General features: G+C 45.8%; 180 protein-coding genes, 11 pseudogenes and 1 riboswitch (2 of these 192 cut by a window edge). Of the genes and pseudogenes, 172 read left to right on the top strand and 19 right to left on the bottom strand.

Translation table 11 applies throughout. From position 1 onward, the window contains the following. Both PAV_RS07845 and PAV_RS07840 read right to left on the bottom strand, forming a co-directional pair. Window positions 1–257, bottom strand: the beginning of a protein-coding gene (locus tag PAV_RS07845) for a sugar phosphate isomerase/epimerase family protein (protein WP_005544940.1). The gene continues 589 nt to the left of window position 1, outside the view; only the first 257 of its 846 coding nucleotides appear in the window; the start codon lies at window positions 255–257; the stop codon falls past the left edge of the window. A 412-nt stretch (window positions 258–669) separates the two neighbouring features. Then, on the bottom strand, window positions 670–1,545 hold the full coding sequence (locus tag PAV_RS07840; protein ID WP_005544938.1) for a C40 family peptidase: 876 nt from the start codon (window positions 1,543–1,545) through the stop codon (window positions 670–672). Window positions 1,546–1,851: 306 nt separating this feature from the next. Between PAV_RS07840 and PAV_RS07835 the strand changes: the two genes are divergently transcribed. The 10 genes and pseudogenes from PAV_RS07835 to PAV_RS07790 all read left to right on the top strand — a co-directional run bounded on the left by PAV_RS07835 (window position 1,852) and on the right by PAV_RS07790 (window position 16,524). Beyond that, window positions 1,852–2,280 carry an OsmC family protein gene (locus PAV_RS07835; protein WP_005544936.1) on the top strand — a complete coding sequence of 143 codons (429 nt, stop codon included), beginning with the start codon at window positions 1,852–1,854 and terminating at the stop codon, window positions 2,278–2,280. Window positions 2,281–2,608: 328 nt separating this feature from the next. Further along, a complete protein-coding gene (locus tag PAV_RS07830) occupies window positions 2,609–4,579 on the top strand; it encodes a sensor histidine kinase (RefSeq protein WP_005544935.1) in 1,971 nt (656 codons plus the stop codon). A gap of 79 nt (window positions 4,580–4,658) precedes the next feature. After that, window positions 4,659–6,230 (top strand): response regulator transcription factor, encoded by a 1,572-nt coding sequence (locus PAV_RS07825; protein ID WP_005544933.1) that lies wholly within the window; start codon window positions 4,659–4,661, stop codon window positions 6,228–6,230. A 149-nt stretch (window positions 6,231–6,379) separates the two neighbouring features. Next, the gene (locus PAV_RS07820; RefSeq protein ID WP_005544931.1) at window positions 6,380–7,318 is read left to right on the top strand and encodes an ABC transporter permease; all 939 of its coding nucleotides are present in this window, start codon (window positions 6,380–6,382) and stop codon (window positions 7,316–7,318) included. A gap of 10 nt (window positions 7,319–7,328) precedes the next feature. Beyond that, window positions 7,329–8,252 (top strand): carbohydrate ABC transporter permease, encoded by a 924-nt coding sequence (locus tag PAV_RS07815; protein WP_040735609.1) that lies wholly within the window; start codon window positions 7,329–7,331, stop codon window positions 8,250–8,252. A gap of 103 nt (window positions 8,253–8,355) precedes the next feature. After that, window positions 8,356–9,839, top strand: a pseudogene (locus tag PAV_RS07810) (ABC transporter substrate-binding protein). A 464-nt stretch (window positions 9,840–10,303) separates the two neighbouring features. Next, the gene (locus PAV_RS07805; protein WP_005544923.1) at window positions 10,304–11,590 is read left to right on the top strand and encodes a glycoside hydrolase family 125 protein; all 1,287 of its coding nucleotides are present in this window, start codon (window positions 10,304–10,306) and stop codon (window positions 11,588–11,590) included. 82 nt (window positions 11,591–11,672) lie between these two features. Next, window positions 11,673–14,390, top strand: coding sequence for an alpha-mannosidase (locus PAV_RS07800; protein ID WP_005544921.1), 2,718 nt, complete (start codon window positions 11,673–11,675; stop codon window positions 14,388–14,390). A gap of 177 nt (window positions 14,391–14,567) precedes the next feature. Beyond that, window positions 14,568–15,875 carry an MFS transporter gene (locus PAV_RS07795; RefSeq protein WP_005544920.1) on the top strand — a complete coding sequence of 436 codons (1,308 nt, stop codon included), beginning with the start codon at window positions 14,568–14,570 and terminating at the stop codon, window positions 15,873–15,875. Window positions 15,876–15,888: 13 nt separating this feature from the next. Next, window positions 15,889–16,524, top strand: a complete 636-nt coding sequence (locus PAV_RS07790; protein ID WP_005544918.1) for an ArsR/SmtB family transcription factor — start codon at window positions 15,889–15,891, stop codon at window positions 16,522–16,524. A 182-nt stretch (window positions 16,525–16,706) separates the two neighbouring features. On the opposite strand, the gene PAV_RS07785 is transcribed toward PAV_RS07790, so the two are convergent. Further along, entirely contained in the window at window positions 16,707–17,798 is a 1,092-nt protein-coding gene (locus tag PAV_RS07785) for a M24 family metallopeptidase (RefSeq protein ID WP_005544917.1), read from the bottom strand. A 316-nt stretch (window positions 17,799–18,114) separates the two neighbouring features. On the opposite strand from PAV_RS07785, the gene alsS reads away from it, so the two are divergent. Then, a complete protein-coding gene (gene alsS / locus PAV_RS07780) occupies window positions 18,115–19,764 on the top strand; it encodes an acetolactate synthase AlsS (RefSeq protein ID WP_051135101.1) in 1,650 nt (549 codons plus the stop codon). A 54-nt stretch (window positions 19,765–19,818) separates the two neighbouring features. After that, entirely contained in the window at window positions 19,819–20,619 is an 801-nt protein-coding gene (budA, locus tag PAV_RS07775) for an acetolactate decarboxylase (RefSeq protein WP_005544913.1), read from the top strand. Between the two features lie 274 nt (window positions 20,620–20,893). Here budA and PAV_RS07770 read toward each other — a convergent pair whose 3' ends face one another. The 3 genes from PAV_RS07770 to PAV_RS07765 all read right to left on the bottom strand — a co-directional run bounded on the left by PAV_RS07770 (window position 20,894) and on the right by PAV_RS07765 (window position 24,627). Next, window positions 20,894–23,299, bottom strand: coding sequence for a glycoside hydrolase family 38 N-terminal domain-containing protein (locus tag PAV_RS07770; protein WP_238555777.1), 2,406 nt, complete (start codon window positions 23,297–23,299; stop codon window positions 20,894–20,896). 5 nt (window positions 23,300–23,304) lie between these two features. After that, a complete protein-coding gene (locus PAV_RS36035) occupies window positions 23,305–23,460 on the bottom strand; it encodes a hypothetical protein (protein ID WP_238555776.1) in 156 nt (51 codons plus the stop codon). A gap of 210 nt (window positions 23,461–23,670) precedes the next feature. Continuing rightward, window positions 23,671–24,627: an AraC family transcriptional regulator gene (locus PAV_RS07765; RefSeq protein WP_005544909.1), complete on the bottom strand. Its 957-nt coding sequence runs from the start codon at window positions 24,625–24,627 to the stop codon at window positions 23,671–23,673. Window positions 24,628–25,165: 538 nt separating this feature from the next. Between PAV_RS07765 and PAV_RS07760 the strand changes: the two genes are divergently transcribed. Then, window positions 25,166–25,846: a TorD/DmsD family molecular chaperone gene (locus PAV_RS07760; protein WP_005544907.1), complete on the top strand. Its 681-nt coding sequence runs from the start codon at window positions 25,166–25,168 to the stop codon at window positions 25,844–25,846. A 100-nt stretch (window positions 25,847–25,946) separates the two neighbouring features. Here the strand turns inward: PAV_RS07760 and PAV_RS07755 are convergent, their stop codons facing one another. Continuing rightward, entirely contained in the window at window positions 25,947–26,531 is a 585-nt protein-coding gene (locus PAV_RS07755; protein ID WP_005544905.1) for a TetR/AcrR family transcriptional regulator, read from the bottom strand. A gap of 260 nt (window positions 26,532–26,791) precedes the next feature. Here PAV_RS07755 and cls point away from each other — a divergent pair, with 260 nt between their 5' ends. The 16 genes from cls to PAV_RS07675 all read left to right on the top strand — a co-directional run bounded on the left by cls (window position 26,792) and on the right by PAV_RS07675 (window position 46,400). Then, a complete protein-coding gene (gene cls / locus PAV_RS07750; RefSeq protein WP_005544903.1) occupies window positions 26,792–28,303 on the top strand; it encodes a cardiolipin synthase in 1,512 nt (503 codons plus the stop codon). A 122-nt stretch (window positions 28,304–28,425) separates the two neighbouring features. Next, window positions 28,426–29,280, top strand: coding sequence for an ABC transporter ATP-binding protein (locus PAV_RS07745; protein ID WP_005544902.1), 855 nt, complete (start codon window positions 28,426–28,428; stop codon window positions 29,278–29,280). A gap of 159 nt (window positions 29,281–29,439) precedes the next feature. Beyond that, on the top strand, window positions 29,440–30,657 hold the full coding sequence (locus tag PAV_RS07740) for an MFS transporter (RefSeq protein ID WP_005544900.1): 1,218 nt from the start codon (window positions 29,440–29,442) through the stop codon (window positions 30,655–30,657). Window positions 30,658–30,815: 158 nt separating this feature from the next. Beyond that, a complete protein-coding gene (locus PAV_RS07735; protein ID WP_005544898.1) occupies window positions 30,816–32,024 on the top strand; it encodes an ornithine--oxo-acid transaminase in 1,209 nt (402 codons plus the stop codon). A gap of 166 nt (window positions 32,025–32,190) precedes the next feature. Then, the gene (gene rocF / locus PAV_RS07730) at window positions 32,191–33,126 is read left to right on the top strand and encodes an arginase (protein ID WP_005544896.1); all 936 of its coding nucleotides are present in this window, start codon (window positions 32,191–32,193) and stop codon (window positions 33,124–33,126) included. Window positions 33,127–33,541: 415 nt separating this feature from the next. Next, window positions 33,542–34,204 carry an L-serine ammonia-lyase, iron-sulfur-dependent subunit beta gene (gene sdaAB / locus PAV_RS07725; RefSeq protein WP_005544894.1) on the top strand — a complete coding sequence of 221 codons (663 nt, stop codon included), beginning with the start codon at window positions 33,542–33,544 and terminating at the stop codon, window positions 34,202–34,204. Between the two features lie 28 nt (window positions 34,205–34,232). Then, a complete protein-coding gene (gene sdaAA / locus PAV_RS07720) occupies window positions 34,233–35,111 on the top strand; it encodes an L-serine ammonia-lyase, iron-sulfur-dependent, subunit alpha (protein ID WP_005544892.1) in 879 nt (292 codons plus the stop codon). 120 nt (window positions 35,112–35,231) lie between these two features. Continuing rightward, window positions 35,232–36,284, top strand: a complete 1,053-nt coding sequence (gene fni / locus PAV_RS07715) for a type 2 isopentenyl-diphosphate Delta-isomerase (protein ID WP_005544890.1) — start codon at window positions 35,232–35,234, stop codon at window positions 36,282–36,284. A 299-nt stretch (window positions 36,285–36,583) separates the two neighbouring features. Beyond that, entirely contained in the window at window positions 36,584–37,147 is a 564-nt protein-coding gene (locus tag PAV_RS07710; protein ID WP_005544889.1) for an ECF-type riboflavin transporter substrate-binding protein, read from the top strand. A gap of 38 nt (window positions 37,148–37,185) precedes the next feature. After that, a complete protein-coding gene (locus tag PAV_RS07705) occupies window positions 37,186–38,898 on the top strand; it encodes an ABC transporter ATP-binding protein (RefSeq protein WP_005544887.1) in 1,713 nt (570 codons plus the stop codon). Next, window positions 38,891–39,718, top strand: coding sequence for an energy-coupling factor transporter transmembrane component T family protein (locus PAV_RS07700; protein ID WP_005544886.1), 828 nt, complete (start codon window positions 38,891–38,893; stop codon window positions 39,716–39,718). The genes PAV_RS07705 and PAV_RS07700 overlap by 8 nt, the downstream gene beginning before the upstream one ends. Before the next feature lie 259 nt (window positions 39,719–39,977). Next, a complete protein-coding gene (locus tag PAV_RS07695) occupies window positions 39,978–41,351 on the top strand; it encodes an ABC transporter substrate-binding protein (RefSeq protein ID WP_005544882.1) in 1,374 nt (457 codons plus the stop codon). Between the two features lie 125 nt (window positions 41,352–41,476). Further along, entirely contained in the window at window positions 41,477–42,370 is an 894-nt protein-coding gene (locus tag PAV_RS07690; protein ID WP_005544879.1) for a carbohydrate ABC transporter permease, read from the top strand. Between the two features lie 84 nt (window positions 42,371–42,454). Continuing rightward, window positions 42,455–43,270 (top strand): carbohydrate ABC transporter permease, encoded by an 816-nt coding sequence (locus tag PAV_RS07685; protein WP_193372989.1) that lies wholly within the window; start codon window positions 42,455–42,457, stop codon window positions 43,268–43,270. 248 nt (window positions 43,271–43,518) lie between these two features. Then, the gene (locus tag PAV_RS07680) at window positions 43,519–44,871 is read left to right on the top strand and encodes a sodium-dependent transporter (RefSeq protein ID WP_005544875.1); all 1,353 of its coding nucleotides are present in this window, start codon (window positions 43,519–43,521) and stop codon (window positions 44,869–44,871) included. Between the two features lie 350 nt (window positions 44,872–45,221). Further along, complete coding sequence (locus tag PAV_RS07675) at window positions 45,222–46,400, top strand: hypothetical protein (protein ID WP_005544872.1); 1,179 nt, start codon at window positions 45,222–45,224, stop codon at window positions 46,398–46,400. Between the two features lie 75 nt (window positions 46,401–46,475). Here the strand turns inward: PAV_RS07675 and PAV_RS32235 are convergent, their stop codons facing one another. After that, window positions 46,476–46,664, bottom strand: a complete 189-nt coding sequence (locus PAV_RS32235) for a hypothetical protein (RefSeq protein ID WP_005544870.1) — start codon at window positions 46,662–46,664, stop codon at window positions 46,476–46,478. 343 nt (window positions 46,665–47,007) lie between these two features. Between PAV_RS32235 and ychF the strand changes: the two genes are divergently transcribed. From ychF to PAV_RS07560, 22 genes are all read left to right on the top strand, one after another. Then, a complete protein-coding gene (ychF, locus tag PAV_RS07665; RefSeq protein WP_005544868.1) occupies window positions 47,008–48,108 on the top strand; it encodes a redox-regulated ATPase YchF in 1,101 nt (366 codons plus the stop codon). Window positions 48,109–48,298: 190 nt separating this feature from the next. Then, window positions 48,299–49,372 carry a peptide chain release factor 1 gene (gene prfA / locus PAV_RS07660; RefSeq protein ID WP_040735690.1) on the top strand — a complete coding sequence of 358 codons (1,074 nt, stop codon included), beginning with the start codon at window positions 48,299–48,301 and terminating at the stop codon, window positions 49,370–49,372. 7 nt (window positions 49,373–49,379) lie between these two features. Next, window positions 49,380–50,318 carry a peptide chain release factor N(5)-glutamine methyltransferase gene (gene prmC, locus PAV_RS07655; protein WP_005544865.1) on the top strand — a complete coding sequence of 313 codons (939 nt, stop codon included), beginning with the start codon at window positions 49,380–49,382 and terminating at the stop codon, window positions 50,316–50,318. A 273-nt stretch (window positions 50,319–50,591) separates the two neighbouring features. Then, window positions 50,592–51,374 (top strand): stage II sporulation protein R, encoded by a 783-nt coding sequence (gene spoIIR / locus PAV_RS07650; RefSeq protein ID WP_005544862.1) that lies wholly within the window; start codon window positions 50,592–50,594, stop codon window positions 51,372–51,374. A gap of 294 nt (window positions 51,375–51,668) precedes the next feature. Next, window positions 51,669–52,991, top strand: a complete 1,323-nt coding sequence (locus tag PAV_RS07645; RefSeq protein WP_005544860.1) for an L-threonylcarbamoyladenylate synthase — start codon at window positions 51,669–51,671, stop codon at window positions 52,989–52,991. Between the two features lie 201 nt (window positions 52,992–53,192). Beyond that, the gene (locus PAV_RS07640; RefSeq protein WP_005544858.1) at window positions 53,193–53,759 is read left to right on the top strand and encodes a manganese efflux pump MntP; all 567 of its coding nucleotides are present in this window, start codon (window positions 53,193–53,195) and stop codon (window positions 53,757–53,759) included. An 88-nt stretch (window positions 53,760–53,847) separates the two neighbouring features. Next, window positions 53,848–54,423, top strand: coding sequence for a low molecular weight protein arginine phosphatase (locus tag PAV_RS07635; RefSeq protein WP_005544853.1), 576 nt, complete (start codon window positions 53,848–53,850; stop codon window positions 54,421–54,423). A 122-nt stretch (window positions 54,424–54,545) separates the two neighbouring features. Then, window positions 54,546–54,626: riboswitch (ZMP/ZTP riboswitch) on the top strand. A 184-nt stretch (window positions 54,627–54,810) separates the two neighbouring features. Next, window positions 54,811–55,269 (top strand): ribose 5-phosphate isomerase B, encoded by a 459-nt coding sequence (gene rpiB, locus PAV_RS07630; RefSeq protein WP_005544851.1) that lies wholly within the window; start codon window positions 54,811–54,813, stop codon window positions 55,267–55,269. Between the two features lie 22 nt (window positions 55,270–55,291). Continuing rightward, on the top strand, window positions 55,292–55,915 hold the full coding sequence (locus tag PAV_RS07625) for a TIGR01440 family protein (protein ID WP_005544849.1): 624 nt from the start codon (window positions 55,292–55,294) through the stop codon (window positions 55,913–55,915). 153 nt (window positions 55,916–56,068) lie between these two features. Then, window positions 56,069–57,319 (top strand): serine hydroxymethyltransferase, encoded by a 1,251-nt coding sequence (locus tag PAV_RS07620; protein ID WP_005544848.1) that lies wholly within the window; start codon window positions 56,069–56,071, stop codon window positions 57,317–57,319. A gap of 462 nt (window positions 57,320–57,781) precedes the next feature. Next, window positions 57,782–58,411, top strand: coding sequence for a uracil phosphoribosyltransferase (gene upp, locus PAV_RS07615; protein ID WP_005544846.1), 630 nt, complete (start codon window positions 57,782–57,784; stop codon window positions 58,409–58,411). A 291-nt stretch (window positions 58,412–58,702) separates the two neighbouring features. Further along, window positions 58,703–59,857, top strand: coding sequence for a non-hydrolyzing UDP-N-acetylglucosamine 2-epimerase (gene wecB, locus PAV_RS07610; protein WP_005544844.1), 1,155 nt, complete (start codon window positions 58,703–58,705; stop codon window positions 59,855–59,857). A gap of 175 nt (window positions 59,858–60,032) precedes the next feature. Further along, window positions 60,033–60,266 (top strand): AtpZ/AtpI family protein, encoded by a 234-nt coding sequence (locus PAV_RS07605; protein ID WP_005544842.1) that lies wholly within the window; start codon window positions 60,033–60,035, stop codon window positions 60,264–60,266. Beyond that, window positions 60,259–60,639 carry an ATP synthase subunit I gene (locus tag PAV_RS07600; protein ID WP_005544840.1) on the top strand — a complete coding sequence of 127 codons (381 nt, stop codon included), beginning with the start codon at window positions 60,259–60,261 and terminating at the stop codon, window positions 60,637–60,639. Before PAV_RS07605 ends, PAV_RS07600 begins: the two co-directional genes overlap by 8 nt. A gap of 30 nt (window positions 60,640–60,669) precedes the next feature. Beyond that, window positions 60,670–61,455 carry a F0F1 ATP synthase subunit A gene (atpB, locus tag PAV_RS07595; RefSeq protein WP_005544837.1) on the top strand — a complete coding sequence of 262 codons (786 nt, stop codon included), beginning with the start codon at window positions 60,670–60,672 and terminating at the stop codon, window positions 61,453–61,455. A 100-nt stretch (window positions 61,456–61,555) separates the two neighbouring features. Next, window positions 61,556–61,768 carry a F0F1 ATP synthase subunit C gene (gene atpE / locus PAV_RS07590; protein WP_005544835.1) on the top strand — a complete coding sequence of 71 codons (213 nt, stop codon included), beginning with the start codon at window positions 61,556–61,558 and terminating at the stop codon, window positions 61,766–61,768. 90 nt (window positions 61,769–61,858) lie between these two features. After that, complete coding sequence (gene atpF, locus PAV_RS07585; protein ID WP_005544831.1) at window positions 61,859–62,344, top strand: F0F1 ATP synthase subunit B; 486 nt, start codon at window positions 61,859–61,861, stop codon at window positions 62,342–62,344. Then, the gene (locus PAV_RS07580; protein ID WP_005544829.1) at window positions 62,341–62,889 is read left to right on the top strand and encodes a F0F1 ATP synthase subunit delta; all 549 of its coding nucleotides are present in this window, start codon (window positions 62,341–62,343) and stop codon (window positions 62,887–62,889) included. The genes atpF and PAV_RS07580 overlap by 4 nt, the downstream gene beginning before the upstream one ends. 78 nt (window positions 62,890–62,967) lie before the next feature. Beyond that, complete coding sequence (gene atpA, locus PAV_RS07575) at window positions 62,968–64,482, top strand: F0F1 ATP synthase subunit alpha (RefSeq protein ID WP_005544827.1); 1,515 nt, start codon at window positions 62,968–62,970, stop codon at window positions 64,480–64,482. A gap of 103 nt (window positions 64,483–64,585) precedes the next feature. Further along, complete coding sequence (atpG, locus tag PAV_RS07570) at window positions 64,586–65,446, top strand: ATP synthase F1 subunit gamma (RefSeq protein ID WP_040735686.1); 861 nt, start codon at window positions 64,586–64,588, stop codon at window positions 65,444–65,446. 35 nt (window positions 65,447–65,481) lie between these two features. Next, the gene (gene atpD, locus PAV_RS07565) at window positions 65,482–66,888 is read left to right on the top strand and encodes a F0F1 ATP synthase subunit beta (protein WP_005544823.1); all 1,407 of its coding nucleotides are present in this window, start codon (window positions 65,482–65,484) and stop codon (window positions 66,886–66,888) included. A 66-nt stretch (window positions 66,889–66,954) separates the two neighbouring features. Then, window positions 66,955–67,371 (top strand): F0F1 ATP synthase subunit epsilon, encoded by a 417-nt coding sequence (locus PAV_RS07560; protein WP_005544821.1) that lies wholly within the window; start codon window positions 66,955–66,957, stop codon window positions 67,369–67,371. A 72-nt stretch (window positions 67,372–67,443) separates the two neighbouring features. On the opposite strand, the gene PAV_RS07555 is transcribed toward PAV_RS07560, so the two are convergent. Beyond that, window positions 67,444–68,097 (bottom strand): SDR family NAD(P)-dependent oxidoreductase, encoded by a 654-nt coding sequence (locus tag PAV_RS07555; protein WP_005544818.1) that lies wholly within the window; start codon window positions 68,095–68,097, stop codon window positions 67,444–67,446. A gap of 630 nt (window positions 68,098–68,727) precedes the next feature. Here PAV_RS07555 and PAV_RS07550 point away from each other — a divergent pair. From PAV_RS07550 to glnA, 76 genes and pseudogenes are all read left to right on the top strand, one after another. Then, a complete protein-coding gene (locus PAV_RS07550) occupies window positions 68,728–69,099 on the top strand; it encodes an NADH-quinone oxidoreductase subunit A (RefSeq protein ID WP_005544817.1) in 372 nt (123 codons plus the stop codon). After that, on the top strand, window positions 69,084–69,602 hold the full coding sequence (locus PAV_RS07545; protein ID WP_005544815.1) for a NuoB/complex I 20 kDa subunit family protein: 519 nt from the start codon (window positions 69,084–69,086) through the stop codon (window positions 69,600–69,602). Before PAV_RS07550 ends, PAV_RS07545 begins: the two co-directional genes overlap by 16 nt. Further along, window positions 69,599–69,892 carry a hypothetical protein gene (locus PAV_RS07540; protein ID WP_005544813.1) on the top strand — a complete coding sequence of 98 codons (294 nt, stop codon included), beginning with the start codon at window positions 69,599–69,601 and terminating at the stop codon, window positions 69,890–69,892. Before PAV_RS07545 ends, PAV_RS07540 begins: the two co-directional genes overlap by 4 nt. Window positions 69,893–70,005: 113 nt before the next feature. Continuing rightward, window positions 70,006–70,380 carry a hypothetical protein gene (locus PAV_RS36030; protein WP_005544811.1) on the top strand — a complete coding sequence of 125 codons (375 nt, stop codon included), beginning with the start codon at window positions 70,006–70,008 and terminating at the stop codon, window positions 70,378–70,380. A 41-nt stretch (window positions 70,381–70,421) separates the two neighbouring features. Then, window positions 70,422–70,721 (top strand): annotated as a pseudogene (locus tag PAV_RS36025) (NADH-quinone oxidoreductase subunit C); the annotation flags it as partial. A gap of 6 nt (window positions 70,722–70,727) precedes the next feature. Then, on the top strand, window positions 70,728–71,828 hold the full coding sequence (locus PAV_RS07530) for an NADH-quinone oxidoreductase subunit D (protein ID WP_005544808.1): 1,101 nt from the start codon (window positions 70,728–70,730) through the stop codon (window positions 71,826–71,828). Continuing rightward, window positions 71,828–72,838: an NADH-quinone oxidoreductase subunit NuoH gene (gene nuoH / locus PAV_RS07525; protein WP_005544807.1), complete on the top strand. Its 1,011-nt coding sequence runs from the start codon at window positions 71,828–71,830 to the stop codon at window positions 72,836–72,838. Before PAV_RS07530 ends, nuoH begins: the two co-directional genes overlap by 1 nt. A 16-nt stretch (window positions 72,839–72,854) precedes the next feature. After that, window positions 72,855–73,307: an NADH-quinone oxidoreductase subunit NuoI gene (gene nuoI, locus PAV_RS07520; protein ID WP_005544806.1), complete on the top strand. Its 453-nt coding sequence runs from the start codon at window positions 72,855–72,857 to the stop codon at window positions 73,305–73,307. Further along, window positions 73,300–73,827, top strand: a complete 528-nt coding sequence (locus PAV_RS07515; RefSeq protein ID WP_005544805.1) for an NADH-quinone oxidoreductase subunit J — start codon at window positions 73,300–73,302, stop codon at window positions 73,825–73,827. The genes nuoI and PAV_RS07515 overlap by 8 nt, the downstream gene beginning before the upstream one ends. Continuing rightward, window positions 73,824–74,135, top strand: coding sequence for an NADH-quinone oxidoreductase subunit NuoK (gene nuoK / locus PAV_RS07510; RefSeq protein WP_005544804.1), 312 nt, complete (start codon window positions 73,824–73,826; stop codon window positions 74,133–74,135). The genes PAV_RS07515 and nuoK overlap by 4 nt, the downstream gene beginning before the upstream one ends. 20 nt (window positions 74,136–74,155) lie before the next feature. Continuing rightward, window positions 74,156–76,055, top strand: a pseudogene (gene nuoL / locus PAV_RS07505) (NADH-quinone oxidoreductase subunit L). Continuing rightward, window positions 76,056–77,666: a complex I subunit 4 family protein gene (locus tag PAV_RS07500; protein WP_005544801.1), complete on the top strand. Its 1,611-nt coding sequence runs from the start codon at window positions 76,056–76,058 to the stop codon at window positions 77,664–77,666. 4 nt (window positions 77,667–77,670) lie between these two features. Continuing rightward, a complete protein-coding gene (locus tag PAV_RS07495) occupies window positions 77,671–79,224 on the top strand; it encodes an NADH-quinone oxidoreductase subunit N (RefSeq protein ID WP_005544800.1) in 1,554 nt (517 codons plus the stop codon). A 383-nt stretch (window positions 79,225–79,607) separates the two neighbouring features. Beyond that, a complete protein-coding gene (locus PAV_RS07490) occupies window positions 79,608–82,490 on the top strand; it encodes a S8 family serine peptidase (RefSeq protein WP_005544799.1) in 2,883 nt (960 codons plus the stop codon). Window positions 82,491–82,502: 12 nt separating this feature from the next. Beyond that, window positions 82,503–82,763 carry a DUF1146 family protein gene (locus PAV_RS07485; RefSeq protein WP_005544798.1) on the top strand — a complete coding sequence of 87 codons (261 nt, stop codon included), beginning with the start codon at window positions 82,503–82,505 and terminating at the stop codon, window positions 82,761–82,763. A 296-nt stretch (window positions 82,764–83,059) separates the two neighbouring features. After that, window positions 83,060–84,388 (top strand): UDP-N-acetylglucosamine 1-carboxyvinyltransferase, encoded by a 1,329-nt coding sequence (murA, locus tag PAV_RS07480; protein ID WP_193372987.1) that lies wholly within the window; start codon window positions 83,060–83,062, stop codon window positions 84,386–84,388. A 304-nt stretch (window positions 84,389–84,692) separates the two neighbouring features. Then, a complete protein-coding gene (gene spoIID / locus PAV_RS07475) occupies window positions 84,693–85,868 on the top strand; it encodes a stage II sporulation protein D (RefSeq protein WP_005544796.1) in 1,176 nt (391 codons plus the stop codon). Window positions 85,869–86,127: 259 nt separating this feature from the next. Beyond that, entirely contained in the window at window positions 86,128–86,826 is a 699-nt protein-coding gene (locus PAV_RS07470; protein ID WP_157266733.1) for a peptidoglycan DD-metalloendopeptidase family protein, read from the top strand. Between the two features lie 354 nt (window positions 86,827–87,180). Continuing rightward, a pseudogene (spoIIID, locus tag PAV_RS07465) lies at window positions 87,181–87,467 on the top strand (sporulation transcriptional regulator SpoIIID). Between the two features lie 168 nt (window positions 87,468–87,635). Beyond that, the gene (gene mreB, locus PAV_RS07460; RefSeq protein WP_005544792.1) at window positions 87,636–88,634 is read left to right on the top strand and encodes a rod shape-determining protein; all 999 of its coding nucleotides are present in this window, start codon (window positions 87,636–87,638) and stop codon (window positions 88,632–88,634) included. 45 nt (window positions 88,635–88,679) lie between these two features. Further along, window positions 88,680–89,561: a flagellar hook-basal body protein gene (locus PAV_RS07455; protein WP_005544790.1), complete on the top strand. Its 882-nt coding sequence runs from the start codon at window positions 88,680–88,682 to the stop codon at window positions 89,559–89,561. 23 nt (window positions 89,562–89,584) lie between these two features. Continuing rightward, complete coding sequence (locus PAV_RS07450) at window positions 89,585–90,409, top strand: flagellar hook-basal body protein (protein WP_005544788.1); 825 nt, start codon at window positions 89,585–89,587, stop codon at window positions 90,407–90,409. 17 nt (window positions 90,410–90,426) lie between these two features. Then, entirely contained in the window at window positions 90,427–90,888 is a 462-nt protein-coding gene (locus PAV_RS07445) for a DNA-directed RNA polymerase subunit beta (protein ID WP_005544787.1), read from the top strand. 185 nt (window positions 90,889–91,073) lie between these two features. After that, on the top strand, window positions 91,074–91,613 hold the full coding sequence (locus tag PAV_RS07440; RefSeq protein ID WP_005544785.1) for a CDP-alcohol phosphatidyltransferase family protein: 540 nt from the start codon (window positions 91,074–91,076) through the stop codon (window positions 91,611–91,613). A 282-nt stretch (window positions 91,614–91,895) separates the two neighbouring features. Then, window positions 91,896–92,327, top strand: a complete 432-nt coding sequence (gene fabZ, locus PAV_RS07435) for a 3-hydroxyacyl-ACP dehydratase FabZ (RefSeq protein WP_005544783.1) — start codon at window positions 91,896–91,898, stop codon at window positions 92,325–92,327. A 192-nt stretch (window positions 92,328–92,519) separates the two neighbouring features. Further along, window positions 92,520–94,526, top strand: a complete 2,007-nt coding sequence (locus PAV_RS07430) for a DUF5693 family protein (protein WP_005544781.1) — start codon at window positions 92,520–92,522, stop codon at window positions 94,524–94,526. Further along, window positions 94,502–95,692 (top strand): polysaccharide pyruvyl transferase CsaB, encoded by a 1,191-nt coding sequence (gene csaB, locus PAV_RS07425; protein WP_005544779.1) that lies wholly within the window; start codon window positions 94,502–94,504, stop codon window positions 95,690–95,692. Before PAV_RS07430 ends, csaB begins: the two co-directional genes overlap by 25 nt. A 13-nt stretch (window positions 95,693–95,705) precedes the next feature. Further along, window positions 95,706–96,464 (top strand): WecB/TagA/CpsF family glycosyltransferase, encoded by a 759-nt coding sequence (locus PAV_RS07420; RefSeq protein WP_005544777.1) that lies wholly within the window; start codon window positions 95,706–95,708, stop codon window positions 96,462–96,464. Window positions 96,465–96,578: 114 nt separating this feature from the next. After that, complete coding sequence (locus PAV_RS07415) at window positions 96,579–97,712, top strand: MraY family glycosyltransferase (protein ID WP_005544775.1); 1,134 nt, start codon at window positions 96,579–96,581, stop codon at window positions 97,710–97,712. Window positions 97,713–98,071: 359 nt separating this feature from the next. Beyond that, window positions 98,072–98,623 carry a hypothetical protein gene (locus PAV_RS32230; RefSeq protein ID WP_005544772.1) on the top strand — a complete coding sequence of 184 codons (552 nt, stop codon included), beginning with the start codon at window positions 98,072–98,074 and terminating at the stop codon, window positions 98,621–98,623. A gap of 77 nt (window positions 98,624–98,700) precedes the next feature. Next, window positions 98,701–102,078, top strand: a complete 3,378-nt coding sequence (locus tag PAV_RS07410) for an S-layer homology domain-containing protein (RefSeq protein WP_051135087.1) — start codon at window positions 98,701–98,703, stop codon at window positions 102,076–102,078. A 611-nt stretch (window positions 102,079–102,689) separates the two neighbouring features. Then, complete coding sequence (locus PAV_RS07400; protein ID WP_005544766.1) at window positions 102,690–105,728, top strand: surface (S-) layer glycoprotein SpaA; 3,039 nt, start codon at window positions 102,690–102,692, stop codon at window positions 105,726–105,728. A gap of 185 nt (window positions 105,729–105,913) precedes the next feature. Beyond that, window positions 105,914–108,490, top strand: a complete 2,577-nt coding sequence (locus tag PAV_RS07395; RefSeq protein ID WP_005544764.1) for a hypothetical protein — start codon at window positions 105,914–105,916, stop codon at window positions 108,488–108,490. A 63-nt stretch (window positions 108,491–108,553) separates the two neighbouring features. Beyond that, the gene (locus tag PAV_RS07390) at window positions 108,554–109,090 is read left to right on the top strand and encodes a hypothetical protein (protein WP_005544762.1); all 537 of its coding nucleotides are present in this window, start codon (window positions 108,554–108,556) and stop codon (window positions 109,088–109,090) included. 120 nt (window positions 109,091–109,210) lie between these two features. Continuing rightward, the gene (locus PAV_RS07385; RefSeq protein ID WP_005544760.1) at window positions 109,211–109,456 is read left to right on the top strand and encodes an alpha/beta-type small acid-soluble spore protein; all 246 of its coding nucleotides are present in this window, start codon (window positions 109,211–109,213) and stop codon (window positions 109,454–109,456) included. A gap of 159 nt (window positions 109,457–109,615) precedes the next feature. Continuing rightward, on the top strand, window positions 109,616–110,815 hold the full coding sequence (gene metK, locus PAV_RS07380; RefSeq protein WP_005544758.1) for a methionine adenosyltransferase: 1,200 nt from the start codon (window positions 109,616–109,618) through the stop codon (window positions 110,813–110,815). Between the two features lie 157 nt (window positions 110,816–110,972). Further along, window positions 110,973–111,248: an Ig-like domain-containing domain gene (locus PAV_RS07375; RefSeq protein ID WP_005544756.1), complete on the top strand. Its 276-nt coding sequence runs from the start codon at window positions 110,973–110,975 to the stop codon at window positions 111,246–111,248. A gap of 92 nt (window positions 111,249–111,340) precedes the next feature. Further along, window positions 111,341–114,922, top strand: coding sequence for a SwmB domain-containing protein (locus PAV_RS07370; RefSeq protein WP_238555775.1), 3,582 nt, complete (start codon window positions 111,341–111,343; stop codon window positions 114,920–114,922). 222 nt (window positions 114,923–115,144) lie between these two features. Continuing rightward, window positions 115,145–117,871 (top strand): stalk domain-containing protein, encoded by a 2,727-nt coding sequence (locus PAV_RS07365; RefSeq protein ID WP_005544752.1) that lies wholly within the window; start codon window positions 115,145–115,147, stop codon window positions 117,869–117,871. Window positions 117,872–117,932: 61 nt separating this feature from the next. Further along, window positions 117,933–119,093, top strand: a complete 1,161-nt coding sequence (locus tag PAV_RS07360; protein ID WP_005544750.1) for a sensor histidine kinase — start codon at window positions 117,933–117,935, stop codon at window positions 119,091–119,093. Window positions 119,094–119,101: 8 nt separating this feature from the next. Then, entirely contained in the window at window positions 119,102–119,821 is a 720-nt protein-coding gene (locus tag PAV_RS07355; RefSeq protein WP_005544747.1) for a response regulator, read from the top strand. A 96-nt stretch (window positions 119,822–119,917) separates the two neighbouring features. Beyond that, window positions 119,918–120,355, top strand: coding sequence for a hypothetical protein (locus tag PAV_RS07350; RefSeq protein ID WP_005544744.1), 438 nt, complete (start codon window positions 119,918–119,920; stop codon window positions 120,353–120,355). Window positions 120,356–120,619: 264 nt separating this feature from the next. Next, window positions 120,620–122,761 (top strand): helicase-related protein, encoded by a 2,142-nt coding sequence (locus tag PAV_RS07345; protein WP_005544742.1) that lies wholly within the window; start codon window positions 120,620–120,622, stop codon window positions 122,759–122,761. Further along, window positions 122,754–123,653, top strand: a complete 900-nt coding sequence (locus tag PAV_RS07340) for a ComF family protein (protein WP_005544741.1) — start codon at window positions 122,754–122,756, stop codon at window positions 123,651–123,653. Before PAV_RS07345 ends, PAV_RS07340 begins: the two co-directional genes overlap by 8 nt. Before the next feature lie 82 nt (window positions 123,654–123,735). After that, window positions 123,736–124,149: a TIGR03826 family flagellar region protein gene (locus PAV_RS07335; RefSeq protein ID WP_005544739.1), complete on the top strand. Its 414-nt coding sequence runs from the start codon at window positions 123,736–123,738 to the stop codon at window positions 124,147–124,149. Between the two features lie 256 nt (window positions 124,150–124,405). Then, window positions 124,406–124,681 (top strand): flagellar biosynthesis anti-sigma factor FlgM, encoded by a 276-nt coding sequence (flgM, locus tag PAV_RS07330; protein ID WP_005544737.1) that lies wholly within the window; start codon window positions 124,406–124,408, stop codon window positions 124,679–124,681. Window positions 124,682–124,695: 14 nt separating this feature from the next. Then, window positions 124,696–125,193: a flagellar protein FlgN gene (locus tag PAV_RS07325; RefSeq protein ID WP_005544733.1), complete on the top strand. Its 498-nt coding sequence runs from the start codon at window positions 124,696–124,698 to the stop codon at window positions 125,191–125,193. A 96-nt stretch (window positions 125,194–125,289) separates the two neighbouring features. After that, window positions 125,290–126,855: a flagellar hook-associated protein FlgK gene (gene flgK / locus PAV_RS07320; RefSeq protein WP_005544731.1), complete on the top strand. Its 1,566-nt coding sequence runs from the start codon at window positions 125,290–125,292 to the stop codon at window positions 126,853–126,855. A gap of 14 nt (window positions 126,856–126,869) precedes the next feature. Next, on the top strand, window positions 126,870–127,763 hold the full coding sequence (gene flgL, locus PAV_RS07315; protein ID WP_005544730.1) for a flagellar hook-associated protein FlgL: 894 nt from the start codon (window positions 126,870–126,872) through the stop codon (window positions 127,761–127,763). An 11-nt stretch (window positions 127,764–127,774) separates the two neighbouring features. Further along, a complete protein-coding gene (locus PAV_RS07310) occupies window positions 127,775–128,347 on the top strand; it encodes a DUF6470 family protein (protein ID WP_005544728.1) in 573 nt (190 codons plus the stop codon). A gap of 68 nt (window positions 128,348–128,415) precedes the next feature. Next, window positions 128,416–128,841, top strand: a complete 426-nt coding sequence (gene fliW / locus PAV_RS07305; protein ID WP_005544726.1) for a flagellar assembly protein FliW — start codon at window positions 128,416–128,418, stop codon at window positions 128,839–128,841. A gap of 1 nt (window position 128,842) precedes the next feature. Beyond that, window positions 128,843–129,082, top strand: coding sequence for a carbon storage regulator CsrA (gene csrA, locus PAV_RS07300; RefSeq protein WP_005544724.1), 240 nt, complete (start codon window positions 128,843–128,845; stop codon window positions 129,080–129,082). Window positions 129,083–129,240: 158 nt separating this feature from the next. Further along, the gene (locus PAV_RS07295) at window positions 129,241–130,074 is read left to right on the top strand and encodes a flagellin N-terminal helical domain-containing protein (protein WP_005544722.1); all 834 of its coding nucleotides are present in this window, start codon (window positions 129,241–129,243) and stop codon (window positions 130,072–130,074) included. A 158-nt stretch (window positions 130,075–130,232) separates the two neighbouring features. After that, window positions 130,233–130,577 carry a flagellar protein FlaG gene (locus PAV_RS37530; protein WP_420798660.1) on the top strand — a complete coding sequence of 115 codons (345 nt, stop codon included), beginning with the start codon at window positions 130,233–130,235 and terminating at the stop codon, window positions 130,575–130,577. Continuing rightward, window positions 130,519–131,811: a flagellar filament capping protein FliD gene (gene fliD, locus PAV_RS07290; RefSeq protein WP_005544718.1), complete on the top strand. Its 1,293-nt coding sequence runs from the start codon at window positions 130,519–130,521 to the stop codon at window positions 131,809–131,811. Before PAV_RS37530 ends, fliD (PAV_RS07290) begins: the two co-directional genes overlap by 59 nt. Next, window positions 131,790–131,993: a flagellar filament capping protein FliD gene (gene fliD, locus PAV_RS36830; protein ID WP_005544716.1), complete on the top strand. Its 204-nt coding sequence runs from the start codon at window positions 131,790–131,792 to the stop codon at window positions 131,991–131,993. Before fliD (PAV_RS07290) ends, fliD (PAV_RS36830) begins: the two co-directional genes overlap by 22 nt. A gap of 37 nt (window positions 131,994–132,030) precedes the next feature. Next, complete coding sequence (fliS, locus tag PAV_RS07285) at window positions 132,031–132,414, top strand: flagellar export chaperone FliS (protein ID WP_005544713.1); 384 nt, start codon at window positions 132,031–132,033, stop codon at window positions 132,412–132,414. Between the two features lies 1 nt (window position 132,415). Continuing rightward, window positions 132,416–132,754 (top strand): hypothetical protein, encoded by a 339-nt coding sequence (locus PAV_RS07280; protein WP_005544711.1) that lies wholly within the window; start codon window positions 132,416–132,418, stop codon window positions 132,752–132,754. Between the two features lie 19 nt (window positions 132,755–132,773). Beyond that, window positions 132,774–136,745 carry an IPT/TIG domain-containing protein gene (locus PAV_RS07275; RefSeq protein ID WP_005544710.1) on the top strand — a complete coding sequence of 1,324 codons (3,972 nt, stop codon included), beginning with the start codon at window positions 132,774–132,776 and terminating at the stop codon, window positions 136,743–136,745. 67 nt (window positions 136,746–136,812) lie between these two features. Continuing rightward, the gene (locus tag PAV_RS07270; protein ID WP_005544708.1) at window positions 136,813–137,904 is read left to right on the top strand and encodes a glycosyltransferase; all 1,092 of its coding nucleotides are present in this window, start codon (window positions 136,813–136,815) and stop codon (window positions 137,902–137,904) included. A 27-nt stretch (window positions 137,905–137,931) separates the two neighbouring features. After that, complete coding sequence (locus tag PAV_RS07265) at window positions 137,932–139,362, top strand: glycosyltransferase (RefSeq protein WP_005544706.1); 1,431 nt, start codon at window positions 137,932–137,934, stop codon at window positions 139,360–139,362. Further along, on the top strand, window positions 139,359–139,814 hold the full coding sequence (locus PAV_RS07260) for a hypothetical protein (protein WP_005544703.1): 456 nt from the start codon (window positions 139,359–139,361) through the stop codon (window positions 139,812–139,814). Before PAV_RS07265 ends, PAV_RS07260 begins: the two co-directional genes overlap by 4 nt. A 284-nt stretch (window positions 139,815–140,098) precedes the next feature. After that, window positions 140,099–140,296 (top strand): cold shock domain-containing protein, encoded by a 198-nt coding sequence (locus PAV_RS07255; RefSeq protein ID WP_040735677.1) that lies wholly within the window; start codon window positions 140,099–140,101, stop codon window positions 140,294–140,296. Window positions 140,297–140,622: 326 nt separating this feature from the next. Further along, on the top strand, window positions 140,623–141,171 hold the full coding sequence (gene hpf / locus PAV_RS07250; protein ID WP_005544701.1) for a ribosome hibernation-promoting factor, HPF/YfiA family: 549 nt from the start codon (window positions 140,623–140,625) through the stop codon (window positions 141,169–141,171). 420 nt (window positions 141,172–141,591) lie between these two features. Beyond that, window positions 141,592–144,102 carry a preprotein translocase subunit SecA gene (gene secA / locus PAV_RS07245; protein ID WP_005544700.1) on the top strand — a complete coding sequence of 837 codons (2,511 nt, stop codon included), beginning with the start codon at window positions 141,592–141,594 and terminating at the stop codon, window positions 144,100–144,102. Between the two features lie 210 nt (window positions 144,103–144,312). After that, window positions 144,313–145,429 (top strand): peptide chain release factor 2 gene (prfB, locus tag PAV_RS07240; RefSeq protein WP_157266727.1). Its coding sequence is split into 2 segments (ribosomal slippage): window positions 144,313–144,384 and window positions 144,386–145,429, totalling 1,116 coding nucleotides; the frame shifts between segments, so codons are not numbered across the junction. Between the two features lie 206 nt (window positions 145,430–145,635). Beyond that, on the top strand, window positions 145,636–146,553 hold the full coding sequence (locus tag PAV_RS07235; protein ID WP_005544697.1) for a YitT family protein: 918 nt from the start codon (window positions 145,636–145,638) through the stop codon (window positions 146,551–146,553). A 459-nt stretch (window positions 146,554–147,012) separates the two neighbouring features. After that, window positions 147,013–148,072, top strand: a pseudogene (gene argC, locus PAV_RS07230) (N-acetyl-gamma-glutamyl-phosphate reductase). A gap of 87 nt (window positions 148,073–148,159) precedes the next feature. Further along, the gene (gene argJ / locus PAV_RS07225) at window positions 148,160–149,413 is read left to right on the top strand and encodes a bifunctional ornithine acetyltransferase/N-acetylglutamate synthase (protein ID WP_005544694.1); all 1,254 of its coding nucleotides are present in this window, start codon (window positions 148,160–148,162) and stop codon (window positions 149,411–149,413) included. Window positions 149,414–149,631: 218 nt separating this feature from the next. Continuing rightward, on the top strand, window positions 149,632–150,474 hold the full coding sequence (argB, locus tag PAV_RS07220; RefSeq protein WP_005544693.1) for an acetylglutamate kinase: 843 nt from the start codon (window positions 149,632–149,634) through the stop codon (window positions 150,472–150,474). 153 nt (window positions 150,475–150,627) lie between these two features. Beyond that, the gene (locus PAV_RS07215) at window positions 150,628–151,833 is read left to right on the top strand and encodes an acetylornithine transaminase (protein ID WP_005544692.1); all 1,206 of its coding nucleotides are present in this window, start codon (window positions 150,628–150,630) and stop codon (window positions 151,831–151,833) included. A 64-nt stretch (window positions 151,834–151,897) separates the two neighbouring features. Next, window positions 151,898–152,851 (top strand): ornithine carbamoyltransferase, encoded by a 954-nt coding sequence (argF, locus tag PAV_RS07210; protein WP_005544690.1) that lies wholly within the window; start codon window positions 151,898–151,900, stop codon window positions 152,849–152,851. Between the two features lie 50 nt (window positions 152,852–152,901). Continuing rightward, complete coding sequence (locus tag PAV_RS07205) at window positions 152,902–154,173, top strand: argininosuccinate synthase (RefSeq protein WP_005544688.1); 1,272 nt, start codon at window positions 152,902–152,904, stop codon at window positions 154,171–154,173. A 20-nt stretch (window positions 154,174–154,193) separates the two neighbouring features. Then, window positions 154,194–155,606 (top strand): argininosuccinate lyase, encoded by a 1,413-nt coding sequence (argH, locus tag PAV_RS07200; protein ID WP_005544687.1) that lies wholly within the window; start codon window positions 154,194–154,196, stop codon window positions 155,604–155,606. A 285-nt stretch (window positions 155,607–155,891) separates the two neighbouring features. After that, window positions 155,892–157,067 (top strand): KamA family radical SAM protein, encoded by a 1,176-nt coding sequence (locus PAV_RS07195; RefSeq protein ID WP_005544685.1) that lies wholly within the window; start codon window positions 155,892–155,894, stop codon window positions 157,065–157,067. Then, window positions 157,067–158,476 (top strand): type I glutamate--ammonia ligase, encoded by a 1,410-nt coding sequence (glnA, locus tag PAV_RS07190; RefSeq protein ID WP_005544684.1) that lies wholly within the window; start codon window positions 157,067–157,069, stop codon window positions 158,474–158,476. Before PAV_RS07195 ends, glnA begins: the two co-directional genes overlap by 1 nt. A 95-nt stretch (window positions 158,477–158,571) precedes the next feature. On the opposite strand, the gene PAV_RS07185 is transcribed toward glnA, so the two are convergent. Then, a complete protein-coding gene (locus tag PAV_RS07185; RefSeq protein ID WP_005544682.1) occupies window positions 158,572–160,005 on the bottom strand; it encodes a VanW family protein in 1,434 nt (477 codons plus the stop codon). Window positions 160,006–160,364: 359 nt separating this feature from the next. Between PAV_RS07185 and ftsE the strand changes: the two genes are divergently transcribed. The 5 genes from ftsE to PAV_RS07160 all read left to right on the top strand — a co-directional run bounded on the left by ftsE (window position 160,365) and on the right by PAV_RS07160 (window position 166,431). After that, window positions 160,365–161,051 carry a cell division ATP-binding protein FtsE gene (gene ftsE / locus PAV_RS07180; protein WP_005544679.1) on the top strand — a complete coding sequence of 229 codons (687 nt, stop codon included), beginning with the start codon at window positions 160,365–160,367 and terminating at the stop codon, window positions 161,049–161,051. Next, complete coding sequence (ftsX, locus tag PAV_RS07175) at window positions 161,041–161,952, top strand: permease-like cell division protein FtsX (protein ID WP_005544677.1); 912 nt, start codon at window positions 161,041–161,043, stop codon at window positions 161,950–161,952. Before ftsE ends, ftsX begins: the two co-directional genes overlap by 11 nt. Before the next feature lie 63 nt (window positions 161,953–162,015). Continuing rightward, window positions 162,016–163,251 (top strand): murein hydrolase activator EnvC family protein, encoded by a 1,236-nt coding sequence (locus tag PAV_RS07170; RefSeq protein WP_005544675.1) that lies wholly within the window; start codon window positions 162,016–162,018, stop codon window positions 163,249–163,251. An 82-nt stretch (window positions 163,252–163,333) separates the two neighbouring features. Beyond that, window positions 163,334–164,770 carry a S41 family peptidase gene (locus PAV_RS07165; protein WP_005544673.1) on the top strand — a complete coding sequence of 479 codons (1,437 nt, stop codon included), beginning with the start codon at window positions 163,334–163,336 and terminating at the stop codon, window positions 164,768–164,770. Window positions 164,771–165,048: 278 nt separating this feature from the next. Continuing rightward, window positions 165,049–166,431 (top strand): PDZ domain-containing protein, encoded by a 1,383-nt coding sequence (locus tag PAV_RS07160; RefSeq protein WP_005544671.1) that lies wholly within the window; start codon window positions 165,049–165,051, stop codon window positions 166,429–166,431. Window positions 166,432–166,774: 343 nt separating this feature from the next. Here PAV_RS07160 and PAV_RS07155 read toward each other — a convergent pair whose 3' ends face one another. Next, window positions 166,775–167,587: an OmpA/MotB family protein gene (locus tag PAV_RS07155; protein ID WP_005544670.1), complete on the bottom strand. Its 813-nt coding sequence runs from the start codon at window positions 167,585–167,587 to the stop codon at window positions 166,775–166,777. After that, a complete protein-coding gene (locus PAV_RS07150) occupies window positions 167,571–168,383 on the bottom strand; it encodes a flagellar motor protein (protein WP_005544666.1) in 813 nt (270 codons plus the stop codon). Before PAV_RS07150 ends, PAV_RS07155 begins: the two co-directional genes overlap by 17 nt. Window positions 168,384–168,880: 497 nt before the next feature. Here PAV_RS07150 and uvrB point away from each other — a divergent pair, with 497 nt between their 5' ends. The 3 genes from uvrB (at window position 168,881) to PAV_RS07135 (ending at window position 174,838) form a co-directional block, all read left to right on the top strand. Next, window positions 168,881–170,878 carry an excinuclease ABC subunit UvrB gene (uvrB, locus tag PAV_RS07145; RefSeq protein ID WP_005544660.1) on the top strand — a complete coding sequence of 666 codons (1,998 nt, stop codon included), beginning with the start codon at window positions 168,881–168,883 and terminating at the stop codon, window positions 170,876–170,878. A gap of 68 nt (window positions 170,879–170,946) precedes the next feature. After that, window positions 170,947–173,823 (top strand): excinuclease ABC subunit UvrA, encoded by a 2,877-nt coding sequence (uvrA, locus tag PAV_RS07140; protein ID WP_005544658.1) that lies wholly within the window; start codon window positions 170,947–170,949, stop codon window positions 173,821–173,823. Window positions 173,824–174,073: 250 nt separating this feature from the next. Then, on the top strand, window positions 174,074–174,838 hold the full coding sequence (locus PAV_RS07135; protein WP_040735593.1) for an HAD family hydrolase: 765 nt from the start codon (window positions 174,074–174,076) through the stop codon (window positions 174,836–174,838). A 141-nt stretch (window positions 174,839–174,979) separates the two neighbouring features. Here PAV_RS07135 and PAV_RS07130 read toward each other — a convergent pair whose 3' ends face one another. After that, entirely contained in the window at window positions 174,980–176,602 is a 1,623-nt protein-coding gene (locus PAV_RS07130; RefSeq protein WP_005544656.1) for a nitrite/sulfite reductase, read from the bottom strand. Between the two features lie 432 nt (window positions 176,603–177,034). On the opposite strand from PAV_RS07130, the gene PAV_RS07125 reads away from it, so the two are divergent. From PAV_RS07125 to PAV_RS07085, 10 genes are all read left to right on the top strand, one after another. Beyond that, window positions 177,035–177,238 (top strand): DUF2759 family protein, encoded by a 204-nt coding sequence (locus tag PAV_RS07125; protein ID WP_005544655.1) that lies wholly within the window; start codon window positions 177,035–177,037, stop codon window positions 177,236–177,238. Between the two features lie 193 nt (window positions 177,239–177,431). Then, entirely contained in the window at window positions 177,432–177,725 is a 294-nt protein-coding gene (locus PAV_RS36020) for a hypothetical protein (RefSeq protein WP_005544654.1), read from the top strand. Window positions 177,726–177,757: 32 nt separating this feature from the next. Next, entirely contained in the window at window positions 177,758–178,636 is an 879-nt protein-coding gene (locus PAV_RS07115) for a S1C family serine protease (RefSeq protein ID WP_005544653.1), read from the top strand. Between the two features lie 60 nt (window positions 178,637–178,696). Beyond that, complete coding sequence (locus tag PAV_RS07110) at window positions 178,697–180,748, top strand: copper amine oxidase N-terminal domain-containing protein (RefSeq protein WP_005544652.1); 2,052 nt, start codon at window positions 178,697–178,699, stop codon at window positions 180,746–180,748. Window positions 180,749–181,009: 261 nt separating this feature from the next. Further along, a complete protein-coding gene (locus PAV_RS07105; protein WP_005544651.1) occupies window positions 181,010–183,622 on the top strand; it encodes a U32 family peptidase in 2,613 nt (870 codons plus the stop codon). A gap of 235 nt (window positions 183,623–183,857) precedes the next feature. Beyond that, window positions 183,858–184,733 carry a UTP--glucose-1-phosphate uridylyltransferase GalU gene (galU, locus tag PAV_RS07100; protein ID WP_005544650.1) on the top strand — a complete coding sequence of 292 codons (876 nt, stop codon included), beginning with the start codon at window positions 183,858–183,860 and terminating at the stop codon, window positions 184,731–184,733. A 269-nt stretch (window positions 184,734–185,002) separates the two neighbouring features. Continuing rightward, the gene (locus PAV_RS37525; RefSeq protein WP_005544649.1) at window positions 185,003–185,167 is read left to right on the top strand and encodes an FDLD family class I lanthipeptide; all 165 of its coding nucleotides are present in this window, start codon (window positions 185,003–185,005) and stop codon (window positions 185,165–185,167) included. A gap of 104 nt (window positions 185,168–185,271) precedes the next feature. Then, on the top strand, window positions 185,272–187,746 hold the full coding sequence (locus PAV_RS07090; protein WP_005544648.1) for a lantibiotic dehydratase family protein: 2,475 nt from the start codon (window positions 185,272–185,274) through the stop codon (window positions 187,744–187,746). After that, window positions 187,665–188,450, top strand: a complete 786-nt coding sequence (locus PAV_RS36015) for a thiopeptide-type bacteriocin biosynthesis protein (RefSeq protein WP_238555774.1) — start codon at window positions 187,665–187,667, stop codon at window positions 188,448–188,450. Before PAV_RS07090 ends, PAV_RS36015 begins: the two co-directional genes overlap by 82 nt. Then, window positions 188,437–189,786, top strand: coding sequence for a lanthionine synthetase C family protein (locus tag PAV_RS07085; protein WP_005544644.1), 1,350 nt, complete (start codon window positions 188,437–188,439; stop codon window positions 189,784–189,786). Before PAV_RS36015 ends, PAV_RS07085 begins: the two co-directional genes overlap by 14 nt. Window positions 189,787–189,861: 75 nt before the next feature. On the opposite strand, the gene PAV_RS07080 is transcribed toward PAV_RS07085, so the two are convergent. Next, window positions 189,862–192,342: an O-antigen ligase family protein gene (locus PAV_RS07080; protein ID WP_005544643.1), complete on the bottom strand. Its 2,481-nt coding sequence runs from the start codon at window positions 192,340–192,342 to the stop codon at window positions 189,862–189,864. Window positions 192,343–192,747: 405 nt separating this feature from the next. Beyond that, window positions 192,748–193,734, bottom strand: coding sequence for a UDP-glucose 4-epimerase GalE (gene galE, locus PAV_RS07075; protein WP_005544640.1), 987 nt, complete (start codon window positions 193,732–193,734; stop codon window positions 192,748–192,750). A gap of 107 nt (window positions 193,735–193,841) precedes the next feature. Between galE and galU (PAV_RS07070) the strand changes: the two genes are divergently transcribed. The 22 genes and pseudogenes from galU (PAV_RS07070) (at window position 193,842) to ligA (ending at window position 219,719) form a co-directional block, all read left to right on the top strand. Next, window positions 193,842–194,714 (top strand): UTP--glucose-1-phosphate uridylyltransferase GalU, encoded by an 873-nt coding sequence (gene galU, locus PAV_RS07070; protein WP_005544638.1) that lies wholly within the window; start codon window positions 193,842–193,844, stop codon window positions 194,712–194,714. 861 nt (window positions 194,715–195,575) lie between these two features. Continuing rightward, entirely contained in the window at window positions 195,576–195,875 is a 300-nt protein-coding gene (locus PAV_RS36825; RefSeq protein WP_005544637.1) for an ABC transporter permease, read from the top strand. After that, complete coding sequence (locus PAV_RS07065; protein WP_005544636.1) at window positions 195,875–196,363, top strand: ABC transporter permease; 489 nt, start codon at window positions 195,875–195,877, stop codon at window positions 196,361–196,363. The genes PAV_RS36825 and PAV_RS07065 overlap by 1 nt, the downstream gene beginning before the upstream one ends. Before the next feature lie 11 nt (window positions 196,364–196,374). Next, complete coding sequence (locus tag PAV_RS07060; protein ID WP_005544635.1) at window positions 196,375–197,679, top strand: ABC transporter ATP-binding protein; 1,305 nt, start codon at window positions 196,375–196,377, stop codon at window positions 197,677–197,679. Window positions 197,680–197,689: 10 nt separating this feature from the next. Beyond that, the gene (asnB, locus tag PAV_RS07055) at window positions 197,690–199,252 is read left to right on the top strand and encodes an asparagine synthase (glutamine-hydrolyzing) (RefSeq protein WP_005544633.1); all 1,563 of its coding nucleotides are present in this window, start codon (window positions 197,690–197,692) and stop codon (window positions 199,250–199,252) included. After that, the gene (locus PAV_RS07050) at window positions 199,221–199,640 is read left to right on the top strand and encodes an FAD synthase family protein (RefSeq protein WP_005544631.1); all 420 of its coding nucleotides are present in this window, start codon (window positions 199,221–199,223) and stop codon (window positions 199,638–199,640) included. Before asnB ends, PAV_RS07050 begins: the two co-directional genes overlap by 32 nt. 30 nt (window positions 199,641–199,670) lie before the next feature. Then, window positions 199,671–199,907: a hypothetical protein gene (locus PAV_RS36010; RefSeq protein ID WP_005544629.1), complete on the top strand. Its 237-nt coding sequence runs from the start codon at window positions 199,671–199,673 to the stop codon at window positions 199,905–199,907. 68 nt (window positions 199,908–199,975) lie between these two features. After that, the gene (locus PAV_RS36005; RefSeq protein WP_040735581.1) at window positions 199,976–201,322 is read left to right on the top strand and encodes a CDP-glycerol glycerophosphotransferase family protein; all 1,347 of its coding nucleotides are present in this window, start codon (window positions 199,976–199,978) and stop codon (window positions 201,320–201,322) included. Window positions 201,323–201,384: 62 nt separating this feature from the next. Continuing rightward, window positions 201,385–203,601: a glycosyltransferase gene (locus PAV_RS36000; protein WP_238555773.1), complete on the top strand. Its 2,217-nt coding sequence runs from the start codon at window positions 201,385–201,387 to the stop codon at window positions 203,599–203,601. Window positions 203,602–203,726: 125 nt separating this feature from the next. Beyond that, a pseudogene (gene wsfD, locus PAV_RS37855) lies at window positions 203,727–205,155 on the top strand (glycan biosynthesis hexose transferase WsfD). A gap of 48 nt (window positions 205,156–205,203) precedes the next feature. Then, on the top strand, window positions 205,204–206,298 hold the full coding sequence (locus PAV_RS07015) for a glycosyltransferase family protein (RefSeq protein WP_005544628.1): 1,095 nt from the start codon (window positions 205,204–205,206) through the stop codon (window positions 206,296–206,298). 45 nt (window positions 206,299–206,343) lie between these two features. After that, a pseudogene (locus tag PAV_RS07010) lies at window positions 206,344–207,088 on the top strand (sugar phosphate nucleotidyltransferase). 13 nt (window positions 207,089–207,101) lie between these two features. Next, window positions 207,102–207,651: pseudogene (gene rfbC, locus PAV_RS07005) on the top strand (dTDP-4-dehydrorhamnose 3,5-epimerase). A 12-nt stretch (window positions 207,652–207,663) separates the two neighbouring features. Then, window positions 207,664–208,688: pseudogene (rfbB, locus tag PAV_RS07000) on the top strand (dTDP-glucose 4,6-dehydratase). After that, on the top strand, window positions 208,685–209,545 hold the full coding sequence (gene rfbD / locus PAV_RS06995) for a dTDP-4-dehydrorhamnose reductase (protein ID WP_005544624.1): 861 nt from the start codon (window positions 208,685–208,687) through the stop codon (window positions 209,543–209,545). Before rfbB ends, rfbD begins: the two are co-directional and overlap by 4 nt. A gap of 3 nt (window positions 209,546–209,548) precedes the next feature. Then, window positions 209,549–210,358 carry a glycosyltransferase family 2 protein gene (locus PAV_RS06990; protein ID WP_005544623.1) on the top strand — a complete coding sequence of 270 codons (810 nt, stop codon included), beginning with the start codon at window positions 209,549–209,551 and terminating at the stop codon, window positions 210,356–210,358. A 130-nt stretch (window positions 210,359–210,488) separates the two neighbouring features. Then, entirely contained in the window at window positions 210,489–211,388 is a 900-nt protein-coding gene (locus PAV_RS06985) for a glycosyltransferase family 2 protein (RefSeq protein ID WP_005544621.1), read from the top strand. Window positions 211,389–211,474: 86 nt separating this feature from the next. Then, on the top strand, window positions 211,475–212,881 hold the full coding sequence (locus PAV_RS06980) for an undecaprenyl-phosphate glucose phosphotransferase (protein ID WP_005544620.1): 1,407 nt from the start codon (window positions 211,475–211,477) through the stop codon (window positions 212,879–212,881). A 21-nt stretch (window positions 212,882–212,902) separates the two neighbouring features. After that, complete coding sequence (locus PAV_RS06975) at window positions 212,903–213,895, top strand: glycosyltransferase family 2 protein (protein WP_005544619.1); 993 nt, start codon at window positions 212,903–212,905, stop codon at window positions 213,893–213,895. A 465-nt stretch (window positions 213,896–214,360) separates the two neighbouring features. Further along, the gene (pcrB, locus tag PAV_RS06970) at window positions 214,361–215,074 is read left to right on the top strand and encodes a heptaprenylglyceryl phosphate synthase (RefSeq protein WP_005544618.1); all 714 of its coding nucleotides are present in this window, start codon (window positions 214,361–214,363) and stop codon (window positions 215,072–215,074) included. Between the two features lie 93 nt (window positions 215,075–215,167). After that, window positions 215,168–217,618, top strand: coding sequence for a DNA helicase PcrA (pcrA, locus tag PAV_RS06965; RefSeq protein ID WP_005544617.1), 2,451 nt, complete (start codon window positions 215,168–215,170; stop codon window positions 217,616–217,618). A gap of 76 nt (window positions 217,619–217,694) precedes the next feature. Further along, the gene (ligA, locus tag PAV_RS06960) at window positions 217,695–219,719 is read left to right on the top strand and encodes an NAD-dependent DNA ligase LigA (protein ID WP_040735669.1); all 2,025 of its coding nucleotides are present in this window, start codon (window positions 217,695–217,697) and stop codon (window positions 219,717–219,719) included. 237 nt (window positions 219,720–219,956) lie between these two features. Here ligA and PAV_RS35995 read toward each other — a convergent pair whose 3' ends face one another. From PAV_RS35995 to PAV_RS06945, 4 genes are all read right to left on the bottom strand, one after another. Then, the gene (locus tag PAV_RS35995; RefSeq protein ID WP_238555793.1) at window positions 219,957–220,067 is read right to left on the bottom strand and encodes a putative holin-like toxin; all 111 of its coding nucleotides are present in this window, start codon (window positions 220,065–220,067) and stop codon (window positions 219,957–219,959) included. A 164-nt stretch (window positions 220,068–220,231) separates the two neighbouring features. Next, window positions 220,232–222,001 (bottom strand): alpha-glycosidase, encoded by a 1,770-nt coding sequence (locus tag PAV_RS06955; RefSeq protein ID WP_005544614.1) that lies wholly within the window; start codon window positions 221,999–222,001, stop codon window positions 220,232–220,234. Between the two features lie 163 nt (window positions 222,002–222,164). Beyond that, window positions 222,165–223,901 (bottom strand): alpha-amylase family glycosyl hydrolase, encoded by a 1,737-nt coding sequence (locus tag PAV_RS06950; RefSeq protein WP_005544612.1) that lies wholly within the window; start codon window positions 223,899–223,901, stop codon window positions 222,165–222,167. 29 nt (window positions 223,902–223,930) lie between these two features. Beyond that, window positions 223,931–224,956, bottom strand: a complete 1,026-nt coding sequence (locus PAV_RS06945) for a LacI family DNA-binding transcriptional regulator (RefSeq protein ID WP_005544610.1) — start codon at window positions 224,954–224,956, stop codon at window positions 223,931–223,933. A 285-nt stretch (window positions 224,957–225,241) separates the two neighbouring features. Between PAV_RS06945 and PAV_RS37190 the strand changes: the two are divergent. The 5 genes and pseudogenes from PAV_RS37190 to PAV_RS06920 all read left to right on the top strand — a co-directional run. Then, window positions 225,242–225,790, top strand: a pseudogene (locus tag PAV_RS37190) (sugar ABC transporter substrate-binding protein); the annotation flags it as partial. Between the two features lie 75 nt (window positions 225,791–225,865). Beyond that, window positions 225,866–226,201 (top strand): annotated as a pseudogene (locus tag PAV_RS35985) (ABC transporter permease subunit); the annotation flags it as partial. Continuing rightward, window positions 226,198–227,040: a sugar ABC transporter permease gene (locus tag PAV_RS06930; RefSeq protein ID WP_005544607.1), complete on the top strand. Its 843-nt coding sequence runs from the start codon at window positions 226,198–226,200 to the stop codon at window positions 227,038–227,040. The pseudogene PAV_RS35985 and the gene PAV_RS06930, both read left to right, overlap by 4 nt. A gap of 188 nt (window positions 227,041–227,228) precedes the next feature. After that, complete coding sequence (locus tag PAV_RS06925; protein ID WP_005544606.1) at window positions 227,229–229,679, top strand: glycoside hydrolase family 31 protein; 2,451 nt, start codon at window positions 227,229–227,231, stop codon at window positions 229,677–229,679. A 288-nt stretch (window positions 229,680–229,967) separates the two neighbouring features. After that, window positions 229,968–230,686 carry the 5' portion of an ABC transporter permease gene (locus tag PAV_RS06920; RefSeq protein WP_005544605.1) on the top strand. It continues 382 nt past the right edge of the window, so 719 of the gene's 1,101 nt are visible here — the first part of the coding sequence; it begins with the start codon at window positions 229,968–229,970; its stop codon lies beyond the right edge, outside the window.

The raw sequence follows: 230,686 nt of genomic DNA, 5'->3' as shown, positions 1-230,686 counted from the left end.
TCCCAAATATGGGCCTGATCGACCGCAATGTTGACGAGATTCATTTCACGCTCAACAAGTGCTTGTCGAATTCGGTGCAGCATATCGTCATCCGCAATCTGCCATAGCGGGCGTGTTGTATCAGCGAAAAATGCGTTCCAGAAATCGATACCCTGTAATTGATACCGTTTATAGACGGTTTCGATATAGGCGAAGATGTCCATCTTGCCCTCGACTCGCAAATTATTGAATGAAAATCCACCAATAGATAGTTTCATGCTGTTCCTCCTTATGCGCGAAAGGTGATAAGCTTTCTTCATATCAATGGAATGCAGAACTTGAAACTCGGCAATTCATCTGTGAAAGGTACAGGAAGTGAGTTTGATTCGAGAGTAGCAGATAATGTTAAAGCGGACAATGTGCCAATTCCGTCATAATGACACCGTTTTCATGCCAAATTTATACTTGAGCGCTCTGTACCTTCAGAATACGGACGTTTGTAAATTTTAGTTCAGGGCGATTGTTACTATCATGAGCATAGAAGAGTATGGAAGACTGCATAAGGGATACATGACGAAACACAACGGTTGTGTAGTCTTGATCATATTTGTTTGTATCTCTTGTATTTATAAAGGTAGGGAGACAATAAAAAGCCCGCATTTAATGCGGGCTAAAAAAGTCGTATGATTATTACAGAACGCGCTTGGCACCTACATAAGTGCGCTTGGACCATGCGGACGACATGCTGGTCACAACGACTTGATAAGCTTTGCCTGAAGAAGCATTCAAGTATTGGTTGTTGCCAATATAGACACCAACATGAGAGATTGTGCTTCCGTTGCTCGCGAAGAATACAAGATCGCCCGGTATTGGATTGCTCACCCGATACCCTGCGCTATACATCTCGCGAGATGTTCGCGGCAAAGATACCCCGTGCTTGCGGTAGATGTATTGAATATATCCAGAGCAGTCGAAGCCGCTGGGTGATGTTCCGCCCCATACGTAAGGAACGCCTAAGTAACTGCGTCCGGTATTAATGATGCGGGAAGCCACACTTTGTGCAGATGACGTAGCAGCAACCTTTTTTTGCGGACTGCGATCGATGCGAGGGATGCTATTTAAATAATCAGGTGTCCACTCAAAATCCAAATCAAATGAGTTCATCAAAAAGCGAAACGGAATATATGTATTATCTTTGTATACCCAAGGATTCCCGCCCATGTTAATTGTATCGCCATTCACATCGGCAGAAGCGCTGTCTGAACGAAAACGGACAGTCGTTGTGCCATTCGAAATTTCAATATTGTTCACGCTGGAGTTGACAGCGGACCACGACAGGGAGTAACCCATTTGCTCCGCAAAGCTGCGGACTGGGACATACATATTTTGATTTTCATCAATAATGGGTATAATATCGGTAAATTGTAAGGCATTTCCGTTGACGTGGATCGTGGCTTGCTTCGTTTCGCTAGCAGCAAAGGCTTTTGTGCCTAGTGAGCTGTCTGCAAACAGCAAGCATCCGATGACTGCACTTGCAGCAAGGGCAGTCCGTATGGCGGTCTTCACTACATCTCCTCCTCTAGCTGTTAAAAATGTAAATTGATTACTAAAAAATCGACAAAACCAGACTAACATAATTTTAAAAAAGCTGGCAATAGTCTGGAAGTATTAAAAATGACAAAACTGTAACTAAACTGTAACCGAAGTGTTAACCCTTATACAGCAAGGGATTTGAGGAGAAAGAGACGGATGGAGAATGCAAAAAAATGAGATGGAAATGTAAGTAGACAAAAAATCGTGTCGCAATAGGATTGAAGTTTTGCTGGAAACAGTTTAAGCAAACCCAAGCTGGGCGCGGAGATGACTGTGCTAATGGAATTGGGTAGAGGAGAGGTGACAGTTGTGCGAGTTCATGTAAAGGAAATGAAACCAAATGAATGGGCAGGAAGCTGTGGCGATGTTCAAATCCTCGTGAAAGGGGCAGGAGAGACTTCGGAAGCAGGTGTGGTAGCCGGGTCTTTTGACCTATGGATGCTGAGCCTAGCATTTGCAGTAGCAGAATCGATTCGTGCCTATGTGACGGAGAAGGCTTGGAATTTAGAGTCTCTTCACGTAGACGCGGTGGATGAGCGGAGTGGCGAGGGCAAGCTTCTATATATTACGTTCCTCATTCACGCAGATGGGCTTCATCAGGGAGAGCGCGACGAGTTATTCGGCGCGGTACGGAATCGCTGTACATTGCTCCGCCTTATAAATAAGGAAATTGAAATCTACTTCTCCGATCAGCTTGCGAAGGGCTGAATGATGCCGCAATAAAACCCAGCTTTCCTTAGGGAGGCTGGGTTTCGTTATGTATCCCCAATTGGAATATATTAATAATTCTAAAAGATATCGTTTGTGTTGTATATATGTAATCATAGAAGTAGGATCAAGATACAGAACCACCAGCAACAATAGATTCACACTTAGAGTTATGTTCAATATATTGATTATGATATTATAAAGCTTGAGTAAGACGCATCTGGTTTGAATGGCAATCTTTCAGGTGTGGATGTGCTAAACAAGAAAAAGAAAGCGGTACCGAACCGCTATCGAGCTCGTGTGCCGACAAGGGATGGGGGTATAAGCCTTGTTGAAACCGTTTCACCAAATGTATCAGAAGCACTTTAAAAAGAAGCTGTTTAATAAATTAATTGCGATGTACTCACTGATTGCGGTTGCTTCATTAGTAACGGTATCCGTATTCGCCTATGAATTTTTTGCGCGTAAAGATGTCAGTAACGCCTTGATGGAGCAGCAGCGTACGGTGGATACCATTTACCGCTATATAGATCAGAAGAACGACCTTGCTCAGGCGATTGTACAGCAGGTGTACCAGGATAATATGCTCATTCAGGACACAGTCTACTTGTTGAATGAAGGGTATGAGCAATATATCCGCTATCGTTTAGATGCTTACAGTTCCAGCAATGTGTTCTATGTGCGCAAAATGCAGGAATTTTTTATGCTCCAATTCTGGAAGGATCCTGACCTGCAAAATATTAATCTTATCAGTCCTACAAAGCAGTTTGCTTATATGTATACTGGCGATGGAGCGAAGGGCGGTCTCTATGACTGGAGTCAGGATCCGCAGGTGAATATGCAGTGGAAAATGGATCGTTTCGGACAGCGAGTTACTTCTTATATGAAGCAAAGTAAAAAGGAAGATAATTCGGCCGATATACAGGATATGCCTGTTTTTCGCCCCTCTGATCGCTTGGTCGATATAATGGGACAGGAGGAGACGAAGCGGCTAGGGCAGAAGGGACAGCAGGGGCAAGGCCCAATTCTCGTGAAGGAAAATGTGATTCAGTCGGAATCCGAGAAGCTGCCGCTCATTAGTGTCACGAATCGTGTGAGCAGCCCAGAATCCTTGCTGACGGCAGGGCACATTACGATTGACTTCAATGCGAACGGAATTGGACGTCAGATCGGATACTCACTCCGAGGCGAGCAATGGCTCGTGCTGAATCAGAAGGGGGATGTAATATACCCCTCCTCGCAAGCCCAGGATGCGGTGAAATGGGCCAATGTAGATGAGCTGTCCAAGCTTGAACGGAATAAGCCGCAGTCGATCGAACTGAATGGGAAGTCCACCTATGTAACCGTCTCCCAGACGAATAAGCTGGGGTTGTATGTCATAGGCGCACTCCCGGAGGCGGCCATTACCAATCATTTGTCGGGATTAAAGAACACGATTGGCATCGTCACGACTCTCTGTATCTTTGCCGTTCTGATGGTGACGTACCTTTCCGTACTCCATTTATCCCGCCGTACACAGACGATTGTAATGGCGATGAAGAAGGTACAGGAAGGTAATCTGAATGTACGGCTTCCGGTTACACGCGAAGATGAACTGGGACTTATTGCGGGAAGCTTTAATCAGATGTGTGAGGACTTGAAGCAGTACATTAATAAGGTCTATAAGTCTGAACTAAAGCAGAAGCATGCGGAATTGATTGCCTTGCAGGCGCAGATCAAGCCTCACTTCCTATATAACACATTAGAAGTAATCCGTATGCGGGCCGTATCCAAAGGCGCTCATGATGTTGGGGAAATGATCTACAGTCTGGCAGCGATGTTCCGCCATATGGTGAAGGACAAGACAATCATCACGGTAAATGAAGAAATTGAAAACTGCCGCCGTTATTTAGAGCTCACTCGAATTCGTTACCGCGACAAGCTGCAATTTACCATTCAAATGGATGAACGGCTTGGCGGCTATAATACGATGAAGCTGTCGGTTCAGCCCCTAATTGAAAATTATCTTGTCCACGGCATTGTATTGGATCGAAATGATAATCATATCCGCATTGAGGTTGATCAGGATGAGGGTGAACTTATTATTCGGGTGGCGGATAATGGAAAAGGGATTGAACCAGAACGATTGCAGGAGATTCAGAGGGATTTGGAGCAGCCGAACATTCAGGATCATGGCTCACTCGGATTAAAGAATGTGCAGGAACGACTCCGCATTCTGTACGGTGAACAATATGGATTGACGATAGACAGTACCTTGCACGTAGGTACAACGGCGACCGTCCGGGTGCCGCTGCAATAATAGCGTGGATGAACACTTCTAGTACCACTACTTCATCATGAAAAGCAAACTTCGTGTGACTAGAGTTGGGGGGATATAGATGTACGATGTATTCTTAGTCGATGATGAACCGTTTATTATTGAAGGATTGCAATCTATATTAGAGTGGAATGACTATGGACTCCGCATTGTTGGGCAAGCGGAAAATGGGGAGGCCGCTTGGGATCTGCTGAAGGATCACCCGGTCGACTTGGTTGTGACGGATATTATGATGCCCAAGATGACAGGACTGCAGTTGATTGAGAAGGTGAAGCAGGTTCACCCGCATACGCGCTTCATCATATTGAGTGGATATAATGAGTTTGTGTACGTAAAGGAAGGGATTAAGCACGGAGTCGAGAACTATCTGCTGAAGCCGATCAACATCGATGAATTCCGCTCTACACTAGAGAACACGGTACAGAAGCTGGATCAATCGCGCATGCACCATATGGTGGAGCTTCATAACCGCGACATCTTGCGGGATAACGTGTTATTCCGCTGGCTGCGTGACCGGATTCATATGGAAGAACTGCAGCAGCGGGCAGATTTGCTGGATCTCCATTTCGTTCATCCTTATTATATGGTTGTTCTTGTTCGGCCAGAGGTGCGGAAGGACAATGAAATGGACTATATGAAGCAGGATGAGGTTGCTACTCAGGCGAAGCATCTGTTGGAAGAGAAGTTTGGCGGATTTTGCGTTCGCGAGTGGGATGGAGAAACGGCAATTGTCCTTGGATTGTATAAGCGAGAGGACAAGCAGGAAGCAATCGAGGTGCTGCTGCGATGGAAGGCAGAGACAGAGCAAAAGCTGCAATCCGTGCTTGAAGTGACCGTGGGCAGCGTGCAGGAGGGATACGCCAAGGCTTCTGTCAGCTTCGATCATGCAAAGCAGGTACAGCCGTACCATCTTGTTAGAGTGGATGACAGTCTTATAGATTGCGATGAAATCGAAAGCTATCGTTCGTCGCGACCGGCATCGGTTCAGCCAGAGACGGAGCCGTATGTGAAGCTTCTGTACGCGAGAGATAAGGACGGGCTGAATACGCAGCTTGAAGCGGACTTTGAACGATTGTCTGATACAGATGGCGTCACTCCGCGCGATATGCGGAACTTTGCCGTGGAACTGCTCATCGCTTGGAAGCAGTCTGTGAAGGGGTCATCGGTATTGCAACTGAACGATGAGAGGGACTGGTTCGATGATGTGTATCATATTCAGACACTGGAAGCCTTGAAGGATCATGTCTTGCAAGTTGCTGCCCATGTCATTGAGCTGATGAACGAACCGGAGGATATGAGCCCTGTTGTTAGACAGGTGCTGCATGATATTCAAGAGCGTTATGCCGAGGAACTGTCGCTTAAGACGCTCAGTCAGGTGTACAATATTAACCCGGTCTATTTGGGACAGCTGTTCCAGAAGGAGGTTCAATCCACGTTCTCTGATTATTTGAATAAAACACGGATTAACAAGGCGAAGGAAATGCTGACAGGAACAAATTATCGGATGACGGATATTGCAGCCAAGGTTGGATATTGGGATAAAAGCTATTTCTATAAGCAGTTCAAAAAGTATGTTGGCATTTCTCCAAAAGAGTATCGAGAGATCCATAGTGCGGCGAATGAATTGGCATAATACCCAGCATTGGAAAGGGTATCCACGGCAAAGTGACGCCGTGTAAGCCCTTTCTTTATTTTGTACACCAAATCTAAAGTTTGTTGACTATTGGAAGCGAGGCAGTTGCGTTACGCTATAAGTACAACATAGCAACGGGGGATGATGGGATGCAATTCATCAAAAATGCCTTTCGGAGCTTAAACCGCAATCGAATCTTTCTGCTAATGGTTCTTCCGGGAGCCTTGTGGTTTTTGTTCTTCTCCTACCTACCGATGTTCGGAACTGTGATCGCTTTCAAGGACTATCGTTTCAGCCGGGACGGCTTCCTTGCCAGCTTGCAGCAAAGCGAATGGGTAGGGTTTAAAAATTTTGAATACCTTTTCAAAACAAATGATGCTTATGTCATCACAAGAAACACGATACTATACAACTTGGTCTTCATCGTTCTCGGTCTCGTATGTGCCGTAGCTATGGCAATCATATTGAGCGAAATTGTGAATAAACGGTTGGCAAAATTGTATCAAACCGGGATGTTCCTGCCTCACTTCTTGTCTTGGGTTATCGTCGGTTACTTCACGTTCAGCTTCCTGAGCGTTGACAAAGGGGTACTGAACCAATTCCTGGCTTGGATCGGGAAAGAGCCTGTATCCTGGTACTCCGATACGACGTACTGGCCTTACATCCTTGTATTCCTGAATATTTGGAAGGGCGTAGGTTATTCCAGTGTCGTATACTTGGCGGCGATTGTCGGCATTGACAAGACGTACTATGAAGCAGCGATGATTGACGGAGCGAACAAGTGGCAGCAAATTCGCCACATTACATTACCGGCCATTACTCCGCTTATTACAATCTTGACGCTGCTCGCTGTGGGACGGATCTTCTACGCAGACTTCGGTTTGTTCTATCAAATCCCGCGTGATTCTGGTCCGTTGTATGCGGTAACGAACGTAATCGATACCTACGTATATCGCGGTTTGAAGGCGACAGGGGAAATTGCAATGAGTACGGCAGCTGGCTTGTATCAATCATTAGTCGGATTCATTCTTGTCATGACCTCGAACTGGATCGTTCGAAAATTCAACAAAGACAATGCGTTGTTCTAGGTTAGGGGGAATGACTTTGCGTAAGACTAAACATCGTGACGTTCATGAGTTGTCCAGAGGTACGAACCTGTTGTTCAATATTATCGCCGGTGCATTCGCTCTTATGTGTGTCTACCCATTCCTCTTCGTTATCGTCATCTCGTTAACGGATGAAGAATCATTGGCACGCAAGGGTTACACACTGTTTCCTGAAAAATGGAGCTTCTCTGCTTATGAGTACATTTTCAAGGCAGGAGATCAGCTGCTCAATTCCTACGGGATTACGATCTTCATTACATTAGTTGGTACGTTGATCAGCTTGGTGGTTATTAGCTTGTATGCTTATGCGATATCACGCAAGAATTTCTCGTACCGTGGATTTTTCTCTTTCATCGCATTCTTTACGATGCTGTTCAACGGCGGTCTCGTACCGACGTACATGGTTATCACGCAAGTATTGGGCTTGAAGGATTCGATTTGGGCGCTTATCTTGCCCCTTATTATGAACGCGTTCTACGTACTCATCATGCGTACGTTCTATAACACGACAGTACCGGATGCGATTATCGAATCCGCGAAGATCGATGGTGCTGGCGAATTGCGGGCATTCATTACGATTGTACTTCCAATCTCCTTGCCGGGGATTGCGACAATTGGTTTGTTCGCGACATTGGGCTTCTGGAACGACTGGTTCAACGCTTTGCTCTATATCGACAATCCGTCACTCGTTCCATTGCAGTCCATGCTGATGCGCATCGAGAACAGTATGCAGTTCTTGCTGTCAAACGCTCAGTTGAACTCATCCGGTCAATCGCTCGAAATGCTCAGAACGTTGCCGCAGGAAGCAACACGGATGGCACTCGTCGTACTGGCAACATTGCCAATCGCATGTGCTTACCCATTCTTCCAACGCTACTTCGTTCAAGGCTTGACGATTGGTGCAGTAAAAGAATAATTCTTACTACCATAACGTTTATTCCCGGACGGCGGCAAATGATCTTGCCGCCTCTGGAAATAATATAAACATCCAGCGTGGTTCAAAAAGGGGAGGTAACAAAATGGCTAAGGCAAAAAAAATGCTGATGATGACATTCTGCCTCATCATGGTCGCATCTTTGGTTCTCGCAGGTTGCGGAAGTAAAAAAGAAGAAGCGGCTGGCACATCAGGAGACAAAAAAGACGAAAAGCCAGTAGAACTGATCTGGTACACGATCGGTACTCCGCAAAAAGACGTTGACAAAGTAATGGAAAAAGTCAGCGAGTACACGAAAGAAAAATCGGTGCAACAATCAAAATGAAAATGTTCGACTGGGGCGATTACAACCAAAAGATGCAAGTAATCGCCGCTTCTGGGGAACCTTTTGATATCGCTTTCACGTGTTCCTGGGCATTTGATTATGTAACAAACGCTAAAAAAGGCGCGTTCTACGAACTGGATGAACTGCTTGACAAGTATGGCCAAGATATTAAGAAAAACGTTCACCCATCCTTCTTGGAAGGTGCAAAAATTGAAGGTAAAACATACGCGATTCCTGTAAATAAAGAGCTTCCGGCTCAAAAAGTATTCCGCTTCAACAAGCAATATGTAGATAAGTACAATATCGACATCAAATCCATCAAGACGTTGGAAGATTTGGAGCCAGTACTTGCAAAAGTGAAAGCAGGCGAGCCTGGATTGTATCCAGTGTCTGCTGATAAGCAATTCAAATTCGGCATTCCTTACGACTTGGTGAACGAAAACTTGCCAATCGGCGTGGCGCTGACAGATACGAATGACTTGAAGCTAGTTAATATTTTGGAACAACCAGATATGATGAAGAGCTTCGAAACCATGCATGACTACTACAAAAAAGGTTATTTGAAGAAAGATGCAGCTACAGCATCTAACGGCGATGAAATGAAAACAGGCAAATGGTTCGTTGATATGCCGGACACTCAACCGTTCGCAGACAACCAATGGTCTCAAACGCTGGGCTACCCAGTTGTATCTACACCTTACACTGAGCCATATGTATACAACTGGTCTGTAATGGGTTCCATGCACGGTATTTCCGCGAACTCCAAGTACCCAGAGAAAGCAATGCAATTCTTGAACTTGCTTAACTCTGACAAGTACTTGCGCAACCTGGTGAACAACGGTATCGAAGACGTTCACTACAAACGTATCGATGATAGCACAGTAGAATACTTACCTGCTAAGACAGAGGGCTACGATATGCCAGCATTTACACTTGGTAACTTCTTTATCTTGGATAAGTTGCCTACTGACCCTAAAGATAAATGGGAACAATTCGCGAAGTTCAACGATGCTGCGAAAAATGCGCCGCTTCTCGGCTTCCACTTCAATGCTGATAATGTGAAATCAGAAGTTACGGCTTTGACAAACGTAAAAGAAGAATTCTATGCATCTTTGTTTACTGGTTCCGTGGATCCTAAAGTCTACGTTCCAAAAGCGATTGAGAAATTCAAGCAAGCTGGCTTGGACAAAGTAATGGCTGAAATGCAAGCTCAATTGGATGCTTGGAAAGCATCCAAGAAGTAATCCATATCGGGCGTAAATGAGTTTCGTCCAGCAGCAGACTTGACAACTAGAGCATGACGACAACGTGCAAAGCGAAATGAATAGCCCTTTGTATCCAAATCAGGTGAAGCGCTTCGCTTCACCTGATTGTGTTCTATTTTAGACAAACAATTGGTTGTTTTTTCACATCCTAATCATTACAATATAATTGATATATTAATCATCTTATTTGCTATAATACAAATAATTCACTTTTCAGCACCGGGAAGGTTGCAAGACCCTAAAGTGCATGCTTTCGCAGCGGAATTTTACTCTGCAAAACTTGTAAGGAATAGCGGATGTAGGCGAGACTATATGAGCAACTGAAATGTTTCTGAAGGAAACATACGCCGAAAGCATTAATTCTTCGAGGTTGAATGCAAGATTCGATGTCGAATCGCTTCCCGAAATGCGTCGTGATCAAAAGTGAAAAGGAGAGAGCCGACATGGAACGTCTACCGCAAGCTGTGCTTCGCGTGATGGAAGAAGCAAAGACTAAATTGGCCCATAACCCGAAATTGATGGAGCAGTTTTTGAACTGCTTCCCGAATACGTTGCAAACGACAACAAAGCTGCATGAAGACGGTACATCCTACGTCTTTACAGGGGATATCCCTGCAATGTGGCTGCGCGATTCCAGCGCACAGGTACGCCAATACATGCCGCTTGCGAAGGACGATGCGGATGTAAGACGCGTCATTGCCGGGCTGGTGCGCAAGCAGCTGAAATATATTCAAATTGACCCTTATGCGAATGCATTTAATGAACAAGAAGTAGCATTGGATGAAATTCATCACCGTGACCAAACGAAGCTGAATGGCTGGGTATGGGAACGCAAGTATGAAATTGACTCTCTATGCTATCCGCTTCAATTGTCCTATTTGTATTGGAAAGAGACGGGGGACACTTCCCTCTTTGATGGTGAATACAAAACGGTTGCTCATATCATTATGGATCTGTGGACGACGGAACAGCGTCACTTTGCGCAATCGCCATACCGCTTCGAGCGGATGGATTGCCGCAAGACAGATACGTTGAAGAATAATGGCATGGGTATGCCGGTCAACTATACAGGCATGACATGGTCTGCATTCCGTCCAAGTGACGATGCATGCACATTCGGCTATTTGGTTCCTTCCAACATGTTCGCGGTTGTAGTGCTGCGCTACTTGGAAGAAATCGCAACTGCAGTCTATGAAGATGCGCCATTTGCAGCGAAGGCTCACGCACTGATGGAAGAAATCGACGAAGGCATTCAAGCATACGGCATCTTCCACCACCCGAAATACGGCAAAATCTATGCTTATGAAACAGACGGCTTCGGCAACTATAACCTGATGGACGATGCGAACGTGCCTAGCTTGCTCGCGATTCCGTACCTTGGTTATACAACGGCAGACGATCCAATCTATCAAAATACACGCCGCTTCATTCTGAGTGAAGAGAATCCTTACTTCTACTCCGGTAAAGCAGCTAAGGGTATCGGCAGTCCGCATACGCCGAACCAATATATTTGGCATATTGCCTTGTCAATGCAAGGCTTGACAGCAAGCTCCCAAGACGAGATTGCATCCCTTATCGAGCTGCTCACGACTACAGATGCAGGCACAGGATACATGCATGAAGGCTTCCACGTGGACGATCCTGCACAGTTCACACGCGAATGGTTCGCTTGGTCGAACAGCTTGTTCTCTGAGTTGATCTACCGCGAACATTGGCTTAAAGGGGAATAAGCAAGCCAGTTGCTCAGCAAGGTCAGATCGTTAGGAACACTAGCACCTCTATCACACACACCATGAAAGTGAGGGAAACAACATGACTAAAAAGACTGCCCACATTATTTCTCATACGCACTGGGATCGCGAATGGTATATGCCTTATGAATATCATCATGCACTTTTGATTGAATTGATGGATACGCTGCTCGATACGCTCGACAATGACCCAGGCTTCAAGAGCTTCCACCTGGACGGACAGACGATTATGCTGGAGGATTACTTGCAGGTTCGCCCTGAAATGAAGGAGAAGCTGACGAAGTACATTCAAGAAGGCCGCATTCATATCGGACCTTGGTACATCTTGCAGGATGAGTTCTTGACAAGCAGCGAAGCGAACGTGCGCAATATGCAAATCGGACATCGCGATGCGAAGCAGTATGGCGGCAACATTTCCAAGGTCGGTTATTTCCCGGATTCATTCGGTAATATGGGCCAAGCGCCGCAAATCTTAAAGCAATCCGGCATTGATGTAGCGGTATTCGGCCGCGGTGTTAAGCCGACTGGATTCAACAACCAAGTATCGGAAGACGCAGCATATGAATCGCCGTTCTCCGAGATGATCTGGGAATCCCCAGACGGCTCGCGCGTCATCGGCATTTTGTTCGCGAACTGGTACTGTAACGGAATGGAAGTACCTGTTGATGAGCCGCAGGCAGTAGCTTATTGGGACAAGCAAATTCCGAATGCGGAAAAATTCGCATCCACACGCCACTTGCTGTTTATGAACGGGTGTGACCACCAGCCGATTCAAACGGATCTGTCTAAAGCGATTGAAGTGGCGAAGAAGCTGTTCCCGGATGTGGATTTCGTACATTCCAACTTCAATGATTATGTAGACGAGCTTCGCAAGGAGCTGCCTGAGAACCTGCAGACGGTTCATGGTGAATTGCGCAGCCAACGTACAGACGGCTGGTATACACTTGTTAATACAGCATCCTCCCGCGTGTATTTGAAGCAAATGAACGCAGAGAACCAAACGCTGCTTGAGAAGGTAGCAGAGCCGCTTGCGGCAATTGCACACCAAGCAGGCAAGCCATACCCGCACCACCTGTTCGTGTACGCGTGGAAGACATTGATGCAGAACCACCCTCACGATAGCATTTGCGGCTGCAGCGTGGACGAAGTACATCGCGAGATGGTTACACGCTTTGAGAAGTCGAAGCATATGACAGAAATGATTATTAACGAAACAGTAGATAGCCTGATTAAGCAAATCGACACATCTGTATACGGCGGCAAGCAAGCTGTACCGTTTACGGTATTCAACTCCACAGGATATGGACGCGATGGCGTTGTTGAAGTGACGCTTGAACTGTACCGCCGTTATTTCCGTGAAGCTCATCCAATGAAGCTGGCAGCGGAAATGAAGAAGGAGCCAATCGAAGCTGGCGCAGTTATCGATGCAGACGGCAGTGTGCTTGATTGCCAATGGGAAGATGCGGGCGTAGTCTTCGGCTATGACTTGCCGAAGGATAAGTTCCGTCAGCCATATATGGCGCGTGCAGTGAAGGTGCGCTTGCAAGTACAAGATATCCCTGCATTCGGTTATAAGACGCTTGCTTGGGTGACAGGCGCATCGAAGGAACAAGGGGCTAGCCTTGTGACAGGCGAGTTCACGCTGGAGAACGACCGTTTGAAAGCAGTCGTTGCCGAAGACGGATCGCTTACGTTGACAGACAAGTCCACTGGTCATACGCATGCTGGTTTGAACGTCTACGAAGATGCAGGAGATATCGGGAACGAGTACATGTTCCGCATGCCGGCAGGTTCCAAGCCGCTTACGACGGCAGGGCTGAAGGCAGAGCGCAAGGTTGTAGAAAATACGCCGTTCCGCGCGGTAATTGAAGTGGCGCATAACTGGAACATTCCAGTATCCGCAGACGATAAATTGGAAGAAGAGCGCCGCGACATTGTGGACTTCAATATTCGGAAGGCGCAGCGTTCGACTGAATTGGCTACATTCCGCATCATCACTCGCTATACGCTCGATCGTGGTGCGAAGCGCGTTGATGTTCATGTAACGATGGACAATAAGTCCAAGGATCACCGCGTAAGAGCATTGTTCCCAAGCGGCTTCGAATCCGAAACACACTTGGCGGAATCGATCTTCGAAGCGGCTCGCCGCAACAACATTCCAGCGAAGGAATGGGAGAACCCAAGCAACGATCAGCATCAGCACACATTCGTCAGCGTAAGCGACGGCAAGCTGGGCTTGACGGTGGCGAACAAGGGCTTGTTCGAATACGAGGTATCGCAAGACAACAAGAACACGATTGCAGTTACGCTGCTTCGCTCCTCCGGCGAGCTCGGCGACTGGGGCTACTTCCCGACTCCAGAAGCGCAGTGCATCGGCGTTCATACGGCTGAATATGCGATTATCCCGCATGAAGGCGATGTTGTAGAATCCGGTGCTTATGCAGAAGCTCATGCATTCCAAGTACCTTGGGTTGTACGCCAAGTGGAAGTGCAGGAAGGCAAGTTCCCAGTGAACCATGCATTCCTGGCATGGAACGGCGAAGGCGTAGCGTTCTCCTCCTTGAAGATGGCAGAAGAGACAGGCGACATGGTCGGTCGCTGGTTCAACTTCAAGCATGAAGAAGCTGCTCTGAATGTATCGCTTCCAGAAGCAGCGAAGGGCTTCTACCGCAGCAACATCATGGAAGAAGTTCAAGAGAACATTGCTTCCACGAATAACCGTGAAGTAACTGTTGCCTTGAGCAGTGCGGAGATCTTCTCGCTCGGTATCCAAAAATAATACGTATCATCATAGGAAAGACGCTTGCGAAGACTCGCAAGCGTCTTTTTTTCGGCGAATGAACATGAATAGCAATTTATATTTGTTTTGGGATCAGGAAAATAACCCCTTTACAAAATGATTTTTATCGCTAAAATAAATTTTAACGATAAAAATCATCTTAGTGGAGGATTCCCTATGAAGCTGCTCATGAACAACCGCGCATTCCGTTTTTTATGGCTTGCCCAAACCATTTCTGAGCTTGGCGACGGCATTACACGGCTCGTTGTTATCTTTCTTGTCGCCCATTTATCGAGCGATCCGCTGGCTATCAGCCTTGTCGTACTGGCAAATGTACTGCCAAGCATGCTGCTCGGCACATTTGTAGGCCCAATCGCCGATCGCTTTCAGCGCAGCCACATCATGATGGCCGCTGATATCTACCGTGCGGTCATTGTCGTGCTGCTTATCGCATTTCAGCACAATCTATACGGTATTTATGCGTTGATATTGTTGCAAAACATCGGCACCGTGTTTTTTGAACCCGCACGTGCTGCCATTGTGCCAAGTCTTATTGGGAAAGAGAACATCTCGCAGGCCGTTTCCTTCTCGCAGGCTACTTTTATGGCTATGCGGCTAGTGGGGCCATCGATTGCGGGGCTGCTAATTCCACTGGGTCATTTTAACCGTCTATTCCTTTTTAATGGACTTACGTTTATGCTTTCTGCTTTGTTTATTTACGCGATGACCAAAGCAAAGCCCGTACCTGATCGGACTCGTGAAGAAATCCAAAATGAACGCGGGTTACCGGGGCAGTCGGCTGCTGCGAAGGAACCGTACTGGAAGTCCTTGAAGGCAGGGATACGCACGATTTACCGTCACGATGGATTATTTGCACTTCTTCTGCTGCTTGTGCCGATCATGCTTGTCGTAGGCGTTATTAATACGAACTTGAATGCGGCCTTGCTGCAAACCTTCCGTATTCCTGCCGAGCATTTTGGCTTCATTTCCAGTATGGTGGCCGTAGGCAGCATATTAGGGGCGCTCGCTGCACCTTATCTCATGAAGCGTGTGGCTTCCAATGTTCTGCTGCTCGGGGCAGTTGGGGTTATCGGCTTGTTCTGCTTGCTCATTATTCCGCTGCACTCGCTATATCAAACGAGCGGGGTTCTCAGTGTATATGTATGGTCGATTGGTCTTGGTGTATCACTTGCTTGCACGAACGTGCCGCTCAGTAGTCTGTTTATTACGATTATGCCAGATGAAATGAGAGGCCGTGGATCAGGCGTATTCGATTCTGTGTCGCAAGCCGGCACAGTTCTTGGCATAGGCATAGGCGGGTTATTCGCTTCCATGTTCGGCGTATTGCTTGCCACCGCGCTTGCCGGATTGCTGCTTATTATTGTCGTTGTCATTTTCCCTCTGTTAAAATATAATCAAGCACTTCGAAATACGAATGAAGCGAGAATGACGGGAGGAGACCTGGCGATGTCTTCTTCAGACTAAGGGAGGGGACAGCTTGCAAGAGCAGCGAGTAATTAACGATGTCGAGCTGTTGAAGATCATGCTAGATCCACGCCGGATGCAAATATTGCGGCTTGCGCAAGATGAGCCGATTACGGTGAAACAGATGGCAGAGATCATGGATGAGAAGCCATCCAGACTGTATTACCATGTAAAAAAGCTGGAAGAGGCCCAACTGCTGGAGCTTGTCGAGACGAAGCAGCAGGGGAATCTGATCGAAAAGTATTATCGTGCGAATCAAGAGCAGCGCAGCTATACGTTGGGGAAGGAAATATCACAGGAGCATTCCAGTCTGATCGTGCAGGAGCTTCTTCGCATTACCCATCAAGGTATGGATGTAATCGAGGACGGAATGCGAAAAGGACAGTATGGAGAGGACTTGCTTGCGGAAGCGAAGATTGCCTATACATCAATGACACCGATGGGATGGGCGGAGAAGGCGTATTATGTACAGCAAGCAATCTCATCCAACTATGCACCGCCGCCTTTCAATCCAGACGAATCCGTGATTGCTAATGATAAACAATTGCGAGAGCAGACGACCAAGGATGAATACGTGTTCGTTATGCTCAGCTACCGCATGAAAGATGTTCCGAACCGTGAATCTGTCGATAGTAACGAGAATGAATGATGGACGATTGACGGAAGCCTTTGTTCCAATTTGGGAATAAGTTGAGGTTAGTCGAATAGGCAAAGACACCCACCCTCCATGCTTGAGATGAGCATGAGGGTGGGTGTTTGTTTTTGAAGGGTTGTACGGAACATACAATGCGCCTCCAAGTTGTGTATGGAATCGGTTAGAACGGAGAGACGTTACACACCGATGATCGTCAGTTCCTTCGGATAAGAAGTCAACACCTCAACGCCGTCTGCGGTTACGATGACATCATCCTCGATGCGTACGCCAGCTACCTTCGGCACGTAGATGCCCGGTTCAATCGTGAACAGCATGCCCGGCTGAAGCACATCCTCGTTGCGCTCATGTACGGATGGGTACTCATGGACATCGATGCCGAGGCCATGACCGAGACGATGTGTGAAATAATCCCCGTAGCCTTTGTCCGCAATGACTTTGCGTGCCGTGCGATCAAGGCTGCCAAATGTAACGCCTGGCTTCACAGCCTCGATAGCTGCCATGTTCGCGGCGAGCACCGTATTGTAGATTTCCTTGCAAGTATCATTCACTTCACCTACGGCAAAGGTGCGCGTAATGTCAGAGGCGTAGCCATTCGCATATACGCCCATATCGAACAAGAGCAGCTCGCCCTCCTTAATGGTGCGCGAGCCCGGTACGCCGTGCGGGAGTGCGGCATTTTCGCCTGCCAGAACCATCGTGCTGAAGGATGGGCCGTCTGAGCCAAGCTTCTTCATCAAATACTCAAGCTCCGCCACCACTTCGATTTCACTCATGCCTACTTTAACTCGGCTTACGCCCTCCAGCAGAACGGCTTCAACAAGACGAATCGCTTCCTTCATGCGAACGACTTCTTCTTCCGACTTAATGACACGCATCGCCTGCAGGATAGGACCTGCATCTACAAAGCTTTTCGCTGCTGTGGCACTTGTTAATGCTTCATAACGCTGTACGGACATATGTCCCTTCTCGATCGCGAAGCGAGCGGGCTGCTGCGGCAGATGCTGCTTCAGGATGTCATAGGGATTGTCGGTATCGGTATGAGTAACAATGTCCTTTACGACAGACACAGCGGCTGCCTTATCTCCATCAAGCGCAGGCACAATCAGTGTCGGCTCTCCTTGCAGAGGGGCGATGATGCCAAGAAACCGTTCATGCGGATCGCAAGCAAAGCCAGTTAAGTAATAGACATGCTTCGGATCTGTAATCAGCATGACATCAATGCTGCTTTCCTCCATGGCGGAACGGAGCTTGTTCCATTTATCATTCATCGAAAATCTATCCTTTCATTCGGTAGAGTAAGGTGATCTAGGATCGTTAGCCAGACTTCTATTCTCGAATGTACCATGACCGATTGAAAATTGCGAATAGACAAAATAAAAAAGGAGTATTATATATAATACAGACTGATTATTTTCATATGTTTTCATAGTATGTGTCTTATACTGTATTAATACATTGGGTAATATCACCACGAGGAAAGGGATGAGTATCATGAACACTACGAAGACTCGCATGAATGAGAAAGCCAGCCAACGCGTTGAGATTCATTGTGTCGATCAGGATCGCCATCAACAACTATCCGCGATGCGTGGAGCAGACATTGTCGTGGACTGCCTGAATCGTCAAGGCGTCACTCATATTTTTGGAATTCCGGGGGCTAAGGTTGACAGCGTTTTTGACGCACTTGTTGATCGAGGCCCCTCTTTAATTGTGTGCCGGCATGAGCAGAACGCCGCGTTCATGGCTGCTGCAGTTGGCAGATTAACAGGAAAACCTGGGGTATGCCTGGTGACATCTGGACCAGGGGCCTCCAACTTGGCGACAGGTCTTGTTACTGCAACGGCAGAAGGAGATCCGGTGGTTGCTTTAGGTGGGGCTGTATCACGTGCAGATCGCTTGAAGCGGACGCATCAATCAATGGACAATGCAGCACTGTTCCAGCCAGTTACGAAGTACAGCGCAGAAGTGCAGCATCCTGACAACCTGCCGGAGGTACTGACGAACGCCTTCCGTGCAGCGACTTCGCCGCGTCAAGGCGCAGCTTTTGTCAGCCTGCCGCAGGATGTAATCACAAGTCCGGTAGAGGTGTCAGCAATTGGCCCGCTGCCTTCGCCACGGCTTGGAGCAGCTCCTTCTGAAGATATTGCCGAAGCGGCAAAGGCACTGCGCAGCGCACGCATCCCGGTCATTCTCCTTGGAATGCGGGCAAGCTCGCCGGAAGCGGTATATGCGATTCGGCAGCTTGTCGCTCATACGAATATTCCAGTTGTAGAGACATTCCAAGCGGCAGGTGCCATTTCCCGTGAATTGGAGGCTCACTTCTTCGGCCGTATCGGATTGTTCCGCAACCAGCCGGGAGATGAACTGCTGGCACAGGCCGATGCGGTATTGACGATAGGGTATGACCCAGTAGAGTACGATCCGAAGTTCTGGAATCATGACGGCCAGCGCCGCATTATTCATTTGGATGACGTACAAGCAGATATTGATCATGATTATCAGCCTGACATGGAGTTGCTCGGCAGCATCGACCGTACGGTGCAGGAATTAACGAAGCATTTGTCCGGCTTGCAGCGGACGCCAGAAGCGAATGTGCTGTGCGACTCCTTGCTGGCAAAGCTGGTGGAAGCCTGTGAACCGCCGCAGAAAGTCAAGCCGGGCACTGTTCATCCGCTGCAAATTATTCATGGCCTGCGCAGCGTCATCAACGATAACGTGACCGTCACTTGTGACGTAGGTTCTCATTATATATGGATGGCGCGTTATTTCCGCTCGTATGAGCCGCGCCGACTGCTGTTCAGCAACGGAATGCAGACGCTTGGCGTTGCCTTGCCTTGGGCCATTGCGGCCGCACTGGTTCGTCCAAATGAGAAGGTCGTTTCCGTATCAGGAGATGGAGGGTTTTTGTTCTCTGCGATGGAGCTTGAAACGGCTGTGCGCTTGAAGCTGCCGATTGTTCACCTCGTTTGGAATGACGGCACATACGATATGGTCGCATTCCAGCAGCAAATGAAATACGGCCGTACCGCAGGCATCGAATTCGGTCAGCCGGATATGGTGCAGTTCGCAGAAAGCTATGGAGCTACGGGCTACCGTGTCACGGATCCTGCTGAACTGGTGCCAACACTGAAGAAGGCGCTTGAAGCAGAAGGGCCTGTCGTCATTGATATTCCTGTCGATTACAGTGACAATATCGCACTTGGAGATACTCTACTTCCAGACCAGTTCCATTAAGAACGAACTGGAAGCAAGGGAAAATACAGCACGCAACAAGGAGGAACAGAGAAGATGAATGCCGTATTGGAACATCCGGTCAACACAACATTACGTCCATCGGACTCATATACAACAACGGAACGAGAAACGGAACACCGCTCAGAGCAGCCAAGCACCATTTTCCAGACATCTACTATGAGCGCCCTGCTCGACGGTGTGTTCGAGGGAAACATGACAATGGCTGAGCTGAAGCAGCATGGCGACTTCGGTATAGGCACGTTCAATGAATTGGATGGTGAATTAATCGCCTTTGATGGGAACTACTACCGCCTGCGCTCCGACAGCAGTGTAACGCCTGTAAAGCCGGAGGAGGGAACGCCGTTCGCGTCCGTTACCTTCTTTCAAGCGGAGAAGACATTTCGGGTGAATCAGCCGATGAGCCGCAGCGAGCTGGAGCAGCTGATTGACAGCTTGCTCCCGAGCCTAAACCTGTTCTACGCGATTCGTATTGACGGAGAATTCGAACGTGTTGTAACACGTACTGTTGCGAAGCAGAAGCCGCCATTCCGTCCCTTCTTGGAGGCAATCGAATCGCAGCCTATCTTCACGCTGGAGAAAAAGCGCGGTACGGTGGCAGCGTTTCGTATGCCGGCCTTCGCTCAAGGGATAGCCGTGGCCGGCTACCATCATCACTTTGTCGATGATGCGCGTACAGGCGGCGGACATGTACTTGATCTTCAGTTCAAGTCCGGCGTCATCCAGATTGGCAAGCCGTCAGAAGTGCATATGCACTTCCCCGAAACAGAAGCCTTCATGAATGCCGATCTGACGAGCCGCGATCTTGATGCGGAAATTGCGAAGGCTGAAGGCTGATCTAATTTCCAAACGTGCTCGTGAAGCATGCACAAGTAATACATGCGTTGTATGCACACGTAGTGCAAGTATCAATCTCAGTGGTAATAAAGGAAGTCTAAAATATGCCAAGAAGGCCTGAATGGGAGAGCAAGGAGCCCGTTTGGGTCTTTTTTATAAGATGGACTCGTGAAGATGGGGCGGCTATGGTGGAGATGTAGAAGATAACAGAACCCCGATGCCTGACGAGGAGCAAGCGGCATCGGGGACGAAGACTGAAACGATCATGCTTTCATTAATTCATGCGTGCAACAATAAACTCAGCAGCTAGCGCAGGGATTTCATCTGGCAATTGTTCTGTTGGAATTACATCATGACGCAATTCCAATGCATAACGGAACTCGTAAAATCCGCCGAGTGTAGCCTTGAAGTTTGTTTCCCAATAGTTGGTCATCAGCCATGCATAGGCAGAAGGCTTAGTATCCTGCGCCTGCTGCGTATGGACAATCCTGCGTCCATGGTCAAGCGAGCCCAACTGGAGCAGCGGCGTATCGGGCATGGCCAGAAGCAGTGTACGCTCCGTAGCTTGTTCGAGCTCGTCCATAACTGTCCGAGAACCTTCGGATCCGATCGTAGAATTGGCTAGCCCTGCCCCAGTATGGCTGCTCCATGCCAAGCCCTCCTGAATGCACGTATAGTCCAGGCAAGTGCCCGGCAGTTGATCGATCCATGGCCGGACGATGGCTCCTGCCTTTTCTACATATAACGTATCCTTGCTATATTCGCCTGTTGTAAACGGTAACGCCACATATACGTTTTCAGGAAGCCATACGCTATCTTTATGAAGTCGAACCGATACCTCTACTCGATTCGAAGTTGCGTATACCTTCAGGAACAACGCGTAATAGCTCATGCCTTCAATTGTGTAAGTAAGCTCAACAGTAGCATATAGCGGGCCGTTTTCTATCGGACGAACACGAATGAGACATCCAGCGCTTCGTTCTACGTTAATACCCTTGCGATTCCGCCCCATCCGGCTGCGGACGGCCCATACTTGGCTTGGATCGCTCGAATCAGCAACTGGAGTAACCTCATATATCGGTGTAAATGCCCCATACTCGCGATTGGCTGCCAGCAGTTCTGCGCCGGATTGTTTATCCAGCCAAGAAATGATGCCGTCATGCTCCTTCCATTCTATGCGGACAAAGGGTGATTCAATCATGTGCTGCGCAATCCGGATTGGCCCGTGAGCAGCGTGTTCTATTTGCAGATCGTCCATATCATAGACGCGGTCACTACCCATGAGGCGGGTATTGGATGTTGTTCGGTTAATCGGCAGAGTTTGCGTCTTACGCAACTTCAGGAAACACTCTCCGCCCGCATCAAGCGAGGCTTGGATGACAATGGATTGCGGGTGTGGGGACTGGTGCGGAAGCACGGCTCCAGTACCTTCGTGTACGACCTCCATCCCATCCTCAAATAAAGCAGGCTCCCAGCCATCCAAGGGCAGCGTTACCAGCTTGTTCGCGGATGCGTTCTCTGTGTTGACGATACGATAGCGGATCGGCCGTTCCGGGTATAACGGTGCCGCGCCTTGGGCGAACAGCACCTGATCCAAAGCTTGGTGCGCCAAACGGCTTGCGTCGGCGGCATAGGCCTGCTTGCGTACCTCTAAGAGTTGCACGTTCGGATGCCACGGCTCATAAATGGAAGAGTGATAACCCCACGTATGTTCTGCATACATGACCAAGGCTTGTTCTGCTTCACTAATTTGCTGCACATCTACAAGCTCTCGTTTTGGATCGAGATACTTAACCTTTCTTAGCGTCCGCTGAGCGTCACGGTATAGCTGAGTATGCATAGCTGTCGAGCTGACGCCATCTGACCACCAATCTGGCCAATCACCTGCATAGACAGGCAGTTGCTCCATATCTTCCTGCTTCAGTCTGGCGAAGAATCCACTAAGCGTCGTCATCTCGATGCGAATCGTTTCTCCGTATTGGGCGTTCCAATCACGGATGAATTCCATAATCCGACCATTAGGCGAGGCATTGTCTGTACCAAGACCGGACAGCATGACCGGCACAAAGTCATAGGGATAGCCTTCCTCTTCAAGTCGGCATACGTAGCGATGCATCCGAATTCGGGCAATATCATTATGATGGGCATCGATAAGCTGATTGTCGAACTCGTCCTGAATCATATATTGGCCGAGCGCACCCGGACACAGGCCGAGCTCGTTCCCGAACATGTAGTGCTCTCCGTTCCAGACGAGCAATCTGTCGCCATTCGGCGCCTGCCACCAAAACGGTGTCTGCTTGCGGCCAAGAGCGAACATCCCGTGGTGAGTATGAATACAGCTGAATAAATGCTTGATTCCATTGTCGAGCAGGCTCTGGGCATAGCCCCATCCATAGCCGTTAATGTCAGCGGTCATCGCGGAATCGATTTGATGTCCGATCGATTTGGCGTAAGCCTGCGCTTTGCTGTGAATGCATTGCAATAAGGAATAGTCCGGAAGCTCCGTCATATTCAAGTACGTATCCGATAGTTCGATGCTGCCGCTGCGCACCGCTGCTGCGAATTGCTCGCGTTCCTTCTCTGAAGCTTGATCCAAAAAGCGCTCCACCGCCCAGAACGTTTCGCAGTTCCAGCGAAACCCCTGCCAATCAGGCTTAGCGCCATTCTCAGATTGCTGCAAGATGCTCAGTGCTTGGCGAATAAATTCAGCGTGATAACGTTCAATTTTTCTTGACGCTCTGTATATCCGATGTCGGTATGGGAGTGATGTATTGCATAAATGGTCCAAGCTCGATTTGGGGTAGGGGTCTTTGCACGGGCTAGATGCTGTTCCATTCTCATTAGGTGTAGCCTCCAATTCCATTTCAGTTCAAGGAACGAGTTTTGAATAACGAATAAAACCTTCCGGCTCCATATCTCTGCAAAAAGACAGTAACATGCCGGATAGAGAGGTGTTCTCTCACTTTCACCATGTATTGCCCTCATTGTAGGAAATGAAGGGAAGGCTGTATTTGGACTAGTCGGCTTTGTTTTTGTACAAAAAGGACATCTTTATGAAATAGGAGGATGACTTGGATCAACGTTTGAACGCGGACGATGGAGTTCATCACGACGGAAGCGCGCTGGCGATACACCGAGATGGCGAGTGAACACTCTTGTAAAATAATGTACAGACTCAAAACCACACTGCCCGGCAATATGTTTAATGGCTGCATCGCTGCCGAGCAGCAGTTCCTTTGCTAATTGGATGCGGCGCTCTTGTATATATTGAACGAATGTCTGGCCGCAATGCTGCATGAACAGCCGGGTCAGATGCCTGGGGGAGATGTGCAAATGCTGTGCGACAATGTCAAGCGACAGCGGTTCGCTAAGGTTATCCTCCAAGTACAGACTGGCCCTGCGGAACAGATCATTGTGACCGACAGGAGGGTTCTTGGTTGCTTCGGACGCTGACGGGAGCTGGTCTGGATTTGGCGTGAACAGCGGCAGCATCGAGTACAGCAGTGTACCTGCCGCAGCTTGCAGTACCGCTGGGGGATATGCAGCTTGTCCTTGCCCATTCCCATGGTCGAACATGTGCAGCAAAGCGCTCCACAGCGCTGCCATTGTAGATTCCGCAGCTTCAGAAATAACCGGGACTGCCTCCTGTGCCAGTACTTGATAGGCGTGAACGTATGCATCGGTCGATTCGGATTCTAAAATGTCGAAGGCAACGAAGCAGAGGGCAAGACCTTCGTCGCTGCGAATCTGATGCCAGATTCCTGGGCGAGAGCAGAATGCTGAACCTGCTGCTAGTGAGTAATGCTTGCCGTCATCGATATATTCGCCAATACCCTCCATGACGTAACACACCTCAAAGAAAGAATGCCGGTGCATCGCGTTATGGTAATGGTGAGGCATGAAGCCCCAGTAATGGACACGATAGCGCACTGGACCGCAGTCAATCTGTGAGGCGTATATATTGAGCGAATGATTTGCTTTTTTGTATGCCGTAGGATTATTAATCATTATGTGTACTCCTTGTGTACCATACGTATGTAGGCCAACCTTTATATGGTTAAATTGATCCTCATTTTGGGCTTTGTATTTTCCAGCTGCGTATTCAGGCTATGTGCTTCTCTTTCGATATCGAACCCCAGCAGGAAGATGAGTAAAACATAGGAAGGATGTGACAATACGAGCGATAATGAAGCCCTTTTCTAGATGCCTATAATGCTTTTTTATCGAATACCCTCTTTATGTTCTTTGTCATTTTCATCACAATTTGATTGTAAAGTCAGGCAACAATTGGAGCTGTCCCTTTACTAGCGCCTTTGTTAGAATAAAATTTACCAGTATTTTAGTGTTTAAATAAATGGTGTTACGAATACGGTATGTATGCAGTTGAATCGTATCAATTTGCCGGGCAATTGAGTTCGAATTCACATAAGTGTCACATATAGCGCTTTCATCCCTATGTTGTTCACAATTCGTCACAGCAATTGATCGTCCGGTTATGGGACAATATGGATGAAGGCTGGAAATCAACATATGGAGGGGACGGACGATGTTGTTAACGGCAGAACAGCTGGAACAGTGGAGTGGTGATACCGTGGAACGAATGGAGACACGCAAGGCGGCTTATCAATTGCTGGCTGATTTCCTGGGCGAGGTTCCAACACTAGATGTCATTATGGCATGGCGGAACGGACAGAAGCTCAAGGTGCTGTCATCCGCTTCCGAAGGAGCCCAAAAGCTGTGCAGTTTGCTCAAGAACATGTCGATTAACGAAATATACGCCGTATACTCATCGCTGCGAGATGAATATTTGCGCTTGTTCGGCTCTTCAGGCCAGCTGCCTGTAGCGCCTTGCGAGACGATGTATCGTGCGAGCGAGCAAATGCTGCCAAGGTCGTACGCTCATGATGTGCGGCAAATGTATGCTGAATTCAGCTTATATTTCAAAAAGATGAACGAAGAGCCTGACGACCATATTGCGATCGAATTGGAATTCATGGCTGTTCTTATCGAGAAGATGATGAACAATGTAGCCTCGAAGGAGCGTTACGAGCGCTATATGAATGGCCAGCGCACATTTGTGCTGGATCATCTGAAGAACTGGGCGCCACGCTTTGCAGAGGACTTAGCACAGCATGCCGAGCATCCAATCTATAAGGCAATTGGACTGCTGCTAAGCGAGTTCATCGCCAAAGAAGCCGCATGGGCAGAACAGATGGAGATTGCATAATTGTACATTCTGTACTCGAACCGGTGCAGTAAAATAGAACGAAAACGCGATGCAAATGTACATGACAAGGGACCTTTCTATACAAAGGTCCCTTTCTTCTCTATATGGGCCTACATGTAATGCCCCGCCAATAAATCGTCCACGCGGCCTCCAAATTACTTTCAAACCGATCAATTCCGCCATACAGCAACTGTACGAAAAGCCCGTCCAATATGGAAATGAACGCCTTGGCCGCCTGTTCAGGATGAACGCCGCAAATTTCTTGCGAGCGAAGCGCTTGTGCCATACGGGGGACGAGTCCTTTTTCCAGCTTCTCGACAAAGGCATGCATGCGCTCAAGAACAGGCTCTCGAAGCGATGGCGGCGGGAAAAAGGCGACTCGAAGCATGAACTTGAGTACATCATACTGGTTATAGCGATGACGGTATGATTTGAGCAGCAGCTTCAATTGGTCATACAACGGCAGTTGCTCGTGCTTATGGAAGAAGTCTGTAATCCAGTTCAGCTCGTCGACAAATACAGATTGCAGAACGTGCAGGAACAGATCCTCCTTGCTCTTATAATGCGCATAGATGGATGGTTTCTTAATGCCGACTTCCTCAGCAATATGGGACATGGACGTTCCGGCATAGCCATATTTGGCAAAATGGGATAGAGCGATAAGTTGAATGCGGTTGGCAGTCAAAGGGAAACCCTCCATTCTTCGCTGTTCCATAACTACCTATCGTTCGTTCGACGAAATTATGTCACAGGGTTGAAATCGTTGTCAATGACATATTTGAATATGGGGATTTCGGGTATAGTATTTCAATATGGATCGTTCTTCCTATCGAACAAATTGCATAAAAAAGCTTACAGATGATACATACGGTCGGCAAGTACGTAGTGAATATATAGAAACGAAGTGTGAAGATACAGAAATATAAAAAATGGGGGAAAGTGCGGATGAGGAGAGCGTTGCAGGTTGGGTTATTTATTATCTTATTGATGACGCTTGGGCTGTATGTGAACGATACGTTCGGTCATACCATTGCGACATCGCTAAGCATTATGACGACATTTGCGGTCATTACGCTTGCCGTCATTATTTTTATGGAGAATCGGCATCCTTCCAGTACGGTTGCCTGGATACTCGTGCTGGCACTCGTTCCAGTTGTCGGATTTATTTTTTATATGCTATTCGGCCAAAACTATCGCAAACGCCGACGCTATGCCCGCAAGGCTGTTCAAGACCGACAGGCGTATGCCTTCATTGATAATGAATCGCTGACACGCAGGGAGCAGGTTTTTTCCACCTTTAATCCTGATGAACGCCAGTTGCTGCGGCTGACGAGCCGTCTGAGCAAGAGCCCAATCTCATTCGGCACCGATACGCGGATTTTGAATAATGGAGAAGAGACATTCTCTGCACTGCTTACGGAATTGAATAAAGCAAGACATCATATTCATATGGAATATTACATATACCGGGATGACGAGATTGGAAGAACGATTAAGCGGGTTTTGATTGACAAGGCGGCTGCGGGAGTCAAGGTGCGCTTCATGGTAGATGCAGTTGGAAGTATGCATCTGCCGAAGATGTTTCTGGCTGATTTGCGCAGTGCAGGGGTTGAAGTCGCTGTATTCGGCGGTGTGAAATTTCCATTGTTCTCGAATCGAGTGAATTATCGGAACCACCGCAAAATCGTAGTTGTTGATGGCAATGTAGCTTTCATTGGCGGTCTGAATGTAGGAGATGAGTATTTAAGCCGCAGCAAGACCTATGGCTTCTGGCGCGATACCCATATGATTGTACGGGGAGAAGCTGTTAAGACACTTCAGATCATATTTCTGCAGGATTGGGCACATACGACAGGGCGCAAGCTGTATGATCCGGAATATTTGATGCCGAAGCCCACTGAGTCAGCCTCAGGAGCTGTGCAGATGATTGCAAGCGGCCCGGATCAAGAATTCAAGACGATGAAGAATGTATTCTTTTCCATGGTGACCTCGGCGAAAAAATCAATTTGGATCGCGACGCCTTACTTTATCCCGGATGAGGATATTTTTACAGCGCTGCGTGTTGCAGCGTTGTCTGGCGTCGACGTTAAGCTGCTGTTCCCGGCAAAGCCGGATAAGTGGCTGCCATTTCTTGCGTCGCATTCCTACTTCCCTGGACTTATGGAAGCAGGAGTACGCATTTACGAGTATGAAAAGGGATTTCTTCATTCGAAGCTTATTATTGTAGATGGAAAGATGGCAACGATCGGAACTGCGAATATGGATATGCGCAGCTTTCATTTGAACTTTGAGGTCAATGCACTGCTGCTGCGTACAGAGAGTGTTCAACAACTCGTAGAGGAGTTCGAGCTGGATCTTCAATCCGCTGCTCCTATCGTGGAGGAACAGTTCGCTCGCAAAAAAGTGTTAACACGCTTCCTTGAGTCAGCAGCACGCTTATTTTCACCGCTTCTGTAAGCCATATTGGCTTTACGGTAGCGGATGGAATAGATTGACTCTATGTGTGGTTTGTGGCATGATTAGGGAGAACTCCTTTTGAGAACGATTTTCATTATCCATGGAATGCAGGAGGAACGATCATGTCTGTATTGAACACACGATCTCTTACGTTATCGTATGGGGAAACCTCTATAATAGAAGATTTAACGGTTAGTATACCTGAAGGAAAGATTACGGTGCTGATTGGCAGCAACGGATGCGGCAAGTCGACACTGCTCCGCTCGCTCGCCCGTTTGCTGAAGCCGAATCGTGGAACAGTCCTGCTGGATGGCAAGGATATTCATCGTACGGCAACGAGGGAAGTTGCGCGTAAGATGGCGATCTTGCCTCAAGGACCATCAGCTCCGGAAGGCCTGACAGTGCATCAGCTTGTGAAGCAAGGACGTTATCCGTATCAGACGTGGCTGAAGCAGTGGTCAGAAGAGGATGAACGGCTTGTGCGCCATGCATTGAAGGTGACAGGTCTTGAGAACTTGGCTGATCGGCCAGTAGATGCCTTGTCTGGCGGTCAGCGACAACGAGCTTGGATCGCAATGACGCTTGCGCAAAATACGGACATTGTCCTGTTGGATGAACCCACGACGTATTTGGACTTGAGCCATCAAATTGAGATACTCGACTTGCTGTACGATTTGAATCGGAATGAAGGCCGTACCATCGTGATGGTTCTTCATGACTTGAATCTCGCATGCCGTTATGCTGATCATATTATAGCGGTGCGCAACAAGGGGATCCATTCGCAAGGGGCTCCGGAAGGTGTGCTTACGGTTGACATGGTAAGAGACGTATTCTGTATGGAATGTATCGTGTGCGATGACCCGCTGTTTGGAACGCCAATGTGCGTGCCGCGCGGCAAGGGGCGCGTTTGTGGTGAACGGTGCGAGCGCAAGGATGATTGTGTAGCGAACACACTGCTGCAATCGAATGCTGTGTAAAGGAAGCTAATATAACCCACTATGAAGTGAACGGGAATCATAATAGGAGCTGTTTGGCTTTGCCAAGCAGCTTTTTTTGCCCGCTTATTTCCCCTTCATTTTCCAATTCCTATATTTACTCTACCAATTATGACATATGATTATCGGAGGGAATCTCTTTTGTGGAGCAATCGTAACGTATGGATCGTGCTCTGCGGCGAATTTGTTGCTGGGCTTGGACTTTGGACATCCATTATCGCGAATCTGGAATTTATGCAGCATCATGTGCCGTCAGATTTCATGAAGTCTTTGATCTTATTTACAGGTCTGCTGGCAGGTGTGCTTATCGGCCCCTATGCAGGCAAGGTAATTGATTCACATCGGAAAAAGAATGTCCTCATATGGGCGGGCATTGGACGGATGGCGAGTGTATGCTTTATGTTTCTCGCCATTGCGCAAAGCTCGGTTTGGTGGATGATTTTATTCGCGATTTGCTTGCAAATATCGGCTGCTTTTTACTTCCCGGCCCTACAGTCGGTCATCCCGTTAATCGTACAGGACAAAGATCTGATCGCATTGAACGGGATTCATATGAACGCCTCTACAATTGCCCGCATCATCGGAACGGTTGCAGCTGGAATGATGCTCTCTGTCATGAGCTTGTCTGCCTTATATACCGCTTCATTGGTTGCTTATGGACTTCTCCTTGTCTCCACTTACTTCCTCGATATCGATGAAGGGGGAGAACAGAAATGCAATCTGAACCGCAAGGAGAAGCAAGGCGGTGGGTTCAAGGAGATTGTTCCTATGCTGAAGGGGATGCCGGTTGCCCTTACGGCGCTAGGCTTGTCTATTATTCCGGGGTTCTTCATTGGAAGCTTCAACTTGATGGTCATCAATATTAGTGAAATGCATCAAGATTCGCAAATTAAGGGCTGGCTCTATGCCGCAGAAGGCATTGCCTTTATATTGGCCGCATTCTTCGTGAAGCGCATTTCCGGGCAGCGTGATCTGCTCAAGCAATTATTTACCCTCTCATTCATTATCGCAGGCGCACAAGCGCTGTTGTTCTTTGCTCATGTGAAGTGGATGACGATTGTGGCGTTTGCTCTATTTGGTTTGGCTGCAGGATTCTTCTTCCCGCTGCTGTCAACCTATTTCCAAAAGTCGATTCCGAAGGAACTGCACGGTCGATTTTTCTCATTTCGCACAATGCTGGACAGAGTCCTGTTCCAAGTTGTGCTTCTCGCTGCAGGGTTTAGTTTAGATACAATCGGCTTGCCTTACATGGTGCTTATATTCAGCGGGCTGTCGCTATTTATTCTTTTCTATGGCGTGTTTCATTCATTTGACTCGGCAGCCAAGCACAAGCAAGACACTGAGATGTCGGCATCTTGATAAATTATCGTAAATAAGTCTTATGCAGAAGGGTTCCCAGCTGTTCCGGTAGAAGGAATATCATGGGAATTTTTTCTGCTAAAGAAAAGGAGAGTGTACACCCCTTGTGGAATAGGATGTAGGGAAGTAACGTAATTGAGGACAGAGGAGGACGGAACATGAAACGGTCAGAGGAAATTATTCAGACAGCGGAACGATTCGGAGCGAGGAACTATCATCCGCTTCCTGTCGTCATTTCGAAGGCGGAGGGAATATGGGTTGAGGATCCGGAGGGGCGCCGCTATATGGATATGTTAAGCGCTTACTCGGCCTTGAACCATGGACATCGCCACCCGAAGCTGATAGAAGCACTTGTGGATCAAGCCAATCAATTGACGCTCTGCTCGCGTGCCTTTCACAGCGAGCCGTTGTCACGATTAAGCGAGCAGCTTGCTGCATATACGGGCAAGTCCAAGATACTGCCGATGAACACGGGGGCAGAGGCTGTTGAAACTGCTCTTAAGGCAGCTCGGCGCTGGGCGTATAGACAAAAGGGCGTACCGCATGATCAAGCGAATATTATCGTATGTGAAGGCAACTTCCATGGTCGAACGATTACAGTCACTTCGTTCTCCTCTAGTGAAGAATACAAAGACGACTTCGGACCATTCACACCAGGCTTCACGATTATCCCATACGGCGATGCCGAAGCGTTGGAGGGTGCCATAACAGCCAATACGGCTGCATTCCTTGTGGAACCGATTCAGGGGGAGAATGGAATTGTCATGCCGCCCGTGGGCTATTTGCGCAAAGTCCGTGAAATTTGTACTCGCCATAATGTGCTGTTCATTGCAGATGAGATTCAAACCGGATTCGGCCGCACGGGAAGACGGTTCGCTTGCGATTGGGAGCAGGTAGTGCCGGATATGTACATTATGGGCAAAGCGCTTGGCGGCGGAGTGCTTCCGATATCGGCCGTCGCGGCAGATGAACCGATTTTATCTGTGTTCGAGCCCGGTTCGCACGGCTCCACCTTCGGCGGCAATCCACTTGCCTGTGCGGTTGCTTCTGCTGCACTTACCGTGCTTGAAGAGGAGGAAATGGCAGAGCGAGCTGATCGGATGGGAGCTTACTTCCAGAAGAAGCTGACTGGTATCTCCAGTTCAATCGTGAAGGAGATCCGCGGCCGTGGCTTGCTCATTGGGATGGAGCTGACAGAGGACGCTCGCTTGTATTGTGAAGCCCTCATGCGCCTAGGACTGCTATGTAAGGAAACTCACGGAACAGTAATTCGTTTCGCTCCACCGTTAGTTATTACGGAGGAGCAGTTGGATTGGGCGATTGAACGAATCCGCAGCGTGTTGACTGTTAGAGCGACAACTACGTGACATTTTACAGATGAGGTATTTGAAAGCCGGATATATAAGCGTAATGTAGAGATGTAGTCACCCCTATAAATTTAAAAATTGAAGGCAATCGACTAGGGTATAAAGCAGCATAGATAGAGGAGCAGGTGAATTTGTCGGAATTGTCATATCGAAGGGAGCGATCAGTATGACATCACAAGAGAGACAGATGAATGTACCATTATCTATTATTCAAGTACCATTTGGTCTAGGAGCTGGAAGACGAGGCGCGGAGCGTGGCCCTGAATGCCTGATGCAGTCTGGGCTTGTTCGGCATCTTAATCAATTAGGACTTGCAGTAGACGAGGAGCGGGAAGTGAACTGTATAGCTGCTGCCAAAGCAGAGGCGCCAGCGTCGTCCGTCACTGCAGGGAAGGCAAAGTATGTGCCAGAGGTCATTGCCATGAGTGACGCTCTTGCTGAGCAGGTTCAGGCAGTTGTAGAATCAGGGCGTTTCCCGCTTGTGTTGGGCGGGGATCATGCAATTGCGATTGGAACTTTAGGGGGACTTACACAGCAATATCACAAGCTTGGCGTGATCTGGTTCGACGCACACGCTGATTTGAACACGGAAGATACAAGTCCGTCAGGAAATGTGCACGGAATGTCATTAGCTGTTGCTTTAGGCCGTGGAAGCTTGACCGATGGCCAATGGAAATGGCCGGGCAATCATTTAGATCCGAAAAATGTTGTGCTAGTAGGATCTCGCGATTTAGATCCTGGAGAGCGTTCTTATATTCGTGAGCAGGGGATCGCCTGTTTCACAATGCACGATATCGATCGCTATGGGATGCTTCATGTGATGCAGGAGGCTATCCGAATAGCAAGCGACGGCACAGACGGTGTTCATTTAAGTTTTGACGTAGACAGTCTTGATCCGATTGAGGCGCCTGGTACAGGTACGCCTGTGCGAGGCGGAGTCAGCTATCGGGAAGCCCATCTTGCGTTAGAGTTGCTTCATGAATCCGGCATCGTAACATCTGCAGAGTTCGTGGAGGTGAATCCTTCGCTGGATACGGATAACCGCACGGCAAGACTTGCACTCGATCTGATCGGAACATTGCTCGGGGATCGTATCCTATAGTTTCAGCTCAATGGATTCAAAAGCATTTTGAAGCTCCATTTTGCTTATATGCAATCATCGTAAGAAGATTTGAATGAATAATGAATAGTAGCTTACATCATATTACAGGAAAATAATATTGCTGCAGGGTTGTCATCCTGCTCAAGCCCTGCTAGGATGGGATTGCACAAAAACGTGTTGGACGACTTTAGCCGTAGAGAAAGCGATTGCGATTGCGTACAATATAAAAGTATAATCGAATCCTGACACGAATAGATACGACAGTTATCGAAGCGCATAGCAGCCGGGTGGGAAGTATCAGAGAACTTACCAAAAGTCTCCGAACCTGCTGCTCATGCGCTGAGAGTATGTACAGATATATCGTGACCAAGCGTGTGCACAATGAGAAGGGGATGTCGACAAAGGGGGAAGCGCGATGAAATATCGCAGTGTTTTTGACATTATTGGTCCAATCATGGTGGGGCCATCCAGCTCGCATACAGCGGGAGCGGCGAAGATTGGACGATTGGCCCGCAGTATTTTCGGCAGACCGCCGAAGCGGGTTCACATTTCCCTATACGGTTCATTCGCTGAAACTTATCGGGGGCATGCAACAGATGTAGCGATTGTTGCTGGTGTACTCGATTATGATACGAATGATGCAAGACTGCCGGATTCGTTGAAATATGCGGAAGAAGCAAGCATAGAAGTCATCATTACACCAGAAGATGCCGTGCCGGAGCACCCGAATACCGCTAAGATTCGGATGTCTGATGAGCACGATGAGATGGAGGTAGTCGGCATCTCGATTGGCGGTGGGAAGGTAGAAATTACGGAGCTGGACGGTTTCAAATTGAAGCTGTCGGGCCAGTGTCCTGCGATTCTCGTCATGAACCATGATCGGTATGGAGTCATTGCAGGTGTCACTAATATTTTGAGCGGGGAGCAGGTCAATATCGGGCATATGGAAGTAAGCCGCAAGGAGAAGGGCAAGATGGCGCTCATGGTCATAGAGACAGATGAGGCGATTGCAGAATCTATCCTGCAGCAGATTCGAGAACTTCCTGGAGTAAATCGTGTGCTTCGAATGGAAGACTAAAGCTTATCGTAAGGAAGGAGGGTAAATTATGTTTCGCAATGTGGCGGAATTAATCGCAATAACTGAAGAAAGGCAGTGCAAAATCGCCGATGTGATGATTGAGCAGGAAATGGAAGTGCGCCAATGCTCGCGCGAAAAGGTGATTGAGCAAATGATGCGCAACTTGGATGTGATGGAGCAGGCTGTAGAGCGTGGTCTCGCTGGTGTTCGTTCCCATTCCGGGCTTACGGGAGGAGATGCAGTGAAGCTGCAGCAGTATATCCAATCCGGCAAGTCTCTCTGTGGAGATACATTACTGGATGCTGTTAGTAAAGCAGTGGCAACGAATGAAGTTAATGCCGCGATGGGGCTTATTTGTGCAACACCGACTGCAGGTTCAGCGGGGGTTGTTCCAGGGACGTTATTTGCCTTAAAGGATAAGCTCAATCCTTCTCGTGAACAGATGGTAGAATACTTGTTCACATCTGGTGCATTCGGTCTCGTTGTCGCGAACAATGCATCGATCAGCGGTGCGGCAGGCGGCTGTCAGGCTGAGGTTGGTTCTGCAGCTGGCATGGCTGCGGCGGCGATTGCCGAACTGGCCGGAGGAACTCCTAGCCAATCGGCGCATGCGATGGCAATCGCGCTGAAGAATATGCTTGGGCTTGTCTGCGATCCAGTAGCCGGGCTTGTAGAAGTGCCATGCGTAAAGCGCAATGCTATGGGAGCTGCGATCGCGATGGTTGCAGCAGATATGGCGTTGGCGGGGGTTGAAAGTGTAATCCCTTGCGATGAGGTCATCGAAGCGATGTTCCGCATTGGGCAGACGATGCCGTCCACGATGAGGGAAACAGCACGCGGAGGACTGGCTGTTACCCCTACAGGAGAACGATTGAAGCGACAGATTTTTGGCGAAGAGTCTAAATAAGCAAGCATAAATGATAGACACAGTATTGCTGCCGCGCTTAGCGGCAGGAAAGAAACTGAAAGATGGAACGAGTATCAACGGCCATAGATCGCACATACGATTCGGTAAGGAGGTGCGCCCATGCGGGAACGTCAGCCAGATGCGGCATCGTTGACCGAGCAGCGCAAGACAGAACATATTCGAATATGCCTTGAACAGCCAGTGAGCGGAGTAGGAATAACGACAGGGCTGGAGAGATATCGTTTCATCCATCAGGCACTGCCCGAAGTTGACTTTCGGGAGATCGAGCTCAGAACGGAATGGCTTGGCAAGGAGGTTCGTACGCCGCTGCTCATCAGCTCGATGACGGGAGGAAGCAGCCATGCGGCGCCAATCAATCGCAGACTAGCTGCAGTTGCGGAAGCTCGGGGCTGGGCAATGGGGGTTGGCTCTGTACGAGCGGCGGTAGAGAATCCCGAGGTCGTGAGCACGTTCCGAATCCGCGACCTCGCACCGACGATACCGTTATACTCCAATATCGGTGCCGTTCAGCTTAATGTGGGTATGGGGGTTGAGCAGTGCCGCCGTGCGGTGGAGCTCGTCGAGGCGGACGGGCTTATTTTGCATTTGAATGCGATGCAAGAGGTGTTCCAGCCTGAGGGGGATGTCAATTTCTCTGGTCTGCTTCGCCGTATCGAGCAGCTATGCCATGAGTTGGACGTACCAGTCGGCGTGAAAGAAGTCGGTTGGGGCATTGCGCCGGATACAGCGAAGCAGTTAGCAGATGTCGGGGTTGCCTTCATAGACGTTGCAGGTGCAGGCGGAACGTCATGGAGTCAGGTTGAGAAGCAGCGAACCCGCAATGTGGTCATGCAGCGCGCCGCAGAAGCCTTCGCGGATTGGGGGATTCCGACAGCAGACAGCCTGCAGCAGGTGCACAAGGTGCTGCCGAATCAACCGATTATCGCCAGCGGTGGATTACATACGGGGGTTGATGCGGCGAAATCGATTGCGCTTGGCGCTCAATTGGCGGGCTTCGGACGGTCGTTGCTAGCTGCAGCAGCAGATTCCGAGGAAGCGGTGGACGAAGTGCTTGCTCAAGTAGAGGCTGAGCTGCGCATTACGATGTTCGGCATCGGGGCGCGAACAATCGATGAATTACGGCAGACGGATCGTTTGGTTCGCAAGCCGTAATCATCTCATTGAATCACTACCGGATCGGCATAAATCGGGATAAACAGAATAAAATCGTTATATCTATTGCTTTTATAGTTAAAACATATGGTTTCTCCCTGAAATCTCTAGTTTTCGATAGAAAAGGCTAGAAAAACTCGGTTTTGGAAAATAAAACCTGTATCCATACTATGGAAAATACTTTATATTATGATTGGAATCACAATCTAACGTTCGGATTTAATAAATCGTGATGAGGCCACCTCTCGAACGGGCGAGCGTCGATACCTATTTGAGTGAGAAGGAAGGGTTGCATAAGGATGAAGCAATCAATTTTCGACTTTAACACCAAAACGGTAGTCGCCATCGGCATCGGGGCAGCACTGTACGGCTTGCTAAGCACAGTCACAATTCCAGTAGTGCCGCAGACGGGATTACGCCCGGCTATTGCCATTCTGACCATTTTCGGGGCCATGTTTGGACCGATTGTTGGATTTTTGAGTGGAGCCATTGGGCATATCATTACTGATTTGACTTGGGGCGGCGGTACAATCTGGTGGACATGGGTGCTTGGATCTGCCATTTCGGGCTTCGGCATGGGGATTGTCTACTTGAACTCATCGTTCAACATCAAGGAAGGACGCTCCTCGAAGGGAAGCATCGCATCCTTGGCGATTATCGGGTCACTCGCATTGGCTGTAGGCTTTGGCGTGTCCAGCCTATTGGACGTGTATTTATTCGGAGAGCCGGCAGATAAAATGTGGGTGCAGTTCACGGCTTCTACGCTGGCGAATATCGGCGTTCACTTGGTGCTCGGTTTGCTGGCTGTGCTGGCGTTGCTTCAAATGAACCGTCACAACTCGAATTTGCGAGTGCAAAAATAATGCAAAGCCCAAGATTGAAGACAGGAGCTATTGATTCAATGAAAGAACCGCTTATCTCGTTTCGAGATTTTAGCTTTCAATACCGCAGCTTGTCTGAGCCGACATTGCGTAATGTGAACCTGGATATTTATCCGGGAGAAAAAATACTAATTGCCGGCCCTAGCGGCTGCGGCAAATCGACATTGGCCCATTGCATGAATGGGCTAATTCCTTTTACGTATAGTGGGACAATAACCGGAGATTATACACTCAAGGGGAAGCGCCCTACTGAGCTTAGTATTTTTGAGATTAGCCGCAATGTGGGAACGATCCTGCAAGATCAAGACGGCCAGTTCATTGGCTTGTCTGTCGGGGAGGACGTAGCATTCGCCTTTGAAAATGATTGCATGAAAACTTCTGATATGAAGCCCAAGGTGTCCAAAGCATTAGATGTTGTGGACATGCTACCCTATATCGATCATAGTCCGCATGAGCTGTCAGGTGGGCAAAAGCAGCGCGTATCGCTAGCTGGCGTCCTGTCGATGGATGCGGATATTTTGCTGTTCGATGAGCCGCTTGCGAATCTGGATCCGGCCAGTGGCAAGCAAGCGATCGAGCTAATGGAGCAAATTCATCAGGAAACGAATAAAACAATCATCATCATCGAGCATCGGGTCGAGGATGTGCTGGAACAGCATGTTGATCGCATTATCTTGATGTCAGAGGGGCGTATTGTGAAGATTGGAACGCCTGATGAGATACTAGCTTCCTCAATCATGAATGAGCATGGGTTAAGGGAGCCCTTATACGTCTCTGCGTTGAAATATGCCGGATATGAATGCAAGCCAGAGGACAAGCCCTCTTCCCTTATGGCGATAAGCGCCAATACAGAGGCGAAGGGGCGCCTGTCCGCTTGGGTAGGTACGGCCAGTGAGGCTCCACGCAGTGGAGAGCGGCCTGTCATGCTGGAAATGGACAATGTGCGTTTCTCCTACGACGGAGAACGAGAAGTCATTCGGGGCGTCTCGCTGACGATTGGAGCTGGCGAGCGGGTTGCGCTGCTCGGGAACAACGGTGCGGGCAAATCGACATTATCTCATTTGTTAACGGGGATAGCTGCGCCTACGACTGGCACAATCAAGCTGAATGGGGAAGATATCCGATCGTGGTCGATACGGCGTCGAGGCGGGCATATCGGATATGTGATGCAAAATCCAAACCATATGATTACACAGCCGATGATCCGTGAAGAAGTGGCTTTCGGACTCCGCATGCGCGGCATGAAGGAAAATGAGGTTATGGAGCGTGTGGAGGAGACGCTGCGTATATGCGGCCTGTATGGATATCGGGAATGGCCGATATCTGCGCTTAGCTATGGGCAAAAGAAGCGGGTAACTATTGCGTCGATATTGGCGATGAAGCCGCAGCTGATGATCTTGGACGAGCCGACGGCAGGTCAGGATTATAAGCATTATACGGAATTCATGAGCTTTATTTCAGAGCTCGCAGACAGCGGCATGTCGTTCCTGTTCATTACCCATGATATGCATTTGGCTTTAGAGTATACGGAGCGTGCAGCAGTTCTATGCAATGGAGAACTGATTGCTGTTGGGGATACGGCGCATGTATTGACCCACATGGAGGCCATTGCGCGCGCCAATGTGAAAGAAACTTCTCTAAGCACACTTGCGCGTATGACCGGGGTGGGCGAGCCAGAGGTGCTCGTACGCAAATTCATCGATCATGAGAAGCAGGTGAAGCGACATGAGTAAGTCTGGCATGCTCTATATTGAACGAGATACGCTGTTCCATCGTATGGACGGAGCAGCGAAGATGCTCGTGTTGGCTGTGTGGACAGTGATCGTATTTTTATTTCAAGATTTGCGTATTTTCGTACCCTTGTTTGGAATTGGACTTGTCCTATTAATTAATGCGCAGCTGCCGTGGAAGCGAATTCGGCTGCTTGTCTGGCTCATGATCTTATTTAATATATTTAATTCCTTATTCAGCTTGGTAATAACACCGGCTTATGGCAGCAAGGTAACAGGCACGACAACCGTGCTGCTGGACTTGGGGTATAATGTTTTGACGCTTGAAACGTTGATTTATGTATTTACGTTATCCATGAAGTACATGTCTCTTATGCCGATAACCGTACTATTCATCTATACGACTCATCCGACACGATTGGCCAGCAGTTTGAATCGGATTGGTGTTCCGTATAAGATTGCCTACGCGTTCAGCATTGCGTTCCGCTATATTCCAGATCTACAGGCGGAATTCCGTCATATATCGAATGCGATGCAGGCACGTGGACTTGGATTTGGCAAAGGTGAGGGTACAATCATACAGCGGCTCAAGCACTTTGTATCGATTACGACACCGCTTGTCCTATCTTCCTTGCAACGTATTGAGACGATATCAAATGCGATGGATTTGCGTGGCTTCGGAAAGCATTCGAAGCGAACATGGTTCTCCGCTACAGAGTGGCAGCGTGAGGATTATATTGTAGTCTTCGTTAGTGTATTGGTGCTTGTAGCCGCTATTGTATGGCGGATGCAGGGGTTTGGGACGTTTTGGTATCCATTTTAAATAAGCTATGAATACATGAAAATGAAATAGACACCCTCTTGGGTATTTAGGATAGATATCATGCATGAAGATGCGTGCTATCTACTTGAGTACCTGGAGGGTGTTTTTTTATTGCTGCTGGCAGCTGGAAATCTATCATTAACGAAATCTTTATATGGAATTAACACTCTCTTGCTAGAGCAAGGTTAAGGTATGAAAGGGTGGTGTGAGACATACCATCTGAATAAGGACGATATTAGAAAAGGGGAGAACACGGAATATGCAAATGCGCGCGAAGTGGATGCTGCTTCTGTTTATGTGCTTTACGCTGCTGGTCGGCTGCGGCCAGTCTGGAACAGCAGGAGAAACACAGACGCCTCAAAAAGGAACGACGCAGGAGGGGGCGGCAACAGCTCCGACTGATCATGCATCTTCAAATAAGGATGAGAATGTTGAATTAACATTCTATTATCCAATCGCAGTTGGCGGGCCACTGACCAAGGTGGTTGAGGAGATGACGAAGAAGTTCACAGAGAAGCACCCGAACATTACCGTGAAACCCGTATATACAGGAAGCTATGCTGATACGACAACAAAAATACAAGCAGGCATTCAAGCGAAGCAACCGCCGGACGTAGCGGTGATGCTGTCTACTGAACTGTTCAGTATGCTGGATACGAATGCAATTATTCCGCTTAATGATTTCATTGCGAAGGAAGGCAAGGGCTTTCTTGATGATTTTTATCCAGCATTCCTGGCGAACTCACAAGTGGAAGGCAAGACGTACAGCATCCCTTTCCAACGCAGTACTATCGTTCTTTATTACAACAAGGATGCTTTTAAGGAAGCCGGTCTGAACCCGGATCAGCCGCCGAAAACATGGGCCGAGCTTACAGAGTATGCAACAAAGCTGAAAAAAGACGGTCGCCAAGGTATTGAGGTACCGGGTTCCGGCTTCGCCTATTGGATGTTCCAACTGTTCTCTTTGCAGAACATGGCAGATTCAAAAGGAAACCTCATGTCCCAAGACGGAAAAAAAGTCTTCTTCGATACACCACAGAACGTGGAAGCACTTCAATACTGGCAAGACCTGTCCAAGAAACATAAGGTTATGCCGGAGGGCATAGTGGAATGGGCAACGGTTCCTACAGACTTCTTAGAGCAAAAGACAGCTATGATGATTCATACGACAGGCAACCTGACAAATGTAAAAAATAATGCCAAGTTCGACTTCGGTGTTGCTTTCCTGCCAATGAACAAACAATACGGTTCTCCAACAGGCGGCGGGAACTTATATATCTTTAAGGACATCGATCCGAAGAAACAAGCAGCGGCATGGGAATTCATTAAGTTCATGACAGAGCCGGAGCAAGCGGCGCAATGGAGCATCGATACGGGTTATGTTGGGGTTCGCAAGTCGGCTTATGATACGGATGTCATGAAGAAGTACGCTGCCGAATTCCCGCAGGCAGTTGTTGCACGCGATCAATTGGAGCATGCCTATGCGGAATTGTCTACGCACAATAACGGCAAAGTATCAAAGGCGTTGACGGATCAGGTTCAGGCGGTGCTGACGGGGACGACAGATCCAGCATCCGCTCTGAAGAAGGCACAGGAAGAAGCAGATCGCGCATTGAAGCCGTTCAATAAGTAATACACGCGCAAGCTGCAATTGTATGCCTTACGAGTGTACTGTATCGGCAGGGCTTATGTCCTGCCGATTTATAGATTTATGCATCATGAGTTTACGTTAATTTATTTGAGAAGGAGGTCAGGAGGATGACCGCCAAATGGAAAGAACGCCTATCACGCAATGCATTGGCTTGGGCGCTACTGCTCCCATCGCTGTTGTTCCTTATGCTCTTTACCTATTATCCGATGCTGAAGACAGCCTGGCTCAGCTTATATCAATCCGACCTGGCTACACCGGTGCCGATCTTTGTGGGACTTGATAACTTTACTGCATTGTTTCAAGATCCCGTATTCCAAAAAGTATTCAGCAATAATATCTGGTTCGCTATCGGCACGGTGCCTACTTCCATGGCGCTCGCATTCATCATGGCTCTTTTCGCTGATAAGGCAATTGCGGGACGTTCCTTCTCCCGCGTGGCATTCTTCTATCCGAATATGATTCCAATGATCGCGGTAGCGAACATTTGGCTGTTTATATATACACCTCAATATGGTCTGCTGGCGCAGCTTGCGAAGTGGGTCGGACAGACGACGGAAATGAATGTGCTCGGTCAGCCTGATACAGTCATGTGGGCAATGATTGTGATGATGATCTGGAAGGAAGCCGGATACTTCATGATTTTCTACTTGGCTGGATTACAGAATATTCCGAAGGATTTGTATGAATCGGCTTCTGTAGACGGTATTGGCACGTGGAAGGTGACCACACGGATTACGATTCCGCTTACGATGCCGACCACGTTGTTCGTGGCAGTCGTTGCTTTAACAAATGCGTTCAAGCTTGTGGATCATTTGTGGATTATGACAAAGGGCGGGCCGGACAATGCTAGCAGCCTACTTCTGTACCATATCTATGACACGGCATTCAGCTTCTACGATCAGGGCATGGCCGCGACCATGACTGTAATTATGATCGCCCTGCTGCTTGTGCTGTCATCCTTACAATTTTTCGGTTGGGATCGCAAGATCCATTATCAATAAAGGAGGCGCCTAATGGAAAATTCAGTTGGAACACACGCTGCCCGTAGGCTGCCTATATCGGATCGAGCCTTGAAAATTGAAAAGATGAAGCGCCGAATGAAGCAATGGCTGTGGCATGCGATTATGCTTGTGGTCAGCATCGTATGGCTTGTGCCGCTCATATGGATGTTATGGACGGCTTTCCGTCCCAAGGATGCAGGTATGAATTCTTTCTGGTCATGGGACTGGACACTTGCTAACTTTGCCAAGGTATGGGAAGGGGCTCCATTTGCCCAATATTACTTGAACACCTTCACCATTGCAGGCGGTGTGCTGCTTGTACAGCTTCTCAGCCTAACGCTGGCTGCCTATGCATTCGCACGGATTCGCTTCTTCGGGAAGGATGCCGTGTTTATGCTGTTCTTGGTACAGTTGATGGTACCAGCAGATGTCCTTATCTTCTCTAACTATCATGTATTAAAAGAATTTGGCTTGCTGGATACGAAGCTGGGCATTATGCTGCCTTACTTCGCCTCTGCGTTCGGAATATTCCTGCTGCGCCAGACGTTCAAGCAGCTGCCGCTTGAGCTGGAGGAAGCAGCGATGGTGGAAGGCTGCTCTCGCTTGGGTATTTTGTGGCGTATCTTCGTACCTTTGTCGGCCCCTGTATATATCTCATTCGCGGTCGTGTCGGTCAGCTACCAGTGGAACAACTTCCTTTGGCCGCTTATCGTTACGAACTCTGTAGAAAATCGACCGCTTACTGTCGGACTTGCGATGTTCGCCCAATCGTTCGAGACGGGTGCGCAATGGGCGGAGGTAAGCGCAGCGACTTTGCTTGTCGTAGGGCCGCTTATTATCGGATTTTTATTGTTTCAGCGCAAATTTATTAGCAGCTTTATGCACTCGGGAATTAAGTAAGGTACTTTTTAATCTGAGCTGTGAATTGATACGATGTTCGAAGGCGTTCTTTTGCACTTTTTATACAGTGCAGAGAGCGCCTTTTTTCGTTCAATCATACGGTGAGGATGTCTGTTCATGTTAGCAGATTGAAGAATTGAGAAATATTACATTCGATTCGGAGCGCATTATTGAATAAAATGGAGTTTATCTCAGTCCTTGGGGCACCCTAGTAAATACAGCAGGAAAGAAGGAGTGGCATACGTTAGATGTCAAAAAAACATTCTCAGAAGGTTCCTCAAAAGGTAAATAAGTCAGAGCAATTCAGCTCAGCAGGATTCATTTTGGCTGCTATCGGCAGCTCAGTTGGACTCGGCAACATGTGGAAGTTCCCTTATGTTACCGGGCAAAATGGCGGCGGGGCATTCTTCCTGCTATTCATCGCCTGTCTCTTGATCGTGGGCCTGCCCGTTCTTTTGGGCGAGCTAGCTGTTGGACGTGGCGGACGCGGTGATGCCGTATCAGCCTTTACCACATTATCAGGAAAAAGAGGGTGGGGAGTGCTTGGCTTCATCGCCGTATTGGCAGCATTCCTGATAATGACGTATTACAGCACCATTGCTGGATGGACGCTTCAGTATGCAATGGAGTCGGTAACTGGAGTGCTGTTCCAAAGCAATGATTATGCAGAGCACTTCAAGAGCTTTACGGGAGGAACCATGCCGATCATTTGGCAGATCGTCGTGCTGGCCTTGAGTGGATTCGTTATTGCTCGTGGAATATCTGGAGGCATCGAGAAATTTAACAAGATTGTTATACCGGGCCTGCTCATCATTCTATTAATTATGATGGTGCGAACGTTAACGCTGGATGGCGCTGCAGAAGGGATCTCTTACTTCCTGAAACCGGACTTTTCACAGTTGACCTTCCATTCGGCACTGATGGCATTGGGACTTGCTTTCTTCTCCTTGTCGCTTGGCATGGGAGCCATGCTGACATATGGCGCTTATGTGGACAAGCATCAATCGCTGCCGCTCGCCACTGCCGCAGTCGGGGCGGGCGACCTGGTGTACGCGCTGATTGCAGGATTAATTATTTTTCCTACGATATTTACATTTGGAATTGAGCCGGATTCAGGGCCAGGGCTTGTATTCGTTGCTTTGCCTGCAGCGTTTGCCTCGATGCCTTACGGTTCCTTGTTTGGCGGCTTGTTCTTCTTGCTGCTTGCGATTGCGGCTGTGACATCGTGCTTGGCTTTGACCGAAGTGCCAGTTGCCTATATTATGCGTCGATACAATCTTGGACGCGGCAAGGCAACCACCTACGTGATTGCTGCAATGTATGTCATTGGACTTCCATGTACGCTGTCAGCTGGAGGCGTTTGGGAAGAGGCGATGCTGGGAGGCCGCAACTTCTTCCAGTGGATCGATTTCCTCACTTCTAATGTGATGCTGCCGCTCGGGGGCTTGTTCGTGACACTGCTGGTTGGCTACGCATGGAAGCAATCAGGCGAGGAAACGGGCCTTTCGCCTGCGTGGAGAAGTGTTTGGATGTTCACAATGCGCATTATCGCTCCCGTGCTCATTATTTTGATTTTCTTGTCGTCGATCGGCTTAGTGTAACAGTATAACTTTTGATCAATGCGGGAGTTTGCTCGTTACTTAAAAGAAGGCTTATGTGCCGAACAACGCCCCAGATGGCTCGCTGTGCCTTCTGGGGCGTTGTCTTTTAATGCCATTCATCTAATGGGGGAGAATGTCATGCTATAAATTCATTCACCAATCAGTGATGATTTGAAACACTTATGAATATGCTGTCTTACATACACTTGTATGTAAGGTTCGTTTGTCGCTTCTGTGTTCATTTTTCGACATTTTTCGATAAATCCGTTCCAAAGTTGACATCTGGTGCTATAATGGAAATTAAAACCACGGGGCCCCTATGTCAGGCGGCTTATGGAGGCGTAGAGAATATGGGCATGGCCAATGGGACAGGATTGGTATATGCATTCGGCTCAGAAGACAATGTGCCGGAATTGCTCTGTGTCATGGAGAACGGATCGATGGAGCAGTCGGCGGAGGCAGCTCAAGCCTTATTCGAGGAGCTGTGCTTGGAGAATGGCGTTCATGCGGAAGTTTGTGCGTTGATTGAGCCGCTTCTGGATATTTTGACGGTTCGTTATAAGTCGGTTGCGAAGGCATCCATATTGAATGGGATTGCGCAGGTGCTGCGCTCGGTAATGGACAACCATCTTCCGTTTGGAGTAACGCCATACCACTATCGTCATGCTGGTGATTGCGAGTCAAGAGAGATTGCCTATCAGGTAAAGCAACACTGGATCCAGATGCTTCGCCAACGGTATGAAGATTGGACGTCTCTGGTAAAAGAAGATGAGATGGCTGCAGTCCAGGCGGTTTATGTCCTGCATTTGCTGCAATGGACGGATGAAGCTGTTGAAAATACGCTCCAGGAAGCTGCTCTTCACGGAAGTACAGCGCGTGTGCGTCTTAATGGTTTGCTCGCGTTGGCAGACTATCGGCGTCGTATCGGTAAGCCATTCAACCCCTCCATTGCGTTTGGACAGCATCAAGACGATGAGCTTCATGAAGCAATTCGCGCCGTATGCATTGCTGTAACAGCTCCTGAGTTAATCGGACATCTGGAGATGAGCAGACTTATTTCCGGGTGTACACTGCCGCGATTTGATCGTATTCAATTCCCTTGGGCAGATGGGGCTATAGCGGCGGTATGTGCGCAAGCAGCTTGTCTCTCATTGAGTGCGGGTGCTACGCTGGATGAACGTGCTGCTTTTTGGAAGGAAGCGCTGGAGAAGACGATATCGGCTCATCAGCGGCGCTCACGTCAGGTGGTGTGGGAGATTGGCGAGTCCACTGTGCAGTGGGATGAGGAATGGCTGCAATGGAATTGGAACAGCCCGATGCTGGTTGCAGATGGAATGCTGTACTCATTGTTCCAGACATCAGAACAGGGGACAGCCATTATGCAGAAGCAGGAAGATGGAACGATGTCGATCCATCCTGCAGCTGCTCGTGTGATCAAAATATGCTTGCAAAATCAAGTTGAAATGCCAAACGCAGAACGTTATGGAGCGGGAATGACGATTCGTTCTCTTTATCGATTCGTCACATAAGCAACCATAGAAGAATGCTTGCCGGGCTAGCTTGCTTCCGTAAAACATCGTATTGGTTGCAAGGCAATTGGGCGCCTAATCTATTGAATAGGGAATGGGATCATTGAACTGGCAAGACGGAACTAGTCCGTCTTTTCTTTTTTCTGAGAAAGGTGTCACTGATTTAGCGTCTTCAATTGTATCGTTGACGAAGGCCATATCTTGATTTTTCGCTTTCATTGCTGTTGTTCCCTTATAATTGCCGCGATGTGACTTGTTCTCCATGTAAATGTCCCTCACTTTGCTTATAATCATTACTTCCAGTTGGATGTTGGATAAGGTTACAGCAGTAGTATGTTCGGTGGATAGTCTCCTTATCCGAGAAGGAAAGGGGAGAAAGGGAACCATTCTGCCTCTTGAAGTGAGCAAATGTTGACAATACGGAAAAAATCTAGTCGATGACTAGGTTTTTTTGCGTTGTTGGTTATAATGGTTAAGGAATTTTTGCATTTTTTATTGCGAGTGAAGTTGTGCAGTATGTTCAATTGATAGATCAAGGGTAAGTACGAAGGTGATATTCGAAACAATGGTTATTCAAATATATGTTCTAAGGGAGTTGTACTTATAAATGGCATTAAAAGCTGGTATTGTTGGGTTGCCTAACGTCGGCAAATCGACGTTGTTCAATGCGATTACGCAAGCGGGGGCAGAGTCGGCGAACTATCCGTTCTGTACGATTGATCCTAACGTTGGTGTGGTTGAGGTTCCAGATGAGCGTTTAGTGAAGTTGACAGAGCTGGTTGTTCCGAACCGTACAGTTCCAACGGCATTTGAATTCGTTGATATTGCTGGATTGGTTCGCGGTGCGAGCAAGGGGGAAGGACTTGGGAACAAGTTCTTGGCCCACATTCGTGAAGTAGATGCGATCGTACACGTGGTCCGCTGCTTTGAGGATGAGAATATTACACACGTTGACGGGAAAGTAGATCCAGTTAGCGATATTCAAACGATTAATTTAGAGCTAGTTCTAGCTGATTTGGAATCGGTTGAGAAGCGTCTTGACCGTACGAAGAAGAACATGAAGAGCGGCGACAAGAAATATGCGGCAGAGGCAGCAGTATTGGAACGCCTTAAAGAGGCTTTGTACGATGATAAGCCTGCTCGCAGTTTGGAACTGAGTGATGAAGAGAAGGTACTCGTTCGCGATATGCACTTGCTCACGATGAAGCCGGTCTTGTACGCGGCCAACGTAAGCGAAGACGGTGTGAAGGATGCGGACAGCAATCCGTATGTCCAGCAGGTACGCGACTTTGCCGCAGCTGAAAATGCGGAGGTAGTGCCAATTAGCGCGAAGGTAGAAGCTGAGATTGCTGAACTTGAAGGTGAAGACAAGGAAATGTTCCTTGAGGAGCTTGGGTTGGATGAATCCGGCTTGAATCGCTTGATTAAGGCTGCGTATCGCTTGCTTGGACTGTACACTTACTTTACAGCAGGTGTTCAGGAAGTGCGTGCATGGACGATTCGCAAAGGCATGAAGGCGCCACAAGCGGCAGGTGTTATTCACTCCGACTTCGAGCGTGGATTTATCCGTGCAGAAGTTGTATCCTATGATGATCTGGTTGCTGGCGGCTCGATGAATGCGGTGAAGGAGCAAGGCAAGCTAAGATTGGAAGGCAAGGAGTACGTTGTTCAAGACGGAGACGTTATGCATTTCCGTTTCAACGTGTAGGATTCCTGCACGAATGGACGTGAAGATCATTTGCCCAGCTCAAAGCAGGGCGAAGCATAAAAATGGTTGCGCGATGAGCGCGATCATCCCTACGAGAAAGCACGAACTGCGATTGCGCAAATCAAGGTTCATGAATATACGTGAATATACGTGGTAGTATTGAATCAGAGAAGAGAGGTGAGCGTGTATGATGTTGGATAGACTGCAATCCCTTGCGGATCGTTATGAGAAGCTGAGTGAGCTGCTGTGTGACCCGGATGTGGCTAATGACCCGAAGAAGCTTCGCGAATATTCGAAGGAGCAATCCGATCTACAGCCAGCTTATGAAGCATTTATGGAATATAAAAATGTCCTTAGCGAGCTTGATGCTGCGAAAACGATGATGCAAGAGAAACTTGACGATGAAATGCGCGAAATGGTGAAGATGGAAATCGAGGAGCTAAGCGCGCGTCAAACAGAGCTTGAGGAGCGAATTCGCATTTTGCTGCTGCCGAAGGATCCGAATGACGACAAGAACGTTATCGTGGAAATTCGCGGGGCGGCAGGCGGCGATGAAGCAGCGCTCTTCGCTTCTGATTTGTACCGCATGTACACGCGTTATGCGGATTCGCAGGGCTGGCGCACAGAGCTGATGGAAGCCAATATTAGCGACTTGGGCGGATTCAAGGAGGTTATCTTCTCCGTATCCGGTAAGGGAGCTTATAGCAAGCTGAAGTATGAGAGCGGCGCCCATCGTGTTCAGCGTATTCCGGCAACCGAGTCTGGCGGACGTATTCATACTTCTACTTCTACGGTAGCTGTAATGCCAGAGGTAGATGAAGTGGAAGTTGAAATTTTCGATAAAGATATTCGTGTCGATACTTTCTGTTCCTCTGGTGCTGGCGGTCAGTCCGTCAACACGACGAAGTCGGCAGTGCGTGTAACGCATATTCCGACGGGAATCATGGCTACGTGTCAGGATGGCAAGTCCCAGAACGATAATAAGGCGAAGGCATTGCAGGTGTTGCGTGCCCGCATCTATGAAATTAAGCGTCAAGAGGAAGAAGCCAAGTATGCTGGCGAGCGTAAGAGCAAGGTAGGGACAGGAGATCGCAGTGAACGGATTCGGACGTATAACTATCCGCAAAGCCGTGTGACGGATCACCGCATCGGCTTAACTCTTCATAAGCTCGATCAAATTATGAACGGTGATGTGGAAGAGCTTATCCAAGCGCTTACGCTGACAGAACAAGCGGAGCTGCTGGAGAGGGAGAATCAAGCATGAGTGAGTCTTGCGAACGAAATGGGGAGCGTGTTCAGCTGAACAATGCGGCGAACAACGCTTCATATCGCCTCGCATGGCCGGCAACGATAAGAGAAGCCTGGGTGCAGGCTTCTTCTTTTTAGCGGAAAATGGGGTCGATGATGCTGGTCATCATGCCGAGCTTCTGCTTCGTCATGTACTGGGCATGGAGCGCACGGCTTATTTGGTTGCACTAACGGAACAGCTGCCTGAAGACGCAGTTTCTGTATTCGAAGAGGCAATATCGCGTCGGTCAACGGGCGAGCCGACCCAATATATTATGGGGGAGGCCTATTTCTATGGGCTGTCGTTTGAAGTGACATCGGATGTGCTTATCCCACGTCCAGAGACTGAGCTTCTCGTTGAAGCTGTGCTTGCTGAGGCTGATCGACTGTGGCCGTTAGAAGCACAGCTTCGTGTTGTGGATATCGGCACAGGCAGCGGCGCAATTGCCTGTGCACTTGCACATGAACGGCCTCATTGGCGCGTAAGTGCAGGGGATATCTCGCCAGCAGCGCTTGCGGTTGCGAAGAGCAACGCAGAGCGGTTAGGTGTTGCGGAGCGCATGTTGTGGCATCAAGGGGATTTGTTGAATCCGTTCGCTGGATGCGAAATGGACATCCTAGTGTCCAATCCGCCTTACATTCCAGCGGATGATATTGCGGGACTTATGCGTGAGGTTCGTGACTATGAGCCGCATACGGCGCTTGATGGCGGTGCGGATGGACTTGACCCGTATCGTCGTCTTGTTGGAATGCTGACTACGCTTGGCAAGGCGCCTCGTCTAATTGGGTTCGAGGTAGGCCAAGGACAAGCGAGAGATGTAGCTGCCCTGCTTGCACATGCAGGTTATAATGAGAAGCTGATCATTGTACCTGATCTGGCTGGCATCGAGCGTCATGTAATTGGAATTCGGACTATGGAGTAGTGAGTGGGGGATGCATGCGTAGTCAGCCATAGATCTGGTTAGCAATTTGGATTGTACCCTCATTCATTACAAGAAGAGAAAATCCGTTAGAGCTGTTCTATCTTGCAGAGAGAATCTGTCTGTGATAGGGCGGCCTTTTTTATTTTCGGAGGGAAGAACGGAACAAATCTATATATCTATCAAAAAATGTATCTTTGCTAGGTTTAAGGATCCTGCTCACGGACATACTGATAGACAAGAGGCGCGCCCAACCTCACAAGGAGCAGGATGAACATGAATGTACGCGTGTTCGTACTCGGTCTCGCGATTGCTGTATTGGCAACGGGAGCTTTGATGCGTTGGGATAATGGCCGTGCGGCGGCTGTTGATGGTGGAAATGAAACAATTCAAAAGCAAATGATAGAGAAACAGGATCATATCCCCGAGGATGCGATTCGGCTGCGTATATTGGCGAACTCGGATTCGGACAATGATCAACGCGTGAAGCGCATAGTTCGTGATCGGATCGTGGAGCAAATGAATGGCTGGCTGAAGACGGAGGAAAAGCCATCTACTCGTGAGGAAGCCCGCAAGCTCATTGCTGCCCATATCGATGATCTGAAGCAGACGGCAGAACGAGTGCTGGGCGAAGAAGGGCTGGCATACGGAGCCAAGGTGAAGCTTGGTGAAGTATCATTCCCGGCAAAGTGGTATGGTGGCGAGGTATATCCTGCTGGCCTGTATGAAGCACTGCTCGTTACTCTTGGAGAGGGAAGCGGACAAAATTGGTGGTGTGTTTTGTTCCCGCCGCTTTGCTTCGTTGATGGAAATACAGCTCAGGCCCAAGTGAATAAAAGGAACTCTGATGAGACTGCCTCAACCAAGGGTGGAGAGAAAGACAAGTCTTCATCATCTTCGGTTGGGGAATCGGTTACGGTTGATGCTAAGAATTCCACAGGCGCACAATCTCAATCCACTGGTGAAACGGGCGGGACAGAAGTTAAATTCTTTCTATGGGAAGCACTGGAGTCATTATTTCATTTCATAGGCTCCATATTCGGCGCAATTTTCGGATGATAAATGGTTGTTTGACAAGCGATTAGAGAAGTGGGGAGAAATACGGACGGTCTTTTGGATGCCGCTCTTCTGGACGTGTCGGCGCCATTATGGTACAACTAAAGAATAATGAATACAGTTCTATGTGGAAAATAGAAAAGATCGAATAGATGCGAATACGCTTGAATACGTGTGAAATCTTAAATTACGAAGATGCCGAAGCTCCTTTGGCATCTTTCTTGCGTTGCTCCCCGTCGGCCATATCGAGCAAGATGGGAGAGGGAGAGTGATGCTTTACTTTATATGAGGTAAGGAATGTACGCGATGAATATTCGACATGAACGGGAAAAGAATCGAAGAGCAGCTACCTCGGAAAAAGGTTGCGCTCATCAACTGCATACGAAGTGGTGGTTGATATCAGATGATATGCCGCTCGAACAGCAAGAAGGAATAACAGATGGTGCGGCCATACTAGCTGCTGGAGGTACTGTTGCCTTTCCGACGGAAACGGTATATGGGCTAGGGGCAGATGCCCGCGATACGAAGGCTGTAGAATGTATATTTACTGCAAAGGGGCGTCCGTCTGACAATCCGTTAATCGTTCATATTGCAGACCTGTCACAGCTTGAGGAACTGGTTCTGCCATACAGTGATACCGCAGCGCGCCTTATGGATCAATTTTGGCCGGGGCCGCTTACGATTGTGCTGCCTGTACGGCCTGGAGCAGTATCACCCCGTGTGACTGCGGGACTGGATACGGTAGGTGTACGGATGCCCGGCCATGATACGGCATTGGCCCTTATTCGGGCTTCTGGATGCCCGGTGGCTGCTCCAAGCGCCAATCGCTCAGGACGCCCAAGTCCGACTCGAGCAGAGCATGTGCACGAGGATTTGGATGGACGTATCGACGCAATTGTCGATGGCGGGGCTACAGGTGTAGGAGTAGAGTCGACCGTGGTTGAATTAATCGGCAGCCGTGTACATGTACTCCGTCCAGGTGGGATTACAACGGCGATGCTGCAGGAGGTTGCGTCAGAAGTAACCATTGATCCAGCTGTCGATCCTAACGGAGGAATGATCAAGTCGAAGGTTCCGCAATCTCCAGCATCTGCTCAAGCAGATGAAGAGTCGCAGAGAACGTCTTTGTTGAATCAGAATACGAGTTCTGCCAAAGCTAGAGCAGATTTGAGTCATGATAAGACGCTTGTTTCTCAAGATACAGCGAAGCATAAACTTCAGGCGAATGCTGATCAAATGAATGCACCGCGTTCACCTGGTATGAAATATACTCATTACGCGCCCAAAGGGCAGCTGCAAATTGTGCAGGGTACTTCTGAGGAGCGGGTTATCGACTGTATTCAACGCAAGCTTGATGAAGCAAAGCAGCGTGGAGAGACGACGGGGGTGCTCGCCTTCAAGGAGCATGCGGCGCAGTATCGGGCTGATGTTGTCGCATCGATCGGCAGTGTTCATGCCTTGGAAGAGGCAGCTTCTCTGTTGTATGACGCGCTGCGGCATTTCGATGAAGCAGGTGCGACTTATATGCTGGCAGAAGCTTGCAGCACAGAAGGTATCGGTCTTGCAGTGATGAACCGCATGATGAAGGCGGCGGGTCATCGGGTCATGTGGTGTGAATAGGTGTATGCCTAGTATTTCTGATGTCTGAATTGCAGGTTAGGAGGAACAAGGTTTCTCTTGCTTGATATTTCCATAATGTTTGGTAATGAAGCTTGATTGTGTAGCAGGCTATAAGCGATTTCGTACAACTAGCTGCTAGGCATGAATCTCTCCTTGTCCGCATACGATGGAACAGACGCTATGGGACGAGGAGTGGGGGCGATGTGGGATACGGCAGCGCCAATCGGCCAATGGATCACTATTTTTTTGATGGCGGCAGCTTTAGGCTCAGATGCCTTTTCACTATGTCTAGGCATTGGTATGAGAGGGGTTCGCCGGAGAGATGCGGTTCGCATTAGCGGGGTTATCGCATTGTTCCATGTATTAATGCCGCTGGCTGGTGTCGCTACAGGCATGTATATGAGCATGCTGCTTGGTGAAGTGACGACTTGGGCGGCGGGAGGTCTCCTGATTATGCTGGGCGGACACATGATTTATAGCTCGCTGAAAGGCGAATCCTCACAAATGATAAATACATCGACAGTATGGGGAATGCTGCTGTTTGCACTTAGTGTTAGTGTAGATTCCTTCTCTGTTGGCATTTCGTTAGGTATGTTCGGATCTGATTTGTTCATGACGATAGTAGCCTTCGGTTTATTCGGTGGGGCGATGTCCATTATAGGTTTGCTGCTGGGCCACCATGCTGGGAAACAATTTGGTGAGTATGGGGAGGCTGCAGGCGGAGCAGTTCTGCTGACATTTGGCATTCTGTTTTTGCTTCCCTTTTAGCGGGTAGAAAATATAGCAAGAGGCAGGAATGAGAATGATGGAGATGCACGACCCTATAGATAGGTCTTAAAGGGAGGGGTGTTGGGTGATGCGCATTTTATTTGTATGTACAGGCAACACATGCCGGAGTCCCATTGCAGAAGCGATGCTGAAGCATATGGCGGAGGAACGAGGCTTGGAAATGCATGTTCAGTCAGCGGGTGTTGCCGCATGGGACGGTACGCCCATGTCACAGCACGCTGCTGCTGTGCTGGAGGAACAGGATATTGGCAATCACCATGAGTTCCGTTCCGCTGTATTGGACGAAAAACGCGTGCAGTGGGCAGATTTAATATTGACATTGACGACGAGCCATAAGCGCCATGTCCTTCAGCAGTTCCCAAGTGCGCACAACAAGACATTCGCTTTGAAGGAGTATGTGAGTGATCCGGAACAAGATCAGGAACAATATCAACAGCTTCAATCCTTGGCCGCGGATATCCAGTTAAAGCTTGCTATGGGACAAGCTCCTACCGAGGAGGAGCTTGTACAGCTTGCTGAGCTGCAGAGCCGTGTGCCGACTATGGATGTAGCCGATCCTTATGGCGGTTCTTTGGAGCAGTACCGAATAACAGCGGCAGAAATTCAAGCTGCCCTTGCAAGATTGCTGGACAAGCTACAATGATGTGCAGATAGAAGGTCAGGCAAGGATGAAGGTATGCATAGCAGATAGGCAAGGAACGGATGCTGCAGGAAAATAACGGTTGCAATCGGTTGTGACATCCATTATGATCGAACTAGATATAGCAGATCCGATGTAACTGGCGACGGAAGTGGGGAACCACGGTGGAGCATCGGAGAATACGGCCGGTCGCCTGGGCAGAAGAGCAGTGTGCGGAAGAACAGCCGTGCTATGCTCTTTTTTTCAATGATGGAGACATGTTACACTGGAGGCAGCGTGCAAATGGCTCGTCCAAGCTGCGGGAAATTCGTTATAATAAACCTGTAGCATACCGAGCATGGTAACATGGACGGAAGTTACATTTGTAGACAACGGATGGAGGGTACGACGATGAAAATTGCCATTGGTGCAGACCATGCTGGCGTACGACTGAAGGAAGGAATTGTTCGAGTCATAAAGGAACTGGGTCATGAAGTCGTTGATGTAGGGTGCGATTGCACAACATCAGTAGATTATCCGGATTATGCGGTACCGGTTGCGGAAATGGTTGCTTCAGGCGAGGCAGATCGCGGCGTGCTCATATGCGGTACTGGAATTGGCATGTCCATCGCAGCAAATAAGGTTCCAGGCGTCCGCTGCGCGCTTGTTCATGATTTATTCTCAGCCAAGGCAACAAGAGAGCATAATGATACGAATGTGCTTGCTATGGGTGAGCGCGTTATTGGGCCCGGATTGGCTGAAGAGATTGTACGCGTATGGCTGGGTACGGAGTTCAGTCAAGGGGAACGCCATATTGGACGTCTTCGCAAAGTTGCAGACGTAGAACATAAATATCACCCGCAAGCGTAATGGGTGGAGGTGAATGGGCAGTATGATTGAGATCGAGAAGAACGAACATCAAGGCCCGGCAACGTCATTCTTGAAAATGGAGCAGGTTCGCGAGCAAGCGGAAGCTGCTGCACATGCTCTCGTTCGGGAGGCAGGGCTGAAGCCAGGTCAGATCGTCGTGATTGGCTGCAGTACGAGTGAGGTAGCAGGCGCGCGCATTGGGACATCTGGTGCGTCGGATACCGCTCAGGCGATATTTGCCGGACTCAGTGTACTCCGATCAAGCTATGGCCTCGAGGTTGCTATTCAATGCTGTGAACATTTGAACCGTGCGCTTGTTGTTGAGCGTCGTACGCTGGAGAGATTCGGGTTGCTGGAAGTGTCTGCGGTGCCTGTGCGGAAAGCGGGGGGCTCAATGGCGGCGTATGCTTACCGTCATTTGCCGGATGCATGTTTGGCAGAGGAACTAGAGGCTCATGCCGGCATCGATATCGGCGAGACCTTGATCGGCATGCATTTGAGACGAGTGGCTGTACCCTTGCGGACAGAGGTTCGTTATATCGGCAAGGCCCGAGTCAATATGGCGAAGACGCGGCCGAAGCTTATAGGCGGCGAACGTGCTGTATACCAGCTTCCAGCAGAAGAAGGATTGTCTTCTTGTGAATAGTCGCAGAACTGCTTAGTAGCTTGCTTGCTAGGTGTGGCGGCGAATTGGGGAACTCGTCGCTTTATGTTGAATCACGGTTACGATTGAACCTTAACGCAGATGCGTTTGTCATACATTGCAATAAGGGAATTAAAATGTGGGAGGGCTATGCCAATGGTAGATCATTTACGACAAGCAGATCCTGAAGTGTTGAAAGCAATGGACTTGGAGTTGCAGCGTCAGCGCAACAATATCGAACTGATTGCTTCTGAAAATATCGTCAGTGAGGCGGTTATGGAAGCGATGGGAACGGTTCTGACGAACAAATATGCGGAAGGCTATCCAGGCAAACGTTACTATGGCGGCTGTGAGCATGTCGATATTGTGGAAGACATCGCGCGCAATCGTGCGAAGGAGCTGTTTGGTGCTGAACACGTCAACGTACAGCCTCACTCTGGTGCGCAGGCGAACATGGCTGTGTATTTGGCAGCGTTGAAGCCTGGGGACACTGTGCTTGGCATGGACTTGGCGCATGGCGGACATTTAACTCATGGAAGCCCCGTGAACGCATCAGGCTTGTTGTACAACTTCGTGGCATACGGTGTAGAAGAAGACACTTTCCGCATCGATTATGATAAAGTACGCAAAGCTGCTTTCAAGCATCGTCCAAAGATGATCGTGGCTGGCGCGAGCGCTTATCCACGCATCATTGATTTTGAAGCACTTGGCCAAATCGCTAACGATGTAGGCGCTCTGTTCATGGTAGATATGGCGCATATTGCTGGCTTGGTTGCAGCAGGACTTCATCCAAGTCCAGTGCCTCATGCCCATTTCGTTACGACGACAACGCACAAAACATTGCGCGGTCCGCGTGGTGGTATGATCATGTGCCGTCAAGCCTGGGCTCAAGCGATCGATAAGGCTGTATTCCCAGGTACGCAAGGCGGCCCTCTCATGCACGTTATTGCCTCCAAGGCTGTTGCCCTTGGCGAAGCATTGCAGCCGTCCTTTAAGCAGTATGCAGAGCAAGTGATCAAGAACGCACAGGTATTGGCATCTACGTTGGTTGAAGAAGGTTTGACGATTGTATCTGGCGGTACAGACAACCATCTGATGCTGATTGATACGCGCAATATCAATATCACAGGCAAGGATGCGGAGAAGGTGCTGGATTCTGTAGGCATTACCGTCAACAAGAATGCAATACCATTCGACCCGACTAGCCCGTTCATTACAAGCGGCATTCGTATCGGAACACCAGCCGCAACGTCCAGAGGCATGGATGAAGCAGCAATGCGTGTCATCGGCCAAGTCATTGCCATGACATTGAAGCAGCCTCAAGATGAAGCTGTATTGAGCAAGGCGCGTGGAATGGTCAGCGATTTGACAGCTCAATTCCCGCTGTACTCAACTTTGAAATACTAAGATTAGTCTCGTGGTTAATGGGCCTTTTCTTTGATCATAAGAAGGACGGAGCAGGTAATCTCTCGTTGTAGATGACCTGCTCTTTTTTTGTAGGTGTAGAATGGGGGAGAAGCTCAGGTGCTTACGATACATTATTCGGGCCATGGATCGAGGAACTTCAGGGCGGATAATCGACAATTTCCAATGTTCGGCGGGATGAACATGTATAAGCAGACCCCAACATGCTTAGAAATAGTACAGTGTGCTCTTTTGTGCCGAGTTCGTCGGAAATGTGAAAAATACCTCAAAAGTGCCCGCAATACGTGCAGGGATAAGCGCGGAATGTTATAATAAAGCCTGTTTAGCGTTGATGAAGCCGGAGATGCTAGAGCGACACGGCTGTTGAAAGCAGGAATATCAGTTCAATTCATCACGTATGAGATCGACAGCAACGAGAGAGTAAAAGGCGGAGGGACACGAAATATGGGTAAATTGGTCATTTGCGATCATCCTTTGATTCAACACAAATTGACATTGATTCGAGACAAGAAGACAACAACGAAAGACTTCCGCGAGCTCGTGGACGAAGTAGCAACCTTGATGGCGTACGAGATTACTCGTGAATTGCCTTTGCAAACAGTGACAGTGGAAACGCCTGTTGCAGAAACAGAGAGCAAAATGATCGCTGGACGCATGCTGGGCTTGATTCCAATACTGCGTGCAGGGCTTGGAATGGTAGAAGGCGTTGTTAAGCTGATTCCAGGTGCGAAAATTGGGCACGTAGGGCTGTTCCGTGATCCTGAGACACTTCAACCCGTTGAATACTATACGAAGCTTCCTACCGATGTAACAGAACGTCAACTGATTGTCATTGATCCAATGCTTGCTACTGGCGGTTCCGCGATTGCGGCTATCGATGTATTGAAGAAGCGCAGCTGCACGCAAATTAAATTGATGTGCTTGATTGCAGCGCCGGAAGGTGTGAAGGCCGTTCAGGAAGCACATCCTGACATCGACATTTATCTGGCAGCATTGGACGAGCGTCTGGACGATCACGGCTATATTGTTCCAGGATTGGGCGATGCCGGCGACCGTTTGTTCGGCACGAAGTAGAAGAATTCGCTTTTCAAGAGGCAATTCGGCATCGAATCTTGTATTCACTCTCGAAGAGCTTATGCTTACGAAGTATGTTTCCTGCGGAAACATTTTAGCTGCTCATGTAGTCTTTGTCTGCACTCTGCTGCTCCTTACAAGTTTTGTTCGGCAAAACTCGCTTCGGAAGCTCGGCTTCGAGTTCTTGCAACCTTCTCGGTGCTGAAAAGTATCTTTTTGAAGTCAAAAAAATGATTTTAGAGCAAACAATGTATTGACTATTATGCAAGAAGAAAGACGGAGGATAAGACTATGTCCAAAGTGAAAGTAATGACGGTGTTCGGTGTACGTCCAGAAGCAATCAAGATGGCGCCGCTCATTTTGGAATTACAGAAGCATCCGGAACACATCGAATCCATCGTATGCGTCACGGCCCAACATCGTCAGATGTTGGACCAGGTGCTCGATGTGTTCAATATTAAACCAGATTATGATCTGGATATTATGCAGGCTCGCCAGACGCTAAATGATATTTCTGTGCGTGTCCTTCAGGGACTGGAGCCTGTTTTGCAAGAAGCGAAGCCAGATATTGTACTTGTACATGGTGACACATTGACGACGTTCCTTGCCAGCTACGCGGCATTCATGCAGCAGATTAAGGTAGGGCACGTGGAGGCGGGACTTCGTACATGGAACAAGCTTTCTCCGTTTCCAGAAGAAATGAACCGTCAATTGACAGGCGTTTTGGCTGATTTGCACTTTGCGCCTACCGATTGGTCGGCTAGCAATTTGCGTAAAGAAAATAAGCAAGATGCATCGATATTTGTCACAGGCAACACGGTTACAGATGTGTTTCAATATACAGTACGATCCGATTACAAGCATGAGGTGCTCGATTGGGCGCAAGGCAAGCGGCTTGTATTGATGACTGCACATCGCCGCGAATCACAGGGAGAGCCGCACCGTAACATTTTCCGTGCCGTTCGCCGCATTGCGGACGAATTCGAAGATATTGCGATCGTATATCCGGTTCATCCAAGTCCGGCTGTACGTGAACCGGCTCATGAGATGCTGGGAGATCATCCGCGCATTAAGCTGATTGACCCGCTTGACGTGGTAGACCTTCACAATTTCTATCCACACACGCACCTCATCCTTACCGATTCAGGCGGTCTTCAGGAGGAAGCGCCGTCATTTGGCATACCTGTGCTCGTCCTCCGCGAAACTACCGAACGACCGGAAGGAATCGACGCAGGCACGCTGGAATTGGTCGGCACGGATGAGGAGAAAGTATATGCGCGAGCGAAGGCGCTCCTGTCGGATGAAACGACGTATGCACGGATGAGCAAGGCTGCAAATCCATACGGCGATGGCAAAGCGTCGCAGCGGATCGTCAGTGCGATTCTTCACAGTTTTGGAGTTCTGGAAGAACGTCCTGAACCTTTTCACACAAAGTTCACAAATTGATAGATGGCACTCTTCTATGAGGGAAGGCACCAGCATACAGTGATACTGTACGGTTTACGCGGATTTTCGGAGCTTTGAAAGCGAATGTGTATCGTTTTCATCCTTGTTGTTACGCGGTTTTTATCAATTGACAAAGACTCGTAAATTTAAGTAAAATGAATGGGAATTATAGGCTATGAAAATGTCGAATCGTAACGATCGCCTATGGCTGGTTGCCCTCTCCATCAGTGGAGCGGGTGTCTTGCTTGCCTTGTATATACTCTTAGGCTTTTACGCGGGGAAGTGGATTGCCAATGCTTTGGATGGGTCCAAGCTCTGGATGGGAGTCGGAAGTATTGTCGGGCTGTGCCTTGGCATCGTCAACATCATCTACTTAGTAAAGAAGTTCATGGGGGAACAAAATGAATGATATGACTTCCATGGTTCGTGCCGTTACGAGAGTGACGTTCCTCTTGCTGTCGGCGTTCCTACTTGGTTGGGCAGCAGCGCCGGAATATCGGCCATACACTGCCGGATTGATATTAGGAACAACGGCAGGGCTTGTCTATGCTCACTATTTGTCTATCAAAGTTAGACAGATTGCAGAGATGGCTGCTAGCCAGGAGAAGAGACGGTACAGCTTTGGATTTGTAACTCGTATGTGCATTGTACTCTTGGCAGTCATGTTCGCCATTAAGTTCGAACAGCACATATCCCTTGTGGCGACAATTGTCGGATTTTTTATTACTCAGTTATTGTCGATTTTCGTAAGTATAATTTGGGCAAGCAGAAAGAAAGCGTAAGCAGTCTATTGGAAAGGGGTGAACACATTTATGCACTCAGCACCGATTATCGAGGTTATGGGACTGCACTTGGATTTGTCCATCATCTTCACGCTACTCCTTAGCGGAATCATTACCTTTATTATTGCCCGGCTCGCTGTTCGCAATCTTTCGGTTGAAAAGCCTTCCAAGATGCAGAATTTCTTGGAGTGGGTTGTGGAGTTTGTACAAGGCATTATCGGTAGTGCGATGCCGCTGAAGAAGGGCAAGGCATTCATCTCATTAGGGATGACGCTTATCTTGTTTATTTTCGTATCCAACGTACTAGGTTTGCCATTCGCAATCATTACCGAAGCGCATCATCCGGTGTCTATCTTCGGTCACGAGATTGTAGCAACTAGTCAGGCGGCATTTGACGAACTTGCAGCTAAGGGTAAACCTGAACACGTCCATTTGTTGTGGTATAAGTCGCCAACGGCTGACGTATCCGTAACATTCGGTCTGGCGTTCATGGTCTTCGTTATCGTGAACTTCCTAGGCCTCAAGAACAATCGGAAGCACTACTTGAAGCACTACGTTGAGCCATTCCCAATCTTTCTTCCACTGAACATCGTGGAGAACTTGGCGAAGCCAATTGCGCTTGGTATCCGGTTGTACGCGAACATTTTCGCGGGTGAGGTACTGATATCCACACTCATTGGAGCAGGGGTATTCGGTCTACCGTTCCTCGCGGCATGGCAAGGCTTCAGTATATTTATCGGCGCGCTCCAAGCCTTCATCTTTACGATGTTGACAATGGTATACATCGCGCAGGCATCTGTACATGAAGAACATTAACAAACTCTGCCGAGTCCCATACTGATTATGGGCAACTTCGGGTGAGACATATAAACAAAGCAATTCAATAAATACATGAATTTTGAGGAGGACTTTTCTAATGGGTATGTTAGCAGCAGCAATTGCAGTAGGTTTGGGCGCTTTGGGCGCAGGTCTTGGTAACGGTATGATCGTTAGCCGCACAGTTGAGTCGATTGCACGTCAACCAGAAGCTCGTAACATGTTGCAAACGACAATGTTTATCGGTGTTGGTATCGTCGAGGTTATTCCACTCGCAGCTACAGTTATCGCGTTCTTGGCAATGTTCTCTTAATGAATAGACAAACGGTTTGGCGGGGAAGGCCGATGCCATCCGCGCCTTCGTTTTGTTAGCACGTCATGTTAACGGAAAGGAGTGACTGTAGTGAGTTTTGTTTGGGAAAATTTCGTGTGGGCGATCCTTGCTTTCTTAATCCTATATTTCTTACTTCAAAAGTACGCGTTCGGACCATTGTTCGACGTGATGGAGAAACGCCGCGAGCTCGTGCAGCAGCAATTGGATGAAGCGGCGAATAGCCGTTCACAGGCACAAGTATACGTAGAAGAACAGAAGGAAGCTCTTGCTACAGCGCGCAAAGATGCGTACGACATCATCGAGCAAGCGAAACAAACGAGCGTTCGTCAAGCAGACGAGATTATCGGCGGCGCGAAGAGCGAGGCTGTTCGTCTGAAGGAAGAAGCAGCTCGCGATATCGAGAGCGAGAAGAACAAGGCAGTTGCAGCTCTTCGCGAAGAAGTGGGCAACATGTCCGTAGCAATCGCATCGAAGATCTTGGAGAAGCAAGTTGACGAGAAAGATCAAGAGCAATTGGTCGGCCAATACCTGAAAGAGGTAGGAGGCAAACAATGAGCCAGAACATCGTAATTGCCAAGCGTTATGCCAAAGCGTTGTTCGAACTTGCTCAGGAGCGTCAACTGGTCTCGGAAACGGAACAGCAGTTGAAGGAAACTGCGGAATTGGTGAAAGCCAATCATGAATTGTACCTTATTCTGACGTCGCCGAATATCGGTCATGCCGAGAAGTCCGCTGTACTTGGCAAAGTACTAGACGGTCATGTGTCTGATATTTTGCTCAACATGGTTCAGCTGCTTATCGAACGTGGACGTATTGACGCACTGCGCGAGATAGCAGACAGCTATGTACGCATTGCTGGTGAAGCGCTCGGCATCCTGGATGCAACAGTGACATCCGCTTATCCGCTTGATGAATCGGAGAAGGAAGCTGTTGCTGCTGAATTCGGTCAGAAACTAGGCAAGACGATTCGCGTTCATAACGTTGTTGACGCATCCGTAATCGGAGGCTTGCAAGTCCGCATTCGGGATCACCTGTATGACGGCAGCTTGTCCGGCAAGTTGGAACGCCTAAATAGATCATTGAAATTGCAAGCGCAGTAATTCTTATCGAGAATGTTCAAGAAGTCCGTTTTTGAACACTCATCAACTATTTAGCACGGAAGAATGGGGTGAAGCGAGTTGAGCATCAGACCTGATGAAATCAGTACACTGATTAAAAGTCAAATCGAACAATATAAATCGGAAATCGAAGTGGCGGAAGTCGGTACGGTCATTAATGTTGGTGACGGTATTGCCCGTGTACACGGACTAGAGCAATGTATGTCCGGCGAGTTGCTCGAATTCTCTAACGGCGTTATGGGTATGGCCCTCAACTTGGAGGAGAATAACGTCGGTATCGTAATTCTTGGACCTTACAAAGACATTCGCGAAGGTGACCAAGTGAAACGCACAGGACGCATCATGGAAGTTCCTGTCGGTGAAGCGCTGCTTGGCCGCGTTGTCAATCCACTCGGCCAGCCAGTAGACGGCAAAGGTCCAATCGCTACGACGGAGTTCCGTCCAGTCGAATCCAATGCACCAGGCGTTATCGACCGTAAATCGGTACATGAGCCAATGCAAACAGGTATTAAAGCGATTGACTCGATGGTACCAATCGGCCGCGGTCAGCGCGAGCTGATCATCGGCGACCGTCAAACAGGTAAGACAACGATCGCGATCGATACGATCATTAACCAAAAAGGCAACGGCGTGAAATGTATTTACGTCGCAATCGGTCAAAAGCAATCTACAGTTGCACAAGTTGTAGAAACACTTCGTCGTCATGGCGCATTGGAGTACACAATCGTGGTAACAGCATCGGCATCAGAGCCAGCACCGCTTCTGTTCTTGGCTCCATATGCAGGCGTCTCCATGGGTGAGTACTTCATGTACAAAGGCGAGCACGTGCTCGTGATCTATGATGACTTGTCGAAGCAAGCCGCGGCTTACCGCGAATTGTCCTTGCTCCTTCGCCGTCCTCCAGGCCGTGAGGCATATCCTGGTGACGTATTCTACTTGCACTCCCGCTTGCTGGAGCGCGCTGCGAAGCTGAGCGACGAGAAAGGCGGCGGTTCCTTGACCGCATTGCCATTTATCGAAACTCAAGCATCTGACGTATCGGCTTATATTCCGACTAACGTAATCTCGATTACCGACGGTCAAATTTTCTTGGAAGCTGACTTGTTCTATTCCGGTCAACGTCCAGCGATTAACGTAGGTATTTCCGTATCTCGTGTCGGTGGTTCCGCACAGATCAAGGCGATGAAGAAGGTAGCAGGTACACTTCGTCTCGATTTGGCACAATATCGTGAATTGCAAGCCTTCTCCCAATTCGGATCCGATTTGGATAAATCAACGCTTGCTCGCTTGAACCGTGGTGAGCGCTTGATGGAAATTCTGAAGCAAGGTGTCAACCAGCCGCTTCCAGTAGAGAAGCAAGTTGTCAGCTTGTATATAGCGACGAGGGGGCACCTGGATGATATTCCGGTGCAAGATATTCAACGCTTCGAGAATGAATTCCATGCTTACTTGGCAAGTAACCAAGACAGCATCTACCAATCGATCCGCGATACGAAAGATCTGGTAAAAGAAAACGAAGACGCACTGGTTGAAGCGGTAACGAAATTCAAAAAGAGCTTCGCCGTGTCGGTGTAATAGATAGAAGTTGACTGCAGCCCGGAAGCCTCAGGGCTCCCGGTGCGCATTCGAAGAAGTCCGCTTTGCCCTGCGCAAAGCGCTAAAGGCAGGTGAGATGGAAGTGGCTAAAGGAATTCTCGAGATTAAGCGCCAGATCAAGAGCGTGCAGAGCACGAAGCAGATCACGAAGGCAATGGAGATGGTTGGTGCGGCGAAGCTTCGCCGCGCACAATCGAAGGCTGAGGCAGCTCGTCCTTATGCGGATAAGCTGAAGGAGGTCGTCTCCAGCATTGCGGCTGGTACGCAAGGGATTTCCCACCCGATGCTAGAGAAGCGTCCTGTGAAGAAGACAGGATATCTTGTTATCACGTCCGACGGTGGCTTGAAGGGCGGCTACAATGCCAACGTGCTTCGTAAGGTCATGGTGACGATGCAGGAAAACAAGCTGACGAAGGATGATATCGTATTATTCGTCATCGGACGCAAGGGTCGTGATTACTTCCGCAGGAGAGGATTTAATATCGTGGAGGCTGTTACGGAGTTGCCGGATACGCCTACATTTGCAGATATTAAGTCTATCGCATACAACGCCGTGAAATATTTCGAAGAGCACAAGTATGATGAACTGATTCTGTTTTATAACGAATTCGTGAACGCAATCACACAGGTGCCGGTAGAGAAAAAACTCTTGCCGCTTGATGATGAAGCGTTTAACGGACCAGTAACATCGTATGAATATGAGCCTTCTGCTGAAGAAGTGCTCGGGCAATTGTTGCCGAAGTATGCAGAGACACTCATTTACAGTGCGCTCCTCGATGCGAAGGCAAGTGAGTTCGGTGCGCAGATGACCGCGATGGGTAATGCGACGAAGAACGCAACGAAGATGATCAGCTCGCTGACGCTTGTGTACAACCGTGCACGCCAAGCGGCGATTACGCAGGAAATTTCGGAAATCGTAGCAGGGGCAAACGCTCAGGCTTAATCGGAAATGCATGTTTGACAGTAGGAGGGAACGAGATGAGTAAAGGACGCGTGATTAGCGTAATGGGTCCGGTTGTCGACATTGAGTTCGAACGTGGACAACTGCCTGAAATTTTGAACGCGATCAAGATTGAGCAGAAGTCGACAACTGCCGGCGCGCCTGACATCAACTTGACGTTGGAAGCATCGGTTCACTTGGGTGACAACGTAGTTCGCTGCGTTGCGATGTCTTCTACAGACGGCTTGATTCGCGGCATGGAAGCGACAGATCTTGGCGCTCCAATTACAGTACCGATAGGCGAAGCGACGTTGGGTCGTGTATTCAACGTGCTTGGAGAAGCAATTGATAATGCGGGCGACGTTGTAAAAGAGACAGTTAGCCCGATTCATAAAGAAGCTCCTAAATTCGACGAACTTTCCACGCAAGCGGAAATTCTCGAAACAGGGATCAAAGTTATCGACTTGCTGGCTCCGTATGTGAAGGGCGGTAAGATCGGTCTGTTCGGCGGTGCCGGCGTAGGTAAGACGGTAACGATCCAAGAGCTGATCAACAACATCGCGCAGGAGCACGGCGGTATTTCCGTATTTGCGGGTGTCGGCGAGCGTACGCGCGAAGGTAATGACTTGTACCATGAAATGAGAGAATCCGGCGTTATCAGCAAAACGGCGATGGTTTTCGGTCAGATGAACGAGCCTCCAGGAGCACGTTTGCGTGTTGCTTTGACGGGTCTGACTATGGCTGAACATTTCCGTGATGAAGAAGGCAAGGACGTTCTCTTGTTCATCGATAACATTTTCCGCTTTACACAAGCAGGTTCCGAAGTATCCGCCTTGCTCGGCCGCATGCCTTCCGCGGTAGGTTACCAACCTACATTGGCTACAGAAATGGGTCAGTTGCAAGAACGGATTACTTCTACGAAAAAAGGTTCTGTTACATCCATCCAGGCAATCTACGTTCCTGCGGATGACTACACAGACCCGGCTCCAGCTACGACGTTTGCACACTTGGATGCAACGACGAACTTGGAGCGTAAAATTTCCGAGATGGGTATCTTCCCTGCGGTTGATCCGCTTGCATCCTCATCCCGAATCTTGGCACCAGATATTGTAGGCGAAGAGCACTATCATGTCGCACAAGGCGTTAAACGCCTCTTGCAGCGCTATAAAGAACTTCAAGATATTATCGCAATCCTTGGTATGGACGAGTTATCCGAAGAAGATAAGTTGACGGTTGCGCGTGCGCGCAAAATTCAACGCTTCTTGTCCCAACCGTTCCACGTTGCGGAACAATTTACAGGCATTAGCGGTAAGTACGTGCCTGTTAAAGAAACAGTACGCAGCTTCAAGGAAATCCTGGACGGCAAGCATGACGACCTTCCAGAAGCAGCTTTCTTGTACGTTGGTACGATCGAAGAAGCTGTGGAAAAAGCAAAGACGCTGTAAGCGGCTTGACGTGAAACGGGCTGTCTGTTGCTAAGGCAAGGACAGAACGGAAGGAGGAAACCTCAGTTGAGCACCTTTTTGTTGGAAATCGTTACACCGGAGCACAAAGTGTTCGAACAGCAGGTGGACATGATTAGCGTCAAGGGCGTCGAAGGAGATCTCGGTATTTTGGCGAACCATATTCCAATGGTTACGCCGCTTCGTATTGGTCCGATGAAGATCAAGGAAGGCGGCAAGGAGCATTGGATTGCGGTACATGGCGGATTTGTCGAAGTACGTAAAGACAAAGTCGTTGTACTGGCAGAAAGCGCGGAAATGCCGGAAGACATCGATGTGGAACGTGCCAAGGCAGCCAAGGCCCGGGCGGAGCAACGTCTGGCGATGGCTGCACGGAGCAAGCAGGATTCCCTGGACTTCCGTCGTGCGGAATTGTCGCTCCAACGCGCCGTGACGCGGATTAAAGTCTCACAAAAAGAATGGTAATATAAATAGAAGAAGAGCTGTTCCAGAACCTCTCGGGTTGGTGGAACAGCTCTTTTTTCATAAGAATATAAATTATGGCTTTAACATAACCTCAGCTTCAGAACGCTTCGTATGCATGCTGTAGAAGGCTTCACCGACCAATTGCGAGTCAAAGGAGGTATTAGGCTGAACAAAGCCGCAGACGGTCAATGTACCGGCGTATAAACCGCACTGCTTAAACTCATCATGCAGGCTGTAAGCTAGACTGCGCAGACCAGACTTTCCAATGCCAAGCGATGCTAGTGCTGCTGTAGGGTGCAGTGCTTGTCCCCCGCCAGTCAGTAGGTAAGAGCCTGTGCCTCGAGTCTTCATGCCCGGGAGAACGCACTGAGCAGTCGTAAGCGCCCCGACAACATTCACCTTGAAGTCTTCAATCATATCAGAAGGCTGCACTTCAGATGGAAGCCCAGGTGCATGAGCAGATGCGTTATATATGACGACCTCAGGTGTACCGTGTTCGGATTCTAGTGCTGTCAGTGCTTTACGAAGGGCAGTTTCGTCGCTAGTAAGTGCGACAGTGCCAGTCGCTTCGATATTCATGTCGTGCAGAATGTCTTTCATTTGTTCAAGCGTCTCCTTATCTCGTGTAATGAGAATCGGAAGGTAACCACGCTGTCCAAATGACTTGGCAATGCCAAGTCCGATGCCGCAACCGGCGCCGACGATCCAAATCATCGGTTGTGTCATAAGTCGTTCAACCCCTTGTTGTATGATCCGATGTATGGATATTGTAAACTGAACAGGCTGCAGAGTTCAAAACCATTTTTCACACATCGCAATGAAACCACAAAATATTTTAGAAAATATCATTTTATTGCTTGACGCATGTAAGGGGTCTGTTTATAATGAAGACAGTTAATATTGATAATCATTCTCATGTGGAGGTTATCAAGTTAACCTCATCAAGTGTACGTTCGGGAAGGCTACTTCTTGAACATTCACACCAAGTGAAATATCCTTCTTCTTGGTTCTTTTGATTTTCAGTAGGTTGGTTAATTGTAGGTAGTTTCCTCATCCTCCGTGAGCTGTGACCGGATCGCAGCTCTCTTTTTTTGTCCTTTTTTGGCCTCCAGTGCGATATTCCTCTCTTTTTATCCATTCCTGATGTTCATAAAACATTCACTAGTCATCTTCTATCGTCCTCCTTATGTGAATATGTATATAACCAAAACCGAACAACTTTCGAAAAGATGTACAAAAGGTGGCAGGAATTGCATAGACGGGGTTGGTAGGTTTTGTTATAATTGTGGCGGGTTTATTACAAAATTCTCTATTTTTTTGCAAAATGGCAGATGCTGCGGCGGAGGGGGATGACCTTTGGAACAGTACATCAACAATTACGTCATTGTGGCCATTTTTATTGCACTCGGTATTTTATTGCCGGTTGTCGCACTGACGGTAGGGAGATGGCTTAGGCCGAAGAAGCCGACAGACATGAAGCAAACGACTTATGAAAGCGGTAACGAGCCTGTTGGTGTCGGACAAGTCCGATTCAACGTACGGTACTATTTGTTTGCACTCATGTTTGTCATTTTTGATGTCGAAACCGTTTTCTTGTACCCATGGGCGGTTGCATACAATCAGCTAGGGTTGTTTGCACTTGTCGAAATGTTAATTTTCGTCGGATTGCTGTTGGTTGGACTAATTTATGCCTGGAAAAAGAAGGTGCTTCAATGGGACTCACTTTAGAATCAATTACGCCGGAAGAACGGCAAGAGTTGGAACGCAATGTGTTCTTTGGCACGCTTGAACAATTGAAGGCATGGGCCCGAAGCAATTCATTGTGGCCGCTTACGTTCGGTCTTGCCTGCTGCGCAATCGAAATGATGGGCACTGGGGCTTCCCATTACGATCTGGATCGCTTCGGCGTTATTTTTCGCACTTCGCCCCGTCAATCAGACGTAATGATCGTAGCAGGTACCGTTACGAAGAAGATGGGACCATTGCTTCGCAGACTTTACGATCAAATGCCGGAGCCGAAATGGGTTATAGCGATGGGTTCCTGCGCTACTGCCGGAGGGCCATATGTCAAGTCTTATGCTGTGGTGAAGGGTGTGGATCAGATTGTACCGGTGGATGTCTATATCCCGGGCTGTCCGCCAAATCCTGCAGCACTAATTTATGGAATCAACAAGCTTCAAGAAAAGATCCGCTATGAGGCGAAAACCGGAAAGCGGGTGACAAATCGATGAGTGAGGAGCAAGAGAAGGACAAGACTGCAGGAGAACTACCCTCTGAACAACATGAGAAGCAAGTGTCGGATACAGACTCAATCTCGAGTACAGCAACAGGCCATGAATCCAACCCGGATGCAAAAGATTCTGTATTTGAAGAAAAGTTAGAAAAGCAGGCTAGTGAGCAGATTCAAGAATCTCAATCGCCAGATCAGGCTGCTTCGGGTGTGAAGCCTGATCCTACAGCACCAGAGCAGAAGCTGGAGACTGAAAAGACTGATGAGAAAAAGAAGTCCAGAAGGAACTAGACATACAACTGGAATCGAAGCCCGTTCCTGCGGCTGCTGAAACCGAAGGCCATACCGACGCTACGAAGGAGGTCTCCGTCACAGCGGAAACAGAGAAGCCGAAGCGTGCGCCATTGACGGAAGAAGAGAAGGCAGCACGAATACAGGCGGCTGCTGAGGCGCGAGCAGCGCGAGCGAAGTCGGCAGAAGGCGGCGGAGAAGCTTCTACAGGAGCAGAACCTGCAGCAGCGCGTCCACCACGAGCGCGCGTGAGAGAAGAAGGTGCTGGTGATGCCGCTGAGAAACCAGAACGGCCTGCACGCGCTCCTCGGGTAAAGGCAGATGAAGAACCGCCTAAGCCGAAAGAGCCTTCACCCAAGCAGCCTGTCCTTGATCAGCTCGTTGCCTTGCTGAAGACGGAAATCGCAGAAGAAGCGGTTGAGGAAGCATTTATCAATGAGATGAACGATCATTTGCCTACGGTAACGGTAAAAATGAACATTGGTTAGCGGCTGCCGATCTCCTTCGTAAGCACGGAGATTGGTCATGTGACTATTTGCGTAATTTATCCGGCACCGACCAGGAGACACATTTAGAAGTCATCTATCACCTCATTAATTTGAACACGAGAGCAGAGGTTGCTGTTCGTGTTAAGACAGATCGCGAGGCGCCTTCCATCGCATCGGTAACGCCAATATGGCCAACAGCGGACTGGAATGAGCGTGAAGTATACGATTTGCTGGGCATTGATTTTCCGGGACATCCCGACTTGCGCCGCATCATGATGCCGGATGATTGGGTTGGACACCCGCTGCGCAAAGATTATGTGCCGTTAGATTCGGAGGTGTAACCACCCGTGATTCGCACAGAAGAATTGCTGCTTAATGTTGGGCCGCAGCACCCGAGTACGCACGGTGTATTCCGCATCGTCGTCAAGCTGGACGGTGAGGTCATTACGGAAGCAACTCCAGTAATGGGTTACCTGCATCGCGGTACGGAGAAGCTTGCGGAAAGCTTGAATTATACACAGATTATTCCTTATACAGACCGTATGGATTATGTCTCTGCCATGACGAACAATTATGTACTGGTTCATGCGGTAGAGAAGATGATGCAGTTGGAGATTCCTGAGAAGGCCGAATTTATGCGTCTTATCGTGATGGAGCTTCAGCGTGTAGCCAGTCATCTTGTGTGGTGGGGCACGTATTTGCTTGATATCGGTGCGATGAGCCCATTCCTGTACGCATTCCGTGATCGTGAGATCATCATCGATCTATTCAATGAATTGTGCGGTGCTAGACTTACGTACAACTATATGCGTGTCGGCGGGGTAAAGTGGGATGCTCCTCCGGGCTGGATCGATAAAGTACGTGAGTTTCTGCCTTATATGAAAAAGCGCATGGATGAATACGATCGGCTTGTAAGCGGCAATGAAATATTTTTATCCCGTATTAAGGGAGTCGGCACTTACGATGCAGAGACCGCGATCGCCTACGGGCTTAGCGGCGCCAATCTGCGCTGTACGGGCGTAAACTGGGATTTGCGCAAAAATGAGCCTTACAGCCTGTACGATCGCTTCGAATTCGATGTCCCGCTGGGCAAAGTAGGAGACTGCTATGATCGCTATGTCATCCGTCTGGAAGAGCTGAAGCAGAGCTTGCGTATTCTGGAGCAGGCTGTAGAGCAATTTCCGAGCGAAGGAGAAACAATGGGCAAAGTCCCTCGTGTCATACGGCCGCCTGCGGGTGAGGTATATGCACGGATCGAATCGCCGCGCGGAGAAATTGGCTGCTACATCGTATCTAAGGGCAAGGCGGAGCCATTCCGGCTGAAGTTCCGACGTCCGTCTTTTGTGAATTTGCAAATACTGCCGAAGCTGCTCGTAGGCGAAACGATGACGAACCTGATTACCATATTGGGCGGGATTGACATCGTCGTCGGGGAGGTGGATTGCTAGTGGGGGACTTGTTGAATCAAACACTCACGTGGCAGAATGGACTAATTTTCATCGCATGGGGAGTTGTTCTTCTACTCGTTGTCCTAGGCTTCGTAACCTATGCGATTTACTTCGAACGCAAAGTCATAGGCTGGATGCAGCTGCGTCATGGCCCTACACGAGTAGGTCCGCTTGGATTGCTGCAGACGGTTGCTGATATTTTGAAACTACTGCTTAAGGAAGACACAATACCTCGCAAGGCTGATAAAGCACTATTCATCATGGCTCCAGTCATCACGTATGTACCGGCATTTGCCGTTATAGCGACAATTCCTTATGCCGCTAACTTAGGCTTTGCCGATCTGAATGTCGGATTGTTATATTATGCTGCATTGTCCAGCATCTCTACGATTGGTATTATTTTAGGAGGATGGGCGTCCAACAACAAATACTCTCTGCTCGGCGGTATGCGCTCAGCGGCGCAAATGATAAGCTATGAAATACCTCTCGTTATTTCAGTAGCTGGTATTATCATGTTGAACGGATCGCTCAGCTTGCGTACCATAGTAGAAGGGCAAGGCAACTATTTTTGGGAATGGAACTTTATCCCGCAAATCATCGGATTCATTGTCTTTATTATCGCTGGGGTATCTGAGTTGAATCGTACCCCATTTGATTTGCCTGAGGCAGAATCAGAGCTTGTTGCGGGTTACCACGTTGAATATAGCGGTTTCCGATTCGCCTTCTTCATGTTGGCGGAATATGTGTATGTATTCGCACTTTCAGCACTGACGACGGTCTTGTTTTTAGGCGGCTGGCATCCACCGCTCCCGTTCCTCGACTTCATACCGGGGCTGCTGTGGTTCATCCTGAAATTCTCGTTCTGCGTCTTCTTCCTATTCTGGCTACGTGCAACGATGCCTCGCATACGCGTGGATCAATTGATGGGCTTTGGGTGGAAGGTGCTGCTGCCGCTTGCCCTGCTTAACGTCTTCTTGACGGCGATATACATCGAAATTTTCAACAAATAGGCTAGGGGTGAGATCCGTGAAAGGACTGTTGAAGGGTCTGGGCGTTACTTGGAAGGCGATGACGTCGAAGAAGGTCACCTACAAATACCCGGATGTTCCGCTAGAGATGCCCGATCGGTTTCGCGGCATACAGCATTTCGATCCTGATAAGTGTATCGTATGCAATCAATGTGCCCGTATCTGTCCAACGGAATGCATTTCGTTGATAGGTAAACCGAATCCGGATCCGGAGAAGAAGGGCAAAGTGATCGACACATACGATATTAACTTTGAAATTTGCATTTTGTGTGATCTATGCACGGAAGTATGTCCGACTGAAGCGATAGTCATGACGAACAATTTTGAATTGGCGACATACAGCCGTGATGATCTGTTCAAAAATTTGAATTGGCTGAACGACAACAATGTCAACATTCGTCAAGAGAACAACTCCGCCATGCCGAAGGGGGGCGCGAAGAAAAGTGTTTAACTTTTCCTTGGAATGGACAGGGGAGACAGTTGTCTTCTTCGTGCTGGCTATCTGCATTATTTCTGGTGCTGTGTTGATGCTCAATTTTTCAAAGGTTGTACATATGGTGATATCCATTGCCTTTTCCTTCTTAGGACTGGCAGGAATGTATATTTTGCTTGATGCCGAGTTTGTTGCTTTCGTGCAGGTGCTCGTCTATACGGGCGCCATATCAATTCTAATGATATTTGGTATTATGATGACCCGGCACGATAAGCAGGATGAGGCATTTGTTAAGCCGTGGAAGGAAACGCTGGCAGCAATCGGCTGTATTGCATTGTTCGGAGTGTTGTTCTTCTCCATTCGCAGCTCTGAATTCCCAGTGCACCAAGATGCTGAACTTGCACAGGACAATACGCTGAATATCGGGAAACAGATGTTTACGGAGCATGTCATTCCGTTCGAGCTGCTGTCGGTTCTGCTGACGGTCGCCTTTATCGGGGCGATCGTGCTGGCTAAAAAGGAGGCGGATGAATCTTGAGCACGATGCTTGCTTCCTTTCTGACACTTGCCGCTATTTTGTTCTGCATCGGTTTATATGGGGTACTTACCAAGCGCAACGCGGTTATCGTACTGTTATCCATTGAGCTAATGCTTAATGCAGCGAACCTGAATTTGATTGCCTTTTCGAAATACGGGGTCGTACCGAGCCTGAAGGGGCAAATTTTCTCTCTCTTTACAATTGCGATTGCAGCTGCGGAAGCGGCAATCGGTGTCGCCATCCTTATCGCGTTGTACCGGAATCGCGGAACGGCCAACGTGGACAAATTTGACGACTTGAAGAGATAATCGGTAGGGAGGATACGACAATGGAATCCGTCTTTTCGCAATTCGCATGGGCTATCCCGGTCATTCCGCTGCTCGCGTTCCTCATGCTGACGGCATTTGGCCGTCAGATGAAAGGCGCAGCCGTTCTGCTCGGCGTCATCAGCTCTCTTGCTGCGTTCGTACTGTCTGCGCTCCTCTTATGGGAGCGGGTGTCCAGCACGATGGAAGACTACACCCGAAGCTTCGATTGGATTCGCTTTGGTGACTTTCGTCTAGAGTTTGGATTCGATGTAACGAACTTGAACGCACTTATGCTCGTCATTGTGACGCTGGTCAGTTTGCTAGTAAATATATATTCCAAAGGGTATATGCATGGTGATGAGCGGCAAACGGTGTTCTATGCGTACATTGCGCTTTTTACCAGCTCGATGTTGGGGCTTGTACTGTCTCCAAATCTGCTGCAGCTCTATATCTTTTGGGAGCTTGTTGGTGTGTGCTCATTCCTGCTCGTTGGGTTCTGGTATGAGCGCCCGGCTGCACGTGCGGCCGCAAAGAAGGCGTTTATCGTCACACGGATAGGGGATGTTGGTTTATTCATTGCGCTGCTGCTTCTGTTCTGGCATATGCCAAACCACGCGCTTGATTTTACATCCATAAGCAATGTGTTCAGCAATGCAGATTCGCTAGCACAGAGCGGCATTTCTGCCGGCCTGACGACTTGGATTGCGTCTCTCATATTTGTTGGGGCGGTAGGTAAGTCGGGTCAGTTCCCGCTGCATACATGGCTTCCGGATGCGATGGAAGGGCCGACACCGATCTCAGCTCTTATCCATGCGGCTACGATGGTAGCAGCAGGTGTGTATCTGGTTGCACGGACATTTGATATTTTCCACATGTCTCCTACGGCGATGACGATTGTTGCAAGTGTGGGGGGCTTTACAGCGATCTTCGCAGCAACGATTGCAATCGCGCAGCGAGACTTGAAGCGTATTCTGGCATACTCGACGGTTAGCCAGCTTGGCTACATGATGATGGCGCTCGGTCTCGGAGCGGTAACGGCAGGTATGTTCCACTTGTTTACGCACGCCTTTTTCAAGGCGCTTCTGTTCCTTGGAGCGGGTAGCGTCATTCATGCTGTACATACACAGGATATTTTCAAGATGGGCGGCATTGGCCGCAACATGAAGGTTACCGCTTGGACATTCGGTATTGGAGCACTGGCTCTGTCCGGTATTCCTCCATTGTCCGGCTTTTGGTCCAAGGATGCGATCTTGACAGCAGCTTGGGAGCAAAATAATTGGCTATTATTTATTGTTGGTGTAATAGCTGCATTCTTTACTGCATTTTATATGGCACGTTTGTTTTTCCTTGTATTTTACAGGTGAGACATCGGCAGATAGCGATGCATCCAAGGTTCATGAATCACCATTATCCATGACGATGCCTTTGATCGTGCTCAGTATACTGGCTATCGTTGCTGGTTTCATTAACACTCCGTTTGGCGGCAGTTTCGGCTCATGGTTGACTGGGGAGGAAGCGGCTGAACACGCGAATGTGATGGTGATGATAGTATCGGCGCTTATCGGTGTATTGGGTATTGGACTTGGTTATGTTATGTACGGCCCTGGCCGCAAGCGTCAAGATACGCTCGAGCAAACGGCAGCACCGCTCTATCGTTTGCTTGCCAACAAATATTATGTGGATGAACTGTATCACATTGTATTTGTACGTTCTCTTACTGGCATAGGGCTATTCCTAAAGGCGATTGATAAATGGATCATTGATGGCTTGGTTCGCTTGGTCACATGGTTTACGGTCGGTATCGGCAGAACGTCGCTGCGATTGCAAAGTGGCCAGCTTCAAACCTATGGATTAGTGTCCCTGTTTGGCTTTGTCGGAATGATTCTGCTCGTACTGGCACTTGGAAGGAGGTTCTGGTAGATGCTGAATGTTCTTTCTTCGATGCCGCTGCTAACGCTGCTGACCTTCTCGCCTTTGCTTGGGGTAATCGTATTATTGTGCATTCCCCAAGAACGAACACGTTCGATTCAAGTAACGGGCATTGTGACGACATTCGTGCCGCTTTTGCTGGCGCTTGTCATTTATGGCAATTATGATGCGCTGGAACAAGGCAAGAGCTTGGTGGAGCAACATTCATGGATTTCCATCCCGCTCAATTCCGAATTGATTGAGGGACTGAGCTCATGGGCATTCACGATACAGTATCATTTATCAATTGATTCGCTATCGCTTCCACTCGTTGTAATGACAACGATCGTAGCTTCAATGGCAGCATTTGCATCCCTATACGTGAAGAAGCGCTGGAAGTCGTATTTTATTCTATTCCTGCTGCTTGAAGTCGGTATGCTTGGCGTCTTTATGGCACGCGATCTGTTCTTATTTTTCATGTTCTTTGAATGGACACTGGTGCCGACTTATTTCCTTATTGGAATTTGGGGCTATATGCATCGCGAGAAGGCCGCAAACCAATTCCTGCTGTACAATGGTCTCGGATCCGCGCTTCTCTTGGTGGCTTTCATTATATTGACGGTGACTGCAGGCTTTGCACCTAACCCGGATATGGCTATCAATGGCCATTACGTGTATTCCGGCAATCTTGATGTCATTTTGAAAAACATTAACGATGCAGCATCATTTATCAATCAGGAGCAGAGCGGGGTATACTTGTCCGAAAGTATGCGAACCTTTGTCTTTTTCTTACTTATTGTTGCTTTTGGCGTAAAGCTCCCGATATTTCCATTCCATACCTGGATGCTGCGTGTGCACGCAGAAGCTCCGGCACCAGTTGTCATGCTGCACTCCGGAATATTGCTGAAGATGGGGGCATACGGGCTTGTACAGTTCGGAACTGCCTTGCTTCCGCATGAGACTGCAACATGGTCAGTGCTTCTGGCTGTGCTAGGCGTTATCAACGTGCTATATGGGGCTATACTCGCCTTTGTACAAAAGGAATTTAGATTAATTTTGGCTTACTCGAGTATTAGCCATATGGGCTTCGTCCTGCTTGGTATTGCGGCAATGAATGATATCGGGCTGCAGGGTGCTGTAGTACAGATGGTATCGCATGGATTCATCTCGGCGCTGTTCTTCCTGCTTGTTGGTGCATTGTTAGAAAGAACGGGAACTACGAGAATCGACGAGTTGGGTGGCTTAGCAAAGAGCATGCCGTTCTTATGCGGTATTCTTCTGTTGTCAGGCTTGGCTTCGCTTGGTTTGCCAGGCTTGTCCGGATTCGTAGCGGAGCTTCTCTCCTTGCTTGGGCTGTTCGAAACGATGAAGTGGGCTGCCATACTCGCAGCGCTTGGCATTATTTTAAGTAGTGTATATGTGCTTCGCGGGGTACTGGCTATCTCTTATGGTCCGAGAGATGAGCGCTATGCAGGCTTAAAGGATGCAAGGCTTGTCGAAGCCGTGCCGATTATGGTACTGACAGCGTGCATTATCTTAATCGGATTGTTCCCGTCGTTCGTTACGGCACCGATTGATAGTGGCGTCGAGCACGTCATCGAATTATTCAAGGTGAGGGGGTAGGCCCATGGATGCGACTACAGTTAAACTGCTGCAATTGGGCGATCTCGCACTGCTTGCACCTGAGCTGACGCTTGTTATTGCAGCGATTGTGATCTCGCTCATTGATTTGGCGCTGCCCCGTCGTGTAAATCGGGATATTATCGGGGGGCTGTCCCTGCTGGGCGTTCTGATTTCGCTCGGCTTAGTTATATGGAAGCTGTATCAACGGGTATATCTCTCAGAGGAAGCGACCCGGGCTGTGCAGCTGCTCAATCAAAGCTATCGCATAGACGATTTTGCATTATTGCTTAAAATCGTATTCCTTACTGCAACGGGACTCATCCTGCTGATGAGTATCGGAAATATACGGGAAAATGAAATCTCAAATCGCGGCGAATATTACTATTTGCTGCTGCCAGCTACACTTGGGGCGATGATGATGGCTTCTTCAGGGGATCTCATCACGCTCTATGTTGGTCTTGAACTCATAAGCATCACATCCTACATTCTTGTTGGAATTAAGAAAAATGACCGCAAGTCATCAGAGGGTGCATTCAAATATGCGGTATTGGGAAGTGTTGCGTCCGCATTTATTTTATACGGCATGTCATTCGTTTATGGCATAACCGGAAGCACGCAGCTTGGAGCGATTGCCAGAGGGCTGTCGGATCATGTGCATGCCTTTGAGCCACTTATTTATGTGAGCTTTCTGCTTATGCTGGTAGGCTTCGGGTTTAAGGTGGCAGCAGCTCCATTCCATGCCTGGTCACCGGATGTATATGCAGGTGCGCCAACACCGGTTGCAGCCTTCTTGGCGGTTGTCTCCAAAGGTGCCAGCTTGGCAATTCTATTCCGCATCTTCTACAGTCTGTACTTTGGTTTGGGCGTCAACAAGGATATGATCATCTATCACGACTTTGCCACTATTCTCTTAGTTCTGGCAGCAGTGTCGATGGTTATCGGAACGACAATGGCGCTCAAACAGTCGAATGTAAAGCGGCTTCTTGCCTTGTCTGGTATTGCGAATGCAGGTTACTTGCTTGTACCAATCGGATTGGATATGCTGGATGGTTCGTGGCATTCGTCGAATTTCTCGGAGTTCCTATTCTACTTACTGGCATACTTATTCACGACGATTGGTGCCTTCGCAGTCCATACGGTGATCGAACGTTCAGCAGGACATGACGAGATGAAGGGATATGCTGGCTTGTATTATCGTTCACCATGGCTTGCCGTAGCGATGACAGTGCTCGTGCTGTCCCTTGCAGGGATTCCAATTACGGCTGGTTTCATGGGTAAGCTGTACATCATATTCGGCGCAGCCGCCGGTCATACGGTATGGCTCGCTATATTGATGATGGTTACAGGTGTTATCTCTTTCTACTTCTACTTCGGCTTTATCCGCCAGATGTACATGCGGGCAGGGAATGAGGATGAGGTACGAATTTCAATGACACAACGAGTTGTCATCGCATTGTGCGTACTTTTCGTGCTGCTGCTCGGCGTGTTCCCAGGTTTTGTAGTTAAGGCGATTCAACAAGTCTTCTCCATTGGAGCAGACTTGCTGATCCGTATGTGATCAGGAACAACGATTCATTGGGTTGATGGCAAAGCGACTTTCCATGTTATTGAAGAATCGAAGCCTCTGTTTATGAAGAGGCTTCGATTCTTTTTTATTACATGTAGGACTACGGACTCAAATTGACCGATCTGAAAAGGAAAGAATGCCCCCACGGCGAAACTTTATAACGTTTAACGTGTAAAGTTATATTGTGTCTGTATGGATGGAGACAACGCCAAACGATGTCTGTCTTTATCTCATTCATAGTCGTAAATAAAGAGCAAGGATAGAGGTCAGGAGATATGATCGCGGAATGATTCCAATTTTCTTTCTTCCAGTGAATCGTACGTTCATAAACCTCTAGCACAGGCCTTCGGAACAAGAAGAGGATGGGATTCATTATGAAACGATTGCCTCGCGTCGTCGTGACCGGCACCATCATAGTACTTTCCAGCATGCTGCTGCTAGAATCGTCAGGCATGCGTCAAGCGATCTCGCCGATGTACGAGGTAAGTGGATTGAATGAGGCAGCACAGCACAGTTGGGAAGCTGCGGCACTTGTACCAACTGCGAATCTTGTCATCAATGAACAGCGTGACGAGAAAGCCGTCTCATGGATTATGAAGTGGAAGCAAGGATCACAGGATGACGCAATTTTGCGTCGTAGTATTGTGGAGTCAGAGCAGAAATCAGTAGGGATCATGGTCGTTCGTCCTAAGGAATCAGAGCAGCCGGATGCTTGGCTGCGCGATGCGAAGCGATCGAATGATATTGAATACATCGAACCGAATCACACGGTTCATACGCTGCAGTCAGTTGTAAAGCCGAATGATACCTTATATAGCCAGCAGCATTATTTGCAGCAGATAGGGATCGAAGCGGCGTGGGGACGGACACGGAGCAATCTGTCTACGACAATTGCGCTTGTCGACACGGGGGTCGACTTTAACCACCCGGATTTGAAGCCAAACTTAGTGAAGGGGATTAACCTGCTGGATTCGGGCATACCTCAAGATGATAACGGTCATGGCACCAGTGTTGCCGGGGTTATTGCGGCTATCGGCAATAATAGTAAAGGTACAACCGGAATTGTATGGTCAGCTAAAATAATGCCGATCAAAGCACTCGATGCTAGGGGATATGGCGATGAGGATAAATTAGGGGCCGGGATTTTATATGCTGTTGATCATGGCGCCAAAATCGTGGTCATGTCAGTCGGACTCTATCGCTACTCGAAATACATGGAGGAAATTGTGAATTATGCTGAGCAGAAGGGGGTTCTGCTCATTGCAGCTACTGGTAACGACGGTACTCGCTATGGAGAGAAAATTGCGGTTAAATATCCAGCCGCTTATCCTACGGTGCTCGCCATCGGCGGCAATAACAATCACCAGCGGGTGGAGCCGCGTTCAAACACTGGTCCGGAGGTAGATCTTGTTGCGCCGTGGCATGTGTTTACGACCGCATTAGGCGGGGGCTATGCTGCTGAAGAAGGAACCTCGATGGCTGCTCCTCAAGTGGCAGGAGTAGCGGCATTGCTGTGGAGCCAATACCCTGAGCTGAAACCATATCAAATTCGCCAGCATTTGCGGAAAACAGCGAAGGATATCGAGGCGAAAGGCTGGGACGAGCTTAGCGGCTATGGAATGCTTCGTGCAGACCAAGCCTTATTAACGCCAATAGAGCAAGATCCATTCGGAACGAATACGAGTCGCGAAAAGGCGAGAGTGTTCCCGATAGACACTTCACTGGCGGCAGAAATAAACGGAAAGAAGAAGGATAATTGGTTCGTTGTTGATGCTCCCTATGATGGAACTCTAGAGCTGAATCTGCAGCGAATTCAAGGATCAAGTAAAATCGGAATTACACATTTTGCTGGCAATAACCGTACAGGTAAGGCTTATAGCTACTCTAGCAATAAGCCGCTAGCTGTTCCCGTGAAGAAGGGAAAGAATGTCTTCCGATTTTACGCAGAGGATGCGGGTGCTGCGGTCGCATACAAATTATCGTCACGTTTCCTTATTTATGAGGATCCGTTCGAGCCGAATGATAAGCAGTTTCAAGCCTTTGCACTTCCTGCTCGGACACAGGATATTGTAGGCACATTCAGTCATGCATCTGACTTCGATTGGTACTCGATTCAACTGCCGACGAAGGCAACACTTCGGTTGAAACTGGATACGGACACTGTTCGTATTGATCCAGCAATGGAGATTCGTGGCTCGCATATGGATACACGCTGGGTAGATGAACAGAAAGAAGGTCAGGCTGAGTCGGTTGTTCTTCCTGATTTACCTGCGGGCAAGTATTATATTTTGGTACAGAATGCGGTAACCGCACGACCGGAAGCCGTAGCAGGAGAATATAAGCTGCATATCGATTATGTGACGCAATTTACGGATTCAAATGAACCGAATGATAAGGTGTATGAGGCAATCACCATGAGTGAAGGAACGGAATATAAAGGGGTCTTTCATGAGGATACTGATGTTGATTGGTTCCAATGGAATGTGAAGGAGCAGACGTACGGCCGTTTCCGGGTAGTGAATGTACCTTCTAACCGTGTGGTGACAATGTCTGTTCTTTCAAGGGAACAGAAGGTGATTGCCTCCGCACGCAATCGATTGGGTGAGACCTCTCTCGAGATAGGCACTCAGTTAGAACCAAGTACGTACTACGTACGATTGACGACCAGTGATAAGTTTGATACGCAATTCTATTCCTTGTCTGTAAAGGCTGAGCCGCTAGTAGCTGGCTTCCGTGATATTGGTCAACATTGGGCTAAGGATTCGATCGTTCGTGCAGTCAAGGCAGGCTGGATTAACGGCTATCCTGAAGCGGAGTTTGGACCGGATCGTCCTATCACACGAGCGGAGGCGGCTTCGATCATGGCAAATGCGTTCAAGCTCAGCTCTAAGGGGAAGCAGTCGCCATCTTTTAAGGACGTGACTTCAAAGCATTGGGCTTATTCAGCAGTTTCGCGGGTTACGAGTGCAGGCATTGCTGGAGGCGTCGGCGGCCAGCGCTTTGCACCGGATCAAAAGGTGAAACGCTCAGAGATGGCGGTGATGATAGGGAATGCCTTGCACCTCAAGGCAGGGGTGATTAGTGCTCCTCCATTTGCAGATGTCTCTGTAGGGCATTGGGCAGCTCCTATGCTGGCTGAGATGAAACGCAAGGGATATGTTCGCGGTTATAAAGGGAATACGTTCGAGCCAAATCGCGAAGCGACACGGGCTGAGTTTGCAGCGATGCTCCTCGTTGCCATGGACAAGAAAACGTAAGGAGGGGTTAAAGTGGGCGGAAATGAAACATGGACACAGGTCACCTCGTCTGTAGGTTGGAGCGGTGCTGTTCAAATGATAATTACATTGCTGTGCATTGCACTTGCATGGTGGGCACTGCAAAACGTAAAAATTGATTTGTTCATTCGGCACCCGCAAAGCCCACAAGGCAAAATGGTTCATTTACTATTAGCCATTATAGTCGGCCGAGCAGTGGCTCATTTTTTTGTCGATTATTGGAGTTGGACACAATCATTACGTTTTTTGTTTTGAATCATTCAGGAATGGTTAAGAGGAAATGGACGGCGGTACACCGACGGGGTTGAAACCGTAATGTTTACATGATGAGGCCCCGTCCGACAAGGGTTTAAGCACTTGTCGAATAACATCGAATGAAGATGTCAACACTGGATGATAGCCCCAAGGAAAATGTGGAAGGGTCTATCGAAAAATATCGCTTGTCCATAGCTGTGATGCAGTGGTATGATGTAGTTTGGAAATCAAAAGAACGTACCATTTTTTACAGAAATATGGATAATGGGGCGAAATAAAGCGCGGAGGGAAACATGATGAGCAAATTTATCGTCCGCGGAGGCAACCGATTGATGGGTACAGTGCGTGTTAGTGGCGCGAAGAATTCTGTGCTTCCGATCATCGCTGCTTCGTTACTGGGAGAAAAAGGCGTTAGCGTTATTTGCGATGCACCTCCACTTGACGATGTGAAAACGATACACAATGTACTGGAAAAATTAGGTGCAAGCCTTACATATTCCAACGAAACTATTCATGTGAATGCGGAGAACCTTCATTCCTATGAAGCTCCATATGAGTTGGTGCGTAAGATGCGAGCATCGTTCCTCGTCATGGGCCCGTTGCTGGCTCGCGCAGGACAGGCGCGTATTTCTTTGCCTGGCGGATGCGCTATTGGAACTCGTCCGATCGATCAGCATTTGAAAGGCTTTGAAGCCATGGGTGCGGTTATTGGTCTCGGACAAGGATATATTGAAGCGAAAGTGGACGGCCGACTGAAGGGCGCTAAGATTTACTTGGATGTTGCGAGTGTCGGTGCGACGGAAAATATTATGATGGCGGCTACATTGGCCGAAGGTACGACAATTATTGAAAATGCAGCTCGTGAGCCGGAAATCGTCGACTTGGCGAACTATCTGAACAAGATGGGAGCAGTCGTTCGCGGAGCAGGAACAGGCGTTATTCGCATTGAAGGTGTGGATCATCTGCAAGGTGCTGAGCATACAGTAATCCCTGATCGCGTCGAAGCGGGAACTTATATGGTTGCTGCTGCGATGACAGGCGGAGATGTGTATGTGGAAGGTGCAATTGCGGATCACCTTGGCCCCGTTATTGCGAAGATGGAAGAGATGGGCATTACAATCGAGCCGGATGAGAATGGCATTCGCGTACGCGCGGAACAGCCGCTGAAGGCTGTAGATGTCAAGACGCTTCCATACCCTGGATTTCCAACAGACATGCAGTCGCAGATGATGGCATTGCTGCTTGCAGCGGAAGGAACATCTGTTGTTACGGAAACGGTATTCGAAAACCGCTTCATGCATGTGGATGAGTTCAACCTGATGAATGCCAATATTAAGGTTGAAGGACGTACTTCTGTGGTAACAGGACCAGCGAAGCTGAAAGGTGCTAAGGTAACGGCAACTGACCTACGTGCTGGTGCAGCGCTGATCTGTGCAGGCTTGATTGCAGAAGGCACGACAGAAGTTGGGGGCGTTCATCATATTGATCGCGGTTATGTGCACTTGGCGGAGAAATTGTCTGCGCTTGGAGCGGACATCTATCGTGTGAATATGACGGAAAAGCCACAAGAAACGAAAGAAGAGAAGGTAGAAGGTGTTTTCCAAACTCAGCCAACTTGGGCGTAAGCCTATGTCGAGAAGGCTAGAGAAGGAGCCTCCATCTGGATTATATATAGACAATAGCATCGATACAAATGGTGTACCGACTAGACAAAAAGCCGCCTCATAAAGAGGAGGCTTTTTTGCATATAGGATACATAATTCTAAAGTCTGGGATCCTTTCTAAATGCAAACGATAGATAAATGGTTATCCGGTTCTGTCCTCTCTCAAAAAAGCATAGGGTAGAAGAAAGAGGATTGACTCTGCTCTATTTGTGAAATGCTAGAAATGAAGAGAGGGTTCTTCCGTGGGAGAGGAGGAGAGAGTCGGATGGCAATGCAGCCGATGTTGAACGCGCAGGCGCGACGGCTCGCCCGCTGGCTGAAGCCGCGCCTGGGCTTTCGCGGCAGGGGGCGATGGGGCATGCGCAGGCGCCCCCTGCCGCTGCTAGCGCGCACCGCCCTATGGGCTGGCGCGCTTATCGCGCTCGCGCTGCTCGTGCCGCTCCTGCTGGTGCAAGAGCACCAGCAGGAGAAGGACACGAGCGTGCGCAGCGAGCGCACGGCGCCGCAGGCGCAAAAGGAGTCGCCAGGCATAGCGGCGGCGCAGCCCATGGTGCGCGTGTACCTGAGCGGCACGCGCCAAATTGAGAGCATCGCGCTGGAGCAGTACGTGCGCGGCGTCCTGGCGGCAGAGATGCCGAGCAGCTTTGAGCTCGAAGCGCTCAAGGCGCAAGCGATAGCCGCCCGCACGTACATCATGCGCCGCTTGCTGGCGAAGGATGCAAGCGGCACACCAGAGGGGGCCGACGTGACAAACACCGTCGCCCATCAGGCTTACAAACCGCTCGCGGAGATGAAGCGGCTACCGAAGGATGCCGCGGCGAAGCTGAGCCGCGCCGTGGAAGAGACGAAGGATCTCATTATTACGTATGAGGGTAAACCGATTATGGCTGCCTTTTTCTCGACAAGCAATGGATATACCGAAAATGCAGAGGATTACTGGGGGAGCCCGATCCCATACTTAAAAAGTGTGCCGAGTCCTTGGGACGAGCGGGTCGCTCCGAAATATGCGGAACGCACTACTTTTCAAATGAATAACCTGCTGTCAGAGCTTGGGGTATCGGCACAAGCATTGAAGCTGAAATCAGATGGTGGAACAACTGGCAAGACAGCTTCCATTCAAGGGATTGGGAATCAGCTTCGCATTGTATCTCGAACGGTTGGCAAGCGGGTGCGTCAGGTTCAGATTGGATCAGAACATTTTACAGGACGAGAGATTCGAGAGAAGCTTGGACTGCGATCAAGCGCATTCGATTGGAGTGTAGACAATGACAAGTTGGTCATTACCACATATGGATTCGGGCATGGCGTAGGCATGAGCCAGTATGGGGCGCAGGGGATGGCCAAGGAAGGCGCGACAGCCGAGCAAATTGTAACCTACTATTATAAAGATGTGAAGCTGGACAAAGCTTCGAAGTTAGCAGCGGATCGAACGAAAGGATGAGCTGGTACGACAGGGATTTTCCGCTGGGCAGCGGCTGTACAAGGTCTTTGCGGAAGAGATAGAGACTGGCTATCTGACCCTGCTAGCTTCATATCTTAAAAATTAGCATTTCTACGTATAAAAGTACTAGCCTCGGTAACAATGGTTACTGAGGTGATCACAAATGAGTGAACAAAACCAAAATCAAAACTCAAAAAACAAAACAACGATGAATACATCTACGACAAGCACAGCAAATCCGTCTGAAGCCTCCAAATCAATGCATGGGACGCAAGCGGTTCACACATCCTCATGGAGAAAGCTGTTGTCGAAGAAATGGGTATTCCCCGCTTTGTACATGGCCGCAGCAGCAATTATCCTAACTCTAGTCTGGGTCTATCAAGACTTGAACCACAAACCGCTCGACCCAAACAAGGATGCGACGCAAGCAGAGCAGACGATGAAGCAAAGCAACACAACAGCAGGAACGGCAACAGGAGCCAAGGAAGAAGCAGTCGAAGTTGTGGCAACAAACGAAACACTCGGTTGGCCGGTGGCGAACGCTGGGGATGTAGATGTCGTTATGCCGTACTATGACGAGAAGGCTTCCAAGGAAGAACAGGCCGCAGCAATGGTGCAGTACAAGCAAACGTTTACGCCGAATGTAGGTATCGACTTGGCACGCAAGGACAAGCAGACATTTGATGTGCTGGCAGCTATGAGCGGTAAAGTAACACGTGCCGAGCAGCATTCAACGAATGGATTTGTCGTAGAGCTGGATCATGGCAATGGTATGAAGACGGTCTATCAAAGCTTGGCTGATGTGAAAGTGAAGCTTGGCGATACCGTGAAGAAGGGTGACGCGCTCGCCTCTGCAGGCCGCAGCGAACTGGAGAAGGAACTAGGCGTTCATGTGCACTTTGAAGTGTACAATGAGAACAAGCCAGTCAACCCGACATCGGTTCTGGTTAAAAACTAATACGGTTGAACTGGTAATAACACGGGCGAATGTCTTTAAGACATTCGCCCGTTTTTATTTTTGGTTGGTGAGGAAATCGCATTAGAAATGATCGCTTTTCGAAAAAAATTTTTTGCTCGTTTGAATTTGGATATGAACCATATCGTTCACATTTTTGAAAGCATCAGAAATACCGCTTTGACTAAGCTTTTTTCCTGCCTTTTCTTCGGATAGGTGATTCCGTTATCCATCTTGTCCACTGTCAGTCTTGGCAAAAATATTGGCTAAGCCAAGCTTGTCAGGCTTGGTTATAACGCATAAGTGTGCGACCCCCTCATATAATGTACCAATTAAACCGAGTAGGGAGGCGGGAACGTGCACGACTACATCAAAGAACGGACCATCAAAATCGGCCGCTGCATCGTCGAAACGAAGCATACGGTTCGTACTATCGCCAAAGAGTTCGGCGTGTCCAAAAGCACGGTGCACAAAGATTTGACCGAACGGCTGCCTGAGATCAATCCCGATTTGGCTGATCAGGTGAAGCACATTCTCGAATATCATAAGTCCGTTCGTCACTTGCGTGGTGGGGAAGCAACGAAGATAAAATATAAGAAAACCACTTCAAAAAACGTGAGGTCATGACGGCCGGTAAATCCTAACTCCCCACCCCATTCCAATAACTTTTTAAAATGTGAGCTGCCTTCCAATCTGTCATTGAACGTAGCAGAGAAAGTATGATATGGTAAACGATGAGTAAATATTTTGCAGAAAACGGTCGTAATTTCTCGATTTGGACATGAAAAATGAATGTGGAGGCTCTCGAACTTATGCTTAGCAAGGATATTGGAATCGACTTGGGAACGGCGAACGTTCTCATCCATGTCAAGGGGAAGGGGGTCGTCTTGAACGAGCCTTCGGTTGTAGCAATCGAAAGCGATTCAAAGCGAGTCCTCGCCGTGGGTGAAGAAGCCCATAGAATGGTTGGACGGACACCAGGTAATATTGTCCCTATACGCCCGCTTAGAGACGGAGTCATTGCTGACTTCGAGGTAACGGAAGCAATGCTGAAGCACTTTATTTCACGAGTCGGCGGTCGCAAATGGTACTCGCATCCACGAATTCTAATTTGCGCGCCGACGAACATTACTTCTGTTGAACAGAAGGCAATTCGTGAAGCGGCTGAGAAGAGCGGTGCCAAGGATGTTTTCTTGGAAGAAGAACCGAAGGCGGCGGCAATTGGCGCAGGGATGGATATTTTCCAACCAAGCGGCAATATGGTTGTTGACATCGGCGGCGGAACGACAGACGTGGCGGTATTGTCCATGGGAGACATCGTTACCGCCTCTTCTATTAAAATTGCTGGGGACAAGTTCGACAGCTCCATCATGAAATATATTAAGTCTAAGTATAAGTTGTTGATTGGGGAGCGTACATCTGAAGATATTAAGATCAACATCGGAACGGTGCGCGAAGGTGGACAACGGGAAATGGATATTCGTGGGCGTGACATGGTATCTGGCCTTCCATACACGGTTACAATCACATCCGATGAAGTTCGTGAAGCCTTGTGGGATCCAATCTCGTCGATTATCGCGGCTGCGAAATCGGTATTGGAACGGACACCGCCGGAACTGTCGGCGGATATTATCGATCGCGGCGTCATTTTGACTGGCGGCGGAGCACTTCTTGACGGATTGGACGAGCTAATGGCAGATGAACTGAAGGTACCAGTGCTTATAGCCGAAGATCCGATGCATTGTGTCGTGAAGGGTACAGGAATTATGCTGGACAATTTGGATAAGGTCGTTAAGAAATCATTCGTGTAATCCGATATACAAAGTATATGCTTTGATAGATCGGGAGGAAGCGACATGATTAGAGGGTTATATACGGCTGCATCGGGCATGATGACCCAGCAGCGGAGACATGATACGGTTACGAATAATATGACCAATATCAATACTCCTGGATACAAGTCGGTAACAGGAGCTGTACATTCATTTCCTGAAATGATGCTGTCCTTAATGGGTGGCGATCAAGGATCAGGACGAACCATTGGCCGTTTGAATACCGGTGTTTTTGCGGAAGAGAGCCGCATGCTGTTCAATCAAGGGGATCTGATGCAGACGAACCAATCCGGTGATTTTGCGCTGCTTACAGATTTAAGTGTTCCGGGCGTTGCTTTTGACGCTTCAGGCAAAGGAAGAGATGGGCAAGGCAATGTTGTGTATAAGCCAGAAGCCTTCTTTACAGTGCGGGAAGGCAACGAGGTGCGTTTTACGCGGGATGGCCATTTTCGATTAAACGAGCGTCATGAGCTGACGACGGCAGACGGAGCGCTTGTGTTGAACCGGAATCAGGCGCCTATTGTATTGCCAGCCATTGTATCTCTGGATGATGTAAAGGTTAATGATGCAGGGAGAATGTACAATGTACATACAGGAACTCCGATAGTGGGAGCAGATCTGCTCGTTTCTCGCATTGAGAACCCGAATATGTTGATTCGAACAGGTAATGGGCGTTTCCGCCTAGATGCAGCGGGCGCTGGCCAAGCAACCGCGATCGCATGGACAGCGGAAGATCAGAAGCAGGTGCAAGTACAGCAAGGTTATCTAGAACGTTCCAATGTAGATCCGACCCAATCGATGGCGGACATGATGACGGCCTTCCGTGCCTATGAGGCGAATCAGAAAGTCGTACAATTCTATGATAAGACGCTGGACAAGACGGTCAATGAGGTAGGGCGCGTCTAAGCGCTTAGAATAGGAGGAACGATATGAACCAGTCTATGATTTCTGCAGCTACGTCCATGAATGGCATTCAGCGTAAGCTGGATATCGTCGCAGACAATATGGCGAATTTGAATACAAATGGTTATAAGCGCAAGTCCGCTACATTTGCCGATGTACTTACAAATGTAAGACAACATGATAAAGATTACCGTCAGCCAGGAAGAGCAACTCCAATGGGATACACGCTTGGCTACGGGGCACGATTGACTGCAATGGGCCGTGATTTCTCACAAGGTTCACTAAAGCAGACGGGTGTGAGCACTGACTTTGCGCTTGAAGGCAATGCGCTATTCGAGATCGGACTGACGAATGGCCAGTCTGCTTGGATACGAGAAGGAGCCTTCCATTATACGATAGATCCGGCTTCGAATGAAAAGGTGCTGGTAACGGCCCAAGGCGATAAGGTATTAGATAAAGACGGTGCAGAGATTCGAATTGCTCCGGATCAAGAGATACAGGTGAATGACAAGGGGCAAGTATTCGTGACGAAGAATGGCATAGTGGCGATTCCAAATCCGATTGCTACGCTGAAGGTTGTGAAGCCAATCAGCCCAGAGCTCCTGACACAGACAGAGAACAATTATTACGTAATGGCCCCTAACATGAACCGAAATGCAGTCGTTGAGGATCTTGATCTGACGGAAAATCAAACTGTTCACGTTCGACAAGGTATGATTGAGCAATCGAATGTATCGCTGATCGATGAGATGAACGATTTAATTCAAGCGCAGCGTGCGTATCAGATGTCCGCTCGTGCATTGACTTCCGGAGACGCGATGTGGGGGCTGGCGAATAACCTTCGCGCGTAAACGAAGCGGGTGAGATAATGAGTGACCAAGAAGAGAAAAACAAGAAGCTGCTCGATTATGAGTATGAGCCGCTGCAACAGGATATATCGTTAGCGCGTCTGCATCGTCCTCATTCCAGCTCCGAACACGAGGACGGGGAGACGAAGGTGAAGACCGAAACCGACGATCATTTAGAGTTGCCGGTAGCTGGCAAGCCTGCTCAGCAGCCTGTATTCGAAGAGCGGCGCAAGCAGCGTCTGCGCAAGGGCAAGGAGGCTGCTCAGACAGCCTCTGAGCAAGAGCCGGAACCTAAGCAGGAACCGGTTCGCCATTCTAAGGCAGGCAAGTGGATTTTTCGACTGGCCATTGTCCCACTATTATGCGTGCTAGCTACGTTCGGCGGAATGGTAGCCGGATTTGTCGTGCTAGGCAAGGGTTCTGTTGCAGATGCACTGAACGTCAATACATGGACACATTTGTTCCAACTTGTGTTCGGTTAAGGGAATCCCCACTTTGTGGGGATTTTTTTGTGCGTAAGGCGAAGGAAAAGAAGAAGGCAGTGATCGATTATTTCTTGAGGGGCTTTTGACCTCCTGTACCAGGCTATAAAGTTTCATTTTTGTTTTGGGGCATGTATAATGAGTTGGAGGAACATTGAAAATGGGGGGAACTGGGGGTTTTGAGGTTGAATTTACCGAATATGTTAACGATGTTTCGATTCGTTCTCATCCCCGTTTATATGGCTTTGTTCTTCATCGGTGAGCGGTACGCTGCATTCGGTGTCTGGCTGCTGGCCGGACTGACTGATATTATGGACGGGTATATCGCACGCAAGTATAATTTAGTAACAAATATCGGCATGATGCTGGATCCATTGGCAGATAAGCTAATGATGTTGACCGTCATGTTTTCTTTGCTGTGGTCTGGAGATATGCCCTGGACGGCTGCGGTAGCGATGCTGATTCGTGATGCAGGAATGATTGCGTGCTCAGCTTTATTTCATTTTAAAGGAAAGAAAACAGTTCCAGCTAATTGGATGGGGAAATTGACGACAGTCTTCTATTATATCGCGATTCTGTTCGTCTACTTCCAATGGAATTATGCAGTCCAACTGTTATGGGCGGTAATCCTATTTTCATTTATCACATCGTTTATGTACGCGCTCTTGTTTATTCGAATTAATCGCAAGATAGAAGTCGAAAATGAGATCTCAAATCGTTTGTGAGGGGAATAGGTTTGTTGACTGTGAAGGGTTGAAAATCTTTACATTGGCTACGGCTTGTTATGATGTGCTATGGCGTCATGTAAGGAGGGCAACTTATGTTGCAGCAGAATGACATTGATAGAAGTTGTGCATTCTGATTTTAAGAAGAGAGCCCCTCTGACAGCAATAGCTGTAAGAGGAGCCCCTTATCTCAACCTTCAAGCCTGCAGTCATGAAGGATGATCTTAGTTATTGACGTATAGCTGCCGTAATATACGTATAGGAAGAGAGGAGTAAGTCACCATGTTATCCATTGAACAAATTCAGGAAATTATTCCGCATCGTTATCCATTCCTGCTCGTTGATCGCATTCTTGAAGTAGAAGAAGGTAAACGTGCCGTCGGAATTAAGAATGTAACGATGAACGAACCGCATTTTGCAGGCCACTTTCCAGGTTATCCGGTTATGCCGGGAGTTCTGATTGTTGAAGCGCTTGCACAGGTAGGTGCGGTTGCTATGTTGAAAATGGAGCAGAATCAAGGGAAGCTTGCCTTTTTTGCTGGAATTGATAATTTCCGTTTTCGTGGTCAAGTCGTGCCGGGTGACACACTGACACTAACAGTAGAAATCACACGATTGAAGGGTACGATTGGGAAAGGACAGGCAACAGCAAAGGTAGGAGATAAGGTCGTAGCTGAAGGTGAATTGATGTTTGCATTGTCGGATCGAGAATAGAATACAAATTACGCGGGTTTTGTTGCAATGAATGAAGCGCAGTTCGGTTATTCTAAGGATAACTGCAGCTGATGATCAGATGCGTGTCGGCCGTGTCGAATAGACTCGGAACTCATCGAACAATCGAAGCATGCCACAATATTGCGGTGACTCGCGTACAACGTATTCGGAATGGCTTAAGGAGGGAAACAAGTGTTTCAACAGGTAGAGAAATGGAACCGACATATGAAAAAATGGCTATGGCTCGTAGCTATTGTCGGATTAGTAGCCGCTATTCCAGTAGCCGTGCAGCGGGTACAGACAGAGCAGTCGGCGAACAAGGTTGAAATTGTATTCAATTATCGTAATTTGGTTGATATGTCTGGGCTAATGGCTAAGCCAAATGAGTTTATCGATGAGCAGTTGGGACGGCTAAAAGATGCTGGCGTGCACACGATGGCGCTGTTCGAGAGTAATTTGTCGGACTTGAAGTCAGCACGCAAAGTGTTGATTTATAATTCCAACGATGCGGCAACTTTGCAAAAGAAGCTCCCGCCATTAAATGAGAATTATACATATCTTTTGTTCACATCAGCTGAGAATGAACAGAAGCTTTCTCCGATGATTGAGAAGACTTTTCTTCGTTTGGGTGTAGAGGTTCGTGCGTGGCAGTTCGAGGGACGCAATGGATTGATTTTGGAAACTCCAGTTGAATCCGCAGTGATGAAATCGATGCCGCAGGATCCAATCACGATTCAGATGCTGGTGGATAAAGGATTTGCCATTATGCCGCGTTTGTCCGACAGCTCGGAGTATGTTCAGGAGCAAATGGATGAACTGCTGCAATATTATAATTCTTTAGGTGTGACTCGCATTTTGTTCGATGGGGATGCGGTTAAAGGCTTTAATGATGATCCAGAGAAAAATAGTTTGGCGGGATTTGCTGATCTGTTGAATAAGCACAACATTGGGATTGCTGCCATTGAAGGCTTGAAAAAGCCGCAGCAGGGCATGAACAAGCTGGCTTATTTGACGAAATATAATGTGGTACGTTTGCATTCGATTAATGATCAGGAATCGTTCAATGATATTGATGTGTTGGCTGATCGTTTCTCACTTGCGACGAAGGATCGCAATATTCGTATGATTTATTTAAACTCGGCTGTTAAGAAAGATGTAAAGAAGTCTGAAATTGTGACTTCGATAGATAATTTGATTCACACCTTGAAGGCACCTGGGGATGCAGTTGCATCGATTGAAAAGAATGGATTTACATTGGGCACTGCGGAGCCATTTACGGTTTACGATGCTTCCTGGCAGAAAATTGCGAAAATCATTGTCGTTATTGGCAGTGTAGCGTTGATCGCGCTGATGATCTCTTATTTTGTACCGTATGTCATGCTTCCAGCTTTCGTGCTAGGCTTAATCGGAAGCGCAGGAATGTATGTGTTGAAACCTGCCTTGTTTGAGCAATTGCTTGCACTTATGGTTGCCATAAGCGCGCCGACGATCGCTATGGTGCTTGCCGTTCGGAGAGTAGATATGAGCCCTTCGATCGTCAACTTTAAGGTACGATTCAGCAAATCGGTTGGTCTGTTCTTACGTACGACGTTATTGTCGTTGATGGCTATCCCATTCGTGATTGCATTGCTTAACAATATTTCGTACAGTCTTGTATTGAATCAATTCCGCGGAGTCAGCTTGCTGCACTTCGTTCCAATTGGCCTTACTGCTTTGTATATCTTCCTCTACCGTGGAGATTCCGTAGTGAAGGAAGCCAATCGCTGGCTCAAAATGCCGATTACGGTGTTGTGGGTCATTGCGGCAGGCGTCGCGGGCGTAGTGGGGTTGTACTACCTATCCCGTACGGGGAATGCGGGAACTGTTTCTTCCTTTGAAAAATCGTTCCGCTCTCTGCTTGAGAATACGTTAGGGGTTCGACCTCGAAATAAAGAATTTTTGATGGCGCATCCTTTATTCTTGGTTGCAGCATTTGCAGCTTACCGTTATCGGATTGCTTTGTATGCGTTCATCATTGCGGTTATCGGCCAATTGTCTATGGTAGATACATTCGCGCATATCCATACGCCAGTCATGATTTCGTTGATTCGTACGCTTCTTGGACTTGGTCTGGGGCTCGTTATCGGAATCATTGGCATTTTCGTGTGGACTATCATTGAAAGGTGTTGGGATGCATGGCGTCCAAAGCTACAAGAATAGTACTTTCCGGATATTACGGATTCAATAATAGTGGTGACGAGGCGGTTCTATTGTCAATTTTGACTGCCTTGGAACGCGCTGGTAACGAAGCCGGCACGGCAATCGAGCCAGTTGTATTATCGGGTGATCCAGAAACGACATCTCGGTTATATGGGGTACAAGCTGTTCATCGAATGAAGCCCGGGGCCCTGCTCGGTGCGATTCGCAGCAGCGATGCCTTGATTAGCGGCGGTGGCAGCCTGCTTCAGGATGCCACCAGTTCAAAGACGATTCCTTATTACTTGGGCGTATTGAAACTTGCACAGTGGTTCCGCAAGCCGACATTCATTTATTCGCAAGGAGTTGGGCCTGTCAATCGCGAGTCCTTCTATCCGTACATTCGCCATGTATTTAGCCGTGCAGCGTATGTTTCGGTACGTGATCGTGAGTCTGCAGAACTGTTAATGCGAATGGGAATAGGGCAAGATAATATCCACGTCGTACCTGATCCAGTGATGGGTCTTCGGTTGCCGGCATCTCAAGGTGAGAAATCCGAACTTGATGACGGAAAAGGATTTGATGAGGCAGGACGACCTTATGTGGGCGTGTCCCTCCGGTTTTGGAATCAGGATCGCTCTGATATGGATTCGATTGTCGATATGCTGCTTCAGTTAAGTCAAATGCAGAATGTCCATCTTCGGTTCTTGCCTTTCCACGGCGCAAGTGATGAAGAAGCTTCCCGTTATGTCATGAAGAAGCTGGAGACTATGGTGCCGGAGGCAGATGGATTGTGCGGCGGCCAATCTGCAAATGCTACAGAGGCTGGCTCGGTGATGAGCTTATGCGCTCCGCTTGAGCACCCTCAAACGATGCTGCGGGAAGTAAGTCAATGCCGGGTGCTGGTTGGAATGCGATTGCATTCCCTCATTTATGCGGCCTCCCAAGAGGTGCCGCTTGCAGGGATTTCTTATGATCCGAAGATTGATCAGTTTTTGCATCGTCTCCATGAAAAGGCGATTGGGACGACAGCTAAGCTGGATGCGGTTCGAGCTGCATCCTATATGTGTGAGTTGCTCGATAATGTAGATGGCTGGCGTAAGGATCATAAGGAAGCAATAACTGTATTGAAGCAAGAAGCAGAACAGCCAGCGCAACAAATTGTGAAGTGGCTGCGTCATAAGGCGTAAGGTGGTTTGTGATATGTTAGAAATGAAGGATGTACCTAAAGTTTCGATTTACGGCATTCCATTTTCCAAGCTGAATATGGAAGATACCGTAAAGCTTCTTGTTGATCATATTGACAATGGCCGCTCGGTTCAAGTGATTACAGCGAATCCCATCATGGTGATGGCGGCCTTGGAGAATGATAAGAATATGGCCGTCATGAAGCAAGCAGACCTGATCGTTCCGGATGGAACAGGCATTGTCTGGGCAGCTAATAAATTCGGCGATCCAGTAGTTGAACGAGTGACCGGTTTCGATCTTCTGCATGAGCTGATGAAGATGGGAGAGCTTCGCAAGTGGAAAGTATATTTGCTTGGTGCTGCCCCTGATGTAGTTCAGGCAGCTGCGGAACGGTTGCAAGAGCAGTATCCGTCCATCTCCATTGTCGGATATCGAGATGGCTTTTTTAAGAGCGATGAGGATGAAAAGGTTGTTGCACAGATCCGTGAGGCGAATCCTGACTTGCTGTTCGTTGCTCGTGGAGCTGATACGCAGGAGCCTTGGATTGCAAAATATCGTCATCAGCTTCAAGTTCCTTTTATGATGGGTGTCGGGGGCAGCTTCGATGTCATATCAGGAAAGGCTAAGCGAGCGCCAATGTGGGTACAGAAGCTGCGTATTGAATGGCTGTATCGTCTAGCCAAGGAGCCAAAGCGCTTCATGCGAATGCTGGCACTGCCTAAATTTGCATGGAAAGTGATGCGGGATAAAGATAAGCCCACAAAAGTGCAGTAAAATGACGTATAATCTTTCATTTTCGTAAGTTTTCACATGAATCCGGCATTGGTGTTTCCATTTTGAACGGAGTATAATTCGATCCGGTAACATAAATGGGGGTTGAAACTACCGATGATGACCGTATACGCAATTGGTGGCTGCTTGGCAGCACTGCTGCTTGCCACTGGATTAACGCCTTTAGTGAAGAAATTTGCGATCAAAGTAGGTGCGGTCGACGTACCGAATGCGCGGAAAGTGCATACGCGCATCATGCCCCGCATGGGTGGTTTGGCTATTTTTGCGGCGTTTGTAATTACGCTGCTTGGACTTATGCTTTTTATCCCTGATACACTGCTTGGTTCATCGCGAGATGCGAATCTTGTGAAGGCGCTGCTTGCCGGAGGTTCCATCATTATTCTGATTGGTGCGCTGGATGATCGTGTTGAACTGTCTGCGAAAGCAAAGCTGCTCGGTCAGATTGTTGCTGCGTGTGTCGTGGTATTCGGATTTGATTTAACTGTAGATTTTGTAAATGTGCCGTTTGGCGATAAATATTTATTTATTGAAACATGGATTGCAATTCCGCTTACGATCTTTTGGATCGTTGGTGTAACGAACGCCATTAACTTGATTGATGGCTTGGACGGACTGGCAGCTGGGGTATCCGGCATTGCCATTGCCACGATACTGGTCATGGCCATTTTTATGGGCAACCCCGTAATTATTTTGCTCTGCGCCGTCTTGCTTGGAAGCATTATTGGATTTTTGTTCTTTAACTTCCATCCGGCGAAGATCTTTATGGGGGACTCTGGTTCCTTGTTCTTAGGCTTTAGCTTGGCAGTTCTATCTATGCTGGGCTTTAAGCAAATTGCGATTATGTCGTTCATTACACCATTGCTTATTATTGGTGTGCCGCTGTCGGATACATTCTTTGCGATTGTACGCCGCTGGCTGCAAAAGAAGCCGATATTCGCACCAGACAAAGGGCACTTGCACCATTGCCTGCGCGAATTGGGCTTCAGCCATCGGAAGACAGTGCTCATCATCTACGGTATCGCTGCATTCTTCGGATTGCTGGCTGTAATCCAATCTGTTGCCGCATCGAATGATGCGAACTGGGTAACTTTGGTCGTCATCTGCGTCCTGCTCGTATCGCTCCAGCTTGGGGCTGAAGTGATTGGTATCGTAAGCAAGACGAGAAAACCGATGCTGAACGTATTGCATCGCTTGCGCATGAAGGTGCACGCCGAATCGCGTTCGAAATAACGATTACCACAATTATTACATGCGGACTTTGATGAAGTAAGCTCGCTATTATATTGTATGTTGCACGCATAACCTTTGCTCTCTTAGTGGAGTCAGGCATTTAGCCTGAACTGCTTGGGGCAAAGGTTTTTTGTTATGCCCCTTTCGTTTTTATTACTATGGATACCTTTTCCTTTCACTTGATACCGCTCTTTGCTATAACAGACTATTTTTAATTGTCTTACAGTTCGATATGCGATACAAACTTCGGAGGATTGACTAAAATTTAGGACGAGATTAGCCGATAACAGAAGTACAAGGAAGTGTCGAGCCGATAGGGGCAACTCAAATACGGTTCTAAAACAAGGAGGCTAATAGCGTTGAAGAAACTGGTATCCATACTGTTGACGCTCGCGCTCGTCGTTACGCTCATCCCGGCTTCGCTCGGTACAGCAGTATCAACGGCATTCGCAGCAAGCGCCAACCATTTCGTATTTCCGAATGAACAGTATTCACCTACGTCTGCACGTATAACGAACAGTGAACGTGTGACGTTAGAAGGTACATTGAATGGCGTTAACGGAAATTCGATATCTTATAGCGTGTACAAGCTGAATAAAAATCCTGATCCAAACGCGACGGATAAATATTTAGTGGATCAAAACGATAAACGTGAAGGCCAAACGGCTAACATTATGATCAATGGTTCGAAAATTCAATTGTATAATTTACAGTTGTACCCTGGCTTGAACCAAATTACATTCAAAGGCTTGCAAGGCATGTCGGATGTGTATGACTCCATCTTTATCGAGTACCGCAATGGTCCAACGATGTACGACATGTCCGTATCTTTGGATGGGAATGTCTATAACTTGAAAGAAGATGAGTCGACAATTGTTTACTCGGATGCTTCTCAAGGTAAAAAACGGTAAACGTCAGCATCTCCGGTAAAGCACCGAATGCGGATAAAGTTCAAATTGACGTGAACGGACGAAGCTGGTCCTTTGGTGTGTCTAAGAGCAATGACTGGACGTTCTTTGCTTCTCCAATTGCCATTGAGCAAGGCCGGAACTTAGTTAAAATTAAAGTATTTAACGGTACACAATCGGTTGAAACAACAAGAGAAGTGGCATTTTTCAATGGCGATGTAACGTTCCATGATGTTCACATGAAGGAAGATGGCGGAACAACAAAATATGATTTATCGCAAAGTCCTACGATTACTGCTAATACTAACGGTATAATTTATGGTCGCGTTCTTATCCCTTACGATGCAACCAAAACGAAGCCGACTAGTGTTGGTGTCGCATATGAGACGATTGAAACGAGTACCGGTAATAAAACAAACGGTAATGCAACCAATGTGACAGAAGTCTCTTCGAATCCCAAATTTGTCGAGTACTCATTTGAAATAGCGGGTGCTGTCCAAAAAGATAAGCGTACCAACTTAACATTAACATCGACAAACTATGCTTTGTCTACTCCTTCTTTGCAGAGTATGTCTGGATTTTCTGTATTGCTAAAGGATGCGGGCAAACCATATATTTACGCAGCTAATTATTTGAGTGGATATAACAACACAATGACGCCTGGGGAAATTGTTGCGCTGCAAGGCGGAAAGCTGGACGGTGCGCAGTTATTTTCCATGCCGGCTGCAATCCAATTTTTAGTGCCTAATGGAAGCAGTCCTAGAATTTCGATTGAATCTGTAACCGACGCATTAGGCAAAAAGCAAAATGCAAATACTTACCATTTAAATCCTACGATTGTTGCCGAGGATGTTACAGTTGAAAATATCAATGGGGTGCCGACATCCATGAGTCGGGTTGTATACCTGATTGACAAGCTGCCAAGCACAGGGAAACAGACGATTGTGTTTCGATTGGATGGCTCTAATGAAACATATACGGCAACGGTTACTCTTTTATATGGACCATATGTAAAATACGACGGAGCATTTGATGGCCAAAAGATTTATACAGATACAACAAATGCCCAGCGTCAAGATCAAGTCATGAAAGAATTGCAGGACTTGGCGGGTCAAATCTACAATATTGCCAACGAAGAAGAGCTTAAATACTCTGGGACAGATCAAACGGTATTTTTCAGTGTTAATAATACAACATTGGAACTGACTAAAGGCGCTTCAAATAGTCAATTCAAATTAGTAAGCCCAAAAAAGGCCTTTGATGCGTTGTATATGGGAGACAACAAAATTAAATTTGTATTCCGTTCCCAAAAATCGCATTACGAGAACACTATTACGGTAACGCTTATTCCGACGAACTTGCCGGTTATTCCAGCACCTGAGACAGACGGAATTTATCCATACAGCACAACGTATCCGGATCCGAAGCCAAATGATCCTCGCTTTGAGAAAAAAGGCAGCGTTTATTTGACTCGTGAAGCGCAAATGAATGTATACGGTACGTTCGACTTTATTGATCTCGGAAAAAACAAAGCTGAAATCGAAGCAAAAATTTCTAGCCTTCGAGGAAGCGGTACGGCTAACGAGCTTCAGAATTACAAGTTAGTGATCCAATCTCCTGTTTTGAAAAACGATAAAAACCCATTAGGGAAAGTTGAGTGGACATTGGAAAATATGTTCACGGACAAAAATGGGGATACGTACAATTCAGGTGCTGTGGTTAACGGAATCTCTGTTTACTACGATAATGATAAACAATTCTTTAGCTTTATTATTAAGGGCATAAATCTTCCTGGTGATGGAACTCCTGTCGCAATGAACATGACTGTATTTAACAGTGGCGAAGGCGGTCCTCGTGCAACATATCGCCTAGAAGTTGTACCGGTAGATGTACCTTACACGATCTTGAAGCCAGCGCTTGAAAAGCGAGTGGTTAACCAAAACTTTGTTGAAGTCATTATTGACTCGCCAGGGGCAGAAAAGGTAGTTATTAATAAAATTCCAGCAGAAAAAATTATTTACTACCCAAGCTATGACAAGACACAAAAGCCATACGAAAATGCGTATCGTGCATTTGTCGTTGGCCTTAAGGCAAATAAAGACAATAAGATCGAAATAGCTATTTCAAGAGGCAAAGATACATTCAAAAATACCATTACGGTGAAGTATGTACCTACGTCGATTCCAGGTGCTCAGTATATGGAGCCGATGAAAAAATCACATAAAGTTTTTGAAGGCATCGTAAACTTAACGTTCGAAAAAGGTGCGAATCTTGTAAGACGTGACTATAATGTGCCGCAGAACTTTAAAAACCAAGTATTTAGCGGCCATAATCTTCTGTTTGCAATTGCGAACTCGTTCGATGGAGAAGTAGACCGTCGCGAATTTGAGTACCAGCCTGCAAACTATGATTTGGCGAAAATTGAAGCAAAGAACATTTTTGAGGCGAGCTTCCCAGAGCGCTTTATTAAGGCCGGTCCGGTCATTTGGATGGATCCAGGTCAAGCGGATGACATCAAGACAGACTCTGTTTATGATCCAATTAAATATGGCGCTGAGCCATATCAATATCCAGGTTCACCAATTGAGATGTTCTATAAGCGTGACCTGCGCAATGAGCTGATCTTGTCTAAACCAGGTAAATTGATTTTGAGCTATGATAAAAATGTAACAGATGACGGTGGTCGCACAGTGAGTGTGTTCCGCTTTGATTCGGAATTGCAGCAATGGGAAAACATCGGTGGAGTCGTTGATGCGAAAAAGCATACCGTTACAGTTCCATTTACGCGCTTTGGATACTATGTAGTTGGTAAGATGTCTTACTCTTATCATGATGTGGTACAGCATCCTTACGCACGTGACTTCATTGAAACGATTTTTGCAAAAGGTGTCATGAATCCATTTGATCCGTTCTCCATGTTTGGTACAGATATGTATGTATCTCGTGGCGAATTCACTCGCATGATCGTTCGTGCGAAGGAAATTCCGTTGAACTATGACGGCAAGAAGCATTTCAATGATGTTGTAGTGCCACAAGCAGATAAGATGAATACAATCAATGTGAATCAGCTGTGGGACTTCCGTTATGTTGAAACTGCCGCACGTGAAGGTATCGTCCGTGGTGTATCGCCGAATGAATTTGGCGGCGACTATTCTATTGTTCGTCAGGATGCAGCAGTCATGCTTGCGAAAGCATTGAACTTGAAGCTGGATACGAATCGCGACAAGGTTCGCAAGGATCTATTGAAGTACTTCCAAGATGCAGACAAGATTGATTACTATGCACAGCCGTCTGTACTTGCGATAGCGAAGAAAGGCTTTATTTCGGGAGTTCCAATCGATCCTTCTGATCCGAAGAAAGGGTATGTATTCCAGCCATCTGCGAATATGCTCCGTGGCGATGCTGCCCTAATCATGGCGCGCGCTATGATTGATTTGAAGAAACTGCCTAAGATGTAACACGGATTCATTAAGTACATTCACGGGTAATAAAGGGGAGAGTCGAATGCTCGGCTCTCTTCCTTTATATATAGAAGAGATACGTAGCATCAGGATCATGGATCTGGAAATAATGTAACGAATCTACCTATGATCATATTCATGGGTGATCTGTCATTCAGTGGAAAACATTGACGAGTGACTCATCGCTATGAAGGCGCTATACTAGGATATGTATTCGTTAATGCATACATATAAATGAATTCAAGTATTGCAATATGTATAGCATATCCGTGTATATGCAGTTGATGATTGTAATAAGCAAGTAAATGTTTGAAATCTGCGAAAAAATATTTAAATAATTTCACGCAGAGCGCAACTTTTTTGAAACCTGTGCGTTTAATATGATGAAGCTCGAATACAGTGGTTAAATTCATAAGTGTTCCCTGTATTTCACAAAAATATACTTTACGCTAGGCAATTGACATTGTATAATGTCTAGAGTGGTATGAGTATTTCTATTTATTTTCATTTGTTCCTAATCGATTACTAGTTTCTGTGGCATGTCCTTATGTTGCAGACTTCTTTTTAGATTACATTTCGCTCACTCTAGGAAGGGGGTGAATCGGCGAATGAGGGAAATGAACTATCAAACTTCTACGCAACAAACGCAACAAACTCAACAAACGAAGCAATTTAGAGGAGGAGAAAAAAAGGTTATGAAGAAAAGATTGGCCCTTCTGCTTTCCGTTGCTATGGCGTTCTCTATGTTCGCAAACGTAGCTTTCGGTGCTGACGCAGCAAAAACAACTCAAGAGAAATTTGATGCTTTGAAAGAAGCTGGTGTATTCTCCGGCTATCCAGGAACTACTGACGCGAAACTTGGTCAAGATATGACTCGTGCTGAGTTCGCTAAAGTTCTTGTTAAATTGTTCGGTTTGAAAGAAATCCATGGACAATATTCTTACAAAGATAAAAACTATGATGCTAAAAACTGGGCAGCTCCATTCATCGAAGCTGTAACAGCTGAAGGCTTGATGCAAGGTAAAGATTTGACTAAGAAAATCTTTGACTTCAACGGTAAAATCACAGTTGAAGAAGCATCCAAAACTTTGGTTACTGCTTTGAAACTTGAGCCAGTTAAAGATGCTCAAAACAAAGCTACTGATTGGGCAAAAGGATACTTCGAAGCAGCAGTTAACGCTGGTTTGTTCTCCAAAGATGCAAACCCTAAAGCAAATGCAACTCGCGCTCAATTGGTAGAAGCAGCATTTGCAGCTGACGAAATGTCTAAAGGTCCTAAAGTAACGTCCTACAAAGTGATCGACTCCAAAACAGTTGAATTCACTATGTCCGACAAAGAAGTTCAAAAGGTAACTTTGGATAAAGCTCTTGAGCCTAACAAAGAAACTGAAGTGACATTCACTTACAAGAACAAAGAAGGCAAAGAGTTCAAGATCACTACTAAAGTGACTTACACTATCACAGCAGCTCAAAAAATCGAGTCTGTTACAGCTGAAAACTTGAAAGAAGTAGTTGTTAAATTCGACGGTTCTCTTGATAAGAAATCCGCTGAAAAAGCTGACAACTACGAAGTTAAGGATGCTAAAGTTGACAGTGCTAAATTGATTGACAAAAACACTGTTTACGTTCTCCTTAAGGAAGAAGATTCTTCTACAATGAAGAACCAAAAAGAAATCGAGTTGAAAGTTAAAGGCGTTCAAAACGAAGATAAGTCCAAAACTTTCGATGAAAAAGTGAAGTTCACGCCAATGGACGTGAAAACTCCTGAAGCTAAAGAAGTTGTAGGCTTGGGTACAAAAGCATTCAAAGTTGTATTCTCCGAGCCAGTTAAGAAATCAGGCGTATTCACTACAAGCAACTATAAAGTTGACGGCAAAACAGTTAGTGCATCCGTTAAATATGTTTATCCAAACATTGCAATCGTAAGCACTGACTTGTCTGTAGGCGAACACAAATTGACAGTCAGCAATGTTGAAGACTTCTCTGGTTTGAAAATTGCTCCAGTTGAAAAAACATTCACAATTGCTGAAGATACTACTGCTCCAGAAGTTGTATCTGCAAAAGCAAAAGATCCAATGGAATTGGAAATCGAATTTAACGAAACTGTTAAATCGATCAGCAAAATCTACCATGGAAACTCCAGCAACACTGGTGAGGTAGAAATTAAAGACAACATCGTAACTGTGAAATTCGAAAAATCTAAGGCTTTGTACTTGGGCGAAAACACAGTTTACATTGAAGGTGCAACGGATTACAGCAATAACAAAGCTAACCGTGAAGTTAAAGTTAACCCTTCTTTGGATGCTGAACGTCCAGAAGTAGAAAAAGTTGAATTGAAAAACAGCGATCATCAGATCATATTGACATTCAACAAAGAGTTGGATGCGGCTTCCGCAACTAACCGTGACAACTATATCTTGAAAGACAAAGATGGTAAATTCTTCAAGCATGATGCTGTCAACAAAAATGACGGTAAAATCTTGACAACACCTACTTACAAAAAAGACAAGAAAACCGTTACTATTGACTTGATCAAACCTTTGGATGAGGGTGACTACATCTTAGAAGTGAATGGTGTTAAAGACAACGCATATGTGAGCAACACAATGCTTCCATTCTCTAAGAAAATCACTGCTGATGCAAAGAGTGGTTCTGCTCGCGCATGGACTAACTACGACGCTAACCAAGACTATATCTACATCCAATTCCCTAAAGCGGTGAAAACGGATGGAGACGGTGATGCAACTATTAAAGCGAAGTACACAGTATTCGGTAAGTCTTTGAATGATGATTATGAGACTCCAGTACTTGTACAACCAGATACAATCCGTATCGATGCTAAACGTGGTACTTTCTTGACTACAGATGGCGAAGTTAAAAATCCATATTCACCAGATGTTGTAGCTACCTTGATTAAAGACATCGATGGCGACTGGTTCAAAGATGGCGAAAACTACAAAGTTGAAGTAAAAGAGCTTGGCGATGCTAAAGTGACATGGGCTGAAAAAGCTACTGTTAAAGATCGCAATGAGTTGAAAGTGAAATTGACAGGTAAGTTGAATAATGTTGATGTAAGTGACTTCAAAGTTACTACTGTAGATGGACCAAAAGTTCCAAACAGCTATCAACAGGATGGAAACACATTGACATTGAAATTCAATGACAGCAACAAACTTCCAGTAGACCTGTTTGGTGCTCAATTGGTAGCAGTAAACGACAATTCTACAGATACATTTGGAAATCGTATTCAAAAATTCACTGTTGATGTGAACGGTGAACTTAGACCGGAAGCAACTTCTGTTGTAGTTAATAAAGCGACTGTAACTGGTGCTACTTATGAAGCTGTAGTTAGTGTGAACTCGGTTGTATATACTGATTTTGCTGATACTGCTCAATTCATCAAGTTCTTCGGTGTAGAAGTTGATTCACAAAAAGCAGACATCGTGAAAATCGAAGCTGCGACAGATGGAAAAGCTGAGCAAAAATCCTTCAAGATTCTGTTCAACCTTCCAACTAGCGTAAAAGAAGTGAAGTCTGACACTAGATTCCGTGTTGAGCTTCAAGACAAGGGTACTTCAGTAGTTCGAGACAGACAAGGTAATGTTATTCAAGACTTTTACCTTCCTGGAACATACTCCGGTAAGTAATCCTTAAAAAGAAAGCCCCATAAGGGGCTTTCTTTTTTTATAAATATTAAGTTTTAATGATTGAATACAATAATCTCGTTTCCTTACAACAATGTAACCCTCAAACTTATTTCAAAACCGCAACCAACTCCTATCTATTCGCGTTATAATACATATAAGAGAATGAACAAATAGGAGGAACTAGATTGAAAAGAACAACGGCCATTGCGACGATGCTATCTCTGTCTCTTGTACTCGGTACTTTTTCAATAACATTTACGACTGCATACGCTGCAAATAATCCAGCCAGCAATAAACAACAACCTGCAAATAAGAAGCAAACAAAGGTTACCAAACCAACCCCAGTACATACTTTGAATGAACTGAAGCCAATTCAATTAACAGCAAAAAGCTCTGTTAAGCTAACAGATGTTAATCTCAATAAGCAGGATGACGGAACTATTCTGACTTATACGCTTACTTATTACAATAATGAGCAACGGAGCATTCCGCTCATTGATTATTGGACTAAGGTTCGTACGAAAAGTGGAACAGTATACTCAAGCAACTTAACAACTAAGGATAAAGAAAAGAAAAATGTACCGGCTCTTTCACAAATGAATGTCACGTACTATACGAAGATAGCAAAACACTTAACAGTTAATGACTTGAACTTTGACATTATTAAATGGGATTTCAGCAAATCAAATTTTGAAAATAGATTAGGATCATTTAGTATCCCAACTTGGATGATGACATCTACAATAGCTGGAAAACAAAGTACAGTTCGAATGAATGATATTCCGATCAAAACGAGCATCGGTAGTGTTATCGTATTCCCGTCAGGTGATTCTAATTACGTGAATGTGGCTGTCAACATTGAGAATGCTGGTTTTAAACCATTGGAGAATCCTACTTATAAATATGTGTTGAAGACGGCAAGTGGCAGTAATTACCCACTTGTTCCAGATAACATAAGCAAGGAATATAAGCTTCAGCCAAGTGAGAAGAAGACGTTAAACTTTATGACTGCAGTTCCGAAGAACATAATCCTTAATAAATTGGAGATGCAGGTATTAACTGAAGATGAAACATTAAAAATGAACTTACCGATTGCAACCTTATCTTTGCCGCAATCGAACGCTGGTAATTCTAGCATAGCACCAAACAAGGAAAAAATTATCAAAATAAATGATTCAAAAGTGAGTACGAAAATTGTAACAGGTTGGTCAAATCAAAGCTTTGACCAAAATGAAATTACATTGACATTCCAGTTTGAGAACCTGACGAATAGCCCTGTCAACATACCTAAATACGAATTTGAGATTAATGGTCCGAATGGGTTATCTGTTCCGATTCAAACGAAATCGCTTGATAGTCTTGTTCTTAAGCCATTGGAAAAACGCCCAGTAACCTTAACCGCTAATGTGAAATATGACATAGATGTTAGCAAACTTAAGCTGCAAATGAATAGACCTTCTGATCCTGAACAAAAGGATGCACAAAAAGATACACAAAAGGATACAAAATTTAAATATCCAGAAGGTATTTATGGATTACCTGAACTCCAGTCCATGAAAAATCAGACAGGAATCGAATACAATGTTCAGCATAGTAAAGGTAATTTGGGAGTAACCATTGAATCGTTGCAACGGCTTCCGTGGGTAGATGGGGATATCCTGTCAGCCAAAATGAAAATTAAAAACAAAGAGTTTAAAACCATTCAATTACCTGCTCTTGAAGGTGTATATAAATTAGACACAGCTGATATTACAGGCAAAACGCAAGTTGTAAGCTCTAATGGCGCACTCATTATTGGACCAAAAGAAGAAGTAGATATATACATTGTTACAAAACTCCCTAGTTATTTAGATTTTTCACAAATTCAAGTGGCATTGATGGAAAAATTAGGGGAGTCAGATCTGTCGCCAATGATTCAATTTACAAATGGCGGTAAATTAAGTGAATTGCCAGTGGTTAAATATGGATCCATTCATAGTTTGAAAACACAAGGTCGTAAAGCAGATATTACAGCATCAAATAGTAAGGTATATCCAGGTGCAGCAAATCAAGTTATTTACACAGACCTAATTATGAAGAGCCAGGAAGAACGCCAATCTATCTTATCACAAATGGTTGGATATTATCGTACGGATGATGGGCGTTACTACAAGGCAAATATTACACAAATTCAGGGGCCTACTAACCCACAAGGACAAAATATACTTACTGCTTGGGCTAAGGTTCCAAGTTCGATCGATCCTAAAAAGTTGCAATTTGTTATCGGTGAAGGAATTACCGAAAATAAACTGACTGCACCAAAAGGAGAATCTGATGGTTACGTCAACGCGGTTGCAATGAATTTGGATATTGTTCAGCCTTCTTTCAAACGTGACTTTAAAGATCTTGATTTCTTCCCATATAAGTTGTCGATTAATAATTTTACTGCTACTGCGAACAAGTCTTCGAATTTGTCACTCGAGTTCACTTACGATTTAATTAGGCAGCAAGATTACAATATCGGGGAGTACGAACATAAGTTAATTATTGAAATAACAGATACTAGTGGGCGTAAATTCGAAAAGGCTCTAGAAATTGGCAAGAAAGATTTAGAAGAAGCAAAAAGAAAGTCATTTTCTACTTCCATTTCGGATACATTCTTTGAACAAGTTGAGAATGGAGCCTTCCAAGTATCCCTTTATGATTCATTCCAAGACGAGAGAATCAAAATTGCTAGTTATGGAAGCAGATATAATATCAAAAACCTGAAAACTGGCGACTAATAGAAATCAAGAAAATCCCCTCTGAATGAGGGGATTTTCACTAATAGGAGTGAGGAGGAAAAAATGAACAAATTAACGAAGGTTATTTTATCAACTACATTAATAGCTGGGGGGATCGTAGCAGGTTCTATTTTGGGCGTGAACGCATTCGCGGCAGATACAGCACCAGGAACATCTTCAGATCCTCTTGTCACGAAGAGCTATGTAGATCAACAGGTTAAAGCACTCATTCAAGCTGAATTGAAGAAAGGTAGTACAGGCAACGACGCTAGCAAAGATAAAGACAATGTGAAACAGCCAGAAACAGATGCAAGCAGCACTGAACTTAAAGTCGTTACGATTAAAAGTGGTCAAAAGCTTGTTGCTAAGGCTGGGACAGAGGTTATCGTTCGCAACGGGAAAGCCGTTATTACAAGCCCAGATGAAAATGGTGTGCCAGATGTAACATCAGGGACAGATATTAGGAGTGGACAAGCGGTTGCTACGAACCACTTGTTGTTGTTCCCTCGTGATGGACGCGGCGTTATGCCGGATCCGCAGCAGGAAAATGGATTGATTGTGATGGTGCGTGGTGGCTACACGATACAAAAAGCTGAATAATTAACATGAGCTGGCAAGACGGGCAACATTTCCTGTGGGTGTATCTTTCCGAATGAGGCACAATAAGTGTCACAGATGCATATATAACGAGGGAGGATATACCGTGAGCAAAAAACGTTAGTGCCAGCCAGCAGAGATGCCTTGTACCGTATGAAATATGAGATTGCAGCTGAGTTCGGGCTTCCTGTTGCTCATCATGGAGCACATATTGGAATGGATACAGAGTTCGCTTCTGAACTCGGCAGCGTTCCGGTTCAACATACGACAAGCCACGCAGATTGGGGTACCCTTTCTTCACGTGATGCCGGTTCGGTAGGTGGCGAAATTACCAAGCGTCTCATCGCGACGGCATTACAGAAAAAATAGGAAATCCAACTTTCGTCGCTTTCATTGACAGGACCGGACAAATACAGTAATATGATTTTTCGAAGGCTGCTATAACAACCTTTTCCATTCCGGGAAAGGTTCATTTTTGTTTAGGCTGCTCATGGGAGAGCCATATTAAAGGTTAGGAGGTCGAGTCCTATGTCATTGAAAGGACGCCACTTGTTCACGTCCGAGTCCGTTACTGAAGGACACCCGGATAAAATATGCGACCAAATTTCGGACGCGGTATTGGACGCCTTTTTGGCGAACGACCCGAATGCTCGGGTTGCATGTGAAGTATCCGTAGCCACGGGATTAGTTCTCGTCATAGGAGAAATCAGCACAAAGGCAGATTATGTTGACATTCCATCTATCGTACGCAACACGATTAAGGATATCGGGTATACGCGCGCGAAGTATGGTTTTGATTATAACACCTGTGCAGTATTGACCTCGCTTAACGAACAATCTCCAGACATCGCTCAGGGGGTTAACGCTGGCATTGAAACACGTACTGAAGATGCCAAGCAAGAAACAGAGAATATCGGCGCAGGCGATCAAGGCTTGATGTTCGGCTTTGCAACGAACGAAACGCCAGAACTCATGCCGCTTCCGATTGCATTGTCTCACCGCATTGCTCGTCGTTTGTCCGAAGTACGAAAAGACGGCACACTGCCTTACCTTCGTCCAGACGGTAAGACACAAGTGACGATTGAATATGATGGAGATAAGCCAGTTCGTGTAGATACGATTGTCGTGTCGACACAGCATGCTGAAGATACAACATTGGAGCAAATCCAACGTGATATCAGAGAGCTGGTTATTACTCCGGTCGTTCCTAGCGAATGGCTCGATGACAAGACGAAGTACTACATCAACCCAACTGGCCGCTTCGTAATCGGCGGACCACAAGGTGATGCTGGCCTGACTGGCCGTAAAATCATTGTGGATACGTACGGCGGATATGCACGCCATGGCGGCGGAGCGTTCTCCGGGAAGGATCCAACGAAGGTTGACCGTTCTGCAGCTTATGCAGCGCGTTATGTTGCGAAGAATATCGTAGCAGCTGGCTTAGCTGACAAATGCGAAATCCAATTGGCTTATGCCATTGGTGTAGCAACTCCAGTATCCATTAACGTGGACACTTACGGAACAGGCAAAGTAAATGAAGAGAAAATTGTTGAACTGATTCAATCTCATTTTGATCTTCGTCCTGCAGGCATTATTAAAATGCTTGATCTGCGCAAACCAATCTACAAGCAGACTGCTGCTTACGGGCACTTTGGGCGTACAGATTTGGATTTGCCTTGGGAACGTACAGACAAAGCAGATGCTCTGCGTGAGCAAGCAGGTTTGTAACCTTTATTATTTCAGCGCTTATACAAGACCTCTTTCTGAGCTTACAGGCTCGGAAAGAGGTCTTTTTTGCGTACTAGTAATGATGAATCTAAACTATTTCCTTCTTTTTACCGACAAATAAAGTACAACTGTCTTCGGAATGAAAGGAGCATATAGAATGAAGAAATGGATTGCGGCTACAATGGCCTTCGTCCTTTTTTTAGGAGTGTTCGGATGGGGAGGAGTGCCTGAAGTGCACGCAGCTACCCCTCCTGTGATAGTTAGCACTATGCCAGCTAACGGAGCACAGGGAGTATCGATCAATCCATCAAGCATACAATTTACGTTCAACGAGAAAGTATCCATGACAAATGGGTACATTACGGTAACGAACGAAAAACAGGAGCACAGCAGCGTTTCGCTGAAACAAGTGCGAATGGAATCGGGAAAATAGCAACAACCGATAATCTAACGTTCCAGTTGGAAGGGCTGCAGCCTTTTGAAGCTGGCACAAGATATGTTATCAAAGTAGATGGAAAGCTTTTTTTGGGAGAAGACTCTAAGGAATTGTCCACACCTACAGAATGGGCATTTTCAACCAAATCTCAGCAGGAAGCGGCGTCCTTCTCGCCACAAGGCCAAGGAATTACTTTGCCTGCGGATGCACAAATTACGTTTAACCGTCCTGTCCAAGCAGGCCAAGGCAGTATCAAGATCAATAAGTTCAGCGACAACAGCGTAGTGAAGACATTAGCTGCGAAGGATTTCACAGTTAACGGACTCACAGCAACGACAAAACTGGATGGTTTGGAAGCGGGAACGGCGTATTACGTCACCATGGATGCAGGCGCATTTCTGGATCTGGATGATGGAACGCCAGTGGCAGGTTTTTCAGGAAAGACATACTGGAATTTTACAACAAATCCAGGTGTAGATACGAATCCCCCGAAAATAACTAAGCGCTCGCTAGACGGAACAGCTGTGCCGCCACAGACGCGCTTAGAGCTAACATTTGATAAGTCTGTTTATCAAGTAACAGGGAATATCGTGATTAAGTCAGACGGTCGCCAAGATATTGTACTTCCAGTTACCTCAGCGATAACGGGTGGAGGATCTGCGATTATCCAGTCTACCAATGTACTATCCCTAGAGGCAAATCGTACATATGTCGTCTCCATACCGAAGGGGGCTTTCCGGGATGCGGCTGGAAATCTGATGGAGGCTGCAGAATGGTCGTTCCGTACGCAATCAACGGATACAACGGCACCTACGATTGTCAGCTTCGATCCATCATCAGGCAGTGTGTCTGTGCCATCGAACAAGACGTTGATCGTGACCTTTAGTAAACCAATCGTGTACACCGGAAAAGGTGTCGAATTACGACGTAAATCAAGTTCCTACTCAGAATCGGCCAGCGTAAACGTACGCAATTCGAAGGAGTTGTGGATCTACCCGGCCTCTAATTTGCAGGAAAATACCGTGTATGCAGTCAGCATTGCAAGGGGAGCGGTCAAGGATGAGGCCGGCAATGAGTTTGCAGGTTTATCGGAATGGGCCTTTTCTACGGCGATTACCGACCGTAATCCGCCAACAGTTGAAGATGTGACGATGTACAACAACTCGCTAATCCAAATTCGTTATAATAAGACGCTCGACAGCAATGTGAATCCGCCTGCCAACGAGTTCACGGTAACGGTGAATAATGAAGGGCGGCGTGTCAGCAGTGCTTATACCTCTAGCAACTTTGTCTATGTATCGCTAGAAAGCGGTGTTGCAGTTGGTCAGGACGTTAAGATTAGCTATGCAGCACGTTTCCGCATGGTACGCGATACAGTAGGCAATGCAGCTTCCAGCTTCAGCACGCGTGCAGTAGAGAACAAGGTAGACACGACATTAACAAAGCTGCGTGATGGGTATATTTCAGGTTCTACGTTATATCTATATTTTACAGATTCTTTGAAAAGTGTCTCTTCCTATGCAGACGGTCAATTTACGGTCACATACAATGATTCCTCTGTAGGAATTGATAAACTATCACATAACAGCGGCTCGTCTACAGTTACCTTGTCATTAAATCGTTCGGTATCGAACGGAGATGTTGTCAAGGTCAGTTACACGCCAGGCAATTATCCACTAGAGGATACCCGTGGCAGCAAAGTAGGAACGATCGATGAATTTTTCGTTCGGAATAGTTATGACAACAAACCGCCAGAGTTAAAAGAAGCAACAGCGCTGGGAACAAAAATGATTTTGAAGTACAACAAACCGATGGATAAGAACAATATTCCGATGAAGAGTCATTTCTCGGTGCTCGTGAATGAGAAGCCTCGTTATGTTACAAAGGTTGAGATTAAGGATAATCGGGTTGAACTGACATTGCAGTCAGCGGTGCTCAAGACAGACACTGTAACCGTGTCTTATGTTCGAGGGAATCCGCCGCTTCGCGATTGGAATTATAACTATGCATCCAACCTGAACCTTGTTTCTGTTTCCAATTCTACAGACAGTGAAGCACCGATTGTTCAATCATTAACATGGAAGTCACCATCGATCATCTTGACGTTCAACAAGCGGCTGGAATCGATGTCGTCGACTTACTATCCACAGTTCCTGGTTACTTCCGGCAATCAGGCAATGAGTATTAAACAGGTATCTGCCAGTGGAACACAAGTGACAATTGAGCTGATGTACCCACCAACTGATGGAAGTAATTTAAGTGTGACCTACAATACAGGTTCAAAAGCACTGAAGTCGGAATCGGGAATTGAGATCAAGACATTCTCGAACATGAAAGTGAACGGCACGGGAACTAGCACAGGTGGAACAACAGGATCGTTGGACAGCTATTTTGTGAAAAGTGATAAAGATAGCTCCTTCGGCGACTACGCCTACGTACTATTGGCGAACACGGCTCAAATCACTTCCGACCGGACAAACAGTGGAATAACGGTTAATCGTTACACACTTGATACGAATAAAGTGAAGACAGCGTTCGAATTTGCTGGACAATCCATGGATTCAGATAAACAGCTGAGATTCGAGGTGCCGTCCTCTGAAGCAGGCGCACGGGTTGTTGTGCCGTTAGCAGCTTTTGAAAAGGCATATTCACGAACGGATGTCATTTGGTTCACGGTTAAGTATAAAGATGTTGTCTACGGGATATCACTCAATCGAGATACGATGAGCAAGATCATTCAGCGTACACAAGGATCTATTACGAACTCTTCGCTTCTTTTTGAGATTGAGCCCGTAAATGAGACTGTGACCATTACAAATGAGCTTTCAAGCTCCCAAGCGACAGCGATGGTGAAAGCTTATCAATTCAGTCTGTTCAATTTGATTGGCAACGGGTCAGGGACTGTACTGGATATCGATTCGGCTGTAAAAATGAAGACAGCGCAGTCTGTAACCGCAAGTCGTGCTGCATTGGTCGAATGGATCAAGAGTTACTCCAAATTCGGCTATTTGCCAACGAAGCTGTCTCGTGCAGGATTAGACACTGTAGCGACTACGAATATGTCGGGCTCCAAAATTATCCTATTTACGATGGGCAAACAATCGTACGCCGATGTACAAGGACATTGGGCGCAATCTGATGTGATGGCCCTCGTATCGAAAATGATTATGAACAGTCGCAGCACAACAAAGTTCGAGCCGAATAAGCCAATTACTCGTGAGGAGTTTGCCGTTTCGATTGCTCGTGCATTAGGACTTACTCCAGACAATGAAGCCGCCAAGCGCTTCCGAGATGTGAATCAAGGAGATATTACCGGAGCTTATATTGGCGCGGCGATCCGTGCAGGTATCATTTCGGGATTCCCGGATGGGACATTTAAGCCGAAGCAATTTATAACGCGTGAACAAATTACGCTTATGATGGTGCGTGCAGCACAGGCTTCAGGATATCGCATGTCTGCAGCACATACAGATGTGCTGAAGCCATACAAGGACTACAAGGATTTTACTCGTGCTGGTGCAACAATCGTAGCACAGGCCGTTCAGGATGGATTGATTCAAGGGGTCAGCGCCAATCGTTTTGATCCAAAAGGATCAGCAACCCGCGCGCAGGCAGCTATTCTCTTGAACCGACTGCTGAAGAAGGTAGGATATATAACATTGGATTATTAATAGAATTGCAAGAAAGCTCTGTCTTTGAGCGGCGAAGAGGCCGAAGACAGGGCTTTTTTTGCTTCAATTATATCTATAATTTGTAAAACTATGACCCGGGAAATTGACCAAATACGTAACAAAATCGCAATTTTTGTCGTTTTTGGTAGTCTATATATAGTAGAGTTTTGGTACGAACATATCGATAATCATACATAACAGGTTGAAATGGGAGAGAAAAACATGGGGAAATCAAATTACTCCGTTCGTCACAAGCACACCAGACGATTCGGGACTAAGGCTGCTGCAGTCGTACTGTCCGGCGCACTGTTCATACAGCCTGCACTCGGTTGGGGAAGCTATGTCTATGCGGATGCACCGATTGAGTCTTCTAGCGGGGATGTTGCACCAGTTAATTCTTTGCAAAAAATCAGTGAAGAGGTTCTTACCTCAGGCGCTAGATTGGTTACCTATCAATATACCTTACAGCGAGGCTCGAAGACATATAAGACACGGATAAATATGATAGAAGCAGACTTGCGCAATCCTTATATTAAGCTGGATGTGATGACTGGAAAGAACGGCAAGACAGCTACTGGTAACCCCGTCACGAAAATGACGAAGGAAACGGGCGCTGTTGCGGGTGTAAACGGAGATTATTGGATGATGGGATCCGATCAAGTACCGATGGGAGGTTCTATTTCTGAAGGAGTCATGATTACAAGTCCAGCGGAGCTGACGGGCATGTATGCTTTTGCGGTGACGAAGAGTGGAACTCCAACCATTGATCAGTACCGCTTTACAGGCAGTGTGGCACTGAACGATGGCCAAACCTTCCCTTTGTCTGGCATCAACAAGATGAAATATGATAAAGAGCCTGGAAAGCAGCACAGCCACATGAATGCCATGTACATTTACACCAATGCTTGGTCAGGGATGAAGCGTCCAAATGATACAACGACGACCCCGACCGAGGTGCTTGTGCGCAATGGAGTTGTAGAGCAAATCTCTGATATGGGCGCTCTTCCAATTGAGGTTCCGGAAGATGGCGTTATTTTGCGAGGCCATGGGCAGGCAGCTGATTTCATGCGTCGTACGATGGAAGTTGGTACAGCGGTTAAGATTGATTATCGTTTGACGTCACAGACATCGGGACAAGCGGTAGACCCTTCCTCCTTCCAAATGATGATTAGCGGTCATACACTGCTTGTAGAGAACGGCAAGGCATCTAGCTTCACGCGTGATACGAGCGGCATTAGCGGCAGCGGTGTGACGGCCCGTACAGCGGTCGGCTATTCCAAGGATGGGCGATATGCTTACATTGTTACAGCTGAATCGAACAGTGTAAGCTCTGGCTTTACGTTGAAGGAATTTCAGCAAGCATTAGTGCAGGCTGGCGTCTGGAAAGCGGTGAATTTGGACGGTGGCGGTTCCACGACGATGACGAATCGGCCATTAGGCGAGTTTGATACGAAGCTTACGCATGAAACGAAAGAGGGCGGCAACAATGTCCGCTCTGTTGTGAATGGTCTTGGTGTGTTCACGACAGCCCCAACTGGCAAAGTAAAAGGTATGACCCTGAGTGGCGAAAAAACGCTGTTTATCGGTCAGCGAGCAACATATAGCATGAAGGCATATGACGAGTACTATAATCCTGTAGATGCTTCTAATCTGGATGTAAAATGGAGCTCTGCTGATGGAAAGATGAAGTGGGATAAGGATGCATTTGTCGCACAGTCGTCAGGCAAGGCAACGATCGTAGCTACAACAGGAGGAGCTAAGACAAAGGCAGAGATTACGGTCATCGGCGCGAAGGATCTATCGAGTCTGCAAATTGCTACGTCCTCCGCTCCACTTACTGCAGGAGCCAGCGTTCCAGTTCCGATTAAGGCTACATTGCTTGATGGCAATAAGGCTACAGTGCCTGCATCTGCTATCAAATGGGAGCTTCGCGGTTTCAATGGAAAAGTTGTGGATGGAGTGCTTCGAGTTGACTCCGTTCCGGCAGGAACGAAGATTGGCTATGCCATTGCCAGCTACGATGGCTTAAAGACGATGATTCCAGTGACACTTGGTGCAGAAAAGCAGATCGATAATTTCAATCAATCAAGTACGAGTGTGTCTTTCTCTGGATTGCCTAAGGGTAGTACGAAGGGACAAGCGAGCATAGAAGGCGGATTTGGCGGCCGTGGATCCAATGATAAGGTGATTAAGTTGTCTTATGATATGAAGGCAGGCGGCAATGTGGATAAGTTTGCCTATGCGGAGCTAAATGGTTCTACAGGCATAGATCTTCCTAGCGGCACTAGTGGCTTGAAGTTCGATGTCTATGGAGACAAGAGCTTTAACAACTTGAGACTAGAGATCCATGATGCCAACAAGAAAGCGCACTATGTGAATGTTGCAGAATCTATTAATTGGGATGGGTGGAAGAAGGTAGAAGTCGATTTATCATCACTAGGTATATCCTATCCAGCTAAGCTGAAACGGTTATATTTGGTTAACTTCAAGGAAGATCAGGATGAACGTGCAACTGAAGGAGCGGTTGCATTTGATAACTTAACTGCACAGCTGCCAGCTGGTTCTTCTGATATTTTCCCATCCGCTACCATGAATTTGACAGTGAACAGCAAGTCTTCCAAGGTGAATGGCGATGTGAAGAAGATGGACGTTGCACCAATCGTGCTGAATGGATCAACTTATGTGCCAGTGCGTGTTGTGCTTGATGCATTTGGGGGCGAAGCGCTCTGGAATGGATCTGCACAATCCGTCACGATTATGCGCGGCGAGCGTTTCCTTGAAATGATCGTAAATCAGAAGGGATTTGTGCGCAACGGCTCTCGTCTTACTTCTGATGTCGCACCAATCATTCGTCAAGGTCGGACTTTAGTCCCGCTTAGATTCGTGTCGGAACAATTAGGCCTAACTGTAAAATGGGATCAAAATACGAAGTCCATTACCATCCATTGATGTGGTATCATAAAGGATGAAATTCCATTCATCCTTTTATGAACGAGGAGACCGAACGTTAGTGGATAATCAAGTCGATGTCATTGATCGCGTTATTAAGAACGCCATCAAAGTGATGGAAGAAAGCAAATATCAAATCTATGAAATATTAGATTCGTCTCGTAACGAAGCGATTTCAATGAGCACAGAGCTGCAGATGGTTATGGATCAGACCGCAGAGATTTGTGATAAGGTGGACGAGCTGGAGCGGAACTATCGTCTGGCTCGTTTGCGTTTGACGGATGTAAGTCGCGATTTTGTCCGGTACACAGAGGAAGATATCAAGCAGGCCTATGAAAAGGCCACACAGCTTCAGCTTGAGCTAATGATGTATCGGGAAAAGGAAGGGTACTTAAAAACCCGGCGAGACGATATTCAGAAGCGGCTGCGTGCGATTGAGGGCTCGATTGAGCGTGCGGAGACAATTGGTTCTCAGATGAGTGTCGCACTTGAATATTTATCTGGTGATCTGAGTCAGGTAACACGGATATTGGAATCAGCCAAAACCCGGCAACTGCTTGGTTTGAAGATCATTTTGGCGCAGGAAGAAGAGCGGAAGCGGATTGCACGTGAAATCCATGACGGCCCTGCACAACCCCTTGCCAATCTAGTGCTTAGGACGGAAATTGTAGAAAGAATGCTAAATAAGCAGGAATTTGAAATGGTGCAGAACGAAATAGTAGATTTAAAATCGCAAGTTCGTTTCGGCTTGGAAGAGATCCGCAAGGTGATCTTTAATTTGCGTCCAATGGCGTTGGATGATTTAGGGCTTGTACCGACACTGCGAAAATTTATACATGATTACGAAGACAAGCATCGAATTAAGACTGCATTCGAGGTTAGAGGTCAGGAACGTCGGCTGCGCTCTGCGATGGAAGCTGCGATTTACCGATTGGTGCAAGAAGCCTTCACTAATGCGGCGAAGCATGCGCATCCTTCCTTCGTTACCTGTGAATTGACGTATGACGAAGAAGAAGTGCGCCTGGTCGTGCGCGACAATGGTTTTGGTTTCAAGGTAGAGTCTCTGGAGGAGAAGTCGAAAGAACATGCTCATTTTGGCCTGCTGGGTATGCAGGAACGGGTAGAGCTGCTTGAGGGCCGTATGGAAATTCATTCGGCGGAGAACCGTGGAACTCGCATCATGATAAAAATTCCGACGAATGTGGATAAGAGAGAGGAGTAAGCAACCTTATGGAGAATCGTAAGAAGGACACAGAAGCTATAAAAGTACTCCTTGCTGACGATCACCAGCTTTTTCGTGAGGGCTTGAAGCGTATATTGAACATGGAGGACGATCTGGAGGTTATTGGCGAGTGTGGCGATGGCATTCAGGTATTGGAATTTTGCAATAAAGAAGTGCCGGACGTTGTTCTGATGGATATCAATATGCCAATCGAAAATGGTGTTATTGCAACAGAACGATTGCGGGATATTTTTCCGGATGTAAAGGTGATCATCCTTTCAATACACGACGATGAAAGCTATGTATTCGAAACGCTGCGCAAAGGAGCTTCCGGTTATTTGTTGAAAGACATGGAGGCGGAGTCTTTAATTAATGCAATTCGCTCGGTTGTAACAGGGTATGCTTACATCCATCCGAAGGTAACGGGCAAGCTTATTCAGCAGCTTCGTCGGATGACGCTGCTTGATGGCAACGGTATCGTGAGCAGCCAATCGAGAGATGCAGGCGTGAAGTTTATTGCCGCTGAAGATAATCCATTGACAAGACGTGAAGCCGAAGTGCTTCGCTTAATGGCCGAAGGCAAGAGCAATAAGATGATTGGTGAATTCCTGTTCATCAGTGAGAAGACAGTTAAGAACCATGTCAGTAGCATCCTGCAAAAGATGGAAGTAGATGATCGGACACAAGCGGTTATCAATTCCATTAAGAACGGCTGGGTAACTTTATAACTATCTATTTCTATATCTGAACCATTATTCAGATGGCGCCTGTCCGTCACCCCGGCATCTATTGCGGCATACACTTGGTAGTAAGGAGGTGGCCGCATGATCGCAATGCTATGTTGGATTGTGGGATGCTTCGGACTCGCGATAGCGGCTGTTCATCTTGCTCATCAATGGCAGCAGCTCGTACGTGTTAGACCAGCGCCTTGGATGCATGTCGTGCTTGTGACGGAAAATGATGAACGCCATATCGAATGGGTGATTCGTGCGTATAGTTGGTTTGCTTGGCTGAAGGGACGGAAGCTGCATTTCACGTTCGTGGATAGCGGTTCCACTGACGATACGTTCCCAATTGCTTCGCGTGTAACGGAAAGGGACGAAGTGAGCTGGAGCCTGCTTGCAATCCAGCGGGATGAGTTAGATATGACGCTGAACGAATTGAAGCAACGTCAATCAGAGGAAGAAGTGTTGGTCGTTATTGAGCCCCGGCGCCAAGAAGATTGGCGCAAGGTTCCCTTCAAGGCTCGCAGTGCATTGTAAGCGGTGTTGTGCGAGAGGACGGGACTGTCAGGTTTTGATATGCTGATCGGTTACTTTCTCGATGTTTATTGAAGTTTAGGGTTGTCAGAACCCGTCGATTCGTATACAATTTTATACAAATACGATAAGGCGCTGGGCATGAAGCACATGCCACCTGATACAACGGGTGGGGTGTGCTTTTTTGCGTATTTGGCAGATGCGCATCCAGACATCAAGTAGCAAGCATGCTCCGGTGAGCCGTATGGCGAAGGAGAGGGAATATTCATGCAAGTAAGAATTTATGCCGTGCGAACGGAGTACGGATGGCACTCGGGCATTACCATGGATTGGCGTGTCGATGTAAGCTATTGGCTGACAGGGGACAATAGTCAATCCCGCGGATCGAAGCTGGTTGTCTTGCAGCAACAGCTGCCGATACAGATTGGCATTTCTGCGTTGGAGCAGTTTATGGCAGGAGAAGCAATGGATCGCTGGGGGGAACGTGGCTGGATTCGCTATTTTGCTGAAATTCTCTCTCCATGTGTGGAGGAGCTTGAGGAAGAGATGAAGCGGATGCTGGTGGAGGAGCACTTGGCTGTTGCCATTATCGAATCGCCATATTCAGAGCCTACATCCAACAAGCTGGTAATGGAGAAGCAAATGTCTGCGTATCGGGTCGCAGAGCATTCCGTGTCCTATACAGCGGGGCAGGATCAGGCGAATACGTTGAAGCTGCCGAGCCCATTGCATCAGTATAACAATCCGCAGTTTGAGGCATATGCTGCTGCACTGGATACAGATGCCTATCGATTGGCTTGTTTGATTCGTGGACGCCTGCTTTTGGATGAAGAATTGGTTCATTTGCTGCGAGATCGGGGTGCAGAGCAATGGATTGAAGAGAGATATTCCCTCCTCCAATGGGGGTGGCTGCAAGGTTGGCTGGAGCTGCGGGCAGGAATGTCTTATGCGAGTCATGAGGACGGAGTTAGACTGTCAAGCAGCGAACAAATATCTCCATTGAAGCGAGTAATGAGGTTTATGCGTAAAGCTTCGATCACAGTTCAATGCGGTCGCTGTGGGAGTTCGGAGGGTTTGAGTGGTTCTTCTTGCTCAACTTGTCATTCCGTTCAATGCTGGACGTGTACACAATGCTTGAATTTGGGTCGCTGTCGCTCTTGTTCTCTTTTGATAGCAGGTAAGATTCATCGTGGTGACGGTGGAGAGGTAGCTTTCAGATCCCTGCGAGAGGAACAACTGGAGAAGTGGGGGCTTTCTCCCGCACAGCTGGAGGCAAGCAGACAAGCATTGGATTATATCGATGGAGTTCGAAGGGAGAATCGAGATTTGAAGCTGGGAGTGCGAAGTCGGAATGGTAGGGTAATTCGAAAGCAGGGGGCGTTAAGAAGTGTAAGTAAGGGAGTCTTTTTGTTGTGGGCCGTTACCGGAGCTGGAAAGACAGAGATGATTTTTCCGCTTGTTGAAGATACGCTGTTGCAGCATGGACGGGTATTGATCGCTACTCCGAGACGCGATGTTGTGCTGGAATTAAAACCACGGATAGAGAAGGCGTTCCCGCGAAATAAGGTTGTAACCTTATACGGCGGCAGTCCGGAACGCTGGAGAGAAGGAGATATTACGCTGGCGACGACCCATCAGCTGCTTCGATTTGAGGAGGCATTTGATTTGGTAATTATTGATGAGCTTGATGCGTTCCCCTATCATAATGATCCCGTGCTCCAACGTACCGCAGAACGTGCTTGTCGCCCTGGAGGTGTGTTTGTGTTTTTATCAGCGACACCACCAGAAAAGATGCAGAAGAACGTTCGAAGCGGCAGATTATCTCATGCGAGGGTACCTGTACGTTATCACCAGCATCCATTGCCGATTCCTGCTCATATTACAATGTCCACAGTCGCGCAGTGTCTATCTGTGAACAAACTTCCCGCTATACTGCTTGCACGCATGAGCCATTCGGTAACTCGAGGTGCACAGTTGTTCGTATTCCTTGCACGTATTCGTCAAGTTGAACCGATGGTTCGCTTGCTGCGTCAACATATCCAGGGTGTCCTGATAGAAGGTACATCAGCAGCAGATGAGAATCGCGGAGATAAGGTGCTTCAATTTCGGGATCGGAGAATACGGTTGCTTGTTACAACAACGATTTTGGAGCGGGGAGTAACGGTACCGATGAGCGATGTATTTATCCTCGATGCGGATGATCGTCTGTTTGATGCAGCTTCGCTTGTACAGATGGCGGGAAGAGCAGGGCGCTCGAAGGATGATCCTTCAGGAACGGTTGTGTTCGGCTCCCCACAATGGAACCGATCGCAGCGGTCTGCGGTGCGCCAAATCCGGGACATGAATCGAATAGCGGCTAGGAAAGGCTATTTATTGTCGGAAGCTAAGAGGATACAGCGAATTGGTTAGCAGAATGCAACTGGGGGCATGGATGGAGAAGATGTATGGAACGTTGCTTAGGCCGAAGTTGTATACGTGTATGATCTGTAAAAGCTCGATTCAGATAAATCAAACAGCTCCTTCTCGTCCACCTATTCCCTATGAACAGCACCTTCTGCCGTTGATGTGTCGTAAGTGTATCCATCTTATTCCATGGATTGATGCGCTAGGCTGTTCCGATTGCGGACGTGCGATCCGTTGTCCAGATTGTCGACGGCATCCATTGCAAAATGATGGTCTAAGAGCCAATCGAAGCGTAGTTCAATATGACGATCGGATGAAGCAGTGGCTTGCACAATATAAATTTAAGGGAAATCGAGAGTATGAGCAGATTGTGCTTAACATGATGCAGCTCGCATATGAACCGTTGCTGTCAACAGTGTGGGGTCTAAGAACCCAAGAAAGGCAAATGGCTAAGTTATTCAAGGGAAGATTGGATGAAATTCTGCCCGATTTCATTACCTTCGTACCAACTACTAGGGAGCGTCTCTATGCTCGTGGGTTCAACCAGGCGGAACAACTTGCGCGAGCATTGGGCGGGAAGTGGGGACGTCCAGTTATAGAACTTCTTGCACGTGTTCAGGATGCGGAGAAGCAAAGCAAGCAAACGCGTGCAGGAAGGGAGCACAATATGGAGCATGCATTCACACTGCGTCATACAGCATTAAAATTACTGCAGGAATCTTGGGCCTTACACTGCACAAGGGAAGTAAGTAGAATGGAAGAAGTGCGCCTGCTCTTGATCGATGATGTATACACAACAGGCAGTACATTGCGAGCATGTTCTCGCCAGTTATCGTCCATATGCTGGGGACTGGGCTGTCCAGTTTCAATCGTAAGCTATACGTGGGCGAGAGCTTAGTCAAACTGAATAAAAAATTACTCGTCATCTGCCGAATATTGCGATATGATGAAGAAATGAAGCATCGAAGGAGGCGAATGACATGGAGCTGAGCAATTGTCCGCGCTGCGGAATTCTTTTTGCCAAGGCGTTCCGAGATCTCTGTCCAAACTGCTTGAAACAAATCGAACAGGAGTATGAACGCTGTGTTGCTTATCTGCGTGAAGAGCGTCAAGCCACGATGCAGGAGCTGAGTGAAGCGACAGAAGTAAGCGTTCGTCAAATCACGCGTTTTATTAAAGAAGGGCGCATTTCCATATACCAAGCACCAAACTTGACCTATGACTGTGAAATATGCCATAAGCCAATTCGCGAGGGCAATATGTGTGAGCCTTGTCGAAATCGCCTGGTGAAGGAATTTACACAGACGGTAGTCGGTGCGGAAGAGACGAAGGAAGCTCCTCGCACGGGGGATGGCGCGTACCGGGTCATTGATACGAAGCGGGAACGTGAATAATTTAAATTTTGAGATTGTCAATAACAAAACTCTCTAAAATTGGATTTTTTAGATTAACTTCAAAAGATTCATGACATTACATCTAAATAATTCTTGACACTGCGCCGATAATCTTAGTAAAGGTTATCGGCTTTTCTTTTTGACTGGATAGAAGGCGACCGTATAAAGTATTTGAAGGTATTTATGAGATTGAAGCATGGTTTGCTATAGGGATTTGTAATGAATTGAGTTTGTCTTATGGAACGAGGTGAATGAGATGAAAATTAATGAAACACAGCGTCTTGGCGCGATTCAATATTATCAAAAGCAGCAGGCAATGCATCGTGCGTCGCAGAAGCCTTCCCGTAAGGATGAGCTTATCATCTCGACAGAAGCACAGGAGATGCTTGACGCACAGAATCGCGTGAATGATCCTGCGCGCAGTGAGCGCATTGCGGATTTGAAAAAGGCGGTATCTACCGGGACATACCATGTGGAAGCGGATAAGATAGCAGAGAAGCTTCTTCCCTTGTTCCGTAAAGAGAACGAATGAGTGGAGGAACTGGTGTGAGTGTGCAGCAAATCATTGAATCGCTTACGCTTCTGAACGATTTGCATAAACAATTGCTGGATATCGCAGAAGAGAAGAAGCAGGTGATTATCAAGAACGATGTCGAAGCTTTGTCGCAGCTGATGACGAAGGAATCCAGATTACTGAAGCAGGTTGCTGAAGCAGAAGGAGAGCGGCAGCAGATAGCACAGCAGTTCCTACAGGAGAAGGGCATACGTTCCCAATTGAATTTAACGGTAACGGAAATTGCTCGGCTTGTCTTCCAAGCGGAGGAACGAATGGAACTGCTCAATATTCAGCGGGATTTATCCGATACCTTACACAAGCTGAAGGAACGCAATGTAATCTTACAGGAGCTGCTGCAACAATCGTTGTCCTTTGTCGAATACTCATTGAATTTATATATGAGCCGTCCGGAAGATGAGGTCGTATATCAGCATCCGGCACAGGGAAACTCGAGCACACCACGCAGTATGTTCGACACAAGAGCGTAAAAGCAAGGATGAAGCAGGTTATAAAGGTACAGCTTTACCTAGACAACAGATAGAAAGCTGAAGTGTGAAGCTACGGAGAAAGTGAGGAAGCGAGCGATGCGTTCGACTTTTCATACATTAGAGATTGGTAAGCGGGGCATTATGGCCCACCAGACGTCCATTAGCACAACAGGTCACAATATTACGAATGCGAATACGCCTGGCTATTCCCGTCAGGTGGCAAGACTGACGGCTGCACGTCCGATTGATTATCCGGGCATGTATAACTTGTCTAAGAACCCGAACCAATTAGGAATGGGTGTCGAGGTGGATAGTATCCGCCGAGTGCGTGACTTCTTGCTGGATATCGAATATCGAAATCAGAATACGGTGCATTCCACATGGAAGGTGAAGCAGGAGACGCTTGGCAATATTGAGGGCGTATTCAATGAACCTTCGGATAACAGCTTGGCAAAGAGCGTATCAGAGTTTTGGAATGCTTGGCAGCTGCTCAGTAAGAATCCAGGTAACTCCGATCTCTCCGCGCGTACCGTTGTACAACAAAAAGCGGTTGCATTGACGGAAACGTTCAACCATATCTCAAACCAGTTGAACACGCTCGAAAATAACTTGACTGAGCGGATTAACGTCAAAATTGGCGAGGCTAACAACTATATTACTCAAATCTCTGATTTGACTCAGATGATTAAACGCATTGAGGGTCTTGGCGACAATGCCAACGATTTACGCGACAAGCGGGATTTGCTGGTTGATCAGCTATCTGGACTTGGCAATGTGAATGTCGTGGAAGGAGAAGACAGCTATCAGGTAACCTTTGGCGGCACGCTTGTAGTCGACAATATGGCGATGACGCAAATTACTGATGGTGATATTGGCGCATTGACAGATGGCGAGATTAAAGGTTACGTGGAATCGAGAGATATCCATGTGGCAGAGTATAAACGCCAATTGGACATCATCGCGAATACGATTGCGAATGGGCCAGTTGAAGTTACCTTGCCGGCGGGCACTATCTTGCCTCCAGGGGTATCTATACCAAATGCAGTTACGGATCCTTCTAACCCACGTAAGCTGATGAACGATACAAAGTATACCGTAAACGGTCTTAATGGTTTGCACAAGTTGGGCTATGCTTTACAAGAGCCTGCTAAGCAAGGCGGCGACTTCTTTGTATCGCAAAATGGTGGACCTATCACTGCAAGCAATATGAGAGTAAATGCTGACATATTGAGTGATGTAAAGAATATTGCGGCATCGATGCGCACAGAAGTACGCCAAGGGCCAAACGGCACTACGCAAGAAGTTCCATTGCAAGGGAACGGCGATATGGCTTTGCTTATTGCTGGTTTGGCGGAGAAAGTTTATAGCTTCTCACAACCAGGTGCAGTTACGAAATCCGCGACGATTAACAGCTATGTGCAATCCGTCGTGGCGCAGCTTGGTACAGATGCTGACCATGCAACGAAAATGGTAGAGAACAGCTTGCTGCTCGCAGATCATGCGGACAGTCTGCGTCAAGCAGTTAGCAGCGTGTCAATGGATGAGGAAATGTCGGACTTGATCAAATTCCAACATGCATATAGTGCTTCATCCCGCATTATTACAACGATGGACGAAATGCTGGATAAGCTCATTAACGGCACTGGCGTCGTCGGCAGATAAGGAGGAAGAGTAACATGCGTATAACACAATCGATGATGAGCAGTTCCATGATGAAAAATTTGCAGAATAACTATAAGCGTCTTGACAAATATCAAGAGCAGCTTATGACAAATCGTCGCCTGAACCGTCCTTCCGATGACCCAGTCGGCGTGGCAAGTGCTCTGCATTATCGTGCTGAAATTAGTTCTACGACGCAATTTTCTGAGAATGTAGATGATGCTGATTCCTTTTTGAAGTTTACTGATACTGTAATGAACGAAGCTACTCAAATTGTACAGAAGTTATCAGAACTCGCTGTTCAAGGTGGTACGGATACTGTACCTAAAGATGCGCGTGAGAATATTGCTCGTGAAGTTGAACAATTATATACTCATCTGGTATCTCTAGGGAATACACAGTTTAAGGGAAGATATATTTTTAATGGACAACGTACAGATCAGAAGCCTTATCCAGATGATCCAGCTAACGAAAAGTATAGTTTAGATGATGGTATAGTACAGTATCAAGTTGGCGCGGGTATTTATGTTGATGTGAATATGTTAGGTGACAAGGTATTTGGGAAGTTTGGAGATGCTGATAACATATTTACAATTGTAAATGATATGAAAACTGCATTGCTCAACGACAATACTAGTGGAATTTCAGGGGCAATTCCTAAGCTGCAAGGAATGTTAGAAAAGCTGGTAATAGGGCAAGCAGAGGTTGGGGCTAAACAAAATCGTTTGGAATTTACGACGAGCCGTTTAGAAGATCTAAATCTGAATTATATTGACCTGCAATCAAAAACGGAAGATATTGATATGCCTAAGGTGATCACAGAATTAAAGACTGCAGAAAGCATATTCCAAGCTTCTCTTGACACAATTGCACGTATTTCACGCCCAAGTCTGCTAGATTTCTTACGATAGGGTGATAGGGGATGAATATACCTCATATCCAGATCAATCAACAATTCTCAAGAGTCGGCTTGGAGCGCGAGGCAGCTAAGTTGAATATTGAAACTCCGCCTTCACGATTAGAAATCTCTCAGCAGCAAGTGTCCGTTCAGATGGATCGCAGCGATGGGAAATTGAATATTGATTCGCGTAAAGCCTGGTCAGCCTTGGGAAGGGCTAGATTTGAGGAAGTGACGGATCGAATCGCGCAAGAATCACTCCAAATCTCGATGCAGAACATTGCGAACTTAGCGAGCGAAGGCGATCGCATGATGGCATTCCACAAAAAGGAAAATGCCTTTGGAGAGATAGCAAGAGAGCGAATGTTTCGACAATATCCAATCGAAATATGTGGTATGCCAAGTTATGATAATGTCGACGTAGAATACACTCCGGGCGAATTGAAGACAGAGTGGAATCCCGGCGGCGTACATTTTAATTTTGAGCGTACGATCCCGAAAATGGAGTTTTATCCTGGCAAGGTGAATCCGTACTTGATTCAGAATAACTATATCTTTTTTTCGAGTAGCGGCAAACAATTAGATGCAGTAGTATAGAAGGTATGAAGTAGCTATATAGAACGATTGATGTTCTTTATAGCTATTTTATTTTGGGAGGGATTAGAATGGTAGTGCGATCTGCGCGACTTGGCGATTTTCATGTTGAAGAAAAAGATATGATTGCGTTTCACGATGGCATTTTGGGATTTCCAGAATCTAAGGGGTATGCATGGGTTCATTCAATCGAGCCTAATTTGCCGATAGAGTGTTTACAGTGTGCCATAAACGAACAATTAACATTTATGATCGTCGATCCGTTTTTGTTTGCTCCTGAGTATGAGTTCGAGCTTAGCGAGGAAATAAAGCAAACTTTGAATATAACATCCGAAGAGCAAATTGTTGTCCGTGTTATTCTTACGGCCAGATCCGATTCTAACACAACCTTGAACTTAAGAGCCCCATTAATTATAAACGTAACTAATAATCAAGCTGCTCAAATTATTTTGGACGGCCCTCAATATCAGTTGCAGTATCCAATAGGGAGGGGATAGTATGCTGGTGCTTACGAGAGCCAAAGGTCAAAAAATTATGATTGGACAAGACATTGTTTTGACCGTGGTAGAGGTAAATGGCGACCAGGTAAGGCTTGGAATCGATGCTCCTTCGGATATTTCCGTATACAGAGAGGAAATATTTCAAAGCATTAAAGAACAAAACGAAATTGCTGCAAAGTCTGATCTATCGAAAGAGCAACTTGAAGTGCTAAAGATGATGCTGAAGAAAAAAAGTTGAATAAAAAATGATTTAGCTATAAACTTCGACAAACCAATGCCGATATATAAAATAGTAGGTCAAACGTATGATTCTATCGGCCGAAGAACAGACCTTGACCAATAGGGTGTAAGCAAGGAAGCGAGCACCATAAAACGATTCCAGGGAGGAACTTAATTATGCGTATTAATCACAATATCAGCTCTTACAATGCTCATCGTCAATTGACGACTAACAACTTCTCTCAAGCTAAATCTTTGGAGAAATTGTCTTCCGGATACCGCATCAACCGTGCTGCGGACGACGCTGCAGGTCTTGCGATCTCCGAAAAAATGCGTAACCAAATCCGCGGTTTGGAACAAGCTTCCAAGAATGCTTTGGACGGCATCTCTTTGATCCAAACAGCTGAAGGTGCTTTGAATGAAACTCATTCCATGCTTCAACGCATGTCCGAATTGATGGTTCAAGGTGCGAACGAAGTGTTGACAACTACAGATGCTAAGAAAATCGACGCTGAAGTGAATCAACTTCGTTCCCAAATCGATGATATCGCGAAGCAAACACAATTCAACACGAAGAAATTGTTGAATGCAGCTTCCACTGTAATTTTCCAAGTTGGTGCAAATTCCGGGGAAAAAATTTCCTTGGCTTTGAAAAAAGCAGACTCTACTGCTCTTTCCATCGACAAAACTGCTGTAACAGAATTGTCCGCTGCTGCGGGTAAATTGAATGCTACAGCGGCTTCCAACTTGACAGCGATCCAAACTGCAATTGATGCTGTTTCCGGAATTCGTTCCGATTTGGGTGCTGTTCAAAACCGTCTTGAGCACACAATCAACAACTTGGGAACAACTGCAGAGAACTTGCAAGCTGCTGAATCCCGTATCCGTGACGTTGACATGGCTAAAGAAATGTCCGAATTCACGAAGAACAACATTCTTCAACAAGCTGCTACAGCAATGCTGGCGCAAGCTAACCAACAACCTCAAGGAGTACTGCAATTGCTCCGTTAATGCAGGCTCTGGGCCGGCCGGGATACCGGTCGGCCTTTTTTAATAGGAACATTCGTTTCAACCGATTAACCTATTAATTTTGAGGGGATTGCAGATATGAGGATTGAACACCGTCCGCACAATGTTTTCCCTAATCCGTTAACCTTACAAGATATTGCATCATTGAGCATGGAAAGCACGGGAAAAGAATCAGGGCAGTACCATGGAAAAAATACTCTTTAGAAGAAATGACAGATAAGTGCAATGAAGCATTAAGCGTTAACCAAACCCACATCCAAGTCAAAATACACGAAAAGACCAATACGATCATGGTCATGGTTATTCGTAACGATACGGAAGAGGTTATACGTGAAATACCAAGTGAAAAGATTTTGGATATGATGTACAACATCTGTATTCGAGCGGGTGTTTTTTTGATGAAAGAATGTAGGAGGTGCCAGAAAAATGCCAAGCATCGGTGGACCAATTCGGATAAGCGGTTTGTCTTCGAACATGGATATTGATAAATTAGTTAGCGATTTAATGAAAAGCGAAAAAATGCCCCTGAACAAGCTGAACAGAAAGAAGCAACTTGTACTGTGGCAACGCGAGGATTATCGTACGGCTAATACTGCATTATTGAACTTCAGAAATGCGGCGAACGATATTCGATTTGAAAGCTCGTTCAATAAAACGAAAGCCTCTTCATCTAATGAAAAGGTCGCTGGGGTTGTTACGAGCAACAGCAGCATAGCGAGCGCTTTTCAAATCAGAGTAGACAAATTAGCCACATCCGCAACGACGATAGGCGGCCCGATGACCGCCGACCTTAGTAAGCCTCTTAATGAGGCGGGAATGATTAATATCAACGGCGTGGATATAGAAGTTAAAGCAGATGACGATATAGAAGCGATAATAGCGAATATCAATGCGCAAGCCGCTAAAAGCGGCGTGCAGGCTTCTTTTGACAAAAATACAAAGCGCGTAACGTTGATGTCCAAAGAATCGGGTTCAAGCGCAAAAATCGACATATCGCTTCCTGGTAATTTGCAGGGCGTGCTCAATATTACTCCAGGCAGCTCTACAGGTTCGGATGCGGAATATAGCGTGAATAATTCTGCGCCCATAACGTCTACAAGCAATACTATTAACGTCAATGGCGTTCAATTGCAGCTGAAAGATGTTGGCCAAACATCGATCGGCGTAGAATCCGACAAATCCGGTTTGATAGACAAAATTAAAAACTTCGTAACCAAATACAATGAGATGGTCGACCAGGTTTCTACCATGACGACGACAAGACGCAATCGCGACTATACGCCGCTCACGGAAGAAGAAAAAGAGGCCATGTCAGAAAAACAAATCGAGATGTGGGAGAAAAAAGCGCGTCAAGGAACATTATATGGCGACAGCATGCTTCAGGGGGCGTTACAATCTTTAAGAAGCTCTTTAAGCCTTCCAGTGGCAGGTATTCCGAGCGGCGAATTGAATATGTTGTCTCAAATCGGAATTACAACGTCGAAAAACTATAAAGACAACGGCAAATTGGAGATCGATGAAAAGAAATTGACGGATGCGATCAATAACCAATTTGATGAGGTTAAGCAATTATTTCTGAAGACATCTTCAACAAAGCCGGATACGCCGGAGAACATTAAGCAGCGTCGTTCCGAATTGGGGATCGGCGATCGATTATACGAAGAAATCGATGCGCAAATGAAAAAAGTAACGAAAAAATGGGCTCCGCGACCCTGTTAGAATCCATTGATGACAGCGTTATTGGTCGACAATTAAAAGATATCAATGATCAAGAGAAGCAATGGGTAAGAAAACTGCAGGATATTGAAAATCGTTATTACAAGAGATTTACTGCAATGGAAAAGGCGATGCAGAAGTTGAATAGTCAAGGTTCATGGCTTGCACAACAATTAGGACAATAATGCTTCGACAAGAATGAAAACTGATGGAGAGATGTTAATGATGCAGAACGCGAGACAACAGCAATATTTGAAAGTTCAGGTAGAGACAGCTAGTCCTGGTGAATTGACATTATTACTTTATCAGGAGATGGTCAAATCATTGCTTCGAGCAAAGCAATTATATTCTCAACATCAGTATGCAGAGATGAACGACAGCTTGCATAAGGTGCGTTCGATTCTTAACGAACTGATCGTGACACTTAATACAGACTATGATATTGCAAAGGATTTGGCTAATCTCTATATGTTCTACAATCAGCATATCGCACAGTTCATCATCATCAGAGATGTCAAAATGCTTGACGATGTATTGGAATTCGCTAAGGGAATGGTCGAAACCTGGAAGCAGGCACTGCTGCAATTAAAGACGGGTGGAAAGTAATATGAGTAACAATGAAAATCACCCTTCAGAAATTGTTGGCAGAATGATATCTATATATCGTCAGCTTCTACAGGACTACCAATTTGAGCGTTATGAGGAGTTCGCGCCCGAGCTGGATGAGATCTATGCCAAATTGAAGCAAAGCACGCTAACTGTTGCAATTCATTCTGATCTTGCCTTAGTCAAGGAGTTGCACGAACAACTCGTACAGTTCATTCTTGAAGATAAAAATGCACAGAACCGAGACATCCAAAAATTGGGGGCAGGGAACAGGACAGCTAATCCGTATACGAAGTTAATGTCCTCTACGACTCCTTACTTCTTTGATCAAAAACAGTAACTTGGGGAGGCCTATATTAATGAAGAAGTTCATGCCAAAGTGGCTGAATCTCTTACTAATTATTATGCTCGCAGCTGTTAATGTCCCAATATCAGCTGCAGCAAGTGGAGTTCAAGCAGACCAAATTGTAAATGTTGAGAAATCGGTAAACCCCTTGAGCATGGTAGAAGGGGAAGAGACTGAAGTTACTCTCAACGTTAAGGGCTCAAACCCGGTCAATTACGTAAAGCCAAACGATATCATCCTTATCATTGACCGATCGGGCAGTATGATGCCGCAAAAAGGAAATAACAATGAAGATAAAATTGGAAATGCGAAAGCGGCTGCTAAAGGCTTCATTAATCTAGTGGATTTTACAAAGCATCAGATTGGTATCGTCGATTTTAGTACGGAACTTTCTTCCACGCCGATGACCACGAATACTGGTGATTTGAACAAATATGTGGATCAGATTAAGGCTGGGGGTGGCACGGCAACAGCGAGTGCTATCGAGAGTGCAAGAGGTTTGCTGCGCAACCATCGTCCTGATGCGCAGCCGGTCATTGTCTTGTTGACAGATGGGGAAGCAACTCATCCTCAACCGGTAGAGAACGCCCGCAAGGCGGCGTTGGAGCAAGCTAAGCTGGCAAAACAAGAGGGCATCGTGTTTTATACGGTTGCTTTGCTGTTGCCGGGTGAAGATCCAACCCAAAGCGCACCGAATTTATTGATGAAGGAAATGGCCACGACGACTCAACACCATCATTTTGTATTAGGTTCCAATGGATTGAATCAAATTTACCAAGATATCGTTAAAGAAATCGGCTTGGCAAGTGCATATGATGTTACGGTTACCGATTCGGTTGCACCCGAATTTGAAATCGTGCCTGGATCCTATGAGAATAATATTCCGCAGCCAACCGTAAAGGGAAATACGCTGGAATGGAAATTCCTTGAGCTGAAAAATGAAGTCCTAACTTTCAAATACAAGATTCGTCATATTAAAGGTTCCAAGGTTGGCGATCTTTCAGTAGGCTCAGAAAAAATTAAAGTCGATTATAAAGATCATGTAGGCACTCGACAGGCATTTGAAGTTGAGCATCCTCATGTTAACGTTACATATCCTGCCCCTGTCATCACGACGGTTGTTCAAGATAACGGAGATGTGGCAGGTGGTCAAAAAGTTGAGATTTCCGGTAAAAACTTCCGTCCACAACCAACTGTTTTATTCGGCGATAAGGAAGCGGCTTCGGTTGAATATGTAAGTCCCGAAAAGCTGGTCGTAGTGACGCCGGCGGGAGTGCAAGGGGAAGTTACTCTTACCGTCAAGAACGATGACGGTCAACAAGCGACGGCAAAATTCCGCTATCATGCGCAGCCCGTCATTGCGGAAATTGTACCGAATAAAGGGCCTGTATCCGGGGGGAATGAAGTAGTCATTAAGGGTGATTATTTCATGAATGGCGCTGTCGTTAAGTTCGGAGACAACTCCGCCACGACCAACTCGGTTACCCAAAAGGAAATAAAGGTAAAAGCTCCTGCATCAACAAACAGCGGAGCGGTTACGGTTGAAGTAACAAACCCTGACGGTACGAAAGTTAATATGCCAAATGGGTATACGTATATTGAAGGGCCTAAAATCACATCTATTACTCCGAATGTCGGATCGACTTTGGGTGGAGAACAGGTAACGATTACAGGTTCTCAATTCGAGCAAGATATTAAGCTGTTCCTTAAAAATAAGGAAGTTCCTGTTGAATTTATTTCTGCAACTGAACTGCGTTTTGTAACTCCAGCTTGGAGCACAGCCGAATCCGTAGACGTTAAAATCGTCAATCCGGACTTGCAAGAAGCTGTAATGGTTAATGGATACAAATATGAGTATCCCGCACCGATCATCGAATCCATTTCGCCCACTGAAGGGCCAATTGAAGGCAACACGCTGGTTAATGTCAAAGGTAATCATTTCAGAGAAGGTGCTAAGCTGTACTTTGACGATAAACAAATTTCCGTTGTGACAGTGGTAGATTCCAACACAATCCGAATCAGAACGCCGCAATGGACTACTGGAAGCTTAGTAAGCCTCAAAGTAGTCAATTCGGACGGCAAGGAAGCAGTAAAGAAAGATGCGTATCAATATTTGACGCCTCCGGCTCCAGAATTATTGACGGTGAATCCAGACAAGGGTTCCACTCTGGGTTCAGAAGTGGTAACTCTGACCGGTAAAAATTTTGCTTCCGGTTTAAAAGTTCTATTTAATAATACCAATGTTGTGGTTTCGGCTGTTACGCCTGATAGCGTTACGATCAAAACTCCTAAATGGGCAGCAGAAGAGACTGTTGATGTAACCGTTATGAGTGCGGACGGCCAAGTCAGTACATTAAAGCAAGCATATACATTTGTTGCGCCACCGCCTCCACCGGGACCTAAAATTGAGAGCGTAAACCCGGCTTCCGGACCTGTAAGCGGCGGGAATATCGTATACATTAATGGTGAAAATTTCAAAGATGGCTTTAAACTTTATTTAGGAAGCCAACAGATTACCGCAACTGCTTTTCTAAGTGATAAGCAATTACGCGTTAGAATACCAGAGATGCGTACGCCTGGAAAAGTAGATGTCGTAGTGACTAATCCGGATGGACAATCCGCGACCTTAAAGGAAGGTTATGAATTGTTGTCGCCACCGGCACCAACGGTCGTTAAGGCGAATCCTGATAATGGTTTGATAGCCGGCGGGACTACTGTTACGGTAACGGGGACTAACTTCTCCTCTAATAATAAGTTAATGATTGGAGATAAGCCGGTAACATTTACGTTCGTGTCCAATAGCGAACTTCGTTTCAAGACTCCTGCGTGGTCCAAAGCTGAGAGCGTAAGTATTACAGTCTCGGACGTGTATAATCAAGAAGGAAAACTAGACGGAGCGTTTACGTACAAAGAACCGGAGAAAGATCCAGCACCAACGGTTGATGGCATTTCTCCAAATGAAGGTTACCTCGCCGGAGGAAAGGCATCGTTCGTAAGCGGTAAGGGCTTTAAAGATGGTGCTAAAGTTTCTGTCGGTGGCAAGGATGCAGTGACTGTATTTATGAGCAGCGAGCAATTGAAAGTTCTTATGCCAAGTTGGCCGCAAGAGGAAGTCGTAGATATTAAGGTAACGAATCCGGATGGACAGTCCGTGGAACTTCCTAAGGCCTTTTCTTATGTAACGCCGCCACCGCCACCTAAACCAGAAATTGTTTCTCTTTCCCCAGACAAGGGAACGATGAAGGGCGATCAAATCGTTACAGTGAAAGGCTCGAATTTCGTGGACGGAGCAGTAATTTCATTGGGCAGCAAGAAGGTAGTTACAGTATTTGTGAGTGATACTGAACTTCGGATTCGTACTGTTGCATGGACACAACCAGAAAGCGTAGACGTCACGGTGACTAATCCGGACGGACAATCTGCTGTATTGGCAGCGGGCTATACCTTTGAGCTTCCGCCGCCTCCGACAATTGCGAATATTACGCCGGATTCAACCGTATATAACAGTCCTATCGTAATTGCCATCAACGGTGAAAACTTCGATTCAGGATCACAAGTTTACTTTAATGACGTAGCAACAGTCACTACATTTGTAAGCAATACTCAGTTGAAGGTAAGAACACCTCAATGGGCAAAACCTGAAAGTGTTAACGTCAAAGTGGTATCAAGTCTTGGCCAGGAAGGTTTTCTTCCTAACGGGTTTACTTATAAGCCAGTTCCGCCTAAACCGGCTCCAGTTATCACGGAGTTGAAGGCTACAAGTGGATCTTCATCTGGCGGACATATCTTTTACATTAACGGAGCTAACTTCGTAGATGGGACTACCGTTTATTTCGGCGGAGTGAAGGCCATTACGGTATTTGTAGATTCTACTTCGTTGAAAGTCAGAACGCCATCTTCGCCTGTCAAAGGTCCGGTTGACGTAAAAGTCGTGAACCCAGATGGACAAGAAGGCATTGTTGCCGGAGGATACACTTATAACTAATGCTTAAGTAAAGGATACGGTGTCTAGTTTTCTAGGCGCCGTATCTTTTATAAAAGGGATGTGGATAATGAAATCTTTAATTTCCGCTTGCATGATTGTCAAAGACGAAGAATCCTTTATAAAGGAGAGTATTGCTTCGGTACTTCCGTATGTGGAAGAGGTTGTAGTGGTTGACACAGGTTCCAAGGATGATACCGTTTCAATAGCATCCTATATGGGGGCAAAAACGATAGAAATGCCCTGGCAAGGCGATTTTAGCAAGGCGCGAAATGCGGCGATTCAACATTCGAATCTTCCAATAGTTCTTATGATTGACGCAGACGAACGGCTAGATCATCGCACTGTTCAAGCGTTACATGATACCGCACGTTTTTTGAACGAAAATAAGAGCAAGGCAGCCAGAATACGAATTCGAAATTATACGGATGATGCAAATACATCCATTAGTTACGCAACCAGAATGTTCCCGAATAACGGGAAATTCAAATATATGGGGCGTATACATGAACAGTTATGTAAGGAAGGAAATGTACCAGAAAGTATCGATACAGATATCGAATTTAATCATTTTGGTTACATGCAAGAAGTTATTGATCAAAAACAGAAAATTACGCGAAATATTGAATTGTTAAGAAAAGAAGCCTCGGAAAACGAGGATAACTCATATATTACATATCAATTAGGCAAAACACATGCTATCCAAAAGGAATATGCCGAGGCAGAAATATATCTTCGTCAGGCTTATCAGTCAGCATCGCAAGATTTCCATTATTGCCTGCCTAATATCATCTATTCTTTATGTCATGTTCTGCTGCAAGTGAAAAAATACAACGATTTTTCGTCTATTATTGATGAGGCCATTACTCTGTACCCTGATTATACGGATTTATATTTTATGAAGGGTCGTGCAATCGTCGATAATTTGGACGTAACTCAATTTCACTTAGTTCCGCAGTTGTTTGAGCGCTGCGTAGAGCTGGGTGAAGTATCAAATACGCAATATGAATCTCATGTGGGAGTCGGTACATTCAAGGCTCTTTATAATTTGGGCATCTATTATGAAATGGCGGGACAGAAGCAGCAAGCCTTGGACTGTTATGAACGATGTAGTGAATTCGGCTTTAAGCCTGCTATGGAACGATTGCTCTTGTTACGATAAAACAACATGACTGAAGGAGAATGTGTTATGACACGTCCCAAGATCTCATTATGTATGATTGTGAAAAATGAAGAGTCTTGTTTGGAAAGATGTTTGGACAGCGTGAAAAATATTGTGGATGAGATCGTAATCGTAGATACGGGATCTACTGATCGGACTTTGCAAATATTAGAGGAACGCGGAATTACAGCTCATCATTATAATTGGAATCATCATTTTGGCGATGCACGAAACCATGCGATATCTTTTGCAACCGGGGAGTATATTTTACAGCTCGATGCCGATGAGTATTTGGACGAATCGACAAAGGGTGTATTGAAGGAACCCTTAGATTGCGATTGCTACATACTAAAGATTAGAAATGACCTGGGGTCGGGATTTAACGAGGTCCATTCTTCCATTAGACTGTTCAGAAATTCACCAAAAATTAAATATGTAGGCGCGCTGCATGAGCATATTGATACAGAGACTACAAAATTAAAACATGGAAAATTATCCGTCCTTATACATCATGACGGTTATCAACAATCCGTAATCGATAAGAAGAACAAAAACAAGAGAAACATGCAGATCATAAAAAAAGAAGCCAAATTAAATCCGGATGCATTCAATTTATACAATCTTGGAGTTCAGCTTAAAATTGAAGGTGAACACTTGGCTGCGATTGATGCATTTAAGAAATCGTTTGCTGCGGGAAGCAACTACACCTTTACGCCAAAACTGCTTGTATATTTGGGACAAAGTCTAATGGAGCTTAACAGGCACGAAGAATCGCTTGCAGTGTTCCGGGACAGTATCGCTTTATATCCTACGTATACAGATTTGCATTATTTCAAAGGCTTCGTATATGAAAAGATCGAATACTTCCGGGATGCCGAAGCATGCTACAAAAAATGCTTAGAGATTGGCGAAGTGTCGGAAACGTACCATAATTCCCAAGAAGGCGTCGGCTCTTATTTGGCCCATGCCCAGCTAGCTGAATTATATTTGAAAGAGGAACGTCGGGAAGAGTCGCTGAACCATGCCTTAGAAGCGCTGAAAGGAAGCAAAAATAGTTTTCCGACATTGAAAGTTTTTCTGAACATTTTCCCTGGCGGGGATAGAAAGCAGCTATATGGGATACTCAAACAAGTATGGAACTTGGATTCGGACAAGGATCTGGAATTGCTGCTGATTGCCCTGTACCAGATACGTCATCCATTGTTACTGAATTATGTTGAGGAATATAATGTCTCCATACCGTATGAAATGCAAAGATTCCTGCTTCTTATGGATAAAAAATACGAAGAGGTGCTTGAGAGGGAAGCGGTCAACGGGGAGCTTGCAAGGGATCAATCTTCTCAATATGGCCGAGATATGTTGTTGCTTTCGTTTGTGACAAGAGACGAAAATCTTTATAATAGAGCTTCCTTGGATATAAATCTTAATCAAAAAGAATCAAAAATTTTAAAAAGATGATTCAAGGCATGGTTGTATCTGAAAAAGATTTATCTAACGAATTTTATAAATATGTCTCCGATTTATTGGAGGATGTGCTGCATGCTCAAGAGTTTGATATCATCGATTATTTTGGCAGCCATGTTCATGATCCGTACATTAGACTGATTTTAAGTGAAAAACTAGTTCAGTATGGCTTCCATGAAGTTGCCCTGAATGTTCTCTTGGAGAGCGACTCCCCTAAACTTAACGCACGCATATTTGAAATCGCAGCAAAAGCTTTGAAGTTGAACGGAGATGATGAATCTAGCTACTATTACTACCGTAAATGCAGCGAAATCGATCCATCATTTAAAATTTGGAGTCAATTGTATGATATCTGCGTTGAACGCGGCGAAAACATGAAGGCAAGCATGTATTTGGATAAAATGCGCCATATAAAACCTGTTTCCGAATGGTTGAATATGAAGTAAATGAGATCTGTATATACTCTTTTGAGAGCGTGATTTTTCGGATTTTACGGGAACGGGCAGTAGGATGAAGTTTGTTTTATGAACATTCTATAAGCCCGTGCCTTTTGATTTTATTTTAGGGGAATGGCCGAGAACGATTATGAATAATAACCAAAAATATTACAGATTAAATAATAAGAAAAATATCCCTTTCCTCATTGACAACGCTTCCACCCGGTGATATAGTCAAACTTGTGGAGGATAAAAACTCCACGGCATTTGAAGATGAAGGGAATGTTATCGACATGCAAGGTAAAGTAAAATGGTTCAACGCTGAAAAAGGTTATGGCTTCATCGAAACTGCAGAAGGCAACGACGTATTCGTACACTTCTCCGCTATCCAATCCGAAGGATTCAAGACTTTGGAAGAAGGTCAATCCGTAGAATTCGATATCGTTGAAGGCGCTCGCGGTCCACAAGCGGCTAACGTAATCAAACTGTAATCATACCCGACGTGAGTCGAATTATATATGATTCCGATTAGCTACACGCCCCTGGCTTAATGCCAGGGGTTTTTATATTTTGGGAGTGATTATTTATTTGTTCTGTGGCTGTATCCCAGGGCTACTTATAACCTGCTTATAAGTAAGTTGCTATTTGATGTAATACGGCAGACGTAATACAGCTTCTCTGACAACCTTTTATATCGTTTCACCTTCTCCACTGAGGGGTAATGAAGGATACGGAATTGTAAACGGATTGTAACCGTTTTTTTGATTCCTCCATCATAGCTATGGTATAATAGAAGTATCCAAAGGAGGAGTGCTATATGGAATATAAAGTTCGAGGTCAGAACATTGAAGTTACAGACGCACTACTTGACTATGTCGAAAAGAAATTGAGCCGACTGGAACGGTATTTTGAAACTCCCCCTGCTTCAGGCGCTAATGTTACACTCAGCGTTACGAAGGATGTACACAATATTGAAGTAACAATCCCATTACCGGGTTTGCTGCTGCGGGCTGAAGATCGAAGCAAGGACATGTATGCATCGATCGATGGTGTCGTAGACAAGTTGGAACGGCAAATCCGCAAGCATAAAACGAAAGCCAACCGCAAGTTCCGTCAGGTTGGTGCGGCAGAGCATCTGTTCCGTGAGCAGTCCACATCAACACCAGTTGCGGTTGAGGAAGAGGATGATCTTGAAGTCGTACGGACGAAGCGCTTTACGCTGAAGCCGATGGACGTTGAAGAAGCAATCCTGCAGATGAATATGATTGGCCACAACTTCTTCGTATTCTCGAATGCGGAGAGCAAGGAAGTCAATGTTGTATACCGCCGCGATGACGGCCGGTATGGCTTGATTGAACAAGGCTAAGAACGGGAACATTGAGGTTTCGGATGCCAATATAGGCAGAGAACCCTAGAATCTACCCGATTACCAAAAAAGGACTGAGCCTATTTCCACAACGGAATGGGCTCTTTTCACGTATATAATAGTATGGCATTACGGAAGGCTGGACTTGTATATCAATTGTTCAATACCTTCTATATATTATCTTGTAAATGTTTGTTTTGTTGCTGGAAGCAGGATTGCCCACGGTATGCCGCTACATTCGTGTGAAAATGTGATGAAAGATCGCCGAAAACATGCCCTGCGGCGGTTGCGGGACCCTGTTGAAACTGTTACAATTTATTGCAAAACGAGTCGATGTTACCGTTCTATATGCAGAAGCTTGAATGTGGTATAGAGAACGGCCATAAAATCACGATCGGATTTGCATGAAAGGGGTTAAGCATGCTAGGACTTGTAAAGAAAATATTCGGCGATGCCAACGAACGCGAAGTTAAGCGGCTCATGAAGACGGTTGAGGTTATTAACGGTCTGGAACCCGAATTCGAGAAATTATCCGATGAACAATTGAAATCGAAGACGGAGGAATTCCGTGAGCGTCTTGCAAAGGGCGACACATTGGATCAGCTCTTGCCAGAAGCCTTCGCTACTGTGCGTGAAGCTGCAAAGCGTACGCTGGGCATGCGCCATTATGATGTACAGATGCTTGGTGGTATGGTACTTCATGAAGGCAAAATTGCTGAGATGAAGACAGGTGAGGGAAAGACACTCGTCGGAACACTTCCTGTATATTTGAACGCGTTGGAAGGGAAAGGCGTACACGTCGTTACCGTTAACGATTACTTGGCATCCCGCGATAGCGAGATTATGGCCCAAGTATATAACTTCCTGGGGATGACGGTTGGTTTGAACCTTTCTGGCATGGATCACAATATGAAGCAGGAAGCATATGCGTGCGATATTACGTATGGTACGAACAACGAGTACGGTTTCGACTACCTGCGTGACAACATGGTGCTTTACAAAGAGCAGATGGTTCAGCGTCCACTGAACTTCGCGATTATTGACGAAGTGGACTCCATTCTTATTGACGAAGCACGTACGCCGCTTATCATTTCTGGACAAGCTGCTAAGTCTACAGAGCTTTACTTCGTTGCAGATCGGTTCGTTAGCCGCTTGAAAGGTGAAGAGGATTACACGATTGATGTGAAGACGCGTCAAGTTGCCCTTACCGAAGCAGGAGTGGCGAAGGCGGAGAAAGCACTCGGCGTGGAGAACCTGTTCGACGTGAAGAACGTAACGTTGAATCACCATATTCAACAAGCGTTGAAGGCTCATGCAATTATGCGCTTGGATGTTGATTATGTCGTAAATGACGGCGAAATCGTCATTGTCGACGAGTTCACAGGCCGTATGATGGCTGGACGTCGCTACAGCGACGGTTTGCACCAAGCGATCGAGGCGAAGGAAGGCCTTGAGGTGCAAAATGAGAGCATGACGCTCGCAACAATTACATTCCAGAACTACTTCCGTATGTATCGCAAGCTTGCCGGTATGACTGGTACAGCGAAGACAGAGGAAGAAGAATTTAAGAGCATTTACGGCTTGGAAGTTATCCAAGTGCCGACAAATAAGCCGAACCAGCGTAAGGATATGCCGGATGTCGTCTATAAGTCGGAAAATGCGAAATATAACGCGGTAGTCGAGGAAATCGTGAAGCGCCACAAAAATGGCCAGCCAGTCTTGGTTGGTACAGTGTCGATTGAGAACTCTGAGCGCTTGTCTGACATGCTTCGCCGCAAAGGTATAAAACATCAGGTATTGAATGCGAAGTACCATGCGGAGGAAGCGAATATCATTTCTAGCGCAGGTGAACCGAACCAAGTTACTATCGCTACGAACATGGCGGGTCGCGGTACGGACATTATCTTGGGCGAAGGCGTATCGGCATCAGGCGGGTTGCATATTATCGGTACAGAGCGTCATGAGAGCCGTCGTATCGACAACCAGCTTCGCGGACGTGCCGGACGTCAGGGCGATCCAGGCTCCTCGCAGTTCTATCTGTCCTTGGAGGACGAGCTGATGCGCCGTTTCGGTGCGGATAACGTACTGGGCATGATGGAACGTCTCGGATTTGAAGAGGATCAGCCAATTGAATCCAAGCTGATTACGCGTGCTGTGGAATCTGCACAGAAGCGGGTAGAAGGCAACAACTTCGACTTACGTAAAGTCGTCCTGCAATATGATGATGTCATGAACCAACAGCGCGGTATCATTTACAAGCAGCGCTATGAGGTGCTTGACTCCGAAAATATCCGCCAAATTGTGTTGGATATGATTAAGCCATGCATCGAGCGTGTCGTAGATGCACACTGTAACGAAGATGATATTCCAGAGAACTGGGATCTTGAAGAAATTGTAAACTACATGCATCGTCAGATGCTTGACGAGGGTACAATTACGAAGGATGACCTGTGGGGCAAGGAAAAGGAAGAAATTACGGAATTCCTGTTCGGCAAGGTTATGGAGAAATATACAGAACGCGAAGAGCGCATTGGGCCAGAACTTGTGCGTGAATTCGAGAAGGTTGTCGTGCTTCGTGCCGTGGACTCCAAGTGGATGGATCATATCGATGCAATGGATCATTTGCGTCAAGGGATTCACCTACGTGCTTACGGCGGTACGGATCCGCTGCGTGAATACCAATTCGAGGGCTACGAAATGTTCAACAGCATGGTAGCTTCGATTCAAGAAGAAGTATCTACGTACATCATGAAGGCACATGTAGAGCAAAACGTTGAGCGTCAAGCTGTCGTGGAAGAAAGCAAGATGTCCACGAATGCAGAGCCGGCGGAAAAGCGTCCTGTCGTGAAAGGCGAAGTTATTGGCCGTAACGATCAGTGCCCTTGTGGAAGCGGCAGGAAATATAAGCAATGTCACGGTAAGCAAGACTAATAAGGTTTAGAGATTTGTATGCCGATTGAGGTTATGAACGCTCTTATATCGGACATACAATACAGCAAAAGCATACATCATTGTGGATAGATGCCAATGCGAAATCTCCACATGATAGACCCGAACGGGCGGCCGTATAGCCGCCCGTTGTTCGGGAGAAGGAAGCGACACAGCTCCCTTCCTAACCAATTTTACCGAGGTGGTATTATGATGATCGACGCAAGTGTACGTCACAATATGCGTAGCATCGCAGCTAAACTTACAAACCTTAGGGGGTCTCTTTGACTTCGATCTGAAGCAAGAGATGATTGCCAACTTCGAGGAGAAGATGGCCGCACCGGACTTCTGGGATGACAATGACAAAGCGCAAGGACTTATCTCCGAGCTCAATGCAATCAAGAGCATTGTCGAGCAGTATGGGAAGCTGAAGCAGGATTATGAAGACAACGAGATGATGCTGGAGCTGGCAGAGGAAGAGGATGATGAATCGCTGGCTGAGGAACTGACAGCTAGTGTAGAGAAGCTACTGTCCAGTATCGAGAATTTCGAGCTTCAACTCCTGCTGAGCGAGCCTTATGATAAAATGAACGCCATTTTGGAGCTGCATCCAGGTGCAGGCGGAACCGAGTCTCAAGACTGGGGCCAAATGCTTCTGCGCATGTATACACGTTGGGCAGAGAAGCGCGGCTTCAAGGTCGAAGTACTGGATTATCTGCCAGGCGACGAAGCGGGCATTAAGAGCGTAACGCTGCTTATTAAAGGGTATAACGCTTACGGCTATCTGAAGGCGGAGAAGGGTGTACATCGTCTCGTTCGTATCTCGCCATTTGATTCCTCTGGCCGCAGACATACGTCATTCGTATCCTGCGACGTCGTGCCTGAGATTACAGACGACGCAGAAATTGAAATTCGTACAGAGGATCTGAAAGTCGATACGTACCGCGCGAGCGGTGCAGGTGGTCAGCACATCAATACGACGGATTCCGCTGTTCGGATTACCCATATACCAACAGGCATCGTCGTGACGTGTCAGACAGAGCGTTCGCAGATCAAGAACCGTGAGCGTGCCATGACCCATCTTCGTTCCAAATTGTATGAACGCAAGATTGAGGAACAACAGAAGCAGTTAGCAGAAATCCGTGGTGATCAGATGGACATCGCATGGGGCAGCCAAATTCGCTCCTATGTATTCCATCCGTACAGCATGGTCAAGGACCACCGGACGCAGGTGGAAACCGGAAATGTCGGCGCCGTGATGGACGGCGACTTGGATACGTTTATTGACGCGTACTTGAGAACCTTAATTCAACCATCATCTGAAGCATAATAAGTTGGTACCGACTGCACATACCTGCGCCGATCTTTGATCGGGGCAGGTTTTTGTTGTGCTTGAATGCTTTACCATGCTAGAGAATGAGCATAATAAGACAGATTCACAGAGCAGACGGCTGACAGCATGCAGTACCAATATACTGTTCATTCAACCGATTCGTTCTGGCACTATCATATTGGTAATACGAAGGAGAACACAGTATGCCTCATACATCGGATTCATCTACATCTGAACTGAAAAAGCCTCGGCGCAGCGCCGATGGCTTGCTGGTACCGTACAATCATCCCATGCGAGCAGTAATGGATTACGGCCTTCTTTTCCTCGGAGCCTTCATTATGGCGCTTACGTTCAATACATTAATGCTGCCAAATAAGATTGCTTCAGGAGGCATATCAGGCCTCTCTATCGTACTGGAGAATCAATTTGGGTGGAATCCGGCGATCACGCAGTATGCCTTCAACATCCCGCTCTTTATCTTAGGCGTGTGCTTGCTTGGCAAGCAGTTCGGCATACGGACTTTAATAGGCTCCGTTTCCTTGCCGACCTTTATCTATCTGACACAGCATGTAGGGCCGGCAACGGACAATCCACTGCTTGCTGCTATATTTGGCGGTATTGGCATCGGTCTTGGCTTAGGCATTGTTTTCCGCGGTCGTGGATCTACAGGGGGCAATGCCATAACGGCGCAACTGCTTAGTACGTTCGGGAAAATCAATATAGCGCTGGCGGTTGCCATTTGTGACGGTGTTATCATTTTGCTGGCGGGCTTCATGCTTTCCTTTGAAAGTGCCATGTACGCACTCATCGGATTGTTTGTAACAAGCAAAACAATTGATGTGGTGCAAGTAGGTTTAGGCTATACAAAGGTTGCATTCATCATTAGTGATGATTCGGATAAAATTGCAGATGCGATTCTCCATGATCTTGATCGAGGATTAACGAAGCTGCAAGGCGAAGGCGGTTATACTGGGGAAGGACGAACTGTACTGATGGTTGTTGTCGGACAGAGTGAGGTTTATAAACTGAAAGCGATCGTCCGCTCCGTAGATTCACAAGCGTTCGTCATTATTAGTGATACAAATGAAGTACTTGGAGAAGGCTTTAAGATCCAAGCGTAATTTATAAGTGGAATGCTATGCATGCCTCTGTTACAGAATGCATAGCTTGCATAAGTTGTACGATTTTATTCATAAAACGTGGTTTCCTCCTGCATATCATGCTGTAAGTGAATGCGGTCGAATCCGCGTTTTTTATTTGTTTGAAAAGAACCTCATACTTTTAATGACCATACGTAGTAGCCATAAACCCCTTTATACCAAGCGTTTTATCCCGTTGTAATCCCTCTCGCATAGATACATTCTATTTGCTCTTTTCATAAATATCATGAAATTTCATGGAAAATCGTTGTATTTATATAAATATAGTCGTATAATGATACATAATTATTCATGAGGAATCATTTTCCTAGACGTGTCATTGTTTTTGAAGCCAGTAGCAGCAGCCGTAAATCGTATATCGAACGTTGCGAAATCATGCTATTGCCTACGCAAGAGTAGCGAGGAATGGAGAGAATGAAAATGAATCAAGAGAAGCATGTACGAGCAGCCATTGTCGGCTCAACAGGCTATGGCGGTGTTGAACTTATCCGGTTGTTACTGAATCATCCGAATGTCACCATCACATCAGTCATTTCGGCTTCGAGTGCAGGGGCTCCAATCGCAGAGGGATATCCGCATTTGAATGAAGTGATGTGCGATACGCTGGACGGAGTCGATGTGGAGGAGATGCGAAGAAAGGCGGATGTTGTGTTTACCGCAACCCCGTTCGGGTGTGAGCGGACAGCTGGTGCCGAAGCTGCTGGAGGCAGGACTCGCCGTCATTGATTTATCTGGGGACTTCCGCATTAAGGATGGCGAGTTGTACAGCGCGTGGTATAAGCACTCTGCTCCTCCGGCTGAGCTGTTGGCTGAAGCAAAGTATGGATTGTGCGAGATGTACCAGAAACCGTATGTAGCGGGGTGCAAGTTCATTTCCAATCCGGGCTGTTATCCGACAGCAACCCTGCTCGGGCTCATTCCGGCATTGCAGGCAGGATGGATTCAGCCTAACACTCTCATTATTGACGCAAAATCTGGCATATCCGGAGCGGGTCGGGGCGTGAACTTAGGTGTCCATTACGCTGAGATTAATGAAAACTTCAAAGCTTATAAAGTCAACAAGCATCAGCATATTCCAGAGATTGAGCAGGTGCTTAGCGAGGTTGCGCAGAACCCGGTTACGGTGACGTTTACTACACACTTGACGCCGATGACTCGTGGCATTATGTGTACGATGTATGCATCGCTTGCAGGCACATTTATTGAAGAGGACTTTATATCTCTTTATCAAGAATATTATGCAGGTCGGAGGTTTGTGCGCATACGTCCACAAGGACAATGGCCGGCGACGAAAGAAGTGTTCGGCTCGAACTTTTGTGATATTGGATTTGCCGTAGATCAGAGAACGAATCGCGTAACGATTATTTCGGTCATTGACAACGTGGTCAAGGGAGCGGCAGGTCAAGCAATACAAAATTTAAATCATATGATGGGCTGGGAAGAGACGGCAGGGCTAATGCTCACGCCAGTGTACCCGTAATGTGAACATAGAAATGTGAGAAGCGGAGCAGAAGGATCAAATCTCCTTGATATAGATGTACGACTTTGAAAAAGAAGAAGGTAGATAATGATGCAAACGCAGGTAGTACATGCGAAAGAGACGCAATTATTCGATATCATTGACGGTTCAGTAACCACTCCGCTTGGATTTCGGGCCAGCGGGCTGCATTGCGGATTGAAGAAAACGGCGCGCAATGATTTAGGAGCAATCGTCTGCGACGTTCCAGCTATTGCTGCTGCGGTATATACGACAAATGTATTCCAAGCAGCACCGCTTGCCGTGACGAGGGCGAGTTTGGAGGAGGAAGGCAAGCTGCAGGCCATTATCGTGAACAGCGGCAACGCAAATGCTTGTACGGGCAAGCAAGGCGAGGCGGATGCATACCGGATGCGCAGCGCATTTGCAGAGCAGCTTGGCATTGCGCCGCATTACGTAGCAGTTGCTTCCACAGGCGTTATCGGTGAGGCGTTGAAAATGGAATGTGTGGAGCAAGGCATTATGAAGCTTCCTGAGCAGTTGACTCCTCTTGCCGAGGGCGCAGAACAGTTTTCGCAAGCGATCTTGACGACGGATCTCGTCAAGAAGGAAGCTTGTGCGGTTCTAACTGTTAATGGCAAGCAAGTCACGGTTGCGGGTTGTGCGAAGGGATCGGGAATGATTCATCCGAATATGGCAACAATGCTCGGCTTCGTAACGACGGATGCAGCGCTCGAACAAGATACGCTTGCGGGTCTTCTCAGGACGGTGACGAATAAGACATTCAATATGATTACGGTTGATGGAGATACAAGCACGAATGATATGCTTCTTGCAATGGCCAGTGGAATGGCAGGTAATGAACCGTTCACAGAACAGCATGAAGCGTGGCCGGCATTTGCTGCGGCATTTCAATATGTGTGTGAACAGCTGGCTAAGGCCATCGCGCGAGATGGTGAAGGGGCGACTAAGCTGATTGAGGTGCGGGTATCTGGTGCTTTGTCTGATGAATCTGCTAGTGCTATTGCCAAATCGATTGTCGGATCAAGTCTCGTGAAATCTGCTGTATATGGTTCAGATGCAAACTGGGGCCGAGTCATTGCAGCAGTTGGTTATGCAGGCCAGCCTGTAAACCCCGAGACAGTGGATATTCATATGGGATCAATTATGGTGCTGCAGCAGTCGACGCCGGTTGTATTTGACGAAGCGGCGGCGCTTGCGTATTTAAAGGGCGATACGGTGGTTTTCCAAGTGGATTTACATATGGGATCTGGGGAAGCCAAAGCATGGGGCTGCGATTTGACGTATGACTACGTGCGCATTAATGCAGCGTATCGGACATAGTACGCAAATAAGTATCGAGTATGAGATCGTTATAGCTTGCAGACGGCAGTTGGGTCAGCAGTACAGCACGGCTATAGAAGCGGTAAGAACCTCTCATTGCAGTGCAAAGGAAATGAAGAATAGGAGAGAAACAGCGGACGGAAGGTCGAACGCCAAAGTAAAGCATGACAAGGCGTCGTAAGACGTAACGATAGAGCGGGGAGGTTCAGCGGAGGGATATGGCAGCGACAGAAACTCAGGGTAATGTGCAGTCATCAGCCACAGCTGTGAAACTGTTCGTAATGAAATGCGGAGGAAGTACGCTGGCTGCATTGCCAGACTCGTTCTATGAACAGCTTCAGCAGTTGCAGGAAGAAGGCACCGTGCCTGTTATTGTACATGGTGGAGGGCCAGCGATTTCAGGCATGCTGGATAAGCTCGGCATTGAATCGGAATTTATAGGCGGTCTTCGCAAGACTGATGAAGCCGTGTTGGATGTCGTCGAAATGGTGCTTGCCGGACAGATCAACAAGCAAATTGTGCGTCGCTTGATGCAAGTGGGAGCCAATGCAATTGGCTTGTCAGGAACGGATGGCGGACTCATTCAATCGGAACCAGTATCCAACGTGGATCAGGTGGGTTATGTCGGGGATGTTACTCAAGTTCGAGCAGCCTTGCTCACTGGATTAATCGACATGAATTATATGCCTGTTATCGCGCCAATTGGACTTGATGGCACGGGTCAACGCTACAATATTAATGCGGATACGGCAGCAGGTGCTGTTGCAGCTCATCTCGGAGCCGAACAATTGATTGTCGTGACAGATGTGCCGGGCATTATGAGAAATACACCGGAAGGCAAGGTTGTGCTTCCAATCGTTACGACTGTAGACATTGAAGCGATGATAGCTAGCGGAGAAATATATGGAGGCATGATTCCGAAGGTGCAGGCCGCTATGAAGTGCTTGGAGGGTGGCGTGCAGGAGGTTGTTATTGCAGACGGGGCAGAATCTGATGTGCTGCGTCGCTTGATGGCAGGGGAGCCGATTGGAACTCGGATTGTTAGTGCAGCAGGAGTATAGGCATAGAACAATCTAACTATCATTCTGCAGAACATTCAATAGATTGAGATTGGGGCAAGCAGCACGAGAAACATAAATAATAATCGCAGAGATGTACTCAAGAGACTTACTACAATCGTATACAAATCGAATGAAGGGGTGGAGACAATGACGATGAATGTAGATGCCGGGAAGAGAACGAATGCTTTGTTCCCAACATATGCCCGCTATCCAATTGCACTGGTGAAGGGACAGGGCAGTCGGGTATGGGACGATGAAGGAACTTGCTACTTGGATTTCATGAGCGGCATAGCCGTAACGAACTTAGGACATGTGCCGGAGCGAGTTAAGGTGCGTGTACAAGAACAACTGGATACGTTATGGCACGCTTCGAACTTGTTCCATATCCCTCAGCAAGAACAGGCTGCAGAGCTTCTGACCGCTCACACTTGTGCGGATGCTGTGTTCTTTTGCAATAGTGGGGCGGAAGCGAATGAGGCCGCTATTAAACTGGCGCGCCGCTATCAGACTGTAGTCGCTAAGACAGGGCGGTCGGAAATTATAACATTCCATCAATCTTTCCATGGTCGTACGCTGGCGACGCTGACGGCTACTGGGCAAGACAAGGTGAAGGAGGGATTTGCTCCGCTTCCGGGAGGATTCCGGTATGTGCCGTTTAACGATATCGCAGCGTTGAAGGCCGCAATCAATGACAGTACGGCAGCAATTATGCTTGAAATCGTGCAGGCGGAAGGCGGCGTTTTCCCGATTAAGGCGGCATTTGCCCAAGAAGTGGCCGAACTGTGCAACGAGCATGGACTTTTACTTATCGTGGATGAGGTTCAAACGGGCATGGGGCGCACGGGAGCGCTGTTCGCCTATGAGCATTACGGCTTGCAGCCGGATATATTTACTGTAGCCAAAGGACTCGGCAGCGGTTTCCCTGTAGGAGCAATGCTGGCGCAGGAGCATGTAAGGGCAGCGTTCAGTGCAGGCACGCATGGTTCGACCTTCGGCGGTAATCCGCTTGCGATGTCTGCAGTTGTGGGTACGCTGGAAACGATGCTAGAGGAGAAGGTGGCGCAGCGGGCAGCGGAAAAGGGAACGTCCTTGCTCAACGCACTGCGTGTGAAGCTGAGTGATGTTCCGCTCGTGAAGGATATACGCGGACTCGGTCTTCTCGTTGGCATCGAATGCAGTGAGCCTGTAGCAGATTTGATTAAGGACGCCCAGCAAGCTGGACTGTTATTTCTTAGTGCAGGGCCTAATGTCATTCGCCTGCTGCCGAACTTATTGGTCACAGACGAGGAGATTGAAGAGGCAGTATCAATTATCCATGAGGTATTAGCGAAACGCTCAGAGGTTGTTGTACCTGTATAGATGGTAAGCAATCGTAAGCACAGATGAAGCGGGAAGACAGAGAAAATATACGGAGGTGGCCTTGATGGCAATAACAGCAACGACAATTGATTTGCGCGGTCGCGATTTTATCGCACTCGCTGACTATACGAAGGAAGAACTGCACTATTTGATCGATTTTGCAATCGAATTGAAGCGGAAGCAGAAGGCAGGCGAGGTGTATCACCCGCTGAAGGGGAAAACACTCGGCATGATTTTTGAAAAATCGTCTACACGCACGCGTGTATCGTTCGAAGTCGGCATGTATCAGTTGGGCGGTCAGGCTTTGTTTTTGAGCAAAAATGACCTGCAGATCGGACGTGGCGAGCCGATATGGGATACGGCTCAGGTGTTGTCCCGCTATGTAGACGGCATTATGATTCGTACCTTCGCTCATCGCACCGTCATTGATCTGGCTCGTGGCGCTACTGTACCTGTCATTAACGGACTGACGGATATGAATCATCCATGCCAAGTTCTTGCGGATTTCCAGACTGTCTATGAGAAAAAAGGGATGCTACAGGGCTTGAAGCTGGCGTACATCGGCGATGGCAACAATATGGCGCATTCCTTGCTCATGGGAGCAAGTAAGCTGGGCATGCATGTAGCTGTTGCATCGCCTAAAGGCTATATGCCGGATGCGGATATTATAAAGCAATGCCACGAGCAGGCGCAGCAATCAGGCTCTCACGTGCTCATCACGAATGATCCGAAGGAAGCAATCGCCAATGCAGATGTAGTCTATACAGATGTATGGGCAAGCATGGGATTCGAGATGGAGCAGTTGAAGCGTGAGCAAGCGTTCCGCGGTTTCCAGGTAAATGAGGAGCTTGCTCGGTATGCGAAGCCGGATTATATTTTCCTCCACTGCCTGCCGGCGCATCGCGGCGAAGAAGTAAGCGAAGGCGTTATCGATGGCAAGCACTCGGTTATTTTCGATCAAGCGGAGAATCGATTGCATGCACAGAAAGCGATTATGGCTTCAATTATGGGGGCGTAAATAACCGAATTGACTTCACTTTGAACTGCACATTGAACGGGGGAATTGTCGTGGCAAAGAACAAAATTGTGCTGGCCTATTCAGGCGGCTTAGATACATCCGTCATCCTAACATGGTTGAAAGAAACCTATGATGCAGAAATTATCACCTTCACAGCAGACATTGGACAGAAGGAAGAGCTGGATGGACTTGAGGAAAAAGCGATTGCAACAGGCGCATCCAAAGTCTATATTGACGATTTGCGCGCTGAGTTCGCGCAGGACTTCATTTTTCCGATGTTCCAGGCGGGAGCGCTGTATGAAGGGCAATATTTGCTTGGCACGAGCATCGCGCGTCCGCTCATTGCAAAGCGGATGATTGAGATTGCACGCCTTGAAGGCGCAACGGCAATAGCGCATGGTGCAACTGGCAAAGGGAATGACCAAGTGCGCTTCGAATTGACTGCGGCGGCTCTTGCTCCCGATATTCAAGTAATAGCGCCATGGCGTTCTGAGCAATTCCGTGCGCAATTCCCAGGTCGTGCAGAGATGATTGCTTATGCGGAGCAGCACGGTATTCCGGTGCAGGCTTCTGCAGCGAAGCCATACTCGATGGATCGCAACCTGCTCCATATCAGCTTCGAGAGTGGTATGCTCGAGGATCCGTGGTTCGATGCAACGGCAGATGCGAATAAAGGCATGTATGTGTTAACCGTATCTCCTGAGGAAGCGCCGAACGAATCAGAGCTTGTCGAGTTGAATTTTGAAAAAGGGAACTGTACTGCGATCAACGGTGAGTCCATGTCGCCATTACAGGTAATGGAAACGTTGAATGAGCTTGGCGGCAAGCATGGCGTTGGCCGTGTCGATATGGTAGAGAACCGCTTCGTCGGGATGAAGAGCCGCGGCGTCTATGAGACACCGGGCGGCACCATCTTATTTACAGCTCATCGCATTATGGAATCGTTGACGATGGATCGTGAAGTGATGCACATACGCGACTCGCTCATTCCGAAGTACAGTGCGGCAGTATACAACGGATTCTGGTTCGCTCCTGAGCGGCTTGCAATCCAAGCGCTTGTTGGCGAAAGCCAGAGGCATGTGACAGGAACAGTACGTTTGAAGCTATACAAGGGCAATGTTATGGGCGCGGGCGTACAAAGCCCGGTCAGCTTGTATAATCCAGATATTGCGACTATGGAGGCAGATCCGTCTCAAGCTTACGATCAGAACGATGCAACAGGCTTCATCCACTTGAATGCGCTGCGTCTGAAGGTCGCTGCCGGCGTACACGGCACGAAGGTTCACGGAGCCGGTGCTTCCTTGCAAGAAACGGGCGTGTAATACAGGAAGGGGAGAGCAGCGTGAGCAAACTATGGGGCGGTCGATTTACAAAGCAGACGGATCAACTCGTCGAACAATATACAGCTTCGATTACTTTTGACAAAGTGATGGCAGAAGAGGACATTCAAGGCAGTCTGGCTCACGTAGCGATGCTGGGAGCCTGCGGCATTTTGCCGCAGGAGGATGTGGATACAATCACAGATGGGCTTCATCAGGTGGCGGGTATGATCCGTCGCGGAGAATTGGATTACTCGATATCCGATGAAGACATTCATATGAATATTGAAAAAGCGTTGATTGAATTGATTGGCCCGGTTGGCGGCAAGCTTCACACTGGAAGAAGCCGTAACGACCAGGTCGCAACTGACATGCATTTGTATTTGCGTAAACGTGTCGTTACTTTTGTTGAATTGCTTGTGAAGTTGCAGGAAGCGCTAATTGCACAGGCGAAAGAGAACGTGGAAACGATTGTTCCCGGCTATACGCATTTGCAGCGCGCGCAGCCGATCCTGTTCGCCCATCATCTGATGGCGTATGTGTCGATGTTTGAGCGTGACATTGAACGACTGATGGACAGCTACAAGCGGATTAATATGCTGCCGCTTGGAGCAGGGGCGCTTGCAGGCACGACATTTGCTATCGATCGCCATTATACGGCGAAGCAGTTAGGCTTTAGCCGTGTATATGAGAACAGTCTCGATGCGGTAAGCGACCGTGACTTTATCGTGGAGTTTCTGTCGAACGCCTCGCTCATTATGATGCATTTATCACGCTTCTGCGAAGAACTGGTACTATGGTCGAGTACAGAATTCCAGTTTGTTGAGCTGGATGATGCCTTCTGTACTGGCTCCAGCATTATGCCGCAGAAGAAGAACCCGGATGTCGCAGAGCTTGTTCGTGGGAAGACAGGAAGGGTATACGGCCATCTCATGAGCATGCTGACAGTGCTCAAGGCACTGCCGCTGGCTTACAACAAGGATATGCAGGAAGACAAGGAAGGCATGTTCGATACAGTGGATACACTGAACGGCGCACTTCGCCTCTTCACTCCGATGGTTGCTTCGATGAAGGTGAACCGCGGACGGATGCGTATAGCGGTACGTCAGGATTTCTCCAATGCGACGGACATTGCGGATTTTCTTGTAGGCAAGGGCTTGCCGTTCCGGCAGGCGCATGAAGTGATTGGCAAGACGGTGCTGTATTGTATTGAGCAAAACAAATACTTGCTTGATTTAACACTGGAAGAGTTCAAACAATTTTCGGAGCTGTTCGATGATCGGATTTATGCTGTGCTTCAGCCAGAGCAAGTCGTCAATGCGCGCAATGTGTACGGAGGAACGGCAACAGTTCAGGTAGAGGCTGCGATTCAGCGAGCAGAGGAAGCAATCGCGCAGAAGGCAGTATGGATTGAGTCGAATGGAGCTATTATGTAAGTTTAGGAGACCGAGGCGGGCAGTATGAAACCTTGCTGGATTTTTGCATGCGTCAACTAGGCTTGATAGAGGGATTCATTAGCATAAAAAGAGGAGAGCAGTGCGCGTTAATAGCGTCCCGTGAGGCGCTGACGCGCTTGCTCTTTTTTGTGAAAAATCAGTGACATTCCTGCTCAGGTGGACAGACTAAGCCACTCAGTGTTTGCCTGAATATGTAAATATGTGTATAATAAAGAGAGGTGCACATGTGCACTTATATTCAAAATTTTATAAGGAGGAATGCCAATGCCTCAGCCGAAGTACGTCACCGATATCGACAAGGTTACCCAGTTACCCGAGACGGAAAGGAAACGGCTTAAGCAAATTACCGAGAAATTTGTATTCCGCGTGAATGATTATTATTTGAACCTCATTGATTGGAAAGACCCCAATGACCCGATTCGGAAGCTTGTCATCCCGAATACAGGGGAACTGAAAGAGTATGGACGATGGGACGCCTCGGATGAGGATACGAACTACGTGGTTCCTGGCTGCCAGCACAAGTATTCATCTACCGCCCTATTAATTGTATCAGAGGTATGCGGCGCTTATTGCCGATACTGCTTCCGCAAGCGACTTTTCCGTAACGATGTCCAAGAAGCGATGTCCGATGTAAATCCAGGACTCTCCTACATTGCCGAACACCCCGAGATTAATAATGTCCTGCTCACTGGCGGAGACAGCCTAATTTTAGCCACACCGAAGCTAAGAAAGATATTGCAGCGTCTGCGCGATATCCCGCACGTCAAGATCATCCGATTAGGTTCCAAGCTGCCCGTCTTCAATCCAATGCGCATTTATGAAGACGAATTGTTGCTGGAGACAATCCGGGAATTTTCCACACCTGACCACCGGATTTATGTAATGGCCCATATTAACCACCCTCGTGAAATTACAGAAGAAGCGAAGCGCGGATTTCAGGCGCTGCATGATGCTGGGGCAATTGTGGTCAACCAAACACCGGTACTTAGAGGCATCAATGACGATGCTGAAGTGCTGGGCGAACTGCTGGATAAGCTGTCATGGGCGGGGGTAACTCCTTATTATTTCTTTATTAATCGGCCGGTCGCTGGAAATAGTGAATTTGTCCTCTCGTTGAAGGAGGCGTACCAGCTCGTAGAAGAAGCGAAGGCGAAGACGTCGGGTCTTGGCAAGCGAGTTCGATTGTCCATGAGCCATACATCCGGCAAAATTGAAATATTGGCAATTGAGAATGGAAAGGCATTTCTGAAATATCATCAATCCCGAGAAGGAAATTACGGCAAATTCATGATGCTAGATTGTCCGGATGATGCCGCATGGTTCGATGACCTGCCCGGCAATGAGCAGTTTTGGACGCCTCCGCGCAAAAAATCCCAAGATATCGTTTCTGTAAATACACTTCCAGATGTGCCGCAACAGCGAACGAGGAGGGATGCGTAATGCAACGTTCTGTACCATCGTCGGATTGTACAGCTTCATCTGAACCCCTAGCTGGATCAAGCCCATGCGAAGATGTTCCCCCCATTCAATCTGGAGACGAAGTCGTTGAATGGATGCATCAGCATGCTGTAGAGTATTTGCGTTTGCAATTTACGGACTTGTTCGGCAAGGTAAAGCAGCTTGTCATCCATCGTGATGAAGCGGGAGCTGCCTTTAAAGGGAAGGTGATGTTTGACGGTTCTTCGGTCACAGGGTACGGCGGTGTAGATCAATCCGATCTCGCCTTGCATCCGGATCCAACTTCATTCCATGTGGATACTTGGCACGACTCCACATACGGTACTATAGCATCTTTCTTTTGTGATGTCCGCTTGCCGGATGGCAGCCGCGCGCAGGGGTGTACCCGGAGTATGCTGAAAGAAGTGCTGCAGGAAGCGAAGGAATTGGGTTATTCCTATTACATCGGGGTAGAGGGCGAATTTTTCCTCTATCCTCTAAGTGAACGGGGAATACCAATTGTCACGCCTCATGACGAAGGTGGATATTGTGATCTATTCCCTCAAGATCGCGGGGAGAATGTAAGATTTGAATTATTGCAGGAGATGAGGAAGCAAGGCTTCCAAATCGAGGCGTCTCATCATGAAGTGGCTCCAGGCCAGCACGAGATCAACTTTCGCTTCGGTGAAGCGCTTAGGGCCGCCGATCGGTGGCAAATGTTCAAGCTGCTGACGAAGCGAGTGGCAAATCAACATGGCCTTCATGCTACATTCATGCCGAAGCCGATGAGCGGTCAAAATGGCAACGCCCTTCATTGCAACCAATCTTTGCAGGATGATGCGAAGTGTAATGTGTTCTATGATCCGCAAGCACCATCCAAGATGAGTGACATTGCTCTCTATTTTATAGCCGGTTTGCTGCATCACGCAAAAGGAATGTCTGCCATTGCGAACCCGGTAGTTAATTCTTATAAACGTTTGATGCCAGGCTATGAAGCGCCGACTCATCTAACTTGGTCTGAAAACAATCGTTCGGCAATGATCCGAATTCCTGCGGCACGAGGCAAACAGACGCGAATTGAATATCGTACGCCTGATCCAACTGCTAATCCATATTTACTGTTTGCCGTCATGCTGAAGTCAGGCTTGGAGGGGGTGAAAAAGAGGGAAATGCCTCCTAAGGAGGCGAGTAGGGACATTCATGAAGCGGTAAATAGCACTCCGTATAAATGGGATGCCTACCCCCGGGATTTATTTGAGGCGTTAAGGCATATGGAAAAGGATACAATCATCCAGGATATTATGGGTGAGCAGGCATTGAATACGTATATTTCGGTGAAAGAGCAGGAATACAACGAATATGCATCTCAAGTTCATGGTTGGGAGCTTAATTCCTATCTGCGAGTATATTAATAAATTGCATACGAGATCGATATGAACGCAAAAGAGCCCTCATCACAAGTTGATGCAGGGCTCTTCCTCATGAGTTTAGCCTTCGCTTACTCTATTTAAGATTCATCGTTAAATATTGGCCCATTCACGCCATCCTCTAAGATTGGACTTTGATCCTTCCTCGTAGAAGACTGATCGGAGCCTCCTGTATTCACTGCTATAAGAGTAGGCTGCGGTCTGTACGTATCCACAAACATTTTCTTGCGTTCGACCTCTTTGCCGTTCACCAGCTTAATCCGGTACGATTCCACCGTATACCCTTGCTTTCCGCGCTGAATGGTCTCATGGCTGCCAATAGGCAGGTTTGGATTCTTAACATACTTAATCGTCGGTTCCAGCACCTTTAATGTTTTGGTTTCCATTCGATAAGAGACGCCTTTATCCATAGTTCCAAAAAATTTAATAATCAGCCGATCGTTCTCGGCAGCGGTTCGAATCATTAAGTGCTTGCCGGTCGTATTTTTGAAGCGGAAGTTAATATAACCCTGAGAAAAGGTAGCATCCAGTCCAATAGGCAAGTAAGAGACTGGCAGGGAATGATTGCGCCGTTCGACAATTTCTAGCCCGGTGCGAAGCACCGCATTATATAGTGTGCTAGATACTTGGCAGATGCCGCCGCCAATACCGGGTACAAGCTTGCCGTTAAAGATGACGGGAGCTTCCTTGAAGCCGTATTTCTTTTCCGTTTCGGCAATGACTTTATCGTAATCGAAAATTTCACCAGGCTTCAGCACCATATCATGGATCGTTTGTGCAGCCGCATTGACATTATGGGTGCGGCCGTCATCGGCTTGCACAAAGCTTGTAGAGAACTCGATAATTTTTCGTTCAATTCCTTCGGCTTGCAGTGATGCGACCGTAACTGGCGGATTTGTCTTTTTCATCGGGACTTCAAGCGCAATCGTCCGTCCATCATTCCACGTATGCGGGATGGACGCCCGAATCAACTGTTCCAGCTGAACCCGATCGATTCGATAGACTGCTTTCTCGGGAGTATATCGAATGCTGTCGTCTTTGGTGATTTCCCTTTTTGCATTCACGGGCTTGCCAAAGGTTTGCGCCTCCCAATCGGCTGTTAGGCGCTTTGCCCAAACCTCCTTATTCCAGCGGAATTGAAGCGTCCAGGACGTCGGGAAATTGTAGCGGGCTTGGATTCGTTCCCACAGTGAGCCTTCCTTCATTTTGTCGAGTGCGCGCAGTATAGGATCTGCATCATACGTTACACCGAGATCGGCAAGTGTCGTTTGGATGGGTTCAATATTAGTGCCTTTGAAGGAGAGTTCGAACGACGTCTGCTCTAATTCCTTCATTTTATCTTTTAATTGCTCGCGGAAGGTGTCCATGGATTGGGAACCGATATTCCATGTAGACAAGTGTACGTTGGGAGGGATCGTAGACTGTGAAGCATAGCTGTGAGCCCACCCCCAGAGCGCAGTACCTACCAATAAGAGCGAGGCAAGGATAATAAATAGTGCATGGATTTTTTTCACTGCAACAGCCTCCTGCTTATGAAAAAATAAAGAAAAAATCGTCCGTATTCCAAATATGCTTCCAATCCATATAGGCGGAATCGTTCATTTTCATACTATATGCGACTTGCACGCTAAACTTTACTAATGCACTAGGAAACGGAAATGAGAGTTCTTACTATTCCAAAAATACAAAGGGGGACAATTGCGCAGTAATGAGGAAATTTAGAAAGACGCAAATCCGACGGCGATAGCCGCTATATGTAGCTGATTGTGGAGCAATGCGTAAAAAGATGTTGAAATTTCCTTTCTTTTAAAGGAATTGGGGCACTTATGTCGAATGTATATTAGCTGATCTTTTAAACTTAGGGTGTGATCATTTGATAGAAATGCAAGATGTATGGAAAACGTACCAAGACGGCTCTCACGCATTGCGCGGCATATCCGTCCAAATTGATAAGGATGAATTCGTCTACTTGGTCGGACCGTCGGGAGCAGGGAAATCGACGTTCATGAAATTGATCTATAGAGAAGAAGTGCCCACAAAAGGGCAAATTTTCGTAAGTGGATTCAATATCGGCAAGTTGAAGCAGCGCAAAATTCCTTATGTGCGGCGCAATATCGGCGTCGTGTTCCAGGACTTCAGACTTCTGCCGAAGCTGACAGCCTATGAGAATGTTGCTTTTGCCATGGAGGTTATCGAAGCGCCGAAGAAGGTCATTAAGCGCCGTGTACCTGAGGTGCTGGAGCTGGTTGGCTTGAAGCATAAGATGAACAGTCTGCCGGCGCAGTTGTCCGGAGGGGAACAGCAGCGCGTTGCCATAGCTAGAGCTATCGTAAACAATCCTTCCGTGATTGTGGCGGACGAGCCCACGGGGAACCTCGATCCAGAGACATCATGGGGCATTATGAAGCTGCTTGAGGAAATTAATTTCCGCGGCACAACAATCGTCATGGCAACTCACAATAAAGATATCGTCAACTCGATGCGCAAGCGGGTTATTGCAATCGAACAAGGCTTAATTGTACGTGACGAGGCGCGGGGGGAATACGGCTATGATTTTTAATTCACTTACCCGCCATGTCAGAGAAGGAAGCAAGAGCATATTACGCAACGGCTGGATGTCGTTCGCATCGGTTAGCTCCATTGTTATCTCGTTGTTTATTTTAGGTGTGTTCATGCTGTTGTCGCTGAATGTGAATGAAATGACGAAGCAGATTGACAACAAAGTGCAAATCCGAGTTTTCCTTAAGCTTGATGTGACAAAGGAACAGAAGGAGTTGCTCGCTACAGATATCGGCAATATGTCGGAGGTAAGCAAGGTCATCTCGGTTTCCAAGGAAGAAGGCATGAAGATGCTGCAGGAAAACTTGGGCGAGGATGGCAAGGAACTGCTCAACGGCTATACGAAAGAGACGAATCCATTGCCGGATTCCTTCACGGTAGAGGTATATGATCCGGCAACAATTAGCATGGTTGCTAAGAAGATTAATGCCATTAATGATACGAATAGTGCGAAGCCGCTGTGGAAGGTCAATTACGGGAAGGGTACCGTCGACACACTGTTAAAGGTCACGGCAACTGTTCGCAACTTTGGGTTGATCATTGTAGCGGGTTTGGCTGTAACCGCCATGTTTCTTATCTCAAATACGATTAAAGTTACGATTATGGCGCGCCAACGCGAGCTCAGCATTATGAAACTTGTAGGGGCAACCAATTCCTTCATCCGAGGGCCGTTCTTCGTAGAAGGGGCTCTTATAGGGCTGTTAGGCTCATTACTTACAGTTGGAATTCTATTTTACGGATATCAGCAGCTCGTGACGAATTTTGAGCTGGGCTTGCAAATGGTTAAGCTTGTCCCACTTCAGGATGCATGGCTGCTTGTCGGCAGCTCGCTAGTAGCATTGGGCATTTTGATCGGCATGTGGGGAAGTACAATCTCCATTCGTAAATTTTTGAAAGTATAGCGTTATCGTGTAGTGACTGTTTGAGCGCTAGTCCCAATCGGGGAGAATAGGAGGAACATCGGATTGAAACGGGGAACAGATTTTAAAAAGTGGTTCATGTTATTCGCTAGCTTTGCGATTCTCTTCTCAATGGTGCCGCCAACAACGGGACAAGCATCGGAGTTGGATAAGGTCAATCAGCAATTGAAGCAGCTTCAGAACGAGATGCGCCAGGCAGAAAACAAGCAGCAGGAAGCAAAGACTATGAAGGCTGAAGCAACAAAGCTGCTTGGGAAGACGAAGAAGGATATGGACTACCTGCTGTCTGAGATTGATAAAAAAGCAAGTGAGATGGCGAATGTCGCTCATCAAATTGATACTACCGAGCTGAATCTTGCTCAAGCGGCAGATGAGCTGCAAAAAGTGAATAAGCGCATTGAGGATCGTGAAAATTTATTGGATACACGTGTTCGATTAATGTATACGAACGGAGTTGTGTCTTACATAGATGTGTTGTTTAGCGCCACTAGCTTCTCTGACTTCCTTGATCGGTTTGATTCTCTGCAGTCGATTGCGGAGAACGATAAGGAAATCTTGGCGGAGCATAAGCGTGACAAGCAACTGGTTGTGCAGAAAAAGCAAGAAATCGAGACCAACTTGAAGCAAGTAAAGCTGTTGTATGCAAAGCTTGATAATGCGAAGAAAGACTTAATGCTGAAGGAAAAAGAAAAGGAAGTCATGATCGCAAGCTATAACAAGCAGATTGACGAATCGGATGAAGCGAGCGAGGAACAACGCGCGCTGCTTATTGAATTTGCCTCAAAGCGTGCTGATCTTCTTCGGAAGAAGAATGAGCTGATGAAGCCGAAGGAATCGCCTAGACCGAAGCCAAGAAGCAATCCGAGTGCTGCATATTCCGGCGGGCAATTAGCAGTTCCGCTTCATGCCGATTATTATATCTCTTCTGAGTTCGGCTCGCGGAAAGATCCGATCACTGGACGGCAAGGCGCGTTCCATAGTGGGCTGGATATGGCTACGCCTGGAGGAACGGATATTTATGCTGCTGAATCAGGGACGGTTACATTGGCTGAATGGTGGTCAGGATATGGTAATTGTGTCATCATTGATCACGGTAATGGTTTATGGACGTTATACGGTCATATCCGCAATGGGGGCATTAAAGTGAAGAAGGGCGACCAAGTTTCTCGCGGCGACAAGATTGCGGAGGTAGGCGCCACGGGACGCGCGACAGGTAACCACCTGCATTTCGAAGTTCTCGTGAATAAGGAACAGGTTGATCCACGGCCTTACTTGAAATAAAAATGGCAGCTTCGGCATATACTAAAACGAATGTTGTCTGAGCAAGCATACGGAACATAGGGAATACAAAGGCGGTGATTCGATGTCATTCAAAGGGCGGACCGTCGCTCTGTTAGTGGGAGCGGCAATGCTGACAGGCAGTGCCTTAACGTTTACAGTAATGGATTTGCCGATATTTGCGAGTGGTGGACAAGCTGCATCGACAGGCAATGGCTTATCAGCAAGCGAGATGCAGAAGCTGAGCTCGGCGTTAGGCATTATCGAGAATAAATATGTTACCGCCATTGATCGCAACAAGATTGTGAACGGTGCTGTTCACGGCATGATCGCTGCGCTTAACGATCCATATTCCTCCTTTATGGAGAAAGAGGAAGCTGAGCAATTCAATCACAGCATTGAAGGAGCTTTTACTGGTATTGGTGCGGAAGTAACGATGGAGAACGGCGAAGTAACGGTTGTATCTCCTATCAAGGGATCCCCAGCTGAAAAGGCTGGCGTAAAGCCGAAGGATGTGCTTATTTCCGTAAATGGAGAAAGTCTGGAAGGCAAGAGCTTGAATGAAGCCGTAGCGAAAATTCGCGGTCCAAAAGGGACAAAAGCTAAAATCCTCATTAAACGTGCTGGGCAAGCGGCTCCACTTGAGCTCGTTGTCGTTCGGGGTGAGGTCGATATGGAGACCGTATATCCAAAAATGCTTGATGGAAGCATCGGATATATCGAAATTCGCCAATTTTCACTTAACACATTCGAACGCTTCAAGGAAGAACTGGAGAAGCTGGAGAAGCAAGGAATGAAGGGGCTTGTAATCGATGTCCGTAATAATCCGGGCGGCGTGCTCGATATTGTCCAGAAGATGACGGAGCTGTTCGTTCCGGAAGGCAAATCGATTGTGCAAGTGGAGGATCGGAACAAAGAACGCAGCAGCTATGTATCCAAGGGAACAGCGAAACTGAAGCCTTATCCGGTTGCAATGCTGACGAATAAGGGCAGTGCTAGCGCCTCTGAAATTATGGCTAGTGCGCTGAAGGAATCGGCTGGAGCGAAGCTTATCGGTGAGCATACGTTCGGCAAGGGAACCGTACAGACAAGTTATAATTCTGGGGATGGCGGCTTGATCAAGATTACGATTGCGAAATGGCTGACGCCGCAGGGCAATTGGATCCATCAGAAGGGCATTGAACCGGATGTTGCTGTGCAGCAGCCTGATTTCTATTATGTCGCTCCTGTAGCCAAGGATCTAACACTTGCTTTCGATATGAACAATGAGCATGTGAAGAACATTCAGATTATGCTTGACGGGCTTGGTTATAAGCCTGGACGTAAGGATGGCTATTTCTCCAAAGAGACCGAAGCAGCCGTTAAGGCGTTCCAGCAAGCATATAAGTTGAACGTTACAGGCAAGGTAGATGTAAAGACTGGCGAGCAGTTAGAGCAGGCTATTATTAAGGCGATGCGGGATCCGCAAAATGATGCACAGCTGCATAAGGCGGTTGATGTGCTTAAGAAGGAAATCCGCTAAACGCTGTCGAATATAAAGAAGGTCGCAAGCCTCGGCTTCGGCCTTCTTTTCTTTTGATTGTAAGGTTTAATTTTCGGGTAAATGGATACGTGAACGCATGATGTGCGAGTGTTTATGTTGTAACAAAGGGTGTAAAGAAAGTGGGAATATAGTTTGAATGCAAGATGGTTGGTGAGCTTGAAGGCAAGAAAGGCTGCGTATAGGCAGCAAATAGGTAGCATGTTTGTGAACACAGTTGGAATGCACTGTCTAATTGGTGATGGAGAGGGGCGAATCAAGTGAACCTGCTTATCGATATCGGTGTTCGAGTGGGAGAGGCTCTATTGCAGTGGCTGCTGTCACCATTTTATTGGCTGTCCATTCTTCTTATTGCCTTGCATTATCGCAGGCAGGTCATCCTGGAGCGAAGGTTATTTGCCGTGAAGATGCATAGTTGGATAACCCACACCTGGCATGCTTGGCTTGGTGGCTTGATTGCAGGGATCCTCGTTTCATTCGCTTCGATTGGCCTCGGTGTGACTCTATCGCGTGAAGTCATCATACTGCTATGGATGATTGCGCTCGTGCTGCTGCTTGTACGTGTTCGTTTCCTATGTCTTGCGTATGCAGCGAGCATGCTTGCGCTTATTCAATTTGGATTGAACATCTGGGGGACTGCATGGAATCCGGAAGGCTGGCATGGAGATGCAGTTGCTTCTGTTCGCGGGATGGACGCGGCAGGTCTGCTGGTGCTTGTTGCTTTGCTGCATGCCGCTGAAGCTGTGCTTATCCGCAAACAGGCAGCGCAAATGGCTGGCCCGATGTTTATAGAGAGCAAACGCGGACGCGTAGTAGGCGCTTATCGCATGCAGAGCATGTGGCCAGTGCCGCTGCTCCTGCTCTTTCCAGCCTCGAGCGATGGAGCAGCCTTGCCTTGGACGCCGCTGTTTGGCGGAGATCTGTGGCAGCAGGGCTGGATGTTAGTTGCATTTCCTGTCGTCGTCGGCTTCTCAGAGCTGACGTTCACGAAGCTTCCGCAGCAGAAGGCTGCGCTAAGCAGCACGCGATTGTTCGCATATGCAGCGCTGCTGCTGGCCGTATCTCTAGCTGCTGCTTGGTGGCCGCCGCTTGTCCCTGTAGCTGCAATTGCTGCGCTGGGGATGCATGAGGGCCTGATATGGCTGAGTCGCAGGGAAGAGGCAGAACATAGTCCGGTGTTCACGCAAGATGCGGGTGGACTTCGCATTTTGGCGGTACTTCCTAAAAGTCCTGCAGCAGAGCTTGGTATCGTGCAGGGGGAAGTCATTGTAAAGGTAAATGGCATTAAGGTGAGGACAAAAGAGGAGTTGCACCAGGCGCTGCGAATGAACGCAGCATTTTGCAAGCTTGAAGTCAACAACTTAGCAGGTGAGGTTCGGTTCCTGCAGAGAGCCATTTACGCAGGCGATCATCATCAACTGGGTGTATTGCTGGCTCCGGATGATCATGTCGAATATGTAGCAGTGACACGGGCGCTATCCTTATTTTCCTTTTTGCGTGTGCCGTGGACTCGTTCCAAGCGCGGGGCGAAGTGCAAGCAGCAAGAGAATGTAGATAGCGGTAGTCAGTCTGCGGACAAGGCAGAAGGCGCTGTGGATGCTGGGAAAGCATCGATCTCTGCAGATGTGGATAATCGGGCATAGCGAGAGTTTCTTTCATTCATCTTATTTTTTGTAGTAGGATGTTTATTGGATAAAATACCGAGCTTGATATATGTTGGTACAATAATATCGACCATAGGTGTCGAATCGATAATAAAAAGAGATTGACCAAATGCTGTTTACAGCTGCACTGGTCAATCCCTTTGTTTTTTATGAGTCGAATTTAGAACTCTTGTGGATTGTGGATAAAATCAAGTGAAAACGATGATATTGTCGACAAGTTGTTAACATTCTGTAGATAAATCCGTGAATAAAGTGGATAAGTCCAGTTTCCCTTGTGCATAACTACTGGATAACCATTTTGGTGGAGCTGTTAACTACTCGCTTATTGGATCATTTTCCGCAGAACGATAATCTCTACACGCCGATTTTGTTGTCGATGCTGTTCGGTATCGTTATCCACAAGTGGGCGCGTGTCCCCATATCCGGCAATTTGGAATTGGTCTGCATCCAGCTTATTGTCGTCGACAAAGTAGCGAAGTACAGATAGAGCACGGGCAGCAGACAGCTCCCAGTTATCTTTATACCGTCCGCCTTGTGCAAACGGCAAATTATCCGTATGCCCTTCGATACTGATTAACGTGCTCAGCTTAGGAAATAAGGTAGCGAGCTTCTTCAGCGGTGGCAGTGCATTTTCCTTTAAATCCGCACGACTTAGGTCGAACAACAGGCGGTCGCTCATTCGAATGGCGATGCCTTTGGGTGTATCAGATACGGTAATTTGACTTCCAAGCTTATTGTCATCCACATACTGTTGAATGACGCCCATAAAGTTTTTTAGCTCTGCTTCTTGCTTGCGGAAGGCTAGGTCCTTATTCGTAATTGTACCGATAGCCACCGCTTTTTCCTCTTTGTCTTTGCCGCTTGACCCATCTTGCTGCTTTTGCTTATCCCCAGTTTGTCCAGGCTTAGAATAAGCTCCATCTAGAATGGTAGAGCCCTTTAAAGACGTATCCGTATTTCGGAAGGATAGCTGTAGGGTTTCAGATAGTGACTCGTATTTATCCACATCAACTTTACTCATCGCGTACATGACGACGAAAAAGATCATGAGCAAGGTAATGAGATCCGCGTAAGTAATGAGCCAGCGCTCGTGGTTTTCAGCGCGTGCCGCTTGTTTTCTATTTCTGCGTCTCATGGATCATCCCCCGGTTTGTTTCAGGAACCAATTTCAGCGGCGCGAAGGAGTCTTCGGCAAGCAGGAACGATCCCAGCTTTTTGCGAATGAGTTGCGGGTTCTCACCAGCTTGTACTGCTAATACGCCGTATTCGATCATTTCCATCACACGCAAGTCTTCCATGCTTCGCGCTTTGATTTTGCTTGCAATCGGCAAGTATATAATATTCGCAGTTGCAACACCGTATAAGGTAGCTGTGAAGGCAACGGCAATCGATGGCCCAAGTGTCGAGGGATCCGACAAATTGGCAAGAACATGAATCAGTCCCATGACTGTTCCGATGATCCCCATTGTTGGCGCATAGCCGCCAGCAGCCTCGAACATTTTAGCATAACCTTCATGCTTTTCTTCAATTGCATCCATCTCCAGCTCCATCATCTGCTTTACGAGCTCGGGATCGGTCCCGTCCACAATCATCATAATACCATCACGCAAATAGCCATTGTCATGCTTGTGGATGCTGTTCTCCAATGCAAGTACACCTTCGCGACGAGCGACAGTGCTCATCGCAACAATGTCGTCAATTAATTGCTGTGGGTTCTCAGTGCTGCGGCCGAAGGCCATCTTAAGCGCATTCGGAATGCTGCGCAGCCGCTTGCCAGGGAAGCTGATGACGACGGCGGCAATCGTGCCGCCGAACACGATAAGTGCAGCCGTTTTTTCCCAGAGACCGCCCATTTGGCCGCCTTCCCATAGGAAGCCCCCGATGAGTGCAGCCAAGCCGGCAAGAATACCAATAACAGTTGTTTTGTCCATAGAAATAATCCTCTCTCCCGTTCAATGTTTCCCATTTGCATCCAATCGACGAAAAGAGTATAATGGAAAAGGGAACAAACATTCTTATTTTTTCATATGTAAAGATGATATCCGCCTCATGCGGGACCTTCTTTGCAACAATTTTGCAAGCAATATGATAATGCCAACAGACCTGTGCGAAGTTTTTTTTCGCGATGCTGTTCCTGATATGTTTATCGGGTGGAAAATGGGTAAAGTTTAGGGAAGGGGCAGGTTCTCAGAGCTGTGCCGAAGTTTTGAGTCGAGAGTCCTAGAATGTCCCAGAATAATGAAAATTTGTGCTTATATGCAGGAGTATATGCCTATAAGCAATGGCATGATAAGGAAGCTTTTTCTGCATTAATCGAATGTTCACTGTACAGGTCATGAGCACGGCTGCTTGATTTTGGCTTCGACTCTCGACTGATGCAGTTCATCATATGAAATATACATGATATTAAATAGAAAGCGGTGAAGTTGTGACGGACTTTGAAAGGGAAGAGAGGCCTTTTGAGCTAGTATCTGATTTTTCTCCTCAGGGGGATCAGCCTAAGGCGATTGAACAATTGGTTGAGGGCATTAATCAAGGGAAACGGTATCAGACGCTGCTTGGAGCGACCGGAACAGGGAAAACCTTTACGATTGCCCAAACAATAGCGCGTTTGAACCGTCCGACGCTTATTATTGCCCATAATAAGACACTGGCAGCACAGTTGTGCAGTGAGTTCAAGGAATTTTTCCCGAACAATGCCGTGTCTTATTTTGTCAGTTACTACGATTACTATCAGCCGGAAGCCTATATTCCTTCTTCCGATACGTACATCGAGAAGGATTCGAGTATTAATGAGGAGATTGATAAGCTGCGCCACTCGGCGACAAGTTCCTTGTTCGAACGCCGTGACGTGATTATCGTAGCGAGCGTGTCGTGCATATATGGCTTGGGTTCCCCGATGGAATACGGCAATCTAGTGTTGTCGCTGCGAGTAGGTATGGAAAAGCCGCGCAACACAATCCTTAGCAAGCTGGTAGACATCCAATATCAGCGCAATGATATGAACTTCACACGCGGTACGTTCCGCGTACGAGGCGATGTAGTTGAAATCTTTCCTGCCTCGAATGGCGAAAATGCAGTTCGCGTCGAACTGTTCGGCGATGAGATCGAGCGTATAACCGAAATCGACGTTTTGACAGGAGAGATTATCGGCGAGCGTGAGCATGTTGCGATCTTCCCGGCTTCTCACTTCGTAACGAGAGAAGAAACGATGAAGCTGGCTCTTGTCAATATTGAGCGGGAATTGGAAGAGCGGTTAGAAGAACTGCGAAGTATGGGCAAGCTGTTAGAAGCACAACGATTGGAGCAGCGTACTCGTTATGATATCGAGATGATGCAGGAGATGGGCTTTTGTTCGGGTATCGAGAACTACTCTGGCCCGCTTACATTCCGCGAGCGCGGCGCTACGCCTTATACGCTGCTCGATTATTTCCCTGACGACTTCCTTGTCGTGGTCGACGAGTCTCATGTTACGCTCCCGCAGGTTCGGGCGATGTACAATGGAGACAAAGCGCGTAAGGAAGTACTTGTTGAGCATGGTTTCCGCCTGCCGTCGGCATTGGACAATCGACCGCTCAAGTTTGAGGAGTTCGAACAAAAGGTAGGTCAAGCGGTGTTCGTATCGGCCACACCAGGACCATACGAGCTGGAGCATTGTCCGAAGATGGTCGAGCAAATTATCCGGCCGACAGGACTGCTGGATCCGATTATCGAGGTACGCCCAACGAAAGGACAGATTGACGATCTGATTGAAGAAATCCGCATACGCTTGGATAGGGAAGAGCGCGTCCTTGTCACGACATTGACGAAGAAGATGTCCGAGGATTTAACGGACTATTTGAAGGAGATCGGCATCAAGGTTCGCTATTTGCACTCTGATATTAAGACATTGGAGCGTATGATGCTGCTGCGTGATTTGCGGCTTGGTGTATATGATGTGTTAGTCGGCATTAACTTGCTGCGTGAAGGTCTAGACTTGCCGGAAGTATCGCTGGTAGCGATACTGGACGCAGATAAGGAAGGCTTCTTGCGTGCGGAACGCTCCCTCATTCAAACGATAGGGCGTGCGGCGCGGAATGCATCGGGACTTGTTATCATGTACGGGGATAAAATAACGGATTCGATGCATAAGGCTATTACCGAAACAGAGCGTCGTCGCCGCATTCAGATGGCGTTCAATGAAGAGCATGGCATTACGCCGCAGACGATTCGCAAGAAAGTGCGCGATGTGATCGAGGCAACGAAGACGGCGGAGACGAAGGAAGACTACAACATAAGCAAGTCTGTCGAGAAGATGTCGAAGAAGGATCGCCAGTCGGTCATTCAGCGCTTGGAAGCGGAAATGAAAGATGCAGCGAAAAACCTTCAATTCGAGCGCGCGGCCGAGCTGCGTGATGCTTTGCTGGAATTGAAGGCGATGGACTAACATAGAGCAGTGATTTTAGATGCCGTGCTTGGTTCGAGTGAACCTGAACGAGCAGGAGGGGTATTCCATTGGCTAGTGAACATATTGTAATCAAAGGGGCACGCGCCCACAATTTGAAAAATATCGATGTAACGATTCCGCGTGACAAGTTTGTTGTACTTACGGGCCTAAGCGGTTCGGGCAAATCGTCATTAGCCTTCGACACGATTTATGCCGAGGGACAGCGCCGCTATGTGGAATCCCTATCCGCTTACGCGCGTCAATTTTTAGGGCAGATGGAGAAGCCGGATGTCGACTCGATCGATGGGCTTTCTCCAGCTATCTCGATTGACCAGAAGACGACAAGCCGGAATCCGCGCTCAACGGTTGGTACAGTTACTGAAATTTATGACTACCTTCGCCTGTTGTTCGCGCGCATTGGTCATCCGCATTGTCCGGAACACGGGATTGAGATTACGTCGCAAACGGTAGAACAAATGGTAGACCGTATCATGACGTACCCTGAGCGTACTAAGCTTCAACTGCTTGCCCCTGTCATCTCTGGTCGTAAAGGGGAGCATAAGACTGTATTTGCTGATATCCAAAAGCAAGGCTTCGTGCGGGTACGTGTAGATGGGGAAATACGCGATGTGTCTGAGACGATTGAATTGGAGAAAAATCGGAAGCACACGATAGAAGTGGTTGTAGACCGAATCGTCGTGAAGGAAGATGTACAATCGCGTCTTGCCGATTCCATTGAGACCGCATTGAAGCTGTCAGGAGGCAAGCTGATTGTGGATATTATCGGCGAGGAGGAGCTTGTATTCAGTTCGAATTTGGCTTGTCCCGAGTGCGGATTCAGTATAGATGAGCTTGCTCCGCGTATGTTCTCCTTCAATAGTCCATTTGGTGCTTGTCCGGAATGTGATGGGCTCGGGATGAAGATGATTGTGGATCCGGAGCTGCTTGTGCCGGATCGTGAACGTACGATTGAAGATGGTGCTTTTGAGGCCTGGGCAGGCAGCACGTCGAACTACTACCCGCAGTTTCTTGCTGCGGTATGTGAACATTACGGAATTGCTACGGATGTGCCGGTGTCGCAGTTGGATAAGGAGCAGATGTCTAAGCTGATGAATGGTACGGGCGGGGAGAAGGTTCGTTTCCGCTATGAGAATGATTTCGGTCATAAGAAGGAAGCGTACGTGCCGTTCGAAGGAATCGTTCATAACTTGGAGCGTCGTTATCGCGAAACGGCATCAGAAGGCATTCGTGAGTATATTGAAGGCTTTATGAGTGCAAAGCCGTGCGGATCTTGTAAAGGTCATCGCCTGCGCAAGGAAAGCTTGGCGGTTACGGTTGGCAAGGAAAACATGGCCTATGTAACCTCCCTCTCAATTGGGGAAGCACAGCGCTTCTTCAGCGGCTTGGAGCTGACGGAGAAGGAACAATTGATTGCGCATCTTATTTTGAAGGAGATTAATTCTCGCCTAGGCTTTTTAGTGAATGTTGGGCTTGAATATTTAACTTTAAACCGCGCAGCGGGAACACTGTCTGGCGGTGAGGCACAGCGCATTCGCCTGGCGACCCAGATTGGCTCTAGCTTAATGGGTGTTCTATACATTTTGGACGAGCCTAGTATTGGCTTGCATCAACGGGACAATGACCGTTTGATTCAGACGCTGGAGCATATGCGTGATTTGGGGAATACATTGATTGTCGTTGAGCACGATGAGGATACGATGCTGGCAGCCGATTATATTATCGACATCGGTCCAGGCGCTGGAATCCATGGCGGTATGGTTGTGGCTGAGGGAACGCCGAACCAGATCATGAAGGACAAGAACTCGCTGACGGGTCAATATTTGAGCGGCCGCAAGTTCATTCCGGTACCTGAGGAACGCCGTCAGAATGATGGACGCTGGCTGGAAGTTCGCGGGGCGAAGGAGAACAATTTGCGGGGCGTTCATGTCAAGATTCCGCTTGGCGTCTTTACAGCCGTTACGGGTGTATCCGGTTCTGGTAAATCGACACTCGTTAACGAGATACTATATAAGACACTGGCACGCGACCTGAATAAAGCGAAGGTTCGCCCGGGTGAGCATAAGGAAATTCGCGGACTAGAGCATATCGATAAGGTCATTGATATTGACCAATCACCGATTGGACGGACTCCGCGCTCGAATCCGGCAACGTATACAGGCGTGTTCGACGATATCCGCGACCTGTTCGCGTCTACAAATGAAGCGAAAATTCGCGGCTACAAGAAGGGACGCTTCAGCTTCAACGTGAAGGGCGGCCGCTGTGAAGCATGTCGCGGCGACGGGATTATTAAGATTGAGATGCACTTCCTGCCTGACGTATATGTGCCTTGCGAGGTATGTAAGGGCAAACGCTATAACCGTGAAACACTGGAAGTGAAATATAAAGGGAAAAACATTGCAGACGTGCTGGAAATGACGGTGGAAGATGCCGTAGAGTTCTTCCAGAACGTTCCGCGCATTCATCGCAAGATTCAAACGATACTTGATGTCGGCCTTGGCTATATGAAGCTTGGACAGCCGGCGACAACGCTGTCTGGCGGTGAGGCACAGCGAGTCAAGCTGGCGGCTGAGCTTTATCGCCGCAGTACAGGCAAGACGATTTATATTTTGGATGAGCCGACTACAGGTCTCCATGTTGCGGATATTGATCGTTTGCTGCAGGTGCTCCACCGCCTTGTAGACTCCGGTGAGACGGTGCTTGTCATCGAACATAATTTGGATGTCATCAAGACAGCTGACTATATTATCGATTTGGGACCGGAAGGCGGCAGCGGCGGTGGCTCAATCGTTGCTCACGGTACCCCGGAACAGGTGGTAACTGTACCAGCTTCTTATACAGGCAAGTACTTGAAGCCGATTTTGGAGCGGGATGCGGAACGTACGAAGCAGTTAATGAAGAAGGAACGAGAAGCTCAGAACGTATAAATAAAGGCAGCAATTTGCTAGAGAAAAGAGCACGGTTCGGCTTATATGGTCAACTGTGTTCTTTTTTGTATGCTGATTCAAGCCGTGGAGGATCAACAATAGAGAACCAGGAAATGCCATGATGCCCTTTTATCCATTATCAAGTTTCTATTTTAGAATTTATAAAGTTGGAAAGGGGGCAGGCAGGAGACCATGCTTTGTCTGCCGAATTGGTAGGGCAACGATATTGTTCAAGCAGAGGATGGTGCAGATGGTACAGCTTCAAGTTGGTTCATGCAGCACGAAGGTACGAGGGATCTTATTCGATAAGGATGGAACATTACTGCAGTTCATTAGCTTATGGGGCTGGTGGGCAGAGAAGGTAATGAAGGACTTGGAAATGGAGCTGAAAAAAGAAGGAGGCTCTTTGCCGGAAGATCCAGGATATATATTAGGTGTCCATATTGATGCTGATGGATCAATTCGATCGCATGATCGGCAAGGGCCGCTTGCGATGGGGTCCCCGACGCAAATGATTTCGATTGCGACATACCTGCTCTATAAGGAAGGGGTTCCATGGAATCAGGCAGTGCAACGGATGACAGCCTTATTTGAAGAGGCAAACGAGCAATTGTTGGAGCACGCGAATATTGTTCCTGTTACCGGTGTCGTTCCGTTCCTAGAGCGCTGCCGTCAGCATGGACTTCGCATGGCGGTAGTTACGGCAGATGATAAAGGACCATCAGAGCAGCATTTGCAGAAGATGGGGATACGCCACTACTTTGATGCTGTAGTAGGTGATGATTGCGTATCCCAAGGGAAGCCTTATCCGGACATGGTGGAATTGGCATGCCGTGAGATTGGTTTGGAACCGCATGAAATCATCGTTATCGGGGATTCGGTCGGCGACATGGAGATGGGGCGTGCAGCCGGGTCAAGTCTACAGGTATTCATCGATGAGGCGAACCAGTTCGACACTGCACCTGAGTCCGCAGATGTAATGATTCGATCGTATGAGGAAATTGAGATGATATAGCTTGGCTGATGCAGCAATTCATGAGAATCAGCATAGTGACGAAGCGAAGAGACCAACCAAAGCATGATGCTGAGGCTGGTCTCTCGTTCATTGCGCAGGTGGAGGGAAAGCTTGCGAGGATGTATTCATTCACTATCGAGACTAGCAGATAGGAGCGGCCAATATTTCAGTTAGGCGCTGCTGGAACGCATCCGCTCCTACGCGAAGGAAGAAGCTGTGGAACGTCTCTTTAGACTTGCGTTCCTGCTTGTAAAAACGAAGAAGCTGCTCAAGAACGTAAGGGACATCGTCTCCCTTTACACGTCCTTTCAATGTGGTGTTGAAACGGGCATTCGGTCCAAGTATGCCGCCAACCGCGATATCGAAGGCGTCAACCATGCCCTGCTCAGTTTTCACAAGAGCTCCTTGCAGTCCAATATCAGCCACATGCTTTTGTCCGCATGCATTTGGGCATCCAATGAAATGAATACGGATACGTTCATCCAGATCGGTAACATGCTCATCCAAGTAATCAGCTACCCGACGAGCACGTTCTTTCGTTTCTACAATAGCCAGATTGCAAAATTCGTTGCCTGTACATGATACCGTCCGGCTCATGAATGGCTTTGGATGTGGAGTGATGCGCTGCAGCACGGGAAGAGCGAGAACCTCATCGACTAGATGCTCAGGTATTCCTGTCAGAATGATGTTCTGGGACATCGTTGTCCGCAACAATCCGTCTCCATATGTTTCGGCTGCGTCCGCAAGCTGGCGGAACTCTTGGGCATTTAGCCGACCGATCGGCACATTTAAACCAATATAGAATAGACCATCCTGCTTCTGCGGATGTACTCCGTCAAAATATGCCGCTTGCCAGCCAACGGTCTTGTCTTCTCCACGAGCAGGAAATTTGCCGATGAGCTCTTCCAATCGAGTTTGAAAGGCATCAACTCCCCATGCAGCTATCAGGAATTTCAACCGTGCATGATGGCGCTTTTCACGGAAACCATGATCTCGGAACAAGGTAGTAACACCGATGGCTACCTTGAGTACCTCTTCAGGGCGGATGAACATATTCAGCTTCTGAGCTAAATGCGGTTTGGCAGATAGGCCGCCTCCAACATGGGCATGGAAGCCAAGTACTTCTTCGCCATCTATGATTTTGACGGCAGGGGTGAAGGCTAAGTCATTAATTTCAGCATGCGCGTTGTTATAGATGTTAGCGGATATCGACATTTTGTATTTGCGCGGCAAGTTAGAAAAGTCACGGTTTAAGAGAAAGAAATCATTTACTTCATTAACAAGCTCGGTCGTGTCGATTAATTCATCAGGGTCGATACCGGCAAGCGGATTGCCGACAATTGTGCGCGGGCAGTCGCCGCAAGCCTCATAAGAATAGAGTCCAACCTGTTGCAGACGATTAAATATATCAGGGAGGTTCTCAACTCGCAGCCAGTGGTATTGAATTGCTTGGCGTGTTGTTACGTCCATTAATCCCCGACCGTACAGATCTGCAATCTCTGCGAGCGCACGAGCTTGAACGGCGGACATAATCCCGGAATTGATGCGGATGCGCATCATAAAATGTCCGTCCTTTGGCTTTTGCTCGTAGACGCCAGCCCATTTAAATCGGCCCTTGTCATCCTCTGGGATAGATTCATAGCCTTGGTGCGCGTATGTTTCGATAATATCGCGGATGACATCAAGACCGTCCTTCTCCATTTTCACAAATTCAAACTTATTCAGCTTTGCGGTTTCTTTCATCCAAATCGGATCATAAGCCATGGCAGTTTCCTCACTTCCTTAACTTGTTTATTCCGATATAAATAGTAAGAATTATTGGTGAGGATATCGTAACATATTTCCAGTAAGGCGATAATGCGTGTATAAGACAAAGAGCTATTACAATTTCTAATAAATGCATTCAATATCTCTTATGAATGACACCCGGTGAACATGGTGAGATATTCCAACGAATATGAAGTTGAATATCGATCATGATTGTAGGTTATGATCGAAATCAAAATTGGATGAGGGCATGTCCATCATTCTCTTACTCAATGACATCTATCATGCTCAATTTCGGAGACGAGGGATAAAACATGAAATATTGGTGACAATCTTGTTAAATATGAAAAATTTGCCTTGCATCTTTTGCTGGGTAAATATAACATAGATGCATATGAGTATAATGCACGTGTAGAGGGAGGTCACACCATGTTTTTGGCCGAAGCAGCACAACAGAGCGAAAGTACCTATCAGCATTTTGATCTATTTATGATTGCGTTTACTTTAATCTTGATCTGGGCAGTTCTTCGCCAAATCAAGCAGCGTCCTCGCAACCTATTTGCGCTCGGCTTCGCCGTTGTGAGCTTGCTTGTATTTTTATATGCGGATTGGATAATGGTGCAGGGTTGGTAATCGACATCCAGCTTTCTTACAATTGATCTTCACATAACACATAAGGCGATACATACATGTCTTGTACAAGCGGACTCCTTGGTGGATATCATCAAGGAGTCTTTTTTCTTGCATAAGTTCTGTAGTTGGTGGAGAATGAGAAGGTAGATTGGGATGTCCCGATGGATGTGGGGACAAGAGGAGGAACAACCGAATGGTTGAGCGAGGAAAGAGAAGTCACACACGAAGTACAGCATTTATGGAGTTTATTCGAAACACAATGAAAAGAAGGCTCCTCCTTTTTGCGGCATTCGTGCTGTTTGGAGCGTCCGTTGTACCAGCTTCAGCAGGGGCAGAGGCGTCTTTTCGGGCCGTAAAGGTGAAGGACAAGGTATATGTGGAGGCAGAGGCGCTAGAGCAGATTGCGGGCGGCAAAGGTACTTATGATAACAAGTCCAATACATATCGATTTAAGTCGAATGATATACCTGCAATTGTAGAAAAGTAAGTCCATCTGTCGTTTCTATCATTGGCAGGCAAGTGGATGCAGAAGATAATTCAGACAATTGGTTGTCTCATGGCACAGGTGTCGTGATTCGCAAGGATGGATGGATCGTTACCAATGCTCATGTGATTTTGGCGCTGAAGAAGCCGGTAGTTGTAACGCCGGAAGGGAAATCCTATGCCGTGTCCAAGTGGTTCGCAGATGAGGAGAGCGATATCGCCTTGATCAAAATTGCTGCTCAGAACATGAAGCCGGCCGTTTTTGTGCGTCCGAACTCGACGCTCAAGGTGGGGGAAGCGGTTGTAGCGCTTGGAACACCGGTCTCCTTTATGCTGCGCAATTCAGCGACTTCAGGCATTATTAGCGGTATCGACCGAGCTGTCGATTCCAGTTACAAGCTCATTCAGACGGATGCGGCGATTAACCCAGGCAATAGTGGGGGGCCGCTCGTGAATATGCGTGGCGAAGTAATAGGAATCAATTCGATGAAGTTCGCAGCTGTAGGGATTGAGAACATGGGATTCACAATTCCGGCAGATACAGTAACGATGGTAGTGCAGCACTTTTTCAAATATAGCAAGATGAAGCGGGCATCGATCGGCGTTGAGCTGGAAGAGAGCTGGGCTGCGTATGTAGGCTTGCCCACCGATGATCCGATCAGGGTGACGAATGTCGTGAGCCCACAAGCGAAAAAGGCAGGCATTGCAGAGGGCGATGTGCTGTATGCCATTAACGGCAAACCTGTGAAGACTTTGGTTGATGTGAATGAGGTTTTGAAGGTGTATTTGCCCGGACAACAGGTTAAGCTGACAATGCAAGCAAAAGGCAATCTTGTCACAAAGGTTGTTGCCTTGAGTGAGGCAACGAAGCCGGCAGTTAAAAAGGAATCTGAAGTTGATAAGAACATGGAGTAATGAATGATTGTTCCTAATTCAAATGTATAGAGTTGAAGATGCAAAGGGAGAGTGCCTCATATGGGAGAGACGACTCGATTTCCATTCTCTAGCCATTTTTGGCGGAAGAATATCGCGATTATGACGATGGCTGCAGTAGTAGCGGGGACAATAGGCTGGAGTGCATCCCCTACCTCGATCGCGGCAGCAAGCGCCGCGGTTCATCAAGAAGAATTGCTTCGATTGAAAGCGGGCAGTACAACTGCAATGTGGAATGGCGAGAAGCTGACAATTATTAAGCCATATGTTCGCCAAGGAGTAACGATGGTTCCGCTCAGCATTTTTACGAAAGTATTCGATGCGGATATGAAATGGGAGAAAAACGACGTTGTGATTTTGGACAGCGATGCTGCATCTATTCGTATGCGAATCGGTAAGAAGCAAGCAATGCTCAATGACAAGCTGGTCACACTGGCGGTGGCTCCTGAAATGACTGGCGGTACAGCGATGGTCCCGCTCAAGCCGCTTGCACAGGCTTTTGGAGCCTCATATTCGGTGGATAAGGATAACACGATTGTTCTACGCTGGAAGGAAGCAGGTACTCTCGCAGGTGCGGCTATAGATGTAAGTGCGAAGGCTGAGCGTGTCGGCGATTCTTACTATCAATGGAATATGGTATTGCCTAAAGGTTGGAGATATGAGAGTTTGATTCCTGATGAATCCAACATCATTTTTGCCAATCCGACGCGGCAAGTCTATATGACGATCGATGTACTGGATTGGAATTCGAAAGCACTGGAGCATTGGGCAGATATATTTAAGGGAAAACCAACAGAACAGCAATTAATGGAATACCTCCAAACGGAAGAGACGTATGGTATGTCCGGTGCTGAGTCTGAAATATCAGAATCACGTACAGGCAAGGTTGATGGTATTGCATATGCACAGGCTGTCATGGCTAATGAAGATGAAATGTATATTGCCCGCGTGCTCAGTACGAACGGTAAGCGTTATGTGGTGCGTATTTGGGATGATACTGCTCAGCAGACGAAGCAAATGCAGCAATATGTGCCGCTATTGAATACGTTCCGTCCAGACTATTCGGCAGTTGCAGGTACGTCCAATATTAGCTCGGTGAAGGATGGCTACCGCAATACGAAGTTATGGGGCAAGGGACTGACCATGGAGATCCCAGTAGAATGGGAAGCATCTGATACGTTTACTCAATCGTATGGGGCGAAAGATTGGGAGAAATATATCAATTATAATATCGCTTCCGCTGCACAAGGCACTACACTCGATCAAATGGTCAACAATCATGTCACCTTGCTCAAAAAGACAACCAAGCCTGAGCATTTGCAAATTGAGCCTGCACAGGACGTGAAGCTGGCGGATGGCAAAGCGGCAAAATCGATCTTGGTCAAGAGTCGGATTGACGAGAAAAACTGGAAGGTGACGATACAGCAGCTCGTTATCGATGAAGGTGTGCAGTATTTGATGATTTATCATTGCCCGGATAACCAGGAAGGTATCGCACTTGGCAAACGTATTCTTTCTTCAATGAAGGTGGACGGAAGCGTGAAGAAAGATCTCAACGAACCAGAAGACTTTCCGAAAGGCGACGATTGGTACAAGGATTGGGCTGCTTCCTCGCCTCGCAAAGCTGAGAATTACGGGTTTACGCTGCAAGTGCCGGATTGGTGGACAACCGGATTCTATGGTTGGGCAGACGAGTATTATGACAGTGAACAGGATTCAGGTGTGATTGCCTTATACACGCTGCCGAACAGCGGTTTCTCGATTCATGTGGATCCTGTGCGGACGGTAGAAGAGGCGTTTGCCATATGGGAAGATTATTACAAAGAAGAGGGAACTGCAAAGTTTGAAATTGTAAAGCAAGAGAAGACAACCGTTCAGGGACATAAGGCTTTGGTGGTAGAAATGAAAGGGATGAATGAACCAAGTCAAACGAGCTTTACGCAGAACATGCTGTTGATTGCCCGTGATGGCAAGGTATTCTCGCTTTTGTATTCCGTTGATAATTCCTCTTCAACACCGGAACTGCTTGACTCTTTGAAGCGTACGATGAAATCTTTTCAATTTACGGATCAAGTGACGAATAAGAAATCGTGATACAGGCAGCATCCTAGCCGTTCTGGCGGGATGCTGTTCTTTTCTTTTTTGCATGTGGAAATATCCGTGCACAACCTGCAACGAGCAAGCTCATGCAGAGATCTGTACAGTGATAAAGAGTAATAAAGAGTGATAAAGGAAGTTCTAGCCTATACTGGAGTTTCAGCGTAAAGATCGCTATACTAATTGAAGCATATTTAAATAAGTAGATAGAGATGACCGCATCATGCGGCAATGGATAAATTAGCTTGGAGGATGAGCATGTCAACAATGAAGCAAGGGATACAGCGTGGAGATATCGAGCTGCTGGCGCCGGCTGGCGATTGGGATTGCATGCGTGCTGCAGTGGCAAATGGCGCGGACGCGATCTTTTTCGGAGTAGAGAAATTCAATGCGCGTGCGCGTGCGAACAATTTTCGTATGGATGATTTGCCGGACATTATGGCGTTTTTGCATAGTTATGGGGTTAAAGGATTTTTGACATTTAATATATTGGTGTTCGAAAATGAGCTTGAGGATGCGAAGGAGCTCATCGAGACATGTATCGATGCAGGCGTGGACGCAGTTATCGTGCAAGACTTGGGCTTGGTGAAAATGATTCGTGAAATTTCGCCGGACTTCCCGATCCACGGATCTACACAAATGACGATTACGTCGCCAGAAGCGGCTGAGTTTACGAAGCCGTATGGGATGGAGCGGGTCGTGCTTGGCCGTGAAAACAACTTGAAGCAAATTCAGAAGATTGGCGAGAAGGCCAACGTACCGATGGAAGTATTCGTGCATGGCGCACTGTGTGTCTCCTACTCTGGACAATGCTTGACGTCTGAAATGTGGGGCGGCCGCTCGGCGAACCGCGGTGAATGCGCACAGGCTTGTCGTTTGCCGTATGACATGATGGTTGACGGCGAGCATCAGCCGATGGGCGATGTGACGTATTTGCTGTCGCCGAAGGATTTGGCGGCCATTGATATTGTGCCAGAGTTGATTGAAGCGGGTGTCACGTCTTTTAAAATCGAAGGCCGCATGAAGCAGCCAGAATATGTAGCGAATGTGGTGAGCAAGTATCGCAAAGCGATTGATGACTACTTCGATGGCAATTGGGCTGGCCCATCGAAGGAAGAAGTCCGTGAGCTTCAGCAAAGCTTTTCTCGCGGCTTCACGCACGGCTTCTTGAAGGGAACGAACAACAAGCAGCTTGTGGACGGAACGTTCCCGAAAAGCCGCGGTGTATACGTGGGTACCGTACAGCAGGTACTGCGCGACGGTGTCGTATGTAAGCTGGAAGCGCCTTTGAAGCGCGGCGACGGCATTGGCTTCGATGCCGGTGATCCGACGAAGAAGGAAGAGGGCGGGCGCATCTACGATTTGCGCCGTCAAGGCGTGAAACTGGAAGGCGAAGCGGAGGAAGGCTGGATCGTGGACATTGTGCCAGGACGCAATGACGTGGATCTGCGCCGTGTTCATGTTGGGGATCGCATCTGGAAGACGAGCGACCAGGCGCTCGATAAGCGCATGCGTGCTACGTTTGAGACGGACAAGCCATACCGTGTCTTCCCTGTGCATGTGCGCGTAGAAGGCCGTGCTGGCGAACCATTGCGTACTTGGTGGACGGATGTACAAAAAGAAACGGTTGTCCAAGTAGATTCGGAATTGCCGCTTGATGTTGCACAAAAACGTCCAATGGACGAAGCGCTTCTTCGCGAGCAGTTCGGTCGTCTTGGCGGCACGGTGTATCAGCTTGAGGCCTTGGAAGCGGCGCTAGAAGGCGACGTCATTGTTCCGATGCGCGAATTAAATGCGATTCGTCGTCGTGCTGTGGAAGAGCTTGCTGGCGAGCGTCCGAAGCCACCGGTATACGTGAAGCACGATATCGAGGCTATGGGGGATGCCGTTAAAGAGCAAACACCAGTGCCATTCGGCGGTGCGCAATTGACAGCGCTGTGCCGCAACTTGGAGCAGGTGCAGGCTGCCGTGAAGACGGATGTGGCATTGATCTATGCTGACTTCGAATTCATTAAGCAATTCCCGGCTGCCATTGAGGCATGCCGCGCTGCAGGCAAACCGATTGCGCTGGTCACGCCGCGCATCCATATGCCGAACGAGAACGGGTACCATCGCAACATATTGAACCTGAAGCCGGATGCTGTTCTTGTCCGCAATACGGGAGCATTGAATTACTATCAATTGGAGAAGGCGGAGTGGGCAAGTAAGATGGCGGCCTCTGCGCATCCAAGCGAGGAGATCATGGAGCAGGCGGAGAATGATCCGAAGCTGGCTATCTGCCCAGGTAAACCGCAGGAAGAACCATTCCCGCAGCTAATCGGCGATTTCTCCTTGAACGTAGCGAACCATAAGACGGTGCAGCTGTTCAAGGAAGCGGGATTGGATCGCATTACGCCATCGTATGACTTGAACATTCAGCAAATGGTCGATATGCTGCGTCATGCAGATACGTCGATGTTGGAAATCGTCATTCATCAGCATTTGCCGATGTTCCATACTGAGCACTGCGTGTACTGCACGTTCCTGAGCGAAGGAACGGACTACACGAACTGCGGTCGTCCGTGCGAAGAACATCGTGTATCGCTGCGTGACCGTATCGGCATGTCTCACCCAGTCCGTGTAGACGAAGGCTGCCGCAATACCGTATACAACGCGATCGAGCAGTCGGGCGCGGAGTATTTGGTCAACTTCCTGGAGCTAGGCGTTAGCACATACCGTGTCGAGTTCTTGGAGGAAACGCCAGAGCAAGTGCAGGAGGTTATCGACCTGTACGGCCGTGCGCTTCGTGGCGAAATCAGCGGCACAGAAGTATGGCGCAAGCTGAAGGCAACGAACCAACTCGGCGTAACACGTGGGCAGTTGGTGAAGTAATGAAGTTGTTTTTTTGACACGTAAACAGTGATTACCATAATGGACTCGACCCAGATGACATGTGTAGAAGGGCTGCATGGAAATCTGGAGTCGGGTTCTTTTCTTTGTTAGAGAAACATCTAAGCGTGTATATCTTGGGAAGTATATTTCTTGATAGCTTTTCATGTATACTAAAGATAGCATCAGGTTTGAACGGATGAAGATTGATGAACGATTCAGATTGGAGAGGAATGGGATGAAGATTAGAAAGGCAATTATTCCAGCCGCAGGGCTCGGAACGCGCTTTTTGCCTGCAACAAAAGCAATGCCCAAAGAGATGTTGCCAATCGTAGATAAGCCAACGATTCAGTACATTGTGGAAGAGGCTGTAGACTCCGGCATTGAGGATATTATCATTGTTACAGGTAAGGGAAAACGGGCCATCGAAGATCATTTTGATAATTATTATGAACTCGAACATAATCTGTTGGAAAAGGACAAATTAGCGCTGTTAGAAGAAGTACGGAAATCTTCAGAGATGGCCAATATCCATTACATTCGGCAAAGAGAGCCCCGTGGATTAGGACACGCGATATGGTGTGCTCGCAAGTTTATCGGAAATGAACCGTTTGCTGTCCTACTCGGTGACGATATCGTACAAGCCGAGGTGCCTTGCTTGAAACAAATGATCGACGTATATGAGCGTTACGAGGCTTCCATTGTCGGCGTGCAGCCAATTCCATGGGAAGATGTATCCCGTTATGGACTCGTAGCTGGTACGTCGCTTGAGGAACGAATCATACGTGCGGAACAACTTGTCGAGAAGCCAGACAGAGAGCATGCTCCTTCTAACTGGGCGATTATGGGGAGATACGTGCTTACTCCACGTATCTTTGAACTGTTAGAAGAACAAGAAGCAGGGGTTAACGGGGAAATTCAATTGACCGACGCGATTGCGCAATTAAGTAAGGAAGAAGCTGTTCTAGCTTATCATTTTGATGGGCAAAGGCATGATGTCGGAGAGAAGCTCGGATTCATTGAAACAATATTGCATTATGCGTTACAGCGGCAAGAGTTGCGTGAAGATTTGCTAAAGTATATGAGGAAAATGCTTGAGACCCATGAAATGTAAGGGAAGATCGTTGTTAACGAGATTTGATCTTACAATAAATATACTGTTTTAACGGTTGAAGCTGATTCATCGTAGTTTTTTACTACTAATGGATCAGCTTTTTACTATCCCTCAAACTTCCAGGAGATGGCGATATTCCACCATTCAATTTAATGTGTACATATTTGTTATAGTAAACAGAAACTTTTTCTGAAATGAATCGTTTAATAGATATAGGGTTAAATTTACATTAACCCCAGCATTAAACAAATTAAAAAGGAGGTGCCGAAGTGGATTCAGCGAACCTTATTGCTGCTAGTTATGAAGATGCATTTGACTTGGATTTGCAAGTTAATGTGCTGTCAGACTCTGAATCGCAAATGGGATGTACAAATAATGTTACTTGCAATGTTTCTGCTTGTCTTAATACTTATAAATCCTGTGACTGTTGTTAATCAAAATACCCCAGATATCACTCATTGTATCTGGGGTATTTTTGTATGGAAATTAAAAATTTGAAAAAGCGAAAGAACCAGTATTTTAGTTCAGGAGGCTAGTAATGGGCAATTCTGAATCAGCGCTACCGCTATTTGAAACTATGGATTTTTTCCAAGCAAGGATCCCCTTGCTCCCCATTCATTTTTATGAAGATCTGCTAGACAGGAACAGTTCCTGCGAGCAACTGAGAGACAAAGTGACTTACTTATTAAAAAATCCAATAATTCGAGAAGCTATTACTGTGGCTAATCCTCAATTTATGGGGTCTGTCGATTATGTTTTGAATCGCCCAGATCACAGAAAGTCGAATAAGGTATTGAGAAGTTTAATTCATTACCTGATCAGACTGTCCACGAGAGCTACTCCTTATGGAATTTTTGCTGGTGTTTCACTCGGTAAGTTTGAAGATAGTAGTTCATTAATAATAGGGAATATAGAGCGCCATCGAAAAATAGCTCGCCCTGACATGGAATGGATTATGAGTGTAGTTCAATATTTAGAAAAAGAACCGGTAGTTGTTGCACAGCTTACAGTTGTAACAAATCCATTACTATATATTGTGGGTTCTCGAGCGAAGCTTCCCTATTTGAACTATTCGAACTCGGAAAATAATGAAATTAAAAATAGCTCAATAAAAGCGACAACACTAGTGAAATATGTACTAGAACGTGCACAAAAACCAATAACTTTCGCCCAATTGGCAATAGAGATACAAGAGAAGCATCCTGAAACATCATATAATCGAATCGTTCAATTTATAACGACCTTGTTACATCAAGAATTTATAATAAGTAATTTAAGACCACCCATATCAATTCATAAAGCGGAGCTACCTTTTGATTACATAAGGAAACAAATAGAGCCTCTAAACGGCTTGGATGATATGAAACAAAGATTAAATACTGTTAATGAGCAAATCCATCAATATAATAAATCCATAATCGGCGAAGGAGAGGTGTTATATCACCGCCTCCACGAAAACTTAAATAGAATTCTGTCTACAAAGAATCCTCTACAGGTTGATATGGAAGTTGAGATTAAGAAAGTGTCTCTAAATCAAGATGTTGCAAAGCAGATAGCCAAGGCAGCAGAGATCATGTGGAGATTATCGCCAGAACCCTCGAATCCACATCTCGCTAGTTATCGCAACAATTTTATTGAAAAGTATGGATTTCATCAACAGGTTCCGTTATTGGAGTTATTGGATGAAGACGCAGGGTTGGGAGCTCCGCCTGACTATAAATACCCTGAAAGCAAGTATCGTACGGAACAAATTACTGTAAACATAGAACGAAATAAAGTGTTAGGGATCTGGGTAGCCGATGCGATAAAGCGGGGTCATAACGAAATTGAGTTGACAGAAGAAAGATTAATGAAAATGGAGACACCTGAATCGCATTTACAACCTCCCGCATCTTTGGAAATGTTTATCACGATAGCTACTGACAATAAACAAAGATCTAAAATAATTATTAATCCCAACTCTGGAAGTCCAGGCGCAGGCAGAACATTTGGCAGATTCAGCACTTTTTTAAATACGGATGAAGCTTTAGAATTCTCAAAAATGTACGCTAACCGGAACATAAGTGACGATGAACCCATAATGGCGGAGATTGTCTACCTTCCAGTAAATAGTAGACATGCTAATGTTGCGATTACAAATCAGATGTGTGCCTATCAAATTGTGCTCGGTACGAATATATCTGAGTCAAACTATACAAAAACGATTCCTCTATCTGATTTATATGTCGGTTGCACCAATCAGTACTTTTATCTCATATCACGTAACTTAAACAGAGAAGTAATCCCTATGATGACTAATATGCTTAATTATCAGCATTCTCCTAATGTGTACCGCTTTTTAAGGGAAGTGGCGAATGAAAGGCAAAGAAATATAATTCCGTTTTACTGGGGTCACTTATCCGAATTTCCGATGCTTCCACGAATAAGATATCAGAATATAATTCTTTCCTTAGCTAAGTGGTCATTAAATAAAAACGTTGAGGTTTTTCAACAGTGCAAAAATAGTGACGACTGGGTCAAGTGTTTTTGCGAGTGGAGGGCTCAATGGAATATTCCTAGATATGTGTATATTACAGTTGCTGATAATCGATTGTTGTTTGATCTTGATAATAACTATTTTGTATTCGAATTATATGATAAATACAAAAATTTAAACGGTTCAGAGTCGCTATGGTTGACCGAGTGCGGTTTTGAGATGAAAGAAGTATGGGGAAGAGGCGATAATGGACATTATATTGCAGAATATGTAGTTCCCTTAGTTAGTAAAAAAACGAACAAAAGAGCGTTTAACCAACGTAAAATAGTTTGTCCATTCTCATCGTCATTAGGAGTAACAAAACGATATTTTCCAGGTAGAGAATGGCTGTATGTAAAACTATATGGAATGTCTGAAAGAGAAGAGGAGTTTATAGGGAAACATCTTAAGGCTTTTTGCGAACATGCAGAAAGACAGCATCTTATAAAACGTTATTTTTCATTCGGTACACGGATCCTGAACCTCATATCAGGATAAGATTTAATAGTAATCCATCTGAGTTAATTCAGAAATTAATCCCTGCTATCCATACTTGGGCTGAGCAATTAGAAATTGAGGGATTATTGAATCGAATTACGTTTGACACCTATGAACCGGAAGTTAATAGGTATGGAGGGGGAGAAGTTATTAGTTTGGCAGAGGAGATTTTTTCAGCTGATTCCAAATTAGTGGCGGAACTTATATCTATTTGGTGTGACAAAAGAATTTCCGAAAACTTGGTGGAACTAGCCATGATAAGTGTGATGGATATTCTAAATCACTTTCTCCCCTCACTTGAAGAACAAGTGAAATGGTGTCAAGAAAAAGACTGGCATATGCATTATTCAATCGAGTTCCAAAAAAGACGGAGAGATTATATGGCTCTATGTGATGCCTCAAATGAAACTCCATATTTAGAACAAAACTCCATGGTAAAAAACTATATTCATTTACGCAAAGAGAAGATACTTTCATACAAATATGCTTTGGATCAAAACAATAAAAGAATGATGTTAACTGCTTCACAATCCTCCATTCTCGACAGTCTTGTTCATATGAATCTCAATCGGTTATTGGGCACGAACCGGAATCAAGAACGAAAGATTATGTCTCTTATCAGCCACTCACTTTATCACTTAAATAATAAGAGAAAACACACACAGCAAACTTTTGAGGGGATATTGTCTTATGATAACAACTGATAATGCAACCACTCAGTATGACAGAATTTTGCACATGATGCGATTAATCAGTGAGAAGCTGGCCGATCCGGATTTAGTAAAATCGATTTGTACTTCGGAGAAAAATCGCATAGAACATCAAAATGATTTTATTTGGGATGAAATAAGCCTTGCGAGTGGTTACCCTTCAGCGAGCATCCTATTCGGACGATTAAGCACTATTTTTCCCCACGATGAAAATCAATTTAATCGCGTTGCGCATCATTTTTTTCTAAAAACCCAGGAGGCTATGAGGAATACGGAAGGAGTATCGCTGTCTCTGTGGAGTGGTTTATCGGGTATAGGATTTGCTGCGTATTTATTATCTAATGATGGCAAGAAATACAGGAAACTCATCAATCAAATTAATGAAATACTTGTACGCTATGGTCATATCCATTTGCAAAAAGCCAAGGAGAACATAAGAACCGGCGTATATTTTCAAGATTATGATGTGATTTCAGGCTGGAGTGGAATTGGAAGATATCTACTTCTATTTTCTGATATACCTGATGTGAGGGGATTACTTAATGATGTACTAGAATACCTTATACTACTAAGCAATGACAAAATGGAAAAAGGATGTTCAATACCAGGGTGGTACATACCTGCAGAGCATTTGCCATCCCATCAGCAAGAAATATACGCGAAGGGATATTTTAATCTGGGGCTGGCACATGGCATTCCAGGGCCTCTTGCTCTCCTTGCCATCGCATACAATCAAAATATTAGAGTTTCCGGACAAAAAGAAGCAATTGAGCGATACAGTAAGTGGATACTGAACTGGAAGATAGAAAGTGATTTCGGAGTACGGTGGCCCTTAGTTGTCAGTTATGGAGAAGCAAATTTGCACGAAGATGACAATCAAAAGAATCGAGAGGCATGGTGTTACGGTTCTCCAGGAGTGGCTAGGAGCCTTTGGTTAGCAGGAAAAGCTCTTGGGGATATTTCTCTACAAACACTGGCAACGGATGCGTTTATTGCAATATTCAAAAAACCAATTGAAAATTGGAGTATTTATTCGCCTTCCATTTGTCACGGGTATGCGGGATTATTAAAACTTACACATCAAATGTATTTGGATACAGGAAATACAGAATTGTTTACATGTTATCGAAATTTGCTTGAGGATATCCTTGAAAAGTTTGATCCAAGCTCTGCGTTCGGATTTCAGGATGTGTATAGGGATTCGAAGACTACAAAATATTTAGATTACCTTGGGATTCTCGATGGTGTTACGGGGATAGCAATGACATTGCTGGATGCTATTGCTCCGCAGAAAACAATGGATTGGGGGATGTGTCTTCTTATAAAATAATTCATCATCCTTAACAATAAAGAGACCCGTTGAACCTATTTCAATGGGTCTCTTTATTATATAGAATTAATTTAATTACTCAGCTTTAAATCTCATTCCTGCGATTTGGTCAATCTGCTCTTTTTGGTCTGACCCTAATGCAACAAGTTTGTCATACCAATTTTGATCTACTTGCCCCTGTTGGATCGTTGCAGCTACGTACCATCGTGCGAGCTCACGGTTGTTCTCAGGGCTGTTCTCAGGGTCGTTCGAGTTAGTTAAGTCCTCTTGTAAGTATGGCTTCATCGCTTCAGCTGCCTTAGCAGGATCACCCTTCATTAAATATGCGCGCCCAGCATTCATAGCCATACTAGAAGTAACGTAAAATGGATTACCTTGAAGCTGTCCTTTCGGCAATGTCTTCAAGTGCTCCACGCTTGCCTTAACATGCTCAAACGCGGCGATGACCTCGTTCAAATACCCATCTTTTTTGTCTGGTGCTGTTGATATAGCTTTATACCCCTCAAGTGAAGCCTTATCCATATATTCAGCGTACCATTTCATGTCCCAAGGGAAGTTGGATGCGTTTTGAGAATATACGGTATAGACTTGTTCGTCCAGCCCTTTTATGTTATAGAGCTTGATTAGCTGCAATAGCAGCGACTTATTATGAGGGTTATCCCCCAGTGCATTTTTCAATACTTTTTCTGCTTCCGCGTAGAACTGCTCATCTTTTTGTTGTTGATATACTGACATGTATAGATTCGCCTCGAAAGCTGCGTATTCCGGATGAGTAGAGCGGATGCTCTTAGCCTTTCTTAACTGAACCATCGTTTTGGTAAAGTCTTGAGTTGTAAGGACAGTTTCTTTCGCGCTTGCAAACGAGCTTGATGCCTGAACAAAGAGTATGGAAGTGATAAACAAACCGATGCTAACAATACCAAAAATGCTTGCAAAGACAGTTCGCATTGCCTTTGACTTAACTTTATCTAATGGTTTTGAATCGATAGAAGCAGTCATTCCACCAAGACAAAGGAAGACAAGTATGCCTATATAAACAAAGCTCATATTAAAGTCCATCGCACTGTGAATCAGAATACTCGTTGCAAGAATGAAGAACAGGAAGTGATCATCCCGTTTTTCATCTGTGGTATTAATAAAAGTGCGAATGTAGTTCCAATAAATATAGATGAGAAATGCTATCAGAATAAGCATCCCGATAACCCCGGTTTCAACGAGATACTGCATATAAAAGCTATGTGCCTGTTGAACGTCGTAAGGGTTATTTTCATACTTCGCATAAAGTGCAGCCCAAGCGCCACCACCAGCCCCGATGAAAGGATAATCCGCTATGAGCTTCATTGAGTCTTTATAAAAAGTAATACGTTCGAGAACACTATGTTGTTGGAGGTTGATAGTTTCTAATCGTGTCGAAATGTTCTCAGGGAGCATATTTTTAATATTCGTTCCAATAAGGACAAACAAAAGAAGAGCTCCTAAAACTGCTCCCCCGACAGGAATTAGGAAAGTTCCCCATCGCTTATTAGAAATTGCAGTAGTTTTTTGTTCTAACCACGGTGAAACCCAACGTTCAAGTGCATACGAGATTGCTGCAGCGATTAAAGAACTGATAATGATATAGGCCCAGCCCTTAAAAGAATTAGATGCAGCAAACTCTTTTTGAACCTGCAATCCGATGTCGGTAACAGGGTTCAATATTAACACGGTAATGACCCCACTAACAGCCAAGTGCATAATCCACATCAATTGACGATATGGTTTTAAAAATACGAGCACTACTATAAATGCAACAGGGAGGAGGAGTAACCCCCCACGAGATAAAGTTAAAAAGATGGATAACATAATGGGTACAATCATAAATGCATGGCCCGATTTTCCCCACCATTTTTGGGACTTACTAATGAAGAATAATGCTCCTAATAGAAATGCCATAAGAAATCCAGCGTATGTATTCGCATATTGGAAGACAGATGCAAGTCGTTCACCATTAGAGTCACTCATAACTGCATTCAAGTAAGCACCAGACGGCGTTGTTGAAATCCCAAGCCACTTTATAAGCGTTGTAACACCGGGTCCATTCCCCAACCAGTGGAATAATCCAAAAAAGACAACAATATAAGAAATGATCATGATAGCTAGATTTAATGTTCGATTTACGACACTATCTTGCGCTATAATGGAAGAAGCGACAAAAAATATGCAGTACATCAGCATGATAATTAGCATGTTGACTGCCAAATAATTTGATGCTGCTGTTATCATAGATAACGCGAAGCTGGCAGGCAATAAGAATACGAAGAGAGACAATATGTCTTTGCGGCTAGACCAATTAAATTGCTTCCAACCAACAGCGATGGCTATCATAGCTATAATAGAGGAAAATAATGCAGCTACATATATTGGTTGATCGAAATCTGCCATTTGTCCGTTAAATAATGCAACTTTAAAGGTAGACCAAAGTAAAAATAAGATGATGACTCCAAGCAGCAGCCAAGGCGCTTTGGAGCCTTCGGCGTTTTTCTTGGCTTTGGAGCCAGTATATCCATATGTCGACAATTTTTACGCTCCTTTATTTTTAGGTTTATTTTCAATTTTAGCACAAAATACTATTAACGAGCTAATCTCATTTTTCGACGGATTATAACAGAGTATAAATATCTTTATGTAAAATATCATCAGAAATACTGGATCAACTGAAAACGACTAAATGATTTCCGAACTTGTGATGATTTTGGTCATTGTAAGTTAGACATTTGTAGAGAATAATGAATCTTTAACCTCCGTACTCGACCATTTGCTCAATCGTTATGACTCATGCAAAAGCGGTCAAAAAAAGCTGAAGTTGGTAAACGGCCTACAAATCATTTTTGAATGAACTTATTAAACTCTTGACTGACCTAACTGTCCATTACAAAAAAGAAAGTAGAGCCTACAGGCTCTACTTGTATGTAGAATTGTTTTTTATCTTTCATAGCCATTGGGATTTGCAGAATGCCACTTCCAGGCTGAATAAATAATTTCTTCGATGCTTGTCCATTTAGGTTCCCATTTTAGTATCTCTCTGGATTTTTGTGCGTTAGCCACCAAGACAGCAGGATCACCTGCTCGACGTTCTTCCATTTTCGCTGGAATCGGGTGTCCAGTCACTGCTCTAGCCGCATTAATCATTTCCAGCACTGAATATCCGTTACCATTTCCTAAATTGAATATGGCGCTTTCTCCACCGGATTTCAGGTAGTAAATTGATTTTATATGGGCATCGGCTAAATCCCTTACATGAATGTAATCGCGTATACAAGTACCATCAGCCGTATCATAATCATTTCCGAATACTGAAATGTAATCACGTTTCCCTAATGGAACTTGTAATATTAAAGGAATTAAGTGTGTTTCAGGTTGATGATCCTCGCCAATTATCCCATTTTCGTGAGCACCGGCAGCATTAAAATAACGAAGTGCTACATATTTTAATCCATGAGCAATGTCGAACCATTGCATCATAGATTCCATGGCTAATTTTGTTTCGCCGTATGCATTTGTCGGTTTTGTTGCTTCGCTTTCTGTAATCGGGATGATTTCTGGATTGCCGTATGTTGCAGCAGTGGAGGAAAATACGATTTTAGTAACCCCGTGTTGAACCATTATCTCTAGCAGGCATAACGTTCCATATAAGTTGTTATCGTAGTATTTTCCAGGGTTCTGCATGCTTTCTCCCACAAGTGAACTGGCAGCGAAATGAACAACGGCTTCAATGTTATATTTTCTAAATACTTGGCCGAGTGCTTCCTTGTCACGTATATCACACTGAACCAGTTCAACGTTCTTTACTGCATTTTGATGCCCGGTAGAAAGGTTATCAACGACTATGACTTGCTCCTCTTGTTCCAGCAGTGCTTGTACGGTATGAGAGCCAATGTAACCTGCTCCGCCAGTGACGAGTATGCTCATGTTATTCTCCTTTAAATTACTATAGTTTTATAAAAATCTCATGTATACTAGTATAGTATGATTATTAGGAAACGGTATAGAGGTATGATATTAATTGGAGGAACAAAATGAAAATTAGAAAAGCGATTATTCCAGCTGCAGGGTTGGGGACACGATTTATACCGGCAACAAAAGCAATGCCGAAAGAGATGCTTCCTATAGTAGATAAACCAACTATTCAATATATCGTTGAGGAAGCAGTAGACTCAGGTATTGAAGATATTATTATAGTAACAGGTAAGGGAAAGAGGGCAATTGAAGACCATTTTGATAACTATTTTGAACTTGAACATAATCTGTTAGAAAAAGATAAACTAGCATTGCTTGAAGAAGTTAGAAAATCTTCTGAAATGGCGAACATTCATTACATACGTCAAAGAGAACCGCGTGGCTTGGGGCATGCGATCTGGTGTGCCCGGAAATTTGTAGGAAATGAACCTTTTGCTGTTTTACTTGGCGATGATATTGTTCAAGCTGAAAAACCTTGCCTAAAACAGATGCTAGAGGTTTATGAGCAATATGAGTCCTCTGTGGTTGGTGTCCAGCCCGTTCCTTGGGAAGAGGTTTCTCGATATGGGGTTATCGCGGGTAACAAAATAAGTGAAAGAATCATGAAGGCAGAACGTCTTGTCGAAAAACCTGATAAAAAAGTGGCTCCTTCTAATTGGGCGATAATGGGTCGTTATATACTAACTCCTCGTATTTTCGATTTATTAGAACAGCAAGAAATCGGGGTAAATGGAGAAATTCAACTGACAGATGCTATTGCGAAATTAGGTACATTAGAAGCCATTATTGCATATCATTTCGAAGGACAACGGCATGATGTAGGGGAAAAGCTAGGTTTTATAGAAACAACACTAAATTATGCGCTTCAGCGCCCGGAATTGAAAGAAGATTTGTTGAAATTCATGAAAGAGGCCATAACAAAATATGAATAGTCGTACTCTTATATAAAAACTGACCCACATAAGGGTCGGTTTTTTTATATTTATCATATGTCGCATTCCTCACTGAAATTTTAGCAATTTGCTTTTTTCTGATCTGGGCCTATTGTAACATCTTGATTGCCGGGCATTGTAGAATCGTTTTGAGTACTTACTAGCGTGGACGCTCTTGGTTGTTCGAGTTAAAGTCTTTCGTTACATAAATAGTTTCTTTGGGATTCTAAAACGAACATGAGCCTGACAAAGAAAATGAAAGTCAGTAAGTAACTCAGCATATACTTGTATATTGGAACATTCATCATTAAAACAGCTCAGAAAGGCTTCATGTAAACGTTACTTTTGTGTAGTTAGCACTTTACTAACTAGTGTCGTAGCTACGCAACTATTTCCTTACCGATGGAATAACTAAAAAGACGACAATGAAAGAAATGATCATGATGGCTAGATTTAATGTTCGATTTAAGACACCGACTTGCGTTATAATAGATAAAGCGACAAAAAATCCCCATACATAAACGTGATAAGCAGCATGTTTTTGCTAAGTGCTGGGATGCAGTTATTACCATGGACAGCGCATTGATAATTGAGAGCGATGATGACATATATTGGTCACTCGAAGTTGGATGTTTTCCGCTAAACAGTGCAACTTTAAATGTGGAACAAAGTAAAAATAAGAGGATAAATCCAAGTGAAGTATCCAAGCCGCCTAGGAACTATCAGAATTTTTAGTGGTTTTGGAGCTGGTACATCGGCAACTTTTGCGCTTCTTTACTATAGTAATTCGTAAATATTATATCAAACATTTAACTAAATGTTCTTTAATCATCAAATTTGTTTTAGGAAGTGAAACTTCAAGTGAACTATATTTCATATGTATTTAAAAACTATAAATTAATACTGGAGTTATCTAAGAAAGATATAAAATCAAAATACCTAGGTTCTTTTATGGGAGTTCTTTGGGCATTTGTCCATCCACTAATTTCAATTCTCGTATATTGGACAGTTTTTCAAGTTGGTTTTAAGACAGTACCTGTAGACAATATTCCGTTTGTTCTTTGGCTATTGTCAGGAATGGTTCCCTGGTTATTTATTTCAGAAAGCTGGGCAAACGCTACAAACTCGATCACTGAGAACAGTTTTTTAGTTAAAAAATAGTGTTCCGAGTCAGTGTTCTGCCAGTAATAAAAATTATTTCGTCTTTATTTGTTCATCTGTTTTTTATATTAATTCTATTTCTAATGTTTGCTTTATATGGTTGGTACCCAAACATATATAATATCCAATTGTTTTATTATTTATTTTGTTCAATGGCACTTTCTTTAGCTCTTTCTTTGATTACTTCTACGCTTATTGTGTTTATTAAAGATGTTGGTCAAATAGTAGCTGTAATGCTGCAACTTTTATTTTGGTTGACTCCTATATTTTGGAATTTAAATATTGTCGAAAAAGAATACCAAATATTTTTTAAAGTTAATCCTATATTCTATATTGTTGAGGGCTATAGAGATACTTTTATAAATGACAAGTGGTTCTGGCATCATCCGTGGCAAACTTTGTATTTTTGGTCTTTTGTGACAATCAGTTCGCTTTTGGGGATCTTTTTATATAAAAAAATGCGTTCTCACTTTGCTGACGTGCTTTAAAGGAGAAGACAATGGGGAAATCAGTGCTAGAAGTCAAGAATGTAACTAAGATCTATAAAATTTATGATAATCCTTCACATCGTATTAAAGAGGCGTTTAATCTAACAAAAAAGAAGTATCATAAAGAATTTAGGGCTGTTGATAATGTCTCTTTCAGCGTCAATAAGGGACAGATAGTCGGGATATTGGGTAAAAATGGTTCTGGGAAATCTACTTTATTAAAGATGGTGACTGGAGTGATAACTCCTACAGAAGGAGAAATTATTCGAAATGGGAAAATCGCGGCTCTATTAGAACTAGGAGCAGGATTTAATCCGAATTTAACTGGTATAGAGAATATTTACTTGAATGGTACTTTGATGGGATATAATAAGGAAGAGATGGATAATAAGATTAACGACATCATTTCTTTCGCGGATATCGGGGAATTTATTCATCAGCCTGTCAAAATGTATTCAAGCGGTATGTTTGCTCGTTTAGCTTTTTCTGTAGCCATCAATGTGGAACCAGAGATTCTTATTGTGGATGAGGCGCTGTCGGTTGGGGACATCTATTTTCAGGCGAAATGCGTAACTAAAATGAAAGAATTATCTCAAACTTGTACAATACTATTCGTATCGCATTCGATGGACACAATAAAGAGCTTTTGTGATACGGCTATTTTGCTAAACGAGGGTAAGATGATTCATTATGGTCCCGTCAAAAAAGTGGTTCAGGTCTATGAAAATATGATGAATCAAGAAATTGCTGACATGAAGAGTGTACAATCACTCGATAAGTTTGTTAAGGGTGGCATTTCTGATCAAAATAACACTTCATTATTATATCAGGAAGACAATAATTTTACTAAAATGGCTAATGAGTTTCGTTCGGGAACTGGTGAAGCACGGTTCATTCGAGCTGATTTGCTTGTCAATGGAAAAAAAACAAACACATTATCTTTTGGGGATAAAGTAACTTTACGGTTAGTAGCGCAATACTATATGGATGTCGATACAGAAGGAACAATTGGATATATGATTCGTAATCACAATGGTGTCGATATATTTGGAATGAATATCTATAATAAGGCAAGACTGTTACCTCCCATGAGGAAAAATGAGATATTAGAAGTGAAATTTCAATTTGTTAATTTATTATCTGAGAGCGGCAAATATACAATATCCATTGGTTTGAAGCCCAAGCCTTTTGAGCCTCTATATTTTGACAGCATTAGTATTGCGGCTGTTTTTGAAGTGAGGAAAATTGAGAATAACTATGTTCCAGGATTAATCTTTGTAGATAATGAAATTGAAAGTCAAGTAATAAATATATAAGAGGGATATCATGTGCGGCATATTATTTGCAAAAAGTAATCGGATTACCAAAAACGAATTTATAAACTCGCTGAAAATTATTAAGTATAGGGGCCCTGATGCCCCCCTTTGCTTTTTTCAGCACAATGATTTCATGCTAGGTCACAATCGTTTGAGTATTATGGATCTGGATTCACGGGCGAACCAGCCCTTTTTCTCGGATGATCAAAGATATGTAATGATATATAATGGTGAAGTTTATAATTATAAGGAGTTAGCCAGTCAGTATATGATCGAAATGAAAACGAGTTCAGATACTGAGCTAATATTAAAATTATATTTAAAAATAGGTTCTTCAATGCTAAACAAGCTGAATGGCATGTTTAGTTTGATTATTTTGGATACTTTAACGAATGAATATTTTATTGCTAGAGATAGGTTGGGAATTAAGCCGTTATACTATGTGCAACAGAATAATGAATTAATTATCAGTTCAGAAGTTGCTCCTCTACTTAAATTTACTTCAGCAAATCTAGACGAAACAGCAATACGCCAATATAAAAAAATGAGAAATTTTTTTAATAACCGTACGATATATAAGAACATTCTTGAATTCCCACCTGCCCACTTCAGTTGCAACGGAAAAATATCTAAGTATTGGTCAAATAATTACAGCGAAAAGGCTCCTCCATCAGACGAGGAATTAAAATATTTAATTGAATCGGCAGTTAATTACCGAAAAATTTCAGATGTTAGTGTAGGAAGTTATTTAAGTGGAGGACTGGATAGCACCATAGTTACTGCATTGGCAAATGTAAATCATACATGGACTATCGGGTTTGCAAATGAAAATGAATTCAAATGGTCAAAGATCGCTGCAGATAAATTCGGAACAGAACATCATTGTATATCGATAAATAGGGAAGAATTTTTAGAAACTGCGAGGAAGTTGATTACTGAAAGAAAAGAACTTTTAACTGTACCTAATGAAGTACTTATATATTTCATGACACTCCAAGCAAAATCAGAGAATTCGGTAATATTAAGTGGAGAAGGTGCAGATGAGTTGTTCTTCGGATATGATCGAATTTTTAAGTGGGCAGCTGCAACCACTCATTGGGATATAAAAGGATTTAATGACTTTTATTCATATGGCTCTCATGATGATATTGAGATCATTGAGGATGCAATTAATCCATACTTAGAACATCAGAAACCGATATCCATAGTCGCATCATTTTTTCAAGAAGCTCATTTAAGAGGTTTACTTCGTAGATTGGATAATTCTACAATGATGTGTTCCGTTGAGGCAAGATCGCCATTTTTGGACTTTCGACTGGTAGAAAGACTTTCAGGTGTTTCTATTGAGTATAAAATGGAAAATCAAGTTGTAAAGGCTCCTTTAAAAAGAATATTCAAGGATTTACTGCCTGTAGAAGTAATAGAAAGGAAAAAATTGGTTTTCCAGTACCTCTTACCGATATATTTGCTGGACAAAAAGCACACAGTGTCTCGTACGACAGCTGGTTTGATTTCAATTTGGCTGTGTTGGAGGGAAACTTATGATTATTGGTTATACTTCTGGAGTATATGATCTTTTCCATATAGGTCATTTAAACCTGTTGAAAAATGCAAGCGCATTATGTGATAGATTGGTCGTTGGCGTATCAACAGACGATTTAGTGTCATACAAGCATAAAAAGTCTGTAATTCCTTTTAACGAGAGGATGGAAATAGTTAGAAGTATCAAATATGTTGATGCTGTAATACCGCAGGAAACATTAGATAAGATGGAAGTATGGAGAAAAATCAAGTTTGATGTGATATTTGTAGGTGATGATTGGTATGAAAATAACAGGTGGAAAGAATATGAACAACAATTTCAAGAGGTGGGCGTGAAAATAATATATTTTCCGTATACCAAAGGAACCTCGTCCACCTTATTAAACGAGACATTAATAAAATTAAGGAATGACTTGTAAATATTATTATAAAGAAGAGGGATAATTATCGTGCGAGCAATAAATAATGAGCCGATAGCCTTTGTCATTCATAATACAGTATTATATGAAACCATTAAGCCAGTTTTAAGAGAGCTTGAAAGATTGAATATTGGTTATGATCTATTTATTCCGGAAATATATGAAGACAAGTGGCGTGATATGGCTGCAGATACTTATGAATTTTTAAAAAGTATTCATCAAAAAGTCGAATTAATAAATGATAAACCGCAAAAAATTACACGATAGCTTTTTATCCATATCTGCCATATTATATTGAAGTTGACTCCGTATATACTATTCGATACCAGTATGGCATGGCTAAGCCAAATTGGAATTTCGGTGCTTGGAGTTTGCGGTTCGATTATATCTTATGTAACTCTACTTATGATTATTCAGTTCTTCGTACTTATGCAGCATGTGAAATAACTGGGCTATTGAAATTTGCGAACTTTCAGAAAATAAAAAGTGGTCGAGATAATGACAGACCTAATTTACTATACTTACCTACTTATGGTGTAGAGTCTTCTATTGAACAAGTAATTAGTGAATTAGAACAATTAAGAAACGAATTTAATATTACAATTAAGCTTCACCACGGAACAACCTATTTAGAGCAGGCTAGGGTTGAGCTTATAAAGGGGATATTCCCGGAAGTTCTCGACCATAGAGATTCGCTAGTAGATTTGATTGCGCGAACTGATGTGATTTTATCAGACGGTTCCGGAGCAATTTTTGATGCTTTATATACGGATACGCCTATTGTTATATTTCCGCAAATGGAATCTAATTCATTTGAAGGCTTGTTATCTCTAGAAGGTGAGATGGTAAGGGGGAATATTGTACCAGTTGTAAAAGAAAAAGAACAATTAAGAGAAAAATTACTCACCGCATTATTTGATGAGACAATCATCAAGAAAAGGAGAGAATTCGCAAACGACCTATTTCCTGTTAATGGGAAGGCGACAATTCACAAAATCATAAATATTATTCATGATTTATTGAATCATAATATAGATGAAAAGTATATAGCAGGACATAATCATTTAGTAAAAGATTTTTTAAACAAGGAGCGTAAAATATCTGAACTAAATCAGAAATTTGATGATCTTAATAATGATTATGAAAAAATCAAGGATGAAATTAACAGGCTGGGTAGTGAAAATACTGAATTAAAATCAATCAAGGATGAATTCCAAACTAGATATAATTCATTGTATTCTGAATTTCAAGATAAGGAAATAGAGTTGCTGACATCAAAACTTCAGCTATCGGAAACAGAAAAAAAGCTGATTGATGCTAACAAAAGGGAATTTGATTTAGAAAATCAATTAGAAGTTCAATTAAGAACTCAAGAAAATGAATTAAAAACTCTAGAAAATGAATTAAGAACTCTAGAAAATCAATTAAAAACCTCCGAAACAAATGAAGAGAATTTGAAAATATTGGTTAATGATAAAGATTTGAAAAATCAGATACTTAGGCAAGAATTGGAAAATATTTATTTATCTAAAAGATGGAGAGTGGCTAATCAATTGAAGGGTTTACTTTATAAGTCAAAGCTCATCTATATTCATAAAGGATACTCAACATGGAAACAGTATGGGTTTAAGGTGTTTTTCAAAAAATCAAAATTAAAAATTTCGAAATACTTAAAAAAATGAAGAATAATGAAAAGGTTAAGGATAGAAGCATTAAAACCCAAAATACTATACAGGAAGAAATAATGAACTGGTATGAATATAAGTTCTTTCGATTTAAAGAGAAGTTTAATGAAACGTACCAATTCAGTCTTAACGATATTAATTTTTCTTTTGAAAAAGATTTAGTTTCTGTTGTATTACCAGTTTATAACGGAGAAGACTACTTATCATCTGCTATTGAAAGTATATTACAACAAACATATAGACATTTTGAACTTATCATTATTAACGACGGTTCAACTGACAATACATCAAATATTTTAAATGAATATGAGCAAAGAGACAGTAGAATCACGGTAATTCACCAAGAAAATAGTAAAATACCTAAAACTCTTTCTAGAGGCTTTAGAATGGCTAAAGGTGAATTTTATACATGGACAAGTGCAGATAACATTTTGCATAAATCATTTTTGGAAGATATGGTAAACGAGATAAAGAAAGATGAAAATTTGGGTATGGTCTATGCCAATATGAATCTTATTGATTCGAATGGGAAGATTATAAGGGGGCACGGTTGGTATGAAATCCCGGAAGGGAGTGGGGTTGTGTCCTTACCTACTACTACTCTCGAACTTAATATTTACCCTAATAATACTATAGGCGCGGCGTTTATGTATAGAGCTAAAGCGGCGCATGTATTGGGTGACTACTCTAGTTTCAAACACACCCTAGAGGATTATGATTATTGGATGAGGATGAATTCCTTATTTAACTTGTGTCATACTTCGTTTCATGAACCGATTTATGATTACCGATGGCATGATAAATCGTTAACTGCGCAGGATTCTGAACTAGGAATTACTTCAAATCGGTATAAGCTAATGGTGCTTGACGATTATAGAAGAGATTATTACCTCTCACCTATAGTATGGATTATTGATGGGGACGGCGATTTAGAATTTATAAAAAAGAAATTTAGGGAGAAAGGGGACACATTACTCGAACTCGAGGATTTAGGTAAATTAACGAGTGACAATTTAGCTATTCCAATTTGCTATTTATATATATCTGAGAATGAAAACGTGACTCATAAATTTCCCGATCATTTGCCAAGTGAAGCTCATAGAGTGATTTGTGTTAATAAAAATGAACTATTAAAAAATACAGCATTAGATTGGGATTTATTCTGTTCGACAGACGAGAAAATTTATGATGGAGTATTTAATAGTAAAAAAGTGTTCCAGGTCACCAATTCTGAATCGTTATATAGCCTTATTAGTATAAAAGTGAAAAACGATCATTTATACCTTATTGAAGAAACGATTGAAACAAAGAGGGAATATTCAAAAAAGGTATCAGTTGTTATTTGTACCTATAAGAGATCAGAAAAGTTAGCAAACGCATTAGCTTCAGTAGTGAATCAAAGCTTTTTGAAAAATGACTATGAGATAATAATAGTCAATAATGATATATACAATAATGAAATATTACAATTGGTTCAAGAATATAAGGAGAAATTTAATCTAACGGAGGACTTTATTCGATATCATGTTGCTCCTTTAAAGGGCCTTTCATTCGCGCGCAATGTAGGGATGTTCTCTGCCAGAGGGGAAATTATTTTATACATTGATGATGATGCGCTTGCGGATGATAATCTTCTCGAAGAGACATACAATTGCTTTAGTTCCGATTCCAAGCTAGGTGTAGTTGGAGGTAACATCATTCTTAATTTGCCTGATCCTGTGCCGGGTATTGTAAGACCAGGTACAGAAGCATATTGGAGTCAGTTAATTATTAGTGATAATGAAATAAAATATTCAAATTATCAATGGGAGTTCCCATACGGAGCAAATTATGCTGTTAGGAAAGATTCATTGCTTCGGATAGGTGGTTTTAGAACGTCATATGGACGTAAAGGAAATGATTATGCTGGCGGAGAGGAAATTGTAGTCTCATTTATGATGAAAGAAATTGGATACAAAGTTGCATTAAATCCAAAAATGAAAGTAATTCACGATGTAGATCATTCAAGATACACAATTGAACATGTTCAAAAAACTATGTTAAGTAGTTTGATTACCAACTATCAGCTACAAGTAGATTTATATGCCCCTATGGAATCTAATCTTGATTATGATATTGAGCATTTAAATATTTTAAAAGAGGAATATTCTAAAACTAACAAGGATAAAATTACAGAAGAAAGTTCTATTGATTTGGTTTATAAAAAATCAAATATCGAGGCTTATGAAAAACTTATTGAAATTAAACGTAATGACTTAAAAAAACGTGAAAGATAATTTCAAAATTACAAAACACCTCCTTCAGGGGGGTGTTTTGTATGTATAATTTATTTAAAAGGAATTTTTAATCTATAAGGGAATCATTGAGTTACATAACAAGTAAAAGGAAACAGGGGGTAAAAATGCGCATTTTGAAGGGTAAAATCAAACTAGAAATGGTATTTATATCTATAACCTTAATTGTAATAACAATAATATTATTTAATGGGGAAATTGCAGGGATAGCTGACAATGGTGATTTTAATAGAGTTTTAAGACCTACTCATATGTGGTATGAGCAAGATAAAACTTATGATGATTTATATTTTAAATATGTAAACCATAAATATGATATTTTAAATCCTTTGCCGACTATTGATAACAATTACTTAAACACTCATGTTCTAACCGTACTTTTAGCTAAAACTATCAATGTTATTGTATATTCCAGTGATAAATTTGATATTCGATTCTTATCGTTTATCTATATAGTGTTACTTTTACTAGGTATGTTTATACTTATGAAAAACTTAAAAACCAAAAATGTTTGGATTAACATAATTATCTTTACACTTTTGACACTGATTATTGCTGATAGTTCAAATATTCTTTATTTTAATAGTTTATATGCCGAACCTAATGCATATGTTTTTTTATTTTATCTCTTTCATTTTTATCATCAATTTTAAAAAGGAAGGAACCGAAATTACTTGACGGAATTTTATTTTTTATCAGTACAACATTATTTTTAGGATCAAAAATTCAATATGCTCCTTTAGCTATTTTGTTTTTACCTCTATTTCTGTATCTTTTTAAATTCTATAATACAAAAAGAAGCCGCATCATATTAACTATTTGTTTTACTTTAATGATTGGTATAAATAGCATCCTGTTTTTTATACAACCCAAATATTTAAGTGAAGTTACTACATATAATTCTGTATTTGGCGGAATTTTGAAAAATGAAGAAACTGCTGGAGATTTTCTTCGTGAATTGGGCCTAGATCAAAAGTATAAAGCATTAGCTGGTACCAATGGCTTCCAAAGTGATTACCCAATTGATATAAACTCAGAAGAATTCAGAAGGGATTTTTATAATAAAATTGGAAAAAAGACATTGTATTATTTTATTTGAGGCATCCTGATTTGTTAATGACACGTATGTTTTCAACTGGAGAAGTCACGTTTATCAATAAGCCCGAACATTTAGGGAATCGGACGAAAACCTTTAGTCAAGACGCTGTCTCCGCAGAATTCTTTTCAGGGTACTATGCATTTAAAAAAATTATGATCCCCAAAAGATTTGTGTTTGTTTTAACTTTCTTTTTCCTTTATCTATTTGTAGCTACTTACAAATATTTCAAAAATAATCAAATACAAAATAGGATTGCTTGTTTGTATATTGCAACTTTAATTATTTTTTGTGGCATACAGTACGTACTTCCGACTATTGGAGATGGTGGACTGGATACTGCTAAGCAGCTCTATATGTTTAATGTCGTGTTTGACTTTTTAGTTTTTATTATTATGTATAGAGTTATTCTTTCAGGGGGTACCTTTAAAAATAAATAAAGTATATATTCCTATATCTTTATAATTACAAAATGTGGAGTGGAACAAATGTCTAATCGAATGGCATACTTAATGCATGTGGATTGGAACTGGATTAAGCAACGTCCGCATTTTATGGCCGAAGAATTGACTAGGTGCTTTGATGTAGATTTGTTTTATATTAAAAAGATAACTAGTAAAGACTTAGTTAATAATAGTTTATCTGCACAATTTAATAATATTGAAACAATTATAAAAATGCCCTTGTCTGCCCGGAGTAAGTTATTAAATAACATCGAGAAATTAATAAACTCTAATGTTGTAAGTGAAATATATAGAAGGGAATATGATGTGATATGGATTACATCCCCAATAATGCTTCAATTTATTGATTTAAATAAAATTCATTTTTCCCAAGTTATTGTATACGACTGTATGGATGATGTTATTTCATTCCCTCAGAATAAAGCTGTAATAAATTATGTGTATAATCTAGAAAAACAACTTCTTGCACGGGCAGACGTTGTATTTACGTCATCATTTAATTTGTCAAAAAAAATGGAGGAAAGGGGTGCTGAGCAAGATATTCATATTATAAATAACGCGATGGATTTAAAAACATTTTCAAATAAAATGTTAACAACTAAAGCTAATGATCCAGAAAGCTTTTTTACTATTGTTTATTTTGGGACAATTGGAAGTTGGATCGACTTCGATGTTGTTGTAAAAATAGGAAATTATTTTAGTGACATCGAGTTTTTATTTTACGGACCAAAGGAAGTTGAAGTACCTTTACATCCCAGAATCCAATATAAAGGAGTTGTTAAGCATGAGGACTTACTCAAAATAAGTTGTAAGGCTAACGCTTTTATAATGCCATTTGTTGTTGACGATCTTATTTTGTCAGTTGACCCGGTTAAAATTTATGAGTATATTGCCCTTGGAAAGCCTACAATTGTTGTAGAGTATCCTGAAACATTAAAGTTTAGTGATTTTGTATATTTATATTCAACTAGTGATGATTTGATTGACATTATTACGAAAATAAAGAACTGTTCGAATCCTAGAAAGTCAAAAGAAGAAATCGCACAATTTATCAGTAACAATAGTTGGGGAAAAAGAATATTAGAAGTACAGTCAATTCTAAATAACCATATAAAATGAACTATATAATGTTATTGCTGATTTTGTGAATAGGAGGAACTTTTAATGAAAGGTATTATTTTAGCGGGCGGGACGGGATCTCGCCTTTTTCCTTTAACTAAAGTCACCAATAAACACCTATTGCCTGTTGGTAAATATCCAATGATATATTATTCGATAAATAAGTTAAAAACAGCAGATATAACAGACATTCTTATTGTAACGGGTAGAGATCATATGGGGGAAGTAGTAAACCTCCTAGGAAGCGGAAGTGAGATGGGGGGTTTCCTTTACATACAAAGTACAAGACGAGGCAGGTGGAATTGCGCAAGCACTTGGATTGGCTGAACAATTCGTAGGTAATGACCAAATGGTAGTTATATTAGGTGATAATGTATTTGAAGATGACATTTCCATTTATGTGGAGAATTTTAGAGATCAAAAGCGAGGAGCAAAAATTCTTCTTCAAGAAGTACATGATCCAAATCGTTATGGCGTGGCAGAACTGCAAGGAGAACACATTGTTTCTATTGAGGAAAAACCACAAAAACCAAAAAGCAACTATGCAGTAACTGGTATCTATATGTTTGATCATACTGTGTTTGATATTATTAAGACTTTAAAGCCTTCCGGTCGTGGAGAACTTGAAATTACAGACGTAAATAATGTATATATAAAACAAAATGGGCTGACATTCGATGTCCTTCAAGGCTGGTGGACTGATGCAGGTACGCATGTATCGCTAGCAAGAGCGAATGAGCTTGCAAAAGACATTAGACTTGGCGAAGAGTTTGGTAAACTGAAGCTGTAAGGAGTGGAAATGTATGAACGTAAAAGCTTTGCCCCTTAAAGATGCATATATTATCGAACCGGTGATTCATGGAGATCACCGGGGTTTTTTTATGGAAAGCTATAGTAAAAAAATTAAACGAACTAGGGATATATTTCAATTTTATCCAAGACAATCAATCATTATCTTTAGAAACAGGTGTAATTCGAGGATTGCATTTCCAGCTTAATCCTAAGGCGCAAACGAAGTTAATTAGAGTGATATCTGGCGCCATATATGATGTCATAGTCGATATTCGAAAAAGCTCATCAACCTTTGGACAGTGGGTTGGAGTAATCCTTAGTGAACATAATCACCGGCAGCTATTGGTACCTAAAGGATTTGCACATGGATTTTGTACGCTTACCCCTAATACACAGGTGTTATATAAAGTAGATGAATATTATTCGCCAGATCATGATCGGGGAATTAGATGGGATGATCCATCCTTAGGCATTGATTGGCCAACATCAAAGCCGATATTGTCGGATAAGGATAGGTTACTTCCCGTTCTTAAAGAAGCAGAAATTAATGGTTTTGAATAGGAGATATGTCTTATGAGGTTACTCGTAACTGGCGGTGCAGGATTTATCGGAAGCAACTTCATCATCTACATGCTAAAAAAGTATCCTGATTATCAAATTGTAAACGTAGATGTATTAACATATGCCGGTAATCTTGAAAACTTAGCAGACATTCATAATAATCTGAACTATCGCTTTGTAAAAGCGGATATTGCAGATGTTCAATCAATGGAACATATATTTAAAGAAGGCTTTGATGTTGTCGTCAATTTTGCAGCAGAATCTCATGTGGACCGTAGTATTTTAGAGCCTGATATCTTTATAAAAACGAATGTGCTTGGTACGCAAATATTGCTCGATGCATCTAAAAAGTATGGCGTCACAAAATTTGTTCAAGTGTCAACAGATGAAGTATATGGTTCGCTAGGGGAAACGGGATTATTTGCAGAAACGACTCCACTTGCGCCCAATAGCCCTTATTCCGCTAGTAAGGCCGGAGGTGACTTGCTTGTTCGGGCATACCATGAAACATATGGCCTTGCTGTAAATATCACGCGTTGTTCGAATAACTATGGACCGTATCAATTTCCGGAAAAGCTTATTCCATTGATGATTGCTAATGCCTTGAATGGAAAAAACTTCCTGTTTATGGGGATGGTCAAAATATTAGAGATTGGTTGTACGTTGAGGATCATTGTAGTGCCATCGATTTAGTAATTCATGGAGGGCGAAGTGGAGAGATTTACAACATTGGCGGTAGCAATGAGCATTCGAACATTCATATAGTGAAGACGATATTAGAGCGACTTGGAAAGTCGGATTCATTAATCCAGTTCGTTGAAGATCGACTTGGACATGACCGTCGATATGGTATTGATGCTACCAAGATAATGAGTGAGCTCGGGTGGAAACCCAAACATATTTTCGAAACTGGAATTAACGAAACGATAGAGTGGTACTTAAATAACCGAATATGGTGGGAACGAATACAGTCTGGAGCGTATCAAGAATATTATGAGCAGCAATATGCAAAACGACTGGGGTACAAGATAAAATGAAAATACTTATAACAGGCGCTAATGGGCAATTGGGTATGGACGTATTACGTCTTTTTTCTAAAAAGGGACATGAGGTAGTCGGATTAAACAGAACCCAATTGGATATTACGGATGAGAAATTGTGCAGTGACACCATTACAGAATTGAAACCAGATACAATCTTACACTGTGCGGCATATACAGCAGTAGATAATGCAGAAAAAGATATAGATAGCGCTTATTTGGTTAACGCAATCGGAACCAGAAACATTGCTGCCGCTGCTGAACGGGTAAAGGCAAAAGTATGTTACATTAGTACGGACTACGTGTTTGACGGAACCAATACTAGTCCTTATTATGAATATGACAATACAAATCCATTAACCGTATACGGAAAATCAAAGCGGGCAGGGGAGCAATTAGTACAGTTTCTCTGTTCTCGTTGGTTCATCGTAAGAACTTCCTGGGTATATGGAGCAACAGGTACTAACTTCGTCAATACGATGGTCAAACTGGGAAAAGAGTGCGATTGCCTACAGGTTGTTAATGATCAGTGGGGATCACCAACGTATACGTGGGATCTTGCCTTATTTTTAGAAAAGCTTGTAGCATCTGAAAAGTATGGCATTTATCACGCCTCAAACACTGGAATATGTACATGGTATGAATTTGCTCAGGCGATATTCGAACTATCCAATATCCCTGTCATAGTCGAACCATGTACTACGGAGCAATTTCAACGTCCGGCGACAAGGCCACGATACTCAGCAATGGAGTCAATGGCTATTAGAGTAAATGGCTTCGATCCTTTGAGAAGTTGGCGGGAGGCACTGAAGGAATATATAAACAAAGATATCTTAAGAATTGGGGATGAATGAGCTATGGGGGAGCGGGGAGGAAAAGTCCAAGTTCTGCTTTCAACCTATAATGGGGAAAAATATTTAGCGGAACAACTTAATAGTCTATTGGAGCAAACCCATCCGCATCTTTTTATCACGATACGAGACGACGGCTCATCCGACAATACAGTAGCAATAATCCAAGAATATGTAGCTAAGTTCCCAGATAAAATCGAGGCGTTTTACGAAGAAAACATTGGAGTTATCGCGAGCTTTTTTAACCTGCTATCGCGTCATACTCATAGTGATGCAGAGTACGTATGTTTTTGTGATCAAGATGATGTCTGGATGGCGGAAAAGTTGGAAAGGGCCATATATTTGTTAAATGAGCGGGCCGGTCAGAATCCAATGATGTACGTATGCCCAACTCAAATGGTTACTGAAACGATGGAGCCGCTTAATATTTGGCCCCCTGCCCCACATCGAGGAACGTCATTCTTAAATGCTTTGGTAGAGAATATTGCAGTTGGAGCGACTACAGTGTTAAATTGCTTGGCTGTTAATATACTACAACAGAATCTACCGAACACGAAACGTATTGTAATGCATGACTGGTGGGCATATTTGGTCGTTTCTGCGTATGGAAAAGTGATTTATGATGATAAGCCGTATATCTATTATCGACAGCATCAAAACAATGTTATCGGTGGACAGCAAGGTTTCTATGATAAGTGGGTAAAAAATGGAGGAACTATAAAAAACATAGAGCTCAAAAAATATTGTGGAACCAAGCAAAAGAATTTGAACGGTGCTGGGGAAAGGAATTGCCTCTGGAATTCCAATCGGAACTAGAAGAATTTCTTCTTACGAATCGCGGAATAGTGAGGAGAGCGAGTTATGCATTCAACACACGGCTATACCGCCAATCCAGACTGGACAACTTTGTTTTTCGATTTATGATGATTAAGGGAGACATATTGAAATGATCGATTTATCTGTCATTATCGTTAATTATAACACGAAGCAACTAACCCTTAATTGCTTGTCATCGGTATATCAGTCAATTACTAACTATCAAATCGAGGTTATTTTGATCGACAATGGTTCGCATGATAACTCGGCTGAAGCTATTGCTGACAGGTATCCCCAAGTAAGATTAATTTCTAATACGAATAATCTCGGCTTTTCCAAAGCAAACAATCAAGGTATGCGAATTGCTGAGGGACGATATGTCCTTCTCTTAAATTCAGATACTGTGATTGAACCTGATACACTTGATGTCATGATTGGTTTTATGGACGACCATCCTAACGTAGGGGCGTCCGGCTGCAAAGTCGTGCTGCCAGATGGTTCTTTGGACAAAGCGTGTCGTCGGGGGTTTCCGACTCCTTCTGCTACGTTTTTTTACGTATCTCGATTATCTAAGCTGTTTCCAAAGAGTCCGCGTATAAATGCTTACCATAGAGAGGATTTAAATCCAGATGAAGAGTTTCCAATCGATTGCCTTATAGGTGCATTTATGATGGTAAGGCGTGGGGCTATTGAACAGGTTGGAATGTTAGACGAAAATTTCTTTATGTATGGTGAAGATGTTGACTGGTGCTACCGTATTAAGCAAGCAGGATGGGTAAATTATTACTATCCAAAGACGCAAATTATTCATTATAAACGAGCCAGTAGTCGTAATAAACCATTCAAGATTACGTATGAATTTCATAGAGCTTTCTTTGTTCTGTACAATAAGCATTTTTGTAAAAAGTACCCTTTCTGGGTAAATGGGCTTATGTATGCGGGAATGGGGTTAAAAATGTCTGTGGCACTTCTTCTTAACGCTTTAGCAAAAGGGATTACGGCAATTCGACAGAACACGAAAAGTAATTAACAATCGTACCCTTTCATCTTAACTTAAACGTTCATTTCTAGTATAATGGATGTGCCACTACATCCTTGGAAAAAGAGGTTTACACAATGATTCGCAAAAATCAAAGGTTTTTGTCGAAGATTTATATGATTTTTGACGTGATTACGATGATGTTGGCGTTTGGCATCGCGTGGATATTGAAATTTATGAGCAACTGGCTTGATAATGATACCCCGTTGCCATTCTCTACATATGTCGGTTGGGGGGCAGTCTATGCAGGAGTAGTTCTTGTCATAGGAGCCATGTCCTCTTTGTATCATTTTCATCGAAAAAAGAGATTCGCCGACCAGTTGATACGTATCATTCAGACACATATTATAAGCATGTTCATATTGCTGGGATTGTTGTTTTTCTTTAAACAGATCCATATTTCTCGGGAGTTTTTAGCGATATTTGTGTCGGCGTCAACTCTATGTACGATATTTTATCGATACTCGGTTAAAGTTATGCTACGTTCGATACGGCAAAAGGGTTATAATAAACAATTCATTCTTATCCTTGGTGCCGGTACACTTGGCAAACGTTTCTATGAAAACCTTCGAAATTATCCAGAACTAGGTTATGAAGTCATTGGATTTCTTGATGATAACGCTGAGTGGAAAACATTGGAATCGAAAAGTTTTAAACCGATTTTAGGTGCATTGAGTGATTTGGAACAAATATTAGGTGATCGTCTTATTGATGAGGTCATTCTGGCACTACCACTTGATGCACATCATAAGTTTCCTAATATTATAGATAGTTGTGAAAAAGCAGGTGTCCGTACACTCATCATTCCGGACTTTTTCGACTACTTGCCATCACGGCCTTATTTTGATAACTTTGCTGGAATGCCAATGATTAACGTGCGTGATATTCCACTCGATGTGCTGCGTAATCGGGTTTTCAAGAGGGCTTTCGATATTGCGTTTTCACTCATTGCAATAATATTAACATTTCCCGTTATGCTGTTTATTGTAATCGGCATAAAACTGACATCTCCTGGGTCAGTCATTTTTAAACAGGAGCGGGTAGGGCTCAACCGGCGAAACTTTATGATGTATAAGTTCCGCTCCATGAAGCTAAGTTCAGAAAAAACATCAGATACGGTATGGACAACCGAAAATGACCCACGTCGTACGAAATTTGGTAGCTTCCTTCGAAAGACGAGTTTGGATGAACTACCGCAATTTTTCAATGTGCTTTTCGGTCATATGAGTATTGTTGGTCCTAGACCGGAACGGCCGTTTTTCGTAGAACAGTTTAAGGAAGAGATTCCGAAGTACATGGTTAAACATCATGTGCGTCCTGGAATTACAGGCTGGGCACAAAGTAACGGTCTACGTGGTGATACATCTATAGAAGAACGGATTCGTTACGACATATTCTATATTGAAAATTGGTCTTTATTATTTGATATTAAAATTATATGGAAGACGATCTGGAATGGGTTTATAAATAAAAATGCATATTAAAACATGAATCTAGGGAGAGCCATGGAATTTAAACTTTCAATTGTAGTCCCAATGTACAATGAGGAAGAAAATATTGAGTATTTTTATTCCAAGATTACCAATGTACTTGAATCAAATAATTATCAATATGAAATAGTATGTGTAAATGATGGAAGTAAGGATCAAACTCTTTCTCGTATTTCAGAAATTGCAGAAAAAGATAAACGCATAAAAGTTATTGACCTGTCTAGAAATTTTGGGAAAGAAATCGCTATGACGGCGGGACTTAGATACTCAACAGGGGATGCTGTTATACCAATTGATGCTGATCTTCAGGATCCTCCGGAATTGATCCCCCAACTTATTGAGAAATGGCAAGAAGGTTATGATGTTGTATACGCAACCCGTGCTAGAAGGGAAGGTGAGACTTTTGTTAAAAAGGCTACTGCCCACCTTTTCTATCGATTTATTCAAAAAATAACACGAATAAATATTCCCGCAGACACAGGGGATTTCCGTTTGATGTCCCGGCAAGTTGTAGATGCACTTAATCAGTTACCGGAACAACATCGTTTTATGAAGGGGTTATTTAGCTGGGTTGGATTTAGACAAACAAGTATCATTTATCAACGAGAACCCAGATTTGCCGGAAAGACTAGCTTTAACTACTGGAAGTTATGGAATTTTGCAATTGAAGGTATAACATCATTTAGTTTTGCACCGTTACAGATTGCAATGTATTTAGGCTTCGCTATATCAATTCTGGCATTAATTTATGCAGGCTTTATGATCGTATCTACTTTAGTTGGAGGTAATCCAGTTCCAGGCTACCCCTCACTAATGGTAGCGATATTATTTTTTGGTGGAGTTCAGTTAATAACTCTTGGCGTTATTGGGGAATATATTGGTCGTATCTATAATGAAACCAAGAGGAGACCGCTCTATCTTGTACGCGAGGTCATTAATCTTAGTAATAAGAAAATAGATTTACATAGCGGTAACAGTGAGGTCGCAATTACTAGAGAAATAGAATAAAATAAGTATCCAGATTACAAAACGTATTTATAAAAATTTTTGAGTTTAAACTTAGACACAAACTCCCCACACTGTGAATATATTTCACATTTGGGGAGTTGTTTTTATGCCTCAGTTTCATGAAAAAGACGACGAGCAATTTGAAGTAGGTAGAGGTTGGATTATTTCTTTTATAACAGGAGCCATCCTCTGGTGTACCCTTTTGGGGGCTATATATTTATTGATGAAATGAACCTCAGTGTTTATATCCAGAGTACACATCATTTCACCCGTGACATTTCCTCCTCCATTCATTACAATAAGAACATACATTCTATTCGCTCTTATCTCTCAGCCTCATATATGGCACCCATTTCCCTCCACCCCTAGGCATATTTCTGGTACACTACAATATAGAACTTTAAAATTAAGGTCGCTCAACGTACCACTCACATGCATGAGCGGCAGACCTGGAGGAAACGCAACGTGAAGACGCCTTTACAACCAATAGATGACTGGCGGCACGTATTCAAGCTTGACCCGGACAAAGAAATTGGCGATGAGGCGCTGGATCGTGTATGTTTATCAGGAACAGATGCGATAATGGTCGGGGGATCAAGCGGGGTCACTTTCGAGAACACGGTAGACCTTATGTCCCGCATTCGGCGGTACGAGCTGCCTGCCGTCCTCGAAGTGTCCGAATTGGATGCGGTTGTGCCCGGTTTTGATGCCTATATGATTCCGATGGTATTGAACACGAAAAATGCGAATTGGCTCGTTGGTCAACATCGGGAAGCTATACAGCAATATGGTTATATGATCCCGTGGGATCTGTTAATCCCAGAAGGGTATATCATTTTGAATCCTGATGCAACAGCGGCAAAGATAACGGAAGCAGATACGCAGTTGTCTCCTGCAGCAGCAGCAGCATACGCACAAGCAGGGGACAGGCTGATGCGTCTTCCCGTCATCTATGCAGAGTACAGCGGCATGTTTGGCGATATGGAGCTTGTGAAGAAGGTAAAAAGCTCACTAAGCCATGCGCAACTGTTCTATGGCGGCGGCATTCGTACGATAGAACAAGCTCAAGCGGCTGCTGCCGCAGCTAACACAGTAGTTGTGGGCAATGTCGTTTATGACGACTTGGAAGCAGCCCTCGCAACTGTTCAAGCGGTAAAAGAAACAAATTTAAAGTTATAGTTTGTTGACCATTAAGTTAAAGTTTGCTGACATCTAAAAATAGACCATATACGACTTATTTCAGATAACTGCAGAAAGGAGACTGCACACATTATGTTTGATTTTTTACGACCGGATCCTAATGGTAGCACCAACTCAAACTCGAATTCGTATTCGAACACGTATGGAAACTTTGGGGCGTCCATCGACATTCAAGACGCTATCAAGCGCTTGAATCCTGAACAGCGGCGAGCTGTAGAAACCACTGAGGGGCCATTGCTCATTATGGCAGGAGCGGGCTCTGGCAAAACACGCGTACTAACGCACCGCATCGCGTACCTAATCGCTACGAGGAAGGCGCCGCCATGGAGTATTCTGGCCATTACGTTTACGAACAAAGCGGCACGAGAAATGCAGGAGCGTGTATCCAAGCTGGTTGGCCCGGATGGAAGAGACATTTGGGTATCCACGTTCCACTCGATGTGTGTGCGTATCCTGCGCAAGGATATTGATCGCATCGGCTTCACCTCGAACTTTACGATTCTTGACTCGGGGGATCAGCTGTCCGTTATTCGCGGATGCATGAAGGAATTGAATCTGGATACGAAAAAATTCGATCCACGTGCGGTACAAGCTGCAATTAGTACAGCGAAGAACGAATTGCTGACGCCAAGTCGCTTCGAGCAGAAGATTGGCGACCATTTTGATGGAATTGTAGCCAAGGTATATGCGATGTACCAGAAGCGTTTGAAGAGCAACAACTCGCTCGATTTCGACGATCTGATCATGTCGACGATTCAATTGTTCAAGGACGTGCCGGAAGTATTGGATTTCTATCAGAAAAAATTCAAATACATTCACGTCGATGAGTATCAAGATACGAACCGTGCGCAATATATGCTGTGCCGGATGCTGGCTGATCAGCATCAGAACATTTGCGTCGTCGGGGACAGTGACCAGTCGATTTATCGCTGGCGCGGCGCCGACATTACAAACATTTTGAACTTCGAGAGTGACTACCCGAAGGCTACGACGATTATGCTGGAGCAGAACTATCGCTCAACCTCCAATATCCTGAATGCCGCGAATGGCGTCATTAAGCTGAACGCTGGCCGCAAGCCGAAGAAGCTGTGGACAGAAGCTGGTGAGGGAGAGAAGATTAAGCTCTATCAGGCGGATACAGAGCATGATGAGGGTTACTTCGTAACTTCTGAGATTAAAAAGAACCATATGGCGAACAAGCATTACGCCGACCATGCGATATTGTATCGGACGAATGCGCAATCCCGTGTCATCGAGGAAATTCTGATTAAGTCGGATATTCCGTACCAGATCGTAGGCGGCGTTAAGTTCTATGATCGCAAAGAGATTAAGGACTTGCTTGCGTATTTGCGTCTCATTTCGAACATGGACGATGATATCAGCTTAGAGCGTGTTGTGAATGTGCCGAAGCGGGGCATTGGGGCCACAACGATGAATAAGCTGGCTGAAGCAGCGGCAACTCGCGGCACATCGATGATGAAAGTAATCGCCGACATGGACGATTTGGATATTTCGCCGAAAACCAAGGGCGCACTGCGCGAGTTCCGTGCGATTATCGATAATTTAAATCACATGGTGGAGTATTTATCCGTTACGGAATTAACGGAGAAAATGCTCGAACTATCCGAGTACAAGCTGGAGCTGCAGCGCGAGAATACGCTGGAATCGAAGGCGCGCCTTGAGAATATCGACGAGTTCTTGTCGGTTACGCAGGAATTCGAGCAGCGCAATGAGGACAAGTCCTTGATTTCGTTCCTGACCGATCTTGCACTGATCGCAGATATCGATTCCATGAACGACGAGGAAGGCAACGAGCAGGAAGATGCCGTTATCCTGATGACGATGCACAGTGCGAAGGGATTGGAATTCCCAGTCGTCTTCATCATAGGTATGGAAGAGGGCGTGTTCCCGCACAGCCGTGCTTTCAGCGACAATGAGGAGTTGGAGGAAGAACGTCGATTGGCGTACGTAGGTATAACTCGTGCAGAGAAGCAATTATTCCTTACCTGTGCACGCACACGTACCTTGTTTGGACGAACAAATGCCAACCCTCCTTCTCGCTTTCTTGAGGAAATTCCAGATGAAGTGAAAGAAGATGCTACGCCGGAGGGCACACGTTATGGCCGCTTCGATCGTTATGGCCGTAATGCTACTTCTGCATCATATGGAGGGCGAGGACTCGGTTATTCTGGTGGCGGTGGCACACAAGCGCCTGGCACGAAAGGCATAGGCAGTACCGCTCAGACTGGATGGCGTGCAGCCGGCGGAGCGGGAGCAGGAAAAACAACCGCAAGCAGCGGCTCAAGTGTGACTGTAACATCAGCAGCAGAAAAGGTGAAGCAAGCGGGTGCCCAAGCTGGAGACTATCAGCCAGGGGACAAAGTGTCCCATGCGAAATGGGGCGTAGGTGTGATCGTATCGGTAAAGGGAGAGGGAACAGATACAGAATTGCAAATTGCCTTCCCAGCGCCGGTGGGTGTAAAGCGACTGTTGGCTGCTTTTGCTCCGGTTAACAAAGTATAATGTATATTACCCAAATAGAATGATTTGATATGAGGAAGGAGCCACCTCTGTGACAAATGCGAATGCGCAAACCCGCATGGAACAACTCGTGGCGGAATTACAACGATATAATCACTATTACTATACACTGGATAATCCTGTCGTTTCGGATAAAGAATACGATAAGCTTTATGATGAGCTGGTAGCGCTTGAGAAGGAGACGGGCATTGTATTGCCCGATTCTCCAACCCAGCGGGTAGGGGGCGGACTACTCAAGGGATTTGAGCCGCATCGTCATCTCTCCCGTCTATGGAGCTTGGACAAAGCGCAGGATGAAGAGGATTTGTTCGCTTGGAATCAACGCGTGATGAAGCTGATCCAGGATTATAACGCCAAGCATCCTGACGAGGAGCCGCTGCCGGATCCATCTTATGTCGTGGAGCTGAAGTTTGATGGCTTGACGCTTAATTTGACTTATACGGATGGACTGCTGGTTCAGGCCTCCACACGTGGAAATGGTGTCATTGGTGAGGGGATTTTGCCACAGGTGAAGACGATCCGCTCTGTGCCTTTGTCTATTCCTTTCCAGGAAGGGACGATCGAAGTTCAAGGCGAAGGCATTATGAACCTGTCTGTGCTTGAGGCTTATAATGAAACGGCAGCAGAGCCGCTCAAAAATGCTCGCAACGCAGCGGCTGGAGCGCTTCGCAACTTGAATCCGCAGGTAACAGCACAGCGGAAGCTGAGTGCTTTTTTCTATAACGTGGGCTATGCCGATGGAGTTGCTTTCAACAACCATCAGGAAATGATGCAGTTTTTGAAGGATAATCATTTCAAGGTGAATCCATATGTCACGTACTTTGATACCATTGAGCAGGTGCGGGAGGAGCTCCATCAGATTCAGGAACAGCGCCAATCTCTTGATTACTTGATCGATGGAGCTGTCGTCAAGCTGACTGATATGCGGACGCGAGAGGTGCTTGGATACACGGATAAATTCCCGCGTTGGGCGGTGGCTTTCAAGTTTGAGGCGGAAGAAACGACAACCGTGCTCGAATCGGTAAGCTGGGAGGTTGGACGTACCGGCAAGATTACGCCAGTAGCCAGGGTTGAAGCCGTTGAGCTGGCTGGTGTAACGGTACAAAACTGTACGCTGAACAATATCGGTGATATCGAACGGAAAAACTTGAAGCATGCGCTTGGTGCACGCGTATTTATTCGTCGATCGAACGATGTTATTCCTGAAATTCTCGGTCGTGTTCCTGATGAGGAAGGCGGCGAAGAAATCGTTTATCCGACGGAATGCCCGTCCTGTGGCTACACACTTGAGATGCGGGGCGCGCACCTGTTTTGCAACAACAAGCTGAACTGTAAACCGCAAATCGTGGCCCGTTTGGCGCACTTTGCTTCGCGAGATGCAATGGACATCGAAACATTCAGCGTCATGACTGCCGAACAGCTGCATGATGAGCTAAATGTACATGAGCCATCCGACCTTTATGCGCTCACGCTTGAGCAGTTGATGGGCTTGAATCGCTTCGGTGAGAAAAAGGCGAGCAACCTGTTGGCAGCGCTCGAGAAGAGCAAAACACGTGATTTGCCGGCCTTTTTGTTCGCGCTCGGAATTCCGAATACGGGCAAAACGACGACGAAGGCATTGGCCGAGCATTTCGGCACGTTGGAAAACATCATGCAGGCTTCTGAAGAGGAGCTTGTGGCAATTCAGGATGTTGGTGCGATTGTGGCGGACAGTATCGTAACGTATTTTGCTGACCCAATTAACCGCGCGAGCATCGACCGCATGTTGGAACTGGGTGTGAAGCCGCAAACCGTAGAGCAGCCGGCTGAGGTAAATACAGACTCGATATTCTATGGCAAAACGGTCGTATTAACTGGCTCCTTGCAATTGCTAACGCGCGATGAGGCAACTGCCAAGCTGGAAGCATGCGGCGCGAAAGTAACGGGCAGCGTGTCGAAGAAAACCGATCTGGTTATCGCAGGAGAGAAGGCAGGCAGTAAACTTGCCAAAGCCGAGCAGCTTGGAATCCCTGTCATTACGGATGAAAATGAGCTGATCCGGTTGCTGAACGAGGCGCTTGGTGCAAGAAGTTCCGAAGAGTAATCGAGATAATTGGAGAAGCAACTGGATTAGAAACTGATGAGCAGCATAACAGAAACTACATCAGTAATGCGCCACTATACGTCTTACATTCGGACATTGCTTCATCAAGAACCGGATTCACCATCGCATTATTGAACAGTAAGAATATGTATGCTACAATTTGCGTATAATAAAAAGAAGATCGCAGCGGTAACTGCGACCTTCTTCCCACAATAACCGCTCAATGAGTGGTTGGCTTTAACGAAGTGAGCAATCTACTGGAGTAGACCGCATACCTTTGCGAGAGGGCGGTCTACTTTTCTTTAAGTAGGTGAGCAAAGCAAGAATGAACATCCCGAAAAGGAACATTAGACTCAATGCTTCAAATACGCTCACTGGCATCACCTCCTTTGAAGGAGACTAGCCAACCGCCCATAAGCCATTATTGTGTTGTTATGAATATATCATAATTTATTCCAAGCAACTAGATTTCTTGCGGGTTAAACTAGCAAATTGCGACTTCAAATCATAAATTAATTCTCCAGCTTCAAAATCCTCCAGCTCATGCCTTCAACCTCAACCTGCAACCCTGTGCTAGAACCTTGAACCCCATCACGGCTAGCTTCATCACTGATCAGCGCAACGTCCATCCAATATCCTTCGCAACCATCGAATGCTGCTACATGCACCGTACGCTTCTCTTCAGATGCATTCAACACGAAGAGCCAACGTCCGCTTTCATCAGTACGTTCATACGCGATTACACGATCACTGTCTACTGCATGGATAAAGCGGAAGCTTCCCGTACGAAGCGCAGCATTGGCATGGCGAAGCGCAATTGCGCCCTGATAGAAGCTCAGCAGATCTTGATCCTGCTTCGATACATCCCATTCCATGCATTTGCGACAGCCTGGATCATGACCGCCGTCCAAACCTACTTCATCACCGTAATAGATGCACGGTGTACCGAGGAACGTAAGCTGGAACAAGGCAGCAAGCTTCATTTTGCGCTTGTCGCCGCCGCACAGCGTAAGCAGGCGAGTCGTATCATGGCTGTCGAGCAGGTTGAACATCACTTCGTTTGCTTGCTGCGGATAGCTTGCCAACTGATGCTGAATCGCTTGTGAGAACTGCAAGCCGTCTACCTTTTCTTCAGCAAAGAAATCATGCATCGCATATGTGAACGGATAGTTCATGACGGCGTCAAATTGGTCGCCCTGCAGCCACATCATGCCTTCATGGAACATCTCGCCTAAAATATAGGCGTCTGGATTCACAGCTTTCACCGTTTGGCGGAATTCACGCCAGAACTGGTGATCTACTTCATTAGCTACGTCCAATCTCCAGCCATCGATGCCCACTTCTTCGATCCAGTAGCGTGCAACTTCTAGCAAATACTTCTTCACTTCCGGATTTTCCGTGTTCAGCTTCGGCATCATTGGCGTAAAGGCAAACGTATCGAATGTTGGTATGCCGTCAACGACCTCTAACGGGAACTGGCGAACATGGAACCAGTCTTTGTAACCGGACTGTTCCCCTTTTTCCAGCACATCCCGATAAGGTTCGAACGCATAACCGCTATGATTGAACACGGCATCAAGCAGCACGCGAATGCCGCGACCATGGCAGGCTTTAACCAACTCTTTCAGCTTTTCGTTTGAGCCAAAATGAGGATCGACCTGCATGTAATTTTTCGTATCATACTTGTGATTCGTAGTCGCCTCAAAGATCGGCGTAAAGTAAATCGCAGTAATTCCCAGCTTCTCCAAATGATCTAAGTGATCAATAACCCCTTGCAAGTCCCCGCCGAAGTAATTATCCGGCTTTGGTTCTCCGCCCCATGGCAGCACACCTTCGGGATCATTGCTCGTATCTCCGTTTGCAAAACGCTCAGGGAAGATTTGATAGAATACCGCATCCTTCACCCATGCTGGGGGAGTGAAGATATCTGCCGGATTCAAAAATGGATACTCGAACCATCGATGCGCAGGAACTGGATCCTCCTCTTGGAATCCGCGCTCTGTCATCCATACGTGCTCTGTACCGGATTCCAGCTTAATGGCGTGGAATGGAGGAACAACCTCTGCTTGCCAATAATCGAACAGCTCATCCTGATACAAGCATGTCATCGGAACGATATCCGCTCTACCAATACCGCCTTCGCAATCGAACTTGTCCACAAAATAAACGGCAGCACGCTCAACATCATTCTTTTTCGTACGGATACGCACATGGATTGTCTTACGGTCATACGCATAAGCCCAGTTTTGCTTCGGACGGTGATAAATAGCTTCGAGTAACATCTGAAGTCCTCCCTTAACTTGGTCATAGAGATTAGAGCATTTTTAACAAGTAACAATATGAATAAAATAAATGAATAGTTTTTCAGACTAACCTAGCTGAAACAGAAAGACATTCGTAGTCAACTGCCTCAATTTCACCAAATACCAGTAAACTTCCACAAGTCTATGGCGCTAGCACGATCGTACTGTACGGCGGAAGTGTACAAGCCCCATCCTTCAGGGCAGCACCATCCACACTAGAAAATGCCAATGTCTTTAGTTCAGCAGCCACGTCCTCGGACAACTGTATCTGTTGCTCTTTGCCAGACAAATTATGCAGCACAAGCCGTGCATCTTCCTTCGTAGCACGGTAATAGCCGGCTACTTCAGAGACGTTCGTCTTATACGATTGAATGCCGCCCTGCTGCAGCACCTTGTCTGAATTGCGATACACAATCAGCTTTTTATAGTGGCTCCACAGTGAGCTCGTATCCTTCATCTGCTGCTCTACAGGAGCCACCGTCTTATTTGAAGAAGCTGGCTCCCAACTTGTCATTCCAGCGCCATTTTCAACTGCCGTCCATTTCATTGGCTCACGCAGTCGTTCGTCAGGTTTCAAGCCAAGCATACCAATTTCTTCGCCATAGTAAATAAACGGATTGCCTGGCAGCGTCAGCAGCACAGAAGCAGCCATCTTCGCATGATTCACATTGCCCTGAAGCTCGCTCATGACCCGATTCTGATCATGATTCGTTAGGAATGGAGCATCGATGAACTTGCCATCTGATTGCTTGCTATAAAAGTTGTATATACGGCTCATCATCGAACCGATATCGGAATCCTTCTCATCCTGCACCATCGAAATCATCCGCTTTGCCATATCGAAGTTGAATGCGGAGTGCAGTCCGTCCTTCAGGAACGGCCCAATAACCGCTGGTGAATCCCATACCTCGCCAACGAGATATGCTTCAGGATTTACCTCTTGAACAGCTTGGCGGAATTCCTGCCACCATTTTTGATTGTTCTGTACGACTTCTGGATTCTGACTCGTATTGTAAAAGTCCTCATATACATGCTTGGCTGCGTCCAAGCGGAAGCCGTCTATACCGTGCTTCAGCCAGAACTGCGCAGCTTTCTTGATCTCAGCTCGTACCTCAGCATTGTCCATATGCAAATCGGGCATGCCATCCCAGAAGACACCGAGATAATGCTTTCCGTCTTTCTCATGCCAAGCCTGCTGACCCCAAGCGCCTCTTGTTGCTGGATCAAGCTTCAAATCTTCGGCCCACATATACCAATCACGCTTTGGATTGTCTTTGCCTTTCACCGATTCCTTGAACCACGGATGCTCGCTGCTCGTATGATTGACTACGAAATCCATCACAATCTTGATGTCTCGCTTATGGGCCTCTTCAAGCAGACGCTTAAAGTCGTCCATCGTTCCGTAATCTGGATTGATTCCGTAGTAGTCCGTTACATCATAGCCGTGATAAGAAGGGGAGGGATTGATAGGCATTAACCAGAGGTGCTTAACTCCAAGCTCCTGCAGATAATCCAGCTTCGCCGTAACTCCATTTAGGTCGCCGATGCCATCTCCGTTCGTGTCATAGAAAGAGCGGACAAAAATTTCATAGTAGACTCCACTGCTTGCCCCCATCGGTGTTAATGCATCTGCTAGCTTCAACTTGCTTGTGACCGTTCCCGAAACTGCTTCGGTCGATTTATTTTCCTGAACTGTCTTAGCCGTAGAAGGAGCAACTGAGGGAGACTGACAGCCGGCAACTACGAGTGAAATTGCAGATACGAGTAATGCTGTTCGTAAACCATTAATCCACTTGCTAGATATGGCCATGAGATCATTCTCCTTGGTGCAAGTCTTATTGATGTATGTCAAATCATAGAGCCGATCCAATTCACTCATCACTGAACCCCTCACAATTGCTCCACAAACTACTCAGATGTGGGTGCTTGCACAGAGTCTCTCCAAATAATTTGATGCGGAATAATAATCCGAGCCTGATCGAAGCCGTCGCCCTTAATGCGCTGTACAAGCGCTTGAACCGTAGATTGTCCCATCTGATGCGTACCGATATCTACACTAGATATTTGAGGCAAGCACATTTCAGCCAATAGCGTATTATTGAAGCCAACCACACTGCAGTCCTCAGGGACATTAAATCCATTATTCCAGAGTGTTCGGATAATACCGAATGCAACCACATCGTCGATGGCAATAATTGCAGTCGGACGCTGATCTAGCTGCAGGAGCTTTTCCGTAACCTGGCCAGCTGATTCTGGAGTGAATGCGCCTTCATATACATAATCGCAATTGAAGGGAATGCCAGCTTCAAGCAGTGCTTTGCTGTAGCCGTCCATGCGGTCTTTGGACACCGTAAGTTCGAATGGTCCGCTGACAAAGGCAATGCGTTTATGCCCGAGTTCAATTAAATGCTTGGTAATAGCTTGCGACGCTGCAATGTTATCGTTATCGACAGAAGTAACATCGACATAATGCTCACTGCGACCAACGAGCACAAATGGGAACTTCTTTTCACGCAAAAAGGTGATGCTCGGATCCTCCTTATGTGCGGTCAACAGGATGATCCCATCTACCTTGCGGCCATGGACGAGCCGTTCTACCGCTTTGATTTCCTCCTCTTCATTGGTTGCTGAAGTCATTAACACATCGTAATGGCACGCCGCTGCTTTGCTCACTATTCCACGAATGATTTCAGAGAAGAATTGGTTCTGGAATAATTCATCCGCAGGCCGGGGGAGGATAATGCCAATATTATTCGTAGTTTTCGTAACTAAACTTTTCGCCATCACGTTTGGATGATAGCCTAACTCATCCATGATTTTGCGAACTTTACGGCTTGTCTTCTGACTGATTCGGGAGTCATTGGAAATAACCCGCGATACCGTAGAAGGAGACACGCCAGCTTTTTCAGCCACATCTATAATGGTTACCGCCATATTCGAAACCTCGCTTAATAATGGAAAATATTCCGTTGATGTCCCAAAGTATAATGCAAAAAAAAGTTTTATGCAAACGCTTTACATACCTAGGCGCAGTGTGTATAATTCGATTTGTAGGTAACCGTTTACAACATTACATTTAGCAAGGAATCATTTTTTTACTCCATTGTGCAAAGGTTTGCATAAAACAGCGCAAAAGCTTTGAAATATAGCATCAGGCCTTCGCCTTTGCGCATTGTCCATGCAGATCCTGAACCAGAATTGAAAGGGGCTATTTCTAACATGAAGAAATGGGTAGCAATGTTGTTGTCAGTCATGATGGTCTTTACAATCACAGCATGTTCCACAGGCGGCAAAGATTCCTCCTCTGCGAACAACCAAACGACGAATGAGGATATAACGAATCAAGGCGCAGGCGACGAAGAGCTGAAGCCGGAAGAAGGCGCATCCCTTCTCGTATGGGAAAGTAAAGAATCACGTGCGTTTATGGAAGAAATCGCGAAGCAATTCAAAGAAAAGTACAATGTTGACGTGAAATACGAAGAAGTAGCAGCGCCTGACCAAGTGAACAAGCTGATGAACGACGGACCAGCTGGCATCGGTGCAGACGTAGTCGTATTCCCGCACGACAACTTGGGTAAGGCAGTAACAGCCGGTCTGATTTTGCCGAACGATTACTTTGAAGAGCAAACGCGTGCACAAAACTCTGAATTGGCTGTCAACGCAACAAGCTACGACGGAATGCTGTACGGCTATCCGCGTTCCGTAGAAACACTCATCATGTTCTATAACAAGGATCTCGTTCCAGAACCACCTAAGTCAATGGAAGAAGTTATTGAGCTTTCGAAGAAAATGAATGACTTGAAAAATAAAAATATACGTACATGTGGGAAATCGGAAACTTCTATTGATGGCGCAACTGCATGGCATAAGTTCAAGGCTATTACGATGCCGATGATTCTTTATTCAACAGCACCAATTTTGATTGGTCAGTTCGCAGGTAACATCAACAACTTTAACGTTATCTTCTTGCTGACGAACGGTAACCCGCCGAACGGTGAATACCAATACGCAGGAAGCACCGACTTGCTTGTTACTTGGTTGTATAAGCTGACACTCGATAACAATAAATATAATATCGCGGCAGCCATTGGTATTATCATCTTTATCATTGTTGCATCTCTGTCGATCTGGAGTTATCGCCGGACGAAATCATTTAAAGAGGAGGACATGATCCAATGAGTACAGGAGCTAAGAAAAAATCGCTTATTCGTCTGTCCTTCAGCTATTTGCTGCTTATTGCAATTGCAGTATGCGTACTGTATCCGACAATTTGGATTGTCATGTCATCTATTCGTCCGGGTACATCGATTTTCAGTGAATCACTCATTCCAAAAAATCCGACTTTCGAACATTATGTAAGCTTGTTTACATCACAGGAATATCAATACGGACAGTGGTATTTGAACACGTTGAAGATTGCTACCTGTAATATGATCTTTGGTGTCATTCTTGTCGTCATGACGGCATACGCATTATCGCGGTTCCGGTTCTATGGCCGCAAAAACCTTATGTCCGGGATGCTCGTACTAGGGATGTTCCCAGGCTTCATGAGTATGATTGCGATTTACATTTTGCTGATGCAATTGAACTTGCTTGATACGCATTTCGCGTTAATTCTCGTATATTCTGCGGGTGCACCGCTGGGGGCATTCGTGGTCAAAGGATTTTTCGATACGATTCCGAAGAGCTTGGAAGAATCCGCACGCATCGATGGTGCGACACACTGGATCGTATTCCGCAAAATCATGCTGCCGTTGTCGAAGCCGATGATTACGTACGTGGGACTAATGACATTTGCCGGTGCATGGGGCGACTTTATCTTTGCCCGTCTCGTCCTTCGCTCTAAAGAGAAATATACGCTTGCGATTGGACTTTGGGACATGGTCAACAATGCATCAACCAACTTTACGATGTTTGCGGCTGGTGCGGTATTGATCGCAGTTCCGATTGCGCTTCTGTACTTGTTCCTACAGCGCTTCCTCGTAGAAGGTTTGACAGCAGGTGCAAGCAAGGGTTGATGAGCCTGACGGTTTGTGCAGGCAAATGAAAGTATGAGATTAGGCAGAAAGTCCGCTTTTTCATCACGGAGAAGGTTGCATGAACCCAACAGTGATTGCAAGATTCGATGTTCGGTTGCATCCTGAATGATCTCGTGATCAAAAGCGGACGATACACAATTCTAGGGTAGAACAGCGGAGGGATTATCATGCAAGATACTAGTGCAGCTATACATCCGGACAACGCAAGTGAACAGACACATATACAGACAGGTGTACAGCTAGGAGCGATCTCTCGCATTGCTGAGCAAGATGGTTCGTTATGGCTAGTCGGTAAATACTTCAATCTCGCAATCACTTCAGTTGGTGCCGGAGTAATCCGCATCAAGACATATAGAGGACATCAGCCGGACTGGAAGACGTCCCCGGCAATTGTGAACAAGGACAGCCGTATTCCACAAGCAATGAAGTGGTCTACTACGGATGAACTTGTTTCTATTACAATCGGTCATACGATTCTCGAAGTGAATCGCCAATCCGGCGCGTTTCGTATTTGCAACGAGAACCAGCCGAATGTGGAATTGGTCAGCCTGCAGCGCAACCGTGAATCCGTTGGCGATTACACTGCGTTTGTTGCCTTGGATAAGGACGACCATATTTACGGACTTGGCGAGAAAACAGGCTTCCTCGACAAGCGAGGCGAGCGCTATACGATGTGGAACTCTGACGTATATGCACCGCATGTACCGGAAATGGAAGCTTTGTATCAATCTATTCCTTTCTTGACCGTACTGAATCAAGGCAGCAGCTACGGCTTGTTCTTGGATAACCCGGGCAAGACCGTATTCGATATGCGTACATTTGCTGATATGGCGATGATGCAAACGTGGACAGGCGAATTCGATTTGTACTGGATCGAAGGGCCATCGATGAAGGATGTCATTGTCCGTTACGGCGACTTGACTGGCTGTATGCCGCTGCCGCCGAAATGGGCACTTGGATATCACCAATCCCGTTACAGCTACATGGATGAGCAGGAAGTATTGAACCTGGCTCATACGTTCCGTGAGAAGGAAATCCCATGTGACGTTATTCATCTCGACATTCACTATATGAATGGATATCGTGTCTTCACATTCGATGAGAATCGTTTCCCGAATCCGAAGGAGATGATGGATGAGCTCAAGGAGCTTGGTTTCCACATCGTGCCGATCGTCGATCCAGGTGTGAAGAAGGATCCATTGTACGCGGTATATATGGAAGGTGTCGACAACGACTACTATTGTAAAACTGCGGAAGGTGAAATCTATACAGGACCAGTATGGCCAGGGGAGAGCGCATTCCCTGACTTCACTGAATCGCGCGTGCGTGACTGGTGGAAGGAGAACCAACGCTTCTATACCGATCTAGGTATCGATGGCATCTGGAACGATATGAACGAGCCAGCGATCTTCAACGAAACGAAGACGATGGACGTGAACGTCATTCATAAAAATGAAGGCGACCGCAAAACACATGGGGAAATTCACAATCTGTACGGCATGTTCATGTCTCAAGCAAGCTACGAAGGCTTGAAGGCGTTGCTTGAAGGCAAGCGACCATTCGTATTGACGCGTGCAGGCTACAGCGGCGTGCAGCGCTATGCAGCCGTATGGACAGGCGATAATCGCAGCTTCTGGGAGCACATGTCAATGGCAATGCCGATGGTGTTAAACCTTGGCGTATCCGGTGTACCATTTGCAGGCCCGGATATCGGTGGATTTGCTCACCATGCTAGCGGTGAACTGCTTGCACGCTGGACGCAAATGGGTGTGTTCTTCCCATATGTCCGGAACCACAGTGCGATCGACATGCTTCGTCAGGAGCCATGGTCGTTCGGCGAAGAAATCGAGAAGATCTGCCAACAGTACATTTCGATGCGTTATGAATGGATGCCTTACCTGTATCACTGGTTCTATGAAGCATCTACAACAGGTCTTCCGTTCATGCGCCCACTTGTACTGGAATACCCGACAGATCCTGAAGTATACAACTTGTGCGATCAGTTCATGGTGGGTGATTCGGTTATTATTGCACCGATTTACCGCCCAAATACGCAGTATCGTTCCGTTTATTTGCCAGAGGGCGAGTGGGTGGACTACTGGAGCGGGGAGCGTTTTGCGGGCAAGCAGCATATTCATGTGCACGCACCGCTTGAGAAGCTTCCGATATTCGTTCGCTCAGGCGCAATTCTGTTGCAAGGGCCGGTACGTCAGCATGCAGGAGAGAAGGCTGCAAAAGAGTATGTGGCAGCGGTCGCTTACTTGCAAGGCGCAGGCCATACTTCTCAATTGGAATGGTATGAAGATGACGGCCTGACGTTCGAATACGAGAACGGCAAATGGAACAAAATGCTGATCCAAGTTACAGAGTCTGAACATTCGATTCAACTGACAGCGGAATATACAACACGCGGCTATGAGTCTGAACGTGAGAGCATCTGCTTCCGCCTGATCGGCCTTGCCACTGCTCCGAAGAGCGTTGGCGATCTCGGCGAGCCTGTTTCTGCGGAGCAATTGGAAAAGAAAGCATCTGGCTGGAGCTATGATATAGCACGCCAAGAGCTTCGCGTGAAGCTGCCTGAGAGTGCAGCTCGTATCGATGTAAATGTAACACTGTAATTATAAAGTCATAGGAGTGAGGATTTATCCGCAAGCCGGATAGTTTCTCGCTCCTTTTTTTGCCGCCCAACCGCCTGTAACAATAGAAGTTGCAAAGCAGATTCCCCTTTGAAGTTAATCTGTAATGAGTCGTTCATATTCGGTTCATGAAGTCTATCTACTATAGAAAGTGTTTAAAGGAACGTCCAGTTGGAAAAGTGACAAAGTATAAGCAGAATATCGTTGCTGACGTGGTCGTCCCTTTTTAGAAATTGTATTTTGTGTAAAGTAGATAGGAGTGATTGAATAATGTTTTTGGCGATACGAGAATTGAAGCATGCCAAATCGAGATTTATGTTGATCGGGTTCATTATGGTGCTCGTCGCCTGCTTAACCTTTATCGTATCTGGACTTGCCAACGGATTGTCGGCTGCAACAACATCGGCAATTAAAGAAATGAATGCAGACTATCTAGTATTTCAATCAGATAGTGACAATAAGCTAAACCGCTCAACCCTGGATTGGAAGAAGCTTGATGAAATCAAGGCACAGGCGGGAGTGAAGGATGCAGCCCCGCTTATTCAAAGCCTTGTAACAGTGTCTCCTGAACAATCGGAGAAAAAAGCAGACGTGACTCTCTTTGCCATTGAGCATAACAGCATTCTCATGCCGAAGGTCACCGAAGGGAAATCGTTGTCAGGCAGTGGAGAGCATGAGGTCGTCGTGGATGCATCACTTAAGATGAAGGGAGTCAAATTGGGCGACTCACTTCATATCAAGGATACGACCGCCTCACTTAAAGTGGTAGGCTTTGCAGAGCATCAATCGATCAGCCACATGCCTGTAGTCTTCATTGACATGGAAGGCTTAAAGTCGTTGATGACATCTCTTGACCAGCGTATGCCCCGTCTGAATGCGGTGGCGATTACTGGGGATGAGACACTGCAGCAGTCGCTTAGCAACCAAGTAGCGGGAATTCAACTCGCAACGAAGCAAGAGGCACTGAAGGGGATTCCTGGGTACAAAGA

Source organism: Paenibacillus alvei DSM 29, assembly GCF_000293805.1.
GTDB classification, from domain to species: Bacteria; Bacillota; Bacilli; order Paenibacillales; family Paenibacillaceae; genus Paenibacillus_B; species Paenibacillus_B alvei.
The sequence above is the reverse complement of the archived record's forward strand: the minus strand, read 5'-3'. Positions and strand labels throughout refer to the sequence as shown.

Coding starts and splice junctions, on each gene's coding strand:
- PAV_RS07675 (WP_005544872.1), top strand. CDS start 45,222: ATGGGCATGGCCAATGGGACAGGATTGGTATATGCATTCGGCTCAGAA.
- PAV_RS07490 (WP_005544799.1), top strand. CDS start 79,608: ATGAAACGATTGCCTCGCGTCGTCGTGACCGGCACCATCATAGTACTT.
- PAV_RS07735 (WP_005544898.1), top strand. CDS start 30,816: ATGAAACGGTCAGAGGAAATTATTCAGACAGCGGAACGATTCGGAGCG.
- fliS (WP_005544713.1), top strand. CDS start 132,031: ATGATGCAGAACGCGAGACAACAGCAATATTTGAAAGTTCAGGTAGAG.
- PAV_RS07295 (WP_005544722.1), top strand. CDS start 129,241: ATGCGTATTAATCACAATATCAGCTCTTACAATGCTCATCGTCAATTG.
- PAV_RS07270 (WP_005544708.1), top strand. CDS start 136,813: ATGAAATCTTTAATTTCCGCTTGCATGATTGTCAAAGACGAAGAATCC.
- ftsX (WP_005544677.1), top strand. CDS start 161,041: ATGATTTTTAATTCACTTACCCGCCATGTCAGAGAAGGAAGCAAGAGC.
- PAV_RS36020 (WP_005544654.1), top strand. CDS start 177,432: ATGGTTGAGCGAGGAAAGAGAAGTCACACACGAAGTACAGCATTTATG.
- PAV_RS07825 (WP_005544933.1), top strand. CDS start 4,659: ATGTACGATGTATTCTTAGTCGATGATGAACCGTTTATTATTGAAGGA.
- PAV_RS07255 (WP_040735677.1), top strand. CDS start 140,099: ATGCAAGGTAAAGTAAAATGGTTCAACGCTGAAAAAGGTTATGGCTTC.
- PAV_RS06925 (WP_005544606.1), top strand. CDS start 227,229: ATGCAAGATACTAGTGCAGCTATACATCCGGACAACGCAAGTGAACAG.
- PAV_RS07710 (WP_005544889.1), top strand. CDS start 36,584: ATGAAGCAATCAATTTTCGACTTTAACACCAAAACGGTAGTCGCCATC.
- PAV_RS07090 (WP_005544648.1), top strand. CDS start 185,272: ATGGGCAATTCTGAATCAGCGCTACCGCTATTTGAAACTATGGATTTT.
- PAV_RS07625 (WP_005544849.1), top strand. CDS start 55,292: ATGATTGAGATCGAGAAGAACGAACATCAAGGCCCGGCAACGTCATTC.
- wecB (WP_005544844.1), top strand. CDS start 58,703: ATGTCCAAAGTGAAAGTAATGACGGTGTTCGGTGTACGTCCAGAAGCA.
- PAV_RS07835 (WP_005544936.1), top strand. CDS start 1,852: ATGGAATTGGGTAGAGGAGAGGTGACAGTTGTGCGAGTTCATGTAAAG.
- PAV_RS06985 (WP_005544621.1), top strand. CDS start 210,489: ATGATCGATTTATCTGTCATTATCGTTAATTATAACACGAAGCAACTA.
- PAV_RS07600 (WP_005544840.1), top strand. CDS start 60,259: ATGAATGATATGACTTCCATGGTTCGTGCCGTTACGAGAGTGACGTTC.
- PAV_RS07785 (WP_005544917.1), bottom strand. CDS start 17,798: ATGAATGATAAATGGAACAAGCTCCGTTCCGCCATGGAGGAAAGCAGC.
- PAV_RS07795 (WP_005544920.1), top strand. CDS start 14,568: ATGAAGCTGCTCATGAACAACCGCGCATTCCGTTTTTTATGGCTTGCC.
- PAV_RS06950 (WP_005544612.1), bottom strand. CDS start 223,901: ATGAGTGAATTGGATCGGCTCTATGATTTGACATACATCAATAAGACT.
- sdaAA (WP_005544892.1), top strand. CDS start 34,233: ATGTTTCGCAATGTGGCGGAATTAATCGCAATAACTGAAGAAAGGCAG.
- rfbD (WP_005544624.1), top strand. CDS start 208,685: ATGAAAATACTTATAACAGGCGCTAATGGGCAATTGGGTATGGACGTA.
- prfA (WP_040735690.1), top strand. CDS start 48,299: ATGTTGGATAGACTGCAATCCCTTGCGGATCGTTATGAGAAGCTGAGT.
- PAV_RS07645 (WP_005544860.1), top strand. CDS start 51,669: ATGTACGCGATGAATATTCGACATGAACGGGAAAAGAATCGAAGAGCA.
- murA (WP_193372987.1), top strand. CDS start 83,060: ATGAGCAAATTTATCGTCCGCGGAGGCAACCGATTGATGGGTACAGTG.
- flgK (WP_005544731.1), top strand. CDS start 125,290: ATGCGTTCGACTTTTCATACATTAGAGATTGGTAAGCGGGGCATTATG.
- galU (WP_005544638.1), top strand. CDS start 193,842: ATGAAAATTAGAAAAGCGATTATTCCAGCTGCAGGGTTGGGGACACGA.
- PAV_RS36035 (WP_238555776.1), bottom strand. CDS start 23,460: ATGAGAATGGAACAGCATCTAGCCCGTGCAAAGACCCCTACCCCAAAT.
- ychF (WP_005544868.1), top strand. CDS start 47,008: ATGGCATTAAAAGCTGGTATTGTTGGGTTGCCTAACGTCGGCAAATCG.
- PAV_RS07310 (WP_005544728.1), top strand. CDS start 127,775: ATGAATATACCTCATATCCAGATCAATCAACAATTCTCAAGAGTCGGC.
- fliD (WP_005544718.1), top strand. CDS start 130,519: ATGCCAAGCATCGGTGGACCAATTCGGATAAGCGGTTTGTCTTCGAAC.
- galU (WP_005544650.1), top strand. CDS start 183,858: ATGAAGATTAGAAAGGCAATTATTCCAGCCGCAGGGCTCGGAACGCGC.
- flgM (WP_005544737.1), top strand. CDS start 124,406: ATGAAAATTAATGAAACACAGCGTCTTGGCGCGATTCAATATTATCAA.
- PAV_RS36000 (WP_238555773.1), top strand. CDS start 201,385: ATGAACTGGTATGAATATAAGTTCTTTCGATTTAAAGAGAAGTTTAAT.
- PAV_RS06980 (WP_005544620.1), top strand. CDS start 211,475: ATGATTCGCAAAAATCAAAGGTTTTTGTCGAAGATTTATATGATTTTT.
- PAV_RS07150 (WP_005544666.1), bottom strand. CDS start 168,383: ATGGACAAAACAACTGTTATTGGTATTCTTGCCGGCTTGGCTGCACTC.
- PAV_RS07470 (WP_157266733.1), top strand. CDS start 86,128: ATGCATGGGACGCAAGCGGTTCACACATCCTCATGGAGAAAGCTGTTG.
- PAV_RS07165 (WP_005544673.1), top strand. CDS start 163,334: ATGTCATTCAAAGGGCGGACCGTCGCTCTGTTAGTGGGAGCGGCAATG.
- PAV_RS07500 (WP_005544801.1), top strand. CDS start 76,056: ATGCTGAATGTTCTTTCTTCGATGCCGCTGCTAACGCTGCTGACCTTC.
- atpB (WP_005544837.1), top strand. CDS start 60,670: ATGCACTCAGCACCGATTATCGAGGTTATGGGACTGCACTTGGATTTG.
- PAV_RS07540 (WP_005544813.1), top strand. CDS start 69,599: ATGAGTGAGGAGCAAGAGAAGGACAAGACTGCAGGAGAACTACCCTCT.
- PAV_RS07690 (WP_005544879.1), top strand. CDS start 41,477: ATGACCGCCAAATGGAAAGAACGCCTATCACGCAATGCATTGGCTTGG.
- PAV_RS07085 (WP_005544644.1), top strand. CDS start 188,437: ATGATAACAACTGATAATGCAACCACTCAGTATGACAGAATTTTGCAC.
- atpD (WP_005544823.1), top strand. CDS start 65,482: ATGAGTAAAGGACGCGTGATTAGCGTAATGGGTCCGGTTGTCGACATT.
- fabZ (WP_005544783.1), top strand. CDS start 91,896: ATGTTATCCATTGAACAAATTCAGGAAATTATTCCGCATCGTTATCCA.
- metK (WP_005544758.1), top strand. CDS start 109,616: ATGTCATTGAAAGGACGCCACTTGTTCACGTCCGAGTCCGTTACTGAA.
- PAV_RS32235 (WP_005544870.1), bottom strand. CDS start 46,664: ATGGAGAACAAGTCACATCGCGGCAATTATAAGGGAACAACAGCAATG.
- flgL (WP_005544730.1), top strand. CDS start 126,870: ATGCGTATAACACAATCGATGATGAGCAGTTCCATGATGAAAAATTTG.
- PAV_RS07580 (WP_005544829.1), top strand. CDS start 62,341: ATGAGCCAGAACATCGTAATTGCCAAGCGTTATGCCAAAGCGTTGTTC.
- PAV_RS07105 (WP_005544651.1), top strand. CDS start 181,010: ATGTCAACAATGAAGCAAGGGATACAGCGTGGAGATATCGAGCTGCTG.
- PAV_RS36005 (WP_040735581.1), top strand. CDS start 199,976: ATGGCTAAGCCAAATTGGAATTTCGGTGCTTGGAGTTTGCGGTTCGAT.
- PAV_RS07275 (WP_005544710.1), top strand. CDS start 132,774: ATGAAGAAGTTCATGCCAAAGTGGCTGAATCTCTTACTAATTATTATG.
- mreB (WP_005544792.1), top strand. CDS start 87,636: ATGCTTAGCAAGGATATTGGAATCGACTTGGGAACGGCGAACGTTCTC.
- PAV_RS06955 (WP_005544614.1), bottom strand. CDS start 222,001: ATGTTACTCGAAGCTATTTATCACCGTCCGAAGCAAAACTGGGCTTAT.
- argJ (WP_005544694.1), top strand. CDS start 148,160: ATGATGCAAACGCAGGTAGTACATGCGAAAGAGACGCAATTATTCGAT.
- PAV_RS07745 (WP_005544902.1), top strand. CDS start 28,426: ATGTCTGTATTGAACACACGATCTCTTACGTTATCGTATGGGGAAACC.
- PAV_RS07050 (WP_005544631.1), top strand. CDS start 199,221: ATGATTATTGGTTATACTTCTGGAGTATATGATCTTTTCCATATAGGT.
- PAV_RS07680 (WP_005544875.1), top strand. CDS start 43,519: ATGTCAAAAAAACATTCTCAGAAGGTTCCTCAAAAGGTAAATAAGTCA.
- PAV_RS07260 (WP_005544703.1), top strand. CDS start 139,359: ATGATTCAAGGCATGGTTGTATCTGAAAAAGATTTATCTAACGAATTT.
- secA (WP_005544700.1), top strand. CDS start 141,592: ATGCTAGGACTTGTAAAGAAAATATTCGGCGATGCCAACGAACGCGAA.
- atpE (WP_005544835.1), top strand. CDS start 61,556: ATGGGTATGTTAGCAGCAGCAATTGCAGTAGGTTTGGGCGCTTTGGGC.
- PAV_RS07695 (WP_005544882.1), top strand. CDS start 39,978: ATGCAAATGCGCGCGAAGTGGATGCTGCTTCTGTTTATGTGCTTTACG.
- PAV_RS07110 (WP_005544652.1), top strand. CDS start 178,697: ATGGGAGAGACGACTCGATTTCCATTCTCTAGCCATTTTTGGCGGAAG.
- alsS (WP_051135101.1), top strand. CDS start 18,115: ATGCGTGGAGCAGACATTGTCGTGGACTGCCTGAATCGTCAAGGCGTC.
- PAV_RS07280 (WP_005544711.1), top strand. CDS start 132,416: ATGAGTAACAATGAAAATCACCCTTCAGAAATTGTTGGCAGAATGATA.
- PAV_RS07390 (WP_005544762.1), top strand. CDS start 108,554: ATGAACAAATTAACGAAGGTTATTTTATCAACTACATTAATAGCTGGG.
- PAV_RS07235 (WP_005544697.1), top strand. CDS start 145,636: ATGCCTCATACATCGGATTCATCTACATCTGAACTGAAAAAGCCTCGG.
- PAV_RS07365 (WP_005544752.1), top strand. CDS start 115,145: ATGGGGAAATCAAATTACTCCGTTCGTCACAAGCACACCAGACGATTC.
- galE (WP_005544640.1), bottom strand. CDS start 193,734: ATGAGCATACTCGTCACTGGCGGAGCAGGTTACATTGGCTCTCATACC.
- PAV_RS07820 (WP_005544931.1), top strand. CDS start 6,380: ATGCAATTCATCAAAAATGCCTTTCGGAGCTTAAACCGCAATCGAATC.
- PAV_RS07265 (WP_005544706.1), top strand. CDS start 137,932: ATGACACGTCCCAAGATCTCATTATGTATGATTGTGAAAAATGAAGAG.
- PAV_RS07705 (WP_005544887.1), top strand. CDS start 37,186: ATGAAAGAACCGCTTATCTCGTTTCGAGATTTTAGCTTTCAATACCGC.
- PAV_RS07450 (WP_005544788.1), top strand. CDS start 89,585: ATGAACCAGTCTATGATTTCTGCAGCTACGTCCATGAATGGCATTCAG.
- PAV_RS07815 (WP_040735609.1), top strand. CDS start 7,329: ATGACTTTGCGTAAGACTAAACATCGTGACGTTCATGAGTTGTCCAGA.
- PAV_RS06975 (WP_005544619.1), top strand. CDS start 212,903: ATGGAATTTAAACTTTCAATTGTAGTCCCAATGTACAATGAGGAAGAA.
- PAV_RS07415 (WP_005544775.1), top strand. CDS start 96,579: ATGATGACCGTATACGCAATTGGTGGCTGCTTGGCAGCACTGCTGCTT.
- PAV_RS07700 (WP_005544886.1), top strand. CDS start 38,891: ATGAGTAAGTCTGGCATGCTCTATATTGAACGAGATACGCTGTTCCAT.
- PAV_RS06990 (WP_005544623.1), top strand. CDS start 209,549: ATGGGGGAGCGGGGAGGAAAAGTCCAAGTTCTGCTTTCAACCTATAAT.
- PAV_RS06930 (WP_005544607.1), top strand. CDS start 226,198: ATGAGTACAGGAGCTAAGAAAAAATCGCTTATTCGTCTGTCCTTCAGC.
- spoIID (WP_005544796.1), top strand. CDS start 84,693: ATGGCAATGCAGCCGATGTTGAACGCGCAGGCGCGACGGCTCGCCCGC.
- PAV_RS07130 (WP_005544656.1), bottom strand. CDS start 176,602: ATGGCTTATGATCCGATTTGGATGAAAGAAACCGCAAAGCTGAATAAG.
- cls (WP_005544903.1), top strand. CDS start 26,792: ATGAGGAGAGCGTTGCAGGTTGGGTTATTTATTATCTTATTGATGACG.
- upp (WP_005544846.1), top strand. CDS start 57,782: ATGGGTAAATTGGTCATTTGCGATCATCCTTTGATTCAACACAAATTG.
- fliW (WP_005544726.1), top strand. CDS start 128,416: ATGGTAGTGCGATCTGCGCGACTTGGCGATTTTCATGTTGAAGAAAAA.
- PAV_RS07760 (WP_005544907.1), top strand. CDS start 25,166: ATGTTGTTAACGGCAGAACAGCTGGAACAGTGGAGTGGTGATACCGTG.
- hpf (WP_005544701.1), top strand. CDS start 140,623: ATGGAATATAAAGTTCGAGGTCAGAACATTGAAGTTACAGACGCACTA.
- PAV_RS07545 (WP_005544815.1), top strand. CDS start 69,084: ATGGGACTCACTTTAGAATCAATTACGCCGGAAGAACGGCAAGAGTTG.
- PAV_RS07635 (WP_005544853.1), top strand. CDS start 53,848: ATGCGCATTTTATTTGTATGTACAGGCAACACATGCCGGAGTCCCATT.
- PAV_RS07125 (WP_005544655.1), top strand. CDS start 177,035: ATGTTTTTGGCCGAAGCAGCACAACAGAGCGAAAGTACCTATCAGCAT.
- glnA (WP_005544684.1), top strand. CDS start 157,067: ATGCAACGTTCTGTACCATCGTCGGATTGTACAGCTTCATCTGAACCC.
- PAV_RS07215 (WP_005544692.1), top strand. CDS start 150,628: ATGAATGTAGATGCCGGGAAGAGAACGAATGCTTTGTTCCCAACATAT.
- PAV_RS07445 (WP_005544787.1), top strand. CDS start 90,427: ATGAGTGACCAAGAAGAGAAAAACAAGAAGCTGCTCGATTATGAGTAT.
- PAV_RS07420 (WP_005544777.1), top strand. CDS start 95,706: ATGTTAGAAATGAAGGATGTACCTAAAGTTTCGATTTACGGCATTCCA.
- argB (WP_005544693.1), top strand. CDS start 149,632: ATGGCAGCGACAGAAACTCAGGGTAATGTGCAGTCATCAGCCACAGCT.
- PAV_RS07800 (WP_005544921.1), top strand. CDS start 11,673: ATGACTAAAAAGACTGCCCACATTATTTCTCATACGCACTGGGATCGC.
- pcrA (WP_005544617.1), top strand. CDS start 215,168: ATGTTTGATTTTTTACGACCGGATCCTAATGGTAGCACCAACTCAAAC.
- PAV_RS07640 (WP_005544858.1), top strand. CDS start 53,193: ATGTGGGATACGGCAGCGCCAATCGGCCAATGGATCACTATTTTTTTG.
- PAV_RS06945 (WP_005544610.1), bottom strand. CDS start 224,956: ATGGCGGTAACCATTATAGATGTGGCTGAAAAAGCTGGCGTGTCTCCT.
- PAV_RS07495 (WP_005544800.1), top strand. CDS start 77,671: ATGGATGCGACTACAGTTAAACTGCTGCAATTGGGCGATCTCGCACTG.
- PAV_RS07685 (WP_193372989.1), top strand. CDS start 42,455: ATGAAGCGCCGAATGAAGCAATGGCTGTGGCATGCGATTATGCTTGTG.
- asnB (WP_005544633.1), top strand. CDS start 197,690: ATGTGCGGCATATTATTTGCAAAAAGTAATCGGATTACCAAAAACGAA.
- spoIIR (WP_005544862.1), top strand. CDS start 50,592: ATGAATGTACGCGTGTTCGTACTCGGTCTCGCGATTGCTGTATTGGCA.
- PAV_RS07345 (WP_005544742.1), top strand. CDS start 120,620: ATGCAAGTAAGAATTTATGCCGTGCGAACGGAGTACGGATGGCACTCG.
- PAV_RS07375 (WP_005544756.1), top strand. CDS start 110,973: ATGAAGAAATGGATTGCGGCTACAATGGCCTTCGTCCTTTTTTTAGGA.
- PAV_RS07765 (WP_005544909.1), bottom strand. CDS start 24,627: ATGATTAATAATCCTACGGCATACAAAAAAGCAAATCATTCGCTCAAT.
- fliD (WP_005544716.1), top strand. CDS start 131,790: ATGGGCTCCGCGACCCTGTTAGAATCCATTGATGACAGCGTTATTGGT.
- PAV_RS07155 (WP_005544670.1), bottom strand. CDS start 167,587: ATGAGACGCAGAAATAGAAAACAAGCGGCACGCGCTGAAAACCACGAG.
- PAV_RS07355 (WP_005544747.1), top strand. CDS start 119,102: ATGGAGAATCGTAAGAAGGACACAGAAGCTATAAAAGTACTCCTTGCT.
- sdaAB (WP_005544894.1), top strand. CDS start 33,542: ATGAAATATCGCAGTGTTTTTGACATTATTGGTCCAATCATGGTGGGG.
- PAV_RS07400 (WP_005544766.1), top strand. CDS start 102,690: ATGAGGGAAATGAACTATCAAACTTCTACGCAACAAACGCAACAAACT.
- PAV_RS07335 (WP_005544739.1), top strand. CDS start 123,736: ATGGAGCTGAGCAATTGTCCGCGCTGCGGAATTCTTTTTGCCAAGGCG.
- PAV_RS07620 (WP_005544848.1), top strand. CDS start 56,069: ATGGTAGATCATTTACGACAAGCAGATCCTGAAGTGTTGAAAGCAATG.
- PAV_RS35995 (WP_238555793.1), bottom strand. CDS start 220,067: ATGTTCCTTTTCGGGATGTTCATTCTTGCTTTGCTCACCTACTTAAAG.
- PAV_RS07135 (WP_040735593.1), top strand. CDS start 174,074: ATGGTACAGCTTCAAGTTGGTTCATGCAGCACGAAGGTACGAGGGATC.
- PAV_RS07605 (WP_005544842.1), top strand. CDS start 60,033: ATGAAAATGTCGAATCGTAACGATCGCCTATGGCTGGTTGCCCTCTCC.
- PAV_RS07015 (WP_005544628.1), top strand. CDS start 205,204: ATGTCTAATCGAATGGCATACTTAATGCATGTGGATTGGAACTGGATT.
- PAV_RS07195 (WP_005544685.1), top strand. CDS start 155,892: ATGCCTCAGCCGAAGTACGTCACCGATATCGACAAGGTTACCCAGTTA.
- PAV_RS07350 (WP_005544744.1), top strand. CDS start 119,918: ATGATCGCAATGCTATGTTGGATTGTGGGATGCTTCGGACTCGCGATA.
- PAV_RS07060 (WP_005544635.1), top strand. CDS start 196,375: ATGGGGAAATCAGTGCTAGAAGTCAAGAATGTAACTAAGATCTATAAA.
- csaB (WP_005544779.1), top strand. CDS start 94,502: ATGGCGTCCAAAGCTACAAGAATAGTACTTTCCGGATATTACGGATTC.
- budA (WP_005544913.1), top strand. CDS start 19,819: ATGAATGCCGTATTGGAACATCCGGTCAACACAACATTACGTCCATCG.
- PAV_RS07555 (WP_005544818.1), bottom strand. CDS start 68,097: ATGACACAACCGATGATTTGGATCGTCGGCGCCGGTTGCGGCATCGGA.
- PAV_RS07805 (WP_005544923.1), top strand. CDS start 10,304: ATGGAACGTCTACCGCAAGCTGTGCTTCGCGTGATGGAAGAAGCAAAG.
- ligA (WP_040735669.1), top strand. CDS start 217,695: ATGGAACAACTCGTGGCGGAATTACAACGATATAATCACTATTACTAT.
- rpiB (WP_005544851.1), top strand. CDS start 54,811: ATGAAAATTGCCATTGGTGCAGACCATGCTGGCGTACGACTGAAGGAA.
- rocF (WP_005544896.1), top strand. CDS start 32,191: ATGACATCACAAGAGAGACAGATGAATGTACCATTATCTATTATTCAA.
- argF (WP_005544690.1), top strand. CDS start 151,898: ATGGCAATAACAGCAACGACAATTGATTTGCGCGGTCGCGATTTTATC.
- PAV_RS07455 (WP_005544790.1), top strand. CDS start 88,680: ATGATTAGAGGGTTATATACGGCTGCATCGGGCATGATGACCCAGCAG.
- csrA (WP_005544724.1), top strand. CDS start 128,843: ATGCTGGTGCTTACGAGAGCCAAAGGTCAAAAAATTATGATTGGACAA.
- fni (WP_005544890.1), top strand. CDS start 35,232: ATGCGGGAACGTCAGCCAGATGCGGCATCGTTGACCGAGCAGCGCAAG.